Below are 198,460 nucleotides of genomic sequence, written 5' to 3'. Positions count from 1 at the left end.
GGCGGCCCCCCCGGGGGTGCCGGGTTCCCCCCCCGGGGGCCCCGCGGCCCCCCCCGCCCCGCGACAACGGGGAGGAGACCACCACGTCGATCCCCCACCCGGACAGGCGCCGCGCGGCCGACCTCGCCTGAGCGTGCCCCTCCTCCGTGAGGGGGACGTCCCCGCGACCGGCGAAACGGCGCTCGACGGACAACGGTGTCTGCCCGTGGCGGAGCAGCACCAGACGGGTCGGCTCGGTGTCCGGAGCGCCCCAGCTCATTCGGCGACGGGAGCGTTGAGCCCCGACTCCTCGGTGCGCACCAGGATCCGGCGGCAGTCCTCACAGCGGACGACCTCGTCGGCGGCGGTCGCACGGATCTCGTTGAGCTCGACGGTGCTCAGCGCCAGCTTGCAGCCGTTGCAACGGCCGTACCGCAGCGGGGCGGCGGCCACACCGTCGTACTGGGAGCGCAGCTTGTCGTACAGCGCCAGGAGGTCCGCGGGGATGTCCGCGCTGACCCGCTCACGGTCCTGGGTGACGCGGGTGCGGTCCCACTGGATCTCGGCGGCGGCGGTGTCCCGGCGGGCGGTGACCTCCGTGAACTTCGCGACCGCCTCCTCGCGCTCCCCTGTCAGGCGCGTGACGTCGGTGTTGACGGACTCGGCCTCCTCCATGACCTCCAGCACGACCTCCTCCAGTTCGGCCTGGCGGCGGCCCAGCGAGGCGATCTCCGACTGGAGGTTCTGGAGCTCCTTGGCGTTGGTGATCTGCCCGGACTCCAGCCGCTTGGTGTCACGATCGGCGCGGGAGCGCACCTGGTCGACGTCGGCCTCGGCCTTGCGCTGGTGGCGCTCGATGTCGGAGGCCCGGGTCTGGGCCGTGATGAGCTCGGCGTCGATCGCGTCGACCCGCTCCTTCAGCCGGGCCGCCTCGACGATCTCGGGCAGGCTCCGGAGACGGTGGTCCAGGCGCTGGAGCGCGGTGTCGAGCTCCTGGAGGTCGAGCAGTCTGGCCTGAGCGGCGGGTTCGGCTTTCACGTGGGGTCTCCTGGGAATCGCGGTTGGGAGGCCGGGGAGGCCGCCCGCGCCCTGTGCAGTTGTGGTCGTCGAGGGGGTGTCACGCGTGTGGGAAGGTCCGTGACCAGGCATCCGTCACGATGGTGGACACGCGGGTCTCCACGTTAGCCCCATTCGGACCACCCGTGCGCCGGAGCGCGTCCGCCAGATGGGCGGCACCGTCGGCCAGCCACGGCCATTCGCTGGCGAAGTGCGCGGTGTCCACGAGCGCGGGGCCGCCCGGTTCCCCGACGAACTCCGAGGCCGGGTGGTGGCGCAGGTCGGAGGTGACGTAGGCGTCGACCCCGGCGGCGCGGGCCGCGCCGAGCAGGGAGTCGCCCGCCCCACCGGAGACGGCGACGGTGGTGACGAGTCGGTCCAGGTCACCGGCCACGCGCACGCCTCCGGCGGTGGCGGGCAGACCCTGGGCGACCCGGGTCGCGAAGTCACGCAGGACCATCGGCTCGTCCAGCTCCCCGACACGGCCGATCCCGCGCCGTCCCTCGGGGTCGGTGGTGTCGGGGTCGAGCGGTCGCAGCGCTCCGGTCAGGCCCACCGCGCGGGCCAGGGCGTCGGACACCCCGGGCGAGGCCGTGTCGGCGTTGGTGTGCGCGGTGTACAGGGCCACCCCGGAGCGGATCAGCCGGTGCACGATCCGGCCCTTGGGGGTGTTCGCGGCGACGCTGGTGACGCCGCGCAGCATCAGCGGGTGGTGCGTGATGACCAGGTCCGCGCCCCAGGTCACGGCCTCGTCGACCACCGCGTCGACGGGGTCGACCGCGAACAGGACGCGCTCCACCGGCTGCGCGGGGTCCCCGCAGACCAACCCGACCGCGTCCCAGGAGGCGGCCCACTGGGGTGGGTAGACCTCCTCGAAGGCGGCGGTGACGTCGGACAGGGTGACGGGCTGCGCGGTCGAGGTGCTCACGGGCACGAGACTAACGGTCCGCCCGAGCGGGCGCGCAACCTCGGTCCCACCGTCCGGGCCCCTCCTTGCGCGCGTCGGCGGAGGACGTCTAGCGTGCGGTGACGTCGAGGGAAGCGGGTACGTGCGATGCGGGACACCACGGTCGAACTCCACGGGCGCACCGTCGCCTACACCGACGTCGGCGACCCCGACGGCACACCTGTGCTGTACGCGCACGGCGCGCCGATGAGTCGCCGGAACCTGGGCGACCAGCACGAGGAGTTCGCCGCCGCCGGGCTGAGGGTGATCACCGCCGACCGCCCGGGCTACGGCGGCTCCTCCCCCGCACCCGGCCGCACGCTCACCGACTGGGCCGACGACACGGCCGCGCTCGCCGACTCCCTCGGGATCGACCGCTTCCTGGTGGCGGCGCACTCCTCCGGCGGACCCTACGGGGTGGCCGTCTCCGCCCTGCTGCCCGAACGCGTGCTCGGCGCCGTGGTCCTGGGCGGGGTCACCGACTTCTCGTGGGAGCCGGGCTGGGAGGGCTACTCCGAGGACGAGCGGGCCATGATGCGCCTGCCGGACGAACGGGCCGCCCGGGAGTGGGGCGAGCGCCACCTGGGCGGCTCCCCAACCGAGTGGCCCGACCCCGATCGGGAGCTGTTCGCGACCCGACACGTCCCGCACCTGGCGGCCGCCGCCAAGGAGGCGTTCACCCAGGGGGTGGGCGGCTACACCCAGGACTCCTGGGTGCAGGGGCGCCCCTGGACCTTCGACCCGGCGGCCGTCCGCGCCCCGTTCCTGGTGGTGCACGGCGACCGGGACACCGTGGTGCCCATCGCCCACTCCCGGCACAACGCCGACCTGGTCCCCGGGGCCGAGCTCCGCGTGCTGCCCGGCCACGGCCACGTGACCGTGCTCTGGGAACTACCCGCCCTGCTCACCGAGGTGCGCGCCCGCGCCTGACACCGCCCGTGCCCGCCCGTCCGCGCCTGCCGACCGCCCGCCGCCCGGCCCCTCCCGTCCGGGCCACCACGGCACGGCACGCCGGGTGGGGAGCCGCACACCCCTCCCGTCGGATCGGGCCTAGAGTTGGTTGGCGATGAACGACACTGAGCAGAAGCGGCCCCAGTCCCCGATCGGCGCACACGTGCCCGTGGCGGGCGGCATGGCGACCAAGGGCCTGGCGTACGCCGGGCAGATCGGCGCGGAGACCGTCCAGGTCTTCGTCTCCAACCCGCGCGGCTGGGCGACCAACGCGGGCGACCCCGCGCAGGACGCGATGATGCGCGAGCGCACGGACCTCCCCCTGTTCGTGCACTCCCCGTACCTGATCAACCCGGGTGCGCCCAAGGAGGAGACCGCCGAGAAGTCGATGGTCTCCCTGGAGCACGCCCTGCGCCGGGGCGCGGAGATCAACGCCCTGGGGGTGGTGATGCACACCGGCTCGGCCGTCTCCGGCGGTCGCGAGGCCGGACTGGAGCGGGTCCGTTCCCGTGTCCTCCCGCTCCTGGAGCGTCTCGGGGACGACGTCCCGCCGGTGCTGCTGGAGCCGATGGCCGGACAGGGCCAGGTCCTGTGCGCCACCGTCGACGACCTCGTCACCTACCTGGAGGCCCTGGACTGGCACCCCAACGTGGGCGTGTGCCTGGACACCGCGCACCTGTTCGCGGCCGGGCACGACATCTCGACCGTCGAGGGCATGCGCGAGACGATGGACCGCTTCGGGGAGGTGGTCGGCGCCGACCGCCTCAAGCTGATCCACGGCAACGACTCCAAGGCGCCGTGCGGCAGCAACAGGGACCGGCACGAGAACATCGGTCTGGGCCACATCGGCGCCGAACCGTTCGCGGAGCTGTTCCGCCACCCGGTGACCGCCGGCGTCCCGATCACCCTGGAGACACCCGGTCCCGAGGGTCCGCACGCCGAGGACGTGGCGACCCTGAAGAGGCTCCGCGCCGAGGCCTGATCCTTCGTGCCCCCGCCCGCGTCACCGGGCGGGGCCGGGGCGCGGCGGGAGGGCGGTCAGTCCCGTTCCGGCGGCCCCTGGGACGGGCCCCTCCCCGCCCGGAACCGGTGGAAGGTGCCGCTCAACCGTCCCGGTCCGGAGCCCCGGGAGCTCTGGGGGCCGACGGGGTGGCGGTCACCGGCTCTCCTCCTCGGTCACGGGGCGCGTGGCGGCCTCGTGCAGGGCCAGGTCCGCGCGACGAGCCGTCTCGGAGATCACCCGCCGGGCGAGGACGACGGTGACCGTCATGATCACGGCCCCCAGCAGGAAGGGCAGCGCGAGGTCGATCCGGCCGAGCAGCCCGCCCGCCATGGCGCCGAGCGGCGTGACGCCCCAGCCGATCATCCGGCTGACACCCGCGACGCGGCCGCGCACGGCGTCGGGGATCACGGTCTGGTAGTAGGGGCTCGCGGCGATGTTGGACACGACCATGCTGTAGCCGGACACCGTGAGCAGGACGAAGGCCACGAAGGGGTCACCGGTGAGGGCCACGCCCAGGTAGGCGACGGCGATCCCCAGGTAGCCCCGGATCACCACCGCGCGCCGCCCGAACCGGCTGATCGCCCGGTCGGCGGTCAGGCTGGCGAGGACGCCGCCGACTGCGGCGGAGGTCATGAACACCCCGAAGAGAGCGCTGGAGACCCCGAGGCCGTCCTGCGCGTGGAGCACCAGCACGGCGCCTCCCATGTTGCCCCCGACCATCATCCCGGCGTTGCAGAGCGTGTTGCCGCGCAGGATCGGGTCACCGAGGACCTGCCGGAAGCCCGCGCCGGTGGAGCGCCAGAACCCCTCGGTCCGCGAGGCGGTCCCGTCCCCGGGCACCGATCGGCGCCACACGAGCGGGATCGCGCACAGCAGCAGCACGCACAGCGCGTAGGACCCGGCGATGCCCGCCAGGGGCGCGACGGCCCCCGCGGCGAACAGGAATCCGGCGACCGGGCGGCCCAGGCACTCCTGGGCGACCAGACGGCCGCCCTCCACCCGGCTGTTGGCCCGGTCCAGGAGCCGGGCGGGGACCAGTTGGACCACCGCGATCCGGCTCGCCGGGTCGGTCACCGTCTCGCAGCAGATCAGCGCGAACATCGCCGCGTAGAGCGCCCACACGGACAGGTTCCCGGTGACCAGGGTCAGGATCAGTCCGAGCATGACCAGGACGGCCACGGTGTTGGACACGACCATGGCGCGCATCCGGTGCACCCGGTCGATGAGGACGCCCGACAGCGGGGCGAGCAACAGCCAGGGCAGGAAGCGCACGGCGGTGAGACCGGCGACGAGGAGCGGGTCCTGGGTGAGGGAGACGGCGATCAGCGGCAGCGCCACAGTGAGCATGCCGTCCGCCAGGTTGGTGAACACCCCGGCGCCCCAGAAGCGGTGGAAGTCCGCGCTGAGGCGTTCGGAGCGGGGTGCGGTCGGGGTGGGGGGTGGGGTGGACATGCGGCTCCTGAAGGGGGGTGGTGTTCAGGTGACCCTGTGACGTGTGGGGGTCAGGGGGGCGTGGGGCCGGGGTCGTGGCCCTCGCTCGCGTCCGTCGGCGCGAGGTGGGGGAACAGGTCGGTGTGCAGTTCCACCGACTCGGTGTCGGGATGGCTTCGGGCCGTGCGTCCCTCGTACCGGCGGGTCCAGGAGCGGATGAACTCCTGGAGAGCCTCGCCGAACTCCTCGGTCTCCTCCGGGGTCATCCGCGCGTGGGCCAGGGAGTCCTGCGCGCCCGCCTGCCAACGGCGGACCGCCGGGGCGTCGGGGCTGGTCCTGACCAGGTCCCGCCACCGTTCGAGGCGTTCCCTGCGACCGCCGTAGTAGCGGTCCAGGACGATCTCGGCGGCCGCTCGTGTGGCCGGGTCGCGCAGGTGGTCGATCCCGCTCATGCGCCAGCCGCCGGGGCGGACGCGCCACCACCGGTCCCGGCGGCTGGCGTGGCCGGGGTCGGCCTCGACGAACCCGTACCGGGAGAGTTGGCGCAGGTGGTAGCTGGTGGAGCCGCTGCTCTCCCCCAACCGTTCGGCGAGGATGGTCGCGGTCGCGGCGCCCTGGACGGTGAGTTCGTCCAGGATGCGGGCGCGCAGGGGATGGGCCAGGCCGCGCAGGGCCTCGGCGCCGACCTCCAGGGACGTGTGGCCGGAGACCGTCGCCCCCGTGGGCTCTTCTGTGTCCATGCCCGAACCGTACTCCAAAGAGATCTTTGCAAAAATACTTTTGCAGAAGTTTCTTTGCGAAATTTCCGATCCAGGGGCCGACCTACCGGGGCACCCCACCCCCCGAAAGGCACCCGCATGGGCGACAATGGGCGAAGGCCCGTGGCGGGACGGGCCCCGGGAACCGAGGAGGCCGTCACCTCATGGAACCGTTCTTCATGGTCATCGGCGCGGCGATCGCGGCCGCCGGATACCTCGCGGGGCGTCGCACCGCCCGCCGTGAGGCCCGGCGCGAACTCCAGCGGCACCACGGCACCCCGCAGATCCCGGACCGTGGCCAACGCACCCCCCAGCCGGTCTGCGGCTGCGGCCACAACCTGGTCTTCCACGACCACGAGACCAAGCGCTGCCAGACCCAGGTGGTCATCCCCGGCCGCTGGACCGGCCAGGCCAACTCCACCTACAGACAGTGCATGTGCCAGGGCTACCGGGGCCCGACGCCGGTCGACGAGTACTACGCCCCCGACTACCTCGACGGCACCGGACCCTGACCCGCCCCCTCGGCGGAGCCGTTCGGTCGCCCGAGAACGGCACGAACACGCAGGTCAGCGACGCCTCTCCCGGCTCGCCGACTACCCTGGGGCGAGGCGGCACGTGCCCGCCGCACCACTCGGGAACCCGGAGCGCACCGCCATGAAGTACACCGTCTCCATCGAGATCGCCCTGCCCCGGGAGAGGGTGGCGCGGTTGCTCTCCGACCCGGAACACCTGCCGAAGTGGCTGCGGGGACTGGTGTTGCACGAGCCCCGGAACGGGGTCCACGGGCAGGTCGGCACGGTGTCGCGGGTCGTGCTGCGGACGGGGCGGCAGGAGATGGAGTGCACCGAGACCATCACGCGCCGGGAACCTGCGGACCCGCACGGGATCCCGGCGGAGGACGTCGTCCACTACGAGCGCGAGATCGTCACCGAGGGTATGTGGAGCGCGGTGCGCGACCGGCTGACCGAAGCCGGTCCTGGAAGGACCCTCTGGGTCAGCGAGAACGAGTACCGCTTCAGCGGCGTGATGATGAGGCTGGTGGGGTTCCTGATGCCCGGAGCCTTCCGCAAGCAGTCACTCCAGCACATGCGGGACTTCCGGGCCTTCGCCGAGCAGGGAGAGGACGTCCGCGCAGCGCGGGGCTGACCCGCGACCAGCGTTCGCCTCCCCAAGGCCCGGCCCCGGACCCGTCACCGGCACGGGACGACCCCGCCCCTCCCCCACCGGCTGAGCCGAACCCCACCGAACCACCCGATCCCGCCCACACCGCCGCACTCCCCCGCGCGACCCCGGGTCCGGGCAGGGGTGATCGTGCGGGAACCTGGGAGTGCGGGCGGCGACGCGCCGGGATGACAACAGCCCCCGCGCACCGCGAGAATGTCCGCGCACCGAACAGCCAGAGAGTGGACGTTTACTCGTGACGACCCCTGTGACACCCACGATCGACCAGCGCATCGCCGAGGAGCTCGGCGTGGGCGCGCACCAGGTCAGTGCCGCCGTCGACATGCTCGACGGCGGGTCGACCGTGCCCTTCATCGCCCGGTACCGCAAGGAGGCGACCGGAGCGCTGGACGACGCCCAGTTGCGCGCGCTGGAGGAGCGCCTGCGCTACCTGCGTGAGCTGGCCGAACGCCGGAGCGCGATCCTGGAGTCGATCCGTTCCCAGGGCAAGTTGGACGACGCGCTGGAGGCCCGGATCAACGAGGCCGACTCCAAGGCCCGTCTGGAGGACATCTACCTCCCCTACAAGCCCAAGCGCCGCACCAAGGCCCAGATCGCCCGCGAGGCCGGGCTCGAGCCGCTCGCCGAGGGTCTGATCGGTGACCCGAACCAGGACCCGCAGGAGGTGGCCGCCGCCTACGTGGACGCCGACAAGGGCGTGGCCGACGTCAAGGCCGCCCTGGACGGGGCCCGCTCGATCCTGGTCGAGCGGTTCGCGGAGGACGCCGACCTCACCGGCACACTGCGCGAGCGCCTGTGGGAGAAGGGCCGACTGGGATCGACGGTCCGCGAGGGCAAGGAGGAGGACGGCGCCAAGTTCGCGGACTACTTCGACTTCTCCGAGCCGCTCACCGCGCTCCCCTCCCACCGTGTCCTGGCGATGTACCGCGGTGAGAAGGAGGAGGTCCTCACGCTCAACCTGGAGCCCGAGGAGACCCCCGAAGCGGGCCCGGACGGCACCGTCCCCCGCAGCTCCTACGAGAACGCCATCGCGTCGCACTTCGCGATCGTGGACCGCGGCCGCCCCGCCGACCGCTGGCTCCAGGACACCGTGCGCTGGGCCTGGCGCACCCGGATCCTGGTCCGACTCGACATCGACGTCCGCATGCGCCTGTGGCAGCGGGCCGAGGACGACGGCGTCAACGTGTTCGCCGCAAACCTGCGCGACCTGCTGCTGGCCGCTCCCGCCGGAAGCCGCTCCACCCTGGGCCTGGACCCGGGCCTGCGCACCGGTGTGAAGGTCGCCGTCACCGACCCCACGGGCAAGGTCGTGGCCACCGACACGGTCTTCCCGCACGTGCCGCGCCGCGACTGGGACGGCTCCATCGACCGGCTGGCCAAGCTGTGCGCCGCCCACGACGTGGAACTGGTCGCGATCGGCAACGGCACCGCCTCACGGGAGACCGACAAGCTGGCGGGCGACCTGATCAAGCGCCACCCCGAGCTGAGGCTCACCAAGGTGATGGTGTCGGAGGCGGGCGCTTCGGTGTACTCGGCCTCGGCCTACGCCTCCGAGGAGCTGCCGGACCTGGACGTGTCCCTGCGCGGCGCCGCCTCCATCGCCCGGCGCCTCCAGGACCCCCTGGCCGAGCTGGTCAAGATCGACCCCAAGTCCATCGGCGTGGGCCAGTACCAGCACGACCTCGCGGAGGCGAAGCTCTCACGCTCCCTCGACGCCGTGGTCGAGGACTGCGTGAACGGCGTGGGCGTGGACGTCAACACCGCCTCCGTGCCGCTGCTGACCCGGGTGTCGGGCGTGACCTCCACCCTGGCCCGCAACATCGTGTCCCACCGTGACGCCAACGGCCCGTTCCGGACCCGCGACGCCCTGCGTTCGGTGCCCCGACTGGGCCCCAAGGCCTTCGAGCAGTGCGCGGGCTTCCTCCGGGTGCCGGGCGGCGACGACCCGTTGGACGCGTCGGCGGTGCACCCCGAGGCCTACCCGGTGGTGCGACGCATCCTGGACCGGGCCGGAACCGACCTGCCGTCCCTGATCGGGGACAGGAAGGCGCTGTCGGGGGTCCGCCCCGAGGACTTCGTGGACGAGAAGTTCGGTCTGCCGACCGTCACCGACATCCTCAGCGAGCTGGAGAAGCCCGGCCGCGACCCGCGACCCGCCTTCACCACCGCCACCTTCAAGGAGGGTGTGGAGACGCTGGACGACCTGGAGCCGGGGATGCTCCTGGAGGGGGTGGTCACCAACGTGGCCGCCTTCGGCGCGTTCGTGGACGTGGGCGTGCACCAGGACGGACTGGTCCACGTGTCCGCGCTCTCCAACAGGTTCGTCGAGGACCCGCGCGAGATCGTCAAGCCCGGTGACATCGTCAAGGTCAGGGTCCGCGAGGTCGACATCCCCCGCAAGCGCATCTCGCTGACCATGCGCCTGGACGACGAGGCCCCGGCCCCCGGCGGTCAGGGCGGCGGTCGCGGGGAGCGCGGCAGCCGTGGCGGCAACGGCGGCGGCCAGCCCCGGGGTGGCGGTCGCGGCGGAGAGCAGCGCCGGAGCGGTGGTCGACAGAACGGCGGCGGTCGCGGCAACGGCGGCAGGGACGCCGCCCCGGCGCCCTCGGGCGCCATGGCCGACGCGCTCCGCCGCGCGGGCCTGGGCAAGTAGCCCGTTCCCGGCCGGACGTGTGGTCCGGCCGGGCCGGTGAGGTGTGACGAAGGGGTTCCCGCTGGCCGGGGACCCCTTCTCCGTGCGCGGGGGGGTGAAGCGTCGGTCGCGGTCCGCCGGGCCACGCGCAGAGAACGTCAGTCTGTATTGACATACCCGGGTGCGTCAGTACAGACTGACACCATGAACCAGGCTTCCGCACCCACCGCCCACGACTCCGCGGACCCCGAAACCGGGCTGCGCGCCGTCCTGGCCCTGCGCCGCCTCGCCGAACGCGTCGAGGCCAACCAGGTGGCCGCCGCCCGCCGCGCCGGATGGTCCTGGCAGCAGATCGGCGACGCCCTCGGGGTCACCCGGCAGTCCATCCACACCAAGTACGGGAAGTGAGCCCCATGGGCACCGGAACGCGCACCGGCCTCGGCCGGACCTACCTGGACGCCAACACCGAGGCCCTGCTCAGGGGTGACCGCAGGGTCGGCACCGAACACGTGCTCCTGGCGCTCCTGCACGACGACGCGTCCACCCGCGCCCTGGACACCGACCTGACCAGCGCCCACCGGGCCCTGGAACTCCTGGACCAGCGCGCCCTGAACCAGCTGGGCATCGCCCCGCCCTCCCCCGGCCCGGTCCTGCCCGGCCGGGCCGGGGACCGCCTTCCACTGACCCCCGCCGCCAAGGCGGTCTTCAAGGGCCTGCGCGCCGAGGCCGGGCGGGAGCGCATCGGCCTGGAGCACGTCCTCCTCGGCCTGCTCGGGCGCACCGCCCCCGACCCCGCCGCCGCACTCCTGGACGCCCTCGGCACGGACCGGGACGCGGTCCGCGCCCGCCTGGGGGGCTGAACACGGTGCCCCACGCGCTTCCCGACCACACGACCGGCACGCTCACCTCGCACGACGGCACCGCCCTGGGGTACCGACGCCTGGGGTCCGGCCCGGCCGTCGTCCTCACCCACGGCTCCCTGATGAGCTCCCACGACCTCCTGCTCCTGGGCGCCGCCCTCAGCGGCGAGTACACCGTCTACCTCCCCGACCTGCGCGGGCGAGGACTCAGCGGCGCGTACGGGCCCGACCACACCCTGGAGAACGCCGCCCGGGACGTGGCCGCCGTCATGGAGCACACCGGGGCCCACCGGATCTTCGGTCTCAGCGGCGGTGCCGTCCCCCTCCTGCGATGGGCCCTGGACGCACCCGCGGGGTACCGGATCGCCCTCTACGAACCTCCGCTGCCCCTGCGCGACTTCTCTCCGACGGCGTGGCTGCCCCGCTACGAGCGCGAACTCCGTCGCGGGCGCGCCGCCTCGGCCGTGGTCACCGTCATGCGCGGCACCCAGGACCCGCCGTGGACGCGTCGCGTACCCCGGGCCGTGCTGGTCCCGCTCATGGGCCTGGGCCTGCGCGCCCAGGCGCGGCGGGCCGAGGGCGGCCTCACGCTGCGGGACCTGTTGCCCACCATGGGCCCCGACGCCCGGGTGGTGCGGGAGGCCACCGACCTCACCCGGGCCGCCACGCGGGTGCGCTCCGACGTCCTGCTGCTCGGCGGTTCCCGGAGTCCCGGATACCTGCGCCGGGGCCTGGACGCCCTCGACGCCGCCCTGCCGTACGCCCGGCGGGTGGAGTTCGAACGCCTCGGCCACCTGGCGGCGGACAACGGCGGTCGCCCCGACCTGGTCGCGCGGGCTCTGGCGGACTTCTTCGGGCCGCGCGTCAGTCGGAGCGCTCGGAGTTGACCCGCTCGGCCAGCGCCCGCAGCAGTTCGTCGGCCAGGGGCAGCTTGCGCAGCTCCTCGGGCCCGGGGAGCGGACCCCTGGCCCGGTCCCCCTGTTCCCGGACCTCCCCGTGCAGACGCTCCATGGTCTCGTCCAGCCGGTGGGCGGTCTCGGCCGCCTCACGGATCTCGTCGAGCAGCCGGTCCGGAACCGACTTGCCGTACTTGTAGTAGATCTTGTGTTCCAGGCTGGCCCAGAAGTCCATCGCGATGGTGCGGATCTGGATCTCCACCGGCACGTCCTCGGTCCGGTCCGACATCCGCACCGGCGTCTCCACCAGCAGGTGCAGGCTCCGGTACCCGTTGGGCTTCGGGGAGCGGACGTAGTCGCGCTCCTCCATCACCCGGATGTCCTCGTGCCCGGCCAGCATGTCCCGGATCGTGTAGGTGTCCGAGACGAAACTGCACGTCACACGGATACCGGCGATGTCGAGGATGGACCCGCGAATCTCGTTGAGGTCGTAGGGCACCCCGCGACGCCGCGCCTTCTCCATGATGCTGGCCGGCGTCTTGAGCCGGGAGCTCACGTGCTCGATCGGGTTGTGGTCGTGGGTGTAGCGGAACTCCTCGTTGAGGATGTTGACCTTCGCCATCACGGTGTCGATCGCGAACTTGTACGACAGGAGGAAGCGCGCGACGTCGTCGCGAGCGGCCAGCAACGCCTCCGGTACGTCTTCCACCACGAATCGACCCCCGTCACACCAGTACCAAACCCCGTGGACAAATGTTATCGACCACCGGAGCCCCCGGGGGGTGGGGGCGGGCGCTACCTCGGCGCGAAGCCCACGTCGGACCACAGGGCGCGCAACGGCGAGTCGTCGGCCTCGCTCAGGGAGTCCGTGAGGTCCCACACCCGGGCCACGGTCGATCCCGGCCGGACCGGGCCCCACCCCGGGTCGCCACCGGACACGAAGGCGCTCCAGGCGGCCAGCATCCGCTCGGACAACCCCAGGTACGCCGCGTCCGGCGGACCGTCGCACAGAAACCGCGCCAGGTCACAGTCCATGTTGCCGAACGCGAAGGGGAGATCGAAAGCGTGGCAGGCCCCCAGAGCCCCGTCCAGCACACGGCTGCGCGCGGCGAACCGGAAGAGGTGCGCGCTACCACCCGCGGCCGCCTGTGCCTCCGCCACCCGGGTGGAGTACTCACAGAACATGGCGTCGCCACGGATCTCGCAGTAGAGGTCGGCGAGCGAGGCCCCGGGGTGGACCGCGCGGTAGACCTCCACCGCCTCCTCCCCCAGGCCGAGGCGGGTGGCGGTGACCGCGAGGGCCGACGCGTCCTCGATCTCGACCTTCTGGCCGAGCCCGGTGAAGAGCGTGAACTCGTCGGTGTTGTGGCCCACCAGCAGCGCCACGTCGCGGGCGGCGCCCCGCGCGATCGCCGCCAGCGGCGGCTCGGGGAGTTCGGGGCCGCCCACCACGGGCGCGTAACAGGTGAACGCCTTGGACCGGACCCCTCTGCTGGTCCTGCCGGTACCGGACAGGATCGCGTCCGTGGCGGCCAGGAGCCGCTCCGGCGCCACCTCGGCCAGGGCGTCGGCCTCCAACCGCACCCCGACCTCCCCGGCCACACCCTCAGCGACCAGGCGCGCGGTCTCGACGGTGACCATGTCCCCCGGGACACTGTGCGCGACAGCACGGTGGAAGAGCCCGCGCGCCTCGGGTGAGGCCATGAGGCAGACCACGGCTCCGGCTCCGGCGGACTCCCCCGCCACGGTGACGTCTCCGGGGTCCCCGCCGAACGCGGCGATGTTGTCCCGGACCCAGCGCAGCGCCGCGATCTGGTCGAGCAGTCCCCGGTTGTCGGGCCGGCCGGGGACGTGGCCGAAGCCCTCGAACCCCAGCCGGTAGTTGACGGTCACCACGACGATGCCGGTCTCGGCCAGGCGCGTGCCGTCGTAGGTGGCCTCCGAACCGGAGCCGACGATGTAGGCGCCGCCGTGGATCCACACCATGACCGGAACGCCGGAACCCGGCCCGGCCCCGTCCCGTGGGGACCACACGTTGAGGACGAGGCAGTCCAGGGAGGTGTGCGCGTCCCAGGGCTCGGTGCCGATGAACTGGGCGCTCTGCGGCGCGGGCGGTCCCGGCTCGGAGCAGTCGCGGACGCCGTCCCAGGCCGGGGCGGGCGCGGGGGCGGCGAAACGGTGTTCCCCGAAGGGCGCGGCGGCGTAGGGGATGCCCCGGTGCAGGGTGATCCGCCCGTCCTCGGAGCGGGGCGACACGGTGCCGCGCACGCGTCCGTTCGCGGTCTCCACGATGTGCTCGGCGTCCACGGGTGCCTCCTGGGGGTCGGTGCCGGTTCCACCTAACACCGTTAGGTTTGCGTGCGCAAGACCTGCGGAGCCGCACGAAGCACGGGAGACGGAACCCTGGAGGACGCTCGTCCGTCGAAACCAGCGATAGGTTTCGGCTGGATCCTCCCGGATCCTCCCGACGTGGATCCCCCCGCCTCGCACCCCACCGACCCGCCGCCCCACCGGGGCGACAGCGCCGGAAAGGCCCCACCCCATGCACGCTCCCCTGTTCACCGCGCCCGTGCTGCTGGTCGAACAACCCCGCCGTCTGTTCGCCGCCGAAGGACACTACGAGGTCCTCAGCGACCGGGGCCAGCCGCTCGCGTACGTGAACGAACACATGACCGCGTGGACGCGGACGCACCGACGCGCCTCCCAGCTCCCGCACCGGTTCACGATCTACGCCCCCGACGGCCACCCGCTCCTGACCCTGGACAAGCCCTGGGACCGCGGCCGCCCCTACATCCACGTGAGCGGCCCGCACCACGAGCCCTACGGCACCATCGTCCAGGACCGCTCCTTCCTCGGCTCGCGGTTCCGCCTCAACGACCCCCGGGGCCACACCGTCGCCGAGATCCGGGGCGACTGGAGCGGCTGGGACTTCACCGTCCTGGACCACGCCGGGATCGAGATCGCCCGGATCGGCAAGGAGCACCCCGGGCTGGGCGGTGGGTTCTTCACCACGGAGGACCGCTACGCGCTGGAGTTCGCCTACGACCTGCCCTGGCCGCTGCGACGCCTGGTGATCGGCGCCGCGATCACCATCGACGTGCTGCTGCACGAGCGCGAGCCGGAGTTCTACCACTCGCACTACGCGGACTTCCACCGCCATCCCGAGTACGGATACGAGCCGCGCCACCACTGGCACCACCCCCGGCGCGGATACGTCGTCGACCGGCGCCGACGCCGCCCCCTGGTGGCACACGCCTTCGTGCCGGTCCGTCGTCGGCCCCGCGTGGCCTCCGGCGAGCACGCGGCGGTCTCCCGACGCGACTACCGCCCGGTCTCCGCACGGTCCGAGGCCCCCGCACCGAGGGCCGCCCGCGCCCCACGCGTGGAGCGCCGGGGCGGAGCGGGGTTCGCCTCGCGTTCGGAGGCCCCCGCCAGCGGCTGGACCTCGCGCCGTGAACGCCGCGGACGCGCCCAGGGGGGCGGCGGGACCTCGCGGGCCGCCCGGGTCAAGCGCGAGGTGTCGGGGAACAGGACGGCCGGTCGGGCCTCGGACGGGACGACCGGAAGCGCCGACCGCTCCTCGTCGAGCCCGTCCCCGGGGATCCCCCGTTCCCTGGGCGCCCCCTCCCGCAAGGCGTCCACCTCGCGCGGGACCCCGGCGTCCCGGAGCGCCTCCTCGTCCCGCGGTACCTCCTCACGCAGCGCCTCGTCATCACGCGGGACCTCGTCCTCGTCACGCGGGAGCGCCTCCCGGAGCGGGTCGAGCCGTCTCTCCGGTGGTGGCCGTGGCTTCGGCAGGGCCACCTCCAGCCGGTCCAGCGGTTCGGGAGCGGGCCGTTCGAGCTCCAGCCGTTCGAGCTCCAGTCGCAGGTCCGGCGGAGGCCGCTCGGGAGGCGGCCGTTCCAGCGGCGGCTCCTCCCGCCGCAGGTAGCCCCGGCACCCGTGTCCGGGCCCCTCGCCCCTCGGTGACACACCGTGGCGAGGGGCCCGTCCGCGTCCGGACGCCACACGCCCGTGAGCGGTCGGGCCCGCGATACATACCATCTGGTCGGTATGATGTGCGCCGACACCGCTCCACCATCAGGAAGGGCCCAGCATGCGCGCCATCCAGATCACCGAGTTCGGCGGACCCGAGGTCCTCGTGCCCACGGAGCTGCCGGACCCGGAGCCGGGCCCCGGTCAGCTCCTGGTCGACGTCGCCCTCAGCGGGGTGAACTTCGCCGACACCCACCAGGCGGAGAACAGCTACCTGTCCCCCTCCGACCTGCCCATGGTCCCGGGCAGCGAGGTCGCCGGGCGCACCGGGGACGGCCGCCGGGTGGTGGGCCTGCTCAACGGCGGTGGAGGCTACGCCCAACGGGCGGTGGTCGACCCCAACCTGGCGTACGACATCCCGGACGACGTGACGGACGCGGCCGCGCTCGCCCTGGTCGTGCAGGGCGCCTCGGCCTGGCTGCTGCTGCGCCGGACCACCCGGATCGAACCCGGGGAGTCGGTCGTGGTGCACGCCGCCGGCGGCGGCGTGGGCACCCTCGCCGTGCAACTGGCCCGGCGGTTCGGCGCCGGTCGGGTCATCGCCGTGGCCAGCACCGGGGACAAGCGCGACCTCGCCCTGGAGCTGGGCGCCGACGCCGTCGTGGACTCCTCCGCCCCGGACATGACCACCGCGCTGATCGACGCCAACGAGGGCAGGCGGGTGGACATCGTCCTGGACATGGTCGGCGGCCGGATCACCGACGAGAGCGTCCGGGCCCTGGCCCCGTTCGGGCGTCTGGGCTTCTACGGGATGGCCTCGCGCGAACAGCCCTCCCCCGTGAAGCTGCCCAACCTGATGCGCCACTCGGCCACGGTCGGCGGCATGTGGCTGCCACACGCCTACCTGCTTCCGGGCGACGTGGTCGGCCAGGCCATGCGCGAGCTCTTCGCCCTGGTCTCGGAGGGCGCCCTCCGCCCGGTGCTGGGGACCATCTACCCCCTGACCGAGGCCCGGCGCGCCCACCAGGACCTGCGGGCCCGCGGCACCGTGGGCAAGCTGACGCTCGACCCCTCGGCGTAGCGGGACGCACCTCTCAGAACGCCCACCTTTACGAAGTAGATTCACTATTGTCCGGTTTCCTCCGTTCCGGGTGGCACCCGGAACGGAGGGGACGGCTTCCGGCGTCAGGCCCGGGCCGCGCGCACGGCCTCCCGGACGGCGGGCACCACCTCGGCGGCGAACAGCTCCACCTGCGTGGCCGCGTTCTCCGCCGGGCCGAGCACGAACGTGTCCATGCCGTGCTCCAGCACGAACCCGGTCACCGCCTCGACCCACGCCTCCACCGGTCCGCGCAGAGGGTCCCCCGGGGCGCCCTCGACGCCACGTCCGGTGATCGTGCCCCACAGGTTGTACACGCGGCGCACGGACGCCGGGTCCCGCCCGGCCTCGGCCGCTCCCGCGTCGATCCGGGCGTGCGCCTCCGCCAGCCGCTCCGGCCCCAGGTTCGCGTGGGAGACCACCCAGCCGTCGGCGCTCCGGCCCACGGCCCGCAGCATGCGCGGACCGCCCACCCCGAGCCAGATACCCATGTCGTGCACGGGGGCGGGTCCCGGCCTGACCCCCGCGAGCCGGTGGTACTCCCCCGCGAAGCGCACCGAACGCTGGTCGGACCACATCAGCCGGATCACCTCCATCGCCTCCAGGAGGGAGTCCGCGGCCTCGCGCGGGGTCCGGCGCTCGCCGCCCATGGCCTCGATCGCCTCCCAGAACGCCCCGGCACCCAGGCCGAGCTCGAACCGTCCCCCGGAGAGCACGTCCAGGGAGGCCGCGTTCTTGGCCAGGACCGCCGGTGGCCGCAAGGGGAGGTTGGCGACGTCAGGGAAGACCCGCAGGCGCTCGGTGCGGGCCAGCACCGTGGCCATCAGGCTCCAGGTGTCCAGGTGGCGCCGCTGGTAGGGGTGGTCCTGGAACCCGGCGAAGTCGAGACCTCCGCGCTCCGCCGCCTCGATCACCGCCCAGGTCCGCCGCAGGGTGTCCGGGTCGGCGTCCGGGGAGGGGAAGACACCGAAGGCGATCTCGCGCCCGTAGTCAGTACTCACGCTCGTGGCTCCTTTCCACGCGGATCCGTCAGCGGTACACGAGGTCGGCGTATTCGCGGTGGCGTCCGATCCACTCCTTGACGAAGGGGCAGAGAGGGAGGACGGCGAGCTCGCGGGTACGGACGTCGTCCAGGGCCGCGCGGACCAGGATGCTGCCCAGCCCCCGCCCCTCGTAAGCGGGGTCGATCTCGGTGTGGGTGAAGGTGATGAGCTCGTCGGTGAGGATGTACTCCGCGAATCCGGCGACCTCGCCGTCGGTGGTGACCTCGTAGCGGCGGCGCTCGGGAACGTCGGTGACCTCGGTGGCCATGGTGGAACCTCCTGTGTGCGTGGCACGGGCGACCGCGCCCGCGTCCGCGTCATTGTCCCCTGGCCTGCCCACCGGCCCCTTGCGGCACGCGCCCTCACCGACATAGAGTCTCCGTGACATACCGACCAGTCGGTCTAGGGAGTACGCATGACATCGCGGTTCGGCGGGCGCACCGCCATCATCACCGGTGCCAGTCGCGGCATCGGCCTGGCCGTCGCCCAGCGACTCGTCTCCGAGGGCGCACGCGTGTGCGTCACCGCGCGCAAGCCCGAACCCCTCAAGGAGGCGGTCGAGGCCCTGGGCGGCCCCGAGCACGCCATCGGGATCCCCGGCCGGGCCCACGACCCCGAGCACCAGGACGCCGCGATCGCCGCCACCGTCGACGCCTTCGGCGGCGTCGACCTGCTTGTCAACAACACCGGGATCAACCCGGTCTACGGCCGCATGGTCGACCTCGACCTCGACGCCGCCCGCAAGATCTTCGAGGTCAACGTGCTCTCCGCGATCTCCTGGGTCCAGAGGGTGTACCGCGCCGGAATGGCCGAGCACGGCGGCGCCATCGTCAACGTCTCCTCCGTGGCCGGAACCAAACCCGCCCCCGGAATCGGCTTCTATGGCGCCAGTAAGGCCATGCTCAGCCACATCACCGAGGAACTCGCGGTCGAACTGGGCCCCGGGGTCCGTGTGAACGGGGTCGCCCCCGCCGTGGTCAAGACCCGCTTCGCGGAGGCCCTGTACGAGGGGCGCGAGGAGGAGGTGGCCGCCCAGTACCCTCTGGGCCGCCTCGGCGTGCCCGAGGACGTCGCGGGCGCGGTCGCCTTCCTGCTCTCCGAGGACGCCGCGTGGGTCACCGGCCGCACCCTGGTGCTGGACGGCGGCGTCACCCTGACCGGAGGGGTGTGAACGGCATGGATCCCGACGGCATCGGAGCCGTGGTCACCGGCGGCGGGAACGGGATCGGCGCGGCCCTCGCCCGCCGCCTCGCCGGGGCCGGAGCACGCGTCGTGGTCAACGACCTGGACGCGGACGCGGCGCGGGCGGTGGCCCGGGAGATCGGCGGGACCGCCGTCCCCGGGGACGCCGCGAGCGAGGAGGGCGTGGCCGCCCTGGTCGGCGAGGCCGGGGAGCGTCTGGGCGGGATCGACCTGTACGTGGCCAACGCCGGGGTCGCCGTCCACGGCGGACCCGAGGCCCTGGAGGCCGACTGGGACCTGTCCTGGCAGGTCAACGTGATGGCGCACGTGCGCGCGGCCCGAGCGCTGGTCCCGGGGTGGCTGGAGCGCGGCCGTGGCCGCCTGCTCACCACCGTGTCCGCCGCCGGCCTGCTCAGCATGCTGGGCAGCGCCCCGTACTCGGTGACCAAGCACGCGGCGCTGGCCTTCGGTGAGTGGATGTCGGCCACCTACGGGGACCGGGGCATCACCACCCAGTGCCTGTGCCCCCTCGGTGTGCGCACCGGCATGCTCGACTCCACCGGGCCGGAGGGCCGCGCCATCCTCGCCGGTGAGGCCATCAGCGCGGAGGAGGTCGCCGAGGCCGTGATGGCCGGGCTGGCGGACGGGCGCTTCCTGATCCTGCCCCACCCCCGGGTCGCCGACTACTACGCCGCCCGGGCCACCGACACCGACGCCTGGCTGGCCGGGATGCGCCGTCTCCAGGCACGGGTGTTCACCAGCGAGGAGCGAGCATGAGCGAGGCACTGCCCGGCCTGGACCTGGAACGGCTGCGCGCGCACCTGGACCGCGAAGTGCCCGGCCTGGTCTCGGGGCCGCTCGCGGGCCGGGTGATCACCGGGGGGAAGTCCAACCTGACCTACACGGTCACCGACGGCGCCGGATCGTGGGTGGTGCGCCGCCCGCCGCTGGGGCACGTGCTCGCCACCGCCCACGACATGCCCCGCGAGTACCGCGTGATGACCGCGCTGAGCGGGACGGCCGTGCCGGTGCCGCACACCCACCTGCTGTGCGAGGACACCGAGGTGCTGGGCGCGCCGTTCTACGTCATGGAACACGTGGCGGGCACCCCGCTGCGCACCCTGGACGAGATCGCCCCGTTCGGTTCCACGGGGGTGCGCGCGCTCGCGGACGCCCTCGTCACCACGCTGGGCGAGCTGCACGCGGTGGACCCCGAAGAGGTGGGCCTGGCCGACTTCGGCCGCCCGGTCGGCTTCCTGGAGCGCCAGGTGCGGCGGTGGAGCAGGCAGCTGGAGGCCTCCCGCAGCCGCGACCTCCCCGGAATCGACGAGCTCCGGGACCGCCTCGCCGCCACCCTCCCCGAACAGGGCGCGCCAGCGATCGTGCACGGTGACTACCGGCTCGACAACGTGCTGGTCACCGAGGACGGTCGGCTCACCGCCGTCCTCGACTGGGAGATGGCCACCCTCGGGGACCCCCTCGTCGACCTGGGTCTGATGCTGGTCTACCGAGAGCAGCCCGTGACCGGCGGCCGGAGCCCGGCCACCTCCGCCAGGGGGTTCCCCTCCTCCCCCGAACTCGCCCGGATGTACGCGGCCGCGACCGGCCGCGACGTGTCCCGGCTCGGCTGGTACGTGGCCTTCGGCTGCTTCAAGCTCGCGGTGATCGCCGAGGGCATCCACTACCGGCACGCGCGGGGCCTGACCGTGGGGGCGGGTTTCGACGGGATCGGGGACGTGGTCGTACCCCTGGTCCAGCGCGCCCACTCCGTACTCAAGGAGGACTGAGGACCGATGGACTTCGCATTCGACGCCCGGACTGAGGAGCTGCGGGCCCGGCTGCTGGCCTTCATGGACGAGCACGTCCACCCCGCCGAGCCCGTGTTCGCCGCCCAGCTGGCCGAGCGCGCGGACCACTGGACCGTCCCGCCCGTGGTCGAGGAGCTCAAGACCGAGGCCCGGCGGCGCGGGCTGTGGAACCTCTTCCTGGCCGGGCACCCCGAACACGGGGGGCTGCCCAACCTCCAGTACGCCCCGCTGGCCGAGATCACCGGGCGCAGCCCCCAACTGGCCCCGGTGGCGCTCAACTGCTCGGCCCCGGACACCGGGAACATGGAGGTGCTGACGATGTTCGGCACCCCGGAGCAGAGAGAGCGGTGGCTGGAGCCCCTGCTGGACGGGCGGATCCGCTCCGCCTTCGCGATGACGGAGCCGGAGGTGGCCTCCTCCGACGCCACCAACATCACCACCAGGATCGTCCGGGAGGGCGACGAGTACGTGGTGAACGGACACAAGTGGTTCATCACCGGAGCGCTCAACCCGGCCTGCGAGGTCCTCATCGTGATGGGCCGAACCGACCCCGGCGCCGAGCGGCACCGCCAGCAGAGCATGGTGCTGGTGCCGAGGAACACCCCGGGGCTGCGGATCGAGCGCGGCATGAGCGTGTTCGGCTACGACGACAGCGACCACGGCGGTCACGCGGAGGTGTTCTTCGAGGACGTCCGCGTGCCGGTCGGGAACCTGGTGGGGGGCGAGGGCGAGGGGTTCGCGATCGCCCAGGCCCGGTTGGGACCGGGGCGCATCCACCACTGCATGAGGTCGATCGGCATCGCCGAGCGCGCCCTGGAGCTGACCTGCAGGCGGGTGCTGGAGCGGGTCGCGTTCGGTCGGCCGCTGGCTGAGCAGGGCGTGGTCCGTGAGTGGATCGCGGAGGCCCGGGTGGCGATCGAGCAGCTGCGCCTGCTGGTGCTCAAGACGGCCTACCTGATGGACACCGTGGGCAACAAGGGGGCGCACACCGAGATCCAGGCGATCAAGATCGCCACCCCGCGCACGGTGGAGTGGATCCTGGACCGGTGTGTGCAGGCGCACGGCGCGGCCGGGGTCAGTCAGGACACTCCGCTGGCCGGGTGGCAGGCGGGGGTGCGCTCGCTGCGGCTGGCCGACGGCCCGGACGAGGTGCACCTGCGTTCGCTGGCCCGGGCGGAGCTGCGCAGGTACGCGTCGGGGAACTGAGCCTCGCGCCGCCGTGGGGCGGCGCCGAGGGTGAGGGCCGGGGGCGGAACGCGCCCCCGGCCCTCGGCCGTCCGCCTCCCGTGGCGCCGGTCGGTCCTCAGGTCTGCGGGCGCAGCCCCGCGACGAGCAGGTCCGCGAAGTGGCGGCCGACGTCGTCGCCGGTGAGTTCGCCGTCGTGCCGGTACCAGGTGCCCAGGTGGTGCACGGAACCGAAGAAGTAGTCCACGACCAGGTCGGCGGGGACGTCGGAGCGGAAGACCCCCTCGCTCTGGCCCTGCTCGATCATCGCGCGGAAGATCTCGTGGTAGGCACGGCGTTCGGCCCGCACGCTGCGCTGCTTCTCTGGGGCGAGCTGGTGCATGGACCGGAAGAAGATCTTGGTGTCGTCCATGTTGGCGACGCTGGTGACGATGACGTCGGCGGCGGCGGCGTGGACGCGTTCGGCCACGGGCGCCTCGCAGGCGGAGATCTCCACGAGGTGTTCGGTCTGCATCCGCAGCACGCGCGCGTAGACCTCGTGGAGCAGGTCGTCCTTGGAGCCGAAGTAGTGGTACATGGCCCCCTTGGTCACGCCCGCCGCGGCCACGACCTCCTGGACCGAGGTGCTCTCGAACCCCTGCTCAGCGAAGAGCCTCGTGGCCGCCTCCAACAGGCGTTCGGGCACGGTTCCGTGCCCGGCTCCCGCCTCGGCCGTCCGCCGTCCTCGCGCCATGTCCCGCCTCACCTCGTGCCCCCGCGGTTCCCCGGCGGGAGTGTCGACCACCGACCCCGACAGCATACCGACCGGCTGGTACCTCGCGCGTCGCGCACGGGCGGGCCGGGGAGCACGGCGACGCGGGGGCGGCGGCCGGGCGCCTCAGTCGAGGAACCGCTCCGCGTACTCGTCGGAGGGCTCGATCGGGGTGATGACGTCGATCAGGACCCCGGCCGGGTCGGCCACGATGAAGTGCCGCTGCCCGAATCCCTCGCTGCGCAGGGTGAGCACGGGCTCCAGCCCGCCCTCGACCACCAGGCGACGCCACTCGGCGTCCACGTCCGCCACCTCGAGGTTGAGCAGCACGCCCTGGGCGGTGGACGCCCGGTGGCCCTCGGGCAGGGTCGGGTGACCGGCCGCGAGCAGGGCGAGTTCGTGGTCCGGCGGGCCGGGACGGCGCAGGCTCACGTACCAGTCCGCCACGAAGGTGTCCTCGAAGCCGAACCACCGCGTGTAGAAGGCGTGGCTCTCCTGGAGGCGGGGGGTGCACAGCACGGGGTAGAAGCCGTTGAGGCGCATGAGCGCTCCTTTCGCATACCAACGGTATGTCGAGTACGCTATTCACGTACCGTCGGTATGTCAACAGGAGGATCCGTGACCAGGGACACCGGAGCCAGGGCCGAACAACGGGAGCGCACCAGACGCGCCCTGGTCCGGGAGGGCCGCCGCCTGTTCACCGAGCGCGGGTACGGCGGGGTGGGCCTGGCCGAGATCGTGGCCGCCGCCCAGGTGACCAAGGGCGCGCTCTACCACCACTTCAGGGGCAAGACGGACCTGTTCCGGGCGGTCCTGGAGCAGGCCCAGGCGGAGGTGGGCGCCGCCGTGGCCGAGGCCGCCGACGCCCACGAGGACCCGTGGGAACGTCTGACCACCGGGTGCCGCGCCTTCCTCACCGCCAGCACCGCCCCCGACGTCCGTCGCGTCATGCTGGTGGACGGGCCCGCCGTCCTGGGGTGGAGCGAGTGGCGCGCCCTCGACGAGACCTCCTCCGCGCACCACCTGGCCGAGGAGCTCGCCTCACTCGTGGAGGCGGGCGTCATCGCGCCGCGGCCGGTCGCCCCGCTCTCCCACCTGCTGTCCGGAGCCATGAACGAGGCCGCGCTCTGGCTGGCCGACACGGGCACCGAACGCGACCTGGAGGACGTGTGGTCAGCGCTCGCGCACCTGCTGGAGTCGTTGCGCGCCGCCCCCTGAGCGCTTCTTCCGAAACCGGCGGAAGGCCGACCGCACGGGCGATATCGTGGCCCCCATGACGCAGGGGGCACGAGGGGAACGGGCGTGGGACGCGGGTGCGGCGCGGGGGCCGGAGGGCGGGACGGAGGAGTTCCGTGACGACTTCGTCGGGCGCTTCGCCGCCTACTGGCAGTCCCAGGGGCGCCCCAAGGCCGAGGGCCGCATCGTGGGCTACCTGCTGGTGGCCGACCGGGACGCGGTCAGCGCCGAGGCCGTCGCCGAGGGCGCCGGGGTGAGCCGGGGTTCGGTCTCCCAGGCGGTGCGCCGTCTGCGCGAGCTGGGGTTCGTGACCCTCGTGGACGCCCCCGACAGCCGTTCCCGGCTGATCAGCATGGACGAGGACGTCTGGGGCGGGTTCCTGCGCAACGAGCGCTCCTACCTGCGTCAGCAGCGCGACCTCGCCGCCTCCGCGCTGGAACGCCTCCCCGACCTGGGTGAGTCCTCCCGCGCCCGGCTGCACAACATGTACGACTACATGACCTGGCTGGACGGCTACCACGACGTGCTGCTGGAACGCTGGGAGGAGTACAAGGCCGCCCGGGGTGAGCGAACCCCGCCGGGCCCCGGGGCCACGACGCCGAGGCCCCGGCCGGGCACCTGAGGTCAGGGGGTCGCGGGCGCCCGCTCGTGCGGGATCACCAGCGGCGTCCCGGTTCGAGGATCCGGTACCACGTCGCAGGCCAGCCCGAACACCGACGCCACCCGCTCGGCCGTGACGACCTCCTCCGGGGGGCCGTCCGCGACCACCGCTCCTCCGTCCATCATCACCACACGCGTGGCGAACCGGGCCGCCTGGGCGAGGTCGTGCAGGACCGCGACCACGGTGCGCCCGCCGCGGTGCAGGTCGGCGAAGAGCTCCAACAGGTCGTACTGGTGCGCGATGTCGAGGTAGGTGGTGGGCTCGTCCAGCAGCAGCGTGCCGCTGTCCTGGGCCAGGACCATCGCCACCCAGGCGCGCTGGCGCTGTCCTCCCGAGAGCGACCCCACCTGGACGTGTGCGAGGTCGGTGAGCCCGGCCAGCTCCAGGGCCCGCGCCACGGCGGTCTCGTCCTCCGGGCTCCACTGCCGCAGCAGGGTGTGGTGCGGGAAGCGTCCGCGCGCCGCGAGGGCGCGGACGGTGATGCCCTCGGGGGCGAGGGGGCTCTGCGGCAGCAGCGCCAGTTGGCGGGCGACCGCCTTGGGGCGCTGTGAACGCACGTCGCGCCCGTGCAGCAGCACCCGCCCGGAGCCCGGCTTGTTGACCCTCCCCAACGCCTTGAGCAGGGTGGACTTACCGCAGCCGTTGGGGCCGACGATCACGGTGAACTCGCCCCGGGCGATGGTCAGGTCCAGGTCGCGCACGACCGGGTCCGCGCCGTAGCCCAGGGTGAGGCCCTCGGCGGCCAGGACCGGGACGGTCTCTCGGCTCACAGTCTTCCCTTTCGCCATTCACGGATGAGCAGGTAGCCCAGGTACACACCGCCGAACGCCAGGGTGAGGACGCCGACCGGCAGTCCCTCGGCGATCGGCGCGTGCTGGACGGCCAGATCGGCCGTGACCAGCAGGAACGCCCCCACGAGACCGGACAGCGCCAGGTTGGGGCCGGGCGCCCCGCTGAGCCTGCGGGCGATCTGCGGAGCGGTGAGGGACACGAACGCGATCGGCCCGGCCACGCTCACCGCCGCCGCCGACAGCACCACGGAGAGGACGACCGCGGCGGTGCGGCTGCTGGCGGCCCGGGCCCCGAGGGAGTCAGCGAGCTCGTCGCCCATCTCGTTGACGGTGATGGGACCGGCCAGGGCCACGACCATCGGGACCGCGAGCGCCAGGGTGAGCCAGATCGTGGTGGAGTGCTCCCAGGAGCGGGCCCCGAGGCTGCCGTTGACGTACGCGGCCAGGACACTGGCCTTGTCGCGGGCCATCACCGAGACCACGAAGTGCGTGAAGGCCTGGGCCATGGCGGCCACGCCGATGCCCGCGACGATCAGCCGCCCCGGGTCGCGCAGCCCGGTTCCGGTCACGGCGGCCACGACCGTCACGGCCAGGGCCGCTCCGGCCAGCGCTCCCAAGGGGACGGGCACGATTCCGGGGAACACGAGCGCGACGAGGGCCGCACCCGCCCCGGCCCCCGCGCCCAGCCCGATCACGTCGGGGCTGCCCAGCGGGTTGCGGGTCACGGACTGGAAGAGCGCACCGGCCAGGCCCAGGGCGACGCCCGTGCCCACGGCCACGGACAGCCGGGGGCCGCGCAGCCGTTCGAGGGCGAACAGGTGGGTGGCCTCCCCCTGGCCGGACAGGACGGCGGGCAGCTGGGTGAGGGGCACGCCCAGGCGGCCCAGGCTCAGGGTGGCGGCGGCCGCCGCGAGCAGGAGCACCGACAGCAGGAGTCCCACCGCCAGGGAGCGTCGGTGCAGCGGCAGCGCGACGTGGCGGCCGAGTCGCAGGACCGGGAAGGGGGGTCGCGGGGCGGTGGCGGGTTCAGGCGCCGTGCCGGGGCCCGCCCGGTCCGCCCCGGATCGGATCTGGTGGCTCACGTTCCCGTCCTCGACTTCCGGACCACGTACAACAGCACCGGCGCGCCCACGAAGGCGGTGACGACGCCCACCATGAGTTCCATGGGCCGCACCAGGGTGCGGCCCACGACGTCGGCGACCAGCAGCAGGGAGGGGCCGACCAGCAGGGCGAAGGGCACCTGGAGGCGGAAGTCCACCCCGACCAGCCCGCGCACCACGTGCGGGACCGCCAGGCCCACGAAGGCGATCGGTCCGACCGCGGCGGTGGCCCCCGCCGCGAGCACGGTGCCCGCGAGCAGCCCTCCGGAGCGCGCCAGGAACACGTTGGCGCCGGTGGCCACGGCCGCCTCCTCCCCCAGGGCCAGAGCGTTGAGCGAGCCCATGACCAGCAGGGCCAGCAGCGTGCCCGCGCCGACCACCGGCAGCACGGCCAGGACCACGTCGTAGCCGCGCCCCGCCAGCGAACCCACCACCCAGTAGCGGTAGCTGTCGAACACGTCCGGCATGTTCAGCGAGACCGCCTGGACGTAGGCCATGAGCACCGCCGAGACCACCGCCCCGGCCAGGACGAGACGGACCATGCCGCCGTCCCCGCCCCGGGTGCCCACCGTGTGGGCGGCCAGCCCGGCCAGCAGGGCACCGGGCAGGGCCCACCAGACGGTGGCGGTGGTGGAGGCGGGGCCGAGGAGCGCCGTGGCGGTGACCACGGCGGCGGCCGCGCCCGCGTTGACTCCCAGGAGACCGGGGTCGGCCAGCGGATTGCGGGTCACTCCCTGCATGAGGGTGCCCGACAGGGCCAGCGCGGCCCCGGCCACGATCCCGAGCAGGGTGCGCGGGAAGCGGCTCTCGACCACCACGGTGACGTGGGGGTCGCCCTCTCCGAGGAGCACCTGCCACACCTCGACCGGCGAGGTCGGCCTGCTGCCCGCCACCAGGCTGAGCAGGACCGCGCCGACCAGCACCGCCCCGGCCGCGACCAGGACGAGCGCGGCGCGGACGGGGCCGGTGCGGGGCGGCGCCGCGGATGTCTTCACGATCACGTCGCCGGTCCGCCTCAGTCGTCCAGGGTCCGGGCGGCCTCGTGGATGAGGGGGACGTACCGTTCGATGGCCCAGGGCACGGTGAGCGGGTTGATCAGGGAGGAGGCGGTGACGAAGGAGTTGTCGTCACTGGTGACCACGGAGCCGCGTTCGATGGCCGGGATGGAGCCGTACAGGTCCTGGGACTCGATCTCGGCCCGCGTCTCGGCGTCGGTGTAGAAGGTGAAGAGGAGGTCGCTGTCACCGAACTGGTCGGCGTTCTCCAGGCCGACCAGGGCGGAGTCGGTGCCCTCGGTCTCGGGGAAGGTGTCCACGACCGGGTCGACCTGGAGTCCCAGGCCGCGCACCATGGCGACGCGCTGTTCGTCGGGGAGGAAGACGCCGAGCGTGCCGGGCCCGTCGGTGTAGACGTAGGAGAAGGTGAGGTCGGCGAACTCGGGGTTCTCGGCCGCCGCCTCCTCGAACCGGCCCTCGATGTCCGCGACGAGGCCGTCGGCCTCCTCGGGCTGGCCGAGCGCCCGGCCGATGATCTCGATCTGCTCGTCCCAGTCGGTGCTCCAGGCGAGGTCCGGGTAGGCGACCGTGGGGGCGATGTCCGTGAGGATGTCGTACTGCTCCTGGGTCACCCCGGACCAGGGGGCCAGGATGACGTCGGGGGCGAGTTCGATGATCGCCTCGAAGTCGATGTCGTCGGCCCCGGCGAACTGCTCGGGCAGCTCCTCGCCGGACTCGGTGACGGCCTCGTGGATCCAGGGCAGGTACCCGGTGTCGTCGCTGCCCCACTCGTAGCTCTCGATGCCGACCGGCACGGTGCCCAGGGCGATGGCGGTCTCGGCGGAGCCCTGGCCGAGGGTGACGACGCGTTCGGGGCGTTCGGGGATCTCGGCGGTGCCGAGGGCGCTCTCGATGGTGACGGGGAAGGTCCCGTCCGCGTCGCCGCCCGGGGAGGTGTCCTCACCGTCCGTCCCGCAGGAGGCGAGGCCGAGGGCGAGGGCCGAGGTGAGGGCGATGCCGCCGACGCGGCGCAGGGTGGAGTTCATGCTCACTGCTTTCTTCGTCACGGGGAGCGGCCGCGTCGCTCTGGGCGGGCCGGATACGCGCAGGGGGAGGCCCAGGGGAGGGCAGCGCGAAGAAGCCAACAAAACGGGAGAACCCCGACATCAAGCAAGGTTAGTCTAACCTCACTTGATGCGATTTCAAAAAATCTGAACACGAAGCCTCCCCCACCCTGCGAGTCCGGTGGGACTCCGTCCGTTATCGGGCGCTCGATCCAGGCGGAGGGGAGTCCAACGGAGTCACCGCAGAAACCTCCTCTCGCGGAGGGACACATCGGTCTGCCGGTCGCGGGAACACGCCCAAGAAGACCGCCGCCATCGCGGCAACGGAGAAAGCCGCCCGATTCCGTGAACCGAGCGGCTGGAGAGGTGCGAGCTATGGGTGTTGTCCGTGAGGTCAGGGGCGGCGGTCGGTGAGGACGTTGCTCACCCCGCCCAGGTACCCGATGAACTGGCGGGTGGCCAGGGAACCGAGCCGTTCACGGCCCAGGAACCGGGGCGGGGAGAACCGCGTGATCGCCTCCGCGCCCGAGGCCAGCGACGCCAGCTGCACCGGCCCCCGCCGCACCCCCTCGTACCGGCGCAGCGCGGCGGCGGGATCGGCCTCGGCGCCCTCGTCGGACAGGGCCAGGGTCAGCGCCCACGCGTCCTCCAGGGCCTGGTTCGCCCCCTGCGCGGTGGAGGACGCGAAGGCGTGCGCGGCGTCGCCCAGCAGCGTCGCCCCGCCCTCACCCCAGACCCGGCGCACCCGGTGGCGCACGTGCTCGGAGAACGCGAGGTCCTCGTCGCGCAGGTCCTCCAGGACCGCGCGTACGTCGGGGTCGGTCCAGCCCTCGAACAGCCGCCGCAGCACACTCGCCGGGGAGGTCGGCGTGGGGATGCCCGGCCGCCAGCGCACGTCGAACCACCACTGCACGAGGCCGTCTCCGGCGGGCATCATCCCGCACACACCCTGACGCCCCTGGACCACGGCCGCGAGCGTGCCCGACGCCAGGTCCGCGGGCACCCGGGTCAGCCCCTGCCAACTGGCCCAGCCCGTCGGGCGGGCCGGATCGCCCTCCCACAGGTCGCGGCGTGCGGCGGAGCGCACACCGTCCGCGCCGACGACCACGTCACCGGTGGCGCTGGAACCGTCCCCGAAGAGCGCGCTCACGGTGCCGTCGGTGTTGACCCGCACCCGGGTGCACACGCGCCCGTACCGCACGGTGCCCTCGGGCAGCCCGTCGGCGAGGAGGTCGAGGAGCGCGCGCCGGGGCACGGTACGGGACTCGGACCCGTAGTGGTCGCCCACCGCGTCCACGTCGAGCGTGTAACGCGTCCGCCCGGACGGGTCGCGGTTCTCCAGGCCGTCGAGACGCCGCCCGATGCCCCCGACCTCCACCCCCAGGGCACGCAGGGCGGCGGTCCCGTTGGAGTAGAGGCCGACTCCGGCGCGGCCGGGGCGCGGTTCGGGCGCGCGCTCGTGGACCTCGACCCCGTGACCCCTCCCGACGAGTCCCCGGGCCAGGGCGAGCCCTCCCACACCGGCTCCGACGATGACGACTCTCATGAAGGCCCCACTCCCGCTCGATCGGCTGACCCACACAGTACTCACGGATCGGACGCGGGAGCAGGGCCCGGTCGGGAGGATCAGTGGAACAGGTGGACGCGGGCCTCCCAGGGACGCAGCGGGGCCGGAGCCGGGCCGGGGTCGGGGAGGTTGCCGATCAACAGTGTGGAGTCGGGGCCCGCCACGTCCTCGGGCAGATCCACTTTCACCGTGTGGTCGCTCCAGTTGGCCAGCACCAACAGCACCTGACCGTTGTACGCCCGCGTGTAGGCGTAGACCCGCGGGTCCTCCTCCAGCAGTGGAGCGAAGCGTCCGTGCGCGATGACCTGGTGCTTCTTGCGGAGCGCGATCAGACGCCGGTAGTGGTGGAAGACCGACCCCTGGTCCGCGACGGCGGCCTCGGCGTTGATCCGAGTGTGGTTGGGGTTGACTCCGATCCAGGGTGTCCCGGTGGTGAACCCGGCGTTCTCCCCCGCGGTCCACTGCATGGGGGTGCGCGCGTTGTCCCGGCTCATCCGGGCGATCCCGGCCATGGCGGTCGCGGCGTCCACCCGGCCGCTCTCCACCATGGTCTGGTGGTAGTTGAGGGTCTCCAGGTCCCGGTAGTCCGCGATGTCGTCCAGGTGGGCGTTGGTCATGCCCAGTTCCTCGCCCTGGTAGACGTACGGGGTGCCCTGCATCATGTGCAGGGTGGTGGCGATCGCGGTCGCCGACTCCACCCGGTACCGGCCGTCGTCACCGAACCGCGAGACCACGCGCGGCTGGTCGTGGTTGTTCCAGTACAGACTGTTCCAACCCCGGTCGTTGAGCCCGGTCTGCCAGCGGTTGAGCGAGGCCTTCAGCCGGACCAGGTCCAGCGGGCGGGGATCGAACTTGCCGCCGGGGCCGTGGTCCAGGTCCACGTGCTCGAACTGGAACACCATGTCCAGCTCGCGGTTGACCGGATTGGTGTGGATGCGCGCCTGCTCCACGCTCACCCCGGGCATCTCCCCCACGGTGAGCACGTCGCGTCCGGCGAAGACGGTCTCGTGCATCTCGTGCAGGAACTCGTGCATGCGCGGCCCGTTGATCGCGTGTTCGGCGAAGTCCCCGTAGTCGCCGGTCCGTGGCCCGTCGGGGAGCTTGGGGTTCTTGGACACGAAGTTGATGACGTCCATCCGGAACCCGTCCGCGCCCCGGGCCAGCCACCACAGGGCGATCTCGTGCACGGCCGCGCGCACCTTCGGGTTCTCCCAGTCCAGGTCGGGTTGCGACGGGCTGAACAGGTGGAGGTAGTACTCGCCGCGCCCCTCGTCGTAGGTCCAGGCGGGACCGGAGAAGACCGAACCCCAGTTGTTGGGCGGGCCGCCGTCGCGGCCGGGCCGCCAGACGTAGAAGTCGCGCCGGTCCGGGTCGCCCTCGCGGGAGGCGGTGAACCAGGGGTGCCGGTCGCTGGTGTGGTTGACGACCAGGTCCATCACCAGGCGCATGCCGCGCTCGTGCAGCCCGTCCCGGAGGCGGTCCCAGTCCTCAAGGGTGCCGAACCGGGGGTCGATGGCGGTGTGGTCGCTGATGTCGTAGCCGTTGTCGTCCCACGGCGAGGGGTAGACGGGCGACAGCCACACCACGTCCACACCGAGCAGCTTCAGGTAGTCGAGCTTCCCGATGATCCCGGGCAGGTCTCCGACGCCGTCGCCGTCACTGTCGCTGAAGCTGCTCGGATAGATCTGGTAGACGACGCTGGACTTCCACCAGTCGGCGCTGGATTCGGGCATGTGTTCCTTCTCGGCTCGTGGTCGGCTCACCATTCAATCGTTCCGGGCCCCCGTTGTGGAGGGGAATCGCGGCGCCTTCGGGCAGCCGGTTTCCAGGGCAGGAAGCCTCTGGAGGGAACTGGTCTGGACCGGTAGTGTGCACGGGCCCTCACGACCGGCGCGGGGGTGACGGAGGGGTGCCCCATGGAGCACGGTGGACCGACGGACGAACTCGACCGGACACCGCAGAGGCCGGAACCGCACGCCGCGCCCCGGCCCCGGCCCCGGCTGTGGTCCCGGGACTTCGCCCTCTTCTTCGCCGCGCGCGCCGTGGCCAGGACCGGGGACGGGATGCTCCCTGTCGCCCTGGCGGCCGGACTGCTCGCGCACGGGATGGGTGCGGGCGGTGTCGGGCTGGCGATGGCCGCGTTCTCCGCCTTCTTCGTGGGTTCCGTCGTCTTCGGCGGGGTGCTCTCGGACCGGTGGGGCGCCCGGCGCATGATGGTCGCCGCCGACCTGGTGCGCGTGGTCACCCAGGGGACGGCGGCCGTGCTGTTCCTGACGGGGCACGTGGTGCTGTGGCAGATCTGTGTGATCGGCGCGGTCAACGGGATCGCGGCCGGGGCGTTCCAGCCGGGGGTGGCCTCGGTGGTGCCGAGGGTGGCCCGGGACGTGCAGGGTGCCAACGGGGCCATACGCACGGCGGAAGCGCTGGCGACGCTGATCGGCCCGGCTGTGGCGGGGCTGCTGGTCGCCGTGTTCTCGGCGGCCGGGGTCTTCGTCGTGCACGCGGCGACCTACGCGGTGGGGGCGCTGCTGCTCGCGCTGATCCGGCTCCCCGAGCCGACCCGTCGGCGCGGTGAGGGGCCGGGGTACGTCGCGGACCTCGTGGAGGGGTGGAGCGAGTTCCGGTCGCGGACCTGGATGTGGTCGGTGATCCTGCTGTGGATGGTGCTGATGGTGACCATGTGGGGGCCGAAGATTCCCCTGACCTCGACGGAGATCATCCTCGGCCACGGCGCCCAGGCGTTCGGGCTGGTGAGTTCCGCGCTGGGCGGCGGCACCGCTCTGGGCGGTGTGCTCGCCATGCGGGTGCGGCCGCGTTTCCCCCTGCGCGCGGGGGCGGTCGCGCTGTTCGGGGCGGGCGCGTACTCGATGGCCGTCGGTCTGGGGTTGGGGGTTCCGTGGCTGGCGCTGGGCGCGGCGGTGAGCGGCGCCGCCGTGGGGTTCTGGGGCGTGATGTGGATGACCAGCGTGCAGACACAGGTTCCGGGGCCGGTACTGGGCCGCATCCACGCCTACGAGGTGGCCGGGTCGTTGGCCATGCTGCCGGTGGGTCAGGCCCTGGCCGGTCCGGCCGCCGGTCTGTTCGGGGCGCGGACCGTGCTGCTGGTCGGCGGGGTGGCGACGCTCGCCGTGGGACTGGTCCTGCTCTTCCTGCGGCCGGTGCGGAACCTCACCGCGGTTCCCCCGTCACACCACTGAGTGGGTCGGACCGGTCCGCGAGCCGGTCGCCCCCGTCGCGCCCGCGTCCCTGATCGGAGCGGTTCCTCGCTGGTCTCACCGTCCCGCCCCTGACAGGGTGGACCCGACACCTCCCCGGGGTACGTCTCCGGGGGTTCGCACGACGAAGGGGACGCCATGTGCTTGCACGGAACCGGTGAGACCGTGAGGGCCCGAACGGAGCACACCGCGCCCGCCGGGCCACCGATCCCTCCACTCTCCCCGCGTCCCTGGCCGAAGGGCTTCCGCCGGGTCGTCGACCTCAGCCACACCATCTCCCCCACCATGCCGTCCTGGGACGAGGAGAAGCCGGTGCGGGAGACGGTCGTCCCACCCGCCGCCCCGGGAGAGTTCGGGCTCTACCTCCAACGGTGGAGCATGACCGAGCACACCGGTACGCACCTGGACGCGCCCGGCCACGTGATCGGCGGGGGCCGTCTCGTGCCGGACATCGACCCGTCCGAACTGGTCGCCCCGGCCGCCGTGATCGACATCCGGGCCCGGGCCGCCGAGGACCCCGACACGACGGTGACCGTGGACGACGTCCACGCCTTCGAGCGCGTCCACGGACGCGTCCCCGCCGGCGCGGCGGTCCTGATGTGCTCGGGGTGGAGCTCGCGCTGGGCCGAGGGGGACGACCGGGTCCGCGGTGTCGCGGAGGACGGCTCCTGGCACTTCCCCGGGTTCTCCCCCGAGGCCTGCGACTTCCTGTTCTCCCAGCGGGCCATCGCCGGAACCGGGGTGGACACGCTGAGCACGGACCCCGGCTGCTCCACGGACTTCGCCGCCCACGAGGTGGTGGGGCGCGCCGACCGCTGGGGGCTGGAGTCACTGACCGGCCTGGAGCAGCTGCCGCCGAGCGGGGCGATGATCACGGTGGGCGTGCTGCCCGGGCTGGACGCCTCCGGCGGTCCCAGCAGGGTCCTCGCCCTCTGGTAGTCCGGGTCCGGCGTCAGAGGTGGCCCCGGACCGCACCCCCGGGGGTCCACTCCAGCAGCATGATGGTGGCGTCGTCGGTGAAGGTGCCGCGCTGGTGTTCGTGGATGTCGTGGATCAGGCGCCGCAGAGTCTCGGGGGCGGGCTCGTCGGCGGACGCGGCACGGATGACGAAGTCGGCGAAGCGCTCCAGCCCGAACATCCTTCCCTCGCTGTCGTGCGCCTCCGTGACACCGTCCGTGTAGAGCAGCACCTGGTCACCGGGTTCCAGGGTGACCCGGTGGACGGCGCGCGGGGTGGTGTCGGCGACCACCCCGTCCAGGCCGAGCGGAAGTTCGGGGGTGCGCTCCAGGGCGGCCTCCACCAGGCGTTGGCGTCGGATGAGCAGGGGCGCGGGGTGGGCGCAGTTGGCCCAGGAGAACACGCCGGTGGACAGGTCCAGGGTGGCGAAGATGGCCGTGCAGAAGCGTTCCGGAAGCCAGGTGACCAGGGCGCGTTCCACGTTCTCGGTGAGTTCCGCGAGATCGGCCCCGTTGCGGCGGGCGCTCCGGGCCCCGGCCATGGCGACCGACGCGGTCAGGCCGGAGGCGAGGTCGTGCCCCATGGCGTCCAGGATGACGGCGTGCAGGGTGTCCCGGGTGAGGGAGTGGTCGAAGGCGTCGCCGCCCAGTTCGTAGGCGGGTTCGAGAACGGCCGTGGAGACCCCGCGCCGGGTGCCGAGGGTGCGGGGCGGGAGGAAGGCGCGCAGCATCTCGGTGCGTAGCTGCACGTCGCGGGCGCGGGTGCGGCGGACGTAGGTGTCGCTGTAGGCGCGCTTGGACGTGATGACCAGGGCCAGCAGCGCGGCGAGGGTCTGGCAGCGGCGGAGCCTGGGTTCGTCGATGGCGGGGGTGCGGATGTGCACGACCCCGATGCGGTCGGCACCGTCCTTGAGCGGAAGCCAGAGGCTGAGCGCGTCGGCGCCGCCCTCGACCAGCCGCAGGGTGTCCGACCGGTAGGCCTCTCCGGCGATGGTGGACTCGACGTCGAGGATGGGCCCGCCGGTGAGCGGGACCAGCAGACGTTGTTGCAGGTCGACGAGGTGAACGGTGATCTTGCCGAGTCCGATCGCCGCCCCGTAGCGGTCGGCGGCCTCCAGGACCTCGACGGGGCCGCTGGTGTGCACGGATCGGACGAGGTTCTGGAACAGGAGTTCGCTCTGACCGAGCGCCCCCGTCGCGTCGTGTTCCTCTTCCATGCCCACCCCCGCCGTTCGCGGCCGGTCGGGGGTCCCCGGCGTCGCCCACCAGTGTCGCACCGGCGGCGCCGCTCACCCAGTCTCCGGCTGGCGTGTCCCTGATCAGGTCAAACCGGAGGATTCGGCCACACGACCCCCGGGAGTCAACTTTGATTGACTTTTTCCAGTGGTCAACCTAGATTGACTTCACGGGAGTGCGCGACGTCCGCGACCCCGCCCACCATTCGGGGAGGACCCATGACCCTCACCTTCGACGACCCCGCGCCCGACCCCCGGGATCCGCGCGCCTGGGCGGCACACGGCTTCACCGTGAACGAGGCGCACGGAGGGATCGACGCGGGCTTCCCGCCCGACACCGCCGAACGCTGGCGCGCACGCGGGGTGCACCGTCCCGCCCCGGCTCAGCGGGTGGCCCGGGCCCCGTTCCCGACGCTCCTGGAACCCCCGGGCGGAACGAAGGCTCCCACGGCGTGGGCCGCGCCGCGCTCCTCGGAGCGTGCCACGATCCGGCCGCCGTGCACACGGATCGCGACCTCGGTGTCGTCGTGCGGGTCGACGGCACCGGCTGCCACGGCCAGCCCCGGGTCGAGCACGATCCTCGGCCGCGCCCAAGCGTCGGCCGGAAAGGAGGGGGACAGGCAGGCACGGAGTTCGGCCACGGCCAGACGGACCAGCGGGAGGAGTTCGGCGGGCTCGGCGGTGACGGGCACGAGCGTCACCGGCACCCCCTCCGGGACGGCGCGCAGGCCCTCCTCCACGGCCTCCAGCCGGTGCAGCCCCAGCACCGCCACGACGCCGTCCCCGACCGCGATCCGCTCACCGCGCAGGGAGTCGAGCGCGGTCGGCGCGGACCAGGGTTCGCCCACGGGACGGGCGTGCGGGACGTGGGCGATGTGCGGAAGCGGCCAGGCGTCGGCCAGGTCCACACCGGCCAGGCGTTCGCAGGAGCGGATGACCGTGAAGGGGTCGGTGAACCCGGGCGCGGCGGCGGCCAACTGCCCGGCACCGTGCAGGGTGGTCAGGACGCCCTCCGCGACCCGGACCCGCCGCAGACCGGGGTCGGGCGCGGTGTCGAGGCTCTCCAGCGCGCGCCCGAGCAGGATCGCCTGGACCGCCGTGAGCTGGGCGAAGACCCGGCTCACCCGGGGGTCAGCGGACACCTCGGCCATGAGTTCGGCACCGATCCGTTCGTCGGTGCCGGTGAGGGGCAGACGGGCCACCCACGCGCGGGCGAAGGCGCCCAGGGCCCGGACCGCGCCGTCGACGGAGTCGGCCGCCCCGGTCAGGGGCTCGCGCTCGGCCGCCTCGGCCAGCACGGCGAAGTACAGGGCGCGTTTGCCCGGGAAGTTGGAGTAGACGGCGCCCCGGGTGAGGTCGGCGCGGTCCGCGATGCGGTCGATCCTGGCGTCGCGGAAGCCGCGTTCGGTGAACTCCTCACGTGCCGCCGTGAGCACCCGCGCCCGGTTGCGTTCCTGCTGCTGTGCCCTGCTGAGCCGGACCATCTTCCTCCTCGTCTCGGTCCCCCCATCCTACGTTGAGATACCGGAGACACTCAGATACTGTCATCATTCGAATACTCACATCATTTGAACCCGTTGGAGGGTGGAGTGCACCATGACTGAGTACGCGTTCCAGGCCCGGGGCCTGGTCAAACGGTTCGGCCGGACGACCGCGTTGAGCGGGGTCGACCTGGCCGCCCGTCCCGGGTCGGTCCTCGCCGTCCTGGGACCCAACGGCGCCGGGAAGACGACGGCCGTCCGCGTCCTGGCCACCCTCGCCCGCCCCGACGAGGGCACCGCCTCGGTCGGCGGCCACGACGTGGTGCGCGAGGCCCCTCGGGCACGCCGGCTGATCGGCCTGACCGGACAGGACTCGATGGTCGACGACGAACTCACCGGACGGGCCAACCTGGTGCTCCTCGGCCAGCTCCTGGACCTGCGCCGGGGGGAGGCGCGGGCCCGCGCCGACCACCTCCTGGCCCGGTTCGGGCTCACCGACGCGGCCCGGCGCCCTCTCTCCACCTACTCCGGAGGCATGCGGCGCCGCCTGGACCTCGCGGCCAGCCTCGTGGGGAGGCCCAGCGTGGTCTTCCTCGACGAGCCCTCCGTGGGACTCGACCCCGGGCGACGCGAGGACCTGTGGCGGATGGTCCGCGAACTCACCGCCGAGGGCACCACCGTGCTGCTCACCACGCAGTACCTGGAGGAGGCCGACGCCCTCGCCGACACCATCGCGGTGATCGACCGGGGCCGCGTGATCGCGGACGGCACGCCAGCCGAGCTCAAGCGCGTGGTGGGCGGGCAGGCCGTGTCCCTGCGCACCACGGACCCCGCCCGGACCAAGGAGGCCGCCGAGGTCATGCGCCGGGTCACGGGCCGCGAGCCCGAGCGCACCCGCCAGACCCTGTCCGTGCCGGTCGAGGGCGACACCTCGGCCTGGGACATGGCCCTGGAACTGCGGGACCGGGAGGTGGCGGTGACCGAGTTCTCCCTGCACCTGCCCAGCCTGGACGAGGTGTTCCTCGCACTCACCGGAGCACCACGGGACACCGACACCGAGAGGGAGACCCCCGCATGAGCACCACCGAGCCACGCACCGGCGCCCCGCGCCCGGCCCCGCTCGTCCGGCACGGCCTCGTCCTCGCCCAGCGCGGGCTGGCCAAGTCCCTGCGCAACCCGGGTTCGCTCGTGAACGGCGTGATGACACCGGCCCTGTTCATGGTCCTGTTCGTGTACCTCTTCGGTGGGTCGGTGTCCGGCTCCACCGACGCCTACCTCCAGTACCTCTTCCCCGGCGTCCTCGTCATGGGCGCGGGCATCGCCGGGATGCTCTCCTCGGGGCTGACCATCAACATCGACATGAAGAAGGGGGTCTACGACCGGTTCCGGAGCCTGCCCATCGCACGCTCCGCCCCTCTGCTCGGATCGGTCCTGGCCGACCTGGTCCGCTACGTGATCACGGTGGTGGTCCTGTTCGTGATCGGCCACCTCATGGGGTTCCGGGTCGAGACCGACCCCGGCTCCGCGCTCGCCGCCTGCGCGTTGGCCATCGGCTTCGGGGTCGGGCTGAGCTGGGTGATGGTGTTCCTGGGCGTGCTTCTGCGCGACGAGGGCGCTGTCATGGCCGTCACCTTCGTGGCCATCCTGCCGCTGCTGCTGGGCACCAGCATGGCCGCTCCGGTCGAGACCCTGCCCGGCTGGCTGCGCTCGTGGGCCGAGACCAACCCGGTCACCCACGCCATGGACGCCGTCCGCGCCCTGCTCACCGGCACCCCGGCGGGTGACGCGGTCACCCTCACGCTGGTCTGGTCCGCGGGGCTGGTGGCGGTGTTCGCCCCCCTGTCGGTCTGGGCGTTCAACCGCGAGCACTGAGCAGGCCTCCCCCGGCGTCGCCGATCCCCCTAGGCTGGCCCCTCCGGTCCGGTTCCCCGCCGGGACTCCCCCCGGCGGGGCACGAGAGGAGTCGCGTTGAGCGTCCAGCACCACCACGTCGAGGTGAACGGCCTCCGCCTGCACGTCGCGGAGCAGGGCGAGGGCCCGCTCGTCCTGCTGCTGCACGGGTTCCCCGAGAGCTGGTACTCGTGGCGGCACCAGTTCGCCGTCCTCGCCGACGCCGGGTACCGGGTGGTCGCCCCGGACCAGCGCGGCTACGCCCGCAGCGACCGCGCGCCCAGCACCGAGGAGTACAGCCTCCCCCACCTGGTCGGTGACGTCACCGCCCTGATCGGCGCGCTGGGCGCCGAGGAGGCCGTGGTGGTCGGGCACGACTGGGGGGCTGTGGTCGCCTGGACCACGGCGCTGCTCCGCCCCGACCTCGTCCGCGCCGTGGCGGGGCTGAGCGTGCCGCCGGTGCCGCCCGTGGGGATGCCGTCGGTCACCTCCTCCCGACGCACCTACGGTGACGGCTACTACCAGGCCTACTTCCAGGAGCCCGGTCGGGCCGACGCCGAGTTGTCGGCGGACCCCGCCGCGACCGTCAGGCGGATCCTCGTGGGTGCCTCCGGCGCCCACGAGCCGCGTCCCTGGATCGTCCCGGAGGGAGCCCGTCTGTTGGACACCCTGCCCGAGCCGGAGGAGCTGCCCGCCTGGCTCACCGCCGAGGACGTCGAGGTGTTCGCGGCGGACCACGCGGCCCCGGACGCCTTCACGGGGCCCCTCGACTGGTACCGCAACATCGACCGCAACCAGGGCCTGATGGCGGCGTTCCAGGGGCTGCGCGTCGAGGTCCCGGCGCTGTACGTGGTGGGTGACCGGGACATGGTCACCACCCTGGAGGGTGTCCCCGAACTCCGCGCGGTGCTGTCCGGGATCGCGCCGAAGCTGCACGCGGACGTCACCCTGCCCGGCTGCGGCCACTGGACCCAGCAGGAGCGGCCCGACGAGGTCAACCGGGCCCTCCTGGACTTCCTGACCGCCGTACAGTGAACGGGACCGCGGCCCCCTGAGCCGTACGCCGTTCCGAGGAGAACGACCGTTGTCGACCGCCGAACGACTCCAGAGCCTGTTCGTGGCGCTGGCCGCCGCGACCGGCCTGGCGGCGGGCCTGTCGCTGCCGATCGGCCCGGCGGCCGAACACGTGGTGCTGCCCGCCCTGCTCGTGATGCTCGCGGCGGTGTTCGTCCAGATGGACGCCGCCCACGTGGGTGAGGTCCGCCGCGCCCGGACACTGGTGGTGCTGAGCCTGGTCCTGAACTTCGTGTTCACACCGGCGCTGGCCTGGGCCCTGGGTGCGGGCCTGCTCGGTGGTCAGCCGGACCTGCGCGTCGGCCTGCTGTTGCTGCTGGTCACCCCCTGCACGGACTGGTACCTGGTCTTCACCGCCGTGGCACGGGGGCACACCGGGATCGCCGCCGCGCTGCTGCCGGTCAACCTGGTCCTCCAGCTGGCTCTGCTGCCGGTGTACGTGCTGTTGCTGGGCGGGCCCGCCCTCATGGTCGACGCGGGCACCCTCGCGGAGGCGGTCCTGCTCGTCCTGGTGGTGCCGTTGGCCGTGGCGATGCTGGTGCGGTGGGCCTCGGCCCGGTTCGGGGACGCGGACTGGCGCGAGCGCCACGTGACCGGACCGGCCGGGCGCCTGGTGCTCCCGCTGCTGTACACGGCCGTGTTCGCGATGTTCGCCTGGCAGGCGCGTACGGTGCTGGAACACCTCGGTGACCTGGCGGCCCTGCTGGTGCCCCTGGCGGTCTTCTTCGTGGTCCTGCCGCTGGTCGCGGTCGGCCTGTCCCGGATGTGGCGGCTGCCCGCCGACCAGAGGGTGACCCTCACCATGGTCACCACCGCCCGCAACTCCCCCATCGCGTTGGCGATCGCGGTCGCCGCGTTCCCCGACCGACCGCTGATCGCGGTCGCTCTCGTGGTCGGTCCCTTGCTGGAACTGCCCGTGCTGGCCCTGCTCGCCCAGGTGGTGCGCGTGCGTCGTCCCGCCGAGCGGGGCACCACCACGGCCTGACCCGGGCACGCCACCCCCGGAGCGAGAACCACCCCCCAAGTGATGACCTGGGCGGATTCAGCTATTTTGAGGTGTCGGCACGGGGCGTCGGCGATGGCTTCCGGGAGTCGGGGGGTGGAACGCCAGTGACTGCGGCCGAGATCGCGGTGGACTTCGAGGGCGCCGGCCTGGGCGCCTGGCGGCGCGAGCCCAGGACCCGCCTGCGCCGCGCCTCCGCGCTGCCCGAGGGCACGGACTCCCCCTTCGTCATCGTCTCGGAGTCCCACCCGCCGGGAGGACCCACCGAGTGGGAGCCGCACGCGCACCCCGCGCACGAGCTGGTGTGGGTGAGCCACGGGGCGCTGACCGCCCGAGTGGGCGACCGCCTCTTCACGGTCTCGGCGGGATGCGGGCTGTGGGTCCCCGAGGGCGAGGTGCACGCGGGGCGGCTGACGGCCGGGGCCGGGCTGCACAACGCCTTCTTCGCCCCGGACCGCACGCCGCTGGCGTTCGGGGAACCGACGGCCGTGACGATGACCCCCGCCCTTGAGTCGCTGCTGATCCACCTGGCCCGTACGGACATCGACGCCGGGGCACGGGCGCGCGCGGAGGCGGTGGTGTTCGACCTCCTGGAGCCGACCGCCCCACGACTGGCGCTGCGACTGCCCGGCGACACCAGGGCGGACACCATCGCGGAGGCGCTGATGGAGGACCCCTCCGACGACCGCTCCCTGGAGGAGTGGGCCCGGGACCTGGACACCAGTCCGCGCACGATCAGTCGTGTGTTCCGGGCGTCCACGGGGCTGTCCTTCGCGCAGTGGCGACAGTCACTGCGCGTCCACCGCGCCCTGGCGCTGCTCGGTGAGGGGCACGAGGTCCAGGAGGTGTCCGAACTCCTCGGATACGCCCAGACCAGCACGTTCATCGACGCTTTCCGACGCGTGATGGGCACGACGCCGGGCGCGTTCACGGGTGGCCCGCGCGGGCGCTGACCGGTTCTCCGTATCGGTTGTCCGGAAGTCCTGATTGCAGCCAGGACGCCGCCGAACTTATTCTGAGTGAGTGAAGGCTAACCTAACTTCCCCTGGTGTCACCCCTGCTCACGGCTGCTTCGTCGCACCCTACGGGCGGGTGGCGCGCCGAGCGCCGCGCCGCCCGTGAGCTCCCTGCACGGGGACCGGCTCGTCCTCAGCCACGGCGGGACCACCGTCGTCCACGGAGCCTCGCTGACGATGACGGCCGGACGGGTCACCGCCCTGGTGGGACCGAACGGCAGCGGCAAGTCCACCCTCCTGCGCGCCCTCGCGCGGCTCCACCGGGTCGACGGCGGCGAGGTGACGCTCGGTGGCCGCGACGGTTCGCCGGACCGCCCGGTGTCCCTGCTCAGCGCACGCCGGTTCGCCCGTGAGGTCACGCTGTTCGCCCAGTCCCGGCCCACTCCGGAGGGGCTGACCGTGGGCGAGGTCGTCGCCTTCGGCCGACACCCCCACCGGCGCGGGTTCGCGGGACCGACCGCCGAGGACCGGGAGGCGATCGAGCGCGCGATGCGCGTCACCGGGGTGCGGGACATGGCCGACCGCGCCGCCGGACGGCTGTCCGGCGGGGAGATGCAGCGCGTCTGGCTGGCCGCCTGTCTGTCCCAGGACACCGGCGTGGTCCTGCTGGACGAACCCACCAACCACCTGGACCTGCGGTACCAGGTCGAGACCCTCGACCTGATCCGCGACCTGGTCGAGGACCACGGAGTCGCGGTGGGGGTCGTGCTGCACGACCTGGACCACGCCGCGCGCGTCGCGGACCGGGTGCTGCTGTTGAGCTCCGGTCGGGCGCACGCCGACGGACCGCCGTCCGAGGTGCTCACCACCGACAACCTCAGCGCGGTGTACGGCATCCGGATCGAGGTCACGGCGGACCCGGCCACCGGTCGGCTCCGCATGGACCCCGTGGGGCGCCACCCGGCCCACCGGTAGCCCCTCCTCCGGACACCGCGCCCCCTGATCCTCGCCCCCGCCCCCCGCCCCGAAGTCCCCAGAGCAGTACAGAGCAGAGAGAACCCACCATGACCAGTGCCCGCAGACTCGCGACCCTCACCGCCGTGGCCGTCGCCCTGATCGCGTCGGGGTGCGGCACCACGAGTGTCGACGAGACCGAGCCCGAGGCTGTCGCCGCGCCCCCTTCGGAGGACTGCGCCGCGGACACCACCTCCACCTCGCCCGACCCGGTGACGCTCACCGACGGGGTCGGCCGCGAGGTGGAACTCGACCAGCCCGCCGCACGCATCGCGGTCCTGGAGTGGCAGCAAGTCGAGGACGCCCTCACGCTGTGCGTCACCCCGGTGGCCGTCGCGGACCCCGAGGGCTACCGCACCTGGGTGAGCGCGGAGGAACTGCCCGAGGGCGTGACGGACGTCGGCAACCGCGAGGAGCCCGACCTCGACACCCTCTACGCGCAGGACCCCGACCTGGTCATCGTGGAGGCCGCCGGACCCGACGACGAGATCATCGCCCGGCTGGAGGAGCGCGGCGTGCCCGTCCTCGTCACCCGGGGCGCCGACCCGGCCGACCCCGTCGGCAACATGCTCGACGTCTTCGAGCAGATCGGTGCAGCGACCGGGCGCACCGAACGCGCCGACCAGGTGGTGCGGGAGTTCGAGGACCACCTGACCGGGGCCCGCGAGCAGGTGGCCGACGTCGACCTGCCCACCACCGACTTCCTCTTCTTCGACGGTTGGCTCCAGGGCGGCAACCTCACCATCCGCCCCTACGGTCAGGGCGCCCTGTTCACGGCGCTCGGCGAGGAGCTCGGGCTGACCTCCGCCTGGACCGACGACATCAACGACGCCTACGGTGACGGCGGCGTCGACCCCTCCTACGGGCTCGCGCAGACCGACGTCGAGGGCCTGACCGCCGTGGGCGAGGCCAACCTCTTCTACGCCAACGACGAGGGTGTCGGCGGCTACGTGGAGGAGCTGGAGAAGAACCCGATCTGGACCTCGCTCCCGGCCGTGCAGGAGGAGCGGGCGCACGCCTTCCCGCCGCGCGTCTGGGGCGCGGGCGGCCCGCGTTCCACCGCGCAGGCGATCGACGCCTTCGTCGACTCCCTCACCCAGGAATGAGCGACCCGCGTTCCCCCGGGGTCCGGCCGGTCGCAGGGCCGGGCCCCGGCCCCCGTGGCGCGGCAACCGGCCCACGCGGTGCGGCCGCGGGGGCGGCGGTGGTCGCGGTACTGGCCGCCGCGATCTGCGCGCTGGGACTGTGGCACCTCACGCAGGGCACGTCCGGCGTGGGCTGGTGGGACCTCGTCCGGTTCCTCGCGGGTGACCGGGAGGAGGTCAGCGGGGTGCCGGTCGGCCACGTGCTGGAGGGCTCGCGGCTCCCCCGCCTCCTCGCCGGAGTGGCCGTGGGCTTCGCCCTGGGCGTGGCCGGTGCGCTCCTCCAGTCCGTCACACGCAACCCGCTCGCCTCCCCCGACACGCTCGCCGTCACGGCGGGTTCCTACTTCTCGCTCACCCTGGTCGCCGCGTTCGGTCTCGCCGTCCCGCTCTGGGCCTCGGGGCTGGTGGCCTTCGGCGGCGGTCTGCTGGCCGCCGCGCTCGTGCTGGCGCTCGCCGGAAGCGCCGGGGGGACCGCCACCACGCGGCTGGTGCTGGCCGGTTCGGCGCTGGCGATGGCTCTGGACGCGGCCACCGGCATGCTGCTGATCCTGTTCAAGGACAACACCACCGGGCTCTTCGCGTGGGGCAGCGGATCCCTCGCCCAGCTCAACATCGACGCGTCGCTGCGCGCGCTGCCGCTGATCGTCGCGGTGCTGGTGGTGGCGCTCCTGCTGAGCCGCCGCCTGGACGTGCTCGGCCTGGGCGAGGACACCGCGTCCTCGCTCGGGGTCCCGGTGCGCTCCACCCGGATCACGGCGGTGCTCTGCGCCGTGGTCCTCACCGGGGTGTCGGTGACGCTCGCCGGACCGATCGCGTTCATCGGGCTGGGCGCCCCCGTGCTGGCGCGGCTGATCGCCGCCCGCGTCCCCGCCCTGCACCGGCACCTGTTCCTGGTGGCCGTCTCCGGGCTGCTCGGCGCCGTCCTGATCCTGCTCGCGGACGCGTCCCTGCGCGCCCTCCTGGGCGCCGAAGGAGCCGCTTCCATCCCCACGGGGGTGCCCACGGCGCTGCTGGGCGGCCTCCTCATCGTCGTGCTGGCGCTGCGTCTGCGTGACGCGGGTCCGCTCCGCCGCCCTCCGGGCACGGGATCCGGTCCGCGCTCCCCCCGGAGGTTCCTCGGCGTCCTGCTCGTGACCGCCGTGCTGCTGGTCGTGTCGGCGCTGGTCGGGGTCCTCGCTGGCAGCCTGTGGCTGCGGACCGGGGACCTCCTGCTCTGGTTCCAGGGGGCCGCCCCGGAACTGGTCGCACGGGCCCTCGACGATCGCGTTCCCCGTGTCGCCGCCGCCCTTCTCGCCGGAGCGGCGCTCGCCCTGGCCGGGAGCGTCGTCCAGGGCACCGTGCGCAACCCCCTCGCGGAGCCGGGACTGCTGGGCATCACGGCCGGCGCGGGCCTGGGCGCGGTGATCGTCGTGACCACCAACCCTGCGGGAGGGGTCGGATCCCTGACCACCATGGCCGTGCTCACGGGCCTGGCCACCTTCGCGCTGATCTGTGCCCTGGCCTGGCGAGGTGGACTGCGCCCGGACCGCTTCGTCCTGGTCGGCATCGGGTGCGGGTACAGCCTGACCGCGGTCACCACGTTCCTCCTGCTGCGCGCCGACCCCTGGCAGACGCCGCGGATCTTCACGTGGCTGTCCGGGACGACCTACGGCCGGACCCTGCCCGACGTGCTGCCCGTCGCCGTGGTCCTCCTCGTGGCGACACCCCTGGTCCTCGGGCTGAGCCGCCACCTGGACCTGCTGGCCGTGGACGAGGACACCCCGCGCATCCTGGGTATGCGGGTGGGCCGGACCCGGTTGGCGCTGCTGGCGCTCGCCGCCGTCCTGGCCGCCGTCAGCGTGGTCGCGGTGGGGGTGGTCGGCTTCGTCGGTCTGGTGGCGCCCCACCTGGCCCGTTCCCTGGTCGGGGCCAGGCACGCCCGCAGCGTTCCGGTCGCGATGCTCTCCGGCGGGCTCCTCGTGTGCGTCGCCGACACCCTGGGCCGCACCCTGATCGCGCCCGCACAGGTCCCGGCCGGGCTCATGATCGCCCTGGTCGGCGGCCCCTACCTGATCTGGATCCTGCGCCGCTCGCGCGCATGAACGGCGACGGCGCCGCACCCGTGCCGTCCACCCCCGTGAACACCCGGAGCACCGTATGCACTCCCACGAGGTCCCGTCCGAGGACCGTGTCATCGTCCCGTTCGAGCCCGCCGCGCCGCCCCCGGAGCTGCCTCCGATCCTCCCCGCTCAGGTGCGTGAACGCTGGGCGGCTCCCGACCGCTCGACCCACTCCCCCGTGGTCGTGGCCGTCACCGGAGCGGCACCGGGCGCCTGGGCCGGGGCCGCCCTGGTGACGTCCCGGCCCGGCGCGGCGTACGCGAAGATCGTCGACGTCGTCGGGGACGGGCCCCGCACGGTCCGGGCGGTCGTCGCGTTCGCGCGCGAGCGAGGGCTCTCCCAGGTCAAGTGGGAGGGCTGGACCGTGAACCCCGAGCAGGCGGAGGACCTCGGTTTCACCGCGCTGGACGCCCCGCGCGGTCAGGTGGACGACCCCGGCCAGCCACCCGCCGGGCACGTGCGCTGGCTGGCGGACGCCGAGGTGGTCGAGCCCCCGTACTACCGGCAGACCACCCACTTCACCTGTGGTGCCGTCACCGCGCTCACCGCCGGTGTCCGGGCCGGGGCGGTGCCCGCCGGGTCCCTGGACCGCGCGGAGGAGTTGGCCCTGTGGCGCGACGCCACCAACTTCCCCGCCTGCGAACCCGTGGGTCTGGGCCTGGCCGTGCACCGCGCGTGGCCGGACGCGGCCGTCACGGTGCGCCTGGACACCGACCAGCCTGTGCTGCTCGACTCCTACTCCGGGGACGAGCGGGAGTGGCGCGCCGTCCTCCAGCGCCGTTCCCGGGCGGACGCGGCCCGGGCCGGACTCCCGGTCGACCCCCGCCGCCTGTCCCCGGACGAGCTGCGCGCGGCCGTGACCGGGGGCGCTCAGGTCCTCCTGCTGCTCTCGTTGGCCACCATGCAGGGGTTCGACGTGCCGCACTGGGTGCTCTGCCACGGAGCGGTGCCGGGGGCCGTGGTGGTCGAGGACCCTTGGACCAACGCCGCGACGGGAGACACCTGGGTGGACGCGCACCTGCTGCCCGTTCCGGACCCCTCGCTCGACGCGATGTCCACGCTGGGCCCGGACGGGTTCCACGGGGCCGTGCTCGTGGCGCACCCCTGATCTCCGAGGACCGGAGCGAGGACCCGACCACCCCCACGGAGCTCGGCACGCGCCCCGGGCTGGGCCAGGTACGCGATCCGTGTCCGGACGCGGCCGCGCTGGTCAGCGCACCCTCGCCCGATTTCGCACCCGGTGTCCGAACCCGGAGCCCGGGCAGCCCTGAGCAGGGCTCCCTCCGAAATGCCATCCGAAATGCCCGTGGGGCAAGAGATTCAGTAGTGACGCAAGGTGTAAAAAGAACCCAAAGTTTCATTAGACTGGGCGCTTCGTCGCCTCCCAGGACAGGATGCCCGTGGCCCCCCGATGCCCGTACGCGGAGCTGCACTCCGCTGAATTCACCGCCGACCCGCACACGGTCAACCGGCGCATGGTCAAGGAACACGGCCCCGTGTTCCCCGCCGAGATCTTCCCCGGGATCAAGGCCTGGGTCGTCGCCGACTACGCGCTGATCACCGCGTGGTGCCGGGACACCCGTACCTTCCGCCGCGACTCACGCCTGTGGCTCGACTGGCGCGAGGGCCGCATCCCCGACGACGCCCCGGTCGTGGCGATGATGATGCACCGCCCCAACCTCCTGTTCTCCGACGGCGACGAGCACGCCCGCCTGAAGCGCTCGGTGATCGACTCCCTGGGCCGCGTCCCGGAGAGCCGGATCGGGGAGATCACCCGCAAGCACGCGGACATCCTCATCGACGCCTTCTGCCAGCGCGGTGAGGCCGAGCTCGTCTCCGAGTACGCGCGCCTGCTCCCCCTCCTCGTCCTGTGCGAGGTCTTCGGCTTCTCACGCGACATCGGAGAGCGCGTCCTGAACTCCCTCAGCGCCCTGTGGGACGGGATCGACGTCGTCCGGTCCAACGGCGAGTACGAGCGGGCGCTGTCCGACGCGATCTCGGCCAAGCACGCCCAGCCCGGCGAGGACGTCACCTCCTGGCTGCTCCAGCACCGCTCGGGGCTCAGCGACGAGGAACTGCTCCACCAGCTGGTGGTGACGATCGGGGCCGGGGCCGAACCCACCGCCAACCTCATCTCCGGGACCACCCACACGCTGCTGGTCGACGACGAGGTCCGGCAGGCGTTCCGGGGCGCCCGCGTGGGGATCAGCGAGGCGATCGACCAGCTGCTCTGGGTCGACCCCCCGGTCAACAACTACCCCGTCCTCTACCCGGTGAAGGACGTGCGGGTCAGTACCGGCACGGTGATCAGGGCCGGTGAGCCGATCCTGCTCGGGTACGCGGCCGCGCACGCCACCATGGCCGGGGAGGGTCCGGACATCGAGTCGGGCAACCGCGCACACCTGGCCTTCGGGGTCGGCCCGCACCGGTGCCCGGCACAGGGGTTCGCGTACGCTATCGCCCAAGTCGGCGTGGAGAGCCTCACCAAGCGCCTCCCCGACCTCAGGACGAGCAAGGAGGAGGTCCTACGACGACCCGCCCCCTTCGCTCTGGCGCTCTCGCAGCTGCCGGTCACGTTCACCCCCGCCTCCCCGAAAGGCACGACACCTCCATGGCAACAGACATCCCCGTCCTCCACCCCTACGACCTCCACCGACAGACCACAGAGCTCCGTTCCCGAGGCCCCGTCGTCGAAGTTGAGATCGTTGGTGGCGTGGTTGTTCGGGCGCTGACCGGGCACGAGGTGCTCATGGAGGCGCTCGCCCACCCGGGTGTGCGCAAGGAGGCGCGGCACTGGCGCCCCTGGGCCGAGGGCGAGATCCCCATGGACTGGCCGCTCATCTCCTGGGTGGCCCCGGACAACATGCTCACCGCGGACGGGGACAAGCACCGGCGGCTGCGTGCCCTGGTGTCCCAGGCGTTCACCCCGCGTCGTGTGGAGGCGCTGCGCCCGCGCGTCGAGGCGATCACCACGGAACTCCTGGACGCCGCCGAGGCCGCCGGGCCGGGACCGGTCGACCTCCGGGCGGGCCTGGCGCTGCCCCTGCCGATGACGGTGATCTCCGAGCTCTTCGGCGTGGGAGAGGAGTACCGCGACACCCTGCACACGCTGATCCACCGGGTCTTCGACGCCACCATCACCCCGGAGGTCGCAGCCCAGACCAACATGGACCTCCAGAGCTTCCTGAGCGACCTGGCCGAGGAGAAGGCGAAGAACCCGGGCGACGACCTCACCAGCGCCCTCTTCGAGGCGCGCGCCGAGGGAGACGAGCGGCTGTCGCAGAGCGAACTGGTGTGGACCCTGATCCTCATGATCGGCGCGGGCTACGAGACCACGATGAACCTCATCGGCAACGCGGTCCACGCCCTGCTCACCCACCCGGACCAGCTCGCCCTGATCCGCGGAGGCGAGGCGACCTGGGCCGACGCCGTGGAGGAGACCCTGCGCTGGGACGCGAGCGTGCAGTACCTGCCGCTGCGCTACACGGCGGAGGACGTCACCCTCAGCGGCGTCGACGTGCCCAAGGGCGAGGCCCTGCTGATGGGCTTCGGCGCCGCCGGGCGGGACGAGGCCCAGCACGGGAAGGACGCGCACGTCTTCGACCTGCGCCGCGCCCAGAACTCCCACCTGGCCTTCTCGCACGGCCCCCACTTCTGCCTGGGCGCGGGGCTGGCCCGGCTGGAGGGGATCACGGCGCTGGAGCAGCTGTTCACCCGGTTCCCGAACCTCCGCCTGGCTGAGGGCGAGGAGTTCCCCGAGACGGCGTCGATCGTCTCCAGCGGCCTGGACCGTCTGCCGGTCGTCCTGGGCTGATCCGGGCACACCACAGGGCCCCGCGCGCCGCGACGGCGCGCGGGGCCTCGTCGTTCCCACGGACTTTACCTCAGCATCCACTTATATAAGCGTAGATTGATATACTCTGGTCATGCATGCCTTCGACGTCCTCGGTGACCCGGTCAGACGGCGGCTCCTCGAGCTGCTCTCCGACGGGGAGCTGAGCTCCGGCGAACTCACCACGGTGGTCCGCGAGGAGTTCGGCATCAGCCAGCCCGCCGTCTCCCAGCACCTGCGGGTCCTGCGCGACCACGGCTTCGCCACCGTGCGCGCCGAAGGCACCCGGCGGCTGTACTCGGTCGACGCCGAGGCGCTGCGGCCCGTGGATGACTGGCTGGATCCGTTCCGCCGTTTCTGGGTGCCGCGCCTCGCGGCCCTGGAGACCGAGATCGCGCGGGGAAAGCGACAACGACGCACCCAGGAGTGACCATGAGTGAGCGCACACCCGTCGACGTGGACGGACAGATCGAGGCGGTCTCCCGCAGACTGGACACCGGGGAACGCGACCGACAGCCGACGCTGGTGTCCACCATCAGCCAGCGCTACGCCACCACGGTCGAGGACCTGTGGGACGCGTGCACCTCCACCGAACGGCTCCCCCGCTGGTTCGCACCGGTCACGGGCGACCTGCGCCAGGGCGGCCACTACCAGGTGGAGGGCAACGCCAACGGGACCATCGAAACCTGTGAGCCACCGCGTTCCTTCACCGCCACCTGGGAGTTCGGCGGCGGCGTCAGCTGGATCGCGGTCCGGGTGGACCCCGACGGCGACCAGGCGCGGCTGACCCTCGAACACAGCGCGTACGCGGACATGGAGGCCCAGTTCTGGCGGCAGTTCGGTCCGGGGGCCACCGGCGTGGGCTGGGACCTGGCCCTGCTCGGACTGGCGCAGTACCTGCGCACGGGCACGAACATGCCCCAGGAGGCCGAGGGGTGGGAGGCCACGGACGAGGGCCGCCGTTTCGTCACGGCGAGCAGCGCCCGCTGGGCGGAGTGCAGCGTGACGATCGGAACCCCGCGACCCGACGCCGAGGCGGCACGGGACCGGACCACGGCCTTCTTCCTCGGTGAGGAACCGCCGACCGAGAGCTGACCGAGGAGGGGGCCGCCGCGACGCCGTTGTCGCGGCGGCCTCCTCGTGCAGGAGCCTGTCACCCGCGGACACCCGGATCAACCCACGTCGGCGCCCGGCGTGTTCGGCACGCCACCCCCGTGGAGGCGCTCCTTCCCCGGATGGTCCGCGGTCGGTGGTACACATCTCGGGACAGCGGCACCCCAGCGTGAGGAACCCGCATGCGCGACCTGATCGTCACCGCCTTCGTCTCCGTCGACGGGGTCATGGAGGCCCCGGGAGGGGAGCCCGGATACCGCAACTCCGGCTGGACCGTGAGCTCCGTGGAGATGGACGAGGCGGCCTTCGAGATCAAGGGCCGTGAACAGGACGAGGCGGGTGCCCTGCTCCTGGGTCGGCGCAGTTACGAGGCGTTCGCCCCGGTCTGGCCCCGTAGGGAGGAGTTCGCGGGATACAACTCCAAGCCCCGCTACGTCGTGTCCACCACGCTCACCGAGGAGGACCCGCGCTGGCCCGCCACGATCCTGCGGACCGTCGAGGACGTCGCGGAACTCAAGCGGACCGAGGGCGGACCGCTCTCCGTCCACGGCAGCGCCACGCTGGGCCGTTCCCTCGCCGATGCCGGACTGGTCGACCGCTACCACCTACTGGTCTTCCCGGTGCTCCTGGGAGCGGGCAGGCGCCTGTTCAGCGACACCGACCAGGACCTCACCCGGCTCGGCCTCGTCGAACACGAGGTGTACGCCAACGGCGTGCAGAAGCAGGTCTTCGACGTCCTCCGCTGAGCCCCGGGCGGCGCCGTCCACCTCCAACCGTGACCGTTCACCTGTGTCCGCGAGACCTCAGCGCCTGGTGAAGCGGTACCCCGCGTGGTGCAGCACGTCTCCGTCGAACTCCCCGAAAGCCCAGAAACCCAGGTCGTCGAGGTAGTCGATCCGGGATCCGTCGACCCAGTACCGGCCGGTGTAGGCGCTCTCCCTGTCTCCACGCGCCTCGTCGTAGCGACCGTTCGGCAGCAGCTCCTGGCGGACGAACCCGTTCTCCTCCACCCACAGCCCCGTGTGGGGGTGGAGCGGGTCGTGGACGGGCTCCTTCACCCGACCCGGGTCGGCGTCCGGCTCCTGGACCGGCCGCCCGTCCCAGACGCGGACCCGCCCGCCGGTGATCTGCACGTCGAGGCGGCCGTCCCCGGCCGGGGCGGTTCCCTCGGGGGCACCGGGCGCGTCGGCGTACCGGAACACGGCGACGTCCGCGGGCCCGCCCGGGGTCAGGGTGCCCCCCGCGTCGTCGCGGGTGAGATCGAGGGTGGCGGGCAGGACGACGGTGCCCGAGCAGTCGACCACGATCATGCCGTCGTCGCCAGCCGCCGTCAGCAGGCCCGGACCGACCCCGACGATCACCCCTCCTCCGATGAGGACGTCCGCCCGCGTCCAGTCGCCCATCAGCGGGTTGTTGGTGATGACGACGCCGCCCGTCAGCAGCACCGGGTGTCCGCCCGGGTCACCCAATCGGGCCAGCAACGCCTCGTCGCGACCCGGCCGGGTCGCGGGGCTCGGGGCGCTCGACTCGGGAGCGGTCGTCGGGAGGCCGTTCGTGTTGCTCCGTGTGTCCTGACCTCGCCCGGTGGCGTTCACGCGTCGGGCATTCGTACGGTGTCGCTCGCGCGGTCCTCTCCCGGACCCCGCCGGGCCGAGGAGCCGGTCCCGTGAGACGCGGACCTCTCCCCGCAGGGCGTCCAGATCGACGTCCAGCACCCTCCCGCCCCACTTGCGCGGCTCGCCGTTGACCAGGACGGTGACGATGTTGCGGGCGTCAGCGCCCAGGACCACGGTGCCGACCGGGTCGTTCAGCGGCATGTTGTTCAAGTCCTCGGCGGCGATGACCAGGAGGTCGGCGCGTTTGCCGGGGGTGAGCGACCCGGTCACCCCGGCCAGACCGTTGGTCCGTGCGCCTTGGAGGGTGGCGAAGTCCAGCACGTCGTCCACGCCGATCCGGACCGGTTCGGCGTCGGTGCCGTAGGCGGCGTTGACCGCGCGCATCCGCTGCACGGTGTGCAGGGCCCGCATCTGGGTGAACATGTCCCCGGCCAGGGCCACCTCCACGTCGACGCTGAGCCCGGGGCGCACACCCACGGCCAGTGCCTCGTCGACGGCGGGGACCGCGGTCTCCAGACCGATCTGGGCGTCGGAGGTCGGCGCCAGGGAGACCGTGGTCCCGGTCTCCCCGATCAGCCTCCACGCCTCGTCGGTCAGGCCGGTCGCGTGGATCAGGGTGACGTTCGGGCCCAGGAGCCCCTGCCGGGCCCAGTCCCGCACCGCACGGGAGGACGAGGCGCCGAGGACGGCGTCGACGCTGACCCCGACGTCCAGCTCCCTGGCGACGCGCGCCAGTCCGGGCCCGTAGGCCAGGGACGGCCCGGCGATCTCGTCGGTGGCCAGCGCCCCGACCCGCAGGGTCAGCATCCGGTCCGACCCGCCCCCGTACTCCTCACGGAGTCGGGCGAGGTCCCCGGGCCACTGCTGGTCCCAGTCACCGAAGTGCGGCCCCATCGCGGCGTGGACCCCGCGGACGCCGCTGTCCACCAGGGCCCGGACCGCCGCGTCGGAGTGCTCGCGCGACCTCGAGTTGTGCGAGAAGTCGAGCATGCAGGTGATGCCGGCGTCGATCGCCGACAGGGCGGCCAGCCGGGTGCCGACGTACATGTCCCGGGGCTCGTAGAGGGGCGCGTACCCGGCCAGGGTGGTCGTCACGTAGTCCACGAGGTCGTCCACGTCCGGCATGATCCGGCGCAGCTGGGACTGCCAGGCGTGCCGGTGGGTGTCCACGAAACCCGGAGTGATGATCGTGCCCGTCGCGTCGATCACCACCGCGTCCCCCGCCTCCGGGACGGGACCCACCCGGGCGATCGAGTCCCCCTCGACCAGGACGTCCGCCCGTTCCAGCGTCCCGATCTCCGGGTCCATGGTGACGACGGTCGCGTTGGTGAAGAGGACGCGCCGCCCGGGGTCGTCGGCCCGGCGCCGGATCTCCTCCAGGGCGAGGGGGCTCCCCGGGTCGTGTGCGGTGGTCTCGGAGCTCATGGAGTGTCTCCTCCGTCGAGTGCGGCGCGGTGGAGGGGGCTCCACCGCCGTCACCCGAAGTCTCGTCCCGCCGGGCCGAGGCGACCAGGTCGCCGTCATCCCTGGTGCGCGACTCCCAGTGACGGGGCGGCGCCGCCCGGGGCCCCGGTCTCACTCGAACCGGCGCCGACCGTTCCGGTCCCGGACCGCCTGGTCGCCCCCGACGTGGGGATCGGCGTGCAGGGAGCCGAGCAGGGCCAGCGCACCCTCCGAGGCACTGCCCCGTGCCGCCTGGTAGACGATCAGCTGCTGCCCGGGGGCGCCGTTGACGGTGAAGCTGTCGTAACGCAGGTCCAGGTCGCCCGCCTCGGAGTGGTGCAGCGGTTTGGCGTCGCCCGTCTTGCCCCGCACGTCGTGCCGTGCCCACAGGGAACGGAACTCCTCGCTCTTGAGCGCGAGCTCGCCGACGACCTCGTTCAGCCGGGGATCGTCCGGGGTCAGGCCCGCCGCGCGGTGGAGTTCGGCGACGGTCGCCGAGGCGGTCCGGCGCCACTCGCGGTGGAAGCGCCGCGCCGCCGGATCGAGGAAGACCATACGCGCCAGGTTGTCGTCCAGCGTGAAGTCGGCGTGCAGGGCCTCGGCGAGGCGGTTGCGCGCCAGGACGTCCAGGGGGTGGTCCAGCACGAAGGCCGGAGTGTCACTCCAGCGTTCGAGGAGGCGGGCCAGGTGCGGGGAGACCCGTGTGTCCCGGCGGGCCCGCCCGCTCGGGCGTCCTCCGGCGCGCGCGAGTCGACGCAGGTGCTCCGTGGCGTCCCCGTCCAGGTCCAGCGCCCTGGCCAGCGCCTCGACCACCTGCGTGGAGGGGTGGCGTTCGCGGCCCTGTTCCAGGCGCATGTAGTAGTCGGTGCTGACCCCGGCCAGAAGCGCCACCTCCTCGCGGCGGAGACCGGGAACCCTGCGGCGGCCGTACACGACCAGTCCGAGGTCCTCGGGGCGCAGCCGTGAACGTCTGGCGCTCAGGAACTCCCCGAGGTGGGACCGGGGATCGGAGCTACGGTCGGTGCCCATGGCTCAAGGCTAGGCCGGGGCGGTCCGGGCCGGAAGTCGTGAGGGTGGGTGGGGCGCACCCACCCGACACTCCCCCGGTCCCGTACTCCGGTCAGAACCCGCTCGCCTCCGACCGCTCCGGAACCGGGTCCGACCGCGGTACCGGCGGTGCACCGAGCTGCGGCAGCGCGCGCTCGGCCGCGTCCAGGTCCGCCTGGAGGTCGCGGTCATCGGTGTCCGCGTCGCCACCGCCCTGCGCGCGGAAGGCGTGCCAGGCCCGGTGGAACACCGCCGTGTCGCTCCCCCGCATCGCCAGCGCCCGCAGCGACGTGAGGAGTTCGCAGGCCAGGAGGGTGCGCAGGGCCGTGGTGGCGGTCTCCGACTGCCGCACGGCCAACGGGGCGAAACTCGCGTCCTCCTCCGCGCCCCGGGAGAGGACCACGGTCTCCAGGGACGCCGGAGCGGCGGCGGCGCGCAGGACACCGTAGGCGGAGGCCGCCGTGTACTCGACGATCATCGTGCCCGAGGAGCCCGCCGATCCCGTGGCGAGGAAGGCGGGCAGTCGGGTGACCTCCGGGTCGGACAGGGCCCGCAGGCGCCCCAGCAACGCCGGGGCCGCCTGGGCCAGGGCGAGCCGGAGGGCGTCCAGGCGCAGGGTCAGGGCCGCCATGTGGAACCCGCCGTGGTGCACGACCCCCTCCCCCACCACGAGCGGGTTCTCCTGCGCGGTGGCGGTCAGCGCGCCGACGTGCGCCGCGAGGTCGGCCAGGGCGTCGACGACGACCCCCTGCACCTGGGGCGCGGCACGGAACCCGAAGGAGTCCTGGACCCGGGCCGGCCGGACGGGGCCCATGAGTTCCCGCAGGTCCCGGGCGACGGTGGCCGCGCCCGGCGCGACGGCCGCGCGGGCGGCCTCCGCGGAGAAGGCCTCCGGGTTGGCGCGGCAGGCCAGGGCCGACAACGCCGTGGTCACCGTGGCCACCCGCATCAGCGGTTCCAGGTCCGCGACCACGAGCGCGGCCCTGCCGATGGTCAGGGCGTTGCTGCTGACCAGCGCGAGCGCGTCCGTCCCGGGGAACCGTCCCATGGGAACCCAGGGGGCGCTCGCGGGGCGTTCCCCCAGCAGTGCGAGCCCCGTCCCGGCGAGCGCCGCGAGGTCGCCCGTGCCCACGCCGCCGTGCTCGCGGACCTCGGGGAGGGCACCGGTGTTCAGCATCCTCAGCAGCGCCCGGGTCGTTCGCGGGGACACCCCGGAGCCACCCACCGCGATCTGGTTGATCCGCACGACGAGCATCGCGCGGACCGCGTCCTCGGGCAACGGAGCCCCGCCCGCGGCCGCGTGGCTCCGCAGCAGGCGTCGGCCGTGCCCGTCCACCCCGGCGGCGACGTCCCGGTTGGCCCCCACCCCCGTGTTGCGTCCGTACACGGGCCCCCGTCCGGCGGCCCGCTCGGCCGCACGGTGCGCGGCCGCCACCCGGGCCCAGGCCTCGGAGGTCATCGAGACGGGTTCCCCGAACCGGGCCACACGCGTGATCCGACCGCGGTCCAGAGGCGATCCGTCCAGGCTCAGCATGCCCGCCTCCCTCCAGGTTCTGCCATCAGATGGCAGCATGGTTCCATTGTATGAAAACAACCCGATCTTCGCCCGTCTCCCGGGCGGATTTCTCAGCGGAGGAAGCCCGTGGCTGAGCAGTCGACCCGGACCGTCGAGAGGGCCCTGGAACTCCTGGCGGTCGTCGCCGAAGAGGGAGAGGCCTCACTCACCGAGTGCGCGCGCCGGACCGACCTGGCGCCGAGCACGGCGCTGCGCCTGCTCCGCACCCTGGAGTCCACGGGGTTCGCCCTCCGAGGGGAGGACGGCGCGTTCCGCCCGGGCCACCGGTTGATCGGCATCGGCGCGAAGGCCCTGAGCCACGACTCGCTGGTCACCTTCGCCCAGCCGTCCCTGGCGGAGCTGGCAAGGGCCACAGGCGAGTCCAGCTACCTCTGTGTGGGCACCCCGGACCAGGGGGTCCTGTACATCGCCCAGGCCGAGGGCAGCCACACGATCCGCCACGTCAGCTGGGTGGGGCACCGCTTCCCGCAGGACGGTTCGGCCGTCGGCCGGGTCCTGCGCGGCACCCTTCCGCCCGAGGGGTTCACGGCCGCGACCTCCACCGTGGAACCCGAGGTCATGGCCATCGCCGCCCCGGTACACGCGGCCACGGGAATCGTCGCCGTGCTCAGCGTGGTGGGCCCCGCCTACCGCCTGGACCAGGCCCGCGTGGAGGAACTGGGGTCCCTCCTGACCGCCGAGGCCGAGCGGGTGTCCACCCTCCTGGGCGGACCCTAGGCGGCGGCCCCAGGGCGCTGACGGCGGCGCGCGCCTTCGTCAGACCCAGCCCGGCGTCCATCAGGGAACGGGCTTCGGGACCGCCGCTGACGAGGGCACGGCACCCAGCAGGAGGTGCTCGAACCCCACCTCGGCGTGCCCGGCGAGGGAGGCCTCCCGTCCTGCCGCGGTCTCGATGGCGGCGCGGTCGCTCTGGTACTTCACGCTCGCGGTCAGCCTGGCCGTCATCACCTGGCGGCCCGGAGGCCTGGAAGTCGCCGTCGTCCTCGACGCGCTGCTGAACACGGCCACCTTCCTCCTCGCCACGGCCGTGCACACGGACCTAGGCAGTGCCGTGGTGGACCGGTCCGCCGGGGTCGGATCCCCACGCGGACCACCGAGGGAACCGGGCTGAACACGATGTCCGAACGGATGGGCGCGTTCGGGGGCCGGGTCACAGCCCGCCACGAAGGCGCCTGGTTCCGTTTGGAGGCCACGGTCCCGCTGCGCGGAGGCTCCACGTGATCCGGCTGCTCGAAGCTGACAACGAACACCTCATCCGGGACGCCGTCGTAGGGCCGCCTGTCCTGGAAAAGGACCTCGAGGTGATCGGCCCGGCCGCTTCGGCCCCTGGCCACGACCCTGCGGGTCCGTCCGGACTCGGCCCTGCTCGACCTGCAGCTGCCCGGCCCGGACGGCATCGAGGCCACCCGCCGACTCGCGACCGAACTGCCCGGCTGACGCTGCGTCATCGTGACGTCGCAGGGGCGGCCCGGCTACCTGAAGTCGGCACTCACCACGGGCGCGCGGGGCTCACGCGTTGATCCGCGCCCGGATCGTCGCGATCCCCGGTCCATCCCTGCGTGCGCGGGGCTCACGGTTACTGACCTGCGACGGTGCGGTCCGCCATCTCCTCTTGTTCATCGGACCGGCCGACGAACGCGGGAGCGGCCAGCCCCCGGAGAGGGGGCTGGCCGCTCCGGTACCTTCTAGCGCTTCATGCCCTTGGCGATGGCGTCGATGATGCTCGGGCGCAGCTCGGCGGCGCTGATGATGGCGTCGACCGAACCCACCTCGACCGCGCGCTGGATGCTGTGCACGCCGTCGAACTCCGTCGCGACCTCGCTCAGCTTCTCGGCGCGGACCGAGGCCTGCACCTCGGACAGCTCCGCGTTGAGCTCGGCGCGTTCGGCGGCTCCGGCCTCCGACGCCCGGGTCTGCAACGCGGTCACGCGCGGGTCCGTCGCGGTGCGCTTGTTCACCTCACCGGCGAACACCACCGCCGCGGCCGGGGCACCACCCAGAACCGACGCGAACGACCCCTCCAGGGCCAGCACCGTCATGTTCGGGTTCAGCGCCTTGGAGAACACCACGAACGCGCCACCGTGGTAGCGGGAGATCACGCAGAACACGATCGGGCCGTCGAAGTTGACGATCGCCCGGCCGATCTCCGCCCCGTACTCCAGCTGGAGCTTGCGCATCGACTCCGGCGAACCGTCGAACCCGGACAGGTTGGCCAGCACCACGAGCGGGCGGTTGCCCGAGGCGGCGTTGATCGCGCGCGCGGTCTTCTTGGACGAGCGCGGGAACAGCGTGCCCGCCGTGTAGGTGTCGGGACCGTCGGTGGGCGGGAACCCGCGCCGCGCCACCGAACGGGACTCGATGCCCACCAGGCAGACCGGCCAACCGCCGATGTGCGCGTCCTGCACCGCCGAGGTGTCGGCGTCGGCCATCCCGGCCCAGCGCTCCAGCACCGGGTGGTCCTGGTCGGCCAGGGCCCGCATCACCGTGCGGATGTCGAACGGCTTCTTGCGGTCCGGGTTGTGCTCGGCGGAGAAGATCTCCCCGACCGTGGTGAAGTCGCTGCCCTCCACGGAGTGCGGGAAGTCGGAGACGTCCCGGTGGTCGGGGTCGCTCGTGACCGCCCGGCGCGGCCCCTCCTCGCCCGGCAGCACGTAGGTGTGGTCGTAGTGCGCCATCAGCACGTCGCGGGCGGCGGGCAGGTTCGGCGCCCAGTACTGCGCCTGGCCGTTGGGGCCCATCACCCGGTCGTAGCCGCCGATACCGAAGTTGTCCTCGGCCGACACACCGCCGGAGAAGTCCAGCGACTGCTTGCCGGTGAGCACCATGGCGGAGTCCGGTGTCATCACCAGGATGCCCTTGGTGTGCATGAGCATCGTCGCCTCGGCGTTCCAGTACGGCTGGGCGCCGACGGTGATCCCCGCGACCACGATGTTGATCTCGCCGCCGTCCTGGGTGAACTCCACGATCCGCTTGAGCGCGGCCGCGACCCAGTCCATGTTCTCGGTGCCGGAGGTCATCGAGATGCGCGCACCGGCGGAGAGGGCGAACCACTCCAGGGGCACCCGCATGTTCTCGGCCAGGTCGATCGCGGCGATGACCCGCGAGCACTCCGGCTCGGACAGCGCGCCCAGCGCCTTGGTCGGGTCACCGAGCAGGACCACGCGGGTGACGCCCTCGGGGTGGCGCTCGGTGGGTGTGGTGACCACACCGGCCACGATCGCCGCCGTGTTGCGCCCCCGGGGCCGGTCCACCGGCACCAGCAGGCCGTTCTCGTCGAGGTCGTGCTCGACGAAGGCGCCCTCGGGCCCGGTGAGCATGTCGGTGAGCTCGTACGGGTAGACGGTTCCGCGTCGGGCGGCGCGCAGGACCTTCTGGCGGTAGTCGTCCAGCGGCAGCACCGGCTCGGTGGACGGTTCTCCGACGTGGACGCGGGCGTCGCTGCCCGGTTCCAGGGCCACGCGCACGGCCATCTCGGTGAGCTCGCCCGCCTCGGTGCGCTGGCGGGCCACGAACTGGACCTCCTCCAGCCCGGCGCCGTCGGTGGTCGGCAGGATGCGCTCCACCAGGGCGTTGAGCTCGTCGATGCTCAGCTCGGTGGGCGGCCACACGTACATCAGGATGCGGTTGGTGTCGAAGCGCTTGTTGTGCGGGCGCTGCGCCTGGATGTTGCGGATGGCGTCCAGGCAGGCGGCGAGCGTGCCCTCCACGGCCGGAAGCGCGACCAGGCGTCCGTCGGCGTCGCGGAGCGGGGTGAGGTCACGGACCTGGCCCAGCGCGATCAGCCGCTCGTCGGACGGGTTGCTGCGCGCCACGGCCTTGACCAGGTAGACCTCCTCGTCGGCGGACGGCAGACGGGTGAGGTCGAACTCGCGTAGCCGCTGGAGCTGGAGCCGCTGCGCGATCTGCGGGTGCAGGCCCCGGATCAGGCGGTCCTCGACCAGTGCCCCGTCCTCCGGACGGAAGGTGAAGTGGTGGTGCATGACCGCGCCGCTGGTCCCGGCGACGGTGGCGGTGACCCTGCGAACGCCCTTGGGCAGCGTGTGGTCGGCCAGGATCCCGGCGAGCCGCACCGCCATGGCGTCGGCGTCCGGCTGGTCCTCCCAGGTCACGTACAGGTCGGCGACCAGACCGTGTTCCGGGGCGTCGGCGGCCAGTTCCGCGACGGCCCCGAGGGCGTCGGGCAGGTCCGCCAGGTCCACGGCGGTGGCGACCACACGGGTCACCCCGTGGGCGTTGGTGTGCTCGGTGGTGACGAGCTGACAGCCGCCGCTCTGGCTCGCGGTGACCTCGGACAGGCCGCGGTTGCCGTAGTAGCGGCGGGTCAGGACCTCGAGCAGCGGGGCGTGGTCCTTGCCGGGTCGACCGATCCGCTGACCGATCAGGCGCACCAGCGGCTCGGAGCTGGCGACCATGGTCTGGATCCGGTCGGCGCGGTCCGGGGAGTGCGGTTCGCGGTCCAGGTGGCGCAGCTCGTCGCGGACGGCCGCGTAGACCCTGGCGCGGTTGCGGCGCAGCAGCGGCTGGGTGAACCAGCGGAACACCACGCCTCGGGCGAGGTCGGACACGGCCGGGAAGCGGACCTGCGTGGCCTCGATCAGGTGCTCCAGGGCGAGCCCGGCGCGTTCGCCCAGCGGCTCCTGCGGCGGGGCGTCCGCGAGCCAGCGGCGCAGCAGCTCCGCCACGATCGTGACGTAGCCGCCCATGCGCTGCTGGGCGAGGAAGATCCGGAAGACCGCGTCCTCCAGCTCCGGGGTGCGGTCGAGGTCGGTGACGCCGTAGTGGGAGAGGACCCGGGTGAGCCTGTTCTGGTAGCCCTCGATCACCCCGGCGCGCTCGACGTCGAGGCTCTGGAGGTAGCTGTGGAAGTACTCGCGGGGGCTGTGCACCCGGTGGTCCTGCTCGGCGTCGACGGCGCCGCCGGGCTTGTTGCGGCTCAGCTCGGACAGGTCCGCGAAGACGGTGAGCAGGTCGAGCTCGCCCTCGATCGGCTCCGCGCCGAGCTCCTCCCGTGCGGTGAGGTAGTCGGCGAGCACACGCGTGCGCTCCTCCGGGGAGAAGTCGAAGCCCAGCAGCAGGCCGCGCAGGTCGCTCAGGCCCTGGTCGGCGCGGGCACCGGCGGAGGCTGCCGGAACCGGTGCGGGCAGGTCGATCTCGACGACCTCGTCCCGGGCGTCGGTGTCCTCGGCGTCGTCGTCGCCCAGGGGCTCCAGACGCATCAGCGGGGCGCCGGTCTCGACCTGGCCGCCGACCGCCACTGGGCACTCGCGCACGCGGGCGCGGAACGGCGCACGCAGCACCGTCTCCATCTTCATGCTCTCCAGGACCAGGATCGGTGCGCCCGACTCGACCTCGTCACCGACGGCCAGCGGGGTGGCGACCACCAGTGCGGGGGCGGGTGAGCGGACGACGCCGCCCTCGTCGCGGCTGACCCGGTGGGTGACGCCGTCGATCTCGACCAGGTGGACCGGGCCGTGCGTGGCTGACACGAGCCGGAACCGGCGGCCGTTGACGGTGATGTGACCGCTGTGGTCGTCGAACCGCTCCACGTCGACGTCGGCGGGGTGGACGTCGCCGCCGCCGGAGACTCCGACACGGAACCGGTTGTGCCCGATCCGGGCGACGCTCACTCGGTAGCTCACGCCACGGAGCTTGAGGTCCAGGGGTCGGCCGGTGTCGTGCTGCACCTGGGGACGGCCGCCGTGCGCGGTGGACAGCAGCTGCTGGCGGCTGGCCTCCTCCTCGTCGCGGTAGGCCTCGATGGCGGCCGCCGCCAGGGCGACGCCGGAGTGCCGGTGGGCGACGAGGCGGCCCTCGGCCCGCACGCGGTCGATCCACCCGGTGTCGGCGCTGCCGTCGATCACCTCGGGCTGGTCGAGCAGGTCGAGGACGAAGCTCTTGTTGGTCGCGCCGCCCTCGATGATGACGGTGGTCTCGGACATGGCGCGACGGAGGCGGCCCAGCGCCTGGTCGCGGTCGCGGCCGTAGGCGATGATCTTCGCGATCATCGAGTCGAAGTCGGCGGGGATGCTGTCGCCTTCGCGCACGCCGGTGTCGACGCGGATGCCGGGGCCGGAGGGCATGTCCAGGCGGGTGATGCGGCCCGGGGAGGGCGCGAAGTCGCGGTCGGGGTCCTCGGCGTTGAGCCGGGCCTCCACGGCGTGCCCGACCTCCGCGGGCTGGGTGCCCTCCAGCTTCCCGCCGGAGGCCACGAACAGCTGCATGCGGACCAGGTCGGTGCCGGTGGTGATCTCGGTGATGGGGTGCTCGACCTGGAGGCGGGTGTTGACCTCCAGGAAGGCGAACAGCCGCTCACCGGGGTGGTAGAGGAACTCGACGGTGCAGGCGCCCCGGTAGCCGACGGCCACGGCGAGGCGCTCGGCGGAGGCCTTGAGTTCGTCGGCCTGATCGGGGTCCAGGACCGGGGAGGCGGACTCCTCGATGATCTTCTGGTTGCGGCGCTGCACGGAGCAGTCGCGCACGCCCAGCGCCCACGCGGTGCCCTGGCCGTCGGAGATGACCTGCACCTCGACGTGTCGGGCGCCCGTGACCAGGCGCTCCAGGAAGACCACGCCGGACCCGAAGGCGCGCAGCGCCTCCTGACTGGTGCGCTCGTAGGCGTCGGTCAGGTCCTCGGCGGAGGCGACCATGCGGATGCCGCGTCCGCCGCCGCCCGCCGTCGCCTTGAGCATCAGCGGGTAGCCGATCTTGTCGCCCGCGCGCAGGGCCTCCTCCAGGGTGGCGACCTCGCCCCGGCTCCAGGGGGCGACGGGGACGCCGACCTCCTCCGCGATCAGCTTCGAGCCGATCTTGTCACCGAGCTTGCGCATCGCCTCGGGGCTGGGGCCGACGAAGGTGACGCCGATCCGCTCGCACAGCTCCGCGAAGGCGGGGTCCTCCGCGACGAAGCCCCAGCCGACCCAGGCGGCGTCGGCCTTGGTCTCCAACAGGGCGCGTTCGAGGACCGCGAGGTCGAGGTAGGGACGGGCCGAGGCCGGACCCAGGTCGTAGGCGACGTCGGCCTCACGCACGAAGGTCGAGTTGCGGTCCGCGTCGGTGTAGAGGGCGACCGTCTCGATCCGTGCCCCGGTTTCCGCCGAGAGGTCCCGGACGGCGTGGATGAGCCGCATCGCGGCCTCTCCACGGTTGACGATGGCGACACGACTGAACACCGAATGCCCCTCCCAAGTACTGCAACGCAGAAGGCGACGTCCGGATCTCGGAGCGCCGCCTGCACCTGCTTCTAGCTTGGTGGATCAGCTGGAGTACACCAATGTCCCGAATTGCTCATGCCGTGGCCGTGGCTTTGTGGGATCTCCACAAAAACCGTCTCCCCAGGGGCCGCTGGGGGTCGCCAGACGCGAGGTTTGCCACAACCGCACGGATCTGGCGTGCTGTCGGAGGGTGCGCGAGGGAGGTGACCGAATCTCCCAGGAGCGGTGCCCCACCCCCACCGGGAGGCCCGGTCAGGCCCTGGCGACGGGCAGGAGGATCCGGACCGTGGTCCCCTCGGGACCGCTCCGGACGTCCACGTCTCCGCCCTGTGCCGTCACCAGGGACCGCACGATCGACAGTCCCAGGCCGACGAGCCCTCCCGCCTCGTTGGGACGGGTCGTCACGAACGGCTCGAACACCAGGGGGAGCACGTCCGGGTCGATCCCGTCCCCGTCGTCCGTGACGGTCAGGGCCACCGTGTCCCCCTCGACCCTGGTGGCCACGTCCACGACGACGTGCGGCGGGTTGTGGTCGATCGCGTTGGAGACCAGGTTCATCAGGCACTGCTCCAACCGGGCCTCGTCTCCGAGCACGACCTGCGGGGCGGCCTCGTGGAAGACCACGGACCGCGCGAAGGAGAGGGACCCCACCCTGGCCCGGACGGCGTCGAACAGGTCCGGCAGGAACACGGGACCCCGGTCGGCGTCGATCCCGTCACCGCCGCGCGCCACGGCCATGAGGTCCTCCAGCACGCGCCGCAACCGCTCCAGTTCGGCGTGCACGATCTCCGCCTCCGGGCCGCCCAGGAGCTCCAGGTGTCCCTCCGCGACGGCGAGGGGCGTGCGGACCTCGTGGGAGATCGCCGCCAGGTAGCGGCGCCGTCCCGTCTCCGCCTGCTCGATGCGGGTGAGCATGCGGTTGATCTCGGTGGCCAGCTCCGCGATCTCGTCCCCGGTGTCCGGGACGGGAACGCGGGTGGCCAGGTCGGTCGGTGAGATCCGCTGTGCCGCCGCCGACACCTTCCGCACCGGTGCCAGGGTGCGTCGCACCACCAGCCACAGCGCGACCCCTCCCCCACCGATGCCGATGCCTCCCGCCAGGGCGGTGAACAGCAGGACCGTGGCGGCCGTGTCCTGGACGGTGTCCAACGGCGCGGCGACGGTGATGACGGCGATCTTCTCGTCGGCCGCGTCGGTGACGGGGGTGTCCAGGACCCGGACCCGACCGACGTCGGTGTCCACGGTGCGCGCGACCCCGGGCGCGGAGACGGGCGCGTCGTCACCGCGCATCAGCCCGGCGACCTCGGCGGGGCCGCCGGTGCTCTGCAGACGGACCCCGTCGACGTGCACCAGCGACACGTGCCGGGGGCCGCTGGGGCGAATCGACAGCGCACGCTGCGCCGCTCGCTCGGCCTCGGGCCCCGACACCATGCCGTCCAGACCCGCCGCGGCGGGCAGTTGGTCGCCCAACGTGTCGCTCAGCAGCGCGGACTCCTCCCGCAGCAGGTCGTCCACGTCGTTACGGCCCGAGACGAGGACCAGTTCATGGGTCAGGGCGGTGACACCGCCGACCACCAGCACCATCACCATGAGGGCCCGGAGGACCAGGCGCCGGGTGAGGCTCACCCCTCGCCGCCGCTCAACCGGTAGCCGACGCCCCGCACGGTCTCGATGCGGTCCGCTCCGAGTTTGCGGCGCAGTTGGCTGACGTAGACCTCGACCACGTTGGAGGCGCCGTCGAAGTCGTAGCCCCAGACCAGGTCGAGCAGCTGGGCCTGGGAGAAGACCTGGTTGGGGTGGTGGAGCAGGACCGACAGGAGGGCGAACTCCCGTGCGGACAGGGGGACGACGGCTCCGTCCACGAAGGCCGTGTGCCTCCCCAGGTCCAGGGTCACGCCCCGGGCGGTCACGCCGTCGGCCCGGTCCGAGCCGCTGGTGCGCAGCCTGGCGCGGACCCGGGCCAGCAGTTCGTTGACGCTGAACGGCTTGACCACGTAGTCGTCGGCCCCGGCGTCGAGGTTGGCGATCCGATCGCCGACCGCGTCCTTGGCGGTGAGCACGATCACCGGCACCGAGGGACGGCGCAGGCGGAGGCGGCGCAGGACCTCCTCGCCCGCCAGGCCCGGTAGTCCCAGATCGAGGATGACCAGCTCGACGTCGGTCGACAGCGCCATGACCAGCCCGTCGATACCGTCCGCGGCGGTCACCACCGTGTGCCCGGCGTTCTCCAGAGCGCGCCGGACGAAGGAGACGATGCCCTCCTCGTCCTCCACCACCAGAATCGCCACCGCGCGCAACCCTCCCGTTTCCCTGGACCAGCCCAGCATGCCGTTGGAAGCTGAGCCCTTGATGAAGGAAACCTGAAAGCCGTCTTCAGGCTGCTTTCAGGTTCCCATCATCGGGCTGGTGGACAATGGATGCTCTCGACACCCGCCGTTGGAGGGACCGATGACGCGACACCGCACGACGATCCTGGTCTCGTGCGCGGCGGTGGCCCTGTCGATCCTGGGCGCGGGCGGGTACGTCGTGCTCAAGGACCCGGACCTGGCGGTGGAGACGATCCGGCTCGACGGTTTCACCGGCGCCCCCACGCTGCGCTCGCCGGTCGGGGAGGGCACGTCACGGCCGGTCGACGGCTTCGAGCAACTGATCGGTGAACTGCGCTCCGGCGGTGCCGCCGAGGACTGGTACGTCGCCGGGGTGGGGGTGGACTTCGGTCCTCGCGCGTGGTTGCTCACCGATCCCGTGCTGGAGGACTTCGACGGCGACGGCACGGCGGGCACGATCCTGGAGGAGCTGCGCGCCCTGGAGGGTACCGAGGTCACGCTGGGGGTGCGCTACGGCTCCGAGGAGGACGCGGCCCGCGACGGGGTGGGCGTGTTCACCGTCAACGGAGTGCAGTTCCGGGACGCCGACGGCGGGCCCGCGCCGTGGGAGGACCCCGAAGCCCGTCGGGAGGCCGACCGGGAGGAGGTCTCCGCCGCTGCCGAGGGGGCGGTCGGAGAGGGGTCCCGCGCCACCGCCGTCGAGCGCGACGAGGAGGGCGGGCCGGGGTGGTCCGTCCTGGTCCGGGGGGCGGACGGACAGGACTACGAGGTGATCCTCGACGTCTCCGCCGGGATCGAGGACGTTCGCCCCCACGACTGACCCCTAAGCCCGTACCGACACGGTCCCGACCAACCTGAGGGGCGTCTTCAGGTTGACCTCAGGAAGCGCTCAGAAACCACTGACACGCTGTCCCGGTTGCGTCGAGACGAGAGAGGAGACGGGGATTTGTCGGGTCCGTCATCCCAGCGGCTTTCCACGGGGAAGTGGGTCGCGTGCGTCGCGACCGCGCTGGTCATCATCGCGAGTCTGCTGAGTTACGGCTGGTACCAGGGACTGGTCGGCAACATCACGACCGCCCAGGTGGACACCGACGAGTGGGACCGGCCCACGAGCGTCGAGGGCGTCATGAACATCCTCGTCATCGGCTCGGACGTGCGCTCGGGGGAGAACGCCGACTACGGGGCCGCAGAGGGTGCGAGGCCGGACACGATGCTCATCGCGAGCATCAACGTGGACAACGGCGCGGCGACCCTGGTGAACCTGCCCCGCGACCTCATGGTCGACCTGCCCGGCTGCGAGGCGACGGAGGGCTACGAGGGCATGAGTCCGCAGGAGGGCATGATCAGCTCGGTGATGACCTTCGGCGGGGTGGGCTGCCAGTGGCAGGTCGTCGAGCAGGTCACGGGTGTGCACCTGGACCACTTCCTGATGATGGACTTCGTCGGTTTCAAGGACATGGTGGACTCGATCGGCGGCGTCGAGATGTGCATCCCCGAACCGGTGGACGACCCCAAGGCGCACCTGGTGCTCGACGCCGGGCTCCAGACTCTGGACGGTGAGGACTCGCTCGGCTTCGTCCGCTCGCGCTATGCCCAGGGGGACGGCAGCGACCTGTCGCGGATCGACCGTCAGCAGGAGTTCATGGGCGCCATGCTCCGCGAGGTGCTGAGCAGCGACGTGATGACCAGCCCCGTCACGATCACCCGGTTCCTGGGCGCCGTCACCGACTCGATCACCACCGACGAGGGACTGACGGTGGACACCATGGCCGACATCGCGATCTCGATGCGCGAGGTCGACCTGGACCGGGTCCAGTTCGTCACGGTTCCCAACGGCGCCCACCCGGCCGACGAGAACCGCATCATCATGAGTGACGCGGCCCCGGCCCTGTTCGAGGCGATCAACAACGGCGAGGACCTCGGCGGCGACGGCGACGAGGATGACGGAGGGCCCGGTGAGAGTTCCGTGGAGCCCGGTGACGTCTCGGTCGAGATCGCCAACAACACCGGAATCGACGGCCTCGCCCTGGAGATCCAGGCCGTCCTGGTCCAGGAGGGCTTCGTGGTCACCGGCACGGGCAACCCCGACCAACGCGCCCCCGACGCGACCACCGTCTACCACGGTCCGGGGGACGAGGCCGCAGCCAAGCTGCTCGCGGACAGCCTCACCAACGCCCGGACCGAGGAGGCCGAGGGCCTGGAACAGACCCTCGAACTCGTCGCCGGATCGGACTGGGAGGGCTTCGGCGGCTCCTCCTCCGGGAGTGACCTGTCCATCACCGACGACCTCGGCGGCGTCACCGCCGAGAAACAGGAGAGCGCGTGCTGACGGTGAACCGACCGCGTCGGCCGAGCGACGCACGGCACGCGGAGGCCGAGTTCTGATGCGAGGAAACGTGAACGCCCGATCGACCGTGACCGTGGGCGGTGACGGCTCCCGTGCCAGTCTCGACGCCGTCGAGTGGGCGAGCGCCTACGCGCGCCTCTGGGAGGCCTCACTCCGGATCGTGACCGTGGGGGCCTCCGGCCCGGCCCGCAGGGGTCCGGTCTCGGACTCCCGGAGGCAGATCTCCCGCGAGGAGTTCCAGACCAACCAGCGGCTCCGGCGCAGGGCGGAGGCGGCCTTCTCCCGCGCCGTGGGGGCCGTACCGGAGGACCGCATCGAGATGCGGGTCGTCGCCGGGGACCCCGTCGACGCGCTGCTCGCCGCCGCGGAGGGGGGACCGCTGGTGGTCGGCACGCGCCGACTGGGATTCCTGTCCGGGACCATCGCGGGATCCGTCAGCCGGAGACTGATCGGCCGCTCCCCCGGCCCCGTCGCCGTCGTCTCCGGGGCCGCCTCACAGGGACGGGGCCGCGTCGTCGCGGGGGTCGACGGTGGCCCCTCCACCGGCGCGGTGGTGTCCTACGCCCTGGAAGAGGCCCGGATACGCGGCGCGGAGCTCCTGCTCTTCCGAGCGATCGGAGACTCCTCCCCGAACGAGCGCTCAGGGACGGCCGCGGTCGAGGAGGCGAAGGGGTCGGGCCGGGACGTGCGCGTCCGTGAGGAGGAGCGGCGCGGGGACCCGGTCGACCTCCTCGTGGAGCGCTCGGCCGAGGCCGACCTGATCGTCGTGGGGACCCGGAGTCTGGGGCTGACCGCCGGGCTCCTGCGCGGGTCCGTCGGTCAGAGGCTCACCGTGCGAGCCAGGTGCCCGGTCGTGGTCATCCCGGGCTGACGGCCCGGGCCCCGTCAACGGTCCGTGACGGGCTGTCTGAGGATGGTGCGCGGCCTCTCAGGGCTCTCGGGGGCGCTCCCGCGCGGTCGTCGAGGTGGAACTCGCGGCGTTCGCCGGTCACCCCGGGCCGCGGTCCGGGCGGAACCCGTCGTGCCTCCGACCGTCCGGCGGCGGGACGGCGTGGCCCCGCGTCGGGACTCCGGGGGCCGTCCCCAGAGGAGACGACGGAACGACCCGGCGCGGACGGAGGACCTCCCCCGAGCGGGGTCGTTCCTGGGTGGAGTGGGCGCGAAGGGACTCGAACCCCTGGCCTATTGCTTGTAAGGCAATTGCTCTAACCAACTGAGCTACGCGCCCGTGTGTGCGTCGCGAGAGATCATACCGCTTCGCGGTGGTTCTCGCGCCTGGCTCATCCCGCCAGGTGGCGGGCCTGGGCCACGTACTCCTCGACGTCCCGGGGTCGGTCGACGGCCGTGTGCGCGGTCCAGCGGACCACGCCCTCGGCGTCGATGAGGAAGGTGCCCCGCCGGGCCACTCCGCGCCCCTCGTCGAGGACCCCGTACTCCCGGGCGACCCCGCCGTGCGGCCAGAAGTCCGAGAGCAGCGCGAAGGGGAACCCCTCCCGGACGGACCAGGTGCGCAGGGCGAAGGTGGAGTCCACCGACACCGCCAGCACCGTGACCCCGAGGTCCCGGAGCTCGTCGTGGTGGTCGCGCAGGTCCGCGAGCTCTCCCGAGCACACCCCCGAGAAGGCCAACGGGTAGAACACGACGAGCACGGGGCCGCCTCGGAGGGCGCTCAGGACGGTGTCCTGGCCGTACTGGTCCCGGAGGCTGAACTCGGGCGCGCGGGCGCCCACGGAGACGGTGTCGGTCATGCTCACGTTCGTGTCGGCCGACCGCGCGGGCCGGTACCGGTGCCCGTCGGTCGACGGGCACCCCTCAGCGCCGCGCGCCCGTGCTTTCCGAGGCGCGCGACGCCGGACGACTCACCCGGTGCGGGTGGTGTCCGTCACCGCTTGGGAACGACCAGGCGGGTGCCCGACCAGTCGGCGCCGATGCTGACCGCGCTGGTCTGCGACAGGCCCGAAGTAGTGGCGGCCTCGGCCACGTCGTTGGGTGACACGTGCAGCTCACGACCGGCCTTCGGGGTCAGGACCAGGATGGTCCCTCCGTCGGCGATGGTCGTCACCGTGTCCATCAGAGCGTCGGTGAGGTCGCCTTCCTCGTCGGACCGCCACCACAGCAGTGCCGCGTCGACGTCGCCGTCGAAGTCCTCGTCGACCAGTGCCTCGCCCGTGAGTTCGGCGATGGAAGCGCGCAGTCCCTCATCGACGTCGTCGTCGAACCCGAATTCCTGCACCACCTGACCCGGCTTGAATCCGAGTCGGTCAGCCAAGCCGCGTTCGCTTTGTGCCTGGCCCGCGGTCGCGCTCACGAAAGTTCTCCTCCACAGATGGTTTTTCTCAATCTTGCCTGCACGAAGCAGTTGTCACAACGATGCCGGGCATTTTTTGTCGCCCGTCACGTGGGTCCGTAACCATCGCTGATGGCCTAGTTCACACGCTAGTGGCATATCCCGTCAACGCGCGTCCGAACCCGGCTCGCGTCGAATCAGCTCATCCGGACTCCAGGAAGGACAACCGGACCTGCCGATCCGGGTTGTCCACGTTCAGGTCGACGATCGCGACGGACTGCCACGTGCCCAGTTCGAGTCTGCCGGATAGTACTGGCAGTGTGGTCTGCGGTGCGACGAACGCCGGCATGACGTGTGAGCGTCCGTGTCCTCGGGACCCGTGCCGGTGCCGCCACCGGTCGTCGGCTGGCAGCAGGTCGTCGAGGGAGGCCAGGAGGTCGTCGTCGGACCCCGCGCCCAGCTCGATGATGGCCACGCCCGCCGTCGCGTGCGGGACGAAGACGTTGAGCAGGCCGTCGCCGCCGCTCCGGGCGACGAACTCTCGGCACTGCTCGGTGATGTCGGTGACGCTCTCCGATCCGCCGGTGTGCAGCTCAAGGATCAGTGTCCGCATAGCGACACCTTCGCGCAGCCTGGCCCCCGGTGCAACCATCACGCGTGGATCCGCAGGTGACCGAACCCCCGCGAAGGGGCCATACTCCTCCTCGACGTGTGTGAAACTGGACGAAAGAAGGGATAAGGGTGACTGTCTCGTTACTTTTGGGGCCCGTGCTTCGCCACGTGGGCCCCGCCACGGCGACGGTGTGGGTGGAGACGGACGCCCCCTGTGACGTCCGGGTTCGCGTGGACGGCGGGCCGGTCTCGGCCAGCCGCACCTTCACGGTCCACGGCCACCACTACGCCGTGTGCGAAATCGAGGGCCTGACGCCGGGTTCCGTCCTCCCCTACGAGGTCTTCCTCGGTGAGGACCGGGTGTGGCCCGAACCCGACAGCCCGCTGCCGCCCAGCGTCCTGCGCACCCTGTCCCCGGACGCGCCGACCCGGCTGCTGTACGGCTCCTGCCACACCCCCACCGGTGACACTCCCGAGGGCCTGGTCCGCTACGGCCCCGACATGCTCCGTGCCACCGCCCGCCGCCTGGCCCGTGAGGACCCGACCGAGGACAACCTGGTCCTGCTGCTCATCGGCGACCAGGTCTACGCCGACGAGGTCCAGGAGCCCATGCGGGCCTTCCTCCGGGAGAGGCGCGGCGCGGAGGACCCGGACGGCGCACCGGAGGGCGAGGTCGTCCGTTTCGACGAGTACGCCGAGCTCTACCGACAGGCCTGGTCCGACCCCCAGGTGCGGTGGCTGCTGTCGACCGTGCCCACACTGATGGTCTTCGACGACCACGACATCCGCGACGACTGGAACACCTCGGCGGCCTGGCGCGGCGCGATGGACGGGTACCCGTGGTGGCGCACCCGGGTGACCAGCGGACTCGGCGCCTACTGGGTGTACCAGCACGTGGGGAACCTCTCCCCCGACGCGCGCGCCAAGGACCCGCTGTGGGCGGCCGTGCGCGACCACCGCGAGCGCGGCACCGACGCCGGGGACGCGCTGGACGCGTTCGCGTGGCGCGCGCACGACGAGCCCTCCTCCTACCGGTGGAGCCACCACCACGACGTGGGCGGCGTACGGGTCCTCGTGGCCGACACCCGCTGCGGCCGGGACCTGGACGAGAACGACCTCCCCGGCGGCTCACGGTCCATCCTGGGATCCGACGGTCACGACTGGCTGGACGAGCACCTGACCGGCGGCCCCGACCACCTCGTGGTCGCCTCCACCGTCCCGGTCCTGCTGCCGCCCTCCGTGCACCACCTGGAGGCGTGGAACGAGGCGGTGTGCGCGGGCGCCTGGGGTGCGGCGGCCAGGACCCCCGCCGAGCGGCTGCGCCAGGCCCTGGACCTGGAGCACTGGGGCGCCTTCCAGTACTCCTTCCACCGCCTGGCGGACGCCGTGCTCGACGTCGCCCGTGGCGGCAGGGGTCCGGCTCCCGCCACGGTCCTGCTGCTCAGCGGAGACGTGCACTTCTCCTACCTGGCCCGCGCGCGGGCCCGTGCGGGGCACACGACCTCCCGGGTCGCCCAGCTGGTCTCCTCCGCGCTGTGCAACCAGCTCTCCCCGAACCTGCGCCGCGCGGCCACGGTGTCCGCGAGCTGGCCCCTGCGGCTGGCCGGGAGCGTCCTGACGCGGCTGGCGGGGGTGCGTCGCGCCCCGCTCTCCTGGGGGCTCTCGGAGCGCCCCTACTTCGGCAACACGATCGGTGAGGTGGTCTTCGACGGCCGCGAGGCCGAGGCGCGCTGGTACCACTGCCCGCAGGGCGGGGACGACGCCCTGCCCGAGGTCCGCCGCCGGGCCGTCATCTGACCCGTGACACGGCTCCGGCGGCGCCCGTGGGGGCGCCGCCGGAGTGCGTCGCGGAGTCTCGTGCCGGAGGGCGGCCGGGCCCTAGGGCTTGTGCGAGGGCGGACGCCGACTCGCGTGTCCCCGGCGCCGGTTGCGTACGCTCAGGCCGAGCGCCCCGCCCTGTTCCAGGAGCTCCCGGGCCGCCCTGTTGACGGTGCCGCGCGACCTGGTGGCCGCGGGGGCGTCCTCGGTCTCGCCCAGCTCGGGCTTGGGCAGGAGCGTGGTGGGCTCGTTGTCCTGGTCGTCGAGTTCCTCGGGGAGCGCGTGCAGCTTGCGGGTGCGCTGGAGCTGTGGCCCCTCGGTCGCGGGCGGTTCCTCGACGGGCGCCTGCGGCTCGGTGGGGTTGCGCTTCTCCTCGTCGACGGCCTCCTTCCACGCCTGGTCCTGCTGCTGGTCCTCCTGCTTCTGGCGCTCCAGACGGCGGGCGCGGTCGGTGCGCCACGCACGGTAGGAGCGGACCAGCGGGGTGACCACCGGCCAGGTGACCCTGGCGGGCCGGGAGAGGGCGTGCCAGAGGTAGGCGGTGGTACCCCAGGCCTCCATGGCCCTGCGAGCCCTGGTGATGGTGAAGAAGGTGGGCATGGCGAGCAGCAGCTGCGGCCAGGCCAGGGCCAGCGCGGCGAACAGCGGGTACATGCCGCCGCCCGCGATCGCGGCCGCGGCGCCGATGACCACCGGCACCAGCGCCAGCGCCACCCGCAGCTGGGTGAACTGCCGGAAGCGGTGCAGGGAGCGGCGGGCCGAGACCGGCGGCGCCAGCCCCTCGGGAAGCGGGGTGGGCTGCACGATCACGGCGAGCAGCAGCGTTCCCACACCCACGCTCGCGGCCAGCAGGATGGTCCATCCGGCGGCGGACATCGCGCCGCCCACCAGCAGGTACACCAGGCCCAGGACCGGGACCGGCGCGGGGAGCCAGAACAGGACGCGCCTGCGCAGCTCACCCTCCTGCGTGGGTTGGAGTACGAAATCGATCACCGGGCGTAGTATCCGGAACCTCTTCCTCGGTCGCTCGACCACAGCGTTGGACCCCCCAAGAACGTCGTGACGGAGCGGTGCGGGGAGCGACGCCCGAGGGTTTTCGTCGTCTCTGGCTCCACCTGCAACCTGCCCGTATCAAAGCTATCTCTTTTCGCGTAGTCCCCGGGCGCACACGGTCAGTTACACACATACCCGACGCTGGTGAAACTTCCATAAACCAGCCGAAAAGGGAGGCAACGATCAGATTACGACGTGGCGGAGGTCACGCCCCCGAGCGTGGCCGACACCGGCCACCGGGAGGATCAGTCCCGGGTTTCGGACAATCGGCCCAGAGCCACCGCCACCCGAAGCACGAAGGAGCCGCGCCCGTCCGAGGGGATGTGCCCGGTGAGCTCGGAGATCCGGCTCAGCCGGTAGCGCACCGTGTTCGGGTGCACGAAGAGCATGCGCGCCGTGGCCTCCAGTGACGAGGCGTGCTCGAGGTACACCGACAACGTGTCCAGCAGCGGAGAACCGGCGCCCTGGAGCGGCAGGTACACCTCCGTCACCAGCTGGTGGCGGGCCTCCGTGTCACCCTCCAGGGCCCGCTCCGGCAGCAGGTCGTCGGCGAGCACCGGCCGGGGCGCGTCGGGCCACGCGACGGCGGCCCGCAGACCGTTCACCGCGGACCGCACCGACGATCCCGCCGCGTGCAGGTCCGCCACGGCCGGGCCCACCACCACGGGTCCGTCTCCGAACAGCCCCGCCAGGGGCTCCACCGGCTCGATCGGGAGGTCGTCGACCGGATGGCGGTCCCCCACCCCGACCACCACGACCACGCGACGCCCCTGCATGCCCGCCAGTACGTCGTAGCCCAGGCGGCGGGCGGCCGAGCGCAGGTCGTCCATGACCTTGCCGCCGTCCTCGTCACCGATGTCCCCGGCCACCGCGATCACCGGCGTGTGCGACCAGCCCAGCGCCGACCCCCAGGTCTGGAGCCCCTCCACCTGGTCCCCGTGCAGGAGCGCGTCGACGATCAGCGCCTCCAGCCGGGCGTCCCAGGCGCCACGGGCCTCGGCCGCGCGGGCGTAGACCTTGGCGGAGCTGAAGGCCACCTCGCGCGTGTAGCGGAGCATCGCCTCGCGCAGCTGCTGTTCGCCGCCCGGGGCGGCCAGGTCGTCGACCTGGTTCTCGACCACCTCGATGACCACCCGGATCATGTCGACGGTCTGCTGGAGGGAGACCGACCGGGTCAGTTCGCGCGGGGCGGTGCCGAAGACCTCCACCGTGATCGCGGGACGACCGCGTTCCGGGTCACGGAACCAGTCCACGAAGGCCGCCACTCCGGACTGCGCCACGAGGCCGATCCACGACCGGTCCTGGGCCGACATCCGGCGGAACCAGCCGAGTCGCTCCTCCATACGGCTGACCGCCGCGGTGCCCAGCGCCCCCATGGAGCGTTCCAGGCGTCGGACGGTCTCGGCGCGGATCTGGTCCTGAGGGGCGCCGTTCCCGGTCGGCGCGCTCGCGCCGTCCTCGGTCGGTCGGGGTTCGGTGTTCACTCGTCTAGGTTCGCATCCTCTCCGCACCCGATCCGGAGTTCGCCTCCGTGTCGGCCGTCACGCCCCGCACCGGGCGGTCCGGGAGCGAGGCGTGAGGGGGCCCGCGTACCGTCGGAAAGTGATCTCCTCCACCCGTTTCGGGTTTGTGGGGACATCACCGGTGGCTTTTTGTGGATTACCTACAAAAGGACTTCGGTGAACTTCGTGTCTCCCACCATCCAGCTGGTGATCTCCTACAGGGCAAGGTTGATGTCGTGCTTGTAATCGTTGCTCCAGGCCAAGGCGCCCAGGTTCCCGGTTTCCTCTCCCCGTGGCTCGAACTCCCCGGCATGGCCGAGACGTTCTCCTCGTGGTCCGAGGTGACCGGTCTCGACCTCGTGCGCTACGGCACCACGGCGGACGCGGACGAGATCCGCGACACCGCCGTCGCCCAACCGCTCCTGGTGAGCGCCGGCCTGGCCGCGGCCACCGCGCTGCTCGGCCCGCTGACCGCCCCCGGCGCCCCGCTGCCCGCCTCGCCCTCCCTCGTGGACGCCACGGCCGGGCACAGCGTCGGTGAGTTCACCGCCGCCGCGCTGGCCGGTGTGCTCTCCCCCAAGGACGCGCTGGCCCTGGTGGCCGAGCGCGGCCGTGGGATGGCCGACGCCGCCGCCCGCACCGAGACCGGGATGACCGCGATCCTGGGCGGTGAGCGCGAGGCCGTCCTGGCCGCCATCGAGGCCGCCGGGCTGACCCCGGCCAACGACAACGGCTCCGGTCAGATCGTGGCCGCCGGAACCACCGCCCAGCTGGCGGCGTTCGCCGAGAACCCGCCCGAGCGGGCCCGGCTGCGGCCCCTGTCCGTGGCGGGCGCCTTCCACACCGAGCACATGGCCCCGGCCGTGGAGCGGGTGCGGGACGCCGCCCGGAGCCTGGCCACCGCCGACCCCAGCGTCCGTCTTCTGTCGAACGCCGACGGAGCCGTGGTCGAGAGCGGCGCCGAGTACCTGGACCGCCTGGTCTCGCAGATCTCCTCGCCGGTCCGCTGGGACGCCTGCACCGACACCCTCTCCGACCTCGGGGTGACCGCGTTCATCGAGCTGACCCCGGCGGGCACGCTCAGTGGCCTCGCCAAGCGCGCGCTGCGTGGCATCGAGATCCTCGCGGTGAAGACCCCCGACGACCTCGAACGCGCCAGCGCTCTCATCAAGGAGCACGCGGGGACCCCCTCCCCCGCGAGCAGCCAGCAGGAAGGCTGAGCATGTTCAACGTCCCCAGTGCGCCCGGCGGTGCCGCGATCCGTTCCTTCGGCGGGTACCAGCCGTCGCGGGTCGTGACCAACGCCGATCTGGAGGCCCGCGTCGACACCAACGACGAGTGGATCCAGAGCCGTGTGGGCATCAGGGAGCGTCGCGTCGCCGGACCCGAGGACTCCGTGGCGAGCATGGCCGTCGCCGCCGGAGGCAAGGCCCTCGCGGCGGGCGGGCTCTCCCCCGAGGACATCGACCTGGTGATCGTGGCCACCTGCACCGTGCAGGACCAGATCCCCAACACCGCGGCGACCGTCGCCGCGCGGCTCGGCATCTCCGCTCCGGGTGCCTTCGACGTCAACGCGGCCTGCGCGGGCTTCGTCTACGCGCTCGGGCTGGCCTCGGACTCGGTCCGGGCCGGAAGCTCGCGCAACGTCCTGGTGATCGGCTCGGAGAAGCTCAGCGACTGGGTGGACTGGGAGGACCGGTCCACCTGTGTGATCTTCGCCGACGGTGCCGGGGCCGCCGTGGTCTCGGCCTCCGAGGAGCACGCCGTCGGTCCGGTCGTCTGGGGTTCCTCGGGCGAGCGCGCCGACACGATCCACCTGCGTGAGGGCAAGTACCTCCACCAGGAGGGTCAGGCCGTCTTCCGGTGGACCACCACCGAGTTGTACAAGGTGGCCCTGGAGGCGCTGGAGCGCGCCGGTGTGGAGCCGTCCGAGCTCACCGCCTTCGTGCCCCACCAGGCCAACCTGCGGATCGTCGAGTCCATCGCGCGCAAGCTGGGGGCACCCCAGGCACTCGTGGCCCGCGATATCGTCACCGCTGGCAACACCTCCTCCGCCTCGATCCCTCTCGCGCTGTCGCGCATGGTCGAACGCGGGGAGCTGCCGTCGGGGAGCACCGTGCTCACCCTGGGATTCGGTGCGGGCCTGGTCTACGCCGCACAGGTGATCCGCATCCCCTGATCCGATGATCCGATCCCAGCGGACGCGGGCCCGCCCGCCCCGTTCGGGAACGTCACCGACACCACGTTCGTCAAGCAAGGAGAAACACGACATGGCCGACCACAGCGAGCAGGACATCCTCAAGGGCCTCGGCGACATCGTCGAGGAGATCGTCGGTACGGAGCCCGCCGAGGTCACCCCCGAGAAGTCGTTCGTGGACGACCTGGACATCGACTCGCTGTCCATGGTCGAGATCGCCGTCGCCGCGCAGGACAAGTTCGGCGTGGAGATCCCCGACGACCAGCTCAAGGACCTCAAGACGGTCCAGGACGTCATCAACTTCATCCAGAAGTAGCGCGTCCGGGCCGCCGGTCCGCACCCCGGTCCGGCGGCCCGACCCGTCCCCACCAAGGACACCCCAGACCCACTCATTCGCCACGCCTCCCGGCACCGAGCCGGGATCGACCCACGAGAAGGGCGATCGGATCATGTCCAAGACCGATGTCGTCGTCACCGGCCTCGGCGCCACCACCCCCCTCGGGGGTGACGTCGCGACCACATGGTCCGCGCTCCTCGACGGCCGCTCCGGAATCAGCATGCTGCCGGAGGACTGGCACGAGAAGCTTCCGGTGCACTTCGCCGGGCAGATCGCGCAGGAACCCTCGGAGAAGCTGCCGCGCCCCCGGCTGCGCCGCCTCGACCGGACCCAGCAGTTCGCCCTGATCGCGGCGCAGGAGGCCTGGGACCACGCGGGCGCCCCCGACGTCGACCCCCTCCGTCTCGGCGTGGTGGTCTCCAGCGGCATCGGTGGCATCCTCACCATCCTGGAGCAGTACGACACCTTCCGTGAGAAGGGCTGGAAGCGGGTCTCCCCGTTCACCGTGCCCATGCTCATGCCTAACAGCCCGGCCGCCGCCGTGGCCCTGGAGTTCACCGCGCGCGCGGGCGCCCACGCCCCGGTCAGCGCCTGCGCCTCCAGCGCCGAGGCGATCGCCAACGGTGTGGACATGATCCGCGCGGGCCGGGCCGACGTGGTGATCGCGGGCGGTACCGAGGCCGCGATCCACCCCCTGAACATCGCCTCCTTCGCCTCCATGCGCGCGCTGTCCACGCGCAATGACGACCCGCAGACCGCGTCCCGCCCCTGGGACAGGAACCGCGACGGCTTCGTCATGGGCGAGGGCGCGGGCATCCTCGTCCTGGAGTCGGCCGAGCACGCCGCCAGGCGCGGCGCGCACGTGTACGCCCACGCCGCCGGTGTCGGCTACACCGACGACGCCCACGACATCGTCATGCCGGACCCGGAGGGCGCGGGCCAGGCCCGTGCCATCACCCAGGCGCTGGCCGACGCCGACCTCCGACCGAGCGACATCGTGCACGTCAACGCGCACGCCACGTCGACCCCGGCCGGGGACGTCGGTGAGACCCGCGCGATCCGCTCGGCCCTGGGCGAGTCCGCCGCCGACCGGGTCGCGGTGACCTCCACCAAGTCCATGACGGGCCACCTCCTGGGCGGCGCCGGGGCGGTGGAGTCGATCGCGACGATCCTCGCGCTGCACGAGGGCCAGATCCCGCCGACCATCAACATCTCCGAGCTCGACCCGGAGGCGGCCGTGGACATCGTCCGCGACAAGCCCCGGGAGATGCCGAGCGGGGACGTCGCCGCCATCAACGAGTCCTTCGGGTTCGGCGGCCACAACATCGCCGTGGCCTTCCGCCGCGCCTGATCCTTCGGTCCGCACACGGCGTCGGATCCTCCAGTGGGCGTCACCGTAGGGTGACGCCCACTGTCGTGTCCGTGACCCCCGTCGACCGTTCGTGAACGCCCGGCGGCCCGTGTCCCAAGAACGGGCGAACTCCGCCGCCCGGGTCTTTATACGGGCGTGTCCCACGCGCGACCATGGCAGACGTGTCCACCCTGCCTCGCTCCCACACCCGCCCGGCTCCCACCGCCGATGACCAGCCCGGACGCCGCCGTCGCGGCCCGGCCTTCCGTCCTGTCGTGGACCTGGACTCCGGCGCTGTGGTGGCCGTGGAGGTCGTCGCCGCCGTTCCCGCGGGGCTGGGCCGCCCCGACGGACGGGGCGGTGGTTCCGCTCTGGTGGCCGAGTGGCTGGCCTCCCTGGTGCGCGCCGGTGCCGGCGTGGAGAGCCTGTCGCCGTTGGTCCTGCCCCTGCCCTCGGCCGCCCTCATCGACGGCACCGACCTGCCCCGGTTGGTCGAGAGCGCGCTGCGCCGGGCCGGACGTCGGCCGCGCGACGTGACCCTGATGCTCACGCCCGACCTCGTGGAGCTGCCTCGGGCCTCCGTCCTGACAGCGGTCTCCGGGTTGCGCTCGTTGGGTTTCCGCTGTGGGTTCGGGACCGCGATGGCCCGGCCCGACCTGGTCGTGGAGGCCACCCCGTTCCTGGTCCGGTTGGACCCCGTCCTGGTCTCGGGGATCGACGGAGACCAGCGCAACGGGGGGATCGTGGACGGGCTGGCCCGGATCGGGCGCAGCAGCGGCGTGTACGCGATGGCCGACGGCGTGGCCCGGAGCGAGGAGATCGTGCGCCTGCGCGCGTGCGGGGTGCGGTTGGGCTGTGGCGCGTACTTCGCGGACCCCGCCTGGCGGCCCGGCGAGAAGGTGACGCCGGTGCCGGAACCGGCGGCCACCTCCCTGGACGACACCGACGCGGGCCCCCGGGTCACCGAGTTCATGGTGCCGCCGCTGGACTTCGACTCGGAGTCCACCGGTGAGCACGTCCTGGAGGCGTTCACCGGGGACACCGCGCTCAACAGCGTGGTGCTCATCGACCACCGGGAGCGGCCGACGGGGGTCATCGACCGGACCCGGTTCCTGCTGTCGGTCACCGGGAGGTACGGGCACGCCCTGCACGCCAAGCGCCCCGCGCTGCGGCTGGCGGAGTCGCCCCGGACGGTGCCCGCGTGGATGTCCGCGATCTCGGCGCTGCGGGTGGCGGGGCAGGACCGTGAGCGGGTCTACGACGACCTGATCGTGACCAACCCCTACGGCCAGTGCGTGGGGGTCGTGCACGTGAGCGACCTCATCCAGTCGCTGTCCCGGCAGTGACCCGGACGGCACCACGACCCCGGACAGCACGGTGGCCGCGCTCCCCGAAGAAGCGGGAACGCGGCCACAGTGAGGGCTGGCGGGCCCGGCGCGGTCAGCGCAGGGGCTCGGGGCCCTTGGTGCCCGAAGGGCTGCTGGTCGGGGGCGTGTCGTCCGCCGAGTAGTCGTTGTAGTGCGTGTCCGCTCCGGACCTGCGCAGTTCCTCCCGCAGCTGTTCGCGGGTCTGCTCGTCGTGCAGGTAGTCCAGCTCGGGCCGGCGCGGCAGGAGGCCGTCACCGGAGGAGCGGCCCATCGCGCGCCGGCGCAGCCACGGCACGAGGTACTGGCGGGCCCAGCGGCGGCCCTCCCTGCGACGCAGGATGCGGGGCAGCTGCTGGGGCGGGGTGGCCCACGGGTCGGTCCAGGACTCGGGCGGACCCATGGGGTGCCCGAGCAGGTCGGCGACGCGGGCCGCGACGATCTGGTGTCCGGCGCCGTTGGGGTGCAGCCGGTCGTCGCTCCAGGCCCGGGGATCGTTGAGGGCGTTGAGGGCCCACAGGTCCACGATCTCGGTGCCGGTGCGCTCGGCCACGGCCCGCATGTGCATGCTGAACACCGCGATCCGGCCCCGGTACAGGCGCAGGACCGGGATCCATCCGGTGTCGTGGCCCGCCAGGATCACCACGCGGATGCCCGCGTCCCGCAGCTGGCGCACGCCCCACTCGAACTTCTCGGCCAGCGCGTCGAGGTCCCCGCCGGGGCGGAGGACGTCGTTGCCGCCCGCCAGCACGGTGACCAGGTCGGGCTTCCACGCGAGGGTCTGTTCGAGCTGTTCACCGAAGATGTGTTTCATCCGACGTCCTCGGACGCCGAGGTTGGCGTAGCGGAAGTCCGGGGAGAGCGTGCCCAGGTGTTCCGCGAGGCGGTCCGCGAACCCCCGGTACTCACCGCCGGGACCGCTGTCGTCCAGCATCCCCTCTGTGATGCTGTCACCGATCGCCACGTAGGACCGGATGAGCTCCGGTCTGTCCACGGGCGCAGCAGCGGGGGGATTCATCTCAAGGTCTGTCACGTCAACCAATCATCCGGATCGACCGTCCCGCGCCTGCCATGCGCCGGGGTGCGTGGGACGGAAGTCTTGGCGGGTCGCGGTCTGCCGCTGGCCCGAGTGTCCGAGCACCGTCGGCCCCGAGGTGAGCCGCGTCGCGGACACCCGGCCGAGGGGCGCTCGGGAGAGGACAGTGCCCGTCCAGCATACCCGCGACCGACGTCAGCGTGCCGGGCTCGCGCGTGCTGCTGGGGCACCGAGGGAACAACGCCCGGAGGACCCGAGAAGAGCCAGAAGTCCCTTATGAGGTAGATCACAACTCGAAGTGGCCTCTGAGGGGGAATCTCCTTGGTCACGGTGATCACACGCGGAGGTCACCTCCGGGTATCGGCACACCCCGTCCGCCCGGGACTACCCATGTGGGCCCGGGGCACGTACGATCTCGGAGAAGTGCTCACGGCACCCCTGTCCCTCGGCCCGCCGTGCCCCCACGCGGACGACCGAGTCGGTTCAAGATCCGTCCTCTCCCGGGTCAAGGGCGCGTACTGTGGTGCATCGAACCGAAGGCCCGTGCGGTTCCTCCCCAATTCACGTGCAGACACCAGGAGGTCGAGGTCCCCAGCGGATGAACGCCGTCTCTCCGATCTGCCTCGTCGACCTCGCGCCCGCCCTGCGGTGGTCGAGATCGCCGGACGTGGCGCCCCTGCTCCAGCACGACCGTCTCATCGACGGCTGGTGGCACTCGCTCCCCGTCACCCGTGTCCTGGACATCGCCGGCCCGCCCTGGCTGGCGAACGGTCTGGCGCGCCTCGCGGTCGAACACTGGGGGCACATCGCCCTCTCGGAGTTCCTGCCGAGCCTGCGCACCCAGCCGGTGGACTGCTCCGACCTGGCCGAACCGGTCAGGGGCGCCGTGGTCAACACCGCTGGTGACTGGGACCGCCTCATCGCGTCCACCCCCCAGGAGATGCACGACTGGCGCCTGCCGGGCTGTGGTGTCCTGGACATCGTGAGCACCGTCGCCTGGCGAGCCCTCCAGCCCTGCTGCGAACTCCCCGGCGGGCCCACCCCCTCCCCCGCGCTGATGACGGAGGCCGTGCGGACCATCGCGCACTGGCTCCCCGACTCCGCCCCCGATCACGTGCGCAGCGCGCTGGACTACCTGGAGAGCGCCACCGGTTCCGGTGGCGCGCCCGACCGGAACGGTGGTTCCGGGGACTCCGCGTATCCACCGCAGACCCCCGCCACCCGAGCGATCCGGACCCTGCGCGCCCTGCGTGCCCAGCGGGACCAGGACCAGCCCACCGTGGAGCAGCCCGCGGAGCCGGGGTCCGTCCCCGTGGCGGAGGCCCCCGCGGCTGCGGTCGGCGGCATGGTCAGCTCCGCGGCGATGATCCCGGGCTCGGCCCTGAGCGCCGAGACGGTCAGCAGTGCGGCGGTGGAGACCGCGACCAGCGGCGTCGGGGACCTGCGCTCGCAGTTCCGCAGCTCGCTCCTGGGCCCCGGTCGGACGCTGCGCCGCCCCAGCTTCAGCCGGACCAAGGCGCCCGCCCCCGAACGCGTGGAGGAGCCCCCGGCGCCCGTCCTGGGCCAGCACCCGCTGGTGGACCAGGTCGAGGAGATGTTCCGTTCCTGGCCCGAGCTGGAGCGGACGGTGGCCGCCGAACGGCTCTTCGCCACCGACCCGATCAGCATCCGGGTCCTCTCGGAGCAGATCTCGGTGGACGTGACCGAGATACGCGGGGCGCAGCGCAAGGTGGAGGAACGCCTCCTGCGCTGGTTGGGTTCGCCCGAGGGAGCGGCGATCACCAAGCACCTGCGCGAACTCTCCGAGCAGCTCGGTTCCGCGACCACCATCGACCGGCTCATCAACGCGCACCCGGACCACCCGGTGGACGTGCCCACGCTGCACACGCCGCTGTGGCGCGTGATCATCACGCTCTTCACCGACCGGCGCATGCACAACGGCTGGCTCATCGCGGACGACCCCAGCAAGCTGCGCTGGCAGACCCGCGAGCTGCTGGGCGACGGCCCCAACCTGACCGAGGCGGGCATCCGGCTGGGCCGGATCGGTATCCGCCCGCAGGAACTGCGCGCCTGGCTGCTGAGCACCCCCGGGGTGAGCCTGCGCGACGGAAGCGTGTACGTGGACACCTCCGTCCCCATGGAGGCTCCGCACGACGGTCACGCCACCGAGGAGTCCGGCGCCACCACCGAGAACGGCCTGCCGATCCGGCGCCGCCCCGACGGCCAGCCCGGCCCGGCCGACCCCGTCGCCCACGGCGCCGAACCGCTCCACCAGCACCGATCCGACCCCGAGCAGAACGGGTTCGCGCCCGTCTCACCGCCCCTTCCGTCGTCCCCGCCGATGCCTCCGGTGAGCCGTACGACGCACCACGGTCCGGTCCGCCCCGGGGCCAGCGACCCTGCCGCCTCGGCCCGCTGCTTCCGCGCCCCGGACGGCCGTTGGTGGCACCGCATCGACATCACCGCGGACCACCTCAACGGCGCTCCCGTGGCGGTGCCCACCGGCTACGCGACCCACCTGGGGTTGCAGCCCGGCCGTCTGCTGTGCCTCACGGCTCCCGGCGCGGACCTGCTGGTGCTGGTCTGGCGCGACCAGCCCGCCTTCGACTCCCTGCGCCCACTCCTGCGCCGCCAGGCCGCCCAGCCGGGCGACCGCATGTTCATCACGGTCTCGGGTGACCGGCTGGACGCGCGCAAGCTGCCCGCCGGGGACCTCAGCGGGCATCCTCCGGCCGCACGCGCGCTGCACCTGATCGGCTACACGGCCCCGGCCGCCACGGAGGAGGCGCTCAGGATCCTGTCGCGCCGGATCACCGACCACGGCGACGAGTCGCTGGCCGAACCCCAGGCGCTGCTGGAGGCGCTGTCGCTGCGCGGCGACGAGGACATCGCGGGCGAGCTGCGCTCGGCCATGTTCGCCACGCACTAGGCACCTGACCAGGCACCAGCGGACGACCGCTCGGAGGGGGCCGCACCGGACACGTTCCGGGGCGGCCCCCTTCTTCGTGCGCGGGGACGTCGTTCCCAGGGCCGGGGGTTCCCCATGAGGCCGGGAGGATGTAGGTTAGCCTTACCTAATTGATTTGAGGTGGTCCTCCTGCTGCCGTACCCGAACTCCCTCACGCCCTCCCCCGCCGAACGGGCGCGCTCCGTCCTGTCCAGGCCCAACCCGGCCACGGTCACCAGCAACGACGTCTCCCTGCACCTGACCGGAGCCGTCTGCCACACCACCTTCCAGGGCGAGGTCACTTTGCTCGTCCCCGACCAGCACCGCGTGCTGGCCGAGATCGGTGAGGGCACCCTGGAGGCCACCGTCGAGTTCACCGACACGGCCCCGGTGGACCTGCGCGACCCGACCCGCTCCCTGCTGTGGATCAGCGGCGAGCTGCGTGCCCCCTCCCCACGTGAGGCTCGCGACCGCGCGCTCGCCGCCCTGGCCGACGACCTCGACGAGCGCCTGCTCGACCTGGGCCACGGGCGCACCCTGATCGTGATGACCCCCCACCTGATCATCCACTCCGACCACGAGGGCTGTCACCTGCTGAACCCCGAGGAGTTCACCGACGCGGCGGCGGACCCCTTCGGCCGCTGGGAGGGGCCCTGGCTGCGCCACCTGGAGGACGACCACCCCGACGTGCTCTGGGCCCTGGTCAGCCGCTGCGGCGTCCAGCTCCCTCCGGGGCGTCCCCGGCCGCTCGGCGTGGACCGGCACGGCCTGCGGCTGCGGTTGGAGGGCCCGGACGGCGACCACGACGTCCGTATCCCCTTCAGAAGACCCGCGTGCACCCCGCACGACGTCGCCCACGAGGTCCAGGAGATGGCCGGGCTCGACCGGCACCAGTGCTGACCCGCGCGGCGAACGCGCCCGGCACCGTCGGCCCCTCAGAGAACGCCCGGGGCACCGCGCGCAGCCCGGGGGCGGTCCGGACACGCGAAGGGCCGGAACCCCGAAGGGTCCCGGCCCGCGCTCCGACGGAGTCGGATCAGACGTTGAAGCCCAGCATGCGCAGCTGGTCACGCCCGTCGTCGGTGATCTTGTCCGGACCCCACGGCGGCATCCAGACCCAGTTGATCTTCACTTCGCGCTCGAACTCGTCCAGGGCGCTGTTGGCCTGGTCCTCGATCACGTCGGTGAGCGGGCAGGCCGCACTGGTCAGGGTCATGTCCAGGGTGATCGACTCGTCGTCGTGGTTCACCCCGTAGACCAGCCCCAGGTCGACGATGTTCACGCCGAGCTCGGGGTCGATCACGTCCTTGAGCGCCTCACCGATCTCCTCGGCCAGCGCCTCCTGCTCCGGGGAGCGGGGAGCGGCCTCGGGCTTCTCGGCGGTCTCGGTGTTCGTGGTCTCGTTGTCACTCATTCAGGCGCCTTCCTTCTCCAAGGACTGCGACACCGCGTCCTTCCAGGCCATCCACCCCAGCAGGGCGCACTTGATCCGAGCCGGGTACTTGGACACGCCGACGAACGCGACGGCGTCCTCCAGCACGTCCTCGTCCGGCTCACCCTTGCCCTTGGACTGCATCAGCTCGGTGAACGCGTCCAGGGTCCGCATCCCCTCGGCGACGGTCCGGCCGATGAGCAGGTCGGTCAGCACCGAGGTGCTGGCCTGGCTGATCGAGCAGCCCATCCCCTCGTAGGAGACGTCACTGACGACGGCCTTCTCGTCCAGCTCGGAACCGGAGGCAGGGGTCAGCGTCACCCGGAGCGTCACCTCGTCCCCACACGTGGGGTTGATGTGATGCGCCTCGGCGTCGTACGGATCGCGCAGCCCCTTGTGGTGCGGGTTCCGGTAGTGGTCCAGGATGATTTCCTGGTACATCGCGTCCAACTGCATGGTCAGGCAGAATCCTCGTACTAGTCCCGGGTTCCGAAGAACCTCTGGGCGGCCCCGATGGCCTCCACCAGCGCGTCCACGTCCTCCAGCGTGTTGTAGAGGTAGAAGGACGCGCGTGTGGTCGCGACGATACCGAGCTTGCGGTGCAGAGGCCAGGCACAGTGGTGGCCCACCCTGACCTCGACGCCACGGTCGTCCAGGACCTGGCCGAGGTCGTGCGGGTGGATGTCGTCCACCACGAACGACACCGCGCCGCCCCGGTCGACCGCCTCGGTCGGGCCCACGATCCGCACGCCCTCGATCGCGCCCACCCGCTTCAGCGCGTACGCGGTGAGCTCGTGCTCGTGCGCGGCGACCCGGTCCATGCCCACCTCGGAGAGGTAGTCACACGCCGCGGCCAGGCCGACGGCCTGCGGGGCCATCGGCACACCGGCCTCGAAGCGCTGCGGCGGATCCGCCCAGGTCGAGTGGCTCATGTGCACGACGCCGATCATCGAGCCGCCGCTGATGAAGGGCGGCATGGCCGCGAGCAGCTCCCGGCGCCCCCAGAGCACGCCGATCCCGTTGGGACCGAGCATCTTGTGCCCCGAGAAGGCCAGGAAGTCCACGTCGAGTTCACGGACGTCCACCGGCATGTGCGGCACCGACTGGCAGGCGTCCAGCAGCACCAGCGCGCCGACCTCACGGGCCCGCGCGGTGATCGGGGCCACCGGGTTGACGGTCCCGAGCACGTTGGACTGGTGCGCGAACGCCACCAGCTTCGTGCGCACGTTGACCAGTTCGGTCAGGTCCGACAGGTCCAGTCGGCCCTCGTCGGTCACCGGGAACCAGCGCAGCGTCGCGCCGGTGCGCTGGCAGAGCTGCTGCCAGGGCACCAGGTTGGCGTGGTGCTCCATCTCGGTCACGACGATCTCGTCGCCGGGACCGACCTGGAAGCGGCGCAGGCCCTCGTCCGCCGTGGCCGCGTTGCTCATCGCGTACGCGACCAGGTTCACCGCCTCGGTGGCGTTCTTGGTGAAGACCACCTCGTCGGCGTCGGCGCCGACGAACCTGGCGATCGTCTCCCGCGCCGACTCGTAGGCGTCGGTGGCCTCCTCCGCGAGCTGGTGCGCCCCACGGTGCACCGCCGCGTTGTGGCGTTCGTAGAACCCGCGCTCGGCGTCGAGCACCTGGCGCGGTTTCTGCGAGGTCGCCCCGGAGTCGAGGTACACCAACGGGCGCTCGTCACGGACGGTCCGGGAGAGGATCGGGAAGTCCTCCCGGATCGCCTTCGTGTCGAGCGGAGCCGTGTCGGGCTGACCGGGCTCGCGGAGGGTCATGGTTACGCGCCCGCCTTCACGAACCGCTCGTAGCCCTCGGCCTCGAGGACGTCGGCCAGCTCCGAACCGCCGGACTCGGCGATGCGGCCGCCGGAGAAGACGTGCACGAAGTCGGGCTGCACGTACTTCAGGATGCGGGTGTAGTGCGTGATCAGCATGACGCCGAGGTCGTTGCTCTCCTGGGCGCGGTTGATGCCCTCGGAGACGATCTTGAGCGCGTCGACGTCCAGACCGGAGTCGGTCTCGTCCAGGATCGCGACCTTCGGCTTGAGCAGCTCCAGCTGAAGGATCTCGTGGCGCTTCTTCTCACCGCCGGAGAAGCCCTCGTTCACGCCGCGGGCGGCGAAGGACGAGTCGATGGACAGGTCCTTCATCGCGCCCTGGAGCTCCTTGGAGAACTGGCGGAGCTTGGGAGCCTCGCCGCGCACCGCGCTGACGGAGCTGCGCAGGAAGTTGGACATGGAGACACCCGGGACCTCGACCGGGTACTGCATGGCGAGGAAGACGCCGGCACGGGCCCGCTCGTCCACCTCCATCTCCAGGATGTTCTCGCCGTCGAGGAGGACCTCGCCCTCGGTGATCTCGTAACGCGGGTGACCCGCGATCGCGTAGGCGAGGGTGGACTTGCCGGAGCCGTTGGGGCCCATGATGGCGTGGGTCTCACCGGAGTTGATGGTGAGGTCAACGCCCTTGAGGATCTCCTGCCGCTCGTCCTCGTTGATGAGGACGTCGGCGCGCAGACCGCGGATTTCGAACTTCGTCATTTCAGGCCTCAGGAATTCTTGTCATCCAGCGACACGAGCACGTCGTCGCCGTCGATCTTCACGTCGTAGGTGGGGACCGGCTGGGTGGCGGGCGGGTTGACCGGCGCCCCCGAGCGCAGGTCGAAGCAGGAGCCGTGGAGCCAGCACTCGAGGGTGCCGTCCTCGACCTCGCCCTCCGAGAGGCGGACCTCCGCGTGCGAGCACACGTCCCGCAGCGCGTAGACCTCACCCTCGGTGCGCACCAGCGCGATGGGGGTCTCGTCGTCGGTCTCGATCCCCAGGACACCTTCCTCGGGGATCTCGTCGAGTTCCGCGACCTTGACCCAACCGCCCTGCTCACTCATGTGCGGCAAGCTTTCGCTCGACCTTCTCCATGACGTGGTCGCGCAGGTCCTGGTCGTCGATGCGGTTGACGATGTCCAGGAAGTAGCCGCGGATGATGAGGCGGCGGGCCTCCTCCTCCGGGATACCGCGCGAACGCAGGTAGAAGAGGTGGATGTCGTCGAGCCGCCCGCTGGCGCTGGCGTGCCCGGCGCCCGCGACCTCACCGGTGAAGATCTCCAGGTTCGGCACGGAGTCGACACGGGTGTCGTCGGTGAGCTGGAGGTTCCGGTTGTTCTCGTAGGAGTCCGTACCGGTGGTCCCCTCGCCGATGATCACGTCACCGATCCAGACCGCGTGGGCGTCCTTGCCGCTCAGCGCGCCCTTGTAGTCCACCCGGGAGCGGGTGTTGGAGACGTTGTGGTCGATCAGCGAGCGGTGCTCGTGGTGCTGACCGTCGCCGGCGAAGTAGAGCCCGTAGAGCTCGGCGTTGCCGCCGCGGTCGTCGTAGGACACGCGCGGCGACAGACGCACGAGGTTCCCGCCGAGGGTGATGACGATCGACCGGAAGCTGGCGTCCTTGCCGACACGCGCGTTGTGCTGGCTGACCTCGACGGCGTCGTCGTCCCACTCCTGGAGAGTGACCAGCGTGAGCTTGGCGCCCTCGCCGACGTGGACGTCGAGGCTCCCCGCACGGACACCGCTACCGGTGTTCGTGATGATCACGGTGACCTCGGCCAGCGGCTTGACGTCGATGAGCAGCTGCTCGAACGCGGTGCCGCCCAGCCCCTTGCGGTCGATGGTGATCGCCTTGTCGGCGGCCAGCGACTGCGGAACGGTGACGACGGTGGCCTTCTCGAACGAGGTGTAGGCCTGCGCGATCACGCGGTTGACGGGCAGACCCGCCTTGCCCAGACGCTCGTCGTCACGGCCGACCGTCTCGACGGTGACGCCCTCGGGGGCGTCCACGGAGACCTCGTCCGCGCCGTCGGCGGAGCCCTTCCAGTCGTGCAGCCCCTTGAGGCGGCGCAGCGGGGTGAACCGCCACTCCTCCTCACGCCCGTTCGGGACGGGGAAGGCCTCCACGTCCTTGGAGCCGTGCGTGTCGAGCTTCGAGACAGGAATCTGCCCCAGCCCGTGGCTGTGCGCCTTGGGCTCTGTGTTCGCGGTCGTCAACTTATCCCACCGATCCTTCCATCTGGAGCTCGATCAGACGGTTGAGCTCCAGTGCGTACTCCATCGGGAGCTCCCGTGCGATGGGCTCCACGAATCCTCGGACGACCATGGCCATGGCCTCTTCCTCGCCCATCCCCCGGCTCATCAGGTAGAAGAGCTGGTCCTCGCTGACCTTGGAGACGGTGGCCTCGTGCGCGAGCTCGGTGTCGTCCTCGCGCAGGTCGTTGTAGGGGTAGGTGTCGGAACGGCTGATGGTGTCGATCAGCAGCGCGTCGCACTCCACCGAGGACTTGGCGAGGTGGGCGCCCTCCTGGACCTGGATCAGGCCGCGGTAGGAGGAGCGACCGCCGCCGCGCGCCACCGACTTGGAGACGACCTTGGAGGAGGTGTTGGGCGCGCAGTGCACCATCTTGGCGCCGGTGTCCTGGTGCTGGCCCTCACCCGCGAAGGCGATCGAGAGGGTCTCACCCTTGGCGTGCTCGCCCATCAGGTAGACGGCCGGGTACTTCATGGTGACCTGGGAGCCGATGTTGCCGTCGACCCACTCCATGGTCGCGCCCTCTTCGGCGATGGCGCGCTTGGTGACCAGGTTGAAGACGTTGTTCGACCAGTTCTGGATGGTCGTGTAACGGCAGCGGGCGTTCTTCTTGACGATGATCTCGACGACCGCGGAGTGCAGCGAGTCCGACTTGTAGATCGGCGCGGTGCAGCCCTCGACGTAGTGGACGTAGGCGCCCTCGTCGACGATGATCAGCGTCCGCTCGAACTGGCCCATGTTCTCGGTGTTGATCCGGAAGTAGGCCTGGAGCGGGATCTCCACGTGCACGTTCTTGGGCACGTAGATGAACGACCCGCCGCTCCACACGGCGGTGTTCAGCGCGGCGAACTTGTTGTCACCGGCCGGGATGACGGAGCCGAAGTACTCCTCGAAGATCTCCGGGTGCTCCTTGAGGGCGGTGTCGGTGTCCAGGAAGATGACACCCTGCTCCTCCAGGTCCTCGCGGATCTGGTGGTAGACGACCTCGGACTCGTACTGGGCGGCGACACCGGCGACGAGGCGCTGCTTCTCGGCCTCGGGGATGCCCAGCCTGTCGTACGTGTTCTTGATGTCCTCGGGCAGGTCCTCCCAGGAGGTGGCCTGCTTCTCCGTGGACCGCACGAAGTACTTGATGTTGTCGAAGTCGATCTTGGACAGGTCCGCGCCCCAGTCGGGCATGGGCTTCTTGCCGAAGAGCTTCAGCGACTTGAGGCGGAGCTTGGTCATCCACTCCGGCTCGCTCTTCTTGTCCGAGATGTCCCGGACGACCTCTTCGTTCAGGCCACGACGGGCCGAGGCTCCGGCCACGTCGGAGTCGGCCCAGCCGTACTCATATGTTCCGAGCCCTTCGAGCTCGGGGTGCGCGACAGAAGTCATGCGCGGACTCCTCCTGGACTCAGACGTCCCTCTGGTGAACTGAGCCGCCCGCCCGCTGGCGGATGGCCTTCTTGGACGCGGGGGTGCCGTCCTCCCCGCTCGCCCCGTCCCCCCGTGGGGTGACGTGCGTGGTGCACACACCGTCGCCGTGGGCGATGGTGGCCAACCTGCGCACCGGGGTGCCCAGTAGCCGCGCGAAGGCCTCGATCTCGGCCTCACAGAGCTGCGGGAACTCGGCGGCCACGTGCGCGACGGGGCAGTGGTGCTGGCACAGTTGGTCGCCGCCACCCGGCGCGGGCGCCTGGCCCGCGGTGGCGGCGTAGCCGTCGTTGGAGAGCGCCTCGGCCAGCAACCGGACCCTTTGTTCCTGGGGAACGGCGTCCAGCAGGGGCTTGTAGCGCTGCTCCAGGTCAGCGACCTGACTCCGGGCGAACTCGCCGACCGCCTCGGGACCGGAGGTCCGCGCCAGGAAGCGCAGGGCGTTGGAGGCGAGATCGTCGTAGGCGTGGACGAAGGCGTCACGCCCGGCTTCGGTGATGGCGAAGACCCGGGCGGGGCGGCCCCGGCGACGACGGCCGTGCGTGGGCCGCGCGTCACGGGCCTCGACCATGCCCTCGACGGTCAGGTTGTCGAGGTGGCGGCGGATGGCCGCCGGGGTGAGTCCGAGCCGTTCCCCCAGCGAGGAGGCGGTGATCGGACCCTTCTCCAGGATGAGCCGGGCGACGCGGGCGCGGGTCCCGTGGTCGGGTCCGCTCAGGGGTCGGGGCGCACCGGGCGTACCGGACAGGTCCGACACAGTGTTCCCCTCCCGCTCGTCACTCGGCTCTCGGTTTAGACAACATCAGTGTGGCTTAAATAAGTCCACCTAGGCAAACCCGGCTCGATGCGCTTGATCACGAAGGTCAGGCTTGCCTAATCTGGGACTTCACGCGAAGGTCACACACGGACACCCTTTTCGGCCACCCCGCAGTCGAACCGCTTTCCCACTCAGCGAGACCGCGGTATCACCATCCGACCATTGTCGTGGTCGGAACGCCGGGAGAAACCTGGCGGGAGCCCCGGTCCGGCGCGCCACCCCCACGCGGCCGACACCACGGCCACCCAGGTCACAACCAGCAACCATGCGCCATTCTTCCACCATCAGCACCACACGCACCCCGTGTTCCGGTTGTCCGAAGTGGGACGTTCGGTCCGTTCCCGATCCCGGTCGTCTCCCCGAAAGGCGGGGTGGTGAAGCGCGGAGGCCCGACGCACGTAAACTCAGGCCCCATGGACACACCCGCCGTCGAGGTCGTCGACCTGGTCAAGCGCTACGGCGCCACCACGGCCGTCACCGGCCTCACGTTCACCGCGCGCCGCGGCGCGGTGACCGCCCTGCTCGGCCCCAACGGCGCGGGCAAGACCAGCACCATCGAGATCTGTGAGGGCTTCCGCCACGCGGACGGCGGGAAGGTACGGGTCCTGGGGCTCGACCCGGTCGCCGACGCGACGGAGCTCAAGCCCCGCGTGGGCGTGATGCCCCAGTCCGGCGGGGTGCCCACCGGAGCCCGCGCCGCCGAGTGGCTGCGGCTGATGGCCTCCTTCCACGCCACGCCGGTCGACCCCGACCTCCTCCTGGAGCGCCTGGGCCTGACCTCCGTGTCCGGCACGCCCTTCCGCCGCCTGTCCGGAGGCCAACAGCAGCGCCTCTCCCTGGCCTGCGCCGTGGTCGGCCGCCCGGAGCTGGTCTTCCTGGACGAACCCACCGCCGGGCTCGACCCCCAGGCGCGTATGGCCACCTGGGGCCTGGTCGCCGCGCTCCGCGAGGCCGGAGTGGCGGTGATCCTGACCACGCACTACATGGAGGAGGCCGAGCGGCTGGCCGACCACGTCGTCATCATCGACCGGGGCGCGGTGGTCACCGAGGGCACCCCCGCCGAACTCACCCAGGGACGGCGCGAGGTGCGCTTCTCCACCTCCGCTCCGGTGGACGCCGGGGCGCTGGAGGCGGCCCTGCCCCCCGGTGGCCGTGTGAGCGCCACCGACACCGGCGGTCGGCACGAGTACTCCGTGGCCACCGACGACCCCGACGACCTCGGCCCGGAGTTCCTGGCCGCGATCACCGCCTGGTGCGCCTCGTCCGGCGTCCTCGCGGAGGACCTGCGCGTTCGTCGGCGTACCCTCGAAGACGTCTTCCTCGAAACCACAGGCCGGGAACTGCGCGACTGATGACCGAGCACACCTCAGGGACGGCCGCGTCCGCCGTCACCGACGCCCCGACGCCCGCCCTCGACGCGCGCCTGTTCGCCCCGTCTCCCGGCGCCGCCCCGATGTGGCGGATGATCGCCGCCCAGGCCGGGATGGAACTGCGGGTCATGCTGCGCCACGGCGAGCAGTTCCTGCTGACCATGGTCATTCCCGTCCTGCTGTTGGTGGGGTTCAGCCTGGTCGACGTCCTCGACGTCGGCGAGGGGGCGCGCGTGGACGCGCTGACCCCCGGCGTGCTGGCGCTGGCGATCATGTCCACCTCCTTCACCGGTCTGGCCATCGGGACCGGGTTCGAGCGCCGCTACGGGGTCCTCAAACGCCTCGGCGCCACCCCGCTGTCGCGGTTCGGGCTGCTGGCCGCCAAGACCATCGCCGTGCTCGGCGTGCAGGCCATCCAGATCACCGTGCTGTGCGTGGTGGCGCTGTTCCTGGGCTGGGCGCCGTCGCTGGAGCCCGTGGGCGTGCTCTCCGTGCTCGCCCTGGTACTGCTGGCCACGGCCGCCTTCAGCTCACTCGCCCTGCTGATGGCGGGCACGCTGCGCGCGGAGGCCACCCTGGCCGGGGCCAACCTCGTGTACGTGCTCATGCTGGGTCTGGGCGGGGTCCTGTTCCCCACGAGCAGCTTCCCCGGCCCGATGGAGCAGGCCGTGTCGGTCCTGCCGATCACCGCGCTCGGCGCCGGTCTGCGCGCCGTGCTCACCGACGGGTCCCTGCCCGGCCTCGGCGCCTTCGCCGTACTGGCCGCGTGGACGCTGGTCACCGGTTTCCTGGCCTCCCGCCTCTTCCGCTGGGAATAGCGACGGCATTCCGGTCCGGTCTCCGTCACGGAGGGTCCGCGCCCTAGGGTGTCGGTCATGACCATCGACATCGACGCGGTGACCGCGATCCTCCGCGAGACCGCCGCCTCCACGATCCTGCCCCGCTTCGGGGCGTTGTCCGAGGACGAGGTGTCGGAGAAGTCGCCTGGCGAGCTCGTCACCGTGGCCGACCGCGAGGCCGAGGTCCTGATCGGTCGCAGGCTCCGCGAGCTGGTCGACGCGCCGGTCGTGGGTGAGGAGGCCACCTCCGCCGACCCGGAACTGGTCGGAGCCCTGAGCAAGGAGCCCTCCGCCTGGGTGGTCGACCCGGTGGACGGCACCCGCAACTTCGCCCAGGGTGACGACCGGTTCGCCGTGATGGTGGCGCTGGTCCGCGACGGCCGGGCGGTGGCCTCCTGGATCCTGCGGCCGACCGAGGACGCCGTCCACGCGGCCGAGCTCGGTTCGGGTGCCTGGCTCGACGGGACGCGGCTGCGCCGCGCGCCCTCCCCCGCCGCCCCGGCCGACCTGCGGGGCATGGCCCAGCGCCGCTTCCTGTCCCCGGAGGAACGCGAGCGCGTGGAGACCGCCGCCCCTGACTTCGCCCGGTTGGACGGCGGCTCCGGCTGCGCGGGGGTGGACTATCCGCGACTCCTCGCGGGTGAGCTGGACTTCATGCTGTTCGCCGATCCCCTGCCCTGGGACCACACGCCCGGGGGGCTGCTGCTCTCGGAGGCGGGCGGGGTGAGCCTGCGGCCGGGAGGCGCCCCGTACCGCCCCGACGAGGCCGGACGGCTCCTGCTCACCGCCGCCGACGAGCGGACGTGGCGGACGGCCCGGTCACTTCTGCTGGCTCACTGAACCGAGCCCGCCCGGTGGCCCCCGCTGCGAGCACGGCCCCGGACACGACGACCAGCACCGCCCCGGCCAGCGAATAGCCCGCCTCCGCGGGGACCGTGGTGAGGAACGGGCCCACGGCCGCCGCACCCACCGACGCACCCGCGTTGTGCGCGGTGTTCACCCAGTTCCCGGCACGGGTCCGGTACCCGTCCGGCACCGACGCGTCCGCGAGCAGATAGGCCGTCGTGATGATCGGCGCCGTACACGCGCCGACCACGAACAGCAGCGCCGCCAGCGCGGAGACCCCCGGGACCAGCGCGGCCGCCGCGACGCCGCCCCCCAAGGCCAGCCCGAGCAGGGCCAGCCTGACCCGTGGTCCGGTACGCCAGGTGAGGGCCCCGTAGGCCAGACCCCCGAGCGCGCTGCCCGCCGCCTGGGCGGCCTCCACCAGGACCACGGCCTCGACAGCGCCGGTCCGCTCCGCGAACGCGACGTTGAGCAGGCCGACCGAGCCCAGGGTCAGCCCGGTGGCCGCGGAGGTCGCGACGGCGGAGAGGAAGCCCCCGCGTGCGGTGAGGCGCGGAGGCTCCGGCTCGGACCGCCCGGGTGCGGTCCGTACCTCCGCCACGGACCGGGCGGCGGGTGCGCGACCGACGGCACGCGGGCGACGCGCGGCCGGTGAGGTCACCAGGCCCACCGTCCCGACCACGACGAGGAGCGCCCCGAGCGTGAGTCCGGCCGCGGGAGGGCCGACCCGCATCAGTGCGCCCAGGATCAGTGGACCGGTGAGGAAGATCAGCTCCTCGGCGACGGTGTCGAGGCTGTAGGCCCGCTGGAGCAGGTCCCGGTCCCGTACCAGTCGGCTCCAGACGGTGCGGGTGACCGGTCCGAGCGGGGGCGCGCTGGCCCCCGCGACCGAGGTGAGAGCGGCCAGGAGCCCGAGGTGCCCGCCCGGGTGCCAGGAGGCCGCCGCGAGCCCCACCAGGGCCAGCCCGTGGAGGCCCGCCATGGGGGTCAGGGCCCGGAGCGGACCGTATCGGTCGACGAGCGCGGCCCGTGACGGCGAGAGGACGGTGGCGGTGAGGCCGAACAGGCCCACGACCAGACCGACGTCGGTGTAGGACCCGGTGGTGCGGAAGACGGACAGGACGAGGGCCAGCGAGACCATCCCGTACGACAGGCGGCCCAGAAGGGCGGGGACGAGGAAACGGGGGACCCCCGTGACGCGCAGGACGGCACGGTAGGTCGGCGCCCGGTGGGGCGGGGTCATGGATGTTCTCCGTCAGGGACGGGCGGCGCGCGGGGCGCCGCGAGGTGCGTGGACGCCGGGGGGCCACGGGCTCGGCCGTGGTCGGGGCGTCGGTCTACGCACGAGGGGAGAACATGCTCACGAGGGTAGCAAGCGGGGGCCGGTCGTCATCGCGGCGGTCGCCCTCCCGTCATCCCTCGATCGGGAGGAGGCGCCACTTCTGGTGGGCGTGGCCGCCGTCCTCGGCCTGGGCGACCAGGGTGCCGTTGTCGGGAGCGCCGCCCTGCCCCTCCAAGGCCAGGCCGGAGGCGCGGTTGAGCAGGCGGATCTCTCCCTCGCCGCTCTCGACCACACGCCACTGCTGGTTGTGCTCGCCGGTGCGTGTGAGCAGGGCCGATCCGGGCTGGGCCGCCTCGTCGGAGGGGATCTCCAGCAGCTTTCCGCTGCCCACGCCGACGATCTCGTAGTAGTCGTCCTCCACGTGCGTGAAGCGCCACTGCTGGTGGGGCTGGTCGTGGCGGTCCCACAGGTGGACCGGGGCGCCGTTCTCGGCGGAGCCGCCCGCCACGTCCATGACGCGGTCACCGTGCACGCTCTGGAGGACGTAGACCAGTTCGGGGTCGAGGCCCGCCGGGTGGGCGACCTCCTCCTCTTCCTCCTCTTCCTCCTCGGGCTCGTCCTCGTCGTCGGGACCGCCCGGGGGCTCGACGAGGATGCCCGAGGTCACCGACATCTCCTCGGGCTCGTCGCCCTCGGCGACGAACATCCCGGCGACGTAGCCGCCGAGCCCGACCGCCAGGACCAGCGCCAGGGCACCGGCGAGGATCGGCCACCGGGGTACGTACGACTCCTGGCTGGCGGGTCGCTGGGCACTGCGTCGGGAGGACATGGCGGAGACTCTCCTGCGGGAACGGGGCCGCCCGTGGTCTCGGGCTCGGACCATTTCACACCACGGGTCCACCTCGGCGCACGTTCGGGCCGCCTGAGCACTCCCGTCCCGTTCCTCCCGGTACGGCACGGCGGCGGCCGTCTGGCCCTCGATAGGGTGACCGACCATGGAAGCCATCGGAGTCCCCTGGTTCATCGTGGTCCGCCACCTGGGACCGCCCCTGTTCCTTCTCCTGGCGGGCGGGGCGCTTCTCGTGTGGCGACGGCCCGCCCGGGCCTGGCTCGTCTGGGCGGGGCTCGCGGTGAACCTGGTGGCGGCCGCGCTTCCGTTCCTGTGGATCGGGGTCCAGATCCTCACCGGGCGGGGCGACCTCACGGTGATCGGACTGGTGATGACGCTGCTGCAACCGGCCACGGTGGTCCTGGCCTGGTCGCTGCTCCTGCTGGCGCTGGTGTCCCAGCCCCGGGCCGGTGCGGTTTCCCCCGTGGCCTCGGGGAACGAGGGGACCCACGGGGCGGAGAGGGCGCCACAAAACGTAGGATGACTCACCATGAGTTCCCGGAGCGGCTCCACGAGCCTCCTCTCCCCCGGCGCCGTCCTGGGGTCCCTGCCCCCGGTCTGGCTGGTCATGGTCAGCATCGTCTCGGTGCAGACCGGCGCGGGCGTGGCCAAGAACCTGTTCGAGGTCCTTCCTCCGGCCGCCGTCGTGTGGCTGAGGCTGCTCACCTCGGCGGTACTCCTGTGCCTGCTGGTCCGGCCCGCGCTGCGGGCGCGCAGCCGTGCCGACTGGATGGTGGTGATCGGCTACGGCGTCGCCCTGGCCTCGATGAACTACTTCATCTACCAGGCCTTCGCGCGCATCCCGCTGGGCATCGCGGTCACCATCGAGTACCTGGGCCCGCTGGCCATCGCCATCCTGGGCTCACGCCGCCGCGTGGACCTGCTGTGGGCGGGTCTGGCCGGACTGGGCGTGGCCGCGCTGGGCGTCGAGTTCCGTGAGCTCGACCCGGTGGGCGTGCTGTTCGCGGTGCTGGCCGCCGTCGCGTGGGCGGGCTACATCCTGCTGAGCGCGGCCACGGGGCAGCGGTTCAGCGGCGCCTCGGGGCTGGCGATCGCCAGCGTCGTGGGCGTGGTGGTGCTGGCCCCGGCCGGGATCGTCGAGGGCGGCGCGGCCCTGCTGGACTGGCGGCTGCTGCTGATCGGTCTGGCCGTGGGCGTGCTCTCCTCCGTGGTGCCCTACACGCTGGAGCTGAACGCGCTGCGCCGCATGCCGCCGAGGGTCTTCGGGGTGCTGATGAGCCTCCAGCCCGCGGCCGCCGCCCTGGTGGGACTGGTGCTGCTGGGTGAACTGCTGAGCGTGTGGCAGTGGCTGGCGGTGGGGTGCGTGATCACCGCGAGTGCGGGTGCGACCCGGACCTCCGCCAACCGCGAGGCCCGGGAGCGGACGGAACGTGACCAGACCAACACGGATGCGAGTGGGGACAACTAGAGGCCAAGGCCGTGCGCCCGCGTCCATGGGACGGAAGATCACTGCCACGGATCCGGCAAACCTCGTCCGTCAGGAGTTTCCGTCCGGCCGCGACCGGCAATTCTTGCCTCTGGGACGGCCGACCCATTCCTGAGCACTCGCACTCAAAAGGGGACACCCATGCGTATCGCCGCCAAGCTCGCCCTGACCGCGTTCTTCTCCGCCAGCCTCCTCGGGCTGGGCGCCGGGGCCGCTTCCGCGGAGTCTTCCTCGGTCTACCACCAGTGTGTCCAGGAGCAGCAGCAGCTCGGTCTGCTGAACCTCAACCTGGACCTGCTGAACCAGTGCATCGCCCAGAACAGCCACAACAAGTAGTGGATCACCAGGCCTGACCCACGATCCCACGGCGGGGGTCCCGGAGCACGCTCCGGGGCCCCCGTCCGTGCGTGGTCCGCCGATCTACACAGGGTTCGCGAGGGGCTCCCGCCCGCCGCGTCGCCCCCGGGACGAGGCGATCAGGTGGATGCCCGCGGCGAGCCCGAAGAACACGTAGAGGACGGCGGCGACCCCCAGGGCGCCGTCCGTGCCGACTCCGTGGACCGCCTCCGGAGCGGTGCCCGCACCGGACGCGGCCGCGAAGCGGACGGCCGTGACGCCGAGCACCGCGATGCCGACCCCGGCCCCCAGGGCGAAGGCGCTCTCCTGGATAGCACCGGCGTCGGCGGTACGCTCCTCCGGCGCCGCGCTCATGACGACGTTCGCTCCGATCGCCATGATGACCCCCGCCCCGAGCCCGAGTGAAGCCATCCCCACCAGGGCACCGGCCTCCGGTGCGGTGGCCACCGTCAGGAAGCCGGACGCCGCCGCGAACAGGCCCGCGACGACCACGATGTGCTGGGCGAACCACCTCCCCAGCAGGGGACCCAGCAACGCGCCGACCGCCGTCGCCACCGCCAGAGGGAGCAGGGCGACCCCCGCCGCGATGGCCGTGCGCCCGTCGACGACCTGAAAGCGCAGTGTCAGCAGGTAGAGCGTGCCGTTGAGCACGCCCACCGTCACCGCGAGCACGAGTGCCGCGTTCGCCAGCGTGCCGTCGCCCAACAGACGCACGTCCAGGAACGGGCGCGGCATGCGCAGCTGCCTGACCACGAACCCCAGCGCCGCGAGAGCGCCCGCGACGATCACGGCCGGGGCCAGCCAGGGCGCCGTGTCCGGTTGTGTGAGGTCCTTCAGACCGGCGACGAGGAGGCCGACCGCCGAGGCCGACAGCACGGCGCTCACCGCGTCCAGACTCGGCGGGTCCGGGTTGGTGGACTCCGGCAGCACGAGCACGGCCGCGACCAGGCAGGCCAGCAGGACGGGAACGTTGACCCAGAACACCCACCGCCAGTCCCCGTACTCCACGAGCGCGCCTCCCAGCAGCGGCCCCAGGGCCGAGCCCGTGCTGAATCCGGCGGCCCAGACGCCGTAGGCCAGCGCACGTGACCCGACGTCGGGGAAGATCACGCGGATGATGGCGACCGTCCCGGCGATGAGCAGAGCGGAGCCGACCCCCTGCCCGACGCGGGCGGCGATCAGCAGGGCCCCGCTGGCGGCCAGACCGGCCGCGGCGGCCCCGACCACCGCGACGACCAGGCCGATCAGGTAGACGCGTCTGCGCCCGAACCGGTCGGCCGCCACCGCGCCGGGGATGAGCGCGACCCCGGCAGCGAGGGGGTGGACGTCGCCGGTCCACAGGGTCTGGGTCGTGCCGAGGGACAGTGCCCCGGTGAGCTCGGGCAGGGCGACGGTCACCTTGGACAGGTCCGTGCCCCCGACGAGCATCACCGTGCCGAACAGCGCGAGGATCGCGTGGGAAGTGCGGCGACGCGTGGGAGCGGTCGTTGCGGCCATGAAGGAAACCACCGGTTGCTGGAGGAAAGGGACGTACTCCCGTTCTAGTTCGGCTGTTGGGTCGCGTCCAGGTTCAGTTTCTCACCGAAACCGTGCACTATGAGTGCATGATTGATCCCCGGTTGCGTCTTTTGGTCGCCGTCTCCGAGCACGGCACCGTCACCGCCGCCGCCGAGGCGCTGTTCCGCAGCCCCTCCGGAGTCTCCAGGCAGCTCAAGGACCTGGCCGCCGAACTCGACGTGGACCTGCTCGAACGCCACGGCCGTCGCGTGCGGCTCACCCCCGCCGGGCAGCGCCTGGTCACCCACGCCCGCAGGCTCCACGCGCAGTGGGAGGCGGCACTGAGCGACACCACGGCCGCGGCCCGCCAGTTGTGCGGCCCCCTGAGCCTCGGGGGGTTCCCCACGTCGATCCCGTCGATCCTCGCTCCGGTCGCGCTCCGGCTGAGGGGCCGGCACCGGATGCTGGAACCGGTCGTCCACGAGATCGAGTCCGGCGAACTGCTCCACGCCGTGGAGTCGGGCGGGGTCGACCTCGGTCTCCTGGTGGCCGACGAGGCCACCAGCCGTGTCGCGGCCAGCCACGTGGAGGTCTCCGGAGTCCTCGACGACCCCATCGACCTGCTCGTCCCGGAGGGGCACCGTTTCGCCCACGGTGCGGAGATCGGGCTGGAGGACGCGGCGGAGGAGGAGTGGGTCTCCGGACATCCGCACCAGGACGCCTACCGGGAGTTGCTGACCGCGACCCGGGCGGTCGGCTACGCCCCGCGCGTGGCGCACTTCGCGCGCGAACTCACCGCGACCGCCGCGCTGGTCGCCGCCGGGCTGGGCGTCGCCGCCGTGCCCAGGCTCGCCATGACCGTCCCCCACCCCGGGGTGGTCCAGGTCCCGCTCACCCGGGGCCAGGTCCCCCGGCGCCGCGTGCTGCTCGCCCTGCGCCACGGCTCCCGTGAGAACCCCCGAGTCGCGGCGGCGGTCACCGCCGTCGGGGAAGTCTCCCGCGCCCTGTGCCCCGAACGGTTGCCCGAGGCGGGGCGTCCCGCCTGAGCGCGCCCCCTGAGTGACCGAGCCCACGTGGACGCACGGGCCGACGCGCACCGCGTGGAGGGCGTCGGAATCACCGGGTTTTCGCAGGCCACCGCAGGGACGGAGGGCGCCTCACCCTGCCCCGGAGGATGTACTACAGTCTGTCGTATGTTTGCATCCCCGGCCTCCGCGACGACGGCCCTCAACACGATCCCCCCGCTCGCGGCGGACGAGATGGAGGACATCGTCCTCCTCGGAGTCCCGCTCTGGGGCTGGCAGATCGCCGTGGCCGCCGTCGGCGTCCTCGCGCTGGTCCTGCTCGCCAGGACCATCTGGAACCCCACCCAGAAGTCGCTCCGCGCCTGGGCTCTGGGCAACATCGCCGTCAACGCCGGGATCGCCGTCACCGGAGCGACCGTGCGGGTCACCTCCTCGGGCCTGGGATGTTCCGAGTGGCCCAAGTGCACACCTGACAGCTTCGTGCCCATCGACACCGGTCACGCCGCCCTCAACGCCGCCATCGAGTTCGGCAACCGGACCCTCACCTTCGTGGTGCTGGCCGTCGCCGTGATCACCCTCGTGGCGGTGCTGCGCATGGCCCCGCGCCGCCGCGACCTGGTCCGACTGGCCGCGATCATCCCGTTCGGTGTCCTGGGGCAGGGCGTGGTCGGCGGCATCACCGTCTGGACCGACCTGCACCCGGCCTCGGTGGCCACCCACTTCCTGCTGTCCATGGTGATGGTCTTCGTCACGGTGGCGCTGTACGTGCGCTGCCAGGAGCCCGAGGGGCGGCCCCAGCTGGCCGTGGGGCCCATGCTGCACACGGTGAGCATCGGCCTGGTCGTGGTCGGGTTCCTCCTGCTGATCGCCGGAACCGTGGTCACCGGCACCGGGCCGCACGGCGGCGACGCCGCGGCTCCGCGCTGGAACCTGGACCTCTCCGCCGTCACCCGCGTCCACTCGGTGCTGGGCTGGCTGGTCCTCGCGGGCAGCGTCCTGGCCACCGTCATCGCCTTCCGCAGCGGTGCCTCCCGCATCGCCCGGACGAGCAGCGTCGCCCTGTTGGTGATCGTGCTCCTCCAGGGGGTCCTGGGCTACACCCAGTACGCTCTCGAACTGCCCGAGGGCCTGGTGGTGCTGCACGTGCTGGGCTCCGCGCTCACCTGGGTGGCCGTCTCCCGCCTGTACTTCGCCACCACGCGCCTGGTCCCGCCGGGCGAGGAGGTCACCGCGGCGGCTGACCGTGCCGGGGAACGTAGTTCCGCTGCGTCTGCGGGGTAGTCGGCTGCTCGGCCCGCGCCTGGGCGATGACGTGGGCGAAGTCGGCCCGGCGCAGGAAGCCCGAGTCGGTGGGGTTCTCCGCCCAGCCGGGGGTCACCGGCTGGGGGACGCGCCCGAGGAAGGTGTCGCGGGCCACGTGCATCAGCGCGAGGAACGAGTCCCGGTTGACCTTCCAGTCGTCACGGGGCAGCCCGGCGTCGAGCTTCTGGTGCAGGAGCGCGAGCTCGGTGGCGGCAAGCTGGTAGTCCTTCATCGCCGCGCGGCCCCGGGCCCCCGCGTTGCGCGCCGCCCATTCACGGGCCCGGCGTCTGCCGGTCATCGAGCTGAGCATGGTGATGTCCGCCGGGGTGACCAGGCCCGTGGAGATGTAGGGCGGCAGGTAGCGGTCGATCGCCGCCACCTGGCCGCGCCGGTCGTGGGCGGCGATCCCGAGGATCCCGAGCAGGAACACGAAGAGCACCAGGTAGGCCACGCCCAGGCCGGTCCAGCCGAAGTAGGTCGAACCGTTCCACATGCCGTGCAGCAGCACCGCCGTGACCCATCCCCCGATCGGGGCGAGGAAGCGGAACCGGCCGGTGCGCATGGCCGCGTAGGCCACGCCCAGACCGATCATCGCGGTGTAGACGGGGTGCCCGAACGGCGCGATGAGGCCCCGGATGGCGAAGGTCGCGACGAGGGTGTTGTCGAAGAACGCGCTGAGGAAGTACAGGATGTTCTCGGTGAAGGCGAACCCCGTCGCCACCATCCCGGCGTAGACCACGCCGTCGGTGAAGGTGTCGATCTCGTTGCGGCGCCGCCACAGCAGGATGAGCAGGACCATGCCCTTGGCGCTCTCCTCCACCACGGGGGCCACCAGTGACGTGCTGAGGAAGTCGGCCACGCCCTCACCGAACACCGGCTTGGTGAGGTAGGTCAGCCCCCAGCTGTTGAGCAGGAACGACGCCACGACCGCCACCCCGGCGCCCCACGCGAACGCGAAGAACAGCACCCAGCCGGGCTCGGGTTCGAGCCGGTCCAGCATGAGGATGAGCGGCACGAGAATGGTCACCGGGATGATCGCGGCGACCAGGCTGACGAGGAACCCGGTGGCGCCGTCGATCCCCGCCGCCGCTCCCCCGGCCACCGCCAGCGTCCACAGGTACGCGAGCATACCGATCATGCACACCACGCTGACGGTGGTGCCCAGGATGAGGGTCATCGAGTACCGGGAGCGGCGTCCTTGCAGGATCGCCCTGCTGTCGAGTCGGGGCATGAGCACAGATCGTAGCGGGTCAGCGGGTGGGAGGCGGGGTCGGAGTCGTGCCGGCCCGGCACGCGGCCCGCCTCCGGTCCCGTACCCGGGAGCGGCCGGGTACGAGAGGATCGGACCGTTCGTCCGACACGGAGATGAGGCACGGTATGGACTCGAAGACCGAGACCGGAAGCTCACGCTGGCTCCTGCTCCTGCGCGTCGCGGTGGGCGCCAGCCTGGCCGCGCTCCTGTGGGAGTTCCTCACGGCGGGGCAGTTGATCACGTTCAACATGGCCGCCCTGCCGCTGCACTGGGGAGGGGCCTTCGCGGTGCACGTGACCGCCGGTCTGCAGCTGCTGGCCGCCGTCCTGGTCTGGCGCCTCCCCGGTGCCGGATCCCGCTCCGGTCCCGCGCACGACCGGCTGGTGGCGCTGGTGAGCCTGCTGGCGTTCCTGCTGGGCTTTCCCCAGGCGGCCCTGGGCACCTACGGTCCGCTCCAGGCCCACGTACCACTGGCCCTCCTGCTGGTGTCCACCGTCGTGTGGTCGGCGGTCCTGGTGTGGCGCCGCCCCGACCCGAGCTGACCCGATCGCGGGTCCGCCACCGGAGGGTCCCCCGGGCCGTGGAAGCGACGGCTTCCGGGACCGGGAGTGCGACCCCCGGGACCGTGAGGCCGCCGCCCGGAAATCGACCCTGTGGACAACCGCCGCGCCCGGCTCCGTCTGGGGAGACTGGAAGCGTCGGGAACCCCGGACGGGCGGGGCTCCGGCGTCGGCTGAGGCGGGGAGGTCCGCACGGGTGTCGGTGATCTGGATGGTGGGGTTGTTGTGCGAGTGGAGGGCGTGGGGCAGGCGGCTCTCGACGGCGGTGCGGGCACGGGTGTCGGCCATCGCCAGAGCAGCCGGGGCCGCGACGGGGCCGGCGCTCGGCCGCGTGTCCGGGGCGTGGGGGAAGGAGTGGCCGCCGCCCCGGGGAGGTGGTTGCGCTGCCCGCGTCAGGGCGGTGTGGACCCCTACGAAGCGGCGCTCCCCCGTGTGGAGGAGCGCCGCTCGTGGAGGGCTCGCGGACACGCCCCGCGGGCCAGGACGTCTAGGAGAGGAAGCGCGCGATGAGCGGGTCGACGGTGACCGCCACGAACAGCAGCGCCAGGTAGGCGTTGGTGAGGTGGAAGAAGTTCATCGTCTTCAGCTGGGCTCCGGTGACCCCCGCCTTGGAGCGGCTGAGCAGGCGGTGGGCCTGGACGACCAGCAGGGCGCCCAGCACGAGCGCGACCACGCCGTAGAACCAGGTGGTCCCGGCCACCGGCCAGAAGATCAGGGAGACGATCACGGTCGCCCAGGTGTAGAGCACCGACTCCAGCAGCACCCGGCGGTCGCTGGCGACCACGGGCAGCATCGGGACCTGGGCTGCCGCGTAGTCCTCGCGGTAGCGCATGGCCAGCGTCCAGGTGTGCGGCGGCGTCCAGAAGAACACCACCAGGAAGAGCACGAACGGGGCCCAGTCGAGGCTGTTGGTGACGGCGGCCCAGCCGATCAGCACCGGCATGCAGCCGGCGATGCCGCCCCACACGACGTTCTGCGCGGTGCGCCGCTTGAGCAGCATCGTGTAGACGAAGATGTAGAAGGCGATCGCGAAGACCGACAGCACGGCCGAGAGCACGTTCACGAGCACGAGGAAGCCGACCGTGGAGCCGATCGCCAGGATCAGCCCGTAGGTGAGGGCTCCTCGCGGGGTGACGAGGTCCATCGCGCCGGGACGCTGTCGGGTGCGACGCATCTCACGGTCGATGTCACGGTCGATGTAGCAGTTCATCGCGTTCGCGCTCGCGGCGGACATCGTGCCGAACACCAGCGTGGCGACGGCGGTCCACAGCGGGGGCACGCCCCCGGCGGCGACGAACATCACCGGGATGGTGGTGATGAGCAGGAGCTCGATGACACGGGGCTTGGAGAGAGCGACGTAGGCACGCGCGTGGTCGCCGAAGGAGGCCTTGCGGGGGGCCTCGGGGGCGGCGGACGCCTGGGTGTCGGACTCACCGGTGTGGGGTGCGCGGTTGGTGAGGGCCATCAGATCGGCGCCCTCACGTCCGGAGGCACTCGTGTCCCCTGGGGGGCCGGCACGGTTTCAGACACGCGGATACCTCGACAACTCTTGGGATTCGACACTGCTCGCCACGCGGGGTCGATCGGACCGACAAAGCGGCAGGATCAGCGAAAACCCCGTCAACGACAAAGTGTAGTACTTACCTGTCCGGATCGGTGACCAGCCCCCTCCGTACGGGTGGCCTCAGGCCCCTGACGGCCGACCGACCCGGGCGCCGGACTCCCGCTCGGGTGTACAGAAGGGTCGCACAGGCCCCTTCACGCTTCCACCGTGCCACGCGTCGCGGTCCGCCGCGCGCCCTCGGGGCACAGGGCACACCGGCGCCCGAGTCCCGAAAGTCGCGGGCCGCCGGGCGAGGTGCCCCGGGGGTCCCGACGACCGGGGCCGAAGTGGCGCACACGGCCCCTACCCGCCGGTAGTCAGAAGTGTCGGGAAACGACATCTCCGGCCACGGACGATAGGCTCGCGGTGGGCCCTGTTCTCGCCCCCGTCACCACGGGGACCGAGCTCCGGACACCGTGACCCAGACGCTGTCGCACCGGCTCAGCGACCCGAGCCCCGCGCCATGGGGCCGTGCCGCGCCAGCCGTCGAAGCCGATCCCGCCCTCCCCCGCGACCCGCCCGACCCGGCGGACCGCCGACGGGGTGCCCGGCCGTACAGCCCGCACACACAACCCACGCCCGCCCCGGAACCGGGTGCACGGGTGCCGAGAAGGAGCAGACAAGTCCGTGAACGCCCACACCCCGAAGAACCTGGACTGGTCGGACCTCGACCTCCGCGCCGTCAACACGGTTCGGGCGCTGGCCATGGACGCGGTAGAGAAGTCGGGTAACGGTCACCCCGGCACCGCGATGAGCCTCGCGCCCGCCGCCTACCTCCTCTTCCAGAAGGTGATGCGGCACGACCCGGCCGCACCCGACTGGGTGGGCCGGGACCGCTTCGTGCTGTCGATCGGCCACTCCAGCCTCACGCTGTACATCCAGCTCTACCTCGCCGGGTACGGTCTCACCCTCGACGACCTGCGCGGCCTGCGCCAGTGGGACAGCCTGACCCCGGGTCACCCGGAGGTCGGCCACACCGCCGGAGTGGAGACCACCACCGGCCCCCTCGGCCAGGGTGTCGGCAACGCCGTCGGCATGGCCATGGCGGCCCGCCGCGAGCGCGGCCTGTTCAACCCCGAGGCCGGTCCCGGCGCCAGCCCCTTCGACCACCACGTCTACGCGTTCTGCTCCGACGGCGACGTCCAGGAGGGCGTGAGCCACGAGGCCAGCGCCCTGGCCGGGACCCAGAACCTGGGCAACCTCATCATGATCTGGGACGACAACCAGATCTCGATCGAGGACGACACCCGCATCGCGCACAGCGAGGACGTCGTGGCCCGCTACGCCGCCTACGGCTGGCACGTGGAGGAGGTCGACTGGACCGCCACCGGCGAGTACGTCGAGGACGTCGACGCCCTCTACCAGGCGATCCTGCGCGGCAAGGCCGAGACCGAGCGCCCCACCTTCATCCGCCTGCGGACCGTCATCGGCTGGCCCGCGCCCAACAAGCAGAACACCGGCGCCATCCACGGAGCGGCGATCGGCGCCGCCGAGATCTCCGCCACCAAGGAGATCCTGGGGCTGCCCGACGCCCCGTTCGCGGTCGAGGACGCCGTGATCGAGCACACCCGCAAGGCGCTGGACCGCGGCCGCGAGGAGCACACCGCGTGGGACCAGACCCTGGACGCCTGGCACCGAGGCGCCGGTGAGCACGGCGAGCTCTTCGACCGTCTCCAGTCGGGCAAGCTGCCCGAGGGCTGGGAGGAGTCCCTGCCCTCGTTCGAGGCCAGCGAGAAGGGTGTGGCCACCCGCAAGGCGAGCGGCGAGGTGCTCAGCGCCATCGCCCCGGTGCTGCCCGAGCTGTGGGGCGGCTCCGCCGACCTCGCCGGGTCGAACAACACCACCCCCAAGGGCGAGCCCTCCTTCCTGCCCTTCGACCGGGCCAGCACCATGTTCCCGGGCAACCCGCACGGGCGCGTGCTGCACTTCGGCATCCGCGAGCACGGCATGGGATCGATCCTCAACGGCATCGCCCTGCACGGCCCGACCCGCCCCTACGGCGGCACCTTCCTGGTGTTCAGCGACTACATGCGCCCGGCCGTGCGCCTGGCCGCGCTGATGAAGCTGCCGGTCACCTACGTGTGGACGCACGACTCCATCGGCCTGGGCGAGGACGGCCCCACCCACCAGCCGGTCGAGCACCTGTGGTCGCTGCGCGCCATCCCGGGCCTGGACGTGATCCGCCCGGCCGACGCCAACGAGACCGTCGTGGTCTGGCGCGAGGTCGTGGCCAACGCCGACCGGCCCTCGGCCCTGGCGCTCACCCGCCAGAACGTGCCCACCCTGGACCGGAACGAGTACGCGTCCGCCGAGGGCGCCGCCCAGGGCGGTTACGTCCTGGCCGAGGCCTCCGGCGGGAGCCCCGAGGCGATCGTCATCGCCACCGGCAGCGAGGTGCAGCTGGCGCTGGCCGCCCGCACCGAGCTGGAGGAGGCCGGTACGCCCACCCGCGTGGTCTCCATGCCGTGCGTCGAGTGGTTCGAGGCCCAGAGCCAGGAGTACCGCGAGCGGGTCCTGCCGCCGTCGGTGCGTGCCCGCGTCTCCGTGGAGGCCGGTATCGGCATGGGGTGGCGCTCCTACGTCGGTGACGCCGGCGTCTCGGTGAGCCTGGAGCACTTCGGCGCCTCCGCCCCCTACGAGACGCTCTACGAGAAGTTCGGCATCACCTCCGAGGCCGTCGTCGCGGCGGTCCGCGACAGCCTGGCCAAGGCCGGTAGCTGACGACGCGGGCCGCCGGGACGACCCCCGGCGGCCCGCACTCCGTGTGAATTCAGGAAGGCGTGAGACCCACATGAGCACCACCGCTCTCAAGGACCTGGCCGACGCCGGTCAGTCCGTATGGCTGGACGACATCAGCCGTGACCGGCTGCGCACCGGCAACCTGGCCGAACTGCTGTCGACCCGCCACGTCACCGGCGTCACCTCCAACCCGTCCATCTTCGACAAGGCACTGGCCGAGGGCGACGCCTACGACATCCAGGTGCACGAGATGGGTGTGCGCGGGGTCTCGGTGGACGAGGCGGTCCGGCTGCTGACCGCCTATGACATCCGCTGGGCTGCGGACACCCTGCGCCCGGTGTACGACTCCACCAACCGCGTGGACGGCCGGGTCTCCCTGGAGGTGGACCCGCGACTCGCGCGCGAGACCGAGCGCACCGTGGCCGAGGCCAAGTCGCTGTGGTGGCTGGTCGACCGGCCCAACGTCATGATCAAGATCCCGGCGACCGTCGAGGGCCTGCCCGCGATCACCAAGGTGCTCGGGCAGGGCATCAGCGTCAACGTGACCCTGATCTTCTCCCTGGAGCGCTACCGCGCGGTCATGGAGGCGTTCCTGGAGGGCCTGGAGCTGGCCCGCGAGAACGGCCACGACCTGTCCCGGATCCAGTCCGTGGCGTCGTTCTTCGTCAGCCGCGTGGACGCCGAGGTGGACAAGCGCCTCAGGGCGGTCGGCACCCCGCGCGCCGAGGAGCTGCTCGGCCGCGCCGCGATCGCCAACGCGCGCCTGGCCTACCGCGACCACGAGGAGGTCTTCTCCTCCGAGCGCTGGAAGGCCCTGGCCGCCGAGGGCGCCACTCCGCAGCGCCCGCTGTGGGCGTCCACCGGGGTGAAGGACCCCGCGTACGCGGACACCCGTTACGTCACCGAACTGGTCGCGCCCGGCACCGTCAACACGATGCCGCAGGCCACCCTGGACGCCACCGCCGACCACGGCGAGGTCACCGGGGACACCGTCCAGGGCACCTACGAGGCCGCCCAGGCCGACCTCTCGGCGCTGGCCGAGGTCGGCGTGGACCTGGACGACGTGACGCGTCACCTCGAGGAGGACGGCGTGGTCAAGTTCGTCGACTCCTGGGAGAGCCTGCTCGGCCAGCTCACCCTGAAGCTCGACGAGCTCTCCTGACCCGGACCCCTCCCGGTCACCGACCCGCGTCCGCGCGCCGCGCGGACGCGGGTGCCACCAGCCACCAGGCCGTTCCCGACAGGAAGAGACGGAGTCCGTGAAAGAACCGGTGATGCCGGGGGCGGTACCCAACCCGCTCCGCAACGCCCTGGACCGAAGGCTTCCCCGTATCGCCGGGCCCAGTGTGCTGGTGCTCTTCGGCGTCACGGGGGACCTGGCCCGCAAGAAGCTCCTGCCCGCCATCTACGACCTGGCCAACCGGGGGATGCTGCCGCCGGGCTTCGGGCTGGTCGGCTTCGCCCGCCGCGACTGGGAGGACCAGGACTTCGCGGCGGAGGCCTACGAGGCGGTGCGCAAGTACGCGCGGACACCGTTCCACGAGGACGTGTGGCGCCAGCTCAGCGAGGGTGTGCGGTTCGTCCAGGGGAACCTGGACGACGACGAGGCCTTCGACGAGCTGGCTCGGACCGTCCGTGAGCTGGACACGCAACGCGGCACCGGCGGCAACTACGCGTTCTACCTCTCGCTGCCGCCCAAGCTGTTCCCGACCGTGGTCACCCAGCTCAAGCGCAGCGGTCTGGCCACTCCCGAGAAGGGTCAGGGCACCGGGGGCATCACGCCGTGGCGCCGGGTGGTGATCGAGAAGCCGTTCGGCCACGACCTGGAGAGCGCCAAGGAGCTCAACGCGGTGGTGGACGACGTGTTCCCGCCGTCGGCGGTGTTCCGCATCGACCACTACCTGGGCAAGGAGACGGTCCAGAACATCCTGGCGCTGCGGTTCGCCAACACGCTGTTCGAGCCGCTGTGGAACCGCAGCTACGTGGACCACGTGCAGATCACCATGGCCGAGGACATCGGTGTGGGCGGGCGCGCGGGCTACTACGACGGCATCGGCGCGGCCCGCGACGTCATGCAGAACCACCTGCTCCAGCTGCTGGCCCTCGTCGCGATGGAGGAGCCGGTCTCCTACAGCGCGGACGCGATCCGCGCGGAGAAGGAGAAGGTCCTCTCGGCGGTGACCCTCCCCGACGACCTGGGCAGGGGCACGGCGCGCGGACAGTACGCGGCCGGGTGGCAGGGCGGCGCGGCGGTCCGGGGCTACCTGGAGGAGGACGGGATCCCGTCCGACTCGGTGACCGAGACCTACGCGGCGCTCCGTCTGGACGTGGGCACCCGGCGCTGGTCGGGTGTGCCGTTCTACCTGCGCACCGGCAAGCGGCTCGGCCGACGCGTGACCGAGGTGGCACTGGTGTTCCAGGCCGCCCCGCAGCAGCTGTTCGCGCGCGGCGACGTGAGCGAGCTCGGGCAGAACGCGCTGGTCCTGCGCATCCAACCCGACGAGGGGGTCACCCTGAGGTTCGGGTCCAAGGTGCCGGGCGCCTCCATGGAGGTCCGCGACGTGAGCATGGACTTCACGTACGGGCAGTCCTTCACCGAGGCCAGCCCCGAGGCCTACGAGCGGCTCATCCTGGACGTGCTCATCGGCGACCCGCCGCTGTTCCCGCGCCAGGAGGAGGTGGAGCTGTCGTGGCGGATCCTCGACCCGGTCGAGGAGTACTGGGCCGCGTCGGGCCAGCCCGAACAGTACGGTTCGGGCACCTGGGGTCCGGAGTCCGCCGAGGAACTGCTCGCCAGGGACGGACGCCAGTGGCGTCGCCCGTGAACGCCGGGAGGAACAGATGACGCTCTATCTGCCGCGCACCACGACCTCGCAGATCACCGAGGCGCTCATGGCCGAGCGGCTCAGCGTGGGCGGGGGCGCCATGAACATGGTGCTCACCCTGGTCATCGTCACCGACGAGGCCGACCACTACGACGCCGTCCGCGCGGCGACCGAGGCCGGACGCGAGCACCCCTCGCGGGTGGTGGCGCTGATCCGCCGCGACCCGGGGGCCGAGCCGGCCATCGACGCGGAGATCCGCCGTCCGGGCACCTCCGGCCCCGGTGAGGCGGTGCTGTTGCGCCTGTACGGTCCACTGGGCGAGCACCCCGACTCGGTGCTGACCCCCCTGCTGGTCCCGGACGCGCCCGTGGTCGTGTGGTGGCCCGGGCAGGGTCCCGCCGACCCCGCCGCCGACCCGGTCGGGAAGCTGGCGCAACGGCGGATCACCGACGCACTGCGCGCCGAGGATCCGGTAGCCGACCTCCTGGAGCGGGTAGCCCACTACCGTCCGGGTGACACGGACCTGACCTGGACGCGGCTGACCCCGTGGCGATCGCTGCTGGCCAGCGCCATGGACCAGCCGTGCGGCTGGGTGACCTCGGCCAAGGTGACGGCGGAGCCGCACTACCCGAGCGCCGAGTTGCTGGCCGCGTGGCTGTCCGAACGGCTGGAGGTGGAGGTGGAACGCGGCACCTCGCACGGCCCCGGATTGACCGAGGTCCGGCTGACCACCGACCAGGGCGACATCACCGTCTCCCGGGTGGACGGCCGGGTGGCCACACTGTCCCGGACGGGACAGCCGGACCAGACGGTGGCGCTGGCCAGGCGCGGCGCCTCCCAGGCGCTGGCCGAGGAGCTGCGCCGCCTGGACGCCGACGAGACGTACGCGAGCGCGGCCCGTCACCTGGGTCCGCTGCTCGCTGGAAGCGGAGCATGAGGATGACCGAACCGGAGATCGTCCGCACCACCGACGCCCGTCAGCTGGCGGAGAGCGCGGCGTCGCGGCTGGTGAAGCTGATCGTGAGCGCCGAGGCCGAGGGGCGCGAGTTCCACCTCGTCCTCACCGGCGGCGGCGTGGGCATCCAGACGCTGGGGGTCCTGAGGGACGAGGCGCTGGCCAGCGGGATGAGCTGGGGACACGTACACCTCTGGTGGGGTGACGAGCGGTTCCTGCCCGAGGGCGACCCCGAGCGCAACGAGACGCAGGCCTGCGACGCGCTGATCAACGACATCGACATCCCGTCGCACCAGGTGCACCCGATGCCGTCGTCGGACGGCACCGACCACGGTGAGGCGGAGAGGGCGGCCACCAACTACTCGGCCGCCCTCTCCGTGGCGGCTCGCGGTCGCGGCCCCGTGCCGGAGTTCGACGTGTGTCTGCTGGGCCTGGGCCCGGACAATCACGTGGCCTCGCTGTTCCCGGGCCTGCCGGGGGTCCGCGAGGAGGGGGCCGCCGCGGTGGCGGTGCACGACTCCCCCAAGCCGCCGCCGACCAGGATCAGCCTGACCCTGCCCTCGATCCGGAGCGCCCGCCAGGTGTGGGTGCTGGCCTCCGGAGCGGCCAAGGCCGACGCGGTCCGCCTGGGTGTGGCCGGTGGCAGCGTGGACGAGGCCCCGGTGGCCGGTGCGCGCGGCAGTGAGAAGACCGTGTTCTGGGTGGACGAGGCCGCCGCCTCGCAGCTGTAGCGGTGCGTACGAACGCCCCGGCCGGAGTCCCGGCCGGGGCGTCGTCGTTTCTCAGGTGCGGGCCCCCCGGAGCGGGCTCAGGCGCACGGCGGTCTCGATCCCGTCGTCGTGCAGGATGTGGCGTTGCGTGGAGGCGTCGGGGAAGAGGCCCTCCGGCACCTGGGTCACCAGCCGGAGCTGGGCCGTGGCGTGCTTGGACATGGTGAGTCTGCCCGGCAGGTGGATCGCCAGTTCCTCTCGGGCCTCGAACGTCTGGACGTCGACGTGTTCCGCGAGGGCCGCCAACTGGGCCGCGTCCGCCGAGACCGGGACCTTGGCCAGCCAGTGCGGCCCCTCCGTGGAGAACGCCGCCTCCCGTTGGTCGTGGGTCTCACCGGCCCACGTGAACCAGGGGACGCCCTCGACCTTGGCGCCGTGCAGCACGGCCAGGGCCCCGAGGTCCGCCACCGCGGCCCGCACCGCCACGGTCACGGCGTCCCAGTCGTACTGGTCCGGTTGCCCCCGCCGCTTGTCCACGGGAACCGCCTTGACCTCGGCGGAGAGCACCGTCTTCTCCGGTACCTCGCGCCGCCGCACCTCGGGCCAGGAGGTGAGCAGGCTGCGTGCGGTCGTGATCGCCTCGTCCTCGGCCTCGCGTTGGCGGTCCAACGCCTCGGTGTGTTCGTCGAGCAACGCCGCAGCCGTGTCGGGCGCGTCCAACGCCCGGCGGACGTCGCGCACGCTCATGCCGGTGCCGCGCAGGGCACTGACCAGCAGGGCGTCCTGGACCTGCTCGAAGTCGTAGTACCGGTACCCGGTGTCCTCGTCGACCACGGCCGGGACCAGCAGCCCCTCGGAGTGGTAGAAGCGCAGCGTCTGGGGAGAGAGTTCGCTCATCTCGCTGAAATCCTTGATCGAAAGGCTCATGAGCCCAGTCTCAGGGTTGCGGTTACCGGAAGGTCAAGCCGTGGCGCGGCGACGCCGTCCCCGCCCCGCCCGCTCCCGGCGCCACCCTCGACTTCCGTCGGGCATGTGGGCTCTTCAGGTACCGCCGAACTCCCGTCCCACGGGCACCCAGTGCGGGAGATGCGATCTCGGGTCGCTCGTCGGACAGGCCCCGCCTCCTCTGATGAGGCTGGGCGGACCTCATCAGAGGAGTCCGTGGCGTGTCGACGCGAGCGTCAGGTCCGCGAGGTCCGCCAGTACACCGGGATGACGGCGGCGACCACCAGGTGCGAGAGCTGCAGGACGACGACGGTCGCGACGGTCGCCCCCACGGTGAGCGGCGGCAGGAACATCGCCACGGTGACGAGGACCGCGACGACCGTCCACACGAAGAGGCCGCGTCGGCCCAGGAAGCGCTCGGCCAGGGCGAGCACGCCCCATCCGAGCAGGGCGAACACGGCCGTGAAGAGCGTGAAGGCGGGCCACGCGAGGGCCCCGGGCTCCTGCCCCCTGGGCGCGACCACCAGGTCCGCGCCCAGCAGCGGCGCGGCGAGGGCGAGGAGGGTGTTGACGGCGGTGACCACGAGCACGGCCGTCAGGCGCGGCTTCCAGGTCGGACGGACGGGGGTTCGGGTTTCGGTCAGGTTCCGGGTCATGGCTCTTTCCCTGGTGCGATGGGGTACGTGTCGAACCTACGCAGGGAGAGCGAGACTTCCTATGCGTGATCCACTCCGATCTATACGCGATCGTCCACCGCTGTGTACGATGACGCCATGGATGTACTGAGCGACGTCATCTCGACCGTTCGCACCGGTCAGCCCCGTTCGGCGCGGATCGAATGGCACGCCCCCTACGCCACGCGGTTCCCGGAGGTTCCCGGCGCCAAGTTCATGGTGGTGCTGCAGGGGTCCACGTGGCTCCTGACGGAGGGCGCGGAGCCCCTGCAGCTGGGCCTGGGCGACGTCCTCTTCCTGCCGCGCGGCCGAGAGCACCTGCTGAGCAGCTCCCCCGCGGCCGAGGGCGGTGTGGACTGCTCCCGCACCCTGCGTGACGCGGTGACGGGCGCGGACCCCGTACCCACCCTGGTGTGTTCGCGGGGATGGGCCCGCCCCAAGGAGATTCCGCCCGGACCCGCGTTCGGGGCCACCACGGTCGGGGACGGAGACGGCGAACCCAGTTGCGTCACGGTGGGCGGCTCCTACGACGCCAGCGCGTCGACTCCGCATCCGCTGTTGGCCGAGCTCCCCTCCGTGGTGCACGTGCCCGCGAAGGTCGGCCGCGGGTCCGAGCTCCCCCTGGCCGTGGGGCTGTTGGGCCGGGAGCTGGGCGCGAACCGGCCCGGTGGCGACACGCTGATCCCGCACCTGTTGGACATGCTGGTCGTGTACATCCTGCGCACCTACGTGGAGGAGCTCTGGCAGGGGCACGAGGGCGCGGGCTGCGGTTTCGCGGGCGCGCTGCGCGACCCCGGGGTGCACGCCGCGATCCAGGCCGTGCACCGCGACCCCGCCCACCCCTGGAGCGTTGCGGAACTGGGCGAACGCGCCGGGCTCTCCCGCGCCGCCTTCTCCCGCAGGTTCACGTCCCTGGTGAACCAGTCTCCGCTGGCCTACGTCACGTGGTGGCGGCTGACCACGGCCGCCCGGCTGCTGCGTGAGGAGGACGCGCCGATCAGTTCGGTGGCGACCCGCGTGGGCTACTCGTCCCAGTTCGCCTTCGCCAACGCGTTCAAGCGCGAGTTCGGCTGGTCCCCCGGCCGGTACCGCGAGGCCGCGCGGGACCTCACGGAGTCGCAGGTGCCCGCCGTGCCCCCCACACGCTGAGGGTGAGGGCGGTGAGGAACACCGTGCCGGGGAGCGCGTACGGCCCGGGGCCCAGGAAGAGGGAGACCGGACTGGCGCCGAAGGCCAGGGACGAGAACCCGAGCAGGGTGGGCAGGAAGCACAGCACCGCCGCCGTTCCGGTGACCCAGCCCAGCCAGCGCGGCGCTCCGGGGCGCACGAGGGCCAGCGCCGCGACGGCCGTGCCCAGCGTGACCACCAGCGGTCCGACCATCCAGACCAGGTAGCCGGGCCCGATCGCTCGGTCGGCGTCGGCCGCCAGCCAGCCGGTGACCACGAGGTGCGCGACCCCGAGCACCAGGAGCGCACCGGCGGCCGCACTGCCGAGCCACCCCGGTGCGGTCCGCTCCGGACCGCGTTCGGCCCTCACCGCGCCGTTCCGGGCCCGGGCCGACCCACTCTCCGTCCGCTCCACCATGACCGCTCCCTCTTCCGCACCGACGTCCTCGTGACACGAGTCTGCTCGGCTCGGCACGGCCCCACCTCCCCCACTCGGGGGAACCGGGTCCTCCCCGGGAGGGAGAGGTCCGTTCAGAGATCCCCGGGGCAGGAGGCGCCGTCGGCGGGGACCACACCGTCCAGGAGGTAGGCGTCCACGACGCCGTCCACGCAGGGGCGTCCACCCGTGTAGGCGGTGTGGCCGCCTCCCTCGTAGGTGAACAGGGTGGCGGTGGCCAGCTGGTCGGCCAGCTCCTCGGCCCACACGTACGGGGTGGCGGGGTCGTGGCGGGTGCCGACGACCAGGATCGGTGGTGCCAGGGGAGCGCTCAGGTGGCCGGGCGCGAGTTCGGTGTCCGGCCAGGAGGCGCAGGGCAGGAAGGACCAGACCTCGTCACCGCCGAAGAACGGCGACACCTTCGCCGCGCGCCGGGCGCCCTCCTGGAACGCGTGGACGTCTCCGGGACGGGTGTGGTCGGCGCACTGCACCGCCGTGAAGGCGGACTCCGTCGCGCCCGAGTCGTCCCGCCGGGTGACGTGGCTCCCCAGGTAGGCCTGGACGAAGGGGTCCCGCTCGCCGGGTCCGAGCCGGGCCAGCAGGCGTGCGACGCTCTCCCACTGCCGCTCGGTCTTCAGGGAGTCCCGGAGCAGCGCCAGCATTTCGGGGCGGCCGACACTGTGGCCCCGGACGACGACCGGTTCGGCGTCGAGCCCGGCAAGGAGGGCCTCGGCCTCCGACGGGGCCTCCTCCGCACCGGTGAACGGGCACTCCGGGGCCCGGTCCAGGCAGTAGGACACGAAGGACTCCCAGGCGGTCTGTGCTCCCTGACCCTGCTCCACGCCGTCCGCGATCACGCCGCGCTGGGTCTGGAGGGCCCCGTCCAGCACGAGGGCGCGGGTGTTCTCGGGGAACATCTCCGCGTACAGGGCCCCGATGTAGGTGCCGTAGGAGAAGCCCACGTAGCTGAGCCGCTCGTCACCCAGGGCGTCCCGGATCAGGTCGAGGTCCCGGACCACGTTCACCGTCCCCATGTTGGCGAGGAAGTCCGTCCCGACCTCCTCCTCGCAGCTCCACGTGAACCTCCGCGCGGCCCGTTCGAGGTCCCTGAGCAGGTCGTGGTCCACCGCGTCGGCAGCCGCGACCTCCTCCAACGGCCGTTCCATGGCGTCCCACGCCGGACAGGTGAACCCGGCGCTCTCCCCCACGCCGCGCGGGTCGAAGGAGACGAGGTCGAAGGAGTCACGGACCCGCCTGCTGAGCGCGAGGGGCCCGGACTCGAACCGGGCCACGCCCGCGCGGCCGGGGCCGCCGAAGTTGAACACCAGGGAGCCCCGGTACTGGTCGGCCGGACCCTGGGCGGGGTGCCGCACCACGGCGGTCTCGATGGTCGCTCCGCCGGGGTCACCGTGGTCGACGGGGACGGTGACGGTGCCGCACTCCAGCCGCGCCCTCCAGTCGGGGTCGCCCTCGACCGGTTCGGCCTCGGCCAGTTCCTCAGGGGACAGGCACGGCCGCCAGTCGACGTGCTGACCGTAGAAGGAGCGTGCGTGGTCCTGCTCGTCGAGGGGGGCGAAGCCCGCCGTCACGACCAGTGCCAACGCCGCTCCCGCGACCCTCAGAGCCCGCCCGCCCGTGCCGCGCACCCGAACACCCGCCCCCGCACAGAGTCCTCCGCCACCGGGCTCCATCCTCCGGGCGTTCGGTGGTGGATCCGGGCAGAACATCCCGGAGGGCGGGTAAACAGTCCGTCCTGTCGGGTTTTACCAGGCGGGGCAGGACAGCCCCGGCTCCGGGACCACCCCGTCCAGCAGGTAGGCGTCCACCGGGCCGTCCACGCACTCCATGCCGTAGCCGTAGGCGGTGTGGCCCGCGCCCTCGTAGGTGACCAGGGTCGCGGTGTCCAACTGGTCGGTCAGTTCCTCGGCCCAGGTGTAGGGGGTGGCCGGGTCACCGAGCGTGCCGACCACGATGATCGGCGGGGCGTCGGGGGCGGAGAAGCCGGTGGGCGCCTCCTCGGTGTCGACCCAGTAGGCGCACGGCAGCTGTTCCCAGACGAAGTCGGCACCGAAGTACGGGGAGGCCGCCGACGCGCGCTGGGCCGCGTCCCGGTAGACGTCGGCGTCGGTCGGGTCGGCGCGGTCCGCGCAGTTGACGGCGGTCAGGGCGGCCTCGGTGTCCTCGAAGACCCCCGGCTCCTCGGCGGACTCCGGGTCGTCGGAGGACTCGGGGTCGTCGGTCCCCTCCTCTTCCTGGCCGAAGGTGTCGTCGTAGAGCCGTTCCAACTGGAGTCCGGCGCCGTCGACGTCCTCGTCGAGCGCGGCGAGGACCTCCGCCAGCTCGGGCCAGGTGCCCTCGTCATAGAGCTGGAGGCTCACCATGGTCAGCAGGGTGTCACCGTCCACGGTCCACCCCCGGACCGTGGGCGGGTCCGCGTCGAGGCGTTCGAGGAGCTCACCCATGCGGGCGTCGGCGGTGGCCGTGCCGTCGAACGGGCAACGGGCGGCGTAGGCGCACTCGTCCACGAACAGGTCCCAGGCGCCCTGGAAGGCCTCGGCCTGGTCGGCGGCGACCTCCACGTTGGGACGCTCGGTCTCGACGGCTCCGTCCAGCACGAGGGCGCGGGTGTTCTCAGGGAACATCTCCGCGTACAGGGCCCCGATGTAGGTGCCGTAGGAGAAGCCCACATAGCTGAGCCGCTCGTCACCCAGGGCGTCCCGGATCAGGTCGAGGTCCCGGACCACGTTCACCGTCCCCATGTTGGCGAGGAACTCCTCTCCCACGGTCTCCGCGCAGGAGTCGGCGTAGGCGCGGGCGGACTCCTCCAGGCCGGTCAGGTCGGCGTCGGTGACGTCCCCGGCGTCGGCCACGGCCTGGCGGGCGTCGTCCATCGCGAACCAGTCGCCGCAGGCGAAGCCCTCGCTGTCGCCCACGCCGCGCGGGTCGAAGCCGACCAGGTCGAAGGCGTCCTGGACCTCGTCGTCGAAGAGGGGGTGGTCGAGCATCGTGACCCCGGACTCGCCCGGGCCGCCGGGGTTGACCACCAGAGAGCCGATCCGCTGGTCCGCGTCGCCGCTGGCGGGCCGCCGGGCGAGGGCGAGGTCCACGGTGTCACCGTCGGGGTCGGCGTGGTCGAGGGGCACGGTGAGGGTCCCGCACTCCAGGGTCTCCAGCCACTCGGGGTCACCGTCCCACTCGGGCGCCTCCTCCAGCTCCTCCTGGCTCAGGCAGGGCGCCCAGTCGACGCCCTCCGGCCCGGCCGCCGGGGCTCCCCCGTCGTCCGGTGCGGTGCACCCGGCGAGCAGGAGGACGAGCACGCCTCCCAGCGCACTCCCCCGAACACGACCCCTGGTGATCCCCATGCCTCGCCCGCCCCGCCGTTCCGCTCCACGCGCGGCCGGACGGCCGCGACCCCATCCTGGGGCACCGGTTGGGACACCGCGAACGGGGCACCGGTTCCGGAAAGGGACGTGGATCACTCCGGTCTCAGAGCCTGCTCGCGTCCGTGGTGAGGGTTCCGGACGAGTCGGCTCCGTTCTCCGGGTCGACCTCGACGACGAGCGGGTACAGGGGATCCCCGAAGCGCAGGCCCGGGGCCCGGTCCGGTGCGGGCTGGGCGATCCAGTCCACCAGTTCACCGGCCCGGCTCACGTCCCGGCCGGGCCGGCTCAGGGCCACCACGGTGCCCGCGACGTCACAGCGCACGTTCAGGTGGGTGGTGGCCGCGAACACGCTCTGGGCCCACGCCCCCGGGCTCACGTCGCGCAGGGGGCCGTCGGCCGTGCGACGCCGCCTGCGCGCCGGTGCGGCCAGTCCGACGGCGCGGTCGTCGAAGGTCAGGACCAGGCCGGGCCGTTCCTGCGCGGTGAGGAACCCCTCCTCGTCGGCCAGGGAGACGTCCCACCACACGCCGGTCGTGCCCGAGGCGGCCGCCCCGAGCGCCGTGGCGGCCAGGTCGAGCAGTTCCACGTCCACCTGGTCGCGGGCGGGACCGGTGACCACCTCCGCCAGGGGCACGGTGAGGGGCGCGTACCCGGACAGCACCAGCGACCAGTCGATCCGGGCACGGCCCTCCAGCTCCCGCCGGCCGTGGGTCAGGCACACCACGGCCCGGTCCCGGGGCAGTTGGTAGGTCGCGCAGGCGCCGCCGTGCCGGGCGGCCCTGGCCAGTCCGAGGCTCATGGCCTTGGTCCCCGTGGTGATGTCGACGACCACCGGTTGGTCGCCCTTCCGTTCGCGTGCGATCCACTCCTGGACGGCCCGCTGGACCGCTCCCGAGTCGTAGCCGTCCACCGGGTGGGCGGGCAGCCGGACCCGGTCGCGGTAGCCCTCGGAGCGCAGTGTGTCCGCGTCGGCCGGGGCCGCGTCCGGGCGTTCGGCGGCGCGCAGCGCCCCGGCGGCGGCCTCCCGTACCCGGGCCCGCAGGCTCTGGCGCGAGGGGAGGACCAGGGCGCGGGAGGGGCGGTGCGCGTGCAGTGCGGCGAGGGCGCCCAGTCGGCTGCCGCCCAGGGGTGTGACCAGGAGTGGCCCGTCCCTGGGGCCGGGGTGCCGGGCGGGGGGTTCGGGCGGGTCGGGGCGGTCCGGGCCGTCACCCTCGGCGGTGGCGGGCGGGACGGCCTTCGGGAGCACGGCGGGGACCGCGGGCGGTGGGGGCGCGTCGGCCAGGCTCGGGAAGAAGGCGTCCCGTAGGGCAGCGAAGGTGCTGACGCGTTCGGTCAGGTCGTCCAGGTTCCAGACGTGGACGTTGCGGCCGGTGAGCGCCGGGTTGTAGGCGGTGACCCGTTCGCGCAGGTCCTCGACGACGGGGCCGGAGTAGACGAAGAGGACGAGGGTGGCCCCGCCGAAGACCCGGCGGGCCTTGGCCACGGTCCAGCCCGCGCGGGCCACCACGTCCTCGGCCCGGGTCTTGGCCTCCACGCACAGCACCCGGTGACGGTGGCGTACCAGGATGTCGAAGTCCGCGACGGACCCGCCGGGGCGGTAGGGGTCGGCCACGCGACGGGAGCCGAGCACCTCGCTGTCGGGCCGCCCGCCCAGCAGGCCGCGCAGGTGGGAGAGGACACGCGCCTCGGCCGCGATCCCGTTGCGTTCGCTCTCGGGCAGGTTCGGATGGGCGTCCGCGAGGGCGGCGTCCCCTCCGCGCAGGAAGCGGCGCAGCGGCGCGGGGTCGCGGTCGCTCACCCACTGGGCGCCGTGCACCCCGGCCAGGGTCCGCAGGTCGACCCCCTGACAGCTCACCGGATGGTCCGGGCGGGCGGAGTCGGCGCTGCGGAGCAGGTCGCTGTGGGAGTCCAGGTAGAACCGCCAGGCGCGGGCGTGCGGCGGGAGCGACCGTTCGTGGTGCAGCGCGGCGGCCACGCTCATCACTTTGGTGCCGCCCGTGTAGTCGAGGTACCAGGGGCGCTGGCCGAGCGCACGGCTGACGGTGTCCAGGAGACCGGTGACGGAGGCGGGGTCGTGCGGGTCCGGGCCCACGCTGAGGACGCGCACGGACCGTTCCCGGGCGATGCGGCCGACCGCGTCGGCGACACGGCGGGCCACGGGCAGGGTTCCCTCGCTACAGACCAGGAGCAGTTGGCCGACCGGGAGGGTCAGCGAGGAGAGGAGGGCGGGGGTGGGGTTCTGGCCCACGAGGACGACGGCGACTCGGGGTGCGTCCACGGTTTCCCTTCCGGACGCACCGATGCCGGCCGTCCCCCGACGACAGGAACGGGACCACAGTACTCACCCGTTCCGAGAATGGCTCAGGTAACCGGTTTTCCCACCCTGCACGCGGGCCCGCACTGGTAACCGTGGGCACGCACCGGAACCGAGGTGAGCACGAAGGAACGGCACCCGGTGACCACCCCTTTGTCGTCGCGCACGAGGTCGGAGGGGACCAGCAGGTCGTCCCTTTCCGGATGGGCGGAACTCACCACGGAGGAGACGATGAACCAGACTCCCTCGGCCGGGGCGGGCAGTCGCGCCCGGGTGCGTTCCTCCGCGAGCAGCGGCACCCCCTCCACCTCGCTGAGGGGGACCCGCACCGCCTCGACCCGCGCCGGCTCGCTCGATCCCCGCCACGTGCGGATCACGCGGGCGTGCTCGTCGACAACCGTCACCTCGTGCGGCGTCAGATTGACCACGGACATCCAGCGACCTCCCGTACCACTCGTTCCCTGTCGGCCGCCCGCTTCACCGGGACGGGCGCGACGCACCCCGCTCCGAGGCTCTCACCGCCATCTCTCGGACACCTGCCGCTCGCCCGGTGAACACCGGATCAGTGAATTCTGGGGCCGCTGTTACTCGTGACCGTTTTATGGATAACACCGAATCACTTTCTCATTCAGAGCCCATACCGACAATTGACAGTGCGTGCCCGAAGGCAATATTTTGTTGCATGACCTCCCGTTCACGCAGGAGTGTCACCCGCAGGCTCACGACTCGCCACGCGTTTCCCCGGAAGGGCTGGGGGAGCGTCCCGGCCCCGGCACACCCGGGGAGAAGAGTTCGTGAGCAAGCACCACTGCTCCGCCGTGGAACTGTTCGGTTCGGCCGCCTTCCTGCGCGTGTTCACGCGTGTGTTGGGGTGTGGGCCCTGCTCCTCGGACGGAACAGCGCAGGGCTGCGCCGGTCACTCCGAGCAGTTCTTCGACTACGTCGACCTGTGCTTCGAGCACTGCCCGTGCGCGAGGCACCGGGGAGAGCCGACCAGCGTCATCGCCACACGCATGGCCACCGTCACGGGCGGAGCGGCCACGCGGGGCCGGAGCGTCCTTCCGGACGCGGACGCCGTCGGCGCCAAGGCCGTGCCCGAGAGCGGGCGCACGGCCAGGGCGGCCTCCGACGTGCGCGCGTCCGTGGACCGTACCGCCGCGCACCGACTGCGGGACGCCCTGGACGACGTCCGCCGGGACCGCTCGTACAAGAACCTGCGCCGCGTCTACCCGCAGCCCGCGCCCAACGGCAAGGTCCGCTGCGCCTTCTCCGAGCGTCCCCGGCGCTGGGCCCAGCGCCGCGACGTCGCGCGGGTCGCCACCGACGTGGTGGAACAGGAGGCACTGGCCCTGCTGGTGCTCACCGCGGGATGGGGCAACCCCGCCGCCGACCTGCCGGAGGACGTCCACCCCGGGGAGTCGGTGTCCTTCACCGAGGACGGCAGCGCCGTCCCCGTCGCTGACCTGCACGGGCGGCCCCTCACGGCGGTCAGGGAGCCCCCGATGGTCTCCACCGCCACCGGTGACTACCTGCTGCGCAAGCTCTCCGAACTGGCCGCGGGCCGTGACGCCGACCCGGGACGCACCCCGGACCAGCGACGCCGCCTGCACCTGCGCACCCTTCTCCCGGGCCTGAGCGGCGAGGACCTGGCCCGGCGGCTCACCGGAGTACTGGGACGGATGGCCGTGGCGATGCCCGGCCACTTCGAGCTGGTGCAGCGTGCCCGTGGACGGGCCCGCAGCGCCCCCTACACGCCCATCCCCGACCTGCCCGACGAGGAGGGCGGCGACTCCTACGGTGACGGGGACCCGGACCCGTACGGGCCCCGGCGCGAGGTGCTGCGCCAGACCGAGCGGGCGTGGCTGGTCTGGCTCGCCCGCGAGCTGGCCGCCGAGGCGCAGGCCCACCGGGCCGCCTTCGACGCCGACCCGCGCGGCTCCCTGGACGCCCTGCTGTGCCGTCTGCTGGACGAGGGACCCCAGGCGCCGATGCTGTGGCGGGGCGCCCAGGACGACCCGGACCGCCGGGCCGACCTGCTGGAGGCCCTGGCCGACGTGAGCGGCTGACCCGGGCGGACCGGGCCAGGGGGCATCGGCCGGGCGCGGCACCGGCGCTCGCCGGACCGGCGTCCGGCGCCACGGTCGGGCCCGGCGCACCCGAGGAGCGTGCGGACCGGTACCGGTCTCCGAGGTCCGGGACCCTGTTCGACCTCCGGGAGAGGACCGGGGCATCGTGGTCCCCGCGCGCCCACGGGCGGGGGTCGGCTCACCGCGTGCCCGGCACCCCGAACCGCTCGGTGAGCGGTGGCAGCACGGGGTACTCGGCGAACTGGCGCAGGGACATCACCGCGGTCTCCTCGAACGGCAGCCGTCCCCGCCACCGGCTGGCCAGGAGCACGTCCACCACCTGGTCCACCGCGCGCCAGTCGTCGGCGGAACGGTCGCGGGCGAGGGCCGTGGAGAAGGCGTCCAGGAACGCGGCCACCCGAGCGGGAGCGGCGCGGGTCACCCCGGACGTCGGGGCCAGGGAGAGGTCGGCGGCGCGGGCCCGGCGGTCCACCAGGTGGAGTTCGGGGAGCACGTGGACGCTACCCATGCCGAGGGACTTTCCCATCCCGATCCGGTGCGCGTGCTCGGGGTCGCGCGGGTCGCCCCCGTCCACGGGGTTGCCCAGGTACAGGGCCCGCAGGAGGGCGCCGAGTTCGGCGTCGGTCAGGTTGGTGAAGAGGACGCGTGAGCGCAGGGCGAGGCCGTCGCGCAGGGGGACGATGTCGCGCTGGGTGTCCTGGGGCGGTTCAACGTCGGAGCCCCGGGGCAGCACCGTGAGCCCGAGGTCGGACTGGGCGCGTTCGTCGTAGCGCACCGGCGAGCCCAGGCGGGGGTCGTGCCGGTGCAGGTAGGTCTTGTACCCGCCCAGGCGGATGCGGCCCTCGTGCGACCACGTGATGACGTCCGACCGCTCCCCCGGGGTCTCGGGGCCCTGGACGAGGTAGTTGGCGAAGCAGCCGCGCTGCGGGGACAGGAGCCGCACCCGGAGCGCGGCGCCGTCGGGGTAGTCGGGGTCGCCGTCGTCCCCCAGCGCGTCTCCGAAGGACACCCGGCCCTTGAGCGCCCCGGCCTCCCCCGCGAACACGTCGGTGTCACCGAACAGGGCCCGGCACACGTCCACCGTCCGCCCGGCCCGGTCCGGCCGGTCGGGATCACCGTGCTGGGGCCCGAGCACGTCCGCAGGGAGGGCACGGCGAATCGGGTCGTCGTCGCTGACCGCGACCCGGTAACCGCCGGACCTCCCGAAGGAGACCACCCGGCCGGAGGGGTCGAGGTCGAACCAGACGGGTTCCAGGCCGCTCCGGGGCAGTCCGCCGCCCGTGCTCCCACCGACCGGAGGGCGGTCGGGCCGTTCGCCGGTGGTGCCCAGAGTGTCGGGGAAGGCGGCCCGCTGGTACCCGGTCACCTGCGCCGCCGACTCGAACAGTTCCACCAGGGACTCCGGGACGGGCAGGCGCCCGGCGCGCGGGTCGTCCGGGCGGGGGAACAGGTAGGCGTTGCGCCGCTCCTGCGCCGCGCTTCCCGTGAGGACCAGCAGGGCCGGGATCACCCCGCCGGAACCGCCGTGCGCGGCGAGGTGGGCGCGCGCCCCGGGTTCGTCGGGGGCCACGGCGGCGACCCCGCGCCGTCCCCGGAGGTGGACCGCGTACACCCAGCGGTGCTGGAGGCGCCCGTGGTGTTCGTGGGTGGTGGGGACGTAGGTGCCGTCCCGGGGTGGGTCGGGGAACTCGGCCACTCCGAAGTCCCAGGTGCGCAGGCTCTCCCGGAGCACGTCGAAGGACACCTTGAGGCCGCGGCCGGGTTCGGGTTCCAGCGCGGTGGCGGGGACCTCCAGGGCGTACCAGCCCCCGTCGTCGGGGTCCCGGTACAGGAAGCCCTGTCGGGTGCGGTGCCCGGCGCGGCGCCTGCGGTAGTGGTCGTGCTGCCGGGCCATGACCTGGCGGGCGCGGGTCGAGGGGGAGCCGTCAGCACCGCCGGAGTCCACGCGCACCGGTGCCCGGAAGAACAGCATGGGCGTGTTGACCGGGCCGCTCTCCCCGCTGGTGAGCATGCGCAGCGTGTTGCGGACCAGTCCGCGCAGGGTGGATCCGGGGATCAGGGGGAGGGAGCGGTCCCCGTGCGGGAGACGGGCGGAGGAGGCCGCCCGCTCCCGGCCCGGGGCCTGGCCGACGAACGTGGGGGTGAGCGTGGTCAGGGTGAGGTCGATCCAGCCCGAGTGGGTCCCCTCGACGGTGCGGTCGTGCGAGCGGAGCAGGGACGCGGTGTCGTGGTCCGGGTGCAGGGCGGCGGCGGGGACGGGGGTCTCGGCCAACCGGACCAGACCGTAGGGGGCCGTGGCGCGGCGGGGGCCCGCCATCAGCGCTCCCCGCCCCGGGGTTCGACCAGGGTCCCGGTACCGACGTCGAACTCCGGGCCGGTGGGTTTGGATCCGGACGTCAGTCCGGTCAGCCGGTGGTAGGCCACACCCACCGCGCCGGTCACGGGGTCGGCGGCCCAGTACTCCCGGACCGTCAGCCAGGTGCCCGTGCTCTCCAGCGCCCCTTGCGGTCGGATCAGCCCCGAGAAGTCGGTCCAGGCCACCGGGAGCACCGCCTCGGTCCCGGAGGGCTCCCGCGTGACCGCGAGCGGCACCCGCCCCTCCAGGGTGCGGCTGAACTCGGGACCGCCCCATCCCTGGAGCAGGAAGGAGCGGTCGCGGGGGCGCAGCCACTCCGGGGGCCGCTCCGGAGCGTCGGTGCCGACCCAGCCCTCCTCCGCGCCCTCACCCAGGCGGATCTGCGCGTGCGGGCCGAACACCAGCACCTCCAGGACCCGCCACCGGTCGGCGCCGGGGTCCAGCGACGGTGCCGACAGGTGCTCGGTGGGCGGGGCGTCCGACCTCCGCCACCGCCACTCGGGACAGGCACCGGTGATCCGCCCGTCCCCGAGTTCGGCCAGCAGCCACTGCGGGCCGTCCGGGGGACCCGCGGCGTCGAGGGCACGGCAGCGCCGCCCCCGGACGAACACGTCGTCGAGGACCCCGTCGACCTCGTCCTCGGAGAGCGGGCGCACGTCGACTCCGACCGGGGCCGGGGGTTCGTGGAAGTGCGGGTTCATGAGGGGTCCCCCTCGTCGTCGGGCCCGGGTTCTGGGGCACGGGTGATCTGTCGGTGCAGTTCGGGGAGCCATCCACGGGCGGTGGCGGCGTCCGGGCCGTCCGGTTCGGTGAGGGCGCGGACCAGGTCCACCTCGTGGGGTGGTGAACCGTCCCCCTCGTGGGTGGCGAGGACCGCCCGGGTGGCGACCAGGCGTCCGCTGCCGCTGCCCGCGCCCGCCCCGAGGGTGTCCAAAGGCACCGTGGCCAGCTCGCGCACGACCAGGGCGAGCAGCCCCAGCACGGCGTCGTCGGGGGCGGTGACGTCCAGCACGACCGGGGCCGAACCCCCGCTGTGGAGCTCGGTGGTGAACAGGTGCCCGTCCACGGCGTCCCCGAAGAGGGAGTCGACGGTCAGGCGTGTGGTGGTCACCGGGGCGCCGCCGGTGAGGGTCGGGGTGGCGCGGAGACGGATCCGTGAGGGGGCGGGCCGGGAGTCGGGCCAGCGGCCGGTGTCGCCGCCCCACCAGTGGGCGTGCCACTCCGGCCAGCGGGTCCCCTCCCCCGACAGGTGTTCGGCCGCGTCCCGTACCAGCCGTTCCCCGATCCGTTTGAACAGGGCGAACAGGGCGGTGTCCCCGAGGACGGGGAGCGGTGTCGCCTCGCCGTCCCCGGTGACCGCCGGGCGCCGCCGGTGGACGCGGTCGGCCGGGGTCGTGCGCTCGCCCGCGAGGGTGTCCGTCGGGGTGTCCGCGATGAGCAGGGTCGCGGGACGTGGGTCCCGCCCCGAGGGCACGGGATCGAGGCGTTCGGCCACGTGCAGTTCCAGGCGCAGTTCGGCCCGGCGCCGTCGGTCCACGACCACCGCCTCGGACAACAGGGCGGCCGTGGCCCACTGCCCGTGCCCGTTCAGCTCCGCGCGGAGTCCCCCGACCAGGTCCGCGTCGGGGTCGGCGGCGTCCAGGGCCCGGTCGGCCTCACGCCAGCGGGTCGGCCAGTCACGCGCGTGGTAGGAGAACCACCCCTCCTCGTCGGTGAGGTCGTGTCGGCGGACGGCCCAGCGAGTGGCACGGACCGCGCCGAGGCCTCGCCCCGTGCGCCCCCCGATCCGGATGCCCGGCCCCTCGTCCGCCAGCCCCCGCGCGGCGAGGGCCAGCAGGGTGAGCAGTCGGGCCTCCTCGGCGGGATCGGCCGCTCTCAGTCTGAGGTGCGCGGTGAACTCGGTTCCGGCGGGCAGGACCTCCCACTGCCACATGCGCCCGGGGTGCACGCTTCCGGTGGCCGGGTCAACGCGGGTCCCCACCCGAACCGACACCGCCCCGCCCCCGGGAAGGGCCGCGTACGCGTCGTCCAGGTCCAGCGCACTGGAGCGGGCGCCCGCCCCCGGGGCGTCCCCCGATCCCAGCAGCGCGGCGGCACCCTCCGGATCGGCCGTGCGCGCGAGGAGTTCGTGGCGGAGGAGTCCCGCGAGGGTGGTGGCCCGCAGCCGGGGCGCCCCGCCCCGTGGATCCCGGTCCAGTCGCAGGTCCACGTCACTCTCCGCGACCTGCCCGGTCCCGGCCCGGGCCGCGCCGACGTGGGAGTCGGTGAGCAGGCGGAGCCGGACCGCGCACTCCCAGACCACTCCGGTGGGGCCGGGCCCGTGCGGGTCGTGGTCGGCGGTCACGTCCGGTCCTGTTCCGCGCGCAGCGTCCGGGCCGCCTCGGCCAGCCAGGACGACACCAGCAGCAGGGACAGCCGTGCCGAGGCGCGGCGCTCCCAGTGTTCGGCCCGAGCCGAGAGACCGCTCTCCCGGGTTCCGGACGGCAGTCCGTCCGGGGTGGCCAGGTCCACGGCGGCCAGCGCCCTGGCGTAGGCGGAGTCGTGATCGAATCGGGGACGGTTCTCCCGCCACCAGGCGGCGGGTCCCGCGGAGAGCCCCGTCAGCCACGTGTGGACGTTGAGCGGACGGCCCGGTCCGGGGCGCGCCACCCGGGCGCGCTGGAGGGCGCGCACGGCCCTCTCTCTGAGCACCTTGTGGACGGTGTCGCTCTCCTCGTCCGAGCCCTCCAGGGTGTGGCCGAGCGCGGTCAGCGCCTCGTCGGGGGTGTCGTGCGGGCGGACCAGGACCTCGCGCAGCCGCCCGAGGAGGCTGGGGGTGAGCGGCGCCAGTGTGCCCGAGGAGGCGAGGGCACGGGCGTGGGCGCGCACGGAGGCGGCGGCGGCGTTCCACAGGAGTTCGTCGTACAGGGAGTCCAGCTCCGCGTCCCGCCCCGGATCAAGGGGCGTGGGGTCGGGCAGGACCCGCCCGTCGGAGAGGGTGACGGTGCCCGCCCGGCGCGCGGGGAGGGGCGCGGAGGTCGGCACGAGCGCGACGGGGCGTGGCGGGGGCGGCTCCAGCAGGGCGAACTGGCCGTGGCCGTCCACCAGGCGCTCGCCCAGGGGGTGGGCCTCCAGGTCGCGGACGTCGGCGGTCGTCAGTCCCCCGCCCGGACGCAGCCGCACCACCGACCCCGGGGCCGCCGCCCAGCGCTGGGTCATCGGACCCCGGTAGCCCCGGTGGTACGCCCCGACCAGGACCGGTTCGACGTGCGCCGCGACCACCGTGACCGGGGTGTGCGGCAGGCGCCGGGCGAGGAGTTCGCGTACGGCCGGGACCAGGGCGTGCGGGCGGTCCTGACCCTGCTCGCCCACCAGGAGCGCCGGGGAGAGCAGGACCAGGTCCACGTCCTGGCCCGAGCGCGGGGACCGGCCGGGGCCGGTCCGCTCCACGCGGTCGGGGGACAGCGGACGGTCCGGGCACACCGGTTCCACGGTGACCCCGCCGTGGGCGCGCGTTCCACCGGACCCCAGGGTCAGGGTGCCCTCAGCGGCGGTGAGGACCTCGATGACGCGTGCCGCGAGCCCGCGCAGGTACGCGTGGTCGGGGCCGCGCAGCTGCCAGCGGGCCTCGAAGACCTGGCCCGGGTCCATGCTGGTCGTGAAGAAGGGGGCGCCCCGGCCCAGGTAGCGCTCGGCGGTGGTGCGCACGGCCGCGCGCAGGGAGCGGTCGGGGGTGAGCGGGTCCCGGACCGCGCGGTGGGGCACCCCCGGTCGGTCGGTTCCCTCGGCGAACAGGTCCACGAGGGTGTCGCCGTCCTTGCCCGGGGAGTACAGGTACGCGGGCGGGGGATACGCGACCACCGGAACGCCGGGGCGGGCGTGCTGCTCCAACCGGGGGTGCGCGGGTGCGAAGCGGATCAGGTCGCCACGGGCGACCCACGTGCGCAGCTCCTCCTCCAGGCCCGCGCGCCGAAGCGCCGCCGCGAGCATGCCGCGCTGGGCGCGCCCGCTCACCGTGGTCTCGGTGTCGACGCGCAGGGGGTCGAAGCCGGTCCGCACCGCGACGGAGTCGGTGAGCACGTACCGCAGGGGCAGGTAGGCGCTGACGGGTTCGGCCGGGTCCTGGTACGGGTCGGTGTTCACGTCCCGGCCCCCCGTACTGCCTCGGGTGCCCGCGTCCCGCGCCCGGTGGTCGCGCCCGGGTCCTCCGGGTGGGGGCGTCGTCCGGGGGGCCGTGCCAGGGCGAGCGTGGTGGCGCGGGGGTCGGGGTCGTGGGGCCCGGACAGGTACACGTCGACCCGCCCCCGCCCGCGGGTGGAGCGCAGACCGATCTGGTCCGTGGCCAGGCAGGCACGGGCCAGACAGCGCCAGTCCACCGCCCGTGGGCGTACCGACCACGTCAGCTGCGCGGTGAGCACCAGGCCTGGCAGGAGCACGCGATGGGTACGCAGACGGCCCGGCTCCGGCGCGCCGTCCGGTCCGATCTCCACCCCCGACTCCAGGGTGGTGTGCGCGTCGGTGACGGCCCTGCGAAGCGCGGCGCGCGCGGGCTCGGAACGGCCCGCGAGGGCGTGGGCGACGGCGGCGCGCACCGCGTCCCCGGGGCGCGCGTGCCCCACGCGCAGCGCACGGTCCGCGTCGTGCGAGCCCTCCCTGCCGAACACCCGTTCCACCGCCCCCGACAGGTCGGGCGCGACCGTCGCGGCGCCGACCGCCGCCACGCGCAGACGCGCGGCGAGCCGGTGCCGGGGCAGAAGGGGGAGCCCGTGCGCGTCGGTGACCACGTCGGTGTCGGCACCGGTGCCGTCCGCGCTGGCCCCCGCGAACAGCGCCGGGGAGTGCAGGCGCACCACGATCCGGTCCGGCTCGTTCATCGGGTTCCCTCCGTCAGTCCCGGATCCAGGTACAGGTCCCGCACGTCGACCGCGTCCAGGAGCTCACCGTGGGTCCACCCCTCGGGCAGCGTCACGGGCTGGCCGGTCGCGCGGGAGCGGCGGTCCAGCTCGGGGCCGGGGTCGGCGCCGGACTCCAGCAGGGGGACCAGGGCCGAGACCAGCCAGCCCCGGTGGTGGGAGTCCCCGTCCGAGAACAGCCCGCCGCTCGGGGAGAGGTAGCGGTCCAGGAATCGGGTGAAGGCGGACCCCGTCATCGGCAGCGCGGTACGCGCGGGCACGGCGGCCCGGGCGGCCTCCGTGCGAGCGAGGACCCGGTCGACCCCGTCGAAGCGGGTGGTCCACGCCACGGCGTGCTCCTCGGCGGCGGTGGGGTCGGCGACGACCGCCGTACGCCGCCCCGCCTTGGCCAGGGCGCACATGGCCTCGCACAGGTCGTAGCCGAGCGAGAGCGGGGCGCCCACGGGTTGCACCGCGATCCCCGCCCCCACGGTGGGCACGCACGTGACGTGGGCGCGTGCGTCGGCGCCCACCACCGTGCGGCCCGGCAGGCGGACCCGGGACAGCGCCCGGTGCAGCGCCACCCGGGGATCCCCGGGGTCACCGATCCGCTCCGGGTCGGTGTCCAGCCACTCCAGGGCGTACCTCACGAGACTCAGCGCCAGCCGCGCGTCGCAGAGGACCGTGAGGTCGTCCCCGGCGACGACGATGGGCCGTACGGGCAGCAGGATCGGGCCGGGGGGCTGGTGGTCCAGGGTGAGTTCCCCGCCGGTCCCGACGCCGGGAACCACGGGCGGGCGCCCCGGTGCGGTCCGGACCGTGGCGGCCACGGCGCGCACGAGGGCCCGCGCCAGCCCCTCGGTGAGTCCGGCGATGTGGGTGGACAGCTCCCGCTGGGCCAGCGCACCGGATCCGGGCGCACCGGGGACGCCCGCCCTCTCGCGGTACTCCCCCAGGAGCTCCCCCAGACCGTTGACGTCCACGTGCACCACCGCGACCCGGCTCACCTCGCCGTGATCGCGGCCGAGCCGGTCCACCTCCATCGGCAGGGCCAGGTCCGCGTCGAGTCCCGCGAGCCAGGAGTCGCTGTGGGCGCGGTGCCACCGACGGCCGATGCCCCGTGCCCGGGCGACGTCGGCGGTCACCCGCTCGTGCAGGCGTCGGCCCGTTCCTGAGGGGTCCTCCAGGGGCCTGCTGCCGTCCACGGACTCGGCCGGGTCACCGCTGACCGAGCACACGGCGGTGATCCCGTACCCCGGCGCGGGGGTGTGCAGCGCGGACATGTGGCGGCGGGCGCGGCGCAGCCGGACGGGCAGCTCGGCCAGCGCCGCGTCCAGGTCCGGTACGACCGGCTCCCCGGGGACGGGGACGGCCCCGCGCCCGTAGGGGACGAACGCGACCACCGGGGTCAACCCCCCGGCCCGGTCCCGGAGCCTGCGCGTGTACCGCCCCGTGAGGAGGCGGGCCGCCGCCAGGTCCGGCAGCACCAGGGTCAGGGCCCCACCCGCGTCCCGCAGGACCAGGCAGCCCTCGGGGACGAGGTCGCCGACCCCGTGGACGGGGTCGGAGGTGTCGGTGAGTTCGGCCACCAGGGCCGCGCGGCCCACGGCGTCCAGGATGCGTCGGCCGCTGTAGACGAAGGCCTGGATTCCGCGCAGGTCGACGCCGACGAGCACCCCGGTGTCCGGGGCGTCGTCGTGGGGTTCGGTCGGTCGGCGGTCGGGGGCCTGGGTCACCGCGACGGACTCCTCGTGGCCGGGGGACGGCGGGAACGGCGCGGGCGCCGCACGGGAACGGGTGTCCTGCTGACCTCTCTCGGACGGTGACGCCGTCGTCACCACCGATACCAGCAGCCACCGCCCCGCGTCACCCCGTTGGCCCCTTCCGGTCACACCTTCCCCCGCACGCACTCCGGGACAGGAGGGCACCGTTCCCTGTCCGAGAGAGCTCAGTGCATGGACCGTCCCCCGCCCGACAGCAGAGAGGCCCCCATGGCGACCCCGAGCAGACACGACCGGCTCTCCCGATCCGAACGCGACCGCCCCTCGGCGGGCAAGCGGACCGGTCCCGCCCTGACCCCGGAGGACCTCGTACCGCACCTGCTCGGGCTGGCCCGGACCCTCCGTGAGGGTGACGGGCGGACCCCGCCGGGCCCGATACCCCACGAGCACACGTCCTGACTCTCCGACCCGGGTGACCATCCGGGTCGGGACACGGGCGGGGACGAGAAGGGGCTCCCACCCCGTCCACCGGGTGGGAGCCGCGAAGGGCGGCCGTGGGGCCGCCGGGGTGGGGCACCGGTCCCCGCCCGCCGTCCTCGGGCGGGAACCGGCGGTCTGTGGGTCAGTCGAACAGCGTTCCCCCGAACTCCTCCGCCTCGGACGCCGCACGGGCACGGCTGTCGAGCGGCCGCGGGCGGCTGTGTCGAATCCGGTGCGCGACGCGGCGGCCCGAACGCGGGGCGGGGACCCGCGCGGCCGCCCCGCCCCGGGTGACCGTGTCCACCCGCACCGCCCCGAAACCCTGTGCGGTGTGCTTGCCGATCCCGGCCAGTTCCAGGAGCTCCAGGAGGACCGCGAAGGCGGTGCCCTCGCTGAGCGGGCCGTCGGCCACGTCCAGGCGCAGGCCGCCCCGCCAGCCCAGCGCGGTCCGGTTCTCCGCCTGCTGGTGCTCGGTCAGCCCCACCTCCTCGCCCGGCAGCGCCGAGCGCCTGACCCGGTCCAGTCCGGCCAGGGCCTCCTCCAGCCAGGGGGTGGCGAGTTCGGGCGGCGCGAAACGAGCCACCGCGCCCACCGCGCCGCTGCCGCCGACGATCCCGCCGCCGGAGCGGTGCACGGCCCCGAAGAGCCGCCGGGGGTTGGGCCACACGTGCGGGACGCGCTCCCCCGTGGTGTCGCGCGTGGTGGTCACCACCGGGGTGAGGGTGTGTACCTCGGCCGCGCGCACGGCGACCGGGCGGTCCGCGGCGGTGAGCATCGCGGTGTACGGGGTGTCGAAGGTCCGCGTGACCGAGAGGGGTTCGAACAGGTGGTCTCCGACGCGCTGGACCCGGCCGACCAGCTCCTCGGGGTCCACGGGCGCCGGGGCGTCGTCGTCCAGCCAGGTGAGCGTCCAGTGATGGAGCCGGTCGCCCAGGGGGGCCGGCCACCCGTTCATCGCCCAGCGCTTGGCCGCCGCGTGCTCGGACTCCGGCTGCGGCCACCAGCGGTTCAGGAGTCCGTGGCAGTCCTCGGGCCGGATCGGCCGCGCCGCGTCCGCCCGCTCCCCCAGGATCACGGTCCACCGTCTGGGCACCGGACACCACCCCTCGCCTCGTCGTGACGGCGCCGCCGCCGTCCTCGTCCTGCCATGACTACTCTCGGACAGTCGCCGCGCACCCGTGGATCCGGGCGCCTCAGGCGTCCTCGGCCATCTCCACCAGACGTAGGACGGTACGCCAGTTGCGCGCGGTGACCTCCCCCGGGCAGTTCCGGGCGACCACGGCGGGTAGTCGTGCCTCACGCACGCCGAGCTCGTGGTGGGTGAACACCTCGGTGGGGGTGACGGCGATGCGCTCGCGCAGGTGGGTGGCGGGGTCGATCGCGGCGAGCGCGGCGGTGTCCACCGGCTCCGAGCAGAACAGCACCATGAACGCGGAGGGGTTCTCCACGGTCAGGGGGTTGGCCGCCACCGCCGCGCGGAGCTGGTCGAGGGTGCGCGCCATCACCGGCACGTCCAGACCGAGACGGTCGCGCAGCGCCGAGCGCACGGCCGCCTCCACCACCCCGGGGTCGGACTCCGAGGCGGTGAGGACGGCGTTGCCGCTCTGGATGTAGGTGGCCACGTCCGTGTACCCGAGCCCGGTGAGCAGCGCGCGCAGGTCGGCCATGGGCACCTTGCGGTGTCCCCCGACGTTGATACCGCGCAGCAGCACGATGTGTCTGGTCATACCGGTCATGGTGCCCCACGCCGACGACGGATCCACGGTTGTCCGGCCCCACACGCGGGGACCACAATGGGCTGGCCACTGTCGACCCACTCGAAGCGGAGGGCCCATGCCCCGTCTGAGCCACAGCCTCGCCCTGACACCCCTGGGGCGCGCGGACCTCGCACGGACGGTGTCCTCGGCCTACGGGGTCCTGCGCGGCGCGCGCTTCGGGGAGGACGGCCTGCTGGTCCTGCCGTCGGAGAAGGAGCTGCGGCGCCTGGAGCTCCGGGCCGAGGAGCTGGGCCTCACGCTCGACCAGGGGGAGCGGACCGCCCACGAGCACGGGACGCCGGACCCGTGGGAGGAGTCCGTGCGGACCGGGGAGCCGGGTTCCACCGAGCGCGAGATCGCCGCCCAGGACCTGGCGGACGAGGCGGCGATCGAGGCGGCCGAACCCTCCCTGCGACTGCTCTCCGGGGAGCACCTCGCACCCGGCAGCACCTACCTGGTCACCGAGGTCGATCCCGAGGGGCGGCCGGTCTTCGCGTCGGACGGCGAGGGGTGGGTGGGCACCGACCTCACCGTGGCCTCGTGGGACGAGAGCGGGGTGTGCGCGGTCGACTTCGCCATGCGTGAGGAGGCCGGGACCGGTGGGGCCTCCGCCGAGGACGACGGCGAGGCCCCCTCCACCACCGGCGGGGTGGTGCACGACCGCGCCCGGGAGACCCTGGCCGTCGACGCGGAACTGCGCTTCCCGGTACGGAGTGCCCTGGCACGCTGGGGTTCGCACCTGCTGCGCGCCCGGGTACGCGTCCGGCTGGACCTGCCCGGCTGGTTCGCGTCCGCCGCCGGCGCGGCGACCCCTCCCCCGGTGACCCTGGAGGTGGAGCACCCGCTGGTCCGGGCGCGCGGCGAGGCCTCCCCCTCGCCCGGAACCGACGGGACGTGGACGGTCACGGGACGGTTGGATGTGCACGGTGTCGGCCTGTCGCGCCCGATCGTGGCGGTGGCCGCGTGGGCGCTGCGCCGCTCCCTGCGCCGCTCCGAGCAGTGGTCCCTGGAGTCCGGTGCCGCGTCGTTCCAGCAGGGGTGGGACGACCTCGCCCGGGCCCTGCCGGGGCTCCCGGACCTCCTCGACGACGTGGCCGCCACCTTCGCCGACGCCGGCCCCGGCGACCACCGCTGAGGGTGCCGTCCGGCCCCGCCGGTCAGTCGCGGTCGGCGCCCCACCCGGTGAGCGAGCGCACCCGCAGCTCGGTGAAGCGCGCGCTGTCGCGTTCCCGTGAGAGCAGGCTGCCGACGATCGCGCAGGCGAAGCCGATCGGCACGGCCACCAGGGCCGGGTTCTCCATGGGGAAGACCTGGATGTCGATCCAGGCAGGCAGGATCGACAGGTTCTCTCCGGTCACGGGGTCGGTGTTGCCGGACACCACCGGGGAGAACAGCATCAGCAGCAGGGTCGCGGAGAGGCCGCCGTAGATCCCCCACTCCACGCCCCGTGTGTTGAAGCGGCGCCAGAACATGGTGAGGACGATGACCGGCAGGTTGGCGGCGGCCGCGATCGCGAAGGCCAGCCCCACCAGGAAGGCCACGTTCTGACCCTGAGCGCCCACCGCCAGGGCGATGGAGACAGCGCCGATCACACACGCGGAGAAGCGGGCCACCCCCATCTCCTGGGACTCGCGCGGACGCCCCCACATGAGGATGTGGCCGAACAGGTCGTGCGCGATCGAGGAGGACGAGGCCAGGGTGAGGCTGGCGATCACCGCGAGGATGGTGGCCAGCGCCACGGCGGAGATCAGCGCGAGCAGCACGGCCCCACCCACCGGCCCTGCGGCCCTGCGGCCCACCTCCTCCGCGAGCAGGGGGACGGCGGAGTTGCCCGAGGGGTCCAGGGCCGTGATGCGCTCGGACCCCACCAGGGCGGCGGCGCCGAACCCCAGGGCGAGGGTCATCAGGTAGAAGGCGCCCACCAGGGCGATGGTGCGGTTGACCGAGGAGCGGGCGGCGCGCCCGTCGGTCACCGTGTAGAAGCGGATGAGGATGTGCGGCAGGGCCACGGTGCCCAGCACCAGTGCCAGACCCAGGCTGACCAGGTCCATCTTGTTGAAGAGCGTCCGGGCCGCGTCTCCGGGGACCTCGACGCCGAACCGCAGTCCGGGTTCCAGGAAGGCCTGTCCGTGGCCGCTGGCCTCGGCCGCCCCGCTGAGCAGCGCGCGCGGGTCGAAGGAGAACAGGGCCAGGACGAGGACGGTGAGCAGTCCGGTCGCGGTGAGCAACACCACGGCCTTGATGATCTGGAGCCAGGTGGCCGCCTTCATCCCGCCGTACATCACGTAGACGATCATCAGCACGCCCACGAGCACGATGGCGCCGGTGCGGACCCGGCCCGCGTCCAGGCCCAGGACGGTGCCGCCGTCGTGCAGGCCGAGCAGGACCGAGACCAGGGCGCCCGCCCCCACCATCTGCGCCACCAGGTAGAACACGCACACGGTGACCGTCGACACCGTGCACGCCAGGCGCACCCGCATCCGGCGCATGCGGAAGGCGGGGAGGTCGGCCATGGTGAAGCGGCCGGTGTTGCGTGTGAGCTGGGCCATGGGCAGCACGAGCAGCCAGGCCACCAGGAAGCCGATGGAGTACAGGAAGCCGTCGTAGCCCTGGAGGGCGATCATCCCGGCGATACCCAGGAAGGACGCGGCGGAGAGGTAGTCGCCGGTCAGCGCGAGGCCGTTCTGGGTGCTGGAGAAGCCGCGCCCCCCGGCGTAGAAGTCGACGGCGCCCCTGGTGGTGCGCCGCGCGCGGATCGTGATGGCGAGGGTGACCAGGACGAACACCGCGCACAGGCCGATGGTCCAGGCGTGCGCGGCCTCGATCCGGCCGTCGAGCGCGGTGGTGAACGGAAGCAGGACGGTGTCCATCAGGCGGCCACCCGTCCGTCGAGGGTCTCCTCGGCCCGGGCACGGTCGCGGATCTCCTCCGCGAGGGGGTCGATGGCGCGGGCGGAGAAACGGCCGTACGCCCAGGCGAGCGCGAAGGTGAGCGCGAACTGCCCGACCCCCATCGCCATGGCGACGTTGACGGACTCGGTGATCCGCACACTCATGAAATCGCGCGCGTAGGCGGAAAGGAGGAGATAGGAAAGGTAACTCAGCAGGAAGATGGCGACCACCGCCCAGGACAGAAGTGCGAATCTCCTTCGGAGTTTCACGAATCGCGGGTCGACGGAGACGCGTTCACACGCGTGCGCCCTCTCCGCACCGCCCCGACCGCGCGCCGGTCCGCCTCCGGCGCGGAGCGGTTCCCCAGCGTCACCACCACGGCCTCTGGACGTGCCTTCCATGTACTCGACCACGAGTGTCCCCCCGAACACGGAGAATCCACCCCGCGCACGCGGGGCCCTTGTGTGTGCCGCCGAATCCGTTCCCCCACGGACCCGGCCTTTCCCTCGGCGCGCGCCGCACGGGGCGCGACGGCCGGTTTCCCGGGGCGGCCCGTCTCCGTCACCGGACGTCCCCTCACCCCTGAATGGGACTCACACTAACCACGGACCCCGCGCCGTGTTCACCAAATACACAAATCGGCTGGAACGAATACGGGACCGGAACACGAAAGGACGGAACGGCGTAGCGAAACGGTTCCCGGAAGGCCCGCGCCCCGCGACGGAGACCGGGATCACGGATCGTCACCCGAATGGACCGCCTGGTCATCCGGGCCACACGCGCCACCGGACGGCGCGATGACCCCTCCGACTTCGCTAGGCTTCGGGGCGACCCCGACCCATCACGGAAACCGGTCTCATCACCCGTTTCCGCGTTCGTACACGTGTATGATTACAGGGTCCGCACAGTTCACGCGATACCGAAGGGAAATCCCCGCCGTGGTCACCGAGGTCTTCACGCGCAAGTACTGCGATCCCCACGCCGTCCGCGAGGAGAAGGTCGAGGCGACTGAGGTCATCCAGTTCGCCTGGGAGGGTGCCGTCCGTGAGGTCGACTCCTGCGAGGAGTGCTTCAAGGAGCACGAGACCCGCTACGAGCCCCTCGTCGACTACTCGCGTCCGGTGAAGAAGCGCCGCGTCACCAAGAAGGCCGCCGCTGCCTCCACCGACAAGCCCGAGGGCTCCGACAGCGACGCGGACGGCGACGACGACTAGGTCGTCGACGCACCGGGGTTCGTCCCCGGACCACTCCCCGAGTTCACCGGGCGGTCCCCCGGGAACGTCCGGGCGGCCTCATCGCGTCAACCGCGAAACGGGGGTCGGTGGGCACGCTGGTGCCCGCCGACCCCCGTTCGCGTGCGCGCCCTACGGCACGCGCAGGAGCTTGCGGTTCACGAACTCCGCCATGCCGTACTCCCCCAGCTCCCGGCCGATCCCGGAGGCCTTCACCCCGCCGAACGGCAGGTCGGCCTGGGTGCGAGAGGGGGCGTTCACCGACACCATGCCCACGTCGAGCCGGTCGGCGACGGCCAGCGCCGCCTTCTCGTCCGCGCCGAAGACCACGCTGCCCAGCCCGTACGGGGTGTCGTTGGCCAGCTCGACCGCCTCGTCGACGGACCCGACCCGGTGCACCACGGCGACCGGTCCGAAGATCTCCTCCCGGTAGGCACGCGTTCCGGGAGCCACTCCGGTGAGGACCGTGGGCCGCACGAACGCCCCGTCGCGGTCCGGCCGGTCGCCGCCGGTCAGCACGGTCGCCCCGTGGGCCACGGCGTCCTCCACCTGCCCGATCACCTGGCGCGCGGCCGTCTCCGAGGAGAGCGGCCCCAGGTCGGTCCCCTCCTCGGCGGGGTCGCCGACCCGCAGGGCCGCGACCCGGTCCACGAAGGCCGCCACGAAGGCGTCGTGGACCTCGTCCAGCACGATGATCCGCTTGGCGGCCGTGCAGGCCTGTCCGGCGTTGCCCATGCGGCCTGCCACGGCGGCGTCCACCGCCCGGTCGAGGTCGGCGTCGGCCAGCACGATGAAGGGGTCGGACCCGCCCAGTTCCAGGACGGTCCGCTTCATCGCGCGTCCGGCGAGCGCGCCGACGGCCCGGCCCGCCCGCTCCGACCCGGTGAGCGAGACCCCCTGCACCGCCGGGTGCTCGATGATGCGCGCCACCTGCTCCTCGGTGGCGTACAGGTTGGTGTACACGCCCTCGGGCAGTCCGGTGTCGGCGTACAGGTCGACGATCGCCGCCGCCGACTCGGGGCAGCTCGGCGCGTGCTTGAGCAGCACGGTGTTGCCGAGCGCGATGTTGGGGGCCGCGAACCGCGCCACCTGGTAGTACGGGTAGTTCCAGGGCATGATGCCGAGCAGGACGCCGATCGGTTCGGTCCGCACGATCGCGGACCCCTCGGCCACGTCCAGGGCGCGGTCGGCGGTGAACGCGGCGGCGTTGCGGGCGTAGTAGTCGTGGATGTCGGCGCACAGGTCGACCTCACCCAGCGCCTCGGCGGTGGTCTTTCCCATCTCCCGGGTGATGATCGCCGCGAGATGGTCGCGCCGCTCGCGGTGGAGCTCGGCCGCGGCCGCCAGGAAGCGGGCGCGCTCGGCCACCGGGCGGCGGCGCCAGTCCCGGAAGGAGGCGGCGGCCCCGGCGACGGCGGCGTCGACCTCGGCCTCCGTGGCGGTGGGGAAGCGCCGGACCACACGGCCGGTGGTCGGGTCGGTGACGGCGTAGTCGGTCACGAACGGTCCTCTCCGGGGACGTAGGTGGTGGCGGGGCCGAGCTCGCCCGCGCCCAGGCGGCGGGTCACGTCGGTGAACAGTTCCAGCCCGGCGAGCAGGTCGGCGTCCTCGGTGAACTCTCCGACGTTGTGCGAGACGCCGCTGACGGAGGGCACGAAGAGCATCACGGTGGGGACGTGCTCCTTCATGTTGATGGAGTCGTGCCCGGCCACGGTCATGATGGGCTCGCTGCTCAACCCGAGGCGTTCGGCGCTGGTGCGGGCGAGCTCCACGCCGGAGGGCTGGTAGGGGTTGACACCCCAGGAGTGGGACAGGTGCCGCTCCACGGTCACCCCGCTCTCCGCCTCGATCCCGGCCACGCGCTCCAGCAGCAGGGCGTTGGCCCGCGCCAGCACGTCCTCGTCGGGTGAGCGCAGGTCCAGCAGGAGCGTGACCCGGGAGGCCACCACGACCGGTGAGTTCGGGTAGACGTCCAGTTTTCCCACGGCGGTGTGCAGGGTGCCGGGGAAGGCGTCCGCCAGTTCCCGCGCGGCGACGACCAGGCGGGAGGCGCCCAGGAGCGCGTCACGACGGTCCGCCATGACGGTCGCCCCGGAGTGTGACTGCTCCCCGTGCACGGTGATCTCGTACTTGCTGGCCGCCCAGGACGCGCTGACCAGACCGATCGTGGAACCGGAGTCCTCCAGGACCCGGCCCTGCTCGATGTGGATCTCGGCGCAGAAGACGGCTGGGGGGCCGTCGCCGTCACCCAGGAACCCGGTGGGCTCCAGCGCCTCGGCCACGGTGGTCCCGGCCCGGTCGCGGGTGGCCAGCGCGGTCTCCAGGTCGAGCCTGCCCGTGTACACGGCGCTGCCCATCATGGAGGGCTCGAACCGGGAGCCCTCCTCGTTGAACCAGTTGACCACGGCCAGGTTGTGCGCGGGTGGGGCTGCCGGGGCGGGCTCCTCGGCAGCGACGCGGAACACGGCGTGCGCCGCCGCGAGCACGCCGTAGGCCCCGTCGAAGCGACCGGCGGTGGGCTGGGAGTCCATGTGGGAGCCGACGACGACGTAGGGGGCACCGGGGACGCGCTCCAGCAGCCCGAACTGGTTGCCGATCCGGTCGTAGACCACACGCAGGCCGTTCTCCTCCATGAGGGAGGCGAACCACCGGCGCTGGGCGTTGTCGGGTTCGGTGGCGGCCTGGCGGTCCACGCCCCCCTCGGGGGTGGCCCCGAAGGTGCTCATGGTCGCGAAGTCGTCCAGGAAGCGCTGGTCGGCCTCGTCCCGCGCCGGGGTCGGCTCGGTGGTCGGTCGGCTGGTGGGCATGGGTCGTCCCCTGTTCGTACGGTGGTGTCGGCTGCGGGCGGTCAGGACGCGGAGGGAGACCGGACCGCGGGATCCTGTCTCAGGTGCAGGACGGCGGGGCCGCCGCTCTCGCGCGCGCGGAGCAGGGCCGCGCGGAAGTCGGCGGTGGTGGACACCGTCTCTCCGTACCCGCCGAAGGATCGGGCCAACGCGGCGAAGTCGGGGTTGGTGAGGTGGGTGCCGGAGGGACGCCCCGGGTAGTGGTGTTCCTGGTGTTCGCGGATGGTGGCGTAGACGCCGTTGTCCACGACGATCACGACGAAGGACGCGCCGTAGCCGACCGCCGTCGCGATCTCCTGGCCGTTCATGAGGAAGCAGCCGTCCCCGGCCACGGAGACCACCTGGCGCCCGGGGTGGACGAGGGAGGCGGCGACGGCGGCCGGGACGCCCATGCCCATGGCGCCGTTGCGTGGGGCGAGGAGGGAGCCGCTGGAGCGGTGCTCCAGGTACCGGGCGGGCCAGAGCGCGTGGTTGCCCGCGCCGTAGGTGACGACGGCGTCGCCGTCGAGCTCCTCCCGCAGCACCGCCATGACGGCGGTGAGGTCGACGAAACCGTCCTCCGTGTCGGCGGTCCCCTCGGGTTCGGGGGTGGAGAAGGCCTCGTGGGAGGCGCGGGCCCGCTCCATCCGGTCGGCGTCGTGCCGGACGGCCTCGTCGCCGTGCTCGGTGAGCGCGGCGACGAACCCGGCGGGGGCGGCGGCCAGGTGCTGGTCGACGCGTCCGCTGTGGCCGAGGGGGTCACCGGGAAGCACGAGGATCGTCTCGGCGTCGCCGCCCAGGGTGTAGCCGTCGCTGAGCACGTCGGTGCGGGCCGTGCCCACGAACAGGGCCAGGTCGGCGCCGTCGAAGAGGGCGGCCGCAGCGTCGGCGCGGCCGTAACCGAGGGAGCCCGCGTAGGGGCTCGGTTCCCCCGGTACCCGGTGGGGCACGGCGTCGTAGGCGCGGAAGTCCGCGAGCACCGGGATCCGGCGCTCGCGGGCCCAGGCCGTGAGCGCGGCGCCGGTCGCGTCGGTCCAGGACTCGCCACCCACCACGATGACGGGCCGCTCGGCGCGGTCGACCCGCGCGACGACCTCGGCCACGGCCTCGGCGGAGGGGCGGCCGGTCGTGGCGGTGCGCGGCTCCACCACGGTTCCACCGGGCACCCGGACCCGGATGACGTCCTCGGGCAGACCGATCACGACGGGACCGGGGCGGCCGGAGCGCGCCGTGTGGACCGCCTCGGAGACCACCCGCGCGGCGGACGCCGGGTCGTCGAGCGTGACGACCTTCTTGGCCGTGCTGCCGAACCACCCGGTCAGGTCGAACTCCTGGAACGCCTCCCTGCCCCGGTCCGCGACGGGGATCAGCCCGACGAACAGCAGGAGCGGGGTGGCGTCCTGGTACGCGGTGTGCACCGCGACGAAGGCGTTGGCCGCGCCGGGCCCCCGGGTGACCATGGCCACGCCCGGCAGACCCGTGAGCCGCCCCTCCGCGAGCGCCATGAACCCGGCGCCGCCCTCGTGGCGGGTGACCACGGTGGTGACGGCGGAGTCGTACAGCCCGTCGAGGACGTCGAGGTAGGACTCCCCGGGCACCCCGTAGACGCGCCGGACTCCCTCGTGTTCGAGCTGGGCGACGATGAGGTGACCGGCGGAGCGGGCGGCGTCCGTCGGCGCGGGGCCTGTGGTGGACATCGTGGGTGGGGCCTTCCTTGTGGTGTCGGGGCGGGGGCGGTGGCGCGGGTGCCGGCGGGTCAGAGGGCGAGGAGGCCTTCGAGCGGTTCCCCGGCGCGGATGCGGGCGAGGAGTTCCGGTTCGGCCCGGTCCGAGCGGCGGGCGTCCTCGGCCAGGACGGGGTCGAACGTGTGCGGGTCCAGGACCAGCAGCCCGTTCTCGTCACCGAGGACGACGTCCCCGCCGCGCACCCTGACGCCGCCCACGGTGACGGGCGCGCCGACCCCGTCGAGGGCGGTGCCCAGGCGCTTGGTGGTGCGGCAGGTGGTGCCCCGGGCGTAGACGGGCAGTCCGCTCTCCGCCAGGGCGGAGTGGTCGGTGACGGGACCGTCCACGACCACGCCCGCACCGGCCCGGGCGACCACGGCGGCGACGGTGACCGCCCCGACGGGCGCGTGCGCCCCGCCGACCACCTCGACCACCAGGACCCCGCCCGGGGCGAGGCCGACCAGGGCACGGTTGACCGCGAGGGCGTCGGGAGTGGCCAGGCGGACGGTGTGCGCCACCCCGGCCATCCTGGGCACCGGGGTCAGGCGGCGGATGCCGGAGTCGCAGAACCCCTCCTCCAGCACGTGGCCGAGGGTGGGGATCTCGACGTCCGCCAAGGCGGCCAGGAGCGCGGCCGTCCGCGTGTCGGAGCCGGGTTCAGTCACGGGGCTCCCCCTCCCCGCGGTCCGCGAGGACCGCCACGCAGTCGATCTCCAGGGCGACGCCCCACAGGGAGACGCACACCGTGGTGCGGGCCGGGAGGGTGTGCCCGAACACCTCGCGGTAGACCCGGTTGTAGGTGTCGAGGTGGTCGGGGTCGGTGAGGTAGCCGTTGACCTTGACCACGTGGTCGAGCGAGCTGCCCGCCGCCTCCAGGACGGTGCGGAGGTTGCCGAGGGTGCGGGTGAGCTGTTCCGCGAAGGTGTCCGGGGCGCTTCCGGTGGCGTCCACCGGGAGCTGCCCGGAGGTGTACACGAAGCCGTGGGCGACCACCGCGTGGGAGAACGCGCCCACGGGTGCGGCGAGGCCGTCGACCGCGTCGATACGGACGGGGGTCATCGTCACACCGCCTTCCGGACGTCGGCGTCCACCTCGGCCTCGTCGAACCTGCTGCCGCCCGCGAGGGAGCGCAGCAGGAGCAGCGCGCCGAGCGAGAGCAGCGACGCGGCGACGATGTACCAGGCGATCGAGGAGCTCTGCCCGGACACGGACAGCAGCCACACCGTGGCGGCGGGGGTGGCGGCGGAGCCCAGGAGGCCGGAGAGCATGTACGCCACGGACAGCCCGGAGTAGCGGATCTTGGATCCGAACTGTTCGGCGAGGAAGGTCGCGATGGGGCCGTAGTTCGCGGAGAAGGCCAGCATCATCATCGCGTAGGCGACGAAGAGCAGCGGCACCGACCCGGAGTCGAGCATCCAGAAGAACGGGAAGGCCAGCAGCGCCTCGGCGGCCACTCCGGCCAGGATCACGGGCCTGCGGCCCAGGCTGTCGGAGAGGCGGCCGAAGAAGGGGATGGCCACGAACGCCAGGGAACAGGCGACCAGCACGGCCCACAGCATGAGGTTCTCGGAGTGGCCCAGCTCGGTGGTCCCGTAGTTGACTCCGGAGGTGACCAGGAGCGTGAACGTGGACCCGGTCGACAGGGTCGCGACGCCGCCGAGCAGGACCTGCTTCCAGTAGTTGCGCATCAGGTGGGCGAACGGGAGCTTGGCCTTGGCGCCCTGGTCCTTGACCTGCTGGAAGCTGGGGGTCTCCTCGATGTGCAGGCGGATGTAGATGCCCACGCCCACGAGCAGCGCGGACATCAGGAACGGCACGCGCCAGCCCCAGTTCAGGAAGGCCTCGTGGTCGACCGAGGCCAGGACGCCGAGGAAGGCGAGGTTGGCCAGGAGCGTGCCGACGGGCACGCCGACCTGCACCAGCGAGCCGTACCAGCCGCGCCGCTGGACCGGGGCGTGCTCCACGGTCATGAGGACCGCGCCGCCCCACTCGCCTCCCAGGGCCAGGCCCTGGATGAGCCTCAGGGTGAGCAGCAGGAGCGGGGCCGCGACGCCGATCGCGCGGTAGTCGGGGACCAGGCCGATGGCGACGGTGGCCACGCCCATGGTGATCAGGGAGATGAGCAGCATGGACTTGCGGCCCAGGCGGTCGCCGAAGTGCCCGAACAGGACCGCGCCCGCGGTTCGTGCCACGTAGGCCGACGCGAAGGTCAGGAAGGCCAGGATGGTGCCGACGGCGCCGTCGAGGTCGGGGAAGAAGACCTGGTTGAAGACGAGGGCGGAGGCGGTGCCGACGAGGAAGAGGTCGTACCACTCGACGGTGGTGCCGATGACGCTGGCGGTGGCGATCTTCCGCATCTTCGCCGGTTCGAGTCGGGCCGGGCCCGAGGAGGGGTCGACACCGGTGGGGGTGCTGGGGCTTGCGGTCATGAGGGTCTCCGTTTGAGCTGTGGAAACAGCGCGTTTGTCTCGCCTTCATGGTGCTGGTGTGGTGGGTGGGGATCAATCGGCATTCATCCACGCTCTGCGCCGCTACCCTGTGCGAATGCACAGTGCCATGTCACCGGACGGACCCGACCGGGACCCCGAACGCCCCCGGAACTCCCTGGTGGAGGCGGATTCGGACGCCGAGGCCGCCCCGCGCCCGACCCCGGAGACTGGTGTTTCCGCCATGTCGCCGGGGCGTAACGTTTCCGAGCACGAGCCGGTGCCCGACGGTGCCGACGCCGAGGCCTGGGCCCGCACGCTCGCGCTGCTGGCCGCCGACCGTGAGGCCCTGGTGGACGACTTCCTGCGGCGGTTGGACGGCCTCGGCGGGTACCGGGAACGGACGGTGCCCGACACCGACCTGCGCGCGACCGCGAGCGACACCCTCGACATGCTCATCCGCCAGATCGCGGGCCAGCCGCTCCCCGCCCACCTGGTCGGGCTGCCCGTACGGCTCGGCAGGCGCCGGGCCCGCCAGGGGGTCGCGCGCGAACGGCTGCTGGAGGCGGTCCGGCTCGACTTCCGCGTGCTGTGGGCCGGACTGGCGCGCGCCGGAGGGGCGGGCTCGGCGGACGTCCTCGTGCAGCACGCCGAGGAGATCCTCACCATCGTGGAGCGCTACATCGGTGACGTGCAGGTGGCCTTCCTGGAGGAACAGGCCGTACTGCTGCGGGACTCCCGCGCGCTCACCGCGCAGGCCCTCTCCCGTCTGCTGAACGCCGGGGACCGGGCCGCCGAGGTGGCCTCCGAGGTGGCGGGCACCCTCGGCCTGCCCGAGCGGGGCCGGTTCGAGGTGGCCTTCGTGACCGGCCTGCCCAGGGACGAGGCCTGGCGGCGCCTGGTCCGGGACCGCGAGCACGACCCGTGCCTCACCTGGGAGTTCGACGAGGGCACCGCGCTGGTCCGGGAGAGCGGCGGGGCGGGGTGGCCGCCCCTCCCCCGGGAGGTGAACGGCGGGCGGGTGTCCGGGGCGGACGGCCTGGCGTCGGTTCCGGCCGCGGTGGAGGCCGCCCGGGTGCTGGCCCGCTACGCCCGCCCGGGTGAGCTGGTCCAGGAGTCGCGTGCGTGGTCGGCCCTGGCGCGCGACCGGATCCGTGAGGCGCTGCCCGGTTTCGGCCGGGAGCACCTGCGCGGCATGGAACGACTCGACCCCGAGCACCGCGCGCGGCTCGTGGAGACGCTGTCCCACTACGCGGCGACGGGATCGGTCAAGGAGACGGCGACCTCGCTCTACTGCCACCGCAACACGGTGGTCAACCGGCTCCAGGCCTTCCGCGAGGCGACCGGCCTGGATCCGACCGTCCCCCGCGAGGCCGCCCTGGCCCTGGTCCTGTTCGCCGCCCCCGAGGGCCCGGGAACCCGGGAGCCGGGAGCCTGAGCACCGGCTCCCGGCGAGGTACGCCCGGCGGGGGTCGGGCGCGGGGGTCGGGGGACTCACTGAGCGTTCGCGGGACCGCCCCCGTCGTCGATCCCCTCGGGGGTGACGGTCTGGTCCAGGACGAACTCCACGTAGGCCTCGGCGTCCGGGCCGTGCGGCAGAGCCTCGGGGGTCGCGTGGACGAGCTGTGTGTAGCCGAGCCAGGTGGAGAAGGCCAGCAGGGCCCGCTGCCGCGCGCGGTCGGGTGTGGCACCCAGTTCCTCGTAGAGGGCCGCCACGTAGGCGATCCGGCGTTCGGTGACGCGCGAGACGGTGGCGGCCACGAGCGGGTGCGAGGCGGTGGCGAGCAGCGCCACCTCGATCCGGTTCTCCGGTGTCCGGGCGACGCCGAGGGTGACGTCGGTGAACAGGCGCCGGAGCCGGGCGCGGGCGTCCGGCTCGGACTCGACCCTGCGGACCACGGCCTCGGTGTGCTCGCGCTCCCACAGGTCCAGCGCCGCCGCGACCAGTGCGTCGCGGTTGGCGAAGTGCCAGTAGAAGCTGCCCTTGGTGGTGCCCAGCCGCGCGGCGATCGGTTCGACGGATACGGCGGCGAGTCCCCCCTCGCCCATCGCGGTGAGGGCCGCGCGGGCCCAGTCGGTCGCGGAGAGGCGTCCCCGGGTCTTCTCGTTGGCCATGTCCGTACGGTACCGTATGGAGACTTCCATACGGTGGCGTATGGAAGGCACGACGGAGGTCGTCATGGGACTGGTCCACAACACCCACCAACGTGAGATCCACGCGCCCGCCGAGGCCGTGGCCGGTCTCCTCGGCACGCTGGGAGGTGCGGAGGACCTCCTGTGGCCGAGCCCGGCGTGGATGCCGATGCGCCTGGACCGACCCCTGGGCGTCGGCGCCGACGGCGGCCACGGCCCCATCCGCTACCGGGTGAGCGCTTACGAGCCGGGTCGCCGGATCCGGTTCGCCTTCCGGCCCCCGACGCGGTTCGACGGCACCCACGCGTTCGAGGTCCGCCCCCTCGGCGAGGACCGGGCCCTGCTGCGCCACACCGTCACGGGCCGACCGCGCGGCCTCATGCGCCTCCTGTGGCCCCTCGCGGTGCGCCCGCTGCACGACGCCCTGATCGAGGACCTGTTCGACAACGCCGAACGCGCCGTGTCCGCGCGCTCCCCCCGGCCGGCACGCTGGTCACCCTGGGTCCGCGTGCTGCGGCTCCGCACCCGCCCCGTGGCCTCCGCGTGCCCCGTCCCGGAGGCCGCGCGGCTCGCGCACGACGCCCTCGACGGGGTTCGCCCCCTCGACGCCGTCGCGGTGCGGGCCCGGCCCGGCACCGGGGCCGGGCCCCAGGAGTGGGCGGACGCGGTCTTCCGCGACCCGCCCCGGTGGGTGCTCGGCCTGCTCCTGCTGCGCGAGGCCCTGGTGGGGCTGATCGGTGTCGAACGCGCCGGCCGCGAGGCCTTCGACACCGTGCGGTCCCGGCCCGGCGAGGTACTCCTGGGCACCGACTCCGGGCACCTGGACTTCCGCGCCTCCGTCCTGGTGGACACCGACGACGGGCGGGAGACGGTCACCCTCACCACGGTGGTACGGCTGCACAACCGGCGCGGGCGCCTGTACTGGGCGGTGGTCCGCCCGCTGCACCCCCTGGTGGTGCGCGCCATGCTCGGACGCGCCGCGCACCGCCTGGCGCACCGGGCGTGGACCGCCCGCCTCGGGACGCCCGTCGGGCACGAGGGATGAGGGAGGCCCGCAGTGTGCGGGCGTCACCTCCCCCGTGCCCGGAGCGTTGCGCGGCCGGGCCGTGGGCACGACCGGGCGGTTCGCGGGCGGGCGTGCGTGGGCTACGGCTGGCCGGAGACCAGGGCGCCGTCCTTCCAGACCGCCGCCACCTGGGGCACACCGGGACGGTAGGCCAGGTAGAGGTGGTTCGGGGCGTCGAGCAGCGTGAGGTCGGCGCGGGCCCCCGGTGAGAGGCGTCCGACGTCGTCGCGGCGCAGCGCCAGCGCCCCACCCATGGTGGCCGCCCACACGGCCTCGTCCGGGGTCATACCCATGTCCCGCACGCCCACCGCGATACAGAAGGCCAGGCTGGACGTGAAGCACGAACCCGGGTTGCAGTCGCTGGCCAGGGCCACGACCGCGCCCGCATCGATGAGGGAACGGGCGTCCGGGTAGGGCTGGCGGGTGGAGAAGTCCACCCCGGGCAGCAGCGTGGCCACCGTGGGCTCGGGACGCTTGGCGGCCTGCGCGAGGGCGTCCACGTCCTCACCGGACAGGTAGGTGCAGTGGTCGACGGAGGCGGCCCCCAGCTCCACCGCCAGGCGGACCCCGGGCCCCTCACCCAGCTGGTTGCCGTGGACGCGGGGCAGGAGCCCACGGGCCATCCCCGCGGTGAGCACCCGGCGGGAGGCCTCCTCGTCGAAGGCCCCGCGCTCGCAGAACACGTCCACCCAGCGGGCGTGCGGGGCACAGGCGTCCAGCATGGGACCGGTGACCAGGTCCACGTAGGCGGTCGGGTCGTCAGCGTACTCGGGGGCGACCACGTGGGCGCCCAGGAAGGTGACCTCGTCGGTGACCCGACCGGCCACCTCCAGGGACCGGCGCTCGTCCTCCACGGTGAGCCCGTATCCGGACTTGACCTCCAGGGTCGTGGTGCCCTGGGCCTGCGCCTCGCGGACGAACCGTCGGGCCCCGGCCAGGAGTTCGGCGTCCGTGGCGGCGCGGGTGGCCGCCACCGTGGTACGGATACCGCCCGCCGAGTACGGGGTGCCACTCATCCGGGCGGCGAACTCGCGGCTGCGGTCCCCCGCGAACACGATGTGGGAGTGGCTGTCCACGAACCCCGGCAGGACGCAGCGCCCGGCGGCGTCCACCCGGGCGTCGGCGGCGGGCGCCTGCGCGCGCGGTCCCGCCCAGGCCACGCGGCCGTCCTCGATCACGAGGGCGGCGTCGCCGATCTCACCCAGCGGCCCCTCCCCCACCTCCGGGTCGTTGGTGACCAGGGTGCCGATCGCGTCGACGAGGATCGTGCCGGGGGTCGCGGGCGTGGCGTCGGGGCCGGTCGGGGTCACAGCAGCTCCTTGATGGCGGCGTCGAGTTCTCGGGCGGTGTCGGGCAGGCGGACGTGCACGCCGTCGCGGACGGTCCACTCCCCGTCCACCATCACGTGCCGCACGTCGGCGGCGGTGGCGGCGAAGACCACGGCGTCGGTGGCGCGCGCGGGGTCGGCCCCGGCCAGACGCACGTGGTCCAGGGACACGTTGACCAGGTCGGCGCGGGCGCCGGGGACCAGGGTCCCGGCGTCGTGCCAGCCGAGTCCGGCGTGGCCGTCGACGGTGGCGGCGCGCAGCAGCTCTCCGCTGCCCAGGGTGCCCCGGCGGTGCGTGCGCAGGCGTTCGTGCAGCTCCACGGCACGGGCCTCCTCGAACAGATCCAGCTGGGCGTGCTGGTCGGTTCCCAGACTGAGCGGGATCGGGTGTGGGGCGGCCACGAGGTCACCGGTGCGCGGCAGACCGTCGGCCAGGTCGCGCTCGGTGGTCGGGCACAGGCACACGGCGGACCCGTGGTCACGGACGGTGTGCACGTCGGCGTCGGTGAGGTGGGTGGCGTGCACCAGGGTGGTGCGTTCGGTGAGCGCCCCCGCATCGGCCAGCACACGAACCGGGGTGGTTCCGTGGGCGGCCAGGCAGGCGGCGTTCTCGGCGGGCTGCTCGGAGACGTGGACGTGCAGGGGCAGCCCGCCCGCGTCCGCGAACCCGGCGACGGTGGACAGGTCGGCGGCGGGGACCGCCCGGACCGAGTGCGCGGCGGCGCCCACCCGGGCGTGCCTCCCCGAGGGGGCGAAGGCGCCGACCCGCGCGGCCCAGGCGTCGGCGGTGCCGTCACCGAAGCGCAGCTGCGGACCGGTCAGGGGCAGGTGGGTGCCGTCCTCCGCGAACCCGCCGGACAGGTAGCACACGTCCAGCAGCGTGATCCGTACCCCGGCGTCGGCGGCGGCCTCGACCAGGGCCTCTCCCATCGCGTTGGGGTCGGCGTAGGGCCGCCCCCCGGGACCGTGGTGCAGGTAGTGGAACTCGCCCACACAGGCGACCCCGGCCAGGGCCATCTCGGCGTAGGCGGCCCGGGCCAGGCGGAGGTAGGAGTCCGGGTCGAGGCGCGCGGCCGCCCGGTACATCACCTCGCGCCAGGTCCAGAAGGAGCCGCCGTCCGTGTGGGTGCGGCCGCGCAGCGCCCGGTGGAAGGCGTGCGAGTGGGCGTTGGCCAGACCGGGCAGGGTGAGGCCGGGCAGGCGTTCGGCGCCGTCCGGGGCGGACCCCGCCACGACCGAGGCCAGCCGTCCGGCGCCGTCCACGGTGAGGAGCACCCCCGGTTCGGGTGCCGCGCCGCCGAGCCACGCCCACTCGCACCAGTACCGGCGCGGCCCCGTCACCGCGTCCCTCCGGGCACGGCGAGCAGGTCGGCCAGAACGTCCGCCAGGGCGAGGACCCCGGCGTGGGAGTCCTCGGGGCGGGCCCACTCCTGCGGGGAGTGGGAGATCCCGGTCGGGTTGCGCACGTACAGCATCGCCGTGGGCACGTGAGCGGAGAGCACACCGGCGTCGTGCCCGGCCCCGGTGGGCAGCACGGGGACCGGGCCCGCGGACTCGGCGGCGCGGCCGCCCACGATCCCCGCGAGCCGGTCGCGGAGGTCGTGGGAGAACTCCACGAGGGGCGTGGTGGACTCGGCGGTCATCGCGAGCGAGACCCCGTGGTCGCGGGCGGCCCGGTCGGCGGCCTCCCGTACGCCCTCCACCACCGACTCCAGGGCGGCGCGGTCGGCGGCGCGGGCGTCCAGCCAGGCACTGACCAGTGAGGGGATCGCGTTGGTGCCGTTGGGGGTGATGAGGCCCTTGGCCACGGTGGCCCGGGCCTCGTGCCGCTCGGCCTGGGCGCGGGCGGCCAGGATCGTGTGGGCGAACGGGAGCATGGGGTCCGCGCGGTCCTCCAGGCGGGTGGTGCCCGCGTGGTCGGCCCGGCCCCGGAAGTCCATCCGCCACCGGCCGTGCGGCCAGATCGCGCTGGCCACACCCACGGCGTGGTCGGTGTCCTCCAGGGCACGCCCCTGCTCCACGTGCAGCTCGACGAACACGTCCAGCCAGGAGAGGAGCGCGGGGTCGGGTCCGATCGCCTCGGGGTCCAGCCCCGCCCCCGCCATGGCCCGCTCCCAGGTGACACCGGAGGCGTCGGTGAGGGACCGCGCGCGTGCCGGGTCGATCTCCCCGGTGCTCAGGCGGCTGCCCAGGCAGGGCACCCCGAACCGGCCGCCCTCCTCCTCGACGAACACGCCCAGGACCAGCGGCCGCGCGGGGGTGAACCCGCGGGCGCGCAGCTCGTCCACGGCGGCCAGGGCGCTGGCCACCCCGAGGGGACCGTCGAAGGCTCCGCCGTCGGGCACGGAGTCCAGGTGGGAGCCGGTGGCCACGGCGCCCGGACCGGGCGTGCCCCACCAGGCCCAGAGGTTGCCGTTGCGGTCGGTGCGCACGTCCAGGTCCCGGGCGGCGGCCGCCTCGGTGAACCAGGCGCGGGCGTCGGTGTCGGCGCCCGCCCAGGTGTGGCGGTGGTAGCCGCCGCTGTCGGCAGAGCGCCCCACCGGAGCCAGGTCGGCCCAGAGCTGGTCGAAGCTCACTCGCCCTCCTTCATGGGGACGCGGATGCCGTGCGCGTCCGCGACCCGCTCCGCCTCCTCGTAACCGGCGTCCACGTGGCGGATGACGCCCATGGCGGGGTCGTTGGTGAGCACCCGCTGGAGCTTGGCGGCGGCCAGCTCGGTGCCGTCCGCGACACTCACCTGACCGGCGTGGATGGAGCGGCCCATGCCGACCCCGCCGCCGTGGTGGATGGACACCCAGGAGGCACCGGAGGAGGTGTTGACCAGGGCGTTGAGCAGCGGCCAGTCGGCGATCGCGTCCGATCCGTCCTTCATGCCCTCGGTCTCGCGGTAGGGCGAGGCGACCGACCCGGTGTCCAGGTGGTCACGACCGATGGCCAGCGGAGCGGTGATCTCCCCGGAGGCCACCAGCTCGTTGAAGCGCTGCCCGGCGGCGGCCCGCTCACCCTGGCCCAGCCAGCAGATCCGGGCGGGCAGGCCCTGGAAGGCGACCCGCTCGCGCGCCATGCGGATCCACCGGGCCAGGTGCTCGTTGTCGGGGAACAGGTCGAGGATGGCGTCGTCGGTGCGGGCGATGTCGGCGGGGTCGCCGGACAGCGCGGCCCAGCGGAACGGGCCCTTGCCCTCGCAGAACAGGGGACGGATGTAGGCGGGCACGAAGCCGGGGAAGTCGAAGGCGCGGGTGAAGCCGCCCTCGCGCGCCTCGTCGCGGATGGAGTTCCCGTAGTCGAAGACCTCCGCGCCCGCGTCGAGGAAGCCGACCATGGCCTCCACGTGCGCGGCCATGGACTCGCGGGCCCGGACGGTGAACTCCTCGGGCTTGGCCGCCGCCAGGGCCTTCCAGTCCTCGAAGGAGACGCCCACCGGCAGGTAGGCCAGCGGGTCGTGGGCCGAGGTCTGGTCGGTGACGACGTCGATCGGCGCGCCGCGGGACAGGAGTTCGGGGAAGACCTCGGCGGCGTTGCCGAGGACGCCGATGGACAGCGGGCGGCGTTCGTCTCGGGCGCGCACGGCCAGGTCGAGCGCCTCGTCCAGGCTGTCGGCGCGCACGTCCAGGTAGCGGTGCTCGATACGGCGGTCGATGCGGCTGCCGTCGCACTCGACCACGATCGCCACGCCGTCGTTCATGGTGACGGCCAGGGGCTGGGCGCCGCCCATGCCGCCGAGCCCGGCGGTCAGCGTGATGGTTCCGGCCAGGGTGCCGCCGAACTTCTTGGCGGCCACGGCCGCGAAGGTCTCGTAGGTGCCCTGGAGGATCCCCTGCGTGCCGATGTAGATCCACGAACCGGCGGTCATCTGCCCGTACATGGTCAGGCCCTCGGCCTCCAGGCGGCGGAACTCGGGCCAGTTGGCCCAGTCCCCCACCAGGTTGCTGTTGGCCAGCAGCACGCGCGGCGCCCACTCGTGGGTGCGCATGATCCCCACGGGGCGGCCGGACTGCACGAGCAGCGTCTCGTCGCCCTCCAGGTCGCGCAGGGAGGCGGTGATGCGGTCGAAGCTGCGCCAGTCCCGCGCGGCCCTGCCGGTGCCGCCGTAGACCACCAGGTCCTCGGGGTGCTCGGCCACCTCGGGGTCGAGGTTGTTGTGGAACATGCGCAGGGCCGCCTCCTGCTGCCAGCCCTTGGCCGACAGGGTGAGGCCGCGGGCCGCGCGGACGGTGCGTGGGTTGCTCATCGGGGTCTCCTTGGGGGCTAGGCGAGCGGGGTGACGGTCTCGGCGGCCTCGACGACCGAGCCGTCCGCGACCAGGGCGGCCACGGCGGCGATCTCCGGGGCCAGGTAGCGGTCGGGGCCGGGACCGTCGACCCGTTCGCGCACGGTGCGCAGGACCGCTCCGGTGGCGGGGCCGGGCTCCAGCGGGGAACGCAGGTCCAGGGCACGGGCGGCGGTCAGCAGCTCGACGGCCAGCACGGTGGTGAGTCCGTCCACCGCGCGGCGCAGCTTGCGGGCGGCGGCCCAGCCCATGGAGACGTGGTCCTCCTGCATGGCCGAGCTCGGGATGGAGTCGACGCTGGCGGGAACGGCCAGGCGCTTGAGCTCGGAGACGATGGCGGCCTGGGTGTACTGGGCGATCATGTGGCCCGAGTCCACGCCGGGGTCGTCCGCGAGGAAGGCCGGAAGGCCGTGCGAACGGGCGACGTCGAGCATGCAGTCCGTGCGGCGTTCAGCGATCGACGCCGTGTCGGCCACGGCCACGGCCAGGAAGTCCAGGACGTAGGCGACCGGCGCACCGTGGAAGTTGCCGTTGGACTCCACGCGGCCGTCGTCGAGCACGACCGGGTTGTCGATGACGCTGTCCAGCTCGCGCCCGGCCACGAGCAGGGCGTGGGTGAGGGTGTCGCGTGCGGCACCGGCCACCTGCGGGGCGCAGCGCAGCGAGTAGGCGTCCTGGACCCGGTTGCAGTCCGGCCCCCGGTGGGAGGCGACGATCGGTGAGTCCGCGAGCATCGCGCGCAGGTTCGAGGCGGAGGCGGCCTGACCCGGGTGCGGGCGCAGCCTCTGGAGCTCCTCCGCGAAGACCCGGTCGGTGCCGAGCAGCGCCTCGACGCTCATGGCGGCGGTGATGTCGGCGACCTTGAGCAGGCGCTCCAGGTCCATGCAGGCGATGGCGAGCATGCCGAGCATGCCGTCCGTGCCGTTGATGAGGGCCAGGCCCTCCTTGGCTCCGAGCTCCACGGGCGTGATTCCCGCCGAGGCCAGGGCCTCCCCGGCGTCCCTGAGCTCACCGGCGGCGTCACGGACCCGCCCCTCTCCCATGAGGGCCAGGGCGACGTGGGACAGCGGGGCCAGGTCACCCGAGCAGCCCAGGCTGCCGTACTCGTGGACGACGGGGGTGATCCCGGCGTTGAGCAGGGCGGCCAGGGTCTCGACGGTGACGACCTGGACCCCGGTGTTGCCCGAGGCCAGAGTGCGCAGGCGCAGCAGCATCAGGGCGCGCACGACCTCCCGCTCCACCTCGGGGCCGGCCCCGGCGGCGTGCGAGCGGATGAGGGAGCGCTGGAGGCGGGCGCGCAGGTCGGGGGCGATGTGCCGGGTGGCCAGCGCGCCGAACCCCGTGCTGACGCCGTAGGCGGGCACCTCGCCCCGGGCGAGCGCCTCGACCTGCTCACGGCCGTGGCGCACGGCTTTGCGGGTGTCCTCGCTGAGGACGACGTGGGCGCCCTCGCGGGCGACGGAGAGGACCTGGGCCGGGGTGAGCGGAGCACCGCCGACGGCAACGGAAGGAACTGCTGTGGACATGCCCCCATTCGACCCTGTCCGCGACCCCGCCGGAAGAGCCAACACGGCGGAACCGTCCGAGATACCAGACACCCGGGCTCGTCCGAGGTAGTGCCGCATGTCGTGGCACCCTTGGGGGCATGAGTGTTGTTCCGGCCGCCACGCGCGCGCTGCGGCTGCTGCGCTTCCTGGCCTCGCGGCCGGGGCCGGTCTCGGCCTCGGCCATCGCCAACGGGCTCGGCCTGCCCCGCTCCAGCGTCTACCAGCTGTTGGAGGCGATGGCCGAGGAGGGGTTCGTGACCCACCTGCCCGAGGAGCGGCGGTGGGGCCTGGGGGTCGCGGCCTTCGAGATCGGTTCGGCCTACCTGCGCCACGACGGCATCGAGCGGCTGGCCCGTCCGCTGTTGCACCAGCTCACCGAGACCACCGGGGCCACCGCGCACCTGGGGGTGCTCCATGGCGCGGACACGCTGTACCTGCTCAAGGAGCAGCCGCCGCACGCGCCCACGCTGATCACCGGGGTGGGCGTGCGCCTGCCCGCGCACCTGACCGCGTCGGGGCGGGCCATGCTGGCCCGGCTCCCCCGCGCCCAGGTGCGGGCGCTCTACCCGGACACGGGTGCCTTCACCGACCGCACCGGGCGCGGGCCCACCACGCCCGGGGAACTGCGGGACCTGCTGACCCAGGAGCGCCAGCAGGGGTGGTCGATCGAGAGCGGGCAGGTCACCGAGGGGTTCCTCTCGGTGGCGGCGGCCGCCTCGGACCACAACGGGCGCCCGGCCGCGGCGATCAGCCTGACCGTCCCGGTCGCGCGTCCGGTCACCCCCCGGGCCCTGGCCGGACGGGTGCGGGACGCCGCCGGTGAACTCACGCGCAGACTCAGCGGCCGGTCCTAGCGGCGCTGGCGCAGCGGCGGGGTCCGCTCCACGACCGAGGGCAGGGGCGCGGTGCGCTCCACCATCTTCAGGATGTGCTCCTTGATGTCGCGCGGCACCTGCACGTAGAACTGCGTGGCCGCCTCGGGGTCGACCTCCAGGTCCAGGCTCTCCGGGGTCTCGGCCCAGCTGGGCAGTTCGGGGTCGGTGCGGTGGGTGTCCAGCGCGAACTCGATGAAGTACGTGATCCTGCGGCCACCGGTGTGGACCTCGCGGATGCGGCGGATCTCGGACCAGGCGATGAAGGTGCCCTCGCCGGGGAACCACCACTTGCGTTCCTGGAGCACGGTGACGCCGTCGCTGTCGGCGCTGATGCCCTGGCGGGTGATGCGCTGGGGCAGCCCCCGCACGAGGAAGACGTTGCTGCCGGGGCCGATGAAGAACATGACCAGCGCCGCGAACGCCCACAGGGAGACGGAGCCGACCGTGGTGTCCTCACGCATGACGTGCCAGAGCATGGATCCCACCACCACCACGAACCCCAGGGTGAGGCCGCCGGAGAAGTAGGCCGCCGTCATCCACATGCGCGTGTTGGGGCCGCGCAGACTGACGTAGCGGCGCAGATGGGACACGCTCGCGGGTCGCTGGGTCAGGTCCGAGGGGACACCCCGTGTCTCAGGGGGGACGTCCGATGCTTCGGGGGAGGCCATACCTCCATTCTTCCAAGCTTCCGAGGTGCTTGGTGCCCCTCCTTCCCGGCCATGTGCGGTCAATCCCGGCGAACGCCTGATGTCCGCACCTCTCCGGCGCTACAGTCCTTTCACATGAGGCGCAGCACGCGAGAGTACGAGACCGCACTCCTGGTGGACGGGGAGGTCCTGGTCATCGAGGGGATCGTCTACCGGGGGCGGACCATGCTCGACGAGGAGGGGGCGGAGCGGTTCGCACCCCTGGAGCGTTGGGCCACGACCGTGGCCGAGAGCCTGGGCAGGCCCGTGACCTGGAGGGCGGAGGCCAAGAACGAACCCGAGGCCCGGGGCACCGCGCGGCCCGGGGAGGTGCTTCAGAACCGCCTGGCGCTCTGAGCACCGCACTTGGCGCACTGGAACTTGCGGTCGTCACCGAGAATCCAGTCGTGGTCTCCGCCGGTGGGGCACGCTGACATCGACACCAACTCCTCAGGAAGGGGGCTTCGGGGGTGTGTCGGTCATCGTATTTCCCACCAGCCACACCAGTCTCGGGAATGAGAAGATACCTGGATCCCTCATGTCCGACGTGGTGTCGCCGGGCACGCGCAGGGGCCCGCGTCCGGTCCGGTGACCGGTCGCGGGCCCCTGCGAAGCCCTAGTTCTGGGAGGCCCTCATGTGGGCCTCGACCGCGGCGCGGTCGGCGCGGAGCTTGGCCAGCGCCTCATCGAGGATGAGCTTGCCCTCCTCCTCGCTGCGCCGCTCCTTCACGTACGCCAGGTGGGTCTTGTACGGCTCGGTGCGCGGCGGCGACGGCGGGTTGGCCTTGTCCTTGCCCGCGGGGAAGCCGCAGCGCGGGCAGTCCCACTCGTCGGGAACGGCGGCCTCGCTGGCGAAGCTGGGAATGACCTCGTGCAGGTTCGCACAGTAGAACGGGACCCGGACGCGGGGAGCGGCCTCGCCCCGCTCCGCCTCGCCCATAGGGCCAGCTCCGACTCGGCTGCCACGAATGGCGCTGCCACTACCCACGAAAAACTCCTTCAGCGAACTCGCTGCCTGACTCGGGCGAGATTGTCTTGGACGAGGGGGCCGCGGCCGATCGGCGCGCTACATTCCCCGGTTGATGAGCAGACCGAGGATGACGATCGTCACGATCCACGTGATCGCGATCCCGATGGTCATCCGGTCGAGGTTGCGCTCGACCACGGAGGAGCCGCCGAGCGAGGACGTGACACCGCCGCCGAACATGTCGGACAGGCCACCGCCCTTGCCCTTGTGCATCAGCACGAGGAGGACCAACAGCACACTGAGAAGCATCACGAAGATGGACAGACCGAGGATCACACGCTCACCCGTAGCTCGACCCCGCAGCAGGGGGGGAATGGACACCTCGATCCCCCTTTTCCCACCCGTACCAGGGCCGACAGGAGGTGTCGGTCCGGAGCGGGCCACGGAAGGAGGAGACCGGGGACGTTTTCGGATTTTACCGTGCCGGTGAAGGCACGCGCGGGAAAACCCCAAGGCAGGGAATTCCCCACAGCGAAGTCTAGCCCGAACGGGGCACCTGTCGGGCACCCGGGCCGTCACCCCTGGACGTCAGAGAGTGACGGGCCCGGTCCGCGAGACGTTTGGTCAGCCGTTCTCGCCGAAACGGATCACCTTGGTGAACTCGTCGGCCTTCAGGCAGGCACCGCCGACGAGGGCGCCGTCGACGTCCTCCTTGGCCATGATGCCGGGAGCGTTGTCGCCCTTGACCGAACCGCCGTACAGCACGCGGACGGCGTCGGCCACCTCGGCGGAGTACAGCTCGGCCAGACGGACGCGGATCGCCGCGCACACTTCCTGGGCGTCCTCGGGGGTGGCGACCTCGCCGGTGCCGATGGCCCACACGGGCTCGTAGGCGATGACGATCCGCTCGGCCTGCTCGGCCGGGATCTCCTTGAGGGCGCCGTCCAGCTGGGCCAGGACGTGCTCGACCTGCTGCCCGGCCTTGCGCACCTCCAGGCCCTCGCCCACGCACAGCAGCGGGACGATGTCGTTCTTGTAGGCGGCCTTGACCTTGGCGTTCACCAGGGCGTCGTCCTCGTTGTGGTACTCACGGCGCTCGGAGTGGCCCACCAGGACGTAGGAGCACTCCAGCTTGGCGAGCATCGCGCCGGAGATCTCGCCGGTGTACGCGCCCTTGTCGTGGGCGGAGATGTCCTGCGCGCCGAAGCGGATGCGCAGCTTGTCCCCGTCCACCAGCGTCTGCACGCTGCGGAGGTCGGTGAACGGCGGCAGGACGACGACCTCCGCGTTGTCGTAGTCCTTGTCGTTCAGGGCGAAGGCCAGCTTCTGGACGAGCGCGATCGCCTCGAAGTGGTTGTTGTTCATCTTCCAGTTGCCCGCGATGAGCGGCTGGCGCTTGGTCATCCTTGACTCACTTCACAATCGTGGGAGAGGGCTTGCGTGTGCGCCACCGCCGGGCGGAGGCGCGGGTCGACACTCCGCTCAGGCCAGAGCGTCGATACCGGGGAGGTCCTTGCCCTCCAGGTACTCCAGGCTGGCACCGCCGCCGGTGGAGATGTGACCGAAGGCCGCCTCGTCGAAGCCCAGGGAGCGCACGGCCGCGGCGGAGTCACCGCCGCCGACGACGGTGAAGGCGTCGGAGTCGATGAGGGCCTGGGCCAGGGCGCGCGTGCCGCCCGCGTAGGGGGCCATCTCGAACACGCCCATCGGGCCGTTCCAGAACACGGTCCGGGCGTCGGCCAGCTTCTCGGCGAACAGCTCCTGGCTCTTCGGGCCGATGTCCAGTCCCATCCGGTCGGCCGGGATGGCGTCGACGTTCACGGCGGCGTGCGGGGCGTCGGCGGCGAACTTCTCGGCGGCGACGACGTCCACGGGCAGGACGATCTCCACGCCCTCGCGCTCGGCGCGCTCCAGGTACCCGCGCACCGTGTCGAGCTGGTCGTTCTCCAGGAGGCTGGAGCCGACCTCGTACCCCTTGGCCTTGAGGAAGGTGAACACCATGCCGCCCCCGATCAACAGGCGGTCGGCGGTGCCCAGGAGGTTGTCGATCACGGCGAGCTTGTCGGAGACCTTGGAGCCGCCCAGCGCCACCACGTAGGGGCGCTCGGGGTCCTCGGTGAGCCGCTTGAGCACCTCGACCTCGGTCAGCACCAGGCCACCGACGGCGTGCGGAAGCTTGCCGGGCAGGTCGTAGACACTGGCGTGCCTGCGGTGCACGGCGCCGAAGGCGTCACCCACGTACAGGTCCGCGAGCTGGGCGAAGCGGTCCGCGAGCTCGCCGCGCTCGGTCTCGTCCTTGCTGGTCTCGCCGGGCTCGAAACGCACGTTCTCCAGCAGCGCGACCTCTCCGTCCGCAAGGGCGGCGGAGGTGGCGCGGGCGGACTCACCGGCGGTGTCGGCGGCGAAGGCGACCTCGGTGCCGAGCAGCTCACCGAGGCGGGCGGCGACGGGGCGCAGGGAGTACCGGGGGTCCGGGGCGCCCTTGGGGCGGCCCAGGTGGGCGGCGACGATGACGCGCGCGCCGCGCTCTCGAAGCTTCTCGATGGTCGGCAGGGCCGCGCGGATGCGCCCGTCGTCGGTGATGCGGTCACCGTCCAGGGGCACGTTCAGGTCGGCCCGGACGAACACGCGCTTGCCGGAGACGTCAAGGTCGTCGATCGTCCGCATACTGGTCTCCTCGTTGGGGTGTCGAAGTCTGGGAGGGGCGCGCACGCGACGGCACCCCCACCGCGCGGAGGCGGAAGGGGTGCCGGGTCACGCGTGCGCTGCCACGGGTCGGGACCCGTGGGTCACAGGTTGGAGCCGACCAGCTTGGCCAGGTCGACCAGGCGGTTGGAGTAGCCCCACTCGTTGTCGTACCAGCCCAGGATCTTGACCTGGTTGCCGGAGACCATGGTCATCCCGGCGTCCAGGGTGCAGGAGGGCGAGGTGCCGACGATGTCGGAGGAGACGATCTCGTCCTCGGTGTAGACCAGGACGTTCTTGAGCGGGCCCTCGGCCGCGGCCTTGAACGCGGCGTTGACCTCGTCCTTGGTGACCTCACGGTCCACGGTGACGACCAGGTCGGTGGCGGAGCCGTCCGGCACGGGGACGCGCATGGCCATGCCGTCCAGCTTGCCCGCGAGCTCGGGGATGACCAGGGCGGTGGCCTTGGCCGCACCCGTGCTGGTCGGGATGATGTTCTGCGCGGCGGCGCGGGCGCGACGCAGGTCCTTGTGCGGGAAGTCCAGGATGACCTGGTCGTTCGTGTACGCGTGGACCGTGGTCATGAAGCCCTGCTGGATGCCGAAGGCGTCCTTGAGGACCTTCGCCATGGGCGCCACGCAGTTGGTGGTGCACGAGGCGTTGGAGATGATGTCGTGGTTGGCGGCGTCGTACTTGTCGTCGTTGACGCCCATCACGACGGTGATGTCCTCGCCCTTGGCCGGGGCGGAGATGATGACCTTCTTGGCGCCGGCGCTGATGTGCTTGCGGGCGTCCTCGGCCTTGGTGAAGATACCGGTGGACTCGACAACGACGTCGACGTTGAGCTCGCCCCAGGGCAGCTGGGCCGGGTCGCGCTGGGCGAGGACCTTGATGGTCTTGTCGCCGACGCGGATGAAGTCGTCACCGACCTCGACGTCGCCGTCCAGGGTGCCCAGCACCGTGTCGTACTTGAGCAGGTGCGCGAGCGTCTTGGTGTCGGTGAGGTCGTTGACCGCGACGATTTCGATGTCGCTGCCGCCGGCGGCGACCGCGCGCCAGAAGTTGCGGCCGATCCGACCGAAGCCGTTGACGCCTACACGGATGGTCACGGAACCAATCTCCTCATATGTCGCACAGCAGTTTCACCCGAGCGTGTGGCTGTTCCCGGAGCGCCGGACTGGTACGGCCGACGCGACCGTGTTGAACAGCGTGAACGCGTAACAGGTGTTCACAAAGAGCCTAGCGGAGTGTCGGTGGGGAGCCGTTCTCACCCCCGCCCGGCGACCCCTCGCCCCCTCGCGGATTCGCGACCATCCTGACACCGTGAAGCGGAGAGGTCTATACCATTTTCGGAAGTTATCCGGGAGTTTTCCCAGTTAACAAAGCCGAACATCGGTGTCACGGTCGTGTTCCGGCGCGGTCGCGCCCGCAGAGCGGTCAGGGCACGAGCATGTCGGGAGTGAGGTTCGCCTCTGTTCCCTCGATGCCCAGGTCACTGGCCCGCTTGTCGGCCATCGCCAGCAGCCTGCGGATACGCCCGGCGATGGCGTCCTTGGTCAGCGGCGGGACCGAGAGCTGACCCAGCTCCTCCAGGGACGCCTGCTTGTGGGCCAGGCGCAGCTGCCCGGCGGCCACCAGGTGCTTGGGGGCTTCCTCCCCCAGGATCTCCAGGGCCCGCTCGACCCGCGCCCCCGCCGCGACCGCGGCCCGGGCGCTGCGCCGCAGGTTGGCGTCGTCGAAGTTGGCGAGCCGGTTCGCGGTGGCCCGCACCTCCCGGCGCATCCGGCGCTCCTCCCAGGCCAGGACGCTCTGGTGGGCTCCCAACAGGGTCAGCAACGCGCCGATGGAGTCGCCGTCGCGCACCACCACCCGGTCCACGCCGCGCACCTCGCGGGCCTTGGCGTGCACCTTCAGGCGCCGGGCCGCACCGACCAGGGCCAGCGCGGCCTCCGGGCCGGGGCAGGTGACCTCCAGGGACATGGAACGGCCCGGTTCCGTCAGGGAGCCGTGCGCGATGAAGGCACCGCGCCAGGCGGACTCGGAGTCGCAGGCCCCGCCCGCCACCACGTGGCGGGGCAGGCCGCGCACGGGGCGCCCGTTGTTGTCGACCAGGCCGGTCTGGCGGGCCAGGGACTCGCCGTCCTTGATCACCCGCACCACGTACCGGTTGCCCTTGCGCAGTCCGCTCGGGGAGAGCACCACCACCTCGGACTCGTGTCCGAAGACCTCCGAGATGTCCTTGCGCAGCCTCCGCGCGGCCGCGCCCGTGTCGAGCTCGGCCTCGATCACGATCCGGCCGCCCACGAGGTGCAGACCACCGGTGAACCGCAGGATGGTGGACACCTCCGCCTTGCGGCAGCATGGCTTGAGGATCGCCAGTCGGCTCAGCTCATCCTTCACCACGCCGGTCATCGCCATCGCCGCGATCCTCCCCTTGAACTGGCAGAACACCGGCACCGCACACCAGGGCACCGGGTGCCGCCACGGGCTGTTCCCTGGGCGGCTTTCTCGGTGCAGACTACGTGACGCGCGCCTTTACGCCGACCCCCGCACGGCGTGTCGCGATTCCTCAAGCCCAGCTCACAGGCGGCGTGTCGCCCTTCGTGTCGGTGTGCGGTCAATTGCTCCCCGACCCCGGGGAGGGGTCCAGGAGGGACTCCAGGTGGTCCCTCAACACGATGGCGTGGTTGTGCTCGGTGTCCCTGGCCGCGTACAGGAGCGTGATGGGTCCCTCACGGGCCGCTTCGAGGAGGGGGTCGAGGACCTCCGGGCGGCGCTCCAGTTCGGCCCGGTAGCGGCGCGCGAACTCGTCGAAGCGGCTCGGGTCGTGCCCGAACCAGGTGCGGAGCGTGGGACTGGGTGCGGCGTCCTTGACCCACTCGTCCCCGTCGACCGCGCTCTTGCTCACGCCTCGGGGCCAGAGCCGGTCCACCAGGAACCGGGGCCCGGGCGGGGGTTCCTCCCCCTGCCCGGGGTGCTTCTCGGCGCGGACCTCGTCGTAGACGCGTTCCAGGTGGATGCGGTGATCAGCCATGAACCCACCCTTCCCCGACCCTGGTCACGGGCACCCCAGCCCGGCACCAACACCGGGAAGGCGGGTTCAGTCCTCCAGGACGTGCTCCAGGGCGGCGGCCAGTTTGTCCGCGTCATGGCGCGGGGTCCCGTCCCCCCGGCTCAGGTCGGCCAGTTCGAGCCGCCCGCCGAGCTGGTTGGTGACGGACAGGAGCGGCCCGACCTCGTCCACCGTGCCGGAGTCGGCCAGCACCACGTCCACCCCCAGCTTGGGCGCGTGCTCGTGGAGCACCTCGAGGTAGGTCTCGGGGCGGAAGTCGTCGGTCTCCCCCTGCTGGGGCGACAGGTTCAACACCACCAGCCGCTTCGCCCGCGTGGTGACCAGGGCGTGGGCCAGCTCCGGGACCAGCAGGTGCGGCAGCACGCTCGTGAACCAGGAACCCGGGCCGAAGACCACCCAGTCGGCCTCCCGCACGGCCTTGACCGCCTGCGGGCTGGCCGGGGGGTCCTCGGGGATCAGCGAGATGGAACGTACGCGGCCGCTGGTGCTCGCGCACGCCACCTGTCCGCGCACCGTGGTGAGCGCCTCCGGTTTCTCCGGATCGATCCCGGACACCTCCGCCGAGATCTCCAACGGCACCGACGACATCGGCAGGACCCGGCCGTGGGCGCCCAGCAGCTGTCCCACCCAGTCCAGTCCGGCCACCGAGTCACCGAGCAGTTCCCACAGGGCGACGATCAGCAGGTTGCCGACCGCGTGACCGTGCAGGTCCCCCTCCGAGCGGAACCGGTGCTGGAGCACCTGGCTCCAGGTGTGGCCCCACTCGTCGTCCCCGCAGAGCGCGGCCAGGGCCATCCTGAGGTCACCGGGCGGCAGCACGCCCAGTTCCTCGCGCAGTCGGCCGCTGGAGCCGCCGTCGTCGGCGACCGTCACGATCGCGGTGACGTCCGTGGTCACCCTGCGCAGCGCCGACAGTGAGGCGTGCAGGCCGTGCCCGCCCCCCAGCGCGACCACCCGGGGTGGCCGTGAGGCGTCGTCCCCGTCCGGAGCGGTGCTGTTCGACATGCCTTTGGCCTGCCCCCTCGTCCCGTGTCCGGTGGACGCGTCGGCCCGCCCCGGAAGGGGCGAGCGAACGGCCGACCCACGCCCCCGGCCCGCCGTGTCCCGGTCCCTTGGCGGACCGGCACCAACAATGACCGGGCCAATGTAAGGGAAGACGCCATTATTGGCGATTCGGTTCACCCACGGGCCTGGCGCGTGTCCGCGAGCACCAGGATGTCAGAGGTACGGGCGATCGGCCGTGAGCGTCACGGGGCCGTCACACCAGTGCGGCGAACCGTCTCCGGCGGCCCCGGGGGACACGAGTCCCCCGGGGTGGGTCCGGTGCGTTCACCACCAGGTCACGGACGTCCGGGCGACCGTGCCGCCGCCGACCCCGTGCTCGCCGGAACGCGCGTCACTCCCGGCCCACGTCCCGGTGGACCACGTGCACGTCCACGCCCTGTGCCCGCAGCCGCTCACCGAACTGCTCCGCCATGGCCACACTGCGGTGCTTGCCGCCGGTACAGCCCACCGCCAGCGTCATGTAGTGCTTGCCCTCGCGCTGGTACCCGGCGATGGTCAGCTTCAGGACCTCCGAGTACGCCTCCAGCATCTCCTTGGCGCCGTCCTGGGAGAGCACGTAGTCCCGGACCGGCTCGTCACGGCCGTTCATCGGCCGCAGGTCCGGCACCCAGTGCGGGTTGGGCAGGAACCGGCAGTCCAGGACCAGGTCGGCGTCGACCGGCAGGCCGTGCTTGAACCCGAAGGAGACCACGTTGGCGCGCGGGCGCACCTCGTCGCTCTCCCCGAAGAACCCGATCACCCGCGCCTTGAGCTGGTGCACGTTGAGCTGGGAGGTGTCGATGACCAGGTCGGCCTCGCCACGGATCGCGCGCAGCGTCTCCCGCTCACGGTCGATGCCGTCGGTCAGGCGACCGTCACCCTGGAGGGGGTGGGGGCGGCGGACCCCCTCGAAGCGGCGCACCAGGGCGTCGTCACCCGCCTCCAGGTACAGCACCCGCGCGGTGATGTCGCGCTTGCGCAGTTCCTCCACCGTGGACAGCAGGTCCTCCGTGAAGGCGAGTGAACGCACGTCCACCACCACCGCCACCCGGGGAACCGCCCCGTGGGTGCGGCCCGCGAGCTCGATCATCGTGGGCAGCAGCCCGGGTGGCAGGTTGTCCACCACGAACCAGTCCAGGTCCTCCAGGGCCCTGGCCGCCGTACTCCGACCCGCACCGGACATCCCGGTGACGATGACCACGTCCGGCGGTAGCTCCCCGCCCAGTTCGACCGTCATGTGTCTCCTCCCCCGTCTGTGCCTTGCCTTGCCGTCGCCCCGTCACCCTCCGCGTCCCTCCGGCCGGGGCCACCGGACAGATGTGCGTGCACGGACTCGGCCAGTTTGGGGCCGATCCCGGGTACCGCCGCGATCTCCTCGGTACTCGCCGAGGCGAGTCTGCGCACCGAACCGAACTCCTTGATGAGGGCGGTCCTGCGCGCCGGACCCAGACCCGGCAGTTCGTCCAGGCTGCTCCCGGTGAGCGCCTTGGCGCGCTTCTGCCGGTGGTACTGGATGGCGAATCGGTGGGCCTCGTCGCGGACCCGCTGGAGGAGGTAGAGGCCCTCGCCCGCGCGCGGAAGGATCACCGGATCCTCGTCGTCGGGCAGCCACACCTCCTCCAGGCGCTTGGCCAGACCGCAGACGGCCACGTCCTCGATGCCGAGTTCGTCCAACGCGCGCCGCGCCGCCTCCGCCTGCGGGCGGGCGCCGTCCACCACCACCAGGTTAGGCGGATAGGCGAACTTGCCGGGCGCGGGCTCCTCGGAGGTGCCGCTCCCGCCCGTGAGCCCGTGCCCGTCGGTGTCCGCGTGGTCGTCGGTACCGCCCATGCGGGCCACCTCACCGGCGCGCGCGCTCTCCTCCAGGTAGCGGCGGAACCGGCGCCTGACCACCTCGTACATGGCGGCCACGTCGTGCTGCTCCGCTCCTCCGGCCCCGCTGCCGCGCACGGAGAACCTCCGGTACTCGGACTTGCGGGCCAGGCCGTCCTCGAAGACCACCATCGAGGCCACCACGTGCTCGCCCTGGAGGTTGGAGATGTCGAAGCACTCGATGCGCAGCGGCGCCTCGGGCAGGTCCAGTGCCTCCTGGATCTCGTTCAGGGCGCGGCCCCGGGTGCTGAGGTCCCCGGCGCGGTGCGTCTTGTGCCGGGCCAGTGCCTCGCGGGCGTTCTTGTCCACGGTCTCCATGAGGGACTTCTTGTCGCCGCGCTGGGGCACGCGCAGGTCCACCACCGCGCCCCGGTGCTCGGCCAGCCAGCTCGCCACGGCGTCGGGGTCGTCCGGCTCGTGGGAGACCAGGACCTCGCGCGGGATCGACGTGCCGGTGCCCTCGGTCTCCTCGGACCCGTCCAGGGAGCCGTAGAGCTGGCGCAGGAAGTTCTGCATGAGCTCCCCGGGGCTGGCGTCGGTCACCTTGTCCACCACGTAGCCGCGCTGACCGCGGATCCGGCCGCCCCGCACGTGGAAGATCTGGACCGCCGCCTCCAGCGGGTCGTCGGACATGGCGATGACGTCGCAGTCGGTGGAGTCGGGCAGGACCACGGCCTGCTTCTCCAGGGCGGCGCGCAGGGCCTCGATGTCGTCGCGGATCCGTGCGGCCCGTTCGTACTCCATCTCCCGGGCCGCCTCGGTCATCCGCGCCTCCAGCTGACGAATGAAGCGCCCGGTGTCCCCGGCCAGGAACGAACAGAAGTCCTCCGCCAGTTCGCGGTGCTCCTCGGGGCTGGCCCGGCCCACGCAGGGCGCCACGCACTTGCCGATGTAACCGAGGAGGCAGGGGCGGCCGCTGTTGCGCGCGCCCCGGAACACCCCCGGCGAGCAGGTGCGCACGGGGAAGACCCGCAGCAGCAGGTCGACGGTCTCGCGGATCGCCCAGGCGTGCGAGTAGGGGCCGAAGTAGCGCACGCCACGGCGCTTGGCGCCCCGCATCACCTGGACTCGGGGGAACTCCTCGTTGAGGGTCACCGCCAGGTAGGGGTAGCTCTTGTCGTCGCGGTACTTGACGTTGAAGCGCGGGTCGTACTGCTTGATCCAGGAGTACTCCAGCTGGAGGGCCTCGACCTCGGTGCCGACGATCGTCCAGTCGACGTCGGCGGCGGTGGAGACCATCTGCTGGGTACGGGGGTGCAGTCCGGCGAAGTCCCGGAAGTAGGAGGACAGCCTCGACCGCAGGTTCTTGGCCTTGCCCACGTAGATGACCCGGCCGGAGGCGTCCCGGAATCGGTAGACGCCCGGCTCGGTCGGGATGGACCCGGGGGCGGGGCGCAGGTGAGGAGTCGCAGCCATACCCCCATTCTGGTCGCTCCCGGGGACAGACGGCCACCGGTCCGCGCGACGCGCCCCCGTGGAGCGGGTCACTCCGGAGGAATCAGTACAAGCAAACGTCACGATTGGATATCTGCATGGTCTAGGTTGGGCGGGTACAGCTGAACTTCCCGACATGAACGACAAGGGGGCGCTTCGACGTGTCCGTCTCCCAGTGGATCGCGATCGGCATCGCCGTCTCGGTCTCGATGGCCCTGGTCTTCATCCTCCAGTGGCTGCTCAACCACAAGTTGGGCAAGGTCTGGCCGATGGCCCGCTACGTGGTCGCGCGTTCGGCGGTCACCGCGTACACCGCCGCGGCGGTCGCCGGGGCCAACCTCGCGCTCCCCAGTCGGGGGGACGTGGCCTGGAGCACCTTCCAGACCATCGACCACGCGATGACGATCCTGATGATCGGCACCCTGACCGCGCTCGGGATCAGCCTGGCCTACGCGGCCACCGACATGGTGCTGGAGCGCCTCTCCGCGCGCAACGGCGACGCCGACCGCCGGGCCCGCCGACTCCAGACCCAGGTACGGCTGCTGCGCAGGGTCATCACCTCGGTCATCGTGGTCCTGGCCATCGCCTCCATCCTCTTCACCTTCCCCGAGGTCCAGGCGCTCGGCGCCGGGCTCCTGGCCTCCGCCGGTGTCATCGGTATCGTCGCCGGTGTCGCGGCCCAGTCGACCCTCGGAAACCTGTTCGCGGGACTCCAGCTGGCCTTCAGCGACGCCCTGCGCATCGGGGACGTCGTCGTGGTCGAGGGCGAGTGGGGCCGGGTCGAGGAGCTCAGCCTGGTCAACGTCACCATCAAGATCTGGGACGAGCGCCGACTGGTCGTCCCGGTCGCCAACTTCACCACCACCAGCTTCGAGAACTGGACCAAGGCCGGGACCAACATCACCGCCAAGGTCCAGCTCCCCCTCGACTGGGAGGTGCCCATCGCGGACCTGCGCGAGGAGACCGGGCGGCTGATCACCGCCAGCAGGTTCTGGGACGGGCGCAGCTGGTCCTGCCAGGTCGTGGACATCACCGACTCCGGTGAGGTCATGGTCCGGGTGGTGGCCACCGCCTCCGACACCGGCAACCAGTGGAACATCGCGTGCGAGATCCGCGAGCACCTGGTCACCTGGTTGGCCACCAACTACCCCGAGTCCCTGCCGCGCAACCGCACGGAGTTCATCAGCGCCGGGGACGACGAGTCCGACTACGCGGCGCGGTTCCCGACCTCGGCGTTCCGCCGGGCCTCTCCCGCCCCGGTCGCGGCCCACGACGACAGCGAGGGTTCGGCGCAGTCGGGCAACCCCGAAGAGGTCTGACGCCCCGTACCCCGCCCCGTACGCACGCGGAGCCCCACCGAGAGTTCGGTGGGGCTCCGTCGTGCGTGGGCCGGGTCAGTCGAGGATGATGTCGGTCCCGTCGATGGTGACGGTGAACTTCTCCAAGGGCTCCTCCGCCGGGCCCGTGACGACCTCGCCGGAGACGATGTCGAACTCGCTCCCGTGGCAGAGGCAACGGATGACCTCGTCCTCGACCTCCTGGACCGTGCAGCCGCCGTGGGTGCAGGCGGCGCTGAAGGCCCGGTACTCGCCCTCCTCGGGCTGGGTCACCACCAGCTTGCTGTGGCTGAAGACCGCCCCGCCGCCCTCCGGAACGTCCGTGGTCTGACCGACCACGTGGCCCCGGCGCACCTCCTGGGGGTCCGGGGGCTGACCGCAGGCGCTCACGGCGGTCACGGCGGCCGCCGCCCCCGCCGTTCCGAGCAGACGACGCCTGCTCACCCCGCACCCGCATGTCCTCGTTCCAGCCACGACCGACCGCTCCTCACCTGCGCCTGAATTCCACTACGAATCGTAGTAGGTCGGCTCGGGTGCCCCGCACCGGCCCCTGCTCGCGCGGTCGGCGGTCCTCCCCCGCCGCAGGCTTCCCAGGGCCGAGGAGAACCGGTCGGTGCCCTCAGCCAGTCGACCGAACGGAGGGGGCGCACACCGGTGACCTACGGCGGTCACGCCCTGAACTCCAGGCAGAAGGGGTGACCGGCCGGGTCGGCGTAGACCCGGTACAGGTTCTCGGGCCGCTCCTCGGACACGGCGAGCAGACGCGCGCCCAACTCCAGCACCCGGGCGTGGGCCGCCCCGATGTCCTCGACCATGATCTCGAAGTGCATCTGTTGGGGGCGCTCGGGATCCGGCCAGGCCGGGGCCCGGTGGTCCTCCACCCGTTGGAAGTCGATCACGGGCCGGGTCCCGTCACCGATCCCCGCCCAGTCGCGGTCACGCCTGGTGACCGGGAGCCCCAGGAGTTCGGAGTAGAAGTCGGCCAGGGCCCCGGGATCGGGGCAGTCGACGGTCACGGCGCGCAGTCGTCCAAGCATGGGGACAGCCTGTCAGACGGGAAGGGGACGGCCCCGCCTTGACGGCACCGAGAGTCGTGTCCGCGTTCCCCACTCCACCCCCACCCGAGTCGATCACCTCAAGGAATCGCCATGACCACCACCGAGACCGTAACGGCCGAGCTCACCACCAACCACGGCGTGATCAGGTGGAACTGCTGCCCGACCACGCACCCGTGACTGTCGCGAACTCCGTGGAGTTGGCGGAGAGCGCAAGGGAGAACGCGTCGCCCCGAGGACCGGGCAGCGATGGCAGGGCCCGCGCGTGGGCCGTTCGCGGGCCGTCGGGAGGGGCGGCGTCTCCCGTGGCCCACAGAGCCGGAGCACGAAGACCGGCGCTCACACTGGGACCCGTTCCCGCACACGACACGGCGCCCGCACGGAGACCGTGCGGGCGCCGGAACGCGGGTCAGAGCATCTTGGCGAGGAACTGACCGGTGTAGGACTCCGCGACCGCGGCGACCTCCTCCGGGGTGCCCTCGGCCACGAGCGTGCCACCGCCGGAACCGCCCTCGGGTCCCATGTCGATGACGTGGTCGGCCGTCTTGATCACGTCGAGGTTGTGCTCGATGACGATCACCGTGTTCCCGGTGTCGGTCAGCCGGTTGAGGACCCCCAGCAGCTTGCGGATGTCCTCGAAGTGCAGACCGGTGGTGGGCTCGTCGAGCACGTACACGGTGCGGCCGGTGGACCGGCGCTGGAGCTCGGCGGCGAGCTTCACGCGCTGGGCCTCGCCGCCGGAGAGCGTCGTGGCGGGCTGGCCCAGGCGCACGTAGCCCAGACCGACGTCGGCCAGCGTCTGGAGGTGGCGGCGGATCGCGTTGACCGGCTCGAAGAACTCCAGGGCCTCCGCGATCGGCATGTCCAGCACCTCGGCGATGTTCTTGCCCTTGTACTTCACCTGGAGGGTCTCGCGGTTGTACCGCGCCCCGTGGCAGACCTCGCAGGGCACGTACACGTCCGGCAGGAACTGCATCTCGATCCGGAGCGTGCCGTCGCCGGAGCAGGCCTCGCAGCGGCCGCCCTTGACGTTGAACGAGAACCGGCCGGGCTGGTAACCGCGCGTCTTGGCGTCGGTGGTCTGCGCGAACAGTTTGCGCACGTGGTCGAAGACCCCGGAGTAGGTGGCCGGGTTGGAGCGCGGCGTGCGACCGATCGGACTCTGGTCGACGTGCACCACCTTGTCGACCTTGTTCATCCCGTTCACCCGCAGGTGGCGGCCGGGCACGTCGCGCGCCCCGTTGAGCTCCTTGGCCAGGGCCTTGTACAGGATCTCGTTGACCAGGGTGGACTTGCCCGAGCCGGACACACCGGTGACCGCCGTGAACACGCCCAGCGGGAACGAAACGTCGATGCCGTGCAGGTTGTTCTCCCGCGCACCCCGGACCACGAGCTCGTGCCCCCTGGTCAGCGGGCGCCGCTCGGACGGGAGCTCGATCGCGCGCCGACCGGCCAGGTAGTCGCCGGTCAGCGAGTCGGACGAGGTGAGCAGCTCGTCCACGATGCCCGTGACCACCACGTGCCCGCCGTGCTCGCCCGCGCCGGGACCGATGTCCACGACCCAGTCGGCGGCGCGGATGGTGTCCTCGTCGTGCTCGACCACGATGAGCGTGTTGCCGATGTCGCGCAGTCTCTGGAGGGTCTCCAGCAGGCGGGCGTTGTCGCGCTGGTGCAGGCCGATGGAGGGCTCGTCCAGGACATACAGAACGCCCACCAGACCGGACCCGATCTGGGTGGCCAGCCGGATGCGCTGGGCCTCGCCGCCGGAGAGCGACCCGGAGGAGCGGGCCAGGCTCAGGTAGTCCAGCCCCACGTCCAGCAGGAAGCCCAGCCGGGCGTTGATCTCCTTGAGCACCTGCGCGGCGATGACCATGTCACGGTCGGAGAGCCGGAGCCCGGCCAGGAAGGCGGCGCTCTCGCCGAGCGCCATGGAGGCGACGTCCGCGATCGACTTACCGCCGACCGTCACGGCGAGGACGACCGGCTTGAGCCGGGTGCCGTCACAGGTGGGGCACGGCACCGAGCGCATGTAGCCCTCGAGGCGCTCGCGGGTGTGGTCGCTCTCCACCTCGGAGTGGCGGCGCTTCACCCAGGGGATCACGCCCTCGAACTCCGTGTAGTAGGAGCGGTTGCGCCCGTACCGGTTCCGGTAGCTGACGTGGACCTGGGTGTCGTGGCCCTCCAGGATCGCCTTGCGCGCGCGGCGCGGCAGCCGCTCCCAGGAGGTGTCGGTGTCGAACCCCACGGCCTCGCCCAGCGCCTTGAGGATGCGTTCCCAGTAGCCGCCGTTGGGCCCGCCCGACCAGGGCGCGATGGCCCCCTCGGCCAGGGTCTTCTCCGGGTCGGGGACCAGCAGGTCCGCGTCGACCTCCATGCGGGTGCCCAGGCCGGAGCAGTCGGGGCAGGCGCCGTAGGGCGCGTTGAAGGAGAAGGAGCGCGGTTCGAGCTGCTCGAAGGAGAGGTCGTCGTAGGGGCAGTAGAGGTGCTCGGAGAAGACCTTCTCCCGCTCGGGGTCGTCGCTCTCCAGGTCCACGAAGTCCAGGACGATGGTGCCGCCGGCCAGCTTGAGCGCGGTCTCCACCGAGTCGGTGAGCCGCCCGTTCGCGCCGGGCTTGACGGCGAGGCGGTCCACGACCACGGCGATGTCGTGCTTGTCGTAGCGGCCGAGCTTGGGCGCCTCGTCCAACCGGACCGCCTGGCCGTCGACGACGGCGCGCGTGTAGCCCTTGGACTGGAGGTCCTTGAAGAGTTCGACGTACTCGCCCTTGCGGCCGCGCACGACCGGGGCGAGCACCTGGAAGCGGGTGCCCTCGGTCATCTCCATGACCCGGTCGACGATCTGCTGCGGCGTCTGCCGGGCGATCTCGCGGTGGCACTCCGGACAGTGCGGAACGCCCACGCGGGCCCAGAGCAGGCGCAGGTAGTCGTAGACCTCGGTGATGGTGCCGACCGTGGACCGCGGGTTGCGGCTGGTCGACTTCTGGTCGATCGAGACCGCCGGGGACAGCCCCTCGATGAAGTCGACGTCGGGCTTGTCCATCTGACCCAGGAACTGGCGGGCGTACGCGGAGAGGGACTCGACGTAGCGGCGCTGGCCCTCGGCGAAGATCGTGTCGAAGGCGAGCGAGGACTTGCCCGAACCGGACAGGCCGGTGAACACGATCATGGAGTCGCGCGGCAGGTCCAGCGACACGTCCTTGAGGTTGTGCTCCCGTGCTCCACGGACCACGAGTTGTTCGACCATCGAGTGAGACATCCTTCGGCTCTGACGCACAGGACGCGGACCACGTCGAAGTGACGTCGGTGGACCCGTGTATGGCTTCGCGTTGAGGCGGTCGCGGACCCCCGCAGGGCCGCCGCGGCTCCGGAACCGGGCCGCTCAGGGGATGTCGGGGAATGGTGACGCGACACCCCGTCCGACCACAGTAACGATCACCCGGGGCGGTTTCTTCCGCCACGCGAAAATGGTGGTGCCCCGACGCGTGTGCGTCGGGACACCACCACTATAAACGAACAACCGTTCGAACGAGGTGGGTTTCCGCGGTTGCCCGGAGCGGACTCCGGAAACGTCCGGGAACGGGGCGGTTCGGGGTCAGGAGCGGTCGGCCGTGGCGTCCTCGTCCTTGCCCTCGACCTCGGCCTCGCGGCGCTGGTCGACGCCGGACTTGATCAGACTGCCGACGATGGTGATGGTCATGATGCCCAGGATCACGGTGAGCGAGGTGCCGATGCCGATGTCGATGACGTGCACGCCGTTCTCGTGGAGCGCGTGCAGGATCATCTTCACGCCGATGAACACCATGATCGCGGACAGGCCCCAGCTGATGTAGGCCAGGCGGTCCATCAGTCCGGCCAGCAGGAAGTACAGCTGGCGCAGGCCCATGAGGGCGAAGGCGTTGGCGGTGAAGACGATGTAGGCGTCCTGCGTCAGGCCGAAGATGGCCGGGATGGAGTCGACGGCGAAGACGAGGTCGATGACGCCGATCGCGACGATCACCAGCAGCATCGGGGTCACGTGACGGCGGCCGTCGAGCTTCACGGTCAGCTTGGCGCCGTGGTAGTCCTTGGTCACCGGCCAGAAGCGCTTCACCAGGCGCACGACGGGCGTCTGCGTGAAGTCCTTGTCCTCCTCGTCGCCCTTCACGTGGTCACGGACGATCTTGTAACCGGTGTAGATGAGGAAGACGCCGAAGAGGTAGAAGACCTCGCTCCAGGCGTTGATGACCTGCGCGCCCAGCACGATGAAGAAGCCGCGCATGACGATCGCGATGACGATGCCGACGAGCAGGACCTCGTGCTGGTACTTCTTCGGGACCGCGAACGCGGTCATCAGAAGGTAGAACACGAAGAGGTTGTCGATGCTCAGGCTCTTCTCGGTGACGAACCCGGCGAAGTACTCGGCGCCCGACGTCGGGCTGCCGAAGTACATGACCCCGAAGCCGAACACGATGGCGATGCCGATGTAGAAGACGGCCCACCAGGAGGCCTGCTTGATCCCGAACTCCTTGGGACCCTTGGTCTTGCTCCACGGGTGGTCGACGATCACCAGGTCCAGGGCGAGGATCAGCACCATGGCCGCGATGGTGGCGGCCCAGACCCACAAAGGAACGTTCACTGACGGATTCTCCTCCGGTCGGTGCGCGCGAGCAGTTTGCACGCACAGCAGATAACCGGAGGTCTCTCCCGCTCACGTCCGAGGACGTGAACCGACGGAACCGGGAGCACGCCGTTGTACTCCGTGATGACGGCACCGCCGCGACAGGGATACTCCCCTCACGTGGTGAAGCAGGTGACGCAGGCGCGTAGAGCGCACCAGAACAGGTTACGCCATCCGAGCCGGTACTCAGCATGGCATCGAAATCCTCTCCGGGGAAGTCACCCACGCGGCGGTACGCACCCCTCCCCGGAGACACGTCTTTCACACCCGTCGGACATGCCGCGCCGCGACCGTCCGGGCCCGGGCGCGGCGTGTCCGGCCCACGGCCCGGATGGGGCGGACCGCCACGCTCACCAGCGCGCCACCGACTTGTACACCGAGCACGCCGCCTCCACCGCGTCCTCCTCCGAGGGCAGCCTGCGGGCGGCCTCCCGGGAACGGGTCCGCAGGTCGGCGGCGAGGTCGGGGTCGTCCAGGACCCGACCGACCGCCGACGCGAAGGCGGCCGGGTCGCCGGGCGGCACCATCAGGACCGTCCCCGAGTAGAGGTCGGGGATGCCGCCCACACGGGTGGAGACCACCGGCAGACCGGCCCGCAGCGCCTCCATGATGACCAGCGAGGGCCCCTCCCACTGGCTCGTGAGGCAGAACACGTCCGCCGCCGCCAGCAGGTCCGCCACGTCGGAGCGGTGCCCGAGCATGCGCACGTCCCCCCTCATCCCGGCGGCGGCGTCGTGCAGCTCACCCCACAGCGGGCCGTCCCCGGCGATGGCCACCACGGGTTCGGGTGTCCGGTCCGCGATCGCCGGCGCCGCCGCCAGCAGGGTGTCCAGTCCCTTCTGTTCCGCGAGCCGGGCCACCGTCAGCAGCAGCGGACGGTCGGGCTCCACCGCCAGGTCGGCCCGTGTCTCCGACCGCCCCCTCAGCGGCCTGCCCGTCTCCGGGGCGGCCACCACCGCCATCCGGGCGTCCTTCGCCCCCGCCGCCGCGAGTCTGCGCACGAGGTCACCGGAGACCCCCAGGACCACCTGCGCGCGATGGGCCACGATCCGCTCCAGCACCGGGTAGACCGCGCCCAGGACCCCGCCGACCACGGGCGGGGCGTTGTGCGCGGTGACCACCAGCGGCCGGGCCCCCGCCAGGGCGCACAGGGCCCCGGCCCGCAGTCCGTGCGCGTGCACCACGTCCGCCCCGCGCAGCAGCGCGTTCAACCGCAGCACCACCCCGGGGTCGCCCGGCGCGGGCGAGGGCCCGATCGGCACCGGGGAGAAGCGCATGCCCAGTGACGAGAACCCGAACTCCCGGTCGGCGGAGGGCGGTCCGACCACCGCCACCCGGAACCCCCGGCCCACCAGCCCCTCACCCAGTGAGCGCACGTGGCGTCCCACCCCGCCGCTGACCGTCCCCACGACCAACGCGATCCTGCCGTTCACCGTGACTCCCTCCCTCGTTGACGCATGTTCCGAGCACGGTCCACGACCGTGCGCAGCGCGGAGCGGTCCACCAGGACCGCCGCCCCGCCGAAGACCACCATCGCCGCGCACCCCGCCGCGACGGCGACGAGCACCGTCCAGCCGATCCCGTCTCCCAGGACCCGGACCAGCTCCGTGGCCACCCCCCGCCCGGCCAGCCACCCCGCGCAGCCGGCGACCAGCGCCGCCCACAGGGATCGGCCCAGCCCGGACAGCGCGCCGCCCCCGTGGACCCGCGCGATCCCCGCGCACAACAGGGCGGCGGCCAGGCTGAGTCCCGTGGTGCTCGCCGCGCCCAGCCCGGCGATGGACCATCCCGGTGGCAGCGACCACACCAGCCCCACTGCGCACGCCATCACCACCAGCCATCCCACGATCTGCGCGGTGGCGGCGGAGCGCCCGTGGTGGGACGCGTACAGCGCCCGGCTGAGCAGCGCCACCAGACCGAAACCCACCACCCCCGGGGCGTAGGTCAGCAGGGCCCGTTCCAGCGGTGCCGGTTCCACCTGCGCGAAGACCTCCGCCAGCGGTCCGGCCGCCGCCGCCAGGGCCGTCCCCACCCCCGCGGTGATCACCACGCAGGCCCGCGCGCTCCCCGACAGCAGACGGTCGAACCCGGCCCGGTCCCCCTCGGCGTCGGCCACCGCCAGCGCGGTGAAGGCACTGGTCGCGATGGGAACGGCGATCACCCCGTAGGGCAGGGTGAACAGTGCCCAGGCATAGCTGTAGAGCACGGAGGCGCCCGCTCCCCCGCCCCAGTTGGCGAGGGCGACCGACAGCAGCAGGCTCACCTGCATGGCCACCAGCGGCAGCAGGGAGGCCAGGGCCAGGGCGCGCACCCGCGCGCCCACGCCGGGAGGGAAGGTCACGCGGGGGCGCAGCCGCAGCCCGAGCCCCCAGCCGGGGCCGAGCACCGTGAGGAAGAGCGCCACCACCCCGGCGGTCGTGCCCAGGGAGAGCACGAGTTCGGCGGAGACCGGCAGGGCGCCGAGGTCCTGCCGGTGGTCGGCGCCCAGGGGCACGAACACCAGGTAGGCGGCGATGACGACGAGGCTGGACACCAGGGGCGCCAGCGCGGGGGCCAGGAACCGGCGGTGGGACTGGAGCACGCCGTAGAGCACCGCGGCGAGCCCGTAGAAGACGATCTGCGGCGCGAACACCACGAGCATGCGGGCGGCCAGACCGACCAGCGCGGCGTGGTCGCAGCCGACCCCCGCCCCCAGCAGCAGGGTCATCGCCGGAACCGAGACGAGCGCCAGCAGCGTGGCCAACGGCAGGGAGAGCAGCAGCACCCAGGTGACCAGCGCCGAGGCGGTGTGGCGGACCTGCTCGTGGTCGCCTCGCCGCACCGAGGCGGCCAGGACGGGGACGACCATGGCGGTCAGGGCGCCGCCGATGACGATCTCGAACAGCACAGCGGGGAGCTGGTTGGCGGTGACGTAGGCGGTGCCCAGGCAGGTGTCGCCCACGGTCTGGGAGAAGACGACGGTGCGGCCGAACCCGGCCAGGCGGGCGCCCACGGTGACCACCGCGATGAGCGCCGCCGCCGTGGCGACCCCGCGGGTCACCCCGGAGCCGGTGCGGCGGTGGAGCGCCGTGCGCGCGGCACGGGCTCCGCTCCGCCTCGGGCCGTGCTCCGCCCGGCTCCGTTCGGTGCGGGGGGCCCGGACGGGTGGTCGGCTGTGGGGCGCCCGGCCCCGTGGGAGCCGGAGTCCGCGCGTCCCCACCGGTCCAGCCGGTTCAACACGGGGACGCGCTCGATCACCTGGGAGAAGCTGGTGCGCTCGCTGGCCAGGGTCAGGCCGACCACGGCGCCGAGCAGGGCCAGGCGGACCGGTCGCGGCGCACGGGCGGCGGCGGCCACGCCCAGAGCGGCACCGAGAGCGTTGGCCCCGGCGTCACCGAGCATCGAGCGTTCGGCCAGCTCGTCGGGGAGCAGGGCGGCCGAGGCTCCCAGCACCGGGCCCAGCAGCGGCGCGGCCGGGGAGGCCAGCGCGGGTGCCGAGGCGAGCAGCGCGAACTTCACGGCCCGTCCGGGCCGGAGGTCGAAGAGGTTGACCAGGTTGGCGCTGGCCGCGATCAGGGCACCGTCCACCAGGGTGTCCAGCGGTCCCCGGCGCAGCAGGTACGCGGAGGCCAGCCCCGTGGCGCCGATCCCGGCCATCTTGACCGCGCCGGTGGTCACCTCACCGTGGGCCAACGCGCCCAGGTGTCCGCGCAGCCCCTTGGCCCGCGTGTTCCCGGCCAGGTCGTCGTAGGCGCCGAAGGCGGCCGAGGACGCGGCGGCCAGGGAGGCGGCGGCGCGCACGCGCGGGGTGAGGCCGGGGGCGAGCACGCAGGCGGCGCACACGCCCGAGGCCAGGGCCGGGCCCTCCTGGAGGGTGACGGTGCGGCCCCGGAAGTTGACGCGCCGCCAGGCCGGGGACCGGTCGCCGACCCGGTTGAGCACCGTGTAGGCGGAGCGGGCGGCCAGGGCGCCGAGGGCGGCGCCGGTCAGCCCGCGGACCACCTGGGAGGCGGCGGAGGTCCGGGCCGTGGCGGTCGTGCGCACGGGCCTCACTCTCCGCTCCGGGGCGCCTTGCGGCGGGCCTCGTCGTTGCCGGACCCCGCCGCCGCCTCGGCGTCGGTGTCCGCCTCGGTCTCGGCGGTCTCGACCGGCCCGGGCAGCGGGTCGGGCAGGAAGCCGACCACACCCTCACCGATGCCGTACGGGGAGCCGGAACCGCCGAGGGAGTCGGCCAGGGCGAGGACGGCGACCACATCACCGGTGGGTCGCCCGGCCACGTCCACCGTGGCATGGGTCCGTTCCTGGGCCCGTGCCTGGGCGATCACCCCGCCCGGACGGCCGGAGTCGGCTCCCCCGGCGAGGAGTGTGGGGCCGACCTGCTGGTGCAGGGCCGCGGTGAAGCTGGTCAGTGCGGTGTTGACGCGTTCCTGGTCCTCCTCGGGAGCGTTGGCGGCCGGGGCCACCACGACCACGGTGTCGGCCGACTCCGCCGGGGACCCCTCGACCGTGAGGAGCCCGCCCTCGGAGAAGGCGGACAGGACGGCGGCCGCGTCGTGGCCGGTGTCCCGGTCACCGTCGCCCTCACTCTGGCTCCGGCTCTCGGCCCCGTCCTCGGAGTCGTCGGTCCTCTCCTCGTCCCGGCCCTCGGAGTCCTCGGACCCGCCAGCGTCCTCGGAGCCCTCGGCGCCCTCCGTCTCCGTGTCGGCCTCGGACGGGACCGCCAGCGCGTGTCCGAGCGCTGTTCCGGCCTTGTCGTAGGGGTTGCCGGAGAGGTCACCGGGATCAGCGGCGGTCTGGAGGGCGAGTTCGTCCACGAAGGTGGCGCTGCCGCTGTCCAGGAACGCCTCCTCGAACAGCAGACGACCGACGACCGATCCGCCCGCCTCCTCCACGCGCCCGCCCAGGGACCGCACGACCTCCTCGTCGGCGCCGGGCGCCGCGACCAGGACCACCTCGCGGTCGAGCAGCCGGTCCTCCAGGACGTCGGCGGCGACGGCGTCGGTGAACTGGTCCGCCCCGATGTTGAGCTGTTCGGAGTCGTCGCGCTCGGCGCGCAGCTCCTCGCTCTGTCCGCGCAGGTCGGCGGTCTCGGACTGGAGGGTGTTGAGCAGGGGGTCCTGGAGCATCGTGGTGCCCAGGACGAGTCCGACGGTGAGCGCGAGGAACACCGCGACGATGGACACGAGGTGATAGCGGAAGTCGATCACGTGAACAGCCCCGTCATCCAGTAGACGAACGCGTCCCAGCGCGCCGCGAGAAAGGTGAGATAGACCTGCCCGGCCGGCGAGCTGTAGGCGGCGACCAGGATGGTGAGCAGGCACGCGGCCACCAGGCCGAGCAGTGCCCACGGAGAGATGCGGGAGCGGTAGAGGCGGCTCACGCCCTTGGCGTCCACCAGCTTCCCGCCGACCCGCAACCGGGTGAGGAAGGTGCTCGCCATGCCCGAGCGCCCCTTGTCGAGGAACTCCTCCAGGGTGGCGTGGGTGCCCACGGCGACGATGAGGCTGGCACCCGAGCCGTCCGCGAGCATCATCGCCACGTCCTCGCTGGTGCCGGTCGCCGGGAAGACGACCGCCTCGTGGCCCAGGTCGGTCAGGCGCTGGAGTCCGGGGGCGCGGCCGTCGCGGTAGGCGTGCACCACGAGTTCGGCACCGCTGGTCAGGGCCTGGTCGGAGACGGAGTCGAAGTCCCCGACGATGATGTCGGGCCGGTAGCCGGCCTCCATCACCGCGTCGGCTCCCCCGTCCACGGCGATGATGACCGGCCGGAACTCGCGGATGTAGGGCCGCAGGGCGACGATGTCCTCGCGGTAGTGGTAGCCGCGCACGACGATCAGGACGTGGCGCCCCTCCATGGAGGTGCCGATCACGGGGATGCCGATGCCGTCCAGCAGAAGGTCGCGCTCGCGCTGGAGATAGGCCATGGTGTTGGCGGCGAAGGCCTCCAGCTGCGTGGCGAGCCCGGCGCGGGCCTCGGCCATGGCGGCGGCCACGCTCTCCTTGTCCTGGCGCGTGCCCCGGGCGACGACCTCGCCTCCCCGGTAGAGGGTGGCGCCCTCCAGCCGCAGGCGTTCCCCGTCGTGGACGCGGGTCAGGACCTCGGGGTCGACGTCGTCCACCAAGGGGATCCCGGCCGCCACGATCATCTCGGGCCCCTGGTTGGGATAGCGTCCGCTGATACTGCGGGCGACGTTGATCACCGCCGAGACCCCGCAGCCCACCAGGGCCTCGGCACTGACCCGGTCCAGGTCGACGTGGTCGATCACGGCGATGTCGCCGGGTCGCAGCCGTTTGGTCAGGTTCTTGGTGCGGCGGTCCGAACGGACGGGCGCGACCAGCCCGAAGGGGACTTCCGCCCGCGAACGGCGGAATCGCATTGTGGCTCTGAGCGCATCCGATACCTTCATCGGTGGCATACTGTCAGAACTCGATCACGGTAAGTCACTACAGGCGACCGGACGGCGTTTTCTGGGCAAATCAACCCAGGGCGTGACGCCGGCGGTGCCCGCGCCCCTCGGGCACGGGCACCGCGAGGACGACCCCTCCGCGCCCCTGGTCAGCCAGCCGGGTAGGCGCGGTCCGGATCGGCGTTGTCCAGCAGCTCCTCCGCGTGCGCCCGACCCAGCTCGGAGTCCTCCAGTCCGGCGAGCATCCGCGAGAGCTCACGCACGCGCCCGTCCCGGTCCAGCCGGACCACGCCGCTCTCCGTCACCAGCCCCTCGGTGGACTTCTCCACCACCAGGTGCGCGTCCGCGAAGGCCGCGACCTGCGGCAGGTGCGTGACCACGATCACCTGGGCCAACCCGGCCAGGCGGGCCAGCCGTCGGCCGATCTCCACCGCGGCCTTGCCGCCGACACCGGCGTCCACCTCGTCGAACACGAAGGTCGGCACCGGGTCCGCCCCGGCGAAGACCACCTCGATCGCCAGCATGACCCGGGACAGCTCACCGCCCGAGGCGCCCTTGTGCAGGGCCAGCGGCGGCGAACTCGGGTGCGGGGCCAGCAGGATCTCGACCTCGTCGCGCCCGTGCTGCCCGAACTCCTCGCCCGTGGTGATGCGCACGCTCACCCGCGCGTGCGGCATCGCCAGCGCGGTCAGCTCCTCGGTGACCGCCGCCCCGAACCGCTCGGCGGCCCCGGCCCGGATCTCGGTCAGCTCGGTCGCGGCCTCGTCCATCCGCGCGTACAGCTCATCGGCCTCGGCACGCAGACCGTCGATCCGGTCGTCGTCGCCCTCCAGCTCCCCCAGGCGCTTGGCCGCGGTCTCCGCCCAGGCCAGGACCTGGTCCGTCGTCTCGCCGTACTTGCGTGAGAGCTGGGTCAGCAGGGCCCGGCGCTCCTGGATCACGGCCAACCGGGCCGGGTCGGCGTCCACCGACTCCGCGTAGGAGGCCAGTTCGGTGGCGGCGTCGGTGAGGATGTAGGACGCCTCGTCCAGCCGGTCACCGATGGCGGCGAGGTCGGAGTCGTGCTCACGCACGGCGCCCACCGCCTGACGGGCCGCCGACAGCAGCCCGACCACGTCGGCCTGGACCTCGGCCGCGGCCGGATCGCCGGTCAGCGCCTCGTGAGCGGTGGTCGAGGCCACCCGCAGTCCGTCGGCGTGCGCCAGCCGGGTCTCCTCCGCGAGCAGCTCGGCGTCCTCACCCGGCTGGGGTTCGGCGGCCGCGATCTCCTCGACTCCGAACCGCAGGAGGTCGGCCTCCTGGGCGCGCTCACGGGCCCGCTCCACCAACTCGTCGAGCTCGGCGGAGACCTCCCGGTGGCGGCGGTAGGCGGTGGTGTAACGCTTGATCGCCTTGGCGAGGTCGTCCCCGGCGAACCGGTCCAGCGACGAGCGCTGACGGTCCGAACGCAGCAGACGCTGCTGGTCGGACTGCCCGTGCACGGCCACGAGGTCGTCGGCCAGGTAGGCGAGCAGGCTGACCGGGGCCGAACGGCCACCCATGGTCGCCCGCGACCTGCCCTCGGCGGAGACCGCGCGGGTGAGGATCAGGACGTCGTCGTCGATGTCGCCCCCGGCCTCCAGCACCCGGTCGGCCACCCGGCCGCCCCGGGGCACGGTCAACCGTCCCTCGACGACCGCGCGCTCGGCGCCCGGACGGACCCGCTGGGGATCGGCGCGCCCACCGAAGAGCAGTCCCAGCCCGGTGACGACCATGGTCTTGCCCGCGCCGGTCTCACCGGTGACGACGGTCAGACCCGGTGACAGTTCCAACACGGCGTCGTCGATGACACCGAGGCCTTGGATTCGGACTTCTTCGAGCACCGATCCCTCTCCTGATAGTTGACGCCCTTTGCTTGCGACGGCGCTGGATCAGCGTCCGTGTGCGGCCCGTCCCCGCCACCCCGTGACCGGGAGGCCGAACTTGGCCACCAACCGGTCGGTGAACGGCGCACGGTGCAACCGGGCCAGCCGGACCGGCGTATCGGCACGAGTGATCTCGATTCGTGCTCCCACGGGCAATTCGACCATACGCCGTCCGTCACACCAGAGCACGCCCGGTGTGGTCTCCGGCAGGATCTCCAGCGCCACCGTCGCCTCGGGCCCGACCACCAGGGGCCGCGCGAACAGGGCGTGCGCGCTGATCGGCACGACCAGCAGCGCCTCCACGTCAGGCCACACGACCGGGCCTCCGGCGGAGAAGGCGTGGGCGGTGGAACCGGTGGGAGTCGCGCACACCACGCCGTCACAACCCCAGCTGGACAGGGGCCGCCCGTCCACCTCCAGGACCATCTCCAGCATGCGGCGCGAGTCCGCCTTCTCCAGGGTCGCCTCGTTGAGCGCCCAGGAACGCACCGGCGGGGCACCGTCGCCCCGACCGCCGTTGAAGACCGCCACGTCGAGGGTCATCCGTTCCTCGACCACGTAGTCGCGGTTGACGACGCTGTTCACCGTGGCGCCCAGGTCCTCGCGTTCGGCCTCGGCCAGGAAGCCGACGTGCCCGAGGTTGACCCCCAGCAGCGGCGCGCCCGCCGGGCGGGCGAGCTCGGCGGCGCGCAGCAGGGTTCCGTCCCCGCCGAGCACCATGACCAGCTCCACGCCCTGAGCGGCCTCCGCCGCCTCGACCGGCTCCACCGGAGACAGGACGCAGCCCGAGTCCGCCAGCTCCTCGACCTCGCTCTTGAGCATCCGGACGGTCAGCCCCGCCGCGCTCAGACGCGCGTGGACCAACTGGGCACTGCGCACGGCCGCCGGCCGACCGGTGTGGGCCAGCAGGAGAACGCTGCGTCCGCTGGTCATCGCCGTCCCCTTACGTTCGCTTCCCACGGGAAGCCTGGTGCTGGCCGGGTGCTCGACCGCACCCGGCCGGGTCACGTTACCGGACTCCTGCGACAGGAGGCCACGCCCTCAGGAGGGCCCCTCCTGGATCGCGCGTTCCAACGCGGCCGGGTCCAGCGGGGCGGCCCCGGCCCGCATCCAGAGGAAGTACTCGACGTTGCCCGAGGGACCCGGCAGGGGGCTCGCGGTCACGTCCACGACGCCCAGCCCCAACGTCAGGGCGTGCGCGGCCACGTCGGAGACGGCCTCGGCCCGCAGCCCGGGTTCACGGACCACACCGCCGGCGCCCACCCGGTCCTTGCCCACCTCGAACTGGGGCTTGACCATCATCGAGAAGTCGGCGTCGGGGGCCACCGACGCACGCAGGGCACCGAGCACCAGCTTGAGGGAGATGAACGACAGGTCCCCGACGACCAGGTCGGGGCGGGGCTCACCGACCATCTCGGGAGTGAGCTCGCGGACGTTCACCCGCTCCATCACCCGCACCCGGTCGTCGCTCCGCAGCGGCCAGGCCAGCTGACCGTAACCGACGTCGACCGCCGTGACGTGCGACACCCCGCGCCGCAGCAGGACGTCGGTGAAACCACCCGTGGACGCCCCGGCGTCCAGCGCCCGGCGTCCCCGCACGTCCAGTTCGAAGGCGTCCAGCGCCCCGATGAGCTTGTGCGCGCCCCGGGACACGTAGGCCGGTTCCTCCGAAGGCGTGCGCACCACGACGGGTTGGTCGGTGCCGATCTGGGTCGCCGCCTTGGACGCCACCATGCCGGAGACCAGGACGAACCCGTTCTCGATCAACTCGGCCGCCTGGCCCCGGGAGCGTGCGTGACCTCGGCGGACCAGTTCCGCGTCGAGCCGACTACGTTTTGCCATGGTCACCTAGGGTACCGGCCGTTCCGCCCACTATCGGGAACCCCGGGCGTTCTGTCCCAGCGCGCCCAGCACACCCGACAGCTCCTGCTGGAGCGTGTCGAAGACCGCCACGTGCTCATGGGTGGGCAGTTCGTCCAGTGCGGCCAACCGTTCCCTGGTCGCGCCGAGGGTCCGCTCCGCCAGTGCCTCGGCCTGCTCGCTCGGATCCATCGCTCCCCGTCCCTTCACCCACCCGCGCGGGCGCCGGTGCTCCGGCGCCCGGAACGGACTCTACTTCTTGGCGCCCTTGCCCTTGTTGGTGCGCTTGGCGGTCGAACGCGTGCGGGTCGTCCTGGGCTTGGGCTTCGCCGCGCCGTCGGGGGCCTGGTTCCCGGAGTCGTCGCCCTTCGCGCCGTCACCGTCCGCCACGGCCGCCGTCTCCTCGGCCGCGGCCTCCGGCGGCGCGCTCTCGCCTTCGCCGGACTCCGGGGCCGTCTCAGGCACCACGGGCACCGGGGCCTCCTCCGCCGCCTCGGGTTCGACGCGCGCCACGGGCGCCTTCTCCTCCACGGGCAGTTCCGAGGAGGCGCCACCACGGGGCTCCAGCACCCGCTCCACGGCGTGCCGGGCCGCCATCCGGCGCTCCAGCTCCGCCACCCGGCGGACCATCCGCTCGTACTCCGCGCGCGGCACCATGTCCATCTGCTCCAGCGCGCCACGGACCTCGGAGCGCACCAGTTCGGCCACGGCCGCACGGTTGGCCTGACTGGTCTCGATCAGCTCGCCCGCCAGGGTCTGGATGCTCTGACCCACCCTCGGCGGCGCCTCGCCCTCCGGGACGACCACGGTGGGCGTCGCCCCGTTGGCGCGCAACAGGGTCTTGGCAGCCGCGACGGCCTGCTTGCGCGAGAGTTCGGTGAGGCCATTGGCGGCGTCCAGATAGGTGCGTACCGCGTCGACGACCATGATGACGTGCTCCTTGAAGGGACCGCAGGAGGAAAGGGAAGGAGGGCGCGGGGAGGGAGGGGCCTCGTGCTCCAGGGGGGTTCGACGCCAACGCTACCGGGAGCCGGGCGCGTGTGGCACGCAAACGACGGAGCCCACACCGGGCGCGACCTCCGGAGGGCGTCCGGCACATAGGGCATCATGAGCCCATGAGCAGCATCGACGCGTGCCTTGAGGGCATCGCCCGGGCGAACGAGCGCATTCTCGCCCAACCCCTGGACCGACGCCGGGAACACATCCGCGAACGCACGGTGCGCGTGATCGTCCCCGACCTGGAGACCGCCTTCGACATGCGGCTGACCGTGGACGGGCTCACCGACGTCACCCCCGGGCCGCTGGAGGCCTCCGGGAGCGCGCAGGTCCGGGTGACCGTGACCAGCGACGACCTCGTCGCCCTGGCCGAGGACCGCCTGGACCCGGCCGTGGCGCTGATCACCCGTCGGCTGAAGGTGGACGCCACCCTGAGCGACATGCTCCGCCTGCGGCGCGTCCTCTGACGGGTACGTTGCTGTGATGTCCCGCCAACCACTCGTCCTGGCCCCCTTCCGCGGGCTGCGCTACGCGGCCCCCGATGTCGACCGCTTCATCGACGGTGTCCTCGACATCTCACGCCTGCTGGCGCCGCCCTATGACATCCCCGACGCGGACGAGGCACGCGAACTCCAACGCTCCGACCCCCACAACGCGGCGAGGGTCACACTGCCGTTCGAGCTCTCCCGGCAGTCACCCGAGGACGCCGCCTCCCGGCGCTACCGGGCCGCCGCCGACCTCCTGCGGAGCTGGATCACCGACGGGGTGCTGACCCTGGACGAGGAACCGGCGCTCTACGTCTACGAGCAGGTCACCGCCGACGGCCGGACCCAACGGGGACTGGTGGGAGCCCTGGGGCTGCCCGACGACGGGCCCGACCCCGCCGTGCGCCCGCACGAGGACGTGGCCGACCCCCCGGTACGCGACCGCTTCCGCCTGATGGAGGTGGCCCGCGCCAACCTCGAACCGATCTTCCTGCTGTACCGGGGCGGAAACGGCGCGGCCTCCACGGCCACCGAGGCCACCACCTCGCGTCGGCCGCTGGTCTCCACACGGACCCGCGACGGTTCCGAGCACCGGCTGTGGGCGGTCACCGATCCCCGCATCCAACGGGAGATCACCGGCGACCTCGCCGGACGCTCCGCTCTGATCGCTGACGGGCACCACCGCTACGCCGCCTACCGGCGCCTGCGCCAGGAGAGCACCGACCCGGGTTGGGCGCACGGACTGGCCCTGCTCGTGGACAGCGACACCCACCCACCCCAACTGGGCGCCATCCACCGCGTCCTGCCCGGCCTGGACACCGCCGAGGCCCTGGCCGCCGCCCGGACCGTGGCCACAGTGGAACCGGTCACCGAAGCCGACCCGGCGCTCCTGGAGGAGAGGCGGGCCCCCGCTCTGCTCCTGGTGTCGGCCGAGGGCGACGCCCACCTGGTGAGCGGGTTCGACGAGGCCGTGCTTCGGGAGGCCATGCCCGACCACTCCCCCGACTGGCGCCACCTGGCCACGGCCGCGCTGCACGAGGTGCTCCTGCCGCTGTGGAACTTCCCGGAGGAACAGGTGCGGATGATCCACGACGACCCCGCCGAAGCCGAGGCCGCCGCCCGCGAGGAGAAGGGCACGGCGGTGATCGTGCCCCCGCTCCGCGTGGAACAGGTCTACGCCGTGGCCGACCGTGGCGAGCTCACCCCCCGCAAGTCCACGTCGTTCGGCCCCAAACCCCGCACGGGCCTGGTCATGCGGGTCCTCGACTGACCGGTGACCTCTCCGAAGGACACAGGGCTCCCCTTCCGTGCCACCCGACGCCGAATCGTTACGATGAGTCGTGCGGTAATCACCATGAGTGGCCTTCGGTGGTGTTCTGCTCACCTGGAGGGACGCCGGGGCCACGGACGGGAGTGTCCATGCACGACGACAGCACACGTACCAAGGCCCCGGCACGGCCCGTGGGCAGGATCGCCGGAATGGCCCTGACCATGTCGGCCGTCGTACTCCTGGCCGCTGGCTGCCCCGCCTCAGGCGGCGGCGGTGGTGGCGGAGGAGGGTACGGGACCGTCGACGGGGAGACGCAGTCCGAGAAGTCGGCGGACTCCGCGACCGACCAGAAATAGGCGACCGCCCCGGGGTCACCTGGTGCCCGCACCCCGGGGCCCACACCCGACACACGGACCGCGCGAATCCCTCCCGCAGCAGGGACCGGGATGCCAGCCGAACCCATCCCGCGTGCGCGGGGCTCACCGCCTCCGACCGGGCTGCATCCGGTGCGGGGGCGGTTCATCCCCGCGTGTGCGGGGCTCACGGTTGACGACCTGCGTCAACGTGGGGCGTTATCTCCGCTTGAAGTTCGATGGCTCATCCTCACGAAGACCCTCGGAATCGCATCATGCCACGGCCCAGCGACCGCCGAAACCCGCTGGCCTCGTGGGGAACCCGCTGGGAAAATGACCGGAGTCCCCCGTGTCCACCAGCACAGGAGCGCTCTCGTGTCCACCCCACCCCCCTCTCCGTCGGACGGGCCGCGAACGGCGGCCTCCCTCGCGATGCACCTGGCCCACCTGGGAGTGCGTCCCGGTGACACCCTGCTGGTCCACAGTTCACTGCGCTCCCTGGGATGGGTGTGCGGCGCCGACCAGGCGGTGGTCCAGGCACTCCTGACCGCCGTGGGGCCCACGGGGAACCTGGTGGTGCCCACGCAGACCATGGGAAACACCGATCCCGCCAGCTGGGTGAGTCCTCCCGTGCCCCAGGCCTGGTGGGAGACGATCCGCGCCGAGGCCCCCGCCTTCGACCCCGCCATCACCCCCAGCTCCTACATGGGACGGATCCCCGAACGCGTCCGCACCTGGCCCGGCGCGGTGCGCAGCGACCATCCCCAGACCTCCTTCGCCGCGCTCGGTCCGCGAGCGGCACACCTGATGCTTCCCCATCCGATCACCTCCGCGCTCGGTGAGAGCTCTCCCCTGGCCAGGATGGAGCGTGCGGGGGCGCGTGTGCTGCTGCTGGGCACCGGCTACGACTCCTGCACCTGCTTCCACCTGGCCGAGTACCGGGTCCCCCGGCCGAGGACGGAACCCTCCTCCTGCGCGATCAGGAACTCGGCTGGTCGACGCGAGTGGGTCACCTACACCGGTGTGGCCCTGGACGAGAGCGACTTCCCACGGCTGGGCGCCGAGTTCGAGGCCACCGGCGCCGTCACCCTCGGACGTGTGGGTTCAGCGACCGCCCGGCTGTTCTCCCTGGGGGACGCGGTCGACTTCGCCGTCGGGTGGCTCACCGAGCACCGCCCGGCTGCGACGGAGCCCACATCCGCGTCCCGGCGGCGGGAAGGCCCCGGCGGCCTAGCCTGGAGATGACCTCTCCCGCCACAAGGAATCGGACCACACACCATGTTGCAGGCCGCTGACCGCCCGCTCAACGAGCTCCACGACGCGATGCTCCTCGATCTGGACGGCGTGGTCTACATCGGCCCCGCGGCCGTGCCCGCCGCGCCCGAGGCCGTCGGCAAGGCCCGTGCCGCCGGAGCCCGGGTCGCCTTCGTGACCAACAACGCCGGACGCACGCCCGCTCGGATCGCGGAACACCTGACCCAGCTGGGGGTCCCCGCCGCCCCCGAGGACGTGGTGACCTCCGCTGAGGCGGCGGCGCGCCTGGTCGCCTCCCGGTTCCCGGAGGGGTCCGACGTGCTGGTGGTCGGCGACACCGGGCTGCGTCAGGCCGTGCGCCGGATGGGGCTCCGGCCGGTCACGGTCACCTCGGACTCGGTGGTGGCGGTCGTGCAGGGCTACTCACGATCGATGACCCGGGACCTCCTCGACCAGGGCACCCTCGCGGTCTCGCGAGGCGCGTTCTACGTGGCCAGCAACTCCGACGCCACCGCGCCCACCGAGTGGGGCGTCACCCCCGCCAACGGTTCCTTCGTGCGGGTGATCGCGCACGCCACCGGGGTGGAGCCCGTGGTGGCGGGCAAGCCGATGCGCCCCCTCCACGAGGAGGGCATGATGCGCACCGGCGCGAGCAACCCCCTGATCGTGGGAGACCGGCTGGACACAGACATCGAGGGGGCCACCGTGCACGGCGCCGCCGGTCTGCTGGTGCTGTCCGGGGTGGCCACGCCCCACGACGTCCTGGCCGCTCCCGCCCACCAGCGCCCCCGCTACCTGGCGTGGGACGTCTCCGGGATGAACGAGCCCCACCCGGGCCCGGTGCGCCGTGTCGACGGGGAAACCGCACGCACCGAGTGCGGGGGATGGACCGTCACCTCGGTCCGGGGAACGGTCCACCTGACCGGGGAGGGCGACCGGTTGGACGGCCTGCGCGCCCTGTGCGCGGCGGTCTGGGCCGACGAGTCGATCGACCCCGCCGGGTCTTCGGCGGCCGAGGCCCTGGCCACCCTGGGCTGGTGACCGGATCACCGATCCGCCTCCCGGACGCGCGAGGCGGAGTCCGCCTCCACCTCCAGCACGCTGTGGATTCCGTTCCAGCCGCGCCAGGTCCGGCGCCGTAGTTCACCGGTCACCCGGACCACGTCACCGACCCGCCACCCCTCCACCGCCGCGCACAGGCGCGGGTCGAAGGAGACGAGGGTCATCGAGTCGGCTCGGGCGCGCCTCCGACCGGGCATGTCGGGGCGGGCCACGCAGATCCGCCAGGTCACCAGCCGGTCGCCGCTGGGGAGCTCGCGTTCCGAGGGCGCGGCGGTGACCCGGCCGACGACGAAGACGTCGTTCCGGTGTCCGTCGGGGCGTTCCGTGAGGTCGGTTGCGGGGGTGGCGTGGTGGGCGGTGTTCGACGAGGTGGGTGTCGGCACGAGGGCACCTTTCCGTCCTGGTGTGCTGCTTCCAGGATCACCCGGGCGGGGTGGGGAGGGAAGGGAGTCTCCGGGGCTGTGGACAAGCGGGCGACCCCGCCCTCAGCTGCCGTGACATCCTTGTCCTAGAGTCGGGTTCGGTCCGTGGCGGACCACAGGACGCTTGAGGAAGAGGGGTGCCCGCCGTGCACGACGACGTGGACGTCAGCGGACTGCCCGAGGGGATCACTCCGCTCGGTGACGGGATCTACGCGATCGACACGATGCTCGCCGGTTATCCGGGGGTCGTCTCCGCCTACCTCATCCGTAGCGAACGACCCTGCATCGTCGAGGTCGGCACCGCCGGTTCGGCACCGGTCCTGCGTGACGCCGTCATCCGGCTCGGCCTGGCCCCCGAGGACCTCGCCACCATCGTCGTCACCCACATCCACCTGGACCACGCGGGCGGCACCGGGGACATGGCCGCCCTGTTCCCCAACGCCGAGATCGTCGTGCACGAGCGCGGCGCCCGCCACCTGGCCGACCCCAGCCGTCTGATGGCCAGCGCGAAGATGGTGTGGGGCGAACGGCTCGACTCCCTGTTCGGGCGGATGCACCCGACCGACGCCGTCCGGATCCGGGCGGTGGGCGAGACGGGGGAGATCGACCTCGGCGCGGGCCGCAAGCTCGTCTCCCACTACGCGCCCGGCCACGCCAAGCACCACATGGGGCTGGTGGACACCGGCACCGGTGACCTGTACGTCGGAGACGCCCTCGGCGTGTACAACCCCCTGACCGGAGACCTGCGCCCGGCCACCCCGCCGCCGGACTTCGACATGGACGCCTGCCTGCGCACCCTGCGCCTGTTCGGTGACATCGGTGCGCAGCGGCTCATGTTCTCCCACTTCGGCGCGCATGACGCCGTCACCGAGACCATCGCCCGCGCCGAGAGCGAACTCCGACTGTGGGTGGAGACCGTGCGCGACTCCCGGGACACCGGCGGGGATCTCGACCACGCCATCGCGATGGTGCGCGACAAGGTGATCAGCCGCTACAAGCCGCTCCCGGAGGGGACTTCGAGCGGGTCAGCCGCCATCCTGGACACGCTCAGCGGCCCGGAGGCCAACGTGAGCGGGATCGTGCACTGGCTGGACCGGCTCGCCCAGGAGCAGGCCGAGGCGAAGCGGAAGTCGGAGGAGAAGCGGGCCTGAGCCCTCGTCCGTGGGGCCGGGAGGCCTGGGAGCACCCCGAAATTCACGTGCGCGCCCGGTTCCGATCGGCGTAGCCTCCGGGCATGAGCCCCCTGATTCGTGACCTCCGCCCCGCGGACGCCCCTCAGGCCCACGCACTCATCCGCGCCTCCCTCCCCTGCCTGGTCCTCACGGAACAGCACATGCGGTGGCGGATGTCCCACCCGCTCCCGGGGATGGACGACACCCGCCTGGTCGCGGTGGAGGGCGAGACCGTGGTCGGACACCTGCTGAGTCGCCTGCAGACCAACGAGGACGGGACCCGCACGGGCCGCAGCTACATCGGAGCCCTGGCCGAGGACCACCGGAACGCCGACCTCGTCGAACGGCTCCTCACCGCCTCGGAGACCGTCCTCGTGGAGAAGGGCGCGACCACCCTGCGCGTGAACAGTGCGCAGGAGGGGGTCCAGGCCGGTGGCGAACTCTTCCGTCAGGCGGCCCGGGAGCGCGGGTACGAACTGCGGGAGGAGCACCACGTCCTCGGCCTGGACCTCGGTGGACTGCCGGACCTGCCGGAGACGCCGGAGGGTTTCGAGCTGCGACCGATGACCGACTTCGCCGACGACCCGCGACCGATCTACGAGCTCGACAGGGCCTGCGACGAGGACGAACCCGGTGAGCTGGAGGGCGACTTCGTTCCCTACGAGTCCTGGCTGCGCTCGGTCTGGGAGAACCCGCTGATCGATCTGGAGATCAGCATGGTGATGCTCCACGAGGGAGCCCCGGTCTCCTTCTCCGCCTACATGTCCGATCGGGACACCCGTGTCGGGTCCTCGATGACGGGTACCCGGCGCGGGTACCGGGGGCGCGGGCTGGCGAGGTGCGCCAAGGTCTCCGCTCTGCACCGGGCTCGGGAACGGGGCATCACACACGCCTTCACGGAGAACCACGTGGACAACCAGCCGATGCTCGCCATCAACGACCGGCTCGGGTACGAGGCGGTCGGCGTCGAAGGGGTCCACGTCAGGCGTGTGGGTTCGTGAGGTCGGCCCGCGCGTGCGAGGTCGGCATGTGGGCCGGTCTCGCCGTGGGTGTGCGGTGCCCGGGACGCCCTAGCGAGCCCCGGGCAGTCCGAGCACACGCAGGAGGTGCGCGTACAGACCGTCCGCCCAGGAGAGTTCGTGCTCCGGTGGAAGCTGGTCGAAGGCCCGTGCCTCGACGGTCTCGTACTCACCGCCGAGGGGTTCCAGCGCGCTCACACGGGCGTGCGTGACCACGGTGGTGTGGCCGTCCGACAGCACGTAGTACCCGAGGGGCCGGAGGTCGGCGAGGGTGGCCCCAGCCTCCTCGTACGCCTCCCGCCGGGCGGTGGCGCACAGGTCCTCCCCACCCTCGCGGTGGCCGCCGGGAAACTCCCAGGCCCGCCGCCGATGGCGCACCATGAGGGGGCGATCCCCCAGGTAGGTCAGGCACACCACCGAGTCGTACCGTTCGGGGACCGACCCCAGGTACACGACGGCGCCGCCGAGTGGCTCCGGGCCACTCGGCGGCGCTCCGTCACGGTGTTCCGAGGGGGTCAGCCCCGGTCCTCACGTCCGCCTCGGCGGTCGTCACGACGATCGTCGCGGCGGTGGTCGCGACCCTTGTCGTCACGGCGCTCACGGGAAGCGGTGGCCTCGGCCTCCGCCGCGGCCTCGTCCGCCTCCTCCTCGACGTCGGTCCAGACGACGCCGTCCTCGACGTCGCTGTCGACCAGCTCCACGCCCTCGATCGCGGCCAGACGCTCGTCCGCGTCGGTGACGCCCTCACGGTCCACGGAGGATGCGCGCGCGAAGTACTCGCGGGCGTCCTCCTTGCGGCCCAGCTCCTCCAGGACGTCGGCGTACGCGTAGAAGAGGCGCGCCACGTAGGGACGGGCCCGGCGCTCCTTGAGCTCCGGAACCTGGAGCTCGGCCAGGGCCGCCTTCACGTCACCCATGTCACGGCGGGCACCGGCGGCGACGATCCGCAGCTCGATGCGCTCGTCGGCGTCCAGGTCCTTGGCCGCCGGGTCGTTGGTGATCTCCAGGGCGCGCTCGGGGCGTCCCAGACCGCGCTCACAGTCGGCCATGATCGCGAGGAAGGTGTCCCGACCGCTCATGCGGCGGGCCGCACGCAGGTCGGACAGGGCCTCCTGCCACTTGCCCACGGTGTACGCGGCGATACCCGAGGCCTCGCGGACCGTGGGCAGGCGGGAAGCCTTGCGACGCGCGTACGCGGCGTGCTTGTAGGCACGCTCCGGGTCCTCGTCCACCAGGAGACCGGCCGCCACGATGTGCTTGCCGACCAGCTCGGCCAGGGTCTTGGGCAGCGAGTGCAGGTCGCGCTTGGTGTCCTTGTCCAGCTGGTCGTAGGTGGCCTCGTCCGGCAGCGGCGGAGCGATGTCGGCCGGGTCGCGGTCGTCACGGCGATCATCGCGTCGGTCGTCACGGCGGTTGTCCCGCTGCGGACGGCGGTCGTCCCGTTGGAAGTCACGGCCCCGACCGCCGCGGTTGCCGCCACGGTCGTCCCGCCCGTCACGGCCACGGAAGTCACGCCCGCCGCCCTGGCGGTCGTCGCGCCCACGGTAACCGCCACGGTCGTCACGGCGGTCGTCACGCCCGCCGACCTGACGGTCCCGGTCGCCACGGTAGCCACCGCGCTGGCCCTCGCCGCCACGGTATCCGCCGCGATCGTCACGACGCTCGCCGCCAGGGCCACCACGGTAACCGCCACGGCGGTCATCGTTGCCCCGGAAGTCACGGCCGCCACCACGGCGGTCGTCGTCGCGCCTGGCGCCACGGTCGTCACGACGGTCGTCGCGCCCACGGTATCCACCGCGGTCGTCGCGGCGCTCACCACCGGGGCCACCTCGCTGGCCGCCACGGTCATCGCGGCGGAACCCGCCACGACGGTCGTCGCCACCACGGAAGTTGCGGCGCTCACCGCCGCCGGAACCGCCCCTGTTGTCGTCCCGGGAGCCCCTGTAGCCAGACCGGGGACGGGAATCGTCACCGCGCCCGCGACCGCCAGGCTCACCGGAGCGGCTACCGCTGTGGTCGTTTGCTCCGGAGTCCTCGCGGTCTCCCGATCGGCTGTCCTCAGTCATCCAACCCGTCCGTCAACACTCAAAAGCGCTGCCACCTTGAGCAGTAGCAGCGCGTAGTAGTACTCGTATCCTCCAGCTTACGACATGGCGTAGGCGCACATCACCAAGCCGCAGCACACGACGATGTGACCCGCGTGTGTGGTTGTCCACAGGCTCCGTGGCCGCCCCTGACAGCCCCCACCCCAAGCGCCTAACCTCAATACCGGGAGAACCCACGCCTGCGCCCACACAGGGCTGCCCACACCAACATTCACAAACGCACAAACCCAGGCAACAAAAAAGAGGGAAGAGGAAGAACCCACCAAGTGGACCCTTCCCCTTCCCTCTTCAAGAAAAACCGTGGCGGCGACCTACTCTCCCACCCCATCACAGGGCAGTACCATCAGCGCAAGGAGACTTAACGACCGGGTTCGGAATGAGACCG

176 protein-coding genes, 1 tRNA gene, 1 rRNA gene and 1 pseudogene are annotated in these 198,460 nt (G+C 72.5%); 76 read left to right on the top strand and 103 right to left on the bottom strand.

What is annotated here, in order from left to right; all coding sequences use genetic code 11:
• The 3 genes and pseudogenes from ACFW3L_RS12415 to ACFW3L_RS12405 all read right to left on the bottom strand — a co-directional run.
• Positions 1–259: pseudogene (locus ACFW3L_RS12415) on the bottom strand (histidine phosphatase family protein); the annotation flags it as partial.
• Positions 256–1,017: a zinc ribbon domain-containing protein gene (locus ACFW3L_RS12410; RefSeq protein WP_378739433.1), complete on the bottom strand. Its 762-nt coding sequence runs from the start codon at positions 1,015–1,017 to the stop codon at positions 256–258. The pseudogene ACFW3L_RS12415 and the gene ACFW3L_RS12410, both read right to left, overlap by 4 nt.
• Before the next feature lie 79 nt (positions 1,018–1,096).
• Positions 1,097–1,969 (bottom strand): Nif3-like dinuclear metal center hexameric protein, encoded by an 873-nt coding sequence (locus ACFW3L_RS12405; protein WP_378739430.1) that lies wholly within the window; start codon positions 1,967–1,969, stop codon positions 1,097–1,099.
• 120 nt (positions 1,970–2,089) lie between these two features.
• On the opposite strand from ACFW3L_RS12405, the gene ACFW3L_RS12400 reads away from it, so the two are divergent.
• Complete coding sequence (locus ACFW3L_RS12400) at positions 2,090–2,911, top strand: alpha/beta fold hydrolase (RefSeq protein ID WP_378739427.1); 822 nt, start codon at positions 2,090–2,092, stop codon at positions 2,909–2,911.
• 136 nt (positions 2,912–3,047) lie between these two features.
• On the top strand, positions 3,048–3,914 hold the full coding sequence (locus tag ACFW3L_RS12395) for a deoxyribonuclease IV (protein ID WP_378739424.1): 867 nt from the start codon (positions 3,048–3,050) through the stop codon (positions 3,912–3,914).
• Between the two features lie 174 nt (positions 3,915–4,088).
• On the opposite strand, the gene ACFW3L_RS12390 is transcribed toward ACFW3L_RS12395, so the two are convergent.
• Positions 4,089–5,387, bottom strand: a complete 1,299-nt coding sequence (locus ACFW3L_RS12390; RefSeq protein ID WP_378739422.1) for an MFS transporter — start codon at positions 5,385–5,387, stop codon at positions 4,089–4,091.
• Positions 5,388–5,437: 50 nt separating this feature from the next.
• Positions 5,438–6,106 carry an ArsR/SmtB family transcription factor gene (locus ACFW3L_RS12385; RefSeq protein ID WP_378739420.1) on the bottom strand — a complete coding sequence of 223 codons (669 nt, stop codon included), beginning with the start codon at positions 6,104–6,106 and terminating at the stop codon, positions 5,438–5,440.
• 182 nt (positions 6,107–6,288) lie between these two features.
• Here ACFW3L_RS12385 and ACFW3L_RS12380 point away from each other — a divergent pair, with 182 nt between their 5' ends.
• The 6 genes from ACFW3L_RS12380 (at position 6,289) to ACFW3L_RS12355 (ending at position 11,685) form a co-directional block, all read left to right on the top strand.
• Positions 6,289–6,636 carry a hypothetical protein gene (locus tag ACFW3L_RS12380; RefSeq protein WP_378739418.1) on the top strand — a complete coding sequence of 116 codons (348 nt, stop codon included), beginning with the start codon at positions 6,289–6,291 and terminating at the stop codon, positions 6,634–6,636.
• A gap of 103 nt (positions 6,637–6,739) precedes the next feature.
• Positions 6,740–7,270 (top strand): SRPBCC family protein, encoded by a 531-nt coding sequence (locus ACFW3L_RS12375; RefSeq protein WP_378739416.1) that lies wholly within the window; start codon positions 6,740–6,742, stop codon positions 7,268–7,270.
• A 271-nt stretch (positions 7,271–7,541) separates the two neighbouring features.
• Complete coding sequence (locus tag ACFW3L_RS12370) at positions 7,542–9,959, top strand: Tex family protein (protein ID WP_378739414.1); 2,418 nt, start codon at positions 7,542–7,544, stop codon at positions 9,957–9,959.
• Positions 9,960–10,142: 183 nt separating this feature from the next.
• A complete protein-coding gene (locus tag ACFW3L_RS12365) occupies positions 10,143–10,346 on the top strand; it encodes a hypothetical protein (protein WP_378739412.1) in 204 nt (67 codons plus the stop codon).
• A gap of 5 nt (positions 10,347–10,351) precedes the next feature.
• The gene (locus ACFW3L_RS12360) at positions 10,352–10,798 is read left to right on the top strand and encodes a Clp protease N-terminal domain-containing protein (protein WP_378739410.1); all 447 of its coding nucleotides are present in this window, start codon (positions 10,352–10,354) and stop codon (positions 10,796–10,798) included.
• A gap of 5 nt (positions 10,799–10,803) precedes the next feature.
• A complete protein-coding gene (locus ACFW3L_RS12355; protein WP_378739408.1) occupies positions 10,804–11,685 on the top strand; it encodes an alpha/beta fold hydrolase in 882 nt (293 codons plus the stop codon).
• Here the strand turns inward: ACFW3L_RS12355 and ACFW3L_RS12350 are convergent.
• Positions 11,663–12,406: a GTP pyrophosphokinase family protein gene (locus ACFW3L_RS12350; RefSeq protein ID WP_378739406.1), complete on the bottom strand. Its 744-nt coding sequence runs from the start codon at positions 12,404–12,406 to the stop codon at positions 11,663–11,665. The genes ACFW3L_RS12355 and ACFW3L_RS12350 overlap by 23 nt on opposite strands.
• A gap of 83 nt (positions 12,407–12,489) precedes the next feature.
• Positions 12,490–14,001 carry a carboxylesterase/lipase family protein gene (locus ACFW3L_RS12345; protein ID WP_378739404.1) on the bottom strand — a complete coding sequence of 504 codons (1,512 nt, stop codon included), beginning with the start codon at positions 13,999–14,001 and terminating at the stop codon, positions 12,490–12,492.
• A gap of 235 nt (positions 14,002–14,236) precedes the next feature.
• Between ACFW3L_RS12345 and ACFW3L_RS12340 the strand changes: the two genes are divergently transcribed.
• Positions 14,237–15,625: an LURP-one-related/scramblase family protein gene (locus ACFW3L_RS12340; protein ID WP_378739402.1), complete on the top strand. Its 1,389-nt coding sequence runs from the start codon at positions 14,237–14,239 to the stop codon at positions 15,623–15,625.
• Positions 15,626–15,790: 165 nt separating this feature from the next.
• A complete protein-coding gene (locus ACFW3L_RS12335; protein ID WP_378739400.1) occupies positions 15,791–16,750 on the top strand; it encodes a zinc-binding alcohol dehydrogenase family protein in 960 nt (319 codons plus the stop codon).
• Between the two features lie 104 nt (positions 16,751–16,854).
• Here the strand turns inward: ACFW3L_RS12335 and ACFW3L_RS12330 are convergent, their stop codons facing one another.
• The gene (locus tag ACFW3L_RS12330) at positions 16,855–17,769 is read right to left on the bottom strand and encodes an LLM class flavin-dependent oxidoreductase (protein WP_378739398.1); all 915 of its coding nucleotides are present in this window, start codon (positions 17,767–17,769) and stop codon (positions 16,855–16,857) included.
• 28 nt (positions 17,770–17,797) lie between these two features.
• The gene (locus ACFW3L_RS12325) at positions 17,798–18,079 is read right to left on the bottom strand and encodes a GNAT family N-acetyltransferase (RefSeq protein ID WP_378739396.1); all 282 of its coding nucleotides are present in this window, start codon (positions 18,077–18,079) and stop codon (positions 17,798–17,800) included.
• A 147-nt stretch (positions 18,080–18,226) separates the two neighbouring features.
• Here ACFW3L_RS12325 and ACFW3L_RS12320 point away from each other — a divergent pair, with 147 nt between their 5' ends.
• The 4 genes from ACFW3L_RS12320 to ACFW3L_RS12305 are packed head-to-tail and all read left to right on the top strand — an operon-like array spanning position 18,227 to position 22,007.
• Positions 18,227–18,982: an SDR family oxidoreductase gene (locus ACFW3L_RS12320; RefSeq protein WP_378739393.1), complete on the top strand. Its 756-nt coding sequence runs from the start codon at positions 18,227–18,229 to the stop codon at positions 18,980–18,982.
• A gap of 5 nt (positions 18,983–18,987) precedes the next feature.
• Entirely contained in the window at positions 18,988–19,770 is a 783-nt protein-coding gene (locus ACFW3L_RS12315) for an SDR family oxidoreductase (protein WP_378739391.1), read from the top strand.
• On the top strand, positions 19,767–20,780 hold the full coding sequence (locus ACFW3L_RS12310) for a phosphotransferase family protein (protein ID WP_378739388.1): 1,014 nt from the start codon (positions 19,767–19,769) through the stop codon (positions 20,778–20,780). Before ACFW3L_RS12315 ends, ACFW3L_RS12310 begins: the two co-directional genes overlap by 4 nt.
• Before the next feature lie 6 nt (positions 20,781–20,786).
• Positions 20,787–22,007, top strand: coding sequence for an acyl-CoA dehydrogenase family protein (locus ACFW3L_RS12305; protein WP_378739386.1), 1,221 nt, complete (start codon positions 20,787–20,789; stop codon positions 22,005–22,007).
• Between the two features lie 97 nt (positions 22,008–22,104).
• Here the strand turns inward: ACFW3L_RS12305 and ACFW3L_RS12300 are convergent, their stop codons facing one another.
• The gene (locus tag ACFW3L_RS12300) at positions 22,105–22,719 is read right to left on the bottom strand and encodes a TetR/AcrR family transcriptional regulator (protein ID WP_378739384.1); all 615 of its coding nucleotides are present in this window, start codon (positions 22,717–22,719) and stop codon (positions 22,105–22,107) included.
• A gap of 144 nt (positions 22,720–22,863) precedes the next feature.
• Positions 22,864–23,280: a VOC family protein gene (locus ACFW3L_RS12295; protein WP_378739382.1), complete on the bottom strand. Its 417-nt coding sequence runs from the start codon at positions 23,278–23,280 to the stop codon at positions 22,864–22,866.
• A 75-nt stretch (positions 23,281–23,355) separates the two neighbouring features.
• Here ACFW3L_RS12295 and ACFW3L_RS12290 point away from each other — a divergent pair, with 75 nt between their 5' ends.
• Together ACFW3L_RS12290 and ACFW3L_RS12285 are read left to right on the top strand one after the other, a co-directional pair.
• The gene (locus tag ACFW3L_RS12290; RefSeq protein WP_378739379.1) at positions 23,356–23,955 is read left to right on the top strand and encodes a TetR/AcrR family transcriptional regulator; all 600 of its coding nucleotides are present in this window, start codon (positions 23,356–23,358) and stop codon (positions 23,953–23,955) included.
• A gap of 55 nt (positions 23,956–24,010) precedes the next feature.
• Complete coding sequence (locus ACFW3L_RS12285; RefSeq protein WP_378739377.1) at positions 24,011–24,595, top strand: GbsR/MarR family transcriptional regulator; 585 nt, start codon at positions 24,011–24,013, stop codon at positions 24,593–24,595.
• Between the two features lie 2 nt (positions 24,596–24,597).
• Here ACFW3L_RS12285 and ACFW3L_RS12280 read toward each other — a convergent pair whose 3' ends face one another.
• From ACFW3L_RS12280 to ACFW3L_RS12255, 6 genes are all read right to left on the bottom strand, one after another.
• Positions 24,598–25,404: an ABC transporter ATP-binding protein gene (locus ACFW3L_RS12280; RefSeq protein ID WP_378739375.1), complete on the bottom strand. Its 807-nt coding sequence runs from the start codon at positions 25,402–25,404 to the stop codon at positions 24,598–24,600.
• Positions 25,401–26,417, bottom strand: coding sequence for a FecCD family ABC transporter permease (locus ACFW3L_RS12275; protein ID WP_378739769.1), 1,017 nt, complete (start codon positions 26,415–26,417; stop codon positions 25,401–25,403). Before ACFW3L_RS12275 ends, ACFW3L_RS12280 begins: the two co-directional genes overlap by 4 nt.
• 86 nt (positions 26,418–26,503) lie before the next feature.
• A complete protein-coding gene (locus tag ACFW3L_RS12270) occupies positions 26,504–27,526 on the bottom strand; it encodes a FecCD family ABC transporter permease (protein ID WP_378739373.1) in 1,023 nt (340 codons plus the stop codon).
• A gap of 14 nt (positions 27,527–27,540) precedes the next feature.
• On the bottom strand, positions 27,541–28,566 hold the full coding sequence (locus ACFW3L_RS12265) for an iron-siderophore ABC transporter substrate-binding protein (RefSeq protein WP_378739371.1): 1,026 nt from the start codon (positions 28,564–28,566) through the stop codon (positions 27,541–27,543).
• 412 nt (positions 28,567–28,978) lie between these two features.
• Positions 28,979–30,130: an FAD-dependent oxidoreductase gene (locus ACFW3L_RS12260; protein WP_378739369.1), complete on the bottom strand. Its 1,152-nt coding sequence runs from the start codon at positions 30,128–30,130 to the stop codon at positions 28,979–28,981.
• A gap of 80 nt (positions 30,131–30,210) precedes the next feature.
• On the bottom strand, positions 30,211–31,884 hold the full coding sequence (locus ACFW3L_RS12255; RefSeq protein ID WP_378739367.1) for an alpha-glucosidase: 1,674 nt from the start codon (positions 31,882–31,884) through the stop codon (positions 30,211–30,213).
• Between the two features lie 183 nt (positions 31,885–32,067).
• Between ACFW3L_RS12255 and ACFW3L_RS12250 the strand changes: the two genes are divergently transcribed.
• Together ACFW3L_RS12250 and ACFW3L_RS12245 are read left to right on the top strand one after the other, a co-directional pair.
• Positions 32,068–33,348, top strand: a complete 1,281-nt coding sequence (locus ACFW3L_RS12250) for an MFS transporter (protein ID WP_378739365.1) — start codon at positions 32,068–32,070, stop codon at positions 33,346–33,348.
• Positions 33,349–33,504: 156 nt separating this feature from the next.
• On the top strand, positions 33,505–34,305 hold the full coding sequence (locus ACFW3L_RS12245; protein WP_378739363.1) for a cyclase family protein: 801 nt from the start codon (positions 33,505–33,507) through the stop codon (positions 34,303–34,305).
• Positions 34,306–34,318: 13 nt separating this feature from the next.
• On the opposite strand, the gene ACFW3L_RS12240 is transcribed toward ACFW3L_RS12245, so the two are convergent.
• On the bottom strand, positions 34,319–35,539 hold the full coding sequence (locus ACFW3L_RS12240; protein ID WP_378739361.1) for a PP2C family protein-serine/threonine phosphatase: 1,221 nt from the start codon (positions 35,537–35,539) through the stop codon (positions 34,319–34,321).
• A 401-nt stretch (positions 35,540–35,940) separates the two neighbouring features.
• Positions 35,941–37,041: a TetR/AcrR family transcriptional regulator gene (locus ACFW3L_RS12235; protein WP_378739359.1), complete on the bottom strand. Its 1,101-nt coding sequence runs from the start codon at positions 37,039–37,041 to the stop codon at positions 35,941–35,943.
• Between the two features lie 112 nt (positions 37,042–37,153).
• Between ACFW3L_RS12235 and ACFW3L_RS12230 the strand changes: the two genes are divergently transcribed.
• The 14 genes from ACFW3L_RS12230 (at position 37,154) to ACFW3L_RS12165 (ending at position 51,910) form a co-directional block, all read left to right on the top strand.
• Positions 37,154–38,116 (top strand): ATP-binding cassette domain-containing protein, encoded by a 963-nt coding sequence (locus tag ACFW3L_RS12230; RefSeq protein ID WP_378739357.1) that lies wholly within the window; start codon positions 37,154–37,156, stop codon positions 38,114–38,116.
• Entirely contained in the window at positions 38,113–38,910 is a 798-nt protein-coding gene (locus ACFW3L_RS12225) for an ABC transporter permease (protein WP_378739355.1), read from the top strand. Before ACFW3L_RS12230 ends, ACFW3L_RS12225 begins: the two co-directional genes overlap by 4 nt.
• 96 nt (positions 38,911–39,006) lie before the next feature.
• Positions 39,007–39,963 (top strand): alpha/beta fold hydrolase, encoded by a 957-nt coding sequence (locus ACFW3L_RS12220; protein WP_378739353.1) that lies wholly within the window; start codon positions 39,007–39,009, stop codon positions 39,961–39,963.
• A gap of 49 nt (positions 39,964–40,012) precedes the next feature.
• Complete coding sequence (locus ACFW3L_RS12215; protein ID WP_378739351.1) at positions 40,013–40,987, top strand: arsenic resistance protein; 975 nt, start codon at positions 40,013–40,015, stop codon at positions 40,985–40,987.
• A 125-nt stretch (positions 40,988–41,112) separates the two neighbouring features.
• On the top strand, positions 41,113–41,958 hold the full coding sequence (locus ACFW3L_RS12210; protein WP_378739349.1) for a helix-turn-helix domain-containing protein: 846 nt from the start codon (positions 41,113–41,115) through the stop codon (positions 41,956–41,958).
• Positions 41,959–42,123: 165 nt separating this feature from the next.
• Positions 42,124–42,936 (top strand): ABC transporter ATP-binding protein, encoded by an 813-nt coding sequence (locus tag ACFW3L_RS12205; protein WP_378739347.1) that lies wholly within the window; start codon positions 42,124–42,126, stop codon positions 42,934–42,936.
• 89 nt (positions 42,937–43,025) lie between these two features.
• Positions 43,026–44,081 (top strand): iron-siderophore ABC transporter substrate-binding protein, encoded by a 1,056-nt coding sequence (locus ACFW3L_RS12200; protein WP_378739345.1) that lies wholly within the window; start codon positions 43,026–43,028, stop codon positions 44,079–44,081.
• Positions 44,078–46,201 carry an iron ABC transporter permease gene (locus ACFW3L_RS12195; RefSeq protein ID WP_378739343.1) on the top strand — a complete coding sequence of 708 codons (2,124 nt, stop codon included), beginning with the start codon at positions 44,078–44,080 and terminating at the stop codon, positions 46,199–46,201. Before ACFW3L_RS12200 ends, ACFW3L_RS12195 begins: the two co-directional genes overlap by 4 nt.
• Before the next feature lie 55 nt (positions 46,202–46,256).
• Positions 46,257–47,327, top strand: a complete 1,071-nt coding sequence (locus ACFW3L_RS12190; RefSeq protein WP_378739341.1) for a peptidase C39 family protein — start codon at positions 46,257–46,259, stop codon at positions 47,325–47,327.
• Between the two features lie 292 nt (positions 47,328–47,619).
• On the top strand, positions 47,620–48,951 hold the full coding sequence (locus ACFW3L_RS12185; protein ID WP_378739339.1) for a cytochrome P450: 1,332 nt from the start codon (positions 47,620–47,622) through the stop codon (positions 48,949–48,951).
• Positions 48,933–50,033, top strand: coding sequence for a cytochrome P450 (locus tag ACFW3L_RS12180; RefSeq protein ID WP_378739337.1), 1,101 nt, complete (start codon positions 48,933–48,935; stop codon positions 50,031–50,033). The genes ACFW3L_RS12185 and ACFW3L_RS12180 overlap by 19 nt, the downstream gene beginning before the upstream one ends.
• A gap of 112 nt (positions 50,034–50,145) precedes the next feature.
• Positions 50,146–50,481: an ArsR/SmtB family transcription factor gene (locus tag ACFW3L_RS12175; protein ID WP_378739335.1), complete on the top strand. Its 336-nt coding sequence runs from the start codon at positions 50,146–50,148 to the stop codon at positions 50,479–50,481.
• Positions 50,482–50,483: 2 nt separating this feature from the next.
• A complete protein-coding gene (locus ACFW3L_RS12170) occupies positions 50,484–51,146 on the top strand; it encodes an SRPBCC family protein (RefSeq protein ID WP_378739333.1) in 663 nt (220 codons plus the stop codon).
• A gap of 200 nt (positions 51,147–51,346) precedes the next feature.
• Positions 51,347–51,910: a dihydrofolate reductase family protein gene (locus ACFW3L_RS12165; protein ID WP_378739331.1), complete on the top strand. Its 564-nt coding sequence runs from the start codon at positions 51,347–51,349 to the stop codon at positions 51,908–51,910.
• A 57-nt stretch (positions 51,911–51,967) separates the two neighbouring features.
• Here the strand turns inward: ACFW3L_RS12165 and ACFW3L_RS12160 are convergent, their stop codons facing one another.
• The 3 genes from ACFW3L_RS12160 to ACFW3L_RS12150 form a co-directional block, all read right to left on the bottom strand.
• Positions 51,968–54,205, bottom strand: coding sequence for an Atu4866 domain-containing protein (locus ACFW3L_RS12160; RefSeq protein ID WP_378739329.1), 2,238 nt, complete (start codon positions 54,203–54,205; stop codon positions 51,968–51,970).
• 150 nt (positions 54,206–54,355) lie between these two features.
• The gene (locus ACFW3L_RS12155; protein WP_378739327.1) at positions 54,356–55,252 is read right to left on the bottom strand and encodes a helix-turn-helix domain-containing protein; all 897 of its coding nucleotides are present in this window, start codon (positions 55,250–55,252) and stop codon (positions 54,356–54,358) included.
• Between the two features lie 91 nt (positions 55,253–55,343).
• On the bottom strand, positions 55,344–56,843 hold the full coding sequence (locus tag ACFW3L_RS12150; RefSeq protein WP_378739325.1) for an aromatic amino acid lyase: 1,500 nt from the start codon (positions 56,841–56,843) through the stop codon (positions 55,344–55,346).
• Positions 56,844–56,912: 69 nt separating this feature from the next.
• On the opposite strand from ACFW3L_RS12150, the gene ACFW3L_RS12145 reads away from it, so the two are divergent.
• Entirely contained in the window at positions 56,913–57,563 is a 651-nt protein-coding gene (locus ACFW3L_RS12145) for an IclR family transcriptional regulator (protein WP_378739323.1), read from the top strand.
• Positions 57,564–57,738: 175 nt separating this feature from the next.
• A complete protein-coding gene (locus tag ACFW3L_RS12140; protein WP_378739321.1) occupies positions 57,739–57,957 on the top strand; it encodes a hypothetical protein in 219 nt (72 codons plus the stop codon).
• Positions 57,958–58,531: 574 nt separating this feature from the next.
• On the opposite strand, the gene ACFW3L_RS12135 is transcribed toward ACFW3L_RS12140, so the two are convergent.
• The 3 genes from ACFW3L_RS12135 to ACFW3L_RS12125 form a co-directional block, all read right to left on the bottom strand.
• Positions 58,532–64,015 carry a biotin carboxylase N-terminal domain-containing protein gene (locus ACFW3L_RS12135; protein WP_378739319.1) on the bottom strand — a complete coding sequence of 1,828 codons (5,484 nt, stop codon included), beginning with the start codon at positions 64,013–64,015 and terminating at the stop codon, positions 58,532–58,534.
• A 294-nt stretch (positions 64,016–64,309) separates the two neighbouring features.
• Positions 64,310–65,683: an ATP-binding protein gene (locus ACFW3L_RS12130; RefSeq protein ID WP_378739317.1), complete on the bottom strand. Its 1,374-nt coding sequence runs from the start codon at positions 65,681–65,683 to the stop codon at positions 64,310–64,312.
• The gene (locus tag ACFW3L_RS12125; RefSeq protein ID WP_378739315.1) at positions 65,680–66,345 is read right to left on the bottom strand and encodes a response regulator transcription factor; all 666 of its coding nucleotides are present in this window, start codon (positions 66,343–66,345) and stop codon (positions 65,680–65,682) included. The genes ACFW3L_RS12130 and ACFW3L_RS12125 overlap by 4 nt, the downstream gene beginning before the upstream one ends.
• A 160-nt stretch (positions 66,346–66,505) precedes the next feature.
• Here ACFW3L_RS12125 and ACFW3L_RS12120 point away from each other — a divergent pair, with 160 nt between their 5' ends.
• The 3 genes from ACFW3L_RS12120 (at position 66,506) to ACFW3L_RS12110 (ending at position 69,602) form a co-directional block, all read left to right on the top strand.
• On the top strand, positions 66,506–67,204 hold the full coding sequence (locus ACFW3L_RS12120; RefSeq protein ID WP_378739312.1) for a hypothetical protein: 699 nt from the start codon (positions 66,506–66,508) through the stop codon (positions 67,202–67,204).
• Between the two features lie 126 nt (positions 67,205–67,330).
• The gene (locus tag ACFW3L_RS12115) at positions 67,331–68,713 is read left to right on the top strand and encodes an LCP family protein (protein ID WP_378739310.1); all 1,383 of its coding nucleotides are present in this window, start codon (positions 67,331–67,333) and stop codon (positions 68,711–68,713) included.
• A gap of 67 nt (positions 68,714–68,780) precedes the next feature.
• A complete protein-coding gene (locus ACFW3L_RS12110) occupies positions 68,781–69,602 on the top strand; it encodes a universal stress protein (RefSeq protein WP_378739307.1) in 822 nt (273 codons plus the stop codon).
• 283 nt (positions 69,603–69,885) lie between these two features.
• Here the strand turns inward: ACFW3L_RS12110 and ACFW3L_RS12105 are convergent.
• The 4 genes from ACFW3L_RS12105 to ACFW3L_RS12090 form a co-directional block, all read right to left on the bottom strand.
• A tRNA-Val gene (locus ACFW3L_RS12105) sits at positions 69,886–69,959 on the bottom strand.
• Between the two features lie 52 nt (positions 69,960–70,011).
• Positions 70,012–70,479 (bottom strand): peroxiredoxin, encoded by a 468-nt coding sequence (locus ACFW3L_RS12100; protein ID WP_378739305.1) that lies wholly within the window; start codon positions 70,477–70,479, stop codon positions 70,012–70,014.
• 134 nt (positions 70,480–70,613) lie between these two features.
• Positions 70,614–71,039 (bottom strand): DUF3052 domain-containing protein, encoded by a 426-nt coding sequence (locus tag ACFW3L_RS12095; protein ID WP_026129353.1) that lies wholly within the window; start codon positions 71,037–71,039, stop codon positions 70,614–70,616.
• A gap of 181 nt (positions 71,040–71,220) precedes the next feature.
• The gene (locus ACFW3L_RS12090; protein ID WP_352388094.1) at positions 71,221–71,631 is read right to left on the bottom strand and encodes a secondary thiamine-phosphate synthase enzyme YjbQ; all 411 of its coding nucleotides are present in this window, start codon (positions 71,629–71,631) and stop codon (positions 71,221–71,223) included.
• A 128-nt stretch (positions 71,632–71,759) separates the two neighbouring features.
• Between ACFW3L_RS12090 and ACFW3L_RS12085 the strand changes: the two genes are divergently transcribed.
• The gene (locus ACFW3L_RS12085) at positions 71,760–73,427 is read left to right on the top strand and encodes an alkaline phosphatase D family protein (protein WP_378739302.1); all 1,668 of its coding nucleotides are present in this window, start codon (positions 71,760–71,762) and stop codon (positions 73,425–73,427) included.
• Between the two features lie 81 nt (positions 73,428–73,508).
• On the opposite strand, the gene ACFW3L_RS12080 is transcribed toward ACFW3L_RS12085, so the two are convergent.
• Together ACFW3L_RS12080 and ACFW3L_RS12075 are read right to left on the bottom strand one after the other, a co-directional pair.
• Positions 73,509–74,441, bottom strand: a complete 933-nt coding sequence (locus tag ACFW3L_RS12080; protein WP_378739299.1) for a hypothetical protein — start codon at positions 74,439–74,441, stop codon at positions 73,509–73,511.
• A 305-nt stretch (positions 74,442–74,746) separates the two neighbouring features.
• Complete coding sequence (locus tag ACFW3L_RS12075; protein WP_378739297.1) at positions 74,747–75,985, bottom strand: PucR family transcriptional regulator; 1,239 nt, start codon at positions 75,983–75,985, stop codon at positions 74,747–74,749.
• Between the two features lie 254 nt (positions 75,986–76,239).
• On the opposite strand from ACFW3L_RS12075, the gene ACFW3L_RS12070 reads away from it, so the two are divergent.
• From ACFW3L_RS12070 to ACFW3L_RS12050, 5 genes are all read left to right on the top strand, one after another.
• On the top strand, positions 76,240–77,223 hold the full coding sequence (locus ACFW3L_RS12070; protein ID WP_378739295.1) for an ACP S-malonyltransferase: 984 nt from the start codon (positions 76,240–76,242) through the stop codon (positions 77,221–77,223).
• Between the two features lie 2 nt (positions 77,224–77,225).
• Positions 77,226–78,182 carry a beta-ketoacyl-ACP synthase III gene (locus ACFW3L_RS12065; RefSeq protein WP_378739293.1) on the top strand — a complete coding sequence of 319 codons (957 nt, stop codon included), beginning with the start codon at positions 77,226–77,228 and terminating at the stop codon, positions 78,180–78,182.
• 91 nt (positions 78,183–78,273) lie between these two features.
• Positions 78,274–78,516 (top strand): acyl carrier protein, encoded by a 243-nt coding sequence (locus ACFW3L_RS12060; RefSeq protein WP_357764252.1) that lies wholly within the window; start codon positions 78,274–78,276, stop codon positions 78,514–78,516.
• 133 nt (positions 78,517–78,649) lie between these two features.
• Positions 78,650–79,888: a beta-ketoacyl-ACP synthase II gene (gene fabF / locus ACFW3L_RS12055; protein ID WP_378739291.1), complete on the top strand. Its 1,239-nt coding sequence runs from the start codon at positions 78,650–78,652 to the stop codon at positions 79,886–79,888.
• 173 nt (positions 79,889–80,061) lie between these two features.
• A complete protein-coding gene (locus tag ACFW3L_RS12050; RefSeq protein WP_378739289.1) occupies positions 80,062–81,234 on the top strand; it encodes an EAL domain-containing protein in 1,173 nt (390 codons plus the stop codon).
• 94 nt (positions 81,235–81,328) lie between these two features.
• Here the strand turns inward: ACFW3L_RS12050 and ACFW3L_RS12045 are convergent, their stop codons facing one another.
• Complete coding sequence (locus ACFW3L_RS12045; protein ID WP_378739288.1) at positions 81,329–82,270, bottom strand: SGNH/GDSL hydrolase family protein; 942 nt, start codon at positions 82,268–82,270, stop codon at positions 81,329–81,331.
• A 616-nt stretch (positions 82,271–82,886) separates the two neighbouring features.
• On the opposite strand from ACFW3L_RS12045, the gene ACFW3L_RS12040 reads away from it, so the two are divergent.
• Together ACFW3L_RS12040 and ACFW3L_RS12035 are read left to right on the top strand one after the other, a co-directional pair.
• On the top strand, positions 82,887–85,217 hold the full coding sequence (locus ACFW3L_RS12040) for a hypothetical protein (protein ID WP_378739286.1): 2,331 nt from the start codon (positions 82,887–82,889) through the stop codon (positions 85,215–85,217).
• A gap of 159 nt (positions 85,218–85,376) precedes the next feature.
• Positions 85,377–86,135, top strand: coding sequence for a DUF2470 domain-containing protein (locus tag ACFW3L_RS12035; protein ID WP_378739284.1), 759 nt, complete (start codon positions 85,377–85,379; stop codon positions 86,133–86,135).
• Positions 86,136–86,271: 136 nt separating this feature from the next.
• Here ACFW3L_RS12035 and ACFW3L_RS12030 read toward each other — a convergent pair whose 3' ends face one another.
• Genes ACFW3L_RS12030 through ACFW3L_RS11995 form a run of 8 tightly spaced genes read right to left on the bottom strand, consistent with a single transcriptional unit; the run spans position 86,272 to position 92,913 of the window.
• Positions 86,272–86,649 (bottom strand): metal-sulfur cluster assembly factor, encoded by a 378-nt coding sequence (locus tag ACFW3L_RS12030; protein WP_378739282.1) that lies wholly within the window; start codon positions 86,647–86,649, stop codon positions 86,272–86,274.
• Positions 86,650–87,123: a Fe-S cluster assembly sulfur transfer protein SufU gene (gene sufU / locus ACFW3L_RS12025; protein WP_378739280.1), complete on the bottom strand. Its 474-nt coding sequence runs from the start codon at positions 87,121–87,123 to the stop codon at positions 86,650–86,652.
• A gap of 20 nt (positions 87,124–87,143) precedes the next feature.
• Positions 87,144–88,442, bottom strand: coding sequence for a cysteine desulfurase (locus tag ACFW3L_RS12020; protein WP_378739278.1), 1,299 nt, complete (start codon positions 88,440–88,442; stop codon positions 87,144–87,146).
• 2 nt (positions 88,443–88,444) lie between these two features.
• The gene (gene sufC / locus ACFW3L_RS12015; RefSeq protein ID WP_378739276.1) at positions 88,445–89,206 is read right to left on the bottom strand and encodes a Fe-S cluster assembly ATPase SufC; all 762 of its coding nucleotides are present in this window, start codon (positions 89,204–89,206) and stop codon (positions 88,445–88,447) included.
• Positions 89,207–89,214: 8 nt separating this feature from the next.
• On the bottom strand, positions 89,215–89,550 hold the full coding sequence (locus tag ACFW3L_RS12010; protein ID WP_378739274.1) for a non-heme iron oxygenase ferredoxin subunit: 336 nt from the start codon (positions 89,548–89,550) through the stop codon (positions 89,215–89,217).
• Positions 89,543–90,703, bottom strand: a complete 1,161-nt coding sequence (sufD, locus tag ACFW3L_RS12005) for a Fe-S cluster assembly protein SufD (RefSeq protein WP_378739272.1) — start codon at positions 90,701–90,703, stop codon at positions 89,543–89,545. Before sufD ends, ACFW3L_RS12010 begins: the two co-directional genes overlap by 8 nt.
• Position 90,704: 1 nt before the next feature.
• A complete protein-coding gene (gene sufB / locus ACFW3L_RS12000; protein WP_378739270.1) occupies positions 90,705–92,117 on the bottom strand; it encodes a Fe-S cluster assembly protein SufB in 1,413 nt (470 codons plus the stop codon).
• A 19-nt stretch (positions 92,118–92,136) separates the two neighbouring features.
• On the bottom strand, positions 92,137–92,913 hold the full coding sequence (locus ACFW3L_RS11995; protein ID WP_378739268.1) for a helix-turn-helix transcriptional regulator: 777 nt from the start codon (positions 92,911–92,913) through the stop codon (positions 92,137–92,139).
• A 473-nt stretch (positions 92,914–93,386) separates the two neighbouring features.
• Here ACFW3L_RS11995 and ACFW3L_RS11990 point away from each other — a divergent pair, with 473 nt between their 5' ends.
• Genes ACFW3L_RS11990 through ACFW3L_RS11980 form a run of 3 tightly spaced genes read left to right on the top strand, consistent with a single transcriptional unit; the run spans position 93,387 to position 96,022 of the window.
• Positions 93,387–94,325 carry an ABC transporter ATP-binding protein gene (locus ACFW3L_RS11990; protein WP_378739265.1) on the top strand — a complete coding sequence of 313 codons (939 nt, stop codon included), beginning with the start codon at positions 93,387–93,389 and terminating at the stop codon, positions 94,323–94,325.
• Positions 94,325–95,161: an ABC transporter permease gene (locus ACFW3L_RS11985; protein ID WP_378739261.1), complete on the top strand. Its 837-nt coding sequence runs from the start codon at positions 94,325–94,327 to the stop codon at positions 95,159–95,161. Before ACFW3L_RS11990 ends, ACFW3L_RS11985 begins: the two co-directional genes overlap by 1 nt.
• A gap of 57 nt (positions 95,162–95,218) precedes the next feature.
• Positions 95,219–96,022, top strand: coding sequence for an inositol monophosphatase family protein (locus tag ACFW3L_RS11980; protein ID WP_378739259.1), 804 nt, complete (start codon positions 95,219–95,221; stop codon positions 96,020–96,022).
• On the opposite strand, the gene ACFW3L_RS11975 is transcribed toward ACFW3L_RS11980, so the two are convergent.
• A complete protein-coding gene (locus tag ACFW3L_RS11975) occupies positions 95,964–97,271 on the bottom strand; it encodes an MFS transporter (protein WP_378739257.1) in 1,308 nt (435 codons plus the stop codon). The two genes, ACFW3L_RS11980 and ACFW3L_RS11975, sit on opposite strands and share 59 nt — an antisense overlap.
• Positions 97,272–97,440: 169 nt before the next feature.
• Positions 97,441–98,139 (bottom strand): RICIN domain-containing protein, encoded by a 699-nt coding sequence (locus tag ACFW3L_RS11970; RefSeq protein ID WP_378739255.1) that lies wholly within the window; start codon positions 98,137–98,139, stop codon positions 97,441–97,443.
• Between the two features lie 166 nt (positions 98,140–98,305).
• On the opposite strand from ACFW3L_RS11970, the gene ACFW3L_RS11965 reads away from it, so the two are divergent.
• From ACFW3L_RS11965 to ACFW3L_RS11955, 3 genes are all read left to right on the top strand, one after another.
• Positions 98,306–98,683, top strand: coding sequence for a hypothetical protein (locus ACFW3L_RS11965; protein ID WP_378739253.1), 378 nt, complete (start codon positions 98,306–98,308; stop codon positions 98,681–98,683).
• Between the two features lie 6 nt (positions 98,684–98,689).
• Positions 98,690–99,628, top strand: coding sequence for a DMT family transporter (locus ACFW3L_RS11960; protein WP_378739251.1), 939 nt, complete (start codon positions 98,690–98,692; stop codon positions 99,626–99,628).
• Between the two features lie 159 nt (positions 99,629–99,787).
• Entirely contained in the window at positions 99,788–99,982 is a 195-nt protein-coding gene (locus ACFW3L_RS11955) for a hypothetical protein (RefSeq protein WP_017545115.1), read from the top strand.
• 84 nt (positions 99,983–100,066) lie between these two features.
• Here ACFW3L_RS11955 and ACFW3L_RS11950 read toward each other — a convergent pair whose 3' ends face one another.
• Positions 100,067–101,500 (bottom strand): MFS transporter, encoded by a 1,434-nt coding sequence (locus ACFW3L_RS11950; RefSeq protein WP_378739249.1) that lies wholly within the window; start codon positions 101,498–101,500, stop codon positions 100,067–100,069.
• Between the two features lie 107 nt (positions 101,501–101,607).
• Between ACFW3L_RS11950 and ACFW3L_RS11945 the strand changes: the two genes are divergently transcribed.
• On the top strand, positions 101,608–102,546 hold the full coding sequence (locus ACFW3L_RS11945; protein ID WP_378739247.1) for a LysR family transcriptional regulator: 939 nt from the start codon (positions 101,608–101,610) through the stop codon (positions 102,544–102,546).
• Positions 102,547–102,693: 147 nt separating this feature from the next.
• Entirely contained in the window at positions 102,694–103,806 is a 1,113-nt protein-coding gene (locus tag ACFW3L_RS11940) for a heme A synthase (protein WP_378739245.1), read from the top strand.
• Here ACFW3L_RS11940 and ACFW3L_RS11935 read toward each other — a convergent pair.
• Positions 103,751–105,058 carry a PrsW family intramembrane metalloprotease gene (locus tag ACFW3L_RS11935; RefSeq protein WP_378739243.1) on the bottom strand — a complete coding sequence of 436 codons (1,308 nt, stop codon included), beginning with the start codon at positions 105,056–105,058 and terminating at the stop codon, positions 103,751–103,753. The two genes, ACFW3L_RS11940 and ACFW3L_RS11935, sit on opposite strands and share 56 nt — an antisense overlap.
• A gap of 146 nt (positions 105,059–105,204) precedes the next feature.
• Here ACFW3L_RS11935 and ACFW3L_RS11930 point away from each other — a divergent pair, with 146 nt between their 5' ends.
• Complete coding sequence (locus ACFW3L_RS11930; protein WP_378739241.1) at positions 105,205–105,621, top strand: hypothetical protein; 417 nt, start codon at positions 105,205–105,207, stop codon at positions 105,619–105,621.
• Between the two features lie 505 nt (positions 105,622–106,126).
• Here ACFW3L_RS11930 and ACFW3L_RS11925 read toward each other — a convergent pair.
• Positions 106,127–107,104 carry a heme o synthase gene (locus tag ACFW3L_RS11925; protein WP_378739239.1) on the bottom strand — a complete coding sequence of 326 codons (978 nt, stop codon included), beginning with the start codon at positions 107,102–107,104 and terminating at the stop codon, positions 106,127–106,129.
• Between the two features lie 765 nt (positions 107,105–107,869).
• Here ACFW3L_RS11925 and tkt point away from each other — a divergent pair.
• The 5 genes from tkt (at position 107,870) to pgl (ending at position 114,492) form a co-directional block, all read left to right on the top strand.
• Entirely contained in the window at positions 107,870–109,963 is a 2,094-nt protein-coding gene (gene tkt, locus ACFW3L_RS11920) for a transketolase (protein ID WP_378739237.1), read from the top strand.
• Positions 109,964–110,033: 70 nt separating this feature from the next.
• The gene (gene tal, locus ACFW3L_RS11915; RefSeq protein ID WP_378739235.1) at positions 110,034–111,143 is read left to right on the top strand and encodes a transaldolase; all 1,110 of its coding nucleotides are present in this window, start codon (positions 110,034–110,036) and stop codon (positions 111,141–111,143) included.
• Between the two features lie 112 nt (positions 111,144–111,255).
• The gene (gene zwf / locus ACFW3L_RS11910; protein WP_378739767.1) at positions 111,256–112,806 is read left to right on the top strand and encodes a glucose-6-phosphate dehydrogenase; all 1,551 of its coding nucleotides are present in this window, start codon (positions 111,256–111,258) and stop codon (positions 112,804–112,806) included.
• A 16-nt stretch (positions 112,807–112,822) separates the two neighbouring features.
• A complete protein-coding gene (locus ACFW3L_RS11905; protein ID WP_378739233.1) occupies positions 112,823–113,743 on the top strand; it encodes a glucose-6-phosphate dehydrogenase assembly protein OpcA in 921 nt (306 codons plus the stop codon).
• Between the two features lie 2 nt (positions 113,744–113,745).
• Complete coding sequence (gene pgl, locus ACFW3L_RS11900; RefSeq protein ID WP_378739765.1) at positions 113,746–114,492, top strand: 6-phosphogluconolactonase; 747 nt, start codon at positions 113,746–113,748, stop codon at positions 114,490–114,492.
• A 51-nt stretch (positions 114,493–114,543) separates the two neighbouring features.
• On the opposite strand, the gene ACFW3L_RS11895 is transcribed toward pgl, so the two are convergent.
• Together ACFW3L_RS11895 and ACFW3L_RS11890 are read right to left on the bottom strand one after the other, a co-directional pair.
• A complete protein-coding gene (locus tag ACFW3L_RS11895) occupies positions 114,544–115,398 on the bottom strand; it encodes a MerR family transcriptional regulator (RefSeq protein WP_378739231.1) in 855 nt (284 codons plus the stop codon).
• Between the two features lie 254 nt (positions 115,399–115,652).
• Positions 115,653–116,072, bottom strand: a complete 420-nt coding sequence (locus ACFW3L_RS11890) for a DUF6069 family protein (RefSeq protein ID WP_378739229.1) — start codon at positions 116,070–116,072, stop codon at positions 115,653–115,655.
• 117 nt (positions 116,073–116,189) lie between these two features.
• Here ACFW3L_RS11890 and ACFW3L_RS11885 point away from each other — a divergent pair, with 117 nt between their 5' ends.
• Entirely contained in the window at positions 116,190–117,239 is a 1,050-nt protein-coding gene (locus tag ACFW3L_RS11885; protein ID WP_378739227.1) for an AraC family transcriptional regulator, read from the top strand.
• Here ACFW3L_RS11885 and ACFW3L_RS11880 read toward each other — a convergent pair.
• The 5 genes from ACFW3L_RS11880 to ACFW3L_RS11860 all read right to left on the bottom strand — a co-directional run bounded on the left by ACFW3L_RS11880 (position 117,199) and on the right by ACFW3L_RS11860 (position 123,824).
• A complete protein-coding gene (locus tag ACFW3L_RS11880) occupies positions 117,199–117,675 on the bottom strand; it encodes a hypothetical protein (RefSeq protein ID WP_378739225.1) in 477 nt (158 codons plus the stop codon). The genes ACFW3L_RS11885 and ACFW3L_RS11880 overlap by 41 nt on opposite strands.
• 113 nt (positions 117,676–117,788) lie before the next feature.
• On the bottom strand, positions 117,789–119,294 hold the full coding sequence (locus ACFW3L_RS11875; RefSeq protein ID WP_378739223.1) for an alpha/beta hydrolase: 1,506 nt from the start codon (positions 119,292–119,294) through the stop codon (positions 117,789–117,791).
• 162 nt (positions 119,295–119,456) lie between these two features.
• Positions 119,457–121,055, bottom strand: coding sequence for an alpha/beta hydrolase (locus ACFW3L_RS11870; RefSeq protein ID WP_378739221.1), 1,599 nt, complete (start codon positions 121,053–121,055; stop codon positions 119,457–119,459).
• A gap of 124 nt (positions 121,056–121,179) precedes the next feature.
• Entirely contained in the window at positions 121,180–123,354 is a 2,175-nt protein-coding gene (locus ACFW3L_RS11865; protein ID WP_378739219.1) for a CRISPR-associated protein, read from the bottom strand.
• Positions 123,355–123,437: 83 nt separating this feature from the next.
• Positions 123,438–123,824 (bottom strand): hypothetical protein, encoded by a 387-nt coding sequence (locus tag ACFW3L_RS11860; RefSeq protein ID WP_378739216.1) that lies wholly within the window; start codon positions 123,822–123,824, stop codon positions 123,438–123,440.
• Positions 123,825–124,184: 360 nt separating this feature from the next.
• Between ACFW3L_RS11860 and ACFW3L_RS11855 the strand changes: the two genes are divergently transcribed.
• Positions 124,185–125,456, top strand: coding sequence for a hypothetical protein (locus ACFW3L_RS11855; protein ID WP_378739213.1), 1,272 nt, complete (start codon positions 124,185–124,187; stop codon positions 125,454–125,456).
• 199 nt (positions 125,457–125,655) lie between these two features.
• Here the strand turns inward: ACFW3L_RS11855 and ACFW3L_RS11850 are convergent, their stop codons facing one another.
• Genes ACFW3L_RS11850 through ACFW3L_RS11825 form a run of 6 tightly spaced genes read right to left on the bottom strand, consistent with a single transcriptional unit; the run spans position 125,656 to position 134,440 of the window.
• The gene (locus ACFW3L_RS11850; RefSeq protein WP_378739211.1) at positions 125,656–127,794 is read right to left on the bottom strand and encodes a TIGR03986 family CRISPR-associated RAMP protein; all 2,139 of its coding nucleotides are present in this window, start codon (positions 127,792–127,794) and stop codon (positions 125,656–125,658) included.
• Positions 127,794–128,534: a hypothetical protein gene (locus ACFW3L_RS11845; RefSeq protein ID WP_378739209.1), complete on the bottom strand. Its 741-nt coding sequence runs from the start codon at positions 128,532–128,534 to the stop codon at positions 127,794–127,796. Before ACFW3L_RS11845 ends, ACFW3L_RS11850 begins: the two co-directional genes overlap by 1 nt.
• Entirely contained in the window at positions 128,531–130,177 is a 1,647-nt protein-coding gene (locus tag ACFW3L_RS11840; protein WP_378739207.1) for an RAMP superfamily CRISPR-associated protein, read from the bottom strand. Before ACFW3L_RS11840 ends, ACFW3L_RS11845 begins: the two co-directional genes overlap by 4 nt.
• Positions 130,174–131,955: a hypothetical protein gene (locus ACFW3L_RS11835; protein WP_378739205.1), complete on the bottom strand. Its 1,782-nt coding sequence runs from the start codon at positions 131,953–131,955 to the stop codon at positions 130,174–130,176. The genes ACFW3L_RS11840 and ACFW3L_RS11835 overlap by 4 nt, the downstream gene beginning before the upstream one ends.
• Entirely contained in the window at positions 131,952–132,686 is a 735-nt protein-coding gene (locus ACFW3L_RS11830; protein ID WP_378739203.1) for a hypothetical protein, read from the bottom strand. The genes ACFW3L_RS11835 and ACFW3L_RS11830 overlap by 4 nt, the downstream gene beginning before the upstream one ends.
• Positions 132,683–134,440, bottom strand: a complete 1,758-nt coding sequence (locus tag ACFW3L_RS11825) for a hypothetical protein (RefSeq protein ID WP_378739201.1) — start codon at positions 134,438–134,440, stop codon at positions 132,683–132,685. Before ACFW3L_RS11825 ends, ACFW3L_RS11830 begins: the two co-directional genes overlap by 4 nt.
• Before the next feature lie 255 nt (positions 134,441–134,695).
• On the opposite strand from ACFW3L_RS11825, the gene ACFW3L_RS11820 reads away from it, so the two are divergent.
• A complete protein-coding gene (locus ACFW3L_RS11820) occupies positions 134,696–134,884 on the top strand; it encodes a hypothetical protein (RefSeq protein ID WP_378739199.1) in 189 nt (62 codons plus the stop codon).
• A 163-nt stretch (positions 134,885–135,047) separates the two neighbouring features.
• On the opposite strand, the gene cas6 is transcribed toward ACFW3L_RS11820, so the two are convergent.
• Together cas6 and ACFW3L_RS11810 are read right to left on the bottom strand one after the other, a co-directional pair.
• Positions 135,048–135,998: a CRISPR system precrRNA processing endoribonuclease RAMP protein Cas6 gene (gene cas6, locus ACFW3L_RS11815; RefSeq protein WP_378739197.1), complete on the bottom strand. Its 951-nt coding sequence runs from the start codon at positions 135,996–135,998 to the stop codon at positions 135,048–135,050.
• A 100-nt stretch (positions 135,999–136,098) separates the two neighbouring features.
• The gene (locus tag ACFW3L_RS11810; RefSeq protein ID WP_378739195.1) at positions 136,099–136,641 is read right to left on the bottom strand and encodes a DUF1697 domain-containing protein; all 543 of its coding nucleotides are present in this window, start codon (positions 136,639–136,641) and stop codon (positions 136,099–136,101) included.
• A gap of 97 nt (positions 136,642–136,738) precedes the next feature.
• Here ACFW3L_RS11810 and ACFW3L_RS11805 point away from each other — a divergent pair, with 97 nt between their 5' ends.
• Positions 136,739–137,797, top strand: coding sequence for a hypothetical protein (locus ACFW3L_RS11805; protein WP_378739193.1), 1,059 nt, complete (start codon positions 136,739–136,741; stop codon positions 137,795–137,797).
• A 22-nt stretch (positions 137,798–137,819) separates the two neighbouring features.
• Here ACFW3L_RS11805 and ACFW3L_RS11800 read toward each other — a convergent pair whose 3' ends face one another.
• Complete coding sequence (locus ACFW3L_RS11800) at positions 137,820–139,532, bottom strand: cation acetate symporter (RefSeq protein WP_378739190.1); 1,713 nt, start codon at positions 139,530–139,532, stop codon at positions 137,820–137,822.
• Complete coding sequence (locus tag ACFW3L_RS11795; protein WP_378739763.1) at positions 139,532–139,966, bottom strand: DUF485 domain-containing protein; 435 nt, start codon at positions 139,964–139,966, stop codon at positions 139,532–139,534. Before ACFW3L_RS11795 ends, ACFW3L_RS11800 begins: the two co-directional genes overlap by 1 nt.
• A 525-nt stretch (positions 139,967–140,491) precedes the next feature.
• Here ACFW3L_RS11795 and ACFW3L_RS11790 point away from each other — a divergent pair.
• Positions 140,492–140,767 (top strand): hypothetical protein, encoded by a 276-nt coding sequence (locus ACFW3L_RS11790; RefSeq protein ID WP_378739188.1) that lies wholly within the window; start codon positions 140,492–140,494, stop codon positions 140,765–140,767.
• A gap of 150 nt (positions 140,768–140,917) precedes the next feature.
• Here the strand turns inward: ACFW3L_RS11790 and ACFW3L_RS11785 are convergent, their stop codons facing one another.
• The 6 genes from ACFW3L_RS11785 to ACFW3L_RS11760 are packed head-to-tail and all read right to left on the bottom strand — an operon-like array spanning position 140,918 to position 147,763.
• The gene (locus ACFW3L_RS11785; RefSeq protein ID WP_378739186.1) at positions 140,918–142,285 is read right to left on the bottom strand and encodes an NAD-dependent succinate-semialdehyde dehydrogenase; all 1,368 of its coding nucleotides are present in this window, start codon (positions 142,283–142,285) and stop codon (positions 140,918–140,920) included.
• Positions 142,282–143,592 carry a M20 family metallo-hydrolase gene (locus ACFW3L_RS11780; protein WP_378739184.1) on the bottom strand — a complete coding sequence of 437 codons (1,311 nt, stop codon included), beginning with the start codon at positions 143,590–143,592 and terminating at the stop codon, positions 142,282–142,284. The genes ACFW3L_RS11785 and ACFW3L_RS11780 overlap by 4 nt, the downstream gene beginning before the upstream one ends.
• A gap of 41 nt (positions 143,593–143,633) precedes the next feature.
• A complete protein-coding gene (locus ACFW3L_RS11775; RefSeq protein ID WP_378739182.1) occupies positions 143,634–145,307 on the bottom strand; it encodes a thiamine pyrophosphate-dependent enzyme in 1,674 nt (557 codons plus the stop codon).
• A gap of 59 nt (positions 145,308–145,366) precedes the next feature.
• Entirely contained in the window at positions 145,367–145,999 is a 633-nt protein-coding gene (locus ACFW3L_RS11770) for an RraA family protein (protein WP_378739180.1), read from the bottom strand.
• The gene (locus ACFW3L_RS11765) at positions 145,992–146,393 is read right to left on the bottom strand and encodes a RidA family protein (RefSeq protein ID WP_378739178.1); all 402 of its coding nucleotides are present in this window, start codon (positions 146,391–146,393) and stop codon (positions 145,992–145,994) included. The genes ACFW3L_RS11770 and ACFW3L_RS11765 overlap by 8 nt, the downstream gene beginning before the upstream one ends.
• Before the next feature lie 2 nt (positions 146,394–146,395).
• Entirely contained in the window at positions 146,396–147,763 is a 1,368-nt protein-coding gene (locus ACFW3L_RS11760; RefSeq protein ID WP_378739176.1) for an MFS transporter, read from the bottom strand.
• Between the two features lie 115 nt (positions 147,764–147,878).
• Between ACFW3L_RS11760 and ACFW3L_RS11755 the strand changes: the two genes are divergently transcribed.
• Entirely contained in the window at positions 147,879–149,198 is a 1,320-nt protein-coding gene (locus ACFW3L_RS11755; protein ID WP_378739174.1) for a helix-turn-helix domain-containing protein, read from the top strand.
• 56 nt (positions 149,199–149,254) lie between these two features.
• Here ACFW3L_RS11755 and ACFW3L_RS11750 read toward each other — a convergent pair whose 3' ends face one another.
• A complete protein-coding gene (locus ACFW3L_RS11750; protein WP_378739172.1) occupies positions 149,255–149,875 on the bottom strand; it encodes a TetR/AcrR family transcriptional regulator in 621 nt (206 codons plus the stop codon).
• A 40-nt stretch (positions 149,876–149,915) separates the two neighbouring features.
• On the opposite strand from ACFW3L_RS11750, the gene ACFW3L_RS11745 reads away from it, so the two are divergent.
• Entirely contained in the window at positions 149,916–150,938 is a 1,023-nt protein-coding gene (locus tag ACFW3L_RS11745; RefSeq protein ID WP_378739170.1) for a DUF2867 domain-containing protein, read from the top strand.
• A gap of 101 nt (positions 150,939–151,039) precedes the next feature.
• On the opposite strand, the gene hutI is transcribed toward ACFW3L_RS11745, so the two are convergent.
• From hutI to hutH, 5 genes are read right to left on the bottom strand one after another with little or no spacing between them, the layout of a single operon-like run.
• Positions 151,040–152,269, bottom strand: coding sequence for an imidazolonepropionase (gene hutI / locus ACFW3L_RS11740; RefSeq protein ID WP_378739168.1), 1,230 nt, complete (start codon positions 152,267–152,269; stop codon positions 151,040–151,042).
• Positions 152,266–153,627, bottom strand: a complete 1,362-nt coding sequence (locus ACFW3L_RS11735) for a formimidoylglutamate deiminase (protein ID WP_378739166.1) — start codon at positions 153,625–153,627, stop codon at positions 152,266–152,268. Before ACFW3L_RS11735 ends, hutI begins: the two co-directional genes overlap by 4 nt.
• Entirely contained in the window at positions 153,624–154,862 is a 1,239-nt protein-coding gene (locus tag ACFW3L_RS11730; protein ID WP_378739164.1) for an allantoate amidohydrolase, read from the bottom strand. Before ACFW3L_RS11730 ends, ACFW3L_RS11735 begins: the two co-directional genes overlap by 4 nt.
• Positions 154,859–156,517 (bottom strand): urocanate hydratase, encoded by a 1,659-nt coding sequence (hutU, locus tag ACFW3L_RS11725; protein ID WP_378739161.1) that lies wholly within the window; start codon positions 156,515–156,517, stop codon positions 154,859–154,861. Before hutU ends, ACFW3L_RS11730 begins: the two co-directional genes overlap by 4 nt.
• A gap of 17 nt (positions 156,518–156,534) precedes the next feature.
• Positions 156,535–158,082 (bottom strand): histidine ammonia-lyase, encoded by a 1,548-nt coding sequence (hutH, locus tag ACFW3L_RS11720; RefSeq protein ID WP_378739159.1) that lies wholly within the window; start codon positions 158,080–158,082, stop codon positions 156,535–156,537.
• A gap of 119 nt (positions 158,083–158,201) precedes the next feature.
• On the opposite strand from hutH, the gene ACFW3L_RS11715 reads away from it, so the two are divergent.
• The gene (locus tag ACFW3L_RS11715) at positions 158,202–158,957 is read left to right on the top strand and encodes an IclR family transcriptional regulator (RefSeq protein ID WP_378739157.1); all 756 of its coding nucleotides are present in this window, start codon (positions 158,202–158,204) and stop codon (positions 158,955–158,957) included.
• Here ACFW3L_RS11715 and ACFW3L_RS11710 read toward each other — a convergent pair.
• A complete protein-coding gene (locus ACFW3L_RS11710; RefSeq protein WP_378739155.1) occupies positions 158,954–159,646 on the bottom strand; it encodes a hypothetical protein in 693 nt (230 codons plus the stop codon). The genes ACFW3L_RS11715 and ACFW3L_RS11710 overlap by 4 nt on opposite strands.
• Before the next feature lie 114 nt (positions 159,647–159,760).
• On the opposite strand from ACFW3L_RS11710, the gene ACFW3L_RS11705 reads away from it, so the two are divergent.
• Positions 159,761–160,021 carry a hypothetical protein gene (locus ACFW3L_RS11705; protein ID WP_378739152.1) on the top strand — a complete coding sequence of 87 codons (261 nt, stop codon included), beginning with the start codon at positions 159,761–159,763 and terminating at the stop codon, positions 160,019–160,021.
• A gap of 259 nt (positions 160,022–160,280) precedes the next feature.
• On the opposite strand, the gene ACFW3L_RS11700 is transcribed toward ACFW3L_RS11705, so the two are convergent.
• The 10 genes from ACFW3L_RS11700 to uvrC all read right to left on the bottom strand — a co-directional run bounded on the left by ACFW3L_RS11700 (position 160,281) and on the right by uvrC (position 170,721).
• Positions 160,281–160,652, bottom strand: a complete 372-nt coding sequence (locus ACFW3L_RS11700; protein ID WP_083926821.1) for an RNA polymerase-binding protein RbpA — start codon at positions 160,650–160,652, stop codon at positions 160,281–160,283.
• Between the two features lie 78 nt (positions 160,653–160,730).
• Positions 160,731–160,967, bottom strand: coding sequence for a preprotein translocase subunit SecG (gene secG, locus ACFW3L_RS11695; RefSeq protein ID WP_352387973.1), 237 nt, complete (start codon positions 160,965–160,967; stop codon positions 160,731–160,733).
• Between the two features lie 288 nt (positions 160,968–161,255).
• A complete protein-coding gene (gene tpiA / locus ACFW3L_RS11690; RefSeq protein ID WP_378739150.1) occupies positions 161,256–162,035 on the bottom strand; it encodes a triose-phosphate isomerase in 780 nt (259 codons plus the stop codon).
• 78 nt (positions 162,036–162,113) lie between these two features.
• Entirely contained in the window at positions 162,114–163,298 is a 1,185-nt protein-coding gene (locus ACFW3L_RS11685) for a phosphoglycerate kinase (protein ID WP_378739148.1), read from the bottom strand.
• Between the two features lie 122 nt (positions 163,299–163,420).
• On the bottom strand, positions 163,421–164,425 hold the full coding sequence (gap, locus tag ACFW3L_RS11680) for a type I glyceraldehyde-3-phosphate dehydrogenase (RefSeq protein WP_378739146.1): 1,005 nt from the start codon (positions 164,423–164,425) through the stop codon (positions 163,421–163,423).
• Between the two features lie 328 nt (positions 164,426–164,753).
• Complete coding sequence (gene whiA, locus ACFW3L_RS11675; RefSeq protein ID WP_330094586.1) at positions 164,754–165,734, bottom strand: DNA-binding protein WhiA; 981 nt, start codon at positions 165,732–165,734, stop codon at positions 164,754–164,756.
• Between the two features lie 199 nt (positions 165,735–165,933).
• Entirely contained in the window at positions 165,934–166,350 is a 417-nt protein-coding gene (locus ACFW3L_RS11670; protein ID WP_378739143.1) for a DUF488 domain-containing protein, read from the bottom strand.
• Positions 166,351–166,416: 66 nt separating this feature from the next.
• On the bottom strand, positions 166,417–167,394 hold the full coding sequence (gene yvcK, locus ACFW3L_RS11665) for a uridine diphosphate-N-acetylglucosamine-binding protein YvcK (RefSeq protein WP_378739141.1): 978 nt from the start codon (positions 167,392–167,394) through the stop codon (positions 166,417–166,419).
• 391 nt (positions 167,395–167,785) lie between these two features.
• Positions 167,786–168,670: an RNase adapter RapZ gene (gene rapZ / locus ACFW3L_RS11660; RefSeq protein ID WP_378739139.1), complete on the bottom strand. Its 885-nt coding sequence runs from the start codon at positions 168,668–168,670 to the stop codon at positions 167,786–167,788.
• A complete protein-coding gene (uvrC, locus tag ACFW3L_RS11655) occupies positions 168,667–170,721 on the bottom strand; it encodes an excinuclease ABC subunit UvrC (RefSeq protein ID WP_378739137.1) in 2,055 nt (684 codons plus the stop codon). Before uvrC ends, rapZ begins: the two co-directional genes overlap by 4 nt.
• Before the next feature lie 179 nt (positions 170,722–170,900).
• On the opposite strand from uvrC, the gene ACFW3L_RS11650 reads away from it, so the two are divergent.
• Entirely contained in the window at positions 170,901–172,058 is a 1,158-nt protein-coding gene (locus tag ACFW3L_RS11650; protein WP_378739135.1) for a mechanosensitive ion channel family protein, read from the top strand.
• A 75-nt stretch (positions 172,059–172,133) separates the two neighbouring features.
• Here ACFW3L_RS11650 and ACFW3L_RS11645 read toward each other — a convergent pair whose 3' ends face one another.
• From ACFW3L_RS11645 to ACFW3L_RS11580, 14 genes are all read right to left on the bottom strand, one after another.
• On the bottom strand, positions 172,134–172,520 hold the full coding sequence (locus ACFW3L_RS11645) for a Rieske (2Fe-2S) protein (RefSeq protein ID WP_378739133.1): 387 nt from the start codon (positions 172,518–172,520) through the stop codon (positions 172,134–172,136).
• A 224-nt stretch (positions 172,521–172,744) separates the two neighbouring features.
• The gene (locus tag ACFW3L_RS11640) at positions 172,745–173,113 is read right to left on the bottom strand and encodes a VOC family protein (protein ID WP_378739131.1); all 369 of its coding nucleotides are present in this window, start codon (positions 173,111–173,113) and stop codon (positions 172,745–172,747) included.
• A gap of 427 nt (positions 173,114–173,540) precedes the next feature.
• Positions 173,541–176,375 carry an excinuclease ABC subunit UvrA gene (gene uvrA, locus ACFW3L_RS11635; protein ID WP_378739129.1) on the bottom strand — a complete coding sequence of 945 codons (2,835 nt, stop codon included), beginning with the start codon at positions 176,373–176,375 and terminating at the stop codon, positions 173,541–173,543.
• A 348-nt stretch (positions 176,376–176,723) separates the two neighbouring features.
• The gene (locus ACFW3L_RS11630) at positions 176,724–177,746 is read right to left on the bottom strand and encodes a TerC family protein (RefSeq protein WP_378739127.1); all 1,023 of its coding nucleotides are present in this window, start codon (positions 177,744–177,746) and stop codon (positions 176,724–176,726) included.
• Between the two features lie 392 nt (positions 177,747–178,138).
• Positions 178,139–179,221 (bottom strand): glycosyltransferase family 4 protein, encoded by a 1,083-nt coding sequence (locus tag ACFW3L_RS11625; protein WP_378739125.1) that lies wholly within the window; start codon positions 179,219–179,221, stop codon positions 178,139–178,141.
• Entirely contained in the window at positions 179,218–180,828 is a 1,611-nt protein-coding gene (murJ, locus tag ACFW3L_RS11620; RefSeq protein ID WP_378739122.1) for a murein biosynthesis integral membrane protein MurJ, read from the bottom strand. Before murJ ends, ACFW3L_RS11625 begins: the two co-directional genes overlap by 4 nt.
• Positions 180,825–181,820 (bottom strand): hypothetical protein, encoded by a 996-nt coding sequence (locus ACFW3L_RS11615; RefSeq protein WP_378739119.1) that lies wholly within the window; start codon positions 181,818–181,820, stop codon positions 180,825–180,827. Before ACFW3L_RS11615 ends, murJ begins: the two co-directional genes overlap by 4 nt.
• On the bottom strand, positions 181,817–182,974 hold the full coding sequence (locus ACFW3L_RS11610; RefSeq protein ID WP_378739116.1) for a copper transporter: 1,158 nt from the start codon (positions 182,972–182,974) through the stop codon (positions 181,817–181,819). The genes ACFW3L_RS11615 and ACFW3L_RS11610 overlap by 4 nt, the downstream gene beginning before the upstream one ends.
• Positions 182,971–184,143 (bottom strand): putative cytokinetic ring protein SteA, encoded by a 1,173-nt coding sequence (gene steA / locus ACFW3L_RS11605; RefSeq protein WP_378739114.1) that lies wholly within the window; start codon positions 184,141–184,143, stop codon positions 182,971–182,973. The genes ACFW3L_RS11610 and steA overlap by 4 nt, the downstream gene beginning before the upstream one ends.
• A gap of 179 nt (positions 184,144–184,322) precedes the next feature.
• Positions 184,323–186,035: a DNA repair protein RecN gene (gene recN, locus ACFW3L_RS11600; RefSeq protein WP_378739111.1), complete on the bottom strand. Its 1,713-nt coding sequence runs from the start codon at positions 186,033–186,035 to the stop codon at positions 184,323–184,325.
• Positions 186,036–186,083: 48 nt separating this feature from the next.
• A complete protein-coding gene (locus tag ACFW3L_RS11595) occupies positions 186,084–187,010 on the bottom strand; it encodes an NAD kinase (protein WP_378739108.1) in 927 nt (308 codons plus the stop codon).
• Between the two features lie 108 nt (positions 187,011–187,118).
• A complete protein-coding gene (locus ACFW3L_RS11590; RefSeq protein WP_378739106.1) occupies positions 187,119–187,919 on the bottom strand; it encodes a TlyA family RNA methyltransferase in 801 nt (266 codons plus the stop codon).
• 30 nt (positions 187,920–187,949) lie between these two features.
• On the bottom strand, positions 187,950–188,129 hold the full coding sequence (locus tag ACFW3L_RS11585) for a hypothetical protein (RefSeq protein WP_378739103.1): 180 nt from the start codon (positions 188,127–188,129) through the stop codon (positions 187,950–187,952).
• A gap of 60 nt (positions 188,130–188,189) precedes the next feature.
• On the bottom strand, positions 188,190–188,864 hold the full coding sequence (locus ACFW3L_RS11580) for a membrane fusogenic activity family protein (RefSeq protein WP_378739100.1): 675 nt from the start codon (positions 188,862–188,864) through the stop codon (positions 188,190–188,192).
• Between the two features lie 188 nt (positions 188,865–189,052).
• Here ACFW3L_RS11580 and ACFW3L_RS11575 point away from each other — a divergent pair, with 188 nt between their 5' ends.
• From ACFW3L_RS11575 to ACFW3L_RS11555, 5 genes are all read left to right on the top strand, one after another.
• Positions 189,053–189,400 (top strand): SCP2 sterol-binding domain-containing protein, encoded by a 348-nt coding sequence (locus ACFW3L_RS11575; protein ID WP_378739097.1) that lies wholly within the window; start codon positions 189,053–189,055, stop codon positions 189,398–189,400.
• Positions 189,401–189,416: 16 nt separating this feature from the next.
• Entirely contained in the window at positions 189,417–190,688 is a 1,272-nt protein-coding gene (locus ACFW3L_RS11570) for a DUF1015 family protein (protein WP_378739093.1), read from the top strand.
• Between the two features lie 149 nt (positions 190,689–190,837).
• On the top strand, positions 190,838–191,044 hold the full coding sequence (locus tag ACFW3L_RS11565; protein ID WP_378739090.1) for a hypothetical protein: 207 nt from the start codon (positions 190,838–190,840) through the stop codon (positions 191,042–191,044).
• A gap of 372 nt (positions 191,045–191,416) precedes the next feature.
• A complete protein-coding gene (locus ACFW3L_RS11560; RefSeq protein WP_378739087.1) occupies positions 191,417–192,286 on the top strand; it encodes an aminoglycoside N(3)-acetyltransferase in 870 nt (289 codons plus the stop codon).
• A 33-nt stretch (positions 192,287–192,319) separates the two neighbouring features.
• Positions 192,320–193,336, top strand: a complete 1,017-nt coding sequence (locus ACFW3L_RS11555; RefSeq protein ID WP_378739084.1) for an HAD-IIA family hydrolase — start codon at positions 192,320–192,322, stop codon at positions 193,334–193,336.
• A 5-nt stretch (positions 193,337–193,341) separates the two neighbouring features.
• On the opposite strand, the gene ACFW3L_RS11550 is transcribed toward ACFW3L_RS11555, so the two are convergent.
• On the bottom strand, positions 193,342–193,740 hold the full coding sequence (locus tag ACFW3L_RS11550) for a single-stranded DNA-binding protein (protein ID WP_378739081.1): 399 nt from the start codon (positions 193,738–193,740) through the stop codon (positions 193,342–193,344).
• A gap of 185 nt (positions 193,741–193,925) precedes the next feature.
• On the opposite strand from ACFW3L_RS11550, the gene ACFW3L_RS11545 reads away from it, so the two are divergent.
• A complete protein-coding gene (locus ACFW3L_RS11545) occupies positions 193,926–194,930 on the top strand; it encodes an MBL fold metallo-hydrolase (protein ID WP_378739760.1) in 1,005 nt (334 codons plus the stop codon).
• Between the two features lie 83 nt (positions 194,931–195,013).
• The gene (locus ACFW3L_RS11540) at positions 195,014–195,952 is read left to right on the top strand and encodes an N-acetyltransferase (RefSeq protein ID WP_378739079.1); all 939 of its coding nucleotides are present in this window, start codon (positions 195,014–195,016) and stop codon (positions 195,950–195,952) included.
• A 69-nt stretch (positions 195,953–196,021) separates the two neighbouring features.
• Here the strand turns inward: ACFW3L_RS11540 and ACFW3L_RS11535 are convergent, their stop codons facing one another.
• The 3 genes from ACFW3L_RS11535 to rrf all read right to left on the bottom strand — a co-directional run.
• Positions 196,022–196,423, bottom strand: coding sequence for an NUDIX domain-containing protein (locus tag ACFW3L_RS11535; protein ID WP_378739077.1), 402 nt, complete (start codon positions 196,421–196,423; stop codon positions 196,022–196,024).
• Between the two features lie 62 nt (positions 196,424–196,485).
• A complete protein-coding gene (locus tag ACFW3L_RS11530) occupies positions 196,486–198,036 on the bottom strand; it encodes a tetratricopeptide repeat protein (RefSeq protein ID WP_378739075.1) in 1,551 nt (516 codons plus the stop codon).
• 337 nt (positions 198,037–198,373) lie between these two features.
• Positions 198,374–198,460 (bottom strand): 5S ribosomal RNA (rrf, locus tag ACFW3L_RS11525); the annotation flags it as partial.

Source organism: Nocardiopsis sp. NPDC058789 (assembly GCF_042745575.1).
In the GTDB taxonomy this organism is placed as follows: Bacteria; Actinomycetota; Actinomycetes; order Streptosporangiales; family Streptosporangiaceae; genus Nocardiopsis; species Nocardiopsis eucommiae.
Note: the sequence above shows the minus strand (reverse complement) of the source record. Positions and strands in the feature narration are given on the sequence as shown.

Bases quoted from the DNA above. Each gene is read 5' to 3' on its own strand.
- ACFW3L_RS12400 (WP_378739427.1), top strand. From the start codon at position 2,090: ATGCGGGACACCACGGTCGAACTCCACGGGCGCACCGTCGCCTACACC.
- ACFW3L_RS12395 (WP_378739424.1), top strand. From the start codon at position 3,048: ATGAACGACACTGAGCAGAAGCGGCCCCAGTCCCCGATCGGCGCACAC.
- ACFW3L_RS12390 (WP_378739422.1), bottom strand. From the start codon at position 5,387: ATGTCCACCCCACCCCCCACCCCGACCGCACCCCGCTCCGAACGCCTC.
- ACFW3L_RS12385 (WP_378739420.1), bottom strand. From the start codon at position 6,106: ATGGACACAGAAGAGCCCACGGGGGCGACGGTCTCCGGCCACACGTCC.
- ACFW3L_RS12380 (WP_378739418.1), top strand. From the start codon at position 6,289: ATGGAACCGTTCTTCATGGTCATCGGCGCGGCGATCGCGGCCGCCGGA.
- ACFW3L_RS12365 (WP_378739412.1), top strand. From the start codon at position 10,143: ATGAACCAGGCTTCCGCACCCACCGCCCACGACTCCGCGGACCCCGAA.
- ACFW3L_RS12360 (WP_378739410.1), top strand. From the start codon at position 10,352: ATGGGCACCGGAACGCGCACCGGCCTCGGCCGGACCTACCTGGACGCC.
- ACFW3L_RS12340 (WP_378739402.1), top strand. From the start codon at position 14,237: ATGCACGCTCCCCTGTTCACCGCGCCCGTGCTGCTGGTCGAACAACCC.
- ACFW3L_RS12335 (WP_378739400.1), top strand. From the start codon at position 15,791: ATGCGCGCCATCCAGATCACCGAGTTCGGCGGACCCGAGGTCCTCGTG.
- ACFW3L_RS12325 (WP_378739396.1), bottom strand. From the start codon at position 18,079: ATGGCCACCGAGGTCACCGACGTTCCCGAGCGCCGCCGCTACGAGGTC.
- ACFW3L_RS12320 (WP_378739393.1), top strand. From the start codon at position 18,227: ATGACATCGCGGTTCGGCGGGCGCACCGCCATCATCACCGGTGCCAGT.
- ACFW3L_RS12315 (WP_378739391.1), top strand. From the start codon at position 18,988: ATGGATCCCGACGGCATCGGAGCCGTGGTCACCGGCGGCGGGAACGGG.
- ACFW3L_RS12310 (WP_378739388.1), top strand. From the start codon at position 19,767: ATGAGCGAGGCACTGCCCGGCCTGGACCTGGAACGGCTGCGCGCGCAC.
- ACFW3L_RS12305 (WP_378739386.1), top strand. From the start codon at position 20,787: ATGGACTTCGCATTCGACGCCCGGACTGAGGAGCTGCGGGCCCGGCTG.
- ACFW3L_RS12300 (WP_378739384.1), bottom strand. From the start codon at position 22,719: ATGGCGCGAGGACGGCGGACGGCCGAGGCGGGAGCCGGGCACGGAACC.
- ACFW3L_RS12295 (WP_378739382.1), bottom strand. From the start codon at position 23,280: ATGCGCCTCAACGGCTTCTACCCCGTGCTGTGCACCCCCCGCCTCCAG.
- ACFW3L_RS12285 (WP_378739377.1), top strand. From the start codon at position 24,011: ATGACGCAGGGGGCACGAGGGGAACGGGCGTGGGACGCGGGTGCGGCG.
- ACFW3L_RS12265 (WP_378739371.1), bottom strand. From the start codon at position 28,566: ATGAACTCCACCCTGCGCCGCGTCGGCGGCATCGCCCTCACCTCGGCC.
- ACFW3L_RS12260 (WP_378739369.1), bottom strand. From the start codon at position 30,130: ATGAGAGTCGTCATCGTCGGAGCCGGTGTGGGAGGGCTCGCCCTGGCC.
- ACFW3L_RS12255 (WP_378739367.1), bottom strand. From the start codon at position 31,884: ATGCCCGAATCCAGCGCCGACTGGTGGAAGTCCAGCGTCGTCTACCAG.
- ACFW3L_RS12250 (WP_378739365.1), top strand. From the start codon at position 32,068: ATGGAGCACGGTGGACCGACGGACGAACTCGACCGGACACCGCAGAGG.
- ACFW3L_RS12245 (WP_378739363.1), top strand. From the start codon at position 33,505: ATGTGCTTGCACGGAACCGGTGAGACCGTGAGGGCCCGAACGGAGCAC.
- ACFW3L_RS12240 (WP_378739361.1), bottom strand. From the start codon at position 35,539: ATGGAAGAGGAACACGACGCGACGGGGGCGCTCGGTCAGAGCGAACTC.
- ACFW3L_RS12235 (WP_378739359.1), bottom strand. From the start codon at position 37,041: ATGGTCCGGCTCAGCAGGGCACAGCAGCAGGAACGCAACCGGGCGCGG.
- ACFW3L_RS12230 (WP_378739357.1), top strand. From the start codon at position 37,154: ATGACTGAGTACGCGTTCCAGGCCCGGGGCCTGGTCAAACGGTTCGGC.
- ACFW3L_RS12225 (WP_378739355.1), top strand. From the start codon at position 38,113: ATGAGCACCACCGAGCCACGCACCGGCGCCCCGCGCCCGGCCCCGCTC.
- ACFW3L_RS12200 (WP_378739345.1), top strand. From the start codon at position 43,026: ATGACCAGTGCCCGCAGACTCGCGACCCTCACCGCCGTGGCCGTCGCC.
- ACFW3L_RS12195 (WP_378739343.1), top strand. From the start codon at position 44,078: ATGAGCGACCCGCGTTCCCCCGGGGTCCGGCCGGTCGCAGGGCCGGGC.
- ACFW3L_RS12190 (WP_378739341.1), top strand. From the start codon at position 46,257: ATGCACTCCCACGAGGTCCCGTCCGAGGACCGTGTCATCGTCCCGTTC.
- ACFW3L_RS12175 (WP_378739335.1), top strand. From the start codon at position 50,146: ATGCATGCCTTCGACGTCCTCGGTGACCCGGTCAGACGGCGGCTCCTC.
- ACFW3L_RS12170 (WP_378739333.1), top strand. From the start codon at position 50,484: ATGAGTGAGCGCACACCCGTCGACGTGGACGGACAGATCGAGGCGGTC.
- ACFW3L_RS12165 (WP_378739331.1), top strand. From the start codon at position 51,347: ATGCGCGACCTGATCGTCACCGCCTTCGTCTCCGTCGACGGGGTCATG.
- ACFW3L_RS12160 (WP_378739329.1), bottom strand. From the start codon at position 54,205: ATGAGCTCCGAGACCACCGCACACGACCCGGGGAGCCCCCTCGCCCTG.
- ACFW3L_RS12155 (WP_378739327.1), bottom strand. From the start codon at position 55,252: ATGGGCACCGACCGTAGCTCCGATCCCCGGTCCCACCTCGGGGAGTTC.
- ACFW3L_RS12150 (WP_378739325.1), bottom strand. From the start codon at position 56,843: ATGCTGCCATCTGATGGCAGAACCTGGAGGGAGGCGGGCATGCTGAGC.
- ACFW3L_RS12140 (WP_378739321.1), top strand. From the start codon at position 57,739: ATGGCGGCGCGGTCGCTCTGGTACTTCACGCTCGCGGTCAGCCTGGCC.
- ACFW3L_RS12120 (WP_378739312.1), top strand. From the start codon at position 66,506: ATGACGCGACACCGCACGACGATCCTGGTCTCGTGCGCGGCGGTGGCC.
- ACFW3L_RS12100 (WP_378739305.1), bottom strand. From the start codon at position 70,479: ATGACCGACACCGTCTCCGTGGGCGCCCGCGCGCCCGAGTTCAGCCTC.
- ACFW3L_RS12090 (WP_352388094.1), bottom strand. From the start codon at position 71,631: ATGCGGACACTGATCCTTGAGCTGCACACCGGCGGATCGGAGAGCGTC.
- ACFW3L_RS12065 (WP_378739293.1), top strand. From the start codon at position 77,226: ATGTTCAACGTCCCCAGTGCGCCCGGCGGTGCCGCGATCCGTTCCTTC.
- ACFW3L_RS12060 (WP_357764252.1), top strand. From the start codon at position 78,274: ATGGCCGACCACAGCGAGCAGGACATCCTCAAGGGCCTCGGCGACATC.
- fabF (WP_378739291.1), top strand. From the start codon at position 78,650: ATGTCCAAGACCGATGTCGTCGTCACCGGCCTCGGCGCCACCACCCCC.
- ACFW3L_RS12050 (WP_378739289.1), top strand. From the start codon at position 80,062: ATGGCAGACGTGTCCACCCTGCCTCGCTCCCACACCCGCCCGGCTCCC.
- ACFW3L_RS12045 (WP_378739288.1), bottom strand. From the start codon at position 82,270: ATGAATCCCCCCGCTGCTGCGCCCGTGGACAGACCGGAGCTCATCCGG.
- ACFW3L_RS12040 (WP_378739286.1), top strand. From the start codon at position 82,887: ATGAACGCCGTCTCTCCGATCTGCCTCGTCGACCTCGCGCCCGCCCTG.
- ACFW3L_RS12030 (WP_378739282.1), bottom strand. From the start codon at position 86,649: ATGAGTGACAACGAGACCACGAACACCGAGACCGCCGAGAAGCCCGAG.
- sufU (WP_378739280.1), bottom strand. From the start codon at position 87,123: ATGCAGTTGGACGCGATGTACCAGGAAATCATCCTGGACCACTACCGG.
- ACFW3L_RS12020 (WP_378739278.1), bottom strand. From the start codon at position 88,442: ATGACCCTCCGCGAGCCCGGTCAGCCCGACACGGCTCCGCTCGACACG.
- sufC (WP_378739276.1), bottom strand. From the start codon at position 89,206: ATGACGAAGTTCGAAATCCGCGGTCTGCGCGCCGACGTCCTCATCAAC.
- ACFW3L_RS12010 (WP_378739274.1), bottom strand. From the start codon at position 89,550: ATGAGTGAGCAGGGCGGTTGGGTCAAGGTCGCGGAACTCGACGAGATC.
- sufB (WP_378739270.1), bottom strand. From the start codon at position 92,117: ATGACTTCTGTCGCGCACCCCGAGCTCGAAGGGCTCGGAACATATGAG.
- ACFW3L_RS11990 (WP_378739265.1), top strand. From the start codon at position 93,387: ATGGACACACCCGCCGTCGAGGTCGTCGACCTGGTCAAGCGCTACGGC.
- ACFW3L_RS11985 (WP_378739261.1), top strand. From the start codon at position 94,325: ATGACCGAGCACACCTCAGGGACGGCCGCGTCCGCCGTCACCGACGCC.
- ACFW3L_RS11980 (WP_378739259.1), top strand. From the start codon at position 95,219: ATGACCATCGACATCGACGCGGTGACCGCGATCCTCCGCGAGACCGCC.
- ACFW3L_RS11975 (WP_378739257.1), bottom strand. From the start codon at position 97,271: ATGACCCCGCCCCACCGGGCGCCGACCTACCGTGCCGTCCTGCGCGTC.
- ACFW3L_RS11970 (WP_378739255.1), bottom strand. From the start codon at position 98,139: ATGTCCTCCCGACGCAGTGCCCAGCGACCCGCCAGCCAGGAGTCGTAC.
- ACFW3L_RS11965 (WP_378739253.1), top strand. From the start codon at position 98,306: ATGGAAGCCATCGGAGTCCCCTGGTTCATCGTGGTCCGCCACCTGGGA.
- ACFW3L_RS11960 (WP_378739251.1), top strand. From the start codon at position 98,690: ATGAGTTCCCGGAGCGGCTCCACGAGCCTCCTCTCCCCCGGCGCCGTC.
- ACFW3L_RS11955 (WP_017545115.1), top strand. From the start codon at position 99,788: ATGCGTATCGCCGCCAAGCTCGCCCTGACCGCGTTCTTCTCCGCCAGC.
- ACFW3L_RS11950 (WP_378739249.1), bottom strand. From the start codon at position 101,500: ATGGCCGCAACGACCGCTCCCACGCGTCGCCGCACTTCCCACGCGATC.
- ACFW3L_RS11945 (WP_378739247.1), top strand. From the start codon at position 101,608: ATGATTGATCCCCGGTTGCGTCTTTTGGTCGCCGTCTCCGAGCACGGC.
- ACFW3L_RS11940 (WP_378739245.1), top strand. From the start codon at position 102,694: ATGTTTGCATCCCCGGCCTCCGCGACGACGGCCCTCAACACGATCCCC.
- ACFW3L_RS11935 (WP_378739243.1), bottom strand. From the start codon at position 105,058: ATGCCCCGACTCGACAGCAGGGCGATCCTGCAAGGACGCCGCTCCCGG.
- ACFW3L_RS11930 (WP_378739241.1), top strand. From the start codon at position 105,205: ATGGACTCGAAGACCGAGACCGGAAGCTCACGCTGGCTCCTGCTCCTG.
- ACFW3L_RS11925 (WP_378739239.1), bottom strand. From the start codon at position 107,104: ATGGCCCTCACCAACCGCGCACCCCACACCGGTGAGTCCGACACCCAG.
- tal (WP_378739235.1), top strand. From the start codon at position 110,034: ATGAGCACCACCGCTCTCAAGGACCTGGCCGACGCCGGTCAGTCCGTA.
- zwf (WP_378739767.1), top strand. From the start codon at position 111,256: ATGCCGGGGGCGGTACCCAACCCGCTCCGCAACGCCCTGGACCGAAGG.
- ACFW3L_RS11905 (WP_378739233.1), top strand. From the start codon at position 112,823: ATGACGCTCTATCTGCCGCGCACCACGACCTCGCAGATCACCGAGGCG.
- pgl (WP_378739765.1), top strand. From the start codon at position 113,746: ATGACCGAACCGGAGATCGTCCGCACCACCGACGCCCGTCAGCTGGCG.
- ACFW3L_RS11895 (WP_378739231.1), bottom strand. From the start codon at position 115,398: ATGAGCCTTTCGATCAAGGATTTCAGCGAGATGAGCGAACTCTCTCCC.
- ACFW3L_RS11890 (WP_378739229.1), bottom strand. From the start codon at position 116,072: ATGACCCGGAACCTGACCGAAACCCGAACCCCCGTCCGTCCGACCTGG.
- ACFW3L_RS11885 (WP_378739227.1), top strand. From the start codon at position 116,190: ATGGATGTACTGAGCGACGTCATCTCGACCGTTCGCACCGGTCAGCCC.
- ACFW3L_RS11880 (WP_378739225.1), bottom strand. From the start codon at position 117,675: ATGGTGGAGCGGACGGAGAGTGGGTCGGCCCGGGCCCGGAACGGCGCG.
- ACFW3L_RS11870 (WP_378739221.1), bottom strand. From the start codon at position 121,055: ATGGGGATCACCAGGGGTCGTGTTCGGGGGAGTGCGCTGGGAGGCGTG.
- ACFW3L_RS11860 (WP_378739216.1), bottom strand. From the start codon at position 123,824: ATGTCCGTGGTCAATCTGACGCCGCACGAGGTGACGGTTGTCGACGAG.
- ACFW3L_RS11850 (WP_378739211.1), bottom strand. From the start codon at position 127,794: ATGGCGGGCCCCCGCCGCGCCACGGCCCCCTACGGTCTGGTCCGGTTG.
- ACFW3L_RS11845 (WP_378739209.1), bottom strand. From the start codon at position 128,534: ATGAACCCGCACTTCCACGAACCCCCGGCCCCGGTCGGAGTCGACGTG.
- ACFW3L_RS11830 (WP_378739203.1), bottom strand. From the start codon at position 132,686: ATGAACGAGCCGGACCGGATCGTGGTGCGCCTGCACTCCCCGGCGCTG.
- ACFW3L_RS11820 (WP_378739199.1), top strand. From the start codon at position 134,696: ATGGCGACCCCGAGCAGACACGACCGGCTCTCCCGATCCGAACGCGAC.
- ACFW3L_RS11810 (WP_378739195.1), bottom strand. From the start codon at position 136,641: ATGACCGGTATGACCAGACACATCGTGCTGCTGCGCGGTATCAACGTC.
- ACFW3L_RS11805 (WP_378739193.1), top strand. From the start codon at position 136,739: ATGCCCCGTCTGAGCCACAGCCTCGCCCTGACACCCCTGGGGCGCGCG.
- ACFW3L_RS11800 (WP_378739190.1), bottom strand. From the start codon at position 139,532: ATGGACACCGTCCTGCTTCCGTTCACCACCGCGCTCGACGGCCGGATC.
- ACFW3L_RS11780 (WP_378739184.1), bottom strand. From the start codon at position 143,592: ATGCCCACCAGCCGACCGACCACCGAGCCGACCCCGGCGCGGGACGAG.
- ACFW3L_RS11775 (WP_378739182.1), bottom strand. From the start codon at position 145,307: ATGTCCACCACAGGCCCCGCGCCGACGGACGCCGCCCGCTCCGCCGGT.
- ACFW3L_RS11765 (WP_378739178.1), bottom strand. From the start codon at position 146,393: ATGACCCCCGTCCGTATCGACGCGGTCGACGGCCTCGCCGCACCCGTG.
- ACFW3L_RS11760 (WP_378739176.1), bottom strand. From the start codon at position 147,763: ATGACCGCAAGCCCCAGCACCCCCACCGGTGTCGACCCCTCCTCGGGC.
- ACFW3L_RS11755 (WP_378739174.1), top strand. From the start codon at position 147,879: ATGCACAGTGCCATGTCACCGGACGGACCCGACCGGGACCCCGAACGC.
- ACFW3L_RS11750 (WP_378739172.1), bottom strand. From the start codon at position 149,875: ATGGCCAACGAGAAGACCCGGGGACGCCTCTCCGCGACCGACTGGGCC.
- ACFW3L_RS11745 (WP_378739170.1), top strand. From the start codon at position 149,916: ATGGAAGGCACGACGGAGGTCGTCATGGGACTGGTCCACAACACCCAC.
- hutU (WP_378739161.1), bottom strand. From the start codon at position 156,517: ATGAGCAACCCACGCACCGTCCGCGCGGCCCGCGGCCTCACCCTGTCG.
- hutH (WP_378739159.1), bottom strand. From the start codon at position 158,082: ATGTCCACAGCAGTTCCTTCCGTTGCCGTCGGCGGTGCTCCGCTCACC.
- ACFW3L_RS11715 (WP_378739157.1), top strand. From the start codon at position 158,202: ATGAGTGTTGTTCCGGCCGCCACGCGCGCGCTGCGGCTGCTGCGCTTC.
- ACFW3L_RS11710 (WP_378739155.1), bottom strand. From the start codon at position 159,646: ATGGCCTCCCCCGAAGCATCGGACGTCCCCCCTGAGACACGGGGTGTC.
- ACFW3L_RS11705 (WP_378739152.1), top strand. From the start codon at position 159,761: ATGAGGCGCAGCACGCGAGAGTACGAGACCGCACTCCTGGTGGACGGG.
- tpiA (WP_378739150.1), bottom strand. From the start codon at position 162,035: ATGACCAAGCGCCAGCCGCTCATCGCGGGCAACTGGAAGATGAACAAC.
- ACFW3L_RS11685 (WP_378739148.1), bottom strand. From the start codon at position 163,298: ATGCGGACGATCGACGACCTTGACGTCTCCGGCAAGCGCGTGTTCGTC.
- whiA (WP_330094586.1), bottom strand. From the start codon at position 165,734: ATGGCGATGACCGGCGTGGTGAAGGATGAGCTGAGCCGACTGGCGATC.
- ACFW3L_RS11670 (WP_378739143.1), bottom strand. From the start codon at position 166,350: ATGGCTGATCACCGCATCCACCTGGAACGCGTCTACGACGAGGTCCGC.
- yvcK (WP_378739141.1), bottom strand. From the start codon at position 167,394: ATGTCGAACAGCACCGCTCCGGACGGGGACGACGCCTCACGGCCACCC.
- rapZ (WP_378739139.1), bottom strand. From the start codon at position 168,670: ATGACGGTCGAACTGGGCGGGGAGCTACCGCCGGACGTGGTCATCGTC.
- uvrC (WP_378739137.1), bottom strand. From the start codon at position 170,721: ATGGCTGCGACTCCTCACCTGCGCCCCGCCCCCGGGTCCATCCCGACC.
- ACFW3L_RS11640 (WP_378739131.1), bottom strand. From the start codon at position 173,113: ATGCTTGGACGACTGCGCGCCGTGACCGTCGACTGCCCCGATCCCGGG.
- uvrA (WP_378739129.1), bottom strand. From the start codon at position 176,375: ATGGTCGAACAACTCGTGGTCCGTGGAGCACGGGAGCACAACCTCAAG.
- steA (WP_378739114.1), bottom strand. From the start codon at position 184,143: ATGCGATTCCGCCGTTCGCGGGCGGAAGTCCCCTTCGGGCTGGTCGCG.
- ACFW3L_RS11595 (WP_378739108.1), bottom strand. From the start codon at position 187,010: ATGACCAGCGGACGCAGCGTTCTCCTGCTGGCCCACACCGGTCGGCCG.
- ACFW3L_RS11590 (WP_378739106.1), bottom strand. From the start codon at position 187,919: ATGGCAAAACGTAGTCGGCTCGACGCGGAACTGGTCCGCCGAGGTCAC.
- ACFW3L_RS11585 (WP_378739103.1), bottom strand. From the start codon at position 188,129: ATGGATCCGAGCGAGCAGGCCGAGGCACTGGCGGAGCGGACCCTCGGC.
- ACFW3L_RS11580 (WP_378739100.1), bottom strand. From the start codon at position 188,864: ATGGTCGTCGACGCGGTACGCACCTATCTGGACGCCGCCAATGGCCTC.
- ACFW3L_RS11575 (WP_378739097.1), top strand. From the start codon at position 189,053: ATGAGCAGCATCGACGCGTGCCTTGAGGGCATCGCCCGGGCGAACGAG.
- ACFW3L_RS11570 (WP_378739093.1), top strand. From the start codon at position 189,417: ATGTCCCGCCAACCACTCGTCCTGGCCCCCTTCCGCGGGCTGCGCTAC.
- ACFW3L_RS11565 (WP_378739090.1), top strand. From the start codon at position 190,838: ATGCACGACGACAGCACACGTACCAAGGCCCCGGCACGGCCCGTGGGC.
- ACFW3L_RS11555 (WP_378739084.1), top strand. From the start codon at position 192,320: ATGTTGCAGGCCGCTGACCGCCCGCTCAACGAGCTCCACGACGCGATG.
- ACFW3L_RS11540 (WP_378739079.1), top strand. From the start codon at position 195,014: ATGAGCCCCCTGATTCGTGACCTCCGCCCCGCGGACGCCCCTCAGGCC.
- ACFW3L_RS11530 (WP_378739075.1), bottom strand. From the start codon at position 198,036: ATGACTGAGGACAGCCGATCGGGAGACCGCGAGGACTCCGGAGCAAAC.